This is a genomic window from Streptomyces sp. NPDC054872 (genome assembly GCF_053610705.1).
This window is the reverse complement of sequence record NZ_JBSGYY010000018.1, coordinates 1-167,730: the sequence shown is the minus strand read 5'-3', so window position 1 is coordinate 167,730 and position 167,730 is coordinate 1. Positions and strand designations below refer to the sequence as shown.

156 protein-coding genes, 7 tRNA genes, 1 pseudogene and 1 riboswitch are annotated in these 167,730 nt (G+C 70.7%); of the genes and pseudogenes, 54 read left to right on the top strand and 110 right to left on the bottom strand.

Translation table 11 applies throughout. The features are described 5' to 3' along the window. Positions 1-42: 42 nt before the first annotated feature. From fxsA to ACWGIH_RS23405, 4 genes are all read right to left on the bottom strand, one after another. Positions 43-624 (bottom strand): FxsA family membrane protein, encoded by a 582-nt coding sequence (gene fxsA, locus ACWGIH_RS23420; protein WP_453449822.1) that lies wholly within the window; start codon positions 622-624, stop codon positions 43-45. A 72-nt stretch (positions 625-696) separates the two neighbouring features. Next, positions 697-1,536: a polyprenol monophosphomannose synthase gene (locus ACWGIH_RS23415; RefSeq protein ID WP_453449821.1), complete on the bottom strand. Its 840-nt coding sequence runs from the start codon at positions 1,534-1,536 to the stop codon at positions 697-699. 489 nt (positions 1,537-2,025) lie between these two features. Then, the gene (locus ACWGIH_RS23410; protein ID WP_453449820.1) at positions 2,026-3,669 is read right to left on the bottom strand and encodes an amidohydrolase; all 1,644 of its coding nucleotides are present in this window, start codon (positions 3,667-3,669) and stop codon (positions 2,026-2,028) included. A gap of 57 nt (positions 3,670-3,726) precedes the next feature. Further along, positions 3,727-4,167 carry an Lrp/AsnC family transcriptional regulator gene (locus ACWGIH_RS23405; protein WP_160503714.1) on the bottom strand — a complete coding sequence of 147 codons (441 nt, stop codon included), beginning with the start codon at positions 4,165-4,167 and terminating at the stop codon, positions 3,727-3,729. 199 nt (positions 4,168-4,366) lie between these two features. Between ACWGIH_RS23405 and ACWGIH_RS23400 the strand changes: the two genes are divergently transcribed. Further along, positions 4,367-4,813, top strand: a complete 447-nt coding sequence (locus ACWGIH_RS23400) for a hypothetical protein (protein WP_453449819.1) — start codon at positions 4,367-4,369, stop codon at positions 4,811-4,813. 3 nt (positions 4,814-4,816) lie between these two features. Here ACWGIH_RS23400 and ACWGIH_RS23395 read toward each other — a convergent pair whose 3' ends face one another. The 3 genes from ACWGIH_RS23395 to ACWGIH_RS23385 form a co-directional block, all read right to left on the bottom strand. After that, positions 4,817-5,917, bottom strand: a complete 1,101-nt coding sequence (locus tag ACWGIH_RS23395) for a phosphotransferase family protein (protein ID WP_453449818.1) — start codon at positions 5,915-5,917, stop codon at positions 4,817-4,819. A 13-nt stretch (positions 5,918-5,930) separates the two neighbouring features. Further along, positions 5,931-7,058 (bottom strand): hypothetical protein, encoded by a 1,128-nt coding sequence (locus tag ACWGIH_RS23390; protein ID WP_453449817.1) that lies wholly within the window; start codon positions 7,056-7,058, stop codon positions 5,931-5,933. A gap of 599 nt (positions 7,059-7,657) precedes the next feature. Continuing rightward, complete coding sequence (locus tag ACWGIH_RS23385) at positions 7,658-8,836, bottom strand: acyl-CoA dehydrogenase family protein (RefSeq protein WP_453449816.1); 1,179 nt, start codon at positions 8,834-8,836, stop codon at positions 7,658-7,660. Between the two features lie 373 nt (positions 8,837-9,209). On the opposite strand from ACWGIH_RS23385, the gene ACWGIH_RS23380 reads away from it, so the two are divergent. Further along, the gene (locus ACWGIH_RS23380; protein ID WP_453449815.1) at positions 9,210-10,481 is read left to right on the top strand and encodes a glycoside hydrolase family 18 protein; all 1,272 of its coding nucleotides are present in this window, start codon (positions 9,210-9,212) and stop codon (positions 10,479-10,481) included. Between the two features lie 71 nt (positions 10,482-10,552). On the opposite strand, the gene ACWGIH_RS23375 is transcribed toward ACWGIH_RS23380, so the two are convergent. Beyond that, on the bottom strand, positions 10,553-11,215 hold the full coding sequence (locus ACWGIH_RS23375) for a TetR/AcrR family transcriptional regulator (protein WP_453449814.1): 663 nt from the start codon (positions 11,213-11,215) through the stop codon (positions 10,553-10,555). A 135-nt stretch (positions 11,216-11,350) separates the two neighbouring features. On the opposite strand from ACWGIH_RS23375, the gene ACWGIH_RS23370 reads away from it, so the two are divergent. Genes ACWGIH_RS23370 through ACWGIH_RS23360 form a run of 3 tightly spaced genes read left to right on the top strand, consistent with a single transcriptional unit; the run spans position 11,351 to position 13,964 of the window. Beyond that, a complete protein-coding gene (locus ACWGIH_RS23370) occupies positions 11,351-11,965 on the top strand; it encodes a DUF6230 family protein (protein WP_453449813.1) in 615 nt (204 codons plus the stop codon). Next, positions 11,962-13,026 (top strand): DUF6114 domain-containing protein, encoded by a 1,065-nt coding sequence (locus tag ACWGIH_RS23365; RefSeq protein WP_453449829.1) that lies wholly within the window; start codon positions 11,962-11,964, stop codon positions 13,024-13,026. Before ACWGIH_RS23370 ends, ACWGIH_RS23365 begins: the two co-directional genes overlap by 4 nt. Further along, positions 13,023-13,964, top strand: coding sequence for a hypothetical protein (locus ACWGIH_RS23360; protein WP_453449812.1), 942 nt, complete (start codon positions 13,023-13,025; stop codon positions 13,962-13,964). The genes ACWGIH_RS23365 and ACWGIH_RS23360 overlap by 4 nt, the downstream gene beginning before the upstream one ends. Here the strand turns inward: ACWGIH_RS23360 and ACWGIH_RS23355 are convergent. Continuing rightward, the gene (locus ACWGIH_RS23355; RefSeq protein ID WP_397717790.1) at positions 13,942-14,103 is read right to left on the bottom strand and encodes an SCO1431 family membrane protein; all 162 of its coding nucleotides are present in this window, start codon (positions 14,101-14,103) and stop codon (positions 13,942-13,944) included. The genes ACWGIH_RS23360 and ACWGIH_RS23355 overlap by 23 nt on opposite strands. Positions 14,104-14,416: 313 nt before the next feature. Between ACWGIH_RS23355 and ACWGIH_RS23350 the strand changes: the two genes are divergently transcribed. The 7 genes from ACWGIH_RS23350 (at position 14,417) to ACWGIH_RS23320 (ending at position 19,815) form a co-directional block, all read left to right on the top strand. After that, the gene (locus tag ACWGIH_RS23350; RefSeq protein WP_453449811.1) at positions 14,417-15,898 is read left to right on the top strand and encodes a M1 family metallopeptidase; all 1,482 of its coding nucleotides are present in this window, start codon (positions 14,417-14,419) and stop codon (positions 15,896-15,898) included. Positions 15,899-16,021: 123 nt separating this feature from the next. Beyond that, positions 16,022-16,195, top strand: a complete 174-nt coding sequence (locus ACWGIH_RS23345) for a hypothetical protein (RefSeq protein WP_453449810.1) — start codon at positions 16,022-16,024, stop codon at positions 16,193-16,195. A 169-nt stretch (positions 16,196-16,364) separates the two neighbouring features. Continuing rightward, complete coding sequence (locus ACWGIH_RS23340; RefSeq protein WP_453449809.1) at positions 16,365-16,679, top strand: hypothetical protein; 315 nt, start codon at positions 16,365-16,367, stop codon at positions 16,677-16,679. Positions 16,680-16,780: 101 nt separating this feature from the next. Then, a complete protein-coding gene (locus tag ACWGIH_RS23335; protein ID WP_453449808.1) occupies positions 16,781-18,031 on the top strand; it encodes a hypothetical protein in 1,251 nt (416 codons plus the stop codon). Positions 18,032-18,098: 67 nt separating this feature from the next. Continuing rightward, the gene (locus tag ACWGIH_RS23330; RefSeq protein ID WP_453449807.1) at positions 18,099-18,512 is read left to right on the top strand and encodes a hypothetical protein; all 414 of its coding nucleotides are present in this window, start codon (positions 18,099-18,101) and stop codon (positions 18,510-18,512) included. Beyond that, on the top strand, positions 18,499-19,131 hold the full coding sequence (locus ACWGIH_RS23325; RefSeq protein ID WP_453449806.1) for a hypothetical protein: 633 nt from the start codon (positions 18,499-18,501) through the stop codon (positions 19,129-19,131). The genes ACWGIH_RS23330 and ACWGIH_RS23325 overlap by 14 nt, the downstream gene beginning before the upstream one ends. 42 nt (positions 19,132-19,173) lie before the next feature. Further along, positions 19,174-19,815, top strand: a complete 642-nt coding sequence (locus ACWGIH_RS23320) for a hypothetical protein (RefSeq protein ID WP_453449805.1) — start codon at positions 19,174-19,176, stop codon at positions 19,813-19,815. A 66-nt stretch (positions 19,816-19,881) separates the two neighbouring features. Here ACWGIH_RS23320 and ACWGIH_RS23315 read toward each other — a convergent pair whose 3' ends face one another. Next, positions 19,882-21,246 (bottom strand): peptidase C39 family protein, encoded by a 1,365-nt coding sequence (locus tag ACWGIH_RS23315; protein ID WP_453449804.1) that lies wholly within the window; start codon positions 21,244-21,246, stop codon positions 19,882-19,884. Positions 21,247-21,451: 205 nt separating this feature from the next. On the opposite strand from ACWGIH_RS23315, the gene ACWGIH_RS23310 reads away from it, so the two are divergent. Both ACWGIH_RS23310 and ACWGIH_RS23305 read left to right on the top strand, forming a co-directional pair. Further along, a complete protein-coding gene (locus ACWGIH_RS23310) occupies positions 21,452-22,102 on the top strand; it encodes a uridine kinase family protein (RefSeq protein WP_453449803.1) in 651 nt (216 codons plus the stop codon). 434 nt (positions 22,103-22,536) lie between these two features. Next, positions 22,537-24,408, top strand: coding sequence for an AAA family ATPase (locus ACWGIH_RS23305; protein ID WP_453449802.1), 1,872 nt, complete (start codon positions 22,537-22,539; stop codon positions 24,406-24,408). 16 nt (positions 24,409-24,424) lie between these two features. Here the strand turns inward: ACWGIH_RS23305 and ACWGIH_RS23300 are convergent, their stop codons facing one another. The 11 genes from ACWGIH_RS23300 to ACWGIH_RS23250 all read right to left on the bottom strand — a co-directional run bounded on the left by ACWGIH_RS23300 (position 24,425) and on the right by ACWGIH_RS23250 (position 34,564). After that, a complete protein-coding gene (locus ACWGIH_RS23300; protein WP_453449801.1) occupies positions 24,425-25,501 on the bottom strand; it encodes a hemolysin family protein in 1,077 nt (358 codons plus the stop codon). Beyond that, positions 25,498-26,841 carry a hemolysin family protein gene (locus ACWGIH_RS23295; protein WP_453449800.1) on the bottom strand — a complete coding sequence of 448 codons (1,344 nt, stop codon included), beginning with the start codon at positions 26,839-26,841 and terminating at the stop codon, positions 25,498-25,500. The genes ACWGIH_RS23300 and ACWGIH_RS23295 overlap by 4 nt, the downstream gene beginning before the upstream one ends. Positions 26,842-27,039: 198 nt before the next feature. Then, the gene (locus tag ACWGIH_RS23290) at positions 27,040-27,486 is read right to left on the bottom strand and encodes a PH domain-containing protein (RefSeq protein WP_453449799.1); all 447 of its coding nucleotides are present in this window, start codon (positions 27,484-27,486) and stop codon (positions 27,040-27,042) included. A 20-nt stretch (positions 27,487-27,506) separates the two neighbouring features. Beyond that, positions 27,507-28,355: an ATP phosphoribosyltransferase gene (hisG, locus tag ACWGIH_RS23285; protein WP_453449798.1), complete on the bottom strand. Its 849-nt coding sequence runs from the start codon at positions 28,353-28,355 to the stop codon at positions 27,507-27,509. Between the two features lie 52 nt (positions 28,356-28,407). Continuing rightward, positions 28,408-28,680, bottom strand: coding sequence for a phosphoribosyl-ATP diphosphatase (locus ACWGIH_RS23280; protein ID WP_135330016.1), 273 nt, complete (start codon positions 28,678-28,680; stop codon positions 28,408-28,410). A 35-nt stretch (positions 28,681-28,715) separates the two neighbouring features. Beyond that, positions 28,716-29,201, bottom strand: a complete 486-nt coding sequence (ribH, locus tag ACWGIH_RS23275) for a 6,7-dimethyl-8-ribityllumazine synthase (protein ID WP_363211056.1) — start codon at positions 29,199-29,201, stop codon at positions 28,716-28,718. Positions 29,202-29,240: 39 nt separating this feature from the next. Further along, positions 29,241-30,539: a bifunctional 3,4-dihydroxy-2-butanone-4-phosphate synthase/GTP cyclohydrolase II gene (locus tag ACWGIH_RS23270; RefSeq protein WP_453449797.1), complete on the bottom strand. Its 1,299-nt coding sequence runs from the start codon at positions 30,537-30,539 to the stop codon at positions 29,241-29,243. Next, a complete protein-coding gene (locus ACWGIH_RS23265) occupies positions 30,536-31,132 on the bottom strand; it encodes a nicotinamide mononucleotide transporter family protein (protein WP_453449828.1) in 597 nt (198 codons plus the stop codon). Before ACWGIH_RS23265 ends, ACWGIH_RS23270 begins: the two co-directional genes overlap by 4 nt. Before the next feature lie 56 nt (positions 31,133-31,188). Continuing rightward, positions 31,189-31,824: a riboflavin synthase gene (locus ACWGIH_RS23260; protein WP_453449796.1), complete on the bottom strand. Its 636-nt coding sequence runs from the start codon at positions 31,822-31,824 to the stop codon at positions 31,189-31,191. 1 nt (position 31,825) lies between these two features. Then, positions 31,826-32,947 carry a bifunctional diaminohydroxyphosphoribosylaminopyrimidine deaminase/5-amino-6-(5-phosphoribosylamino)uracil reductase RibD gene (gene ribD, locus ACWGIH_RS23255; RefSeq protein ID WP_453449795.1) on the bottom strand — a complete coding sequence of 374 codons (1,122 nt, stop codon included), beginning with the start codon at positions 32,945-32,947 and terminating at the stop codon, positions 31,826-31,828. A gap of 152 nt (positions 32,948-33,099) precedes the next feature. Further along, a riboswitch (FMN riboswitch) is annotated at positions 33,100-33,230 on the bottom strand. A 176-nt stretch (positions 33,231-33,406) separates the two neighbouring features. Beyond that, complete coding sequence (locus ACWGIH_RS23250; protein ID WP_453449794.1) at positions 33,407-34,564, bottom strand: ROK family transcriptional regulator; 1,158 nt, start codon at positions 34,562-34,564, stop codon at positions 33,407-33,409. A gap of 97 nt (positions 34,565-34,661) precedes the next feature. Here ACWGIH_RS23250 and ACWGIH_RS23245 point away from each other — a divergent pair, with 97 nt between their 5' ends. Then, positions 34,662-35,867, top strand: coding sequence for an MFS transporter (locus ACWGIH_RS23245; protein ID WP_453449793.1), 1,206 nt, complete (start codon positions 34,662-34,664; stop codon positions 35,865-35,867). A gap of 77 nt (positions 35,868-35,944) precedes the next feature. Next, the gene (locus ACWGIH_RS23240) at positions 35,945-37,363 is read left to right on the top strand and encodes a uracil-xanthine permease family protein (protein ID WP_453449792.1); all 1,419 of its coding nucleotides are present in this window, start codon (positions 35,945-35,947) and stop codon (positions 37,361-37,363) included. On the opposite strand, the gene ACWGIH_RS23235 is transcribed toward ACWGIH_RS23240, so the two are convergent. Beyond that, entirely contained in the window at positions 37,342-38,463 is a 1,122-nt protein-coding gene (locus ACWGIH_RS23235) for a glycoside hydrolase family 6 protein (RefSeq protein ID WP_453449827.1), read from the bottom strand. The genes ACWGIH_RS23240 and ACWGIH_RS23235 overlap by 22 nt on opposite strands. A gap of 214 nt (positions 38,464-38,677) precedes the next feature. On the opposite strand from ACWGIH_RS23235, the gene ACWGIH_RS23230 reads away from it, so the two are divergent. Both ACWGIH_RS23230 and ACWGIH_RS23225 read left to right on the top strand, forming a co-directional pair. After that, on the top strand, positions 38,678-39,382 hold the full coding sequence (locus ACWGIH_RS23230) for a DUF5995 family protein (protein ID WP_453449791.1): 705 nt from the start codon (positions 38,678-38,680) through the stop codon (positions 39,380-39,382). A gap of 88 nt (positions 39,383-39,470) precedes the next feature. Then, positions 39,471-40,403, top strand: coding sequence for an LLM class F420-dependent oxidoreductase (locus ACWGIH_RS23225; RefSeq protein ID WP_453449790.1), 933 nt, complete (start codon positions 39,471-39,473; stop codon positions 40,401-40,403). Positions 40,404-40,495: 92 nt separating this feature from the next. Here the strand turns inward: ACWGIH_RS23225 and ACWGIH_RS23220 are convergent, their stop codons facing one another. Both ACWGIH_RS23220 and ACWGIH_RS23215 read right to left on the bottom strand, forming a co-directional pair. Further along, positions 40,496-42,205, bottom strand: a complete 1,710-nt coding sequence (locus ACWGIH_RS23220) for a flavin monoamine oxidase family protein (RefSeq protein WP_453449789.1) — start codon at positions 42,203-42,205, stop codon at positions 40,496-40,498. A 58-nt stretch (positions 42,206-42,263) separates the two neighbouring features. Next, the gene (locus ACWGIH_RS23215; protein WP_453449826.1) at positions 42,264-43,052 is read right to left on the bottom strand and encodes a carbon-nitrogen hydrolase family protein; all 789 of its coding nucleotides are present in this window, start codon (positions 43,050-43,052) and stop codon (positions 42,264-42,266) included. Positions 43,053-43,386: 334 nt separating this feature from the next. Here ACWGIH_RS23215 and ACWGIH_RS23210 point away from each other — a divergent pair, with 334 nt between their 5' ends. Next, complete coding sequence (locus ACWGIH_RS23210; RefSeq protein WP_453449788.1) at positions 43,387-44,010, top strand: Repetin; 624 nt, start codon at positions 43,387-43,389, stop codon at positions 44,008-44,010. 50 nt (positions 44,011-44,060) lie between these two features. Here ACWGIH_RS23210 and ACWGIH_RS23205 read toward each other — a convergent pair whose 3' ends face one another. After that, positions 44,061-44,516: an Lrp/AsnC family transcriptional regulator gene (locus ACWGIH_RS23205; protein ID WP_453449787.1), complete on the bottom strand. Its 456-nt coding sequence runs from the start codon at positions 44,514-44,516 to the stop codon at positions 44,061-44,063. 10 nt (positions 44,517-44,526) lie between these two features. Beyond that, entirely contained in the window at positions 44,527-45,996 is a 1,470-nt protein-coding gene (locus ACWGIH_RS23200) for an amino acid permease (protein ID WP_453449786.1), read from the bottom strand. 330 nt (positions 45,997-46,326) lie between these two features. Here ACWGIH_RS23200 and ACWGIH_RS23195 point away from each other — a divergent pair, with 330 nt between their 5' ends. From ACWGIH_RS23195 to ACWGIH_RS23185, 3 genes are read left to right on the top strand one after another with little or no spacing between them, the layout of a single operon-like run. Beyond that, a complete protein-coding gene (locus ACWGIH_RS23195; RefSeq protein ID WP_453449785.1) occupies positions 46,327-47,442 on the top strand; it encodes an LLM class flavin-dependent oxidoreductase in 1,116 nt (371 codons plus the stop codon). Beyond that, positions 47,439-48,248 carry an SDR family NAD(P)-dependent oxidoreductase gene (locus tag ACWGIH_RS23190; protein WP_453449784.1) on the top strand — a complete coding sequence of 270 codons (810 nt, stop codon included), beginning with the start codon at positions 47,439-47,441 and terminating at the stop codon, positions 48,246-48,248. The genes ACWGIH_RS23195 and ACWGIH_RS23190 overlap by 4 nt, the downstream gene beginning before the upstream one ends. After that, on the top strand, positions 48,245-49,330 hold the full coding sequence (locus ACWGIH_RS23185; protein ID WP_453449783.1) for a GDSL-type esterase/lipase family protein: 1,086 nt from the start codon (positions 48,245-48,247) through the stop codon (positions 49,328-49,330). The genes ACWGIH_RS23190 and ACWGIH_RS23185 overlap by 4 nt, the downstream gene beginning before the upstream one ends. Positions 49,331-49,400: 70 nt before the next feature. Here ACWGIH_RS23185 and ACWGIH_RS23180 read toward each other — a convergent pair whose 3' ends face one another. From ACWGIH_RS23180 to rpe, 5 genes are all read right to left on the bottom strand, one after another. Beyond that, a complete protein-coding gene (locus ACWGIH_RS23180; protein WP_453449782.1) occupies positions 49,401-50,843 on the bottom strand; it encodes a GuaB1 family IMP dehydrogenase-related protein in 1,443 nt (480 codons plus the stop codon). A gap of 174 nt (positions 50,844-51,017) precedes the next feature. After that, on the bottom strand, positions 51,018-51,395 hold the full coding sequence (locus ACWGIH_RS23175) for a barstar family protein (protein ID WP_453449781.1): 378 nt from the start codon (positions 51,393-51,395) through the stop codon (positions 51,018-51,020). Continuing rightward, positions 51,392-51,781 (bottom strand): ribonuclease domain-containing protein, encoded by a 390-nt coding sequence (locus ACWGIH_RS23170; protein ID WP_453449780.1) that lies wholly within the window; start codon positions 51,779-51,781, stop codon positions 51,392-51,394. The genes ACWGIH_RS23175 and ACWGIH_RS23170 overlap by 4 nt, the downstream gene beginning before the upstream one ends. Positions 51,782-51,857: 76 nt before the next feature. Further along, positions 51,858-52,856 (bottom strand): sugar-binding transcriptional regulator, encoded by a 999-nt coding sequence (locus tag ACWGIH_RS23165; protein ID WP_453449825.1) that lies wholly within the window; start codon positions 52,854-52,856, stop codon positions 51,858-51,860. Positions 52,857-53,116: 260 nt separating this feature from the next. Then, on the bottom strand, positions 53,117-53,803 hold the full coding sequence (rpe, locus tag ACWGIH_RS23160) for a ribulose-phosphate 3-epimerase (protein WP_453449779.1): 687 nt from the start codon (positions 53,801-53,803) through the stop codon (positions 53,117-53,119). 132 nt (positions 53,804-53,935) lie between these two features. Between rpe and ACWGIH_RS23155 the strand changes: the two genes are divergently transcribed. After that, a complete protein-coding gene (locus ACWGIH_RS23155; RefSeq protein WP_453449778.1) occupies positions 53,936-56,131 on the top strand; it encodes an MMPL family transporter in 2,196 nt (731 codons plus the stop codon). On the opposite strand, the gene ACWGIH_RS23150 is transcribed toward ACWGIH_RS23155, so the two are convergent. Together ACWGIH_RS23150 and fmt are read right to left on the bottom strand one after the other, a co-directional pair. Continuing rightward, a complete protein-coding gene (locus ACWGIH_RS23150) occupies positions 56,105-57,553 on the bottom strand; it encodes an RsmB/NOP family class I SAM-dependent RNA methyltransferase (RefSeq protein ID WP_453449777.1) in 1,449 nt (482 codons plus the stop codon). The genes ACWGIH_RS23155 and ACWGIH_RS23150 overlap by 27 nt on opposite strands. A gap of 34 nt (positions 57,554-57,587) precedes the next feature. Continuing rightward, on the bottom strand, positions 57,588-58,532 hold the full coding sequence (fmt, locus tag ACWGIH_RS23145; RefSeq protein ID WP_453449776.1) for a methionyl-tRNA formyltransferase: 945 nt from the start codon (positions 58,530-58,532) through the stop codon (positions 57,588-57,590). Positions 58,533-58,866: 334 nt separating this feature from the next. Between fmt and ACWGIH_RS23140 the strand changes: the two genes are divergently transcribed. Next, on the top strand, positions 58,867-59,415 hold the full coding sequence (locus ACWGIH_RS23140; RefSeq protein WP_453449775.1) for a hypothetical protein: 549 nt from the start codon (positions 58,867-58,869) through the stop codon (positions 59,413-59,415). Between the two features lie 119 nt (positions 59,416-59,534). Here the strand turns inward: ACWGIH_RS23140 and ACWGIH_RS23135 are convergent, their stop codons facing one another. Next, a complete protein-coding gene (locus ACWGIH_RS23135; protein ID WP_453449774.1) occupies positions 59,535-61,688 on the bottom strand; it encodes a primosomal protein N' in 2,154 nt (717 codons plus the stop codon). Positions 61,689-61,971: 283 nt separating this feature from the next. Between ACWGIH_RS23135 and ACWGIH_RS23130 the strand changes: the two genes are divergently transcribed. The 4 genes from ACWGIH_RS23130 (at position 61,972) to ACWGIH_RS23115 (ending at position 67,067) form a co-directional block, all read left to right on the top strand. Beyond that, positions 61,972-63,279: a helix-turn-helix domain-containing protein gene (locus tag ACWGIH_RS23130; protein WP_453449773.1), complete on the top strand. Its 1,308-nt coding sequence runs from the start codon at positions 61,972-61,974 to the stop codon at positions 63,277-63,279. Between the two features lie 46 nt (positions 63,280-63,325). After that, the gene (locus ACWGIH_RS23125; RefSeq protein WP_453449772.1) at positions 63,326-64,003 is read left to right on the top strand and encodes a toll/interleukin-1 receptor domain-containing protein; all 678 of its coding nucleotides are present in this window, start codon (positions 63,326-63,328) and stop codon (positions 64,001-64,003) included. A gap of 152 nt (positions 64,004-64,155) precedes the next feature. Further along, positions 64,156-65,952 carry a hypothetical protein gene (locus ACWGIH_RS23120; protein ID WP_453449771.1) on the top strand — a complete coding sequence of 599 codons (1,797 nt, stop codon included), beginning with the start codon at positions 64,156-64,158 and terminating at the stop codon, positions 65,950-65,952. Continuing rightward, complete coding sequence (locus ACWGIH_RS23115) at positions 65,949-67,067, top strand: hypothetical protein (protein WP_453449770.1); 1,119 nt, start codon at positions 65,949-65,951, stop codon at positions 67,065-67,067. The genes ACWGIH_RS23120 and ACWGIH_RS23115 overlap by 4 nt, the downstream gene beginning before the upstream one ends. Positions 67,068-67,145: 78 nt before the next feature. On the opposite strand, the gene metK is transcribed toward ACWGIH_RS23115, so the two are convergent. From metK to pyrR, 13 genes are all read right to left on the bottom strand, one after another. Continuing rightward, positions 67,146-68,354, bottom strand: a complete 1,209-nt coding sequence (gene metK / locus ACWGIH_RS23110; RefSeq protein WP_453449769.1) for a methionine adenosyltransferase — start codon at positions 68,352-68,354, stop codon at positions 67,146-67,148. 304 nt (positions 68,355-68,658) lie between these two features. Then, a complete protein-coding gene (coaBC, locus tag ACWGIH_RS23105; RefSeq protein ID WP_453449768.1) occupies positions 68,659-69,888 on the bottom strand; it encodes a bifunctional phosphopantothenoylcysteine decarboxylase/phosphopantothenate--cysteine ligase CoaBC in 1,230 nt (409 codons plus the stop codon). Between the two features lie 120 nt (positions 69,889-70,008). Further along, a complete protein-coding gene (gene rpoZ / locus ACWGIH_RS23100; protein WP_005319902.1) occupies positions 70,009-70,281 on the bottom strand; it encodes a DNA-directed RNA polymerase subunit omega in 273 nt (90 codons plus the stop codon). A 74-nt stretch (positions 70,282-70,355) separates the two neighbouring features. Then, positions 70,356-70,949 (bottom strand): guanylate kinase, encoded by a 594-nt coding sequence (gene gmk / locus ACWGIH_RS23095; protein WP_361834569.1) that lies wholly within the window; start codon positions 70,947-70,949, stop codon positions 70,356-70,358. A gap of 38 nt (positions 70,950-70,987) precedes the next feature. Further along, positions 70,988-71,311, bottom strand: coding sequence for an integration host factor (locus ACWGIH_RS23090; protein WP_005319887.1), 324 nt, complete (start codon positions 71,309-71,311; stop codon positions 70,988-70,990). Positions 71,312-71,587: 276 nt separating this feature from the next. Next, positions 71,588-72,433 carry an orotidine-5'-phosphate decarboxylase gene (gene pyrF, locus ACWGIH_RS23085; protein WP_453449824.1) on the bottom strand — a complete coding sequence of 282 codons (846 nt, stop codon included), beginning with the start codon at positions 72,431-72,433 and terminating at the stop codon, positions 71,588-71,590. A gap of 5 nt (positions 72,434-72,438) precedes the next feature. After that, positions 72,439-73,545, bottom strand: coding sequence for a quinone-dependent dihydroorotate dehydrogenase (locus ACWGIH_RS23080; RefSeq protein ID WP_453449767.1), 1,107 nt, complete (start codon positions 73,543-73,545; stop codon positions 72,439-72,441). 74 nt (positions 73,546-73,619) lie between these two features. Beyond that, positions 73,620-76,928, bottom strand: coding sequence for a carbamoyl-phosphate synthase large subunit (gene carB, locus ACWGIH_RS23075; protein WP_453449766.1), 3,309 nt, complete (start codon positions 76,926-76,928; stop codon positions 73,620-73,622). Further along, positions 76,921-78,066: a glutamine-hydrolyzing carbamoyl-phosphate synthase small subunit gene (gene carA, locus ACWGIH_RS23070; RefSeq protein WP_453449765.1), complete on the bottom strand. Its 1,146-nt coding sequence runs from the start codon at positions 78,064-78,066 to the stop codon at positions 76,921-76,923. The genes carB and carA overlap by 8 nt, the downstream gene beginning before the upstream one ends. Further along, positions 78,063-78,656 (bottom strand): PH-like domain-containing protein, encoded by a 594-nt coding sequence (locus ACWGIH_RS23065; RefSeq protein ID WP_453449764.1) that lies wholly within the window; start codon positions 78,654-78,656, stop codon positions 78,063-78,065. The genes carA and ACWGIH_RS23065 overlap by 4 nt, the downstream gene beginning before the upstream one ends. Beyond that, positions 78,653-79,939 carry a dihydroorotase gene (locus ACWGIH_RS23060; RefSeq protein WP_453449763.1) on the bottom strand — a complete coding sequence of 429 codons (1,287 nt, stop codon included), beginning with the start codon at positions 79,937-79,939 and terminating at the stop codon, positions 78,653-78,655. The genes ACWGIH_RS23065 and ACWGIH_RS23060 overlap by 4 nt, the downstream gene beginning before the upstream one ends. A gap of 3 nt (positions 79,940-79,942) precedes the next feature. Next, positions 79,943-80,929 carry an aspartate carbamoyltransferase catalytic subunit gene (locus ACWGIH_RS23055; RefSeq protein WP_453449823.1) on the bottom strand — a complete coding sequence of 329 codons (987 nt, stop codon included), beginning with the start codon at positions 80,927-80,929 and terminating at the stop codon, positions 79,943-79,945. Between the two features lie 82 nt (positions 80,930-81,011). Further along, positions 81,012-81,584 (bottom strand): bifunctional pyr operon transcriptional regulator/uracil phosphoribosyltransferase PyrR, encoded by a 573-nt coding sequence (gene pyrR / locus ACWGIH_RS23050; protein WP_453449762.1) that lies wholly within the window; start codon positions 81,582-81,584, stop codon positions 81,012-81,014. A gap of 198 nt (positions 81,585-81,782) precedes the next feature. On the opposite strand from pyrR, the gene bldD reads away from it, so the two are divergent. Continuing rightward, entirely contained in the window at positions 81,783-82,283 is a 501-nt protein-coding gene (gene bldD, locus ACWGIH_RS23045) for a transcriptional regulator BldD (protein ID WP_249591133.1), read from the top strand. 212 nt (positions 82,284-82,495) lie between these two features. Here the strand turns inward: bldD and nusB are convergent, their stop codons facing one another. The 13 genes from nusB to ACWGIH_RS22980 form a co-directional block, all read right to left on the bottom strand. Continuing rightward, the gene (nusB, locus tag ACWGIH_RS23040; RefSeq protein ID WP_453452260.1) at positions 82,496-82,930 is read right to left on the bottom strand and encodes a transcription antitermination factor NusB; all 435 of its coding nucleotides are present in this window, start codon (positions 82,928-82,930) and stop codon (positions 82,496-82,498) included. 2 nt (positions 82,931-82,932) lie between these two features. Beyond that, positions 82,933-83,499, bottom strand: a complete 567-nt coding sequence (gene efp / locus ACWGIH_RS23035) for an elongation factor P (RefSeq protein ID WP_344521662.1) — start codon at positions 83,497-83,499, stop codon at positions 82,933-82,935. A gap of 60 nt (positions 83,500-83,559) precedes the next feature. After that, positions 83,560-84,666: an aminopeptidase P family protein gene (locus tag ACWGIH_RS23030; protein WP_453452261.1), complete on the bottom strand. Its 1,107-nt coding sequence runs from the start codon at positions 84,664-84,666 to the stop codon at positions 83,560-83,562. A gap of 58 nt (positions 84,667-84,724) precedes the next feature. Further along, positions 84,725-85,675: a Pro-rich N-terminal domain-containing protein gene (locus ACWGIH_RS23025; protein ID WP_453452262.1), complete on the bottom strand. Its 951-nt coding sequence runs from the start codon at positions 85,673-85,675 to the stop codon at positions 84,725-84,727. A gap of 161 nt (positions 85,676-85,836) precedes the next feature. Continuing rightward, positions 85,837-86,949: a 3-dehydroquinate synthase gene (gene aroB, locus ACWGIH_RS23020; protein ID WP_453452263.1), complete on the bottom strand. Its 1,113-nt coding sequence runs from the start codon at positions 86,947-86,949 to the stop codon at positions 85,837-85,839. Next, on the bottom strand, positions 86,946-87,461 hold the full coding sequence (locus tag ACWGIH_RS23015; RefSeq protein WP_453452264.1) for a shikimate kinase: 516 nt from the start codon (positions 87,459-87,461) through the stop codon (positions 86,946-86,948). The genes aroB and ACWGIH_RS23015 overlap by 4 nt, the downstream gene beginning before the upstream one ends. Beyond that, positions 87,458-88,642: a chorismate synthase gene (gene aroC, locus ACWGIH_RS23010; RefSeq protein WP_453452265.1), complete on the bottom strand. Its 1,185-nt coding sequence runs from the start codon at positions 88,640-88,642 to the stop codon at positions 87,458-87,460. The genes ACWGIH_RS23015 and aroC overlap by 4 nt, the downstream gene beginning before the upstream one ends. Positions 88,643-88,937: 295 nt before the next feature. Next, positions 88,938-89,765: a shikimate dehydrogenase gene (locus ACWGIH_RS23005; RefSeq protein WP_453452266.1), complete on the bottom strand. Its 828-nt coding sequence runs from the start codon at positions 89,763-89,765 to the stop codon at positions 88,938-88,940. Next, positions 89,765-91,453 carry an endolytic transglycosylase MltG gene (gene mltG / locus ACWGIH_RS23000; protein WP_453452267.1) on the bottom strand — a complete coding sequence of 563 codons (1,689 nt, stop codon included), beginning with the start codon at positions 91,451-91,453 and terminating at the stop codon, positions 89,765-89,767. The genes ACWGIH_RS23005 and mltG overlap by 1 nt, the downstream gene beginning before the upstream one ends. A gap of 124 nt (positions 91,454-91,577) precedes the next feature. After that, positions 91,578-92,042 carry a Holliday junction resolvase RuvX gene (ruvX, locus tag ACWGIH_RS22995; protein WP_453452280.1) on the bottom strand — a complete coding sequence of 155 codons (465 nt, stop codon included), beginning with the start codon at positions 92,040-92,042 and terminating at the stop codon, positions 91,578-91,580. 20 nt (positions 92,043-92,062) lie between these two features. Next, a complete protein-coding gene (gene alaS / locus ACWGIH_RS22990; protein ID WP_453452268.1) occupies positions 92,063-94,732 on the bottom strand; it encodes an alanine--tRNA ligase in 2,670 nt (889 codons plus the stop codon). After that, positions 94,732-95,097, bottom strand: a complete 366-nt coding sequence (locus ACWGIH_RS22985) for a DUF6167 family protein (protein ID WP_453452269.1) — start codon at positions 95,095-95,097, stop codon at positions 94,732-94,734. The genes alaS and ACWGIH_RS22985 overlap by 1 nt, the downstream gene beginning before the upstream one ends. A 7-nt stretch (positions 95,098-95,104) precedes the next feature. Beyond that, entirely contained in the window at positions 95,105-95,575 is a 471-nt protein-coding gene (locus ACWGIH_RS22980; protein WP_453452270.1) for a DUF948 domain-containing protein, read from the bottom strand. A gap of 139 nt (positions 95,576-95,714) precedes the next feature. On the opposite strand from ACWGIH_RS22980, the pseudogene ACWGIH_RS22975 reads away from it, so the two are divergent. Beyond that, positions 95,715-97,860, top strand: a pseudogene (locus tag ACWGIH_RS22975) (ATP-binding protein). 22 nt (positions 97,861-97,882) lie between these two features. Here the strand turns inward: ACWGIH_RS22975 and rpsD are convergent. The 3 genes from rpsD to ACWGIH_RS22960 all read right to left on the bottom strand — a co-directional run bounded on the left by rpsD (position 97,883) and on the right by ACWGIH_RS22960 (position 100,930). After that, entirely contained in the window at positions 97,883-98,497 is a 615-nt protein-coding gene (rpsD, locus tag ACWGIH_RS22970; protein ID WP_160503779.1) for a 30S ribosomal protein S4, read from the bottom strand. 370 nt (positions 98,498-98,867) lie between these two features. Beyond that, the gene (locus ACWGIH_RS22965; RefSeq protein WP_453452271.1) at positions 98,868-100,217 is read right to left on the bottom strand and encodes a replication-associated recombination protein A; all 1,350 of its coding nucleotides are present in this window, start codon (positions 100,215-100,217) and stop codon (positions 98,868-98,870) included. Positions 100,218-100,270: 53 nt separating this feature from the next. After that, positions 100,271-100,930 carry a vitamin K epoxide reductase family protein gene (locus tag ACWGIH_RS22960; RefSeq protein WP_453452272.1) on the bottom strand — a complete coding sequence of 220 codons (660 nt, stop codon included), beginning with the start codon at positions 100,928-100,930 and terminating at the stop codon, positions 100,271-100,273. A gap of 136 nt (positions 100,931-101,066) precedes the next feature. On the opposite strand from ACWGIH_RS22960, the gene ACWGIH_RS22955 reads away from it, so the two are divergent. From ACWGIH_RS22955 to ACWGIH_RS22940, 4 genes are read left to right on the top strand one after another with little or no spacing between them, the layout of a single operon-like run. Beyond that, positions 101,067-101,951, top strand: a complete 885-nt coding sequence (locus tag ACWGIH_RS22955; RefSeq protein ID WP_453452273.1) for an ABC transporter ATP-binding protein — start codon at positions 101,067-101,069, stop codon at positions 101,949-101,951. Next, complete coding sequence (locus tag ACWGIH_RS22950; RefSeq protein WP_453452274.1) at positions 101,948-102,802, top strand: ABC transporter permease; 855 nt, start codon at positions 101,948-101,950, stop codon at positions 102,800-102,802. The genes ACWGIH_RS22955 and ACWGIH_RS22950 overlap by 4 nt, the downstream gene beginning before the upstream one ends. Next, positions 102,799-103,995, top strand: coding sequence for a sensor histidine kinase (locus tag ACWGIH_RS22945; RefSeq protein ID WP_453452275.1), 1,197 nt, complete (start codon positions 102,799-102,801; stop codon positions 103,993-103,995). Before ACWGIH_RS22950 ends, ACWGIH_RS22945 begins: the two co-directional genes overlap by 4 nt. Then, the gene (locus tag ACWGIH_RS22940; RefSeq protein WP_453452276.1) at positions 103,992-104,618 is read left to right on the top strand and encodes a response regulator; all 627 of its coding nucleotides are present in this window, start codon (positions 103,992-103,994) and stop codon (positions 104,616-104,618) included. The genes ACWGIH_RS22945 and ACWGIH_RS22940 overlap by 4 nt, the downstream gene beginning before the upstream one ends. A 48-nt stretch (positions 104,619-104,666) precedes the next feature. On the opposite strand, the gene hisS is transcribed toward ACWGIH_RS22940, so the two are convergent. Continuing rightward, positions 104,667-105,929 (bottom strand): histidine--tRNA ligase, encoded by a 1,263-nt coding sequence (gene hisS, locus ACWGIH_RS22935; RefSeq protein WP_453452277.1) that lies wholly within the window; start codon positions 105,927-105,929, stop codon positions 104,667-104,669. Positions 105,930-105,940: 11 nt separating this feature from the next. Beyond that, positions 105,941-106,645 carry an MBL fold metallo-hydrolase gene (locus tag ACWGIH_RS22930; protein ID WP_399391755.1) on the bottom strand — a complete coding sequence of 235 codons (705 nt, stop codon included), beginning with the start codon at positions 106,643-106,645 and terminating at the stop codon, positions 105,941-105,943. Between the two features lie 146 nt (positions 106,646-106,791). Here ACWGIH_RS22930 and ACWGIH_RS22925 point away from each other — a divergent pair, with 146 nt between their 5' ends. Then, complete coding sequence (locus tag ACWGIH_RS22925; RefSeq protein WP_453452278.1) at positions 106,792-107,622, top strand: peptidylprolyl isomerase; 831 nt, start codon at positions 106,792-106,794, stop codon at positions 107,620-107,622. A gap of 134 nt (positions 107,623-107,756) precedes the next feature. Next, complete coding sequence (locus ACWGIH_RS22920; RefSeq protein WP_453452279.1) at positions 107,757-108,989, top strand: DUF349 domain-containing protein; 1,233 nt, start codon at positions 107,757-107,759, stop codon at positions 108,987-108,989. Positions 108,990-109,061: 72 nt separating this feature from the next. Here the strand turns inward: ACWGIH_RS22920 and ACWGIH_RS22915 are convergent, their stop codons facing one another. Together ACWGIH_RS22915 and ACWGIH_RS22910 are read right to left on the bottom strand one after the other, a co-directional pair. Further along, positions 109,062-111,653 (bottom strand): RelA/SpoT family protein, encoded by a 2,592-nt coding sequence (locus ACWGIH_RS22915; RefSeq protein WP_453452171.1) that lies wholly within the window; start codon positions 111,651-111,653, stop codon positions 109,062-109,064. Between the two features lie 173 nt (positions 111,654-111,826). After that, complete coding sequence (locus tag ACWGIH_RS22910; protein WP_453452172.1) at positions 111,827-112,366, bottom strand: adenine phosphoribosyltransferase; 540 nt, start codon at positions 112,364-112,366, stop codon at positions 111,827-111,829. A 247-nt stretch (positions 112,367-112,613) separates the two neighbouring features. Here ACWGIH_RS22910 and ACWGIH_RS22905 point away from each other — a divergent pair, with 247 nt between their 5' ends. Next, the gene (locus tag ACWGIH_RS22905; RefSeq protein ID WP_453452173.1) at positions 112,614-113,045 is read left to right on the top strand and encodes a hypothetical protein; all 432 of its coding nucleotides are present in this window, start codon (positions 112,614-112,616) and stop codon (positions 113,043-113,045) included. A 120-nt stretch (positions 113,046-113,165) separates the two neighbouring features. On the opposite strand, the gene secF is transcribed toward ACWGIH_RS22905, so the two are convergent. The 13 genes from secF to pgsA form a co-directional block, all read right to left on the bottom strand. Beyond that, entirely contained in the window at positions 113,166-114,293 is a 1,128-nt protein-coding gene (secF, locus tag ACWGIH_RS22900) for a protein translocase subunit SecF (protein WP_453452174.1), read from the bottom strand. A 1-nt stretch (position 114,294) separates the two neighbouring features. Then, positions 114,295-116,061, bottom strand: coding sequence for a protein translocase subunit SecD (gene secD, locus ACWGIH_RS22895; RefSeq protein WP_453452175.1), 1,767 nt, complete (start codon positions 116,059-116,061; stop codon positions 114,295-114,297). A 143-nt stretch (positions 116,062-116,204) separates the two neighbouring features. After that, positions 116,205-116,672, bottom strand: a complete 468-nt coding sequence (gene yajC / locus ACWGIH_RS22890) for a preprotein translocase subunit YajC (RefSeq protein ID WP_365821006.1) — start codon at positions 116,670-116,672, stop codon at positions 116,205-116,207. Between the two features lie 164 nt (positions 116,673-116,836). Further along, positions 116,837-117,919 (bottom strand): Holliday junction branch migration DNA helicase RuvB, encoded by a 1,083-nt coding sequence (gene ruvB, locus ACWGIH_RS22885; protein WP_453452176.1) that lies wholly within the window; start codon positions 117,917-117,919, stop codon positions 116,837-116,839. 47 nt (positions 117,920-117,966) lie between these two features. Continuing rightward, the gene (ruvA, locus tag ACWGIH_RS22880; RefSeq protein ID WP_409056562.1) at positions 117,967-118,575 is read right to left on the bottom strand and encodes a Holliday junction branch migration protein RuvA; all 609 of its coding nucleotides are present in this window, start codon (positions 118,573-118,575) and stop codon (positions 117,967-117,969) included. Continuing rightward, on the bottom strand, positions 118,572-119,156 hold the full coding sequence (gene ruvC / locus ACWGIH_RS22875; protein WP_453452177.1) for a crossover junction endodeoxyribonuclease RuvC: 585 nt from the start codon (positions 119,154-119,156) through the stop codon (positions 118,572-118,574). The genes ruvA and ruvC overlap by 4 nt, the downstream gene beginning before the upstream one ends. 134 nt (positions 119,157-119,290) lie before the next feature. Beyond that, complete coding sequence (locus ACWGIH_RS22870) at positions 119,291-120,043, bottom strand: YebC/PmpR family DNA-binding transcriptional regulator (protein ID WP_160503798.1); 753 nt, start codon at positions 120,041-120,043, stop codon at positions 119,291-119,293. 77 nt (positions 120,044-120,120) lie between these two features. Continuing rightward, on the bottom strand, positions 120,121-120,726 hold the full coding sequence (pdxT, locus tag ACWGIH_RS22865) for a pyridoxal 5'-phosphate synthase glutaminase subunit PdxT (protein WP_453452178.1): 606 nt from the start codon (positions 120,724-120,726) through the stop codon (positions 120,121-120,123). Positions 120,727-120,738: 12 nt separating this feature from the next. Continuing rightward, positions 120,739-121,653, bottom strand: coding sequence for a pyridoxal 5'-phosphate synthase lyase subunit PdxS (gene pdxS, locus ACWGIH_RS22860; protein ID WP_160503800.1), 915 nt, complete (start codon positions 121,651-121,653; stop codon positions 120,739-120,741). Between the two features lie 145 nt (positions 121,654-121,798). Beyond that, a complete protein-coding gene (locus tag ACWGIH_RS22855) occupies positions 121,799-122,353 on the bottom strand; it encodes a hypothetical protein (protein ID WP_453452179.1) in 555 nt (184 codons plus the stop codon). Positions 122,354-122,416: 63 nt separating this feature from the next. Further along, positions 122,417-123,577, bottom strand: a complete 1,161-nt coding sequence (locus ACWGIH_RS22850; RefSeq protein ID WP_453452180.1) for a glycosyltransferase family 4 protein — start codon at positions 123,575-123,577, stop codon at positions 122,417-122,419. Beyond that, positions 123,574-124,512, bottom strand: a complete 939-nt coding sequence (locus ACWGIH_RS22845; protein WP_453452181.1) for a phosphatidylinositol mannoside acyltransferase — start codon at positions 124,510-124,512, stop codon at positions 123,574-123,576. The genes ACWGIH_RS22850 and ACWGIH_RS22845 overlap by 4 nt, the downstream gene beginning before the upstream one ends. Further along, the gene (pgsA, locus tag ACWGIH_RS22840) at positions 124,509-125,183 is read right to left on the bottom strand and encodes a phosphatidylinositol phosphate synthase (protein WP_453452182.1); all 675 of its coding nucleotides are present in this window, start codon (positions 125,181-125,183) and stop codon (positions 124,509-124,511) included. Before pgsA ends, ACWGIH_RS22845 begins: the two co-directional genes overlap by 4 nt. A 258-nt stretch (positions 125,184-125,441) precedes the next feature. On the opposite strand from pgsA, the gene ACWGIH_RS22835 reads away from it, so the two are divergent. After that, positions 125,442-127,640, top strand: a complete 2,199-nt coding sequence (locus ACWGIH_RS22835) for an elongation factor G-like protein EF-G2 (protein ID WP_453452183.1) — start codon at positions 125,442-125,444, stop codon at positions 127,638-127,640. 132 nt (positions 127,641-127,772) lie between these two features. Beyond that, complete coding sequence (locus tag ACWGIH_RS22830) at positions 127,773-129,440, top strand: hypothetical protein (RefSeq protein WP_453452184.1); 1,668 nt, start codon at positions 127,773-127,775, stop codon at positions 129,438-129,440. Positions 129,441-129,446: 6 nt separating this feature from the next. Here the strand turns inward: ACWGIH_RS22830 and ACWGIH_RS22825 are convergent, their stop codons facing one another. Continuing rightward, a complete protein-coding gene (locus ACWGIH_RS22825) occupies positions 129,447-130,010 on the bottom strand; it encodes an HIT family protein (protein WP_453452185.1) in 564 nt (187 codons plus the stop codon). Positions 130,011-130,077: 67 nt separating this feature from the next. Here ACWGIH_RS22825 and ACWGIH_RS22820 point away from each other — a divergent pair, with 67 nt between their 5' ends. Next, the gene (locus ACWGIH_RS22820; protein ID WP_453452186.1) at positions 130,078-130,734 is read left to right on the top strand and encodes a potassium channel family protein; all 657 of its coding nucleotides are present in this window, start codon (positions 130,078-130,080) and stop codon (positions 130,732-130,734) included. A 25-nt stretch (positions 130,735-130,759) separates the two neighbouring features. On the opposite strand, the gene thrS is transcribed toward ACWGIH_RS22820, so the two are convergent. The 3 genes from thrS to ACWGIH_RS22805 all read right to left on the bottom strand — a co-directional run bounded on the left by thrS (position 130,760) and on the right by ACWGIH_RS22805 (position 134,661). Further along, positions 130,760-132,736, bottom strand: a complete 1,977-nt coding sequence (gene thrS, locus ACWGIH_RS22815) for a threonine--tRNA ligase (RefSeq protein WP_453452187.1) — start codon at positions 132,734-132,736, stop codon at positions 130,760-130,762. Positions 132,737-132,856: 120 nt separating this feature from the next. After that, positions 132,857-134,098 carry a hypothetical protein gene (locus tag ACWGIH_RS22810; RefSeq protein WP_453452192.1) on the bottom strand — a complete coding sequence of 414 codons (1,242 nt, stop codon included), beginning with the start codon at positions 134,096-134,098 and terminating at the stop codon, positions 132,857-132,859. Continuing rightward, positions 134,095-134,661: a DUF4365 domain-containing protein gene (locus ACWGIH_RS22805; RefSeq protein ID WP_453452188.1), complete on the bottom strand. Its 567-nt coding sequence runs from the start codon at positions 134,659-134,661 to the stop codon at positions 134,095-134,097. The genes ACWGIH_RS22810 and ACWGIH_RS22805 overlap by 4 nt, the downstream gene beginning before the upstream one ends. A gap of 168 nt (positions 134,662-134,829) precedes the next feature. Here ACWGIH_RS22805 and ACWGIH_RS22800 point away from each other — a divergent pair, with 168 nt between their 5' ends. Then, positions 134,830-135,555: an exonuclease domain-containing protein gene (locus ACWGIH_RS22800; protein ID WP_453452189.1), complete on the top strand. Its 726-nt coding sequence runs from the start codon at positions 134,830-134,832 to the stop codon at positions 135,553-135,555. 75 nt (positions 135,556-135,630) lie between these two features. Here the strand turns inward: ACWGIH_RS22800 and ACWGIH_RS22795 are convergent. Together ACWGIH_RS22795 and ACWGIH_RS22790 are read right to left on the bottom strand one after the other, a co-directional pair. Continuing rightward, a tRNA-Val gene (locus ACWGIH_RS22795) sits at positions 135,631-135,702 on the bottom strand. Positions 135,703-135,764: 62 nt separating this feature from the next. Then, positions 135,765-136,211 (bottom strand): SRPBCC family protein, encoded by a 447-nt coding sequence (locus ACWGIH_RS22790; RefSeq protein ID WP_453452190.1) that lies wholly within the window; start codon positions 136,209-136,211, stop codon positions 135,765-135,767. Positions 136,212-136,302: 91 nt separating this feature from the next. Between ACWGIH_RS22790 and ACWGIH_RS22785 the strand changes: the two genes are divergently transcribed. After that, positions 136,303-138,906, top strand: coding sequence for an SCO7613 C-terminal domain-containing membrane protein (locus tag ACWGIH_RS22785; protein ID WP_453452191.1), 2,604 nt, complete (start codon positions 136,303-136,305; stop codon positions 138,904-138,906). 117 nt (positions 138,907-139,023) lie between these two features. Here the strand turns inward: ACWGIH_RS22785 and ACWGIH_RS22780 are convergent. Both ACWGIH_RS22780 and ACWGIH_RS22775 read right to left on the bottom strand, forming a co-directional pair. After that, positions 139,024-139,095: transfer RNA gene (locus tag ACWGIH_RS22780), tRNA-Val, on the bottom strand. A 66-nt stretch (positions 139,096-139,161) separates the two neighbouring features. Further along, positions 139,162-139,593, bottom strand: coding sequence for a TIGR02611 family protein (locus ACWGIH_RS22775; protein ID WP_365820986.1), 432 nt, complete (start codon positions 139,591-139,593; stop codon positions 139,162-139,164). A gap of 191 nt (positions 139,594-139,784) precedes the next feature. Between ACWGIH_RS22775 and ACWGIH_RS22770 the strand changes: the two genes are divergently transcribed. Continuing rightward, positions 139,785-140,198, top strand: coding sequence for an SsgA family sporulation/cell division regulator (locus ACWGIH_RS22770; RefSeq protein ID WP_003959770.1), 414 nt, complete (start codon positions 139,785-139,787; stop codon positions 140,196-140,198). 225 nt (positions 140,199-140,423) lie between these two features. Beyond that, on the top strand, positions 140,424-141,014 hold the full coding sequence (locus tag ACWGIH_RS22765; protein ID WP_453452670.1) for a CGNR zinc finger domain-containing protein: 591 nt from the start codon (positions 140,424-140,426) through the stop codon (positions 141,012-141,014). A gap of 33 nt (positions 141,015-141,047) precedes the next feature. Here ACWGIH_RS22765 and ACWGIH_RS22760 read toward each other — a convergent pair whose 3' ends face one another. Then, positions 141,048-141,218, bottom strand: a complete 171-nt coding sequence (locus ACWGIH_RS22760; protein WP_453452672.1) for a hypothetical protein — start codon at positions 141,216-141,218, stop codon at positions 141,048-141,050. 221 nt (positions 141,219-141,439) lie between these two features. Next, a complete protein-coding gene (locus tag ACWGIH_RS22755; protein WP_453452674.1) occupies positions 141,440-141,886 on the bottom strand; it encodes a hypothetical protein in 447 nt (148 codons plus the stop codon). Positions 141,887-142,106: 220 nt separating this feature from the next. Between ACWGIH_RS22755 and ACWGIH_RS22750 the strand changes: the two genes are divergently transcribed. Continuing rightward, on the top strand, positions 142,107-142,625 hold the full coding sequence (locus ACWGIH_RS22750) for a DsbA family protein (protein ID WP_453452676.1): 519 nt from the start codon (positions 142,107-142,109) through the stop codon (positions 142,623-142,625). 49 nt (positions 142,626-142,674) lie between these two features. Here the strand turns inward: ACWGIH_RS22750 and ACWGIH_RS22745 are convergent, their stop codons facing one another. From ACWGIH_RS22745 to ACWGIH_RS22735, 3 genes are read right to left on the bottom strand one after another with little or no spacing between them, the layout of a single operon-like run. Continuing rightward, complete coding sequence (locus tag ACWGIH_RS22745) at positions 142,675-143,499, bottom strand: GNAT family N-acetyltransferase (protein WP_453452678.1); 825 nt, start codon at positions 143,497-143,499, stop codon at positions 142,675-142,677. A 57-nt stretch (positions 143,500-143,556) separates the two neighbouring features. Further along, on the bottom strand, positions 143,557-144,378 hold the full coding sequence (locus ACWGIH_RS22740) for an aminotransferase class IV (RefSeq protein WP_453452683.1): 822 nt from the start codon (positions 144,376-144,378) through the stop codon (positions 143,557-143,559). Beyond that, complete coding sequence (locus tag ACWGIH_RS22735) at positions 144,375-145,454, bottom strand: chorismate-binding protein (protein ID WP_453452685.1); 1,080 nt, start codon at positions 145,452-145,454, stop codon at positions 144,375-144,377. The genes ACWGIH_RS22740 and ACWGIH_RS22735 overlap by 4 nt, the downstream gene beginning before the upstream one ends. 162 nt (positions 145,455-145,616) lie before the next feature. On the opposite strand from ACWGIH_RS22735, the gene ACWGIH_RS22730 reads away from it, so the two are divergent. The 5 genes from ACWGIH_RS22730 (at position 145,617) to ACWGIH_RS22710 (ending at position 146,088) form a co-directional block, all read left to right on the top strand. After that, positions 145,617-145,689 (top strand) — tRNA-Gly (locus ACWGIH_RS22730). 39 nt (positions 145,690-145,728) lie between these two features. Further along, positions 145,729-145,802 (top strand) — tRNA-Cys (locus ACWGIH_RS22725). A 1-nt stretch (position 145,803) separates the two neighbouring features. Next, positions 145,804-145,875, top strand: a tRNA-Val gene (locus tag ACWGIH_RS22720). Positions 145,876-145,912: 37 nt separating this feature from the next. Beyond that, positions 145,913-145,984, top strand: a tRNA-Val gene (locus ACWGIH_RS22715). A 29-nt stretch (positions 145,985-146,013) separates the two neighbouring features. Continuing rightward, positions 146,014-146,088, top strand: a tRNA-Val gene (locus ACWGIH_RS22710). Between the two features lie 54 nt (positions 146,089-146,142). Here the strand turns inward: ACWGIH_RS22710 and ACWGIH_RS22705 are convergent. From ACWGIH_RS22705 to ACWGIH_RS22690, 4 genes are all read right to left on the bottom strand, one after another. After that, on the bottom strand, positions 146,143-146,451 hold the full coding sequence (locus ACWGIH_RS22705; RefSeq protein WP_453452679.1) for a TFIIB-type zinc ribbon-containing protein: 309 nt from the start codon (positions 146,449-146,451) through the stop codon (positions 146,143-146,145). Between the two features lie 69 nt (positions 146,452-146,520). After that, the gene (locus tag ACWGIH_RS22700) at positions 146,521-147,459 is read right to left on the bottom strand and encodes an aminoglycoside phosphotransferase family protein (protein ID WP_453452681.1); all 939 of its coding nucleotides are present in this window, start codon (positions 147,457-147,459) and stop codon (positions 146,521-146,523) included. 397 nt (positions 147,460-147,856) lie between these two features. Then, complete coding sequence (locus ACWGIH_RS22695; protein ID WP_399391815.1) at positions 147,857-148,063, bottom strand: hypothetical protein; 207 nt, start codon at positions 148,061-148,063, stop codon at positions 147,857-147,859. 199 nt (positions 148,064-148,262) lie between these two features. Then, positions 148,263-148,529 carry a hypothetical protein gene (locus ACWGIH_RS22690; protein ID WP_363210965.1) on the bottom strand — a complete coding sequence of 89 codons (267 nt, stop codon included), beginning with the start codon at positions 148,527-148,529 and terminating at the stop codon, positions 148,263-148,265. A 195-nt stretch (positions 148,530-148,724) separates the two neighbouring features. Between ACWGIH_RS22690 and ACWGIH_RS22685 the strand changes: the two genes are divergently transcribed. Beyond that, positions 148,725-150,023 (top strand): serine/threonine-protein kinase, encoded by a 1,299-nt coding sequence (locus ACWGIH_RS22685; RefSeq protein WP_453452468.1) that lies wholly within the window; start codon positions 148,725-148,727, stop codon positions 150,021-150,023. Here ACWGIH_RS22685 and ACWGIH_RS22680 read toward each other — a convergent pair. The 10 genes from ACWGIH_RS22680 to ACWGIH_RS22635 form a co-directional block, all read right to left on the bottom strand. Beyond that, a complete protein-coding gene (locus ACWGIH_RS22680; RefSeq protein ID WP_453452467.1) occupies positions 150,014-150,832 on the bottom strand; it encodes a TrmH family RNA methyltransferase in 819 nt (272 codons plus the stop codon). The genes ACWGIH_RS22685 and ACWGIH_RS22680 overlap by 10 nt on opposite strands. 88 nt (positions 150,833-150,920) lie before the next feature. After that, on the bottom strand, positions 150,921-152,153 hold the full coding sequence (gene cobA, locus ACWGIH_RS22675; protein ID WP_453452466.1) for a uroporphyrinogen-III C-methyltransferase: 1,233 nt from the start codon (positions 152,151-152,153) through the stop codon (positions 150,921-150,923). 195 nt (positions 152,154-152,348) lie between these two features. After that, a complete protein-coding gene (gene cobT, locus ACWGIH_RS22670; RefSeq protein ID WP_453452465.1) occupies positions 152,349-156,311 on the bottom strand; it encodes a nicotinate-nucleotide--dimethylbenzimidazole phosphoribosyltransferase in 3,963 nt (1,320 codons plus the stop codon). 353 nt (positions 156,312-156,664) lie between these two features. Beyond that, entirely contained in the window at positions 156,665-157,876 is a 1,212-nt protein-coding gene (gene cbiE / locus ACWGIH_RS22665; protein WP_453452464.1) for a precorrin-6y C5,15-methyltransferase (decarboxylating) subunit CbiE, read from the bottom strand. 119 nt (positions 157,877-157,995) lie between these two features. Continuing rightward, positions 157,996-158,640 (bottom strand): GNAT family N-acetyltransferase, encoded by a 645-nt coding sequence (locus ACWGIH_RS22660; RefSeq protein WP_453452463.1) that lies wholly within the window; start codon positions 158,638-158,640, stop codon positions 157,996-157,998. A gap of 135 nt (positions 158,641-158,775) precedes the next feature. Next, the gene (locus ACWGIH_RS22655) at positions 158,776-159,612 is read right to left on the bottom strand and encodes a MetQ/NlpA family ABC transporter substrate-binding protein (RefSeq protein WP_453452462.1); all 837 of its coding nucleotides are present in this window, start codon (positions 159,610-159,612) and stop codon (positions 158,776-158,778) included. A gap of 2 nt (positions 159,613-159,614) precedes the next feature. Next, positions 159,615-160,451 (bottom strand): MetQ/NlpA family ABC transporter substrate-binding protein, encoded by an 837-nt coding sequence (locus tag ACWGIH_RS22650; RefSeq protein WP_453452461.1) that lies wholly within the window; start codon positions 160,449-160,451, stop codon positions 159,615-159,617. A 57-nt stretch (positions 160,452-160,508) separates the two neighbouring features. Next, complete coding sequence (locus ACWGIH_RS22645; RefSeq protein ID WP_190082545.1) at positions 160,509-161,228, bottom strand: methionine ABC transporter permease; 720 nt, start codon at positions 161,226-161,228, stop codon at positions 160,509-160,511. Further along, a complete protein-coding gene (locus ACWGIH_RS22640; protein ID WP_453452460.1) occupies positions 161,225-162,292 on the bottom strand; it encodes a methionine ABC transporter ATP-binding protein in 1,068 nt (355 codons plus the stop codon). The genes ACWGIH_RS22645 and ACWGIH_RS22640 overlap by 4 nt, the downstream gene beginning before the upstream one ends. Before the next feature lie 406 nt (positions 162,293-162,698). Continuing rightward, the gene (locus ACWGIH_RS22635; protein ID WP_453452459.1) at positions 162,699-163,346 is read right to left on the bottom strand and encodes an HAD family hydrolase; all 648 of its coding nucleotides are present in this window, start codon (positions 163,344-163,346) and stop codon (positions 162,699-162,701) included. A 92-nt stretch (positions 163,347-163,438) separates the two neighbouring features. Here ACWGIH_RS22635 and ACWGIH_RS22630 point away from each other — a divergent pair, with 92 nt between their 5' ends. Together ACWGIH_RS22630 and ACWGIH_RS22625 are read left to right on the top strand one after the other, a co-directional pair. Continuing rightward, positions 163,439-163,798, top strand: coding sequence for a hypothetical protein (locus tag ACWGIH_RS22630; protein ID WP_365820967.1), 360 nt, complete (start codon positions 163,439-163,441; stop codon positions 163,796-163,798). Position 163,799: 1 nt separating this feature from the next. Beyond that, positions 163,800-164,243, top strand: a complete 444-nt coding sequence (locus ACWGIH_RS22625; protein ID WP_453452458.1) for a hypothetical protein — start codon at positions 163,800-163,802, stop codon at positions 164,241-164,243. Here ACWGIH_RS22625 and ACWGIH_RS22620 read toward each other — a convergent pair. From ACWGIH_RS22620 to ACWGIH_RS22610, 3 genes are all read right to left on the bottom strand, one after another. Next, entirely contained in the window at positions 164,240-164,743 is a 504-nt protein-coding gene (locus ACWGIH_RS22620; RefSeq protein WP_453452457.1) for a GNAT family N-acetyltransferase, read from the bottom strand. The genes ACWGIH_RS22625 and ACWGIH_RS22620 overlap by 4 nt on opposite strands. Before the next feature lie 37 nt (positions 164,744-164,780). Then, on the bottom strand, positions 164,781-165,296 hold the full coding sequence (locus ACWGIH_RS22615) for an RNA polymerase sigma factor (protein ID WP_453452456.1): 516 nt from the start codon (positions 165,294-165,296) through the stop codon (positions 164,781-164,783). A 128-nt stretch (positions 165,297-165,424) separates the two neighbouring features. Beyond that, positions 165,425-166,591, bottom strand: coding sequence for a glycerophosphodiester phosphodiesterase (locus ACWGIH_RS22610; protein WP_453452455.1), 1,167 nt, complete (start codon positions 166,589-166,591; stop codon positions 165,425-165,427). A gap of 456 nt (positions 166,592-167,047) precedes the next feature. Between ACWGIH_RS22610 and ACWGIH_RS22605 the strand changes: the two genes are divergently transcribed. Then, complete coding sequence (locus tag ACWGIH_RS22605; protein ID WP_361056899.1) at positions 167,048-167,668, top strand: lysophospholipid acyltransferase family protein; 621 nt, start codon at positions 167,048-167,050, stop codon at positions 167,666-167,668. Positions 167,669-167,730 lie beyond the last annotated feature (62 nt).

Below are 167,730 nucleotides of genomic sequence, written 5' to 3'. Positions count from 1 at the left end.
CTGCTCAGCAGTGGCCCCGGCCTTCGTGCTGCGACGGTCCGCTCAGCGGGGCGGCAGCTGCGGGTCGTCCGGGTGCGCGCCACGGGCCGGCCCCTCGTCGTCCCTGATGACCTCGCCCTGGACGACCTTGCCGTCCGGACGGTGCATGCGCGCCTGCTGGAAGGCCTCGCCGAGACCGCCCTGGGTGGCCGCCTCGCGAACCTTGCGCTCGAAAGTCTTCTCCGCCGTTCGGCTGACCATCTTCTGGACGGGCGGCACCAGCAGGAGCAGACCCAGGGCGTCGGAGATCAGCCCCGGCAGGATGATCAGCAGGCCGCCCAGCATCGTCAGGGCGTTGCCGCCGCCCCGCTCGGAGGGATGCGGTGCCAGGCCGCTCTGCTGCTGTTGCACCGCCTCGCTCAGCTCGCGGAAGGCGCGGCGCCCGGCGTGCTTGATGACCATGCCGCCGAGCACCACACCGGCCACGAGCAGCAAGAACACCGTGAGCCCGCTGGCGGCGCCCGCCACGACGGTGAGCAGCCAGATCTCCAGGACCAGCCACGCGGCGATGCCGAGCGGCAGGAACCTGAGGACGCGCGAGCGCCGGGGCCGGGCGGGTCGGGTGGGCGGTACGCCAGTCGTCATGGCTCCAGTGTGCCTGGACCCGGCTCAGACCGGCATAAGGGAATGATCAACAAGCGACCGCCGGAGCCACGATCAGGGCTTCTTGGCGTCCTTCGGGGGCTCCTGCGCTCCCTCGGCGTCCTTGCGGCCCAGGGCCCGTCCCACGCGGCCCACCCGCTCCCCCACACCCCACGCGGTGACCCGCCACAGCGCCTCGGCCACGATGTCCTGGCTCATCTTGCTGTCGCCGTGCTCCCGCTCGACGAAAGTGATCGGTACCTCGACGACGTGATAGCCCGCCTTGATCGCGCGGCGCGCCAGGTCGACCTGGAAGCAGTACCCCTGTGAGGCGACCTCGCCGAGGCCGATGCCTTCGAGGGTCTCGCGGCGAAAGGCGCGGTAGCCGCCCGTGACGTCGCGGATCGGCACGTCCAGCATGAGGCGGGAGTACGTGCTGCCGCCGCGGGAGATGATCTCGCGGTACTTGGGCCAGTTGACGATCCGTCCGCCCGGCACCCAGCGCGAGCCGAGCACGAGGTCGGCGCCCTTGAGCGCGGTGAGCAGCCGGGGCAGCTCCTCGGGCTGGTGGGAGCCGTCGGCGTCCATCTCGACGACCACGCCGTAGCCGTTGTCCAGGCCCCACTGGAAGCCCGCGAGGTAGGCCGCACCGAGGCCTTCCTTGCCCTTGCGGTGCAGCACGTGCACGTTCTCGTCGTCGGCCGCCAGCTCGTCGGCGATCTTGCCGGTGCCGTCGGGGCTGTTGTCGTCGGCGACAAGGATGTGCGCCTCGGGCACGGCGACGCGGACACGGCCGACGATGGCCTGGATGTTCTCCGCCTCGTTGTAGGTCGGAATGATCACCAAGGCCAGGCCGAGCGGGCCGAACTGCCTCCCCTGGTCACCGGTTTCGGAGACCGCACCGCCGTCGTTCACTACTGCCCCTTCGTTCGTACGCAGAGGACCACCATAATGGCCGCTTCCCGCACGGCCGCGGCGGCACGGGCGGTAGGGGAGAGTACTGCGGATCGGGGCCCGGCACCCTTCGGGCCGACCTGGGGCCCGCTGGCTGCGGGTCGACCGAGAGCCGTTGTCTACTGAGCGTCCGGGCCCCACCCGGGTCACACCTGCCGGCCCGGTGGAACGTTCCCTCGCTTCCGCGGCGCGGGCGCTGGACCTGGCTCCCAGAGGTGGTGCGCCGGTGCGGCACACCGCCCATGGCCCAGCGGCGTTCGACGGTTGCGTGGAATTTCTCCGGTCGGACGTCCTTTGGTGGACCCGGCCGAACCTACCGGCCGACGGCCGCGTTCTGTCAATAGCCATGTGACCTGGGCCGATTCCAAAGACAGCCAGGTCAGTGCCGAGGATACGCAGGTCGTGCGACGCGACAACGGACCGCGATCGGCGGTACGCACCGCCGGGACATCACTCGTCCGGCCGTACGAAGACCGGCTGTCCGAAGACCACCGTGCGCAGGCAGACGGGGAGTTCGGCGCCCGGGGAGAGGTCGGGCAGTCCGGGCGTGCCGGAGCGCGGATCGGTCGACCAGCGGGCGACCCGGTCGTCCGGCGCCTGGACCACGAGGTCCGCGGCGCGCCAGACGGCGTAGTCGGCGGGCGCCCCCGGCACCAGGACACCCGCGTCGTCCCGGCCGATGGCCCGCCAGCCGCCCCGGGTGTGGGCCGTGAAGGCGGCGCGCACCGACACGCGGTGCTCGAGGGTCTGGTGGAACGCGGCGGCGCGGACCGTGCCCCAGGGGTCGAGGGGAGTGACGGGGCTGTCGGAACCGAAGGCCAGCGGGACGCCGGTGCGCAGGAGGGCCGCGTACGGGTTGAGGGTGCGGGCCCGTTCGGCGCCCAGGCGCTGGACGTACATGCCGTCGTCGCCGCCCCACAGGGCGTCGAAGGCGGGCTGCACGGAGGCGGTGAGGCCGAATTCCGCGAAGGCGGCGATCGTCTCCGGGGTGAGCATCTCGGCGTGCTCGACGCGGTGCCTGGCGGCGCGGACACGGGCCAGGCCGACCTTCTCGGACGCGGCGCGGATGCCCTCGACGACGGCGGTCACGGCCGCGTCACCGATGGCGTGGAAACCCGCCTGGATCCCTGCGTCGGTGCAGGCGACGACGTGCGCGGCGACCGCGGCCGCGTCCAGATAGGCGGTGCCGGTGTGGCCGGAGTCGGCGTACGGCGCGTGCAGGCAGGCGGTGTGCGAGCCGAGGGCCCCGTCGACGAAGAGGTCACCCGCGGCGCCGACGGCCCCCAGTTCCTTTGCGCGGGCGACGCCTTCCTCGCCCTGCTGCGCCCAGTAGCCGACGACGCGCGGCCCGGCCTCCTCGGCGGCGAGGCGAAGGAGACCCGTGAGGTCGTCCTCGCTGGAGATCTCGGGGCCCGCGCACTCGTGCACGGAGCCGATGCCGAGGGACGCGGCGCGCCGCAGCGCCGCCCGCTGGGCCTCGGTGCGCTGCTGCGGCGAGAGCGCGCCGAGTGCCGCGGCGCGCACGGCGTGATGGGCGTCGCCGGTCAGCGGTGCGTCCGGGCGGAAGCCGGTGCGCCCGGTGATGCCGGGGACGAGGTCGAGCAGCGCCGTGGTGACGACGGCCGAGTGGACGTCGATACGAGTGAGGTAGAGGGGACAGCCACCGGCCGCCTCGTCGAGTTCCGCGCGCGTGGGCGGACGGCCGTCCGCCCAGCGGGACGCGTCCCAGCCGTGGCCGAGCAGGACCCGGTCGTGCGGCCGGGCGGCGGCGTGCTCACGTACGAGAGCGAGCGCTTCACCGAGGGAGCGGGCACGCGTCAGGTCGAGGCCCGTCAGGGCGAGTCCGGTCGACGTGGTGTGCACATGCGCATCGGTGAACGCGGGGGTGACGAGCGCCCCTTCGAGGTCGACGACCTCGTCCACGCCGTCCGCGAAGGCGTCGGCAGCACCCTCGGATCCCACCCAGGCGACGTGCCCGCGTTCGACGACCATGGCCGTGGCAAACGGATCGGCGGGGCTGTGGACGTCGCCACCGCGCAGCAGCACGGTGCGGTGGCCCTGTGGGCCGTTCTGGGGGGTGGTGCTCTCGCTCATGGGACCAGTCTGGCCCCTCCCGGCGGAGGGCCCGCGCGGGGGGCGCCCCCGGGCGGCTCAGACCTGCGGGGGCCTGGCCTCGTACGGCGTGGAGAGGACGACCGTCGTCCGGGTGGAGACGCCGGCGAGTGCGCGCAGCCGGCTCAGCAGGTGTTCGAGTTCCAGGGGGGTCGCGACGCGCACCTTGAGGATGTAGTTCTCGTCGCCCGCCACGCTGTGGCACGCCTCGATCTCCGGGACGCCCGCGAGCCGTTCGGCGATGTCGTCGGGTGCGCTGGGGTCGAAGGGCTTCACCGAGATGAACGCCGTGAGCGGCAGCCCGACGGCCTCGGCGTCCACGACCGCGGCGTAGCCGCGGATGACACCGCGCTGCTCCAGGCGGCGCACACGCTGGTGCACGGCCGATGTGGACAGGCCCGTGGCCTTGCCCAGGTCGGTGTAACTCATCCGCCCGTCCTTGACGAGCAGCTGCACGATCTGTCGGTCCAGCTCCTCCATGCGCCGAACCTACAGGGCTCTTGATCCCTCCGGATACCGCTGGGCGCGACGGCGGCATCTTCTCGGGGCATGTGACGAACGCCACATACCTGTGACCGTGTCCAAAGGGATGCCACGATTACCTCTACGACGGGACGGGAAGTGCTTGCTGTGGTCGAGGCCGCAGCGCCTTCTCGGCCCACCCAAGGGGGAGAATCCCATGCAGAATCTGAAGCGCCCCGGTCGCACTGCCCGCAGCAAGCAGCAGCGCTCCGACGAATCCGCGTCCGCACCCGTATCGGAGGGCGTCGAATCGGGTGAATCCGAGTTCGACGCGTACGACACCTTCGAGATGTACCGGGTGACGTGCCCGGACTGCGCACAGCCCATCGCGCTCCTGGCCGACGAGGACGTGCTGCCCGAGCACGCGCTCTGCGCCCAGCCGTGGAACCCGTTCGGGCTCACGGTGTGCGCGGGCACGGGGCGTGCCGCGGCCGACGCCGAGCCCGCCGACGAGTCGATGGAGGCTCAGGAACAGGACACCGCCCTGCTCCTGACGCTCCCTCAGGGGCTCGACTGGCGGACGCAGCCCTTCTCGCACGTCGGCGGCCAGAGCTCGCGCCCGCTTCGCGTCGTGCCCCAGCCGGACCGGCGCTCCGCGGCCTGAGGACTACCAGTAGCTGCCCTGCACCATGGCCGCCAGGCTGGCGTGGTGCAGGATCAGCGTGTCCGGGTCCTCGGGGACCGTGGCCTCACCGAAGTGCACCTGGCGGTAGGCGACGCGCAGCATGACGATGGCGTGCCGCAGCGCCGCGTACAGCGTGTGGAAGTCCATGGACCGGGGTGTGTGGCCGGTGAGCCGCGCATAGCGCTCCTCGATGCTGTCGCGGCGCAGGAAGCCGGGCAGTCCCTCCTGCCCGAAGCTCACCGTCAGGTCCTGGAAGAAGCGGTGCAGATAGACCATCCAGCCGAGGTCGACCTCGCGGGGTGCGAGCGCCGCCATCTCCCAGTCAAGTACGGCCACGGGGTCGAAGCCGTCGTAGATGACGTTCCCGATGCGCGCGTCGCCCCAGTTGAGGACGGGCTCGCCCTCGTCGTCCGGCCACCGCTCCTCGAGCCGCTCGAAGGCGCTCTCGATGAGGGGTGAGCGGGGCAGACCGTCGACCACCCAGCGGTAGTAGGCGTGTTGGGCGTCGACGTGGCGGCGCAGTGGGCTGCCCACGCCGGGCAGGGCGAGGAAATCGGCGTCCGCGACGGGCACTTGGTCGTGGAGGTGGGCGATCAGGCGGATCGACGCGTCCTCCAGGTGCGCGCGTTCGGCGTCGCTCGCCGCGTGGAGCCAATTCCCCTCGTACGTATAGGGCATGACGTCCGGCGGAACGCGTCCCTCGACCCGCTCCATGACGAAGAAGGGCGCGCCGAGCGGTCCCGGGTCCTCCTCCAGCCACAGCACACGCGGCACCGGCAGGTCGGTCCGGTCGGCGACGAGCCGCATCGTGCGGTGCTGGCGGGGCAGGTCGTAGACCGGGAAGATCGTGTACGCGGCCGGGTCCGCCGCCACGCGCAACGCGCAGGCCCGCAGCGGTGGTTCCGGGTGCTCGATGTCGAAGAGGAGGGTCTCGCTCGACATGCCGTTGGAGTCGGGCACCCGCACCCCGGTGGCCTTGGCCCCGGGCAGCCGCGCGCCGAGCCAGGCCGTGAGCCTGCGGGTGAGTTCCTCGGGGTCGCGGGTGGTGGTGCGGAGGCGGGGCCTGCTGGGTTCTGTCGCCATCGCGGGATTCCTCTCAGGGCGCGACCGATTCGAAGCCGGTGAAGCCGCTCGGGTCGTGGCGGCCGAAGCTGCCGTGCTCGAAGATGCCGTACCCCGTCTGCCCGTTGAGGGTGAAGCGTGCGGCATGGTCGATGACTCCGTACGCGGCCATCGGGTGCGCCGCCGGATCCGACAGGTCATACGTGCGGCGGTCGGTCCAGCCACGTCCCTGCCAGGTGCCGTGCTGCCAGTCGTCCGCGGGCGGATAGCCGGCGCCCACGGCCAGCGGCAGGGAGGCGAGGACCTCGACGCCGAGCTCCAGGGGCTTGCGATCGTCCGGGTCGGTGAGGTGGATGACGGCGCGCTCGGGGTGCCGGGTGCCGGAGCGGTAGGTGATGTCGGCCTGGGGCCAGCCGAGTTGGCGGTCCCGCGCCCCGGGGCGTACGACCGTGGCCTCGTTCAGGGAGCGGTGGCCGTCCGCGTCCTCCTGGGTGATGACCATCAGGAACCGGTCGTCGAAGCGCACCGGGCTCCAGATCCAGTGGAAGCCCTCGGTGCCGAACTCCTCTTCCAGGCGCCCGCGTTCCTCGCCGGGGATGGGCCGCACTCCCCAGCTGCGGTCGCGGGTGGCGGTCCACTCCCCCGCCGTCACCGCGATGTCCTCGCCGCCGACGCGGATCACCCCCGCGCAGCCGCCCGCCTGGACGAATCGGCGCCCTTCGAGGGAGAGCCGGTCGCCGCGCCGCTGGATGTGGTGCGGCTCCCAGAGGGCGGGAAAGTCGGCGGTCCACGTGATGTCGTACGAGAGGGAGTCGGGGTCGGCGGGATCGGCGGCGCACGTCAGGCGCAGCCGTCGCAGGGGCTCCTCGACGGTGATGGTCAGCGGGCCGACGGAGAGGTTCATCCGGTCGTCGCCCAGTGCGTCGGACGCGCGTACGGCGTGGAGCGTATCCCCGCTGCGCAGGGTGGCGTACGCGTCGATCACACCCACGTTCGGATAGACACCGAGCCCGAGGATGAGGAGCGTGTCCCCCTGGTGATCGAAGAGGTGGAAGATGCAGCGGTCGTAGGCGTTGCGGTCGCCCGTCGCGACCTGCTTCATGGACAGCGGGACCTGGTGGATCGGGTACTCGTCGAGCGGGACGGGGCGGTCGTCTGCCACGGCAAACCTCCCTGGGCGCGCGGTGGTTGACGGGCGCACAGCCGATGCCGGGCCCCCGGCGCGGAGTTGACGGTACGTCAGACAGGGTGCCGGAGCCAGACACGTGTCAGCCCGCGTTCGGGGAGCCGCGCCTGACCGTTCGGAAGCCGTGGCGCCGGGGCCGCACTTCCGACCGGGCGCGGGAAAGCGGGACGCGCCCCAGGCCTCGACACGGGCATGCCGCGAACTGAGGGTCGAATCCCGCGGGCGGTGACTTGTCCCCGGCGGGGCGCGTTGGCCGCGTATGACCACCCCCACGCCGATGCCCATGGCGCACCCGCCGACCGGCCGCCGCAGGCGCACCCTTCTGACGGCTCCCCCGCCCGACGCAGAATCGGTTCCCCAGTGGCCTCAGCAACCCCAGCACCCTCAGCAGCCGCAACGCCCCCACCCGCACCATCAGCAGCCGCCGCAACCCCAGCCCCAGCCGCCGCACCTGCAGGATCCGCCCATCTACCGCGCCCTCATCCGGAGCTGGGCCGAGCGGGGCAAGACCCTGCCGGGGCGGCACGATCCGGAGTGGGTGCGGCTCGCGGCGCCTCCGGTCAGGCTCGGCCAGTTCAGCGCGTCTCGGGACCCGCGAGGTGACGGGCGATGACCATCCGCTGGATCTGATTGGTCCCCTCGACGATCTGCAGCACCTTCGCCTCGCGCATCAAGCGCTCCACCGGGAAGTCCGCGGTGTAGCCGTACCCGCCGAGGACCTGCACGGCGTCCGTCGTCACCTTCATCGCGGCGTCCGTGCACAGCAGCTTCGCCATGGCCGCCTGCTTGGAGAACGGCCTGCCCGCGTCACGCAGCCGCGCCGCGGAGAGATAGAGCGCCCGGCCCGCCTCGATCTGCGTCGCCATGTCCGCGAGCATGAACCGAAGGCCCTGGAAGTCCGCGATCGGCTTTCCGAACTGGCGCCGCTCGGTGGCATAGCGGAGCGCCTCGTCGAGTGCCGCCTGCGCCACGCCGATCGCACAGGCCGCGATGCCGAGCCGCCCCGAGTCGAGCGCGGAGAGCGCGATCGCGAAGCCCTGACCCTCCTCGCCGATACGGCGGGCGTCGGACACCCGGACCCCGTCGAAGTTGATCTGGGCGGTGGGCGAACCCTTCATCCCCATCTTCTTCTCGGGCACCGCCGCGTTCAGCCCCGCGGCGTCGCCCGGCACCAGGAACGCCGAGATGCCGCGGGCGCCTTCGCCGCCGGTGCGGGCGAGCACGGTGTAGAAGTCGGCGACCCCGCCGTGCGTGATCCACGCCTTCGTTCCGCTGATCACCCAGTCTCCCCCGCTCTCCCGGACGGCCTTGGTCCGCAGGGACGCGGCGTCCGAGCCCGAGGCCGGCTCGGAGAGGCAGTACGCCCCGAGCAGCCCGCCGCCGAGCATCGCGGGCAGATGCTCGGCCTGCTGCTCCTTGGTGCCGTATCCCGCGAGCGCGTGGCAGGACAGGGAGTGGACGCTGACGCCGAGGCCGACGGTGAGCCGTGCCGCGGCGAGCTCTTCGAGGACCTGGAGATAGACCTCGTACGGCTGGTCGCCGCCGCCGAATTCGGAGGCGTACGGAAGCCCGAGCAGTCCGGATTCGGAGAGGAGGGCGAAGACCTCGCGCGGAAAGCGCCCGGCGTCCTCCTCCTCGGCCGCGCGGGGAGAGATCTCCCGCTGGACGAGGTCACGGACGAGCGAGAACAGATCCCGCGCCTCGTCCGTGGGCAGCTGACGGTCCACCGGCTGCTGCAAGCTTCGCTCAGGCACGATCGCAATCCTCCCTTTCGGCACTGCGGCGGACCCGCGGGGTAGTGCGGCGCCACCGTGTCTCACGCCCGGCCGATGGCGCCCTTCCGGGTCGCGGAAGGTGCTGTGACCAGCGGCTCTGGCGCGTTGAGTATGCCCGATCGGCGGCGGCCAGTCACTAGTTAACGACCGCTTACTCAAAAGATAGCCGACGCCCGCAAGAGGGGCTCGGAATTGGTCCGAACCATTGACCCCACTGGTCTAGTCCTCCTAGAGTCCAGCCGAGCGCCTTACCGCGTTCATGCCAATTCAACGTTCACGGACGTCACCTGGCATCGCAGGTCGAACAGCACCACGCCCCCCCATGCGCCCTCTCCCCCCACGAGGAGATCCGATGCTCAGACCGCACCTCCCCCGCGCCCCCTTCCGGGCGCTCGTCGCCACCGTCTGTTGTGCCGTGCTCGGCGGGGGTCTGCTCGCCGGCGCGGGCACCGCCGCCGCCGGCCCCGACACAGGTCCCGGTTCCGCCTCCGGCCAGACCGCGGGCTCCACCAAGGCCGCAGCCGGCTCCAAGGTCGTCGGCTACTTCACCGAGTGGGGTGTCTACGACCGGAATTACCACGTCAAGAACGTCGAGACGTCCGGTTCGGCCGACAAGCTCACGCACATCAACTACGCCTTCGGCAACGTCCAGGGCGGCAAGTGCACGATGGGCGACGCCTACGCGGCGACCGACAAGGCGTACACCGCCGACCAGTCCGTCGACGGCAAGGCGGACACCTGGGACCAGAACCTGCGCGGCAACTTCAACCAGCTGCGCAAGCTCAAGAAGCTCCACCCGGACCTCAAGGTCCTGTGGTCCTTCGGCGGCTGGACCTGGTCCGGCGGCTTCACCGAGGCCGCCAAGAACCCGGCCGCCTTCGCCCAGTCCTGCTACGACCTGGTCGAGAACTCCAAGTGGGCCGATGTCTTCGACGGCATCGACATCGACTGGGAATACCCGGGCGCCTGCGGTCTGACCTGTGACACCAGCGGGCGCGCGGCGTACAAGGACCTGATGTCCGCGGTGCGTTCGAAGTTCGGCGGCGACAACCTCGTCACCGCGGCCATCCCGGCCGACGCCGAGGAGGGCGGCAAGATCGACGCCGCCGACTACGCGGGCGCCGCCCAGTACGTCGACTGGTACAACCCGATGACGTACGACTACTTCGGCGCCTGGGAGGCGAAGGGCCCGACCGCCCCGCACTCGCCGCTGAAGACGTACGAGGGCGCGCCCAAGGCGAACTGGAACACCGACGCCACCATCAAGAAGCTCCAGGGCCTCGGCATCCCCTCCGACAAGCTGCTCCTCGGCATCGGCTTCTACGGCCGCGGCTGGACCGGCGTCACGCAGAAGGAGCCCGGCGGCACCGCCACCGGGGCCGCCGCGGGCAAGTACGAGGCGGGCATCGACGACTACAAGGAACTGAAGACCAAGTGCCCGGCCAACGGCACGGTCGGCGGGACCGCGTACGCGCACTGCGGGACCAACTGGTGGAGCTACGACACCCCGGCCACCATCGCGGGGAAGATGGACTACAAGAACCAGGCCGGTCTCGGCGGCACCTTCTTCTGGGAGCTCAGCGGTGACACGGCCGACGGTGAGCTGATCAAGGCCATCAACTGACCGTACGAGCACAGACGTCGGGGCGGGAGCCGGTCGGCTCCCGCCCCTTCCTCATGTCCGCCGGCGGGCCCTCACGACCGCGGCGGGGCCGGGAAGGACGGCTCGAACTCCTCGATGACGCGCAGGGTGTCGCCGAGGGTCCGCACAAGCAGGTCACACACCGTCTCGCGCGTCAGGCCCCGGCTGCCGATCCAGTCGAGCGCGACGCCCTCGACGCTGCACAGCCAGCCGAGCAGCGCCGTGCGCGCAAGCTCCGGGATGTCGCGGCGGCCGTACGCCCCGTCGGCGATCGCCCCGATCAGGGCCTCGCGCACCCCGTCGCGTATGGCGTGCACCTCGGCGTCGAAGCCGACGCCGCCGCTGATGATGGTGCGGTACGCCGCCTGGTGGTGCTCGGCATAGCGCAGATAGCCGTCGATGGTGCTGTGCACCCGCTCCACCGGCGGCAGGTCGTCGTGGCGCCCGGCGCGCTCGACCAGTTCGGCGACCGAGTCCTCGATGATCGCGAGGTAGTAGCCGCGCTTGGACTTGAAGTAGTAGTAGATCAACCCCTTGGCGACGGACGCCTGCTTGGCGATGTCGTCCATCGAGAGCGCGTCGTACGACGTGTCGGCGAACAACTTCCGCCCGATGGTGATGAGTTCGGCGCGGCGCGCCACCGAGCGGTCGGTGCCGCGCGCCTGCGGGCGAGCGTCCGCGGGACGGTCGGTGCCGCGCTGTTGACTATTATTCAATTTCGGCCCTAGTCTCCAACTGCCTCGGGAATCCGCAGTATGGCAGAACCAACGCCACCTGCCGGTTCTGCGCCCGACGGCGCTCTCTCACGCACTCCCCCTACGCACACGGACCGCCGTACGGGAGGAAGACTCATGAGCGCAGCGCGTACCCCCTTACGCGAGGGCAGAACCTCCTGGAAGAAGACGGCCGTCGTGGCCCTGCCGGCCGTCCTGGCCGTCGGCGCGATGGCCTCCGTGATGGCCGAGGGAGCGCTCGCCGCCTCCTTCGCCGTCTCCGGCACCAGCTTCCAGGTGTCATCCGGCAAGCTCACCAGCGAGGGCCTGTCCTCCTACGTACAGACCGACCGGGACATCGACGGCAAGGGGCACCCGGTGGCGCTCCTCGGGATCGGTGACGCGACCCTGTCCGACATCTGCCAGGCCGCCGAGGTCAAGACCCCGGTGGGCACCGTGGTGTTCAAGCTGACGGCGGGCGGCTCCGCGGGCGAGGTCACCGCGAGCAGTCTCATCATCGACGCCGAGGACCTGAAGGGCGACGCCCGCTTCGGCACGGCGGAGATCGGCCGGGACGCGTCGACCCTGGACGAGGTGCCCGGCGTCAAGGGCGAGAAGGGGAAGTTCGGGCTGCAGGCCGGGGACATCACCGTCTCCGGCGTGAAGTCCCACGCCTGGTCGGCGACCGGCGGGAACTTCCGGCTCAAGGGCATGAAGCTCGATGTCAGCATCGGCGGCAAGAAGTGCTTCTGACCGGCGGCCGGAGAGCCGGGGTCAGGGCGTGGCGCGGAGACGGAAACGGAGACGGCGGCGGTTGGCTCGACAAGCGCCTGCCGCTGCCCGACGCGCGCCGGGTGCTGCGCCGCTGGCGACGCACCCGGCCCTTCTGGGGCGGTCTGCTGCTGATCCTGGGCGGCGCCGAGCTGCTCCTCGTACCGCTGTCCCCGCTGACCGTCCTGGTCAGCCTGGGGCTCGGCGGGCTCGCGGCGATCGGCATCGGGCTCGCCCTGATCGCCGCCGGGATCTTCCTGTGGCTGCTGCCGCACGCCCATCACTATGTGAGCGTCAACGCCCTGATCCTGTCGGTGCTTTCGTTCGCGGCCACGAATCTCGGCGGGTTCCTGGTCGGGATGGCGCTCGGCATCGTCGGCAGCGCGATGGGCTTCGGCTGGACCCCGGTGCCCGAGGGCACCGAGGAGGAAGCCGAGCGGCCGAGGGTGCGGGACGGGCAGGGCACGCGGACACTCGGCGTGCTGCTGCCTGTGGTCATCGTCGGGGCGACGCTGTGGGGCGGAAGCCCGGCGAAAGCGGCTCCCGGCGACGCGGCCGGTGCGGCCGGGGCGGCGCCTCAGGGGGTCGTGGCGGCGGCCGGGCAGGCGACCGCGGCGGCGCCCGGGCAGGAGATCGTGGCGGCCCGGACTCCGCCGACCGTCACCACCACGCTGTTCTCGCCGCGGGGCTTCCTCCTGGCCGGCGTACGCGAGATACCCACCGCCGACGGGCCGTTGAAGGTCATGGTGCTGAAGATGAAGGCCGCCTCGCTCACCGACTACCGGCTGAAGACGCGCGACGGAAGCAGGGAACTCGCCCTGGGAGCCGACACGTTGGAGCTCGACGGCTCCGTCACGCTCTATCTGACGAAGTTCAAGGGCTGCCTGGAGGGGCTGCTCTGCCTGACCTTCACGCCCGACAGACTGCCGGTGCCGCCCGTCGTGCCGCCGTTCGTCTTCATGACCGACGTCCAGGCCGAACAGGCCCTCGTCACCGCCGACTTGATCGCCGCGGGCGGCCTCACCCTGAAGGCGTCGGCATGATCCAGATCCAGGCGGTCCTCTTCTGGGCGTACGCGATCGGCGCGACGTTCGCGCTCGCCGCGGGCCGGCAGCTCCAGGTGTGGGAGCGGATCAACGCGGGCGAGGGGCCGCGGACGCGCAGCCGTGCCGCCAATCCGTACCTGGCGCTCACCGTGCTCTTCGCCGCGGTCCTGATGGTGCCGACGGGGCTCTTCCTGCTCTGGCAGAACCCCGCGTGGGCGACGATGCACGTCGCGGACGGGCACGACGGCGTGTGGGCGGGCTTCGTGCTCTTCTACGCGGGCGGGACACCCGTCGCCGCGATCACCGGGTTCCTGGTGGCGCAGGGGCTCGTCCTGGTGGGGGCGGGCTACTGGGCGTACCTCCAGTGCGTGGGCGGGTACTTCCTGCTCTTCTGGACGCTGGTCCACGGCTGGGACGGCAGGGGGTACGAACGGTTCTTCTCCGCCGAGGCCCGGGACTTCGCCGGCTGGCGGCAGGACAGCGTGGTCAACCACGTCCTGGACTTCCTGACGTCCGGGACGTTCCTCGCGCTGCTGGTGTTCGGCGCGGCCGTGATCGGCACCATGCTGGTGACCGAGATCGGCTGGCTGATGGAGGGCTGGTCGCTGCCCGGCGCCGACGAGGACCGCGCGGTGCACCGGTTCCTGGCGATCGCCGTCGCGGCGGCCGGGGTCTACGGCCTGCCGTTCGTCGGCGCGCTCGTCGCGAGCGTCCTCGTGCGGCTCCTGGGCGGGTGGCTCGGCCTGCCGCTGTTCGCGGTGATCGCGGGGCTCACGCTGCTGTCGCGGCGCTCACCCGTGCGCCTGCTCTACGGGCTGGTGGGCGTGCCGCGGCGGCACTGGCGGGCGGATCTCGCTGCGGGGCGGGCCTACGACGATCAGAGGCGGGCCTACGACGGTCAGGAGACCGGGGTCACATCAGACCGATCTGCGTGACGAGCATCGCGAGGACGACGACGAGCGTCCAGCCGAGGACGTGCTCGAGCACCTTCGGGCCGTCTTCATCGGGGCCGCCGGTGCGCGTGGTCGCCCGGGGCTGTGCGGTGGCAGTGGCTGTAGCTGTGGCAGCGGTCATGGCATCACTCGATGGGTATGCGTCACGCCTCTCGACGCGACGTCCGGCAGCGGACTCCCCCCACTGACCCGTCCACCTTGCCATCGGATTCCGCCGCCGCGGGCGAGAGCTTGGTCACTCGGCAGCCCGGTCGCTCCCCCGACTGGTCACGAGCCTGGGCACGCGACTGGTCACGCGCCTGCCAGGTCACCCGCCGCGCGGGTCCCGTGCAACTCGGACCGAGTGCCGTGCGTCTCACTACACGTGGTGGGGCACACCCCCAGGCGCACCCCCCGCCGCTCGTCCGCGCAACCTTCCGACCGAGAGGTTTCCGATGAGCACGCACCGGACGCACCGCCGCAGAGCGCGGCTCGCCCTCGCGGCCGCCGTCACCGTGACGGCGGCCCTCACCGGCACGGCGTCACAGGCCGCGCCCTCCGCATCCGGGGCACCCTCGCCCGGCGCGCCCGGCCTGGGAGACCCGATGTTCCCGCTGGACGGGAACGGCGGCTACCGGGTCGACCGCTACACCCTGGACTTCGACTGGCAGGCGCCGAGGACACCGTTCGAGGCGACGGCGACGATCAAGGCCACCGCCACGCAGTCGCTGTCCCGCTTCAACCTGGACTTCGGGGGCAACACCCTGCACGGCGTACAGGTCGACGGTTCCTCCGCGCGCACCTCCCGCGCCGGGGACGAGCTGACGGTCACGCCCAAGTCCCCCATCGCCAAGGGCCGTTCGTTCACCGCCAAGGTCACGTACACCGCCGACCCGACGCAGACGCGCCACCGCGACGACGCCATCGAGGACTACGGCTGGATACCCACGGCCGACGGCACGGTGGTCTATCCGCAGCCGAACGGGGCCCGGCTGATCTTCCCGGCGAACGACCACCCCAGCCAGCGGGCACCGATCACCTTCCGCATCACCACGCCGAAGGATCTGACGGCCGTCGCCAACGGCAAGCTGGTGAACCGCGCGGAACGCCCCGGTGACCGGGTGCGCTGGACGTACGACTCCGAACAGCCGCTCTCCACCCAGCTGGTGCAGATGGCGGTCGGCAGGTTCAAGCTGATCGACGGCAAGGGGCCGGGCGGTCTGCCGCTGCGGGACGTGGTCCCGGACGCGCTGGTCGAACCGACGGCCGAGTACCGGCGGCTCACTCCCGACCACCTCGCCTGGCTCCAGGAGAAGCTGGGCCCCTACCCCTTCAACCGCTACGGCCTCCTGGTCGGCGACACGGACCTGGCCGTCGCCCTGGAGACCCAGACGCTCTCGCTCATCCCGAAGGCGGACCTCCTCGGCACCAAGGTCGACGCCGAGCGGAACATGGTGCACGAGCTGACCCACCAGTGGTTCGGCGACAGCGTCGCCCTGAAGAGCTGGTCCGACCTGTGGGTGAGCGAGGGGCACGCCCGCTTCTACGAGCGGATGTACTCCGAGGAGCACGGCGGCGACAGCTTCGAGGCCGCCATGAAGACGGCCTACGCGGCGCACGACCAGTGGCGGCACGACGTCGGCGCCCCCGCGGAGCCGACCGAGCCGAACCTCTTCAAGCGCATGCGGTACGACGGCTCGGCCCTGGTCCTGTACGCCCTGCGGGAGCAGGTCGGCGAGGCGAAGTTCGAGAAGATCGAGCGAGCGTGGGTGACCGGCTTCCGCGGAAAGACCGCCAGCACCCAGCAGTTCATCGACCTGGCGTCGAAGGTCGCGGGCGAGGACCTGGAAGGCTTCCTGCGGCCATGGCTGTACGGCTCGAAGACCCCGCCGATGCCGGGGCACCCGGACTGGGTGGTGGATCCGGTGCAGGGCTGAGAGAGGGCCGGGTCCGTCGTCTGGCGGCGGCGTTCGTGTGAAGCGGCCTGTCGGACGCCTGTGCCGCCCGATCGGCGTGCGGCCCGGGCCTACGGTGGGTTCCCCGTCGAACTGGGAGGTCTCATGCCGGACCACGAGCAGGAGCAGAAGCGACCCGCGTTGCTGGGCACGGAGATGCGGGAGGCGACACTGCCCGACGGTTCTCAGGCGGTGATCGTCGTACAGGCCGGAACCTCCCAGACCGAGGTGGACGAAAAGGCGGCCCGTTTGCGCCGGGGCACACCGGAGGCGAGGTAGCTACGCGACCGACCGGTGAGCACGTAGACGGCCCTTCCCGCTCGTCCGGGAGGGGCCGTCTCCCTCGTCAATGATCGGCTCAGCCCTGTCGGTTACCATCCCCAGGTCATGAACTGAGCATGCTCTGCGGCCTGCCGTGTACAGCAGTCGGGCCACGGGAGGGAGAGCCGTGTCCGAGGGCGACCTCACGGTCGACTACGAGTTCCTGAGCAGTTGCGAACGCCAACTCGGCAATTTGCGCACGACGTTCAAGGACATCGAGAACCGTCGTGACGACATGGAGAAGCACTGGGGCGCCGGGAGCATCGCGGACGCCATGGGCGATTTCGTCGACAACTGGGACGACTACCGCACCAGGCTCATCGAAGGCCTGGAGTCGACGGGCAAGCTCGTGGCGGAGACGAAGAAGGCCTTCGAGAAACTGGACGAGGAACTCGAGAAGCAGACCAAAGGCAAGGGCAAGGGCGGGGGGAAAGGCCAGTGACCACCGCGGCATCGAAGCGCCGCCCCGTCGACTGGGACCCGCTGTGCGAGTCCGACCCCGTTCCCGGCGACCCGGAGGAGATCCGGGAAGAGGTCCGGCACATGGTCTCGGTCGCCGAGAAGCTGCGCACGCAGGCGAAGAACCTCAAGGCCATCTCGGACGAGGACAAACTCAAGGGAAAGTACGTCCAGCGTCTGCGCGAGGACTCCGGCACGCTGGAGAAGCACATGCGGGAGGTGGCGTCCCGTTACGAGCGGGTACACGGACACCTCACCAAGTGGGCGAACAAGCTGGAGGACCACCAGGGCGACGCCGACCGGATCCTGCGCGAGGCCAAGGAGGCACACGCGGAGGCCGAGCGGGAGAAGGCCAAGGACGCCGAGAAGGCGGACAAGGACAAGAAGCCGAACCCGTCGGTGAGCGGAACTGATCACGACCCGCTGCAGACGTACAGAAGCCGCCTGGGCACCGTCACCGGTAATCGCGACAGCGACGCTGGCGACTATGCCGGCAAGATCAACGATGAGATCGACGATGTCATCGAGGACTCTTGGTGGGACAACGTCAAGGGTTGGGTCCATGACTATGCGGACGAAATCAAGGCATTCATCGATGTTCTCGGCTGGGTGGCGACCTTCGCGGGCTTCTTGGCGCTCGCCATTCCCGGTCTGAACTTGCTCGTTGCGGGCATCGCATTGCTCACGATCGCACTCAGACTCCTTCTGGTGGCATCCGGGGATGCCTCCTGGATGGATGTCATCTTCGACGTCGTGGGCGGCCTGCTCGTGGTGGGCGGCCTCGGGGCCGCCGCGAAGCTCGCCAGTGGCGCGAAGGCCACCGTGGGCGCCGCTCAGGCCGCCCGGACGGCAGGCCTGAGCCGAGGGCTCAGCGGCGTCAAGGGCGTCTTGGACGACATGGGGCGGGTGATGAACAAACTGCCAGATGGGCTGGGGCGGCAAGCCATCGGTACGTCGCGCAATGCCATCCGCAAGTCCATCTCCCAGAACGTCGGTCTGGTGGCCAAGGGGCCGCTGAGGGTCAGCCCGCTCTCGACTCTGCTGCATCTCGGCGACAAGGAGATGGCAGGCATGGCGAAGATGTTGCAGGCGAACAAGGCAACCTTCCCGGCCGCCGCGGGGGCGGCCGCGGACAAGGCGTACAAGTCCTACCAGGTGGGCCTTGGCCTTGCCTGGGGCGGCATGGTGATGGACGTCACGGACAAGGCGCTGGGCAAGAGTGACCTGACAAGCTGGACGCACGAAAATCTCGGGACCGGCGAGAAGCCGTTCAACGAGGGTTACTCCGACTTCAAGGACAACACCTTTAAACCCGCCCCCGACACACACTGGTAGCGACACGAGAATTCCCGGAGCGACGAATCCCGCAGGCCTGCCCCTACCCCACCCCTGAGGATCCTCCATGGACCTGTACTCGGCGCAACGCATCGCCGAGGCCGAAGCCGCCCGCACCGGACTCGGCACCGGCCCCAACCGACGGCTCCGGCTGACCCTCTTCATCGGAATGCCGATGGTCTTTCCACTGATCGGCATCATGATCCTGTTGCCCAAGTTCCTGAGGGACGACGCACTCCACATCTACCAGGCCGGGATCCTCGGCTGTCTCCTGCACTACGCCTGGGTCTTCGTGAAATACCCGCGCTACGCGGAGCGTCCGCCCTACCTCACCCGGGATCTCGCCATGGGCGGCGGCTTCTTCCTGCCCTCGTTGATGCTCGGCTTCTGGCCCGGCATGATCGCCGCCCCGGCGTGGGCGCTCTTCGTCGGCGTCACCTATGTCGTGGAAGGGATGCGGGAGCACCGTGGCCACCGCTGAGCAGCATCGAGCCCCGACCGGCTTCAACCTGGTGCCGCCGCCCGGCTGGGACGTCATTCCGCTGCACTCGGGTACCGAGGAGGCGATGGACCGCATCGTCCGCAAGGCGATCTCGCAGTTGCCCGTCGGCTTCCCCAAGGACGACATCCCGAAGGCCCGGCTGAAGCTCACCCAGGAGATGAAGAAGGTCGTACGTCGGGCAAGCGCCAAGGGAGGCATGACCCTCTACCTCCCCACCGAACGGCTCCACGGCGTCGCGCTGCCCGTCTCGATCGTCGCCTCGGAACCGATCGAGATTCCGAGGGTCAGGCCCGAGAGCGGCCCGGAAGCTGTCCTGCTGGCGCTCGCCTCCGAGACTCCCGGAGCCGAGGTGCGGGAGCTCGACGAGACCGCGGCGCTGCGCTCGGAGCGAGACGTCCCCGCCGATCCCGCCCAGGGCGTCGACGTCGCTCACCGTCAGGTCGAGTACTTCGTGCCGGTCCCGGACAGCGCCCCCGACCAGTACCTCACGTTCTCCTTCAGCGCACTGATCGCGCCGGGCTCGGACTCCGCTTTCTACGACACCCTCGTGGAGCTGTTCGACGCCGTCATGGGCACCTTCCGCTGGAGCTATGCCTAAAGGCTCCCCTCTGCCCGCGCCCCCGACGAAAGAGACCGCCCAATGTCCGAAGGCACTCTCTGGAGCACCGATCTCGGGGCTCAGCTCCACATCGACACGGATGCCAACCCCGATCTCTGGGGCTACCTCTGGCTGCAGATGGACAGGAAGACGTTCAAGGAGTGGCTGGACCCGCACTTGACCGGTCTGGCCATCGTCCACGGCATCGAACTCACCCGCAAACTCCGCCGATTCCACAAGAACTTCTACGAGCAGACGGTGGTGACCCTCCGGGACAAGCTTGAAGCCGACGAGGCGTTCATCTATCACCCCGTCCCGCTCACCTACATGCCCCTGGTCATGCACGCCACCCGCATCCACTGCGACGCCCCTGACGCCGCCTCCTGCGAGGGGCTCACCGCGCCCGCCGTGCCGCACCCGGAGATCCCCGAGTGGCAGCAGCGATCCGGCAGCATCGCCTTCGCCTCGCCGTATCTGGGCGCGGACGGGGTTCGGGTCACCCGTTCCTACCCGGCGGACAGCACCATCATGATGACCTCGGTGACGTACCACTGGCACACCCCGCCCGGCCTCCCCGACGTCTGTCTGCGCGGGCACCACGACGATCCGGAAGTGATCGCCGCGGTCATGGAGCCCCTGGACGCCTTTGCGCGGACGCTGCGGCTTCCCGTGACGGCTCAGTGACCGGCGGTCGACGCCCCATGGGAAGGCCCCCTCTCCGGTGAGTGGAGAGGGGGCCTTCGCGCTGCCTCAGTGGATTCCCACGTCCGCCAGCGCCGCCTTCTGCTTCGCGGAGAGTTTCACCGGGAAGTACAGGTAGCAGACGCCTCCTGTGCCGGAGACGACCTTCCCCGTGGCGTTGTAGCGCTTCGTCCTGAGCCAGATGTTCTCCCACTCGCGCCGTTTGTAGACCCGGCGCACCGCCTCATTGGTCGGCGACGCGGGATCGTTGGCGATCACGTCACCCTTCGACGTGAAGCCGATCACCGTCATCAGGTGACCCGCCGTGCCGTAACCCGCGCCCGTCAGCTCCTCCTTGAGGAACGACTGTGACGTTATGGCCGGGATGCCGACGGCGATCAGTGACTCCAGTTCGGTGAGCGAGGCGAGGCGGGTGACGACGCCCTGCATGTCCTTGTACGTCGACGCGTAGGCCGCGTTGAAGGGCCAGTTGCCGCAGCCCGCGTACTGGTAGTCGAAGGTGTGGCGAGCCGCGTGGCACACCTGCGGGTCGGCGTAGGACGGGTCGACCCAGGCGAGGTCGTCGGCGGTCGGTTTGCGGCCCCAGAACTCTATGATCATCTGCGAGGAGGTCGGGCTGCACCAGGCCTCGCCGCCGTTGTCGTACTCCGGGTACTGGCCGACGTGGGTCTCCTGCGAGTAGCGCGGGACCTTCAGCTCCTTGGTCACCCCCGGCTCGGACGCCGGGACGGTGAAGCGGTCGGGGACGGCGGACGCCATCGCGCCGAGCCGCCACACGGTGGGGGTCACGGTGGCATCCGGCTTGCGGTACAGGGTCAGGCGCAGTCGGTACGAGGCGAGGCGCAGGCCCGTCGTCGTGTCGTCGATGGAGAAGGTGTCCGTCCAGATGCTCGACTTCCCGTCGCTCTGGTCGTCGACCGACGTACGGCGGATGTCCTTCTCCTTGTCGTCGCCCGCGGTCCAGCGGCCGAGGACGTACCAGGGAGTCTTCGTCTTGTCCGAGTACGTTCCCTGGAGCTCCACCTGGAGCCACGTCCCGGTGGGCGTGCGCGCGTTCCAGGAGGCGACGACCTCCGTCGCGGGGACGGTCGGGCGGTGCACGGGCGAGGTCCACCGGGCGTACTCCCAGGTGGCGGTCTTGCCGGTGTGCGGATCGGCGTAGTCGGTGCGGCCCGCGGCCTCGGCGATCTCCACGCCGGGGCGGGCTCCGGCGACGGCACGGGTGCCTTCGGCGGTGCCGGCGCTCCAGTCGGCGTGCGAGGTCCAGAAGCGGTTGCTCACGGGCCGCTTCGCGCGCGGGGCGCCGCTCAGGCCGGTCGAGGCGAGCGCGGGGCTCGCCGTGGCGGCGAGTGCGGCCACGGCGGCGGCCGTGGCGAGGATGGTTCTGCGGGACATGTCATCAGCTCGGTCCATGGCGGGACCCCCAGTCGACGTGGGCTCCGGACGGGTCCGGAAGGGGCAGGTCAGATGCACGGCGGTAGGCCAACTATGGCTCCTGTACGCCGACTTCTGCCAGCGCTTCGACCACCACCGCGTCCGCCAATATTGGCCTCGACCACTGGCGTGAGCTGGGACGGCGCGCGGAGTACGGGATTCCGCACCCGTACGCTTGCCCGTGATGACCGCACACGCCACTCCCACTCCCCTGTCACGCGTCGCCGCGGAACTGCTGCGCCTGCCGCCCTCCTGCGGCCCCGTCCGCCTCGTCGCCGTCGACGGGCACGCGGGCTCCGGCAAGTCCACGTTCGCCGACCGCCTCGCGGAGGCACTCGGCGGTGCGCCCGTCCTGCGCCTCGACGACATCGCGAGCCACGACGCGCTGTTCGACTGGACGGAGCGGCTGCGACGGCAGGTGATCCTGCCGCTCTCGCGCGGCGCGACGGCGCGCTACGAGACGTACGACTGGCACGCGCGCCGCTTCGGCCCCGGGACGCGCGTCCTGCCGCCCGCGCCCGTGATCCTCGTCGAGGGGGTCGGCGCGGGCCGCCGCGCGCTCCGCCCGTTCCTGGCACGGCTGCTGTGGATGGAGCTGCCCCGCGATGAGGCCTGGGGCAGGGGGCGCCGCCGGGACGGGGCGGTCCAGAGCGACTTCTGGGACGGATGGGAGCCCGCGGAGCGCCGGCACTTCGCGGAAGACCCTTCGCGCCCCTTCGCTCAGTCTTTGGTGCGACAGTGGCGCGAGGGATATCAGGTGCTGCAGGGACCGAATGAGCCGCCTGCGCACAACCAAACGGTCACGCAGAGTGAGGGACCGGAGGCGGTCAGCTGACCCTCGCGAAGAGCGCTCCCAGAACTTCGCGCCAGTTTCCATGAGTGCCTCAACTCGGCTTGACCGAGGGCCCTTACAGGACTTACGTTCTGAATGTGCGGCCTTTCGGGGTCGCCCGCAGACGCGAAGCCCCCGGTTGTTCCCCCGTGATCGGGGGCTTCGTTCTGCCCTGCATCCTCGCATTCCGGACGCCGCGAGCCGCCTTTCGCTCACCCTCGGTGACGAAGAGGCCCCCTTCCCCCTGCCTGATCCCGCGCTGCGGCACCCTACGGCCGAGTGCTCCCCCGCAGGTACGATGCCTTTCGGAGCGACTTACGGACGGCTGCTCCGCGCGCCGGTACAACGTCCGTCCGCAGCACGGAGGTTCAGCGAAGTTTGCCGACGGGCACCGGTCCGGCGGTACACAAACGGGGGCACGGTTTGTGGGGGACGTGATGGACTTCGACGCGGTGGGCTCACCCGCCCCGGCCGACCTCGCCTGGCTGAGGGGCGTCGACGCCTACACGATGGGCGCTTATCCGCAGGCGGAGGAGGAGTTCCGGGCTGCGGTGCGGATGGATCCGGGGATGGCCGACGGCTGGCTCGGACTGCACGCGCTGCGCATCGACACGACGACGGCGCTGCTCCGGATGTTCCAGCACCGGGACAGGTTCGGGGAACAGCGCACCCGGCACGGTCGCACGCTCAACTCCTGGTACTGGCTGGGCTGGTGGGTGCAGCCCGTCCTGGAGAGCACGCGTGACCTGCTGCTCGCGCACGCCTCGCACTGGCTGGACGGACGCCATGTCCCGGAGCTCGACCGGGCGTTGGCGGGTCTGCCGCCGGTGGACGCGGATCCACAGGTGCGCTTCCTGCACGCCTGCCGCTCCTATCTGGTCAAGGACTGGGAGCAGTTGGTCCGCCACACGGACTCGCTGATCGACGACGCGATGCTGGGCATCGAGGCCGGCCTCTTCGGAGGCATGGCCCGCGTACGCCTGGAGATGTACGGCCAGGCCGAGCCGCTGCTCTCCGCGGCCCTGATGCGGTGCCGCAGCGAGCAGCCGCAGCGCAAGGAGCTCCGCTACTGGCTGGCCCGCGCGCACGAGGGCACGGGCCGCTCGGCGGCGGCCCTGCCGCTCTACCGCGCGGTGCACCGGGTGGACCCCTCCTTCATGGACACCTCCGCGCGCCTCGCGGCGATCTCCGAGGGCGACGGGTACGACGAGGTCACCGACCTGGCGGCGATCGCCCTGACCGGCTTCGGGCAGGACGTGATGGACGGCCCCGACGGCATCGATCCGCTCTTCGGCACGGAAGGCCGCGACCTGAAGGTCACCGGGCCCGAACTGCCGCCCACCGGCGGCCCCGCCGAGGCCGACTCGGTGCGCGAGAAGGCCGTGATCCCCATCCAGCCGGGGCTGCCGCAGTTGCCGCCCGGACCCACCGACCCCGCCCTCCTGGAGGCCGCGCTCGCCGAGCTGGAGGGGATGGTCGGCCTCGAACCGGTCAAGCGGCAGGTCAAGGCACTCTCGGCGCAGCTGAACATGGCGCGCCTGCGGGCCGCGCAGGGGCTTCCCGTGCAGCCGCCGAAACGACACTTCGTCTTCTCCGGCCCCTCGGGCACCGGCAAGACCACCGTGGCCCGCATTCTTGGGCGCGCGTTCTACGCTCTGGGCCTGCTCGGCGGCGACCACCTGGTGGAGGCACAGCGCGCCGACCTGGTCGGCGAGTATCTGGGCCAGACCGCCGTGAAGGCCAACGAACTGATCGACTCGGCGATCGGCGGCGTCCTCTTCGTGGACGAGGCCTACTCCCTGTCCAACTCCGGCTACGGCAAGGGCGACGCGTACGGCGACGAGGCCCTCCAGGTCCTGCTCAAGCGCGCCGAGGACAACCGCGACCACCTCGTCGTCATCCTCGCGGGCTACCCCGAGGGCATGGACCGCCTCCTGGCCGCCAACCCGGGGCTCTCGTCCCGCTTCACGACCCGCGTGGACTTCCCCTCGTACCGCCCCCTGGAGCTCACCTCCATCGGTGAGGTCCTGGCCGCCGACAACGGCGATGTCTGGGACGAGGAGGCGCTGGACGAGCTGCGCTCCATCAGCGGGCACGTGGTCGACCAGTCGTGGATCGACGAGCTGGGCAACGGCCGCTTCCTGCGCACGCTCTACGAGAAGAGCTGCGCCTACCGCGACCTGCGACTCTCCGGCTATCCCGGCGAGCCGAGCCGTGACGATCTGTCGACCCTGCGGCTGCCCGACCTGATGCAGGCGTACGGCGAGGTGCTTTCGGGGCGGGGGCCGCAGGACCCGCCGAGGGTCTGAGGCCCCCGCCCCGCGCTCACACCAGGGCGCCGTCCCGGGTCTCCTGGGGCACGCGGGGCACGGCGACCCGGTGCGCCGGGTCGCGGACCTCCCCGACCAGGAGTTCCAGTACGTCCTCCAGGGCGACCAGGCCGAGCACCTTGCCCGACGCGTCGGCGACCTGCGCCAGGTGCGTCGCGGCGCGGCGCATCACCGTCAGGGCGTCGTCCAGCGGAAGCTCGGCGCGCAGCGTCGTCATCGGGCGCCAGACCTGCTGCGGCACCGCGCGGTCGTTGTCCGCGCCCTCGGTGAGGTCGAGTACGTCCTTCACGTGGAGGTAGCCCATGAAGGCGCCGTTCTCCGCGCGGACCGGGAAGCGGGAGTAGCCCGTGCGCCCGGTGAGCTCGATGACCTGCGCCGGGGTGACCCCCGCGCCCACGGTCACCAGCGACGCCCGGTCGAGCAGGACGTCCGTCACCGGGCGCGAGCCCAGCTCCAGGGCGTCCTCGAGGCGCTCCTGCTCCTCGGGTTCGAGCAGTCCCGCCTGGCCCGAGTCACCGACGAGGCGGTTGAGCTGCTCGCTGGTGAAGACGGCCTCGACCTCGTCCTTGGGCTCGACCCCGAAGAGCTTGAGCACGACCCGCGCGCACGCCCCGAGCGCCACCGTGACCGGACGGCAGAGGCGGGCGAAGGCGACGAGGCCGGGGCTGAACCAGAGCGCGGTCTTCTCCGGGGCGGCCATCGCGAGGTTCTTCGGGACCATCTCGCCGACGACGAGGTGCAGGAAGACCACCACGGCGAGCGCGATGGCGTACCCGAGCGGATGGATCGCCCCTTCGGGGACGCGCGCCGCCTCGAAGACGGGTTCCAGGAGGTGCGCCACGGTGGGCTCGGCGACCGCGCCGAGCGTCAACGAGCACACGGTGATGCCGAATTGGGCGGCCGCCATCATCTGCGGCAGATGTTCCAGGCCGTAGAGCACCTGGCGGGCCCGCTTGCCGTCCAGCGGTTCGATCTGGCTGCGGCGCACGGAGACGAGTGCGAACTCGGCCCCGACGAAGAAGCCGTTGGCGAGGACGAGCAGGAGGGCGAACAGAAGTTGCAGCACGCTCATCGGGCGGCCTCCGCCACGCTCAGGGGCTCTGTGACAGCCGCGGTCCGCACGAGCCGTACGCGCTCGGCGCGGTAGTGGTCCACCTGGCGCACCGCGAGCCGCCAGCCCGGGAGTTCGGCCCGGTCGCCGGGGACGGGGATGCGGCCGAGCAGGTCCGCGACGAGCCCCGCCACGGTCTCGTACGGCCCCTCGGGGACGTCGAGCCCTATCCGCTGGAGCGTGTCGACGCGGCAGCTGCCGTCGGCATCCCATGCGGGGCGGCCGTCCTCGGCCGGGGCCGCGGCGATCTCGGGCAGGTCGTGCAGGTCGTGCTCGTCGCGGACCTCGCCGACGAGCTCCTCCACGATGTCCTCCAGGGTGACCACGCCGGCCGTGCCGCCGTACTCGTCGACGACGACGGCGATCGGCTGCTGGCTGCGCAGCCGCTCCAGGAGCTGCCGCACGGGCAGCGTCTCCGGGACCAGGAGCGGTGCCTGCGCGATGCGGCCGACGGGTGCCCGCAGGCGCTCGTGGGCCGGTACCGCGAGGGCGTCCTTGAGGTGCACCATGCCGACGATCTCGTCGATCCGCTCGCGGTAGACGGGAAAGCGGGAGAGCCCGGTGGCGCGGGTCAGGTTCACCACGTCCTCGGCGGTCGCCGACGTCTGCAGCGCGCTGACCTTCACGCGCGGGGTCATGACGTGCTGCGCGGTCAGCTCACCCAGGGACAGCGTGCGGACGAACAGATCCGCCGTGTCCTGTTCCAGGGTGCCGGCCTGCGCCGAGTGCCGGGCGAGCGAGACCAGCTCACCGGGGGTGCGGGCCGAGGCCAGCTCGTCGGCGGGCTCGACGCCGAAGAGTCGTACCAGCCGGTTGGCCGTGGCGTTCAGGAGGGAGATCACGGGCCTGAAGACGCGTGAGAACACGTGCTGCGGGCCCGCGACGAACCGTGCGACCTGGAGCGGCTTGGACACCGCCCAGTTCTTGGGGACGAGCTCGCCGATCACCATCTGCACGGCCGATGCCAGGAGCATGCCGACGACCACGGAGACGCCCGGTACGGCGCCTTCGGGGAGGCCGGTCGCCGTGAAGGGGCCCGCGAGCAGATGCGCGAGGGCCGGTTCGGCGAGCATGCCCACCACGAGCGAGGTGATGGTGATGCCGAGCTGGGTGCCGGAGAGCTGGAAGGACAGCTCCTTGAGTGCGTCGACGACCGTACGGGCCCGTCGGTCGCCTTCGGCCGCGGCCTTCTCCGCGTCCGGGCGCTCCACGGTGACGAGCCCGAACTCGGCGGCCACGAAGAAGCCGTTGGCGAGAATCAGCAGGAATGCCGCCCCGAGAAGCAGCAGGGAGGTTGTCATGCCGCCGCCTCCCTGGTGTGTCCGGTCCCGGTATGTCGGGAGGGGGCGGCGCATGTACTACAGGACGAACCGTCCATCGCCGGAGGGAGTCACTCCTCGGGTAGCAGGAGCCCCTGTGGACCGGGCGGGCCCGACAGGGGCGGGGCGGCACACCTTGCGTGCCCCGCCACCAGATTAATCAAGACCCGGTTCGAAGCGTCAGCCCTGCGGGCCGCGGGCGTCGGCGAGGGCACGCAGCGCGCGGGCGTCGCTGATGGCCCGCTGCTTGGCGATGCCCGGCTGGATGCCCAGGGCGGGGAGACTGGTGCCGTCGCTGAGGTTGAGGAACACCCACGGGTCGCCGGGACGCAGGTTGACCTGGACGATCTCGGCCCAGGCGAGGCGCCTGCTGGTGACGATGTTGACGACCGTCACGCCGGACTCGTCGGCGACGACCTTGGGCCTGCTCAGGAGCATCAGGACACCGAAGAGCAGCACACCGGTGAAGATGAAGCTGAGCCGCTCCCCCGGGCTGAGACCCGGGATGAGCAGGGAGATCACCGTGAGGACCACCAGAATGGCGGCGCCCGCGGTGAGCAGGACGGCCCGGGTCCGGCTGGGCCGGAAGGTGACGGGCAGGGCGGGGAGCGCGGGAAGCTCGGACATGAGGCGGGTTCTCCTGCCGTTCAGAGGCGGCAGGCGTGGATGGCCGTGGTCAGGATGGCCCGCGCCCCGATGGCGTACAGGTCGTCCATGATCCGCTGCGCCTCCTTGGCCGGGACCATGGAGCGGACGGCGACCCAGCCCTCGTTGTGCAGGGGCGAGATCGTCGGCGACTCGAGGCCCGGGGTGAGGGCGACGGCCTGCTCCAGGTGCTCGGCACGGCAGTCGTAGTCCATCATCACGTACGACCGGGCGACCAGGACGCCCTGCAGGCGGCGCAGGAACTGCTGCACCTTCGGGTCGTCGGTGTCGGCTCCGGTGCGGCGGATGACGACCGCCTCGGACTTCATGATCGGCTCGCCGAACACCTCGAGGCCCGCGTTGCGCAGCGAGGTGCCGGTCTCCACGACGTCCGCGATGACCTGGGCGACGCCCAGCTCGATGGCGGTCTCGACGGCACCGTCCAGGTGGACGACGGAGGCGTCGATCCCGCTGTCCGCGAGGTGCTTGGCGACGATGCCCTCGTACGAGGTCGCGACCGTCTTGCCCGCGAGGTCCGCGATGGTGCTCGCGGTGCCCGGCTTGGCGGCGAAGCGGAAGGTGGAGCGGGCGAAGCCGAGCGGCAGGATCGTCTCGGCGTTCGCGCCGGAGTCGATCAGCAGGTCCTGGCCGGTGATGCCGATGTCGAGCTTGCCGGCCGAGACATAGATCGCGATGTCCTTGGGCCGGAGGTAGAAGAACTCCACCTCGTTGTCCGGGTCGACGAGGACGAGCTCCTTGGACTCCTTGCGCTGCTGGTATCCGGCCTCATGGAGCATCGCCGACGCAGGTCCGGACAGTGAACCCTTGTTGGGGACGGCGATGCGCAGCATGAGGTCGGATTCCTTTGCGTGACGGGAGAGTTGGGCGGAGGGGGCGTACGGCTCAGAGGTGGGCGTACACGTCGTCGAGGGAGATGCCGCGGGCGACCATCATCACCTGCACGTGGTAGAGGAGCTGGGAGATCTCCTCGGCCGCGGCTTCCTTGCCCTCGTGCTCGGCGGCCATCCAGACTTCGGCGGCCTCCTCGACGACCTTCTTGCCGATGGCATGGACGCCCTTGTCGACCAGCTCGGCGGTGCGCGACGTGGCGGGGTCGCCGTTGGCGGCCTTGTGCTGGAGCTCGGCGAAGAGCTCCTCGAAAGTCTTCTTGGACATGATGTCGCTTACTTTACGCGGCTCCCCGGCCCCGCTCACCGCCAGGGTTCGGAGATCGTACGCAGCGTGGTCGCGGTGGCGACGGCCGCGGTGACCGCTTCGTGCCCCTTGTCCTCGCGGGAGCCCTCGATGCCCGCCCTGTCCAGGGCCTGCTCCTCGGTGTCGCAGGTGAGGACGCCGAAGCCGATGGGCACTCCGGTGTCCACCGTGACCTGGGTCAGGCCCTGGGTGACGCCCTGGCACACGTACTCGAAGTGCGGGGTTCCGCCGCGGATGACGACGCCGAGCGCCACGATCGCGTCGTAGCCACGCCCCGCGAGGACCTTGGCGACGACCGGCAGCTCGAAGCTGCCGGGTACGCGCAGGACGGTCGGCTCGCTGATGCCGAGCTCGTGCAGGGCGCGCAGGGCGCCGTCGACGAGGCCGTCCATGACCTTCTCGTGCCACTGGGCTGCGATCACCGCGACCCGCAGGTCTCCGCAGTTCTTCACGCTCAGTTCGGGTGCACCCTTGCCGCTCACGCGCTTCTCCTGGTCGCTCGAAAGTTCTTTGTACGTTGGTTACTGGTTGCCGCAGGCGGACACCTCAGGGGTGTCGAGCCAGGGCAGGTCGTGGCCCATGCGGTCCCGCTTGGTGCGCAGGTACCGGAGGTTGTGCTCGCCCGCCGTGACCGCCATGGGCTCGCGTCCGGTCACCTTCAGGCCGTGCCGGATCACCGCGTCGGTCTTGTCGGGGTTGTTCGTCATCAGGCGCACGCTGCGGACGCCGAGGTCGTCCAGGATCCGCGCGCCCGCTCCGTAGTCCCGGGCGTCGGCGGGCAGGCCGAGTTCCAGGTTGGCGTCCAGGGTGTCGCTGCCTCGCTCCTGGAGCTCGTAGGCGCGCAGCTTGGAGAGCAGGCCGATGCCGCGCCCCTCGTGGCCGCGGAGGTAGACCACGATGCCGCGCCCCTCGTCCGTGATGCGCCGCATCGACGCCTCCAGCTGGGGGCCGCAGTCGCAGCGCAGCGAGTGGAAGACGTCGCCGGTCAGGCACTCGGAGTGCAGGCGGACCAGGACGTCGTCGCCCTCGCCGACCTCGCCGTGGACGAGGGCGACGTGCTCGACGCCGTCGACGGTGGAGCGGTAGCCGTACGCCGTGAACTCGCCGAAGGCGGTGGGCAGGTGGACCTCGGCCTCGCGGCGGACCGTCGGCTCGGAGCTGCCGCGGTAGGCGATCAGGTCCTCGATGGAGATGATCGTCAGGCCGTGCTTGCGGGCGAACGGGATCAGCTCCGGCAGGCGGAGCATCGTGCCGTCCTCGCCCGCGATCTCGACGATCGCGCCGGCCGGGCGCAGGCCCGCGAGGCGCGCCAGGTCGACCGCGGCCTCGGTGTGGCCGTTGCGGACCAGGACGCCGCCGGACTTGGCGCGCAGCGGGAAGATGTGGCCGGGGCGCACGAAGTCGGTGGGCTCGTACGTGCCCGCGGCGAGCATCTGGAGCGTGGTCGCGCGGTCGGCGGCCGAGATTCCGGTGGTGACGCCGTGCGCGCCGCTCGCGTCGACGGAGACGGTGAAGGCCGTCCGCATCGACTCGGTGTTGTTCTCGACCATCTGCGGGAGCTGGAGGCGGTCCAGCTCGTCGCCCTCCATGGGCGCGCAGATCAGGCCGCGGCACTCGCTCATCATGAAGGCGATGATCTCGGGCGTGGCCTTCTCGGCCGCGATGACGAGGTCGCCCTCGTTCTCCCGGTCCTCGTCGTCGACGACCACGACGGGCCGTCCGGCGGCGATGTCGCGGATGGCCGCCTCGACGGGGTCGAGGGCCAGGTCGGAGGCGTCTTCTTCGTGTCCCGTGCTGTACCAGACCGGTGCCGCGCTCATGCCGGGGCTCCTTCCATGTTGGGCTGCGAGGCCTGCGAGGACACAGTGCGCGACCGCAGCCACCAGTCGCGCATGCCCCACAGGACGAGCGCGAGGTAGATGACGTACACGAGGCCGGAGAAGGCGAGGCCGCTGCTGAACGCGAGCGGTACGCCGACCACGTCGACCAGGAGCCAGGCAAACCAGAACTCGACCAGACCGCGGGCCTGGGCGACCATCGCGGCGAGCGTGCCGACGAAGATGTAGGCGTCGGGCCAGGGGTTCCAGGACAGGTCGGGCACGGCGGAGAACAGGGCGCCGACCGCGAGGGTGCCGACAGCCGTGCCGCCGAGCAGTACCCCGCGCTCCTTCCAGGTGGCGAACCGGACGGCGATGGAGCCGTCCTGCGCCTGCTGCCTGCCGCTGGTCCACAGCCGCCAGCCCCACAGGGCGACGCCGATGACGAGCAGCTGCTTGCCGACGCCGCCGGAGAGCTGCGCCGAGGCGTAGGCGCCCACGAGGACGGCGCCGGAGAGCAGCTGGGCGGGCCAGGTCCATATGGAGCGCCGCCAGCCGAGGGCGAGGGCGATCAGGCCGATGGTGTTGCCCACCATGTCGGACCAGATCACGTGCTGCCCGAAGGCCGTGAAGGCTTCGGAGTTGAGCCAGTTCACTTCGTGGCCTCCTGAGCGGGAGCGGGAGCGGGAGCAGCGAGCACGCGGTCGCCGAGCATCCGCTCGACGTACTTCGCGATGACGTCCACCTCGAGGTTGACCGGGTCGCCGGGCTGCTTGATGCCGAGCGTGGTCAGGGCGAGGGTGGTGGGGATGAGGCTGATGGTGAAGTAGTCGATCCCGGCGTCGACCACCGTCAGGCTGACGCCGTCGACGGTGATGGAGCCCTTCTCGACCACGTACCGGGAGAGGTCCGCGGGGAGCGAGATCTTGACGATCTCCCAGTTCTCGGAGGGCATGCGCTCGACGATCTCGCCGGTGCCGTCCACGTGCCCCTGGACGATGTGGCCGCCCAGGCGGTCGCCCACGGCGGTGGGCCGCTCCAGGTTGACCCGCGATCCGGCCGCGAGCGCGCCCAGGCTGGAGCGGTTCAGGGTCTCGGCCATCACGTCGGCGGTGAACTCGTCGCCCTCGTGCTCCACGACCGTCAGACAGACGCCGTTGACCGCGATGGAGTCGCCGTGCTTGGCGCCCTCGGTGACGACGGGGCCGCGGACGCGGAAGCGGGACGCGTCGTCCAGGTTCTCGACGGCCTTGATCTCGCCCAGCTCTTCGACGATTCCGGTGAACACTTCAGTGCTCCTTCGCTACGAGGGTCGCGGTGACGCGCAGATCGGGGCCGATGCGGACGGTCTCGCTCACGTCGAGCCGCAACGCTTCGGTGATGGTCGTGATTCCGCCGCCGGTGAGGGCGGCGGGGCCCGCGCCGAGCAGGACGGGGGCGAGGTAGGCGATGACGCGGTCGACGGCGCCCGCGGCGACGAAGGCTCCGGCGAGCGTGGGCCCGCCTTCGAGGAGGACGGATCGCACCCCGCGCGCGTGGAGTTCGTCGAGGAGGGCGGGGATGTCCAACCCGCCGTCCGCGCGCGGGAGTCGGATCGTCTCGGCTTCGCCTCCCGGGGTGACGTTCTCGGCGACGGCGATGAGCGTGGGCGCCGCGTCGTCCAGGACGCGGGCGCCGGGCGCCACCGCGGTGCCGTTCGTGTCGACGACGACGCGCAGCGGCTGTACGGCGCCTTCGATGCCGCGCACGGCGAGGTGCGGGTCGTCGGCGCGCTGGGTGCCGGAGCCGACGACCACCGCGTCGCACGCGGCGCGCAGCCGGTGGACGTCGGCCCGGGCCTCGGCGGAGGTGATCCAGCGGCTGCTGCCGTCGGCGGCCGCGATGCGACCGTCGAGCGTCGCCGCGTACTTCCAGGTGACGTGGGGGCGGCCGAGGCGTACGGAGGTGAGCCAGGCGGCGTTGCCGACGGCGGCCTCGTCCTCGAGGAGGCCCGCCCGCACGTCGACGCCGGCGGTGCGCAGGCGCTGCGCGCCCCCGGTCGCGGTGGGGTTCGGGTCGCCGACCGCGTAGACGACGCGGGTGATCCCGGCGTCGATGAGCGCCTGGGCGCAGGGGCCGGTGCGTCCGGTGTGGTTGCAGGGTTCGAGGGTGACCAGGGCGGTGGCGCCGCGGGCCTGTTCGCCGGCCGCGCGCAGGGCGTGGACCTCGGCGTGCGGACCGCCGGCGCGCTGGTGGTGGCCCTCGCCGACGATCTCTCCGGAGGCGTCGATGATCACGCATCCGACGACCGGATTGGGGCTGGTGGAGCCGAGCCCGAGGGCGGCGAGCGAGATGGCACGGCGCATGGCGGCGAGCTCGTGCTCGTTCGCTGCTGTTGCGGGTGCGGTGGCCACCGGGTCCTCCTGCCTCATAAGGCACGGACTCCGGGGCCTGTCGATGACGACAGAATGTACGGACCGCGGCACCGGGAGCGACGCCGGAAACGAGACCTCTCCCCGGGAAACCCGAAGATACGGGTATCCCAAAAACAAGCCACTCGGCGACGTGCACGAATGCCCGCCCGCCGCGCACTGCCTCCCATCCGGACTTTCACCGTCGGTCCAGGAATTTCACCTGGTCAACCGGCCGCTGGAGGCGGCCGGGTCGCGGACTGTAACCGCCGGTTCGGAATTACACCGACCCCGGAGTGCGCTGCTTTTGGTACGAGGCCAGTGTGCCACGCCTGATCGACGCCCATACGGGCGAACCCCTGTGGCCTGGCTCACAGCAGCCTGTGACAGGCCTCTGACCGGCGGTGACGGGTCCCGCCGGGACTTTGAGGCGGCTCCGCCCGGCCTCCGGGCCCCCGCCGGGACCTTGGGCGGCTCGACTCAGCCTCCCGGGCCGAACACCTCGTCCTGCGCGGCGTCCCTTGCGGCCAGCAGCGCGCCCCGCAGGACCGCCGCGCCGCCGAGCGTGCTCGCGCGCACCTCGGTGTGCAGCGGTGACATGGCGGCGAGGCGCTCCGCCACCCGGGTGGCGAGCGCGTCGCCGCCCGCGCGGCCGACCTCGCCGCCGAGCACGACGCAGCCGGGGTCGAGGATCGCGGCCATGGCGGCGGCACCCACGGCGACACGGTCGGCGGCGGCGTCGAGGAAGGCGTCGGGGCCGGACTCCACGGCGCGGCGCACCATGTCCGCGGCCCCGCTCCCGGCCGCCATGCCATGCTCGGCGCCGAGTTCACGGAGGGCGGCGGCGCAGGCCAGTGAGTGGAAGCCGCCCTCGCAGGCGGTGGCGGAGGGCAGTACGTGTGTGCCGGGCACCGGCAGGAAGCCGATCTCCCCGGTGCCGCCGGACGCCCCGCGGCGCAGGCTTCCGTCGAGCACGACGGCGGCGCCGACGCCTTCGCCGAGCCACAGGAGGACGAACGTGTCGCGGTCGTGGGCGGCGCCGTCACGCTGTTCGGCGCGGGCGGCGAGGTTGGTCTCGTTCTCCACGAGCACGCGGGCCGGCAGCCGTTCCTGGAGGGCCCCGGCGAGGCGGCGGTGCCAGGCGGGCAGCGAGGTGGTGTCGCGCAGTTCGCCGGTGGCGGGGTCGATGAGGCCGGGGGCCCCGATCGCCACGGTGTGCAGCCGCTGAACCCCGCCGTCCCGTGCGGTGCGCTCCACGAGGGCGACGGCTCGCTCGACGGCGGGGCCGGTGCCGGTGCCGGTGCCGATGGGCGCGGACGCCTCGGCGAGGACCGCGCCGAGCAGATCGGTGACCACGACGGAGAGGCCGTCGGTGCGTACGTCGACGGCCGCGAGATGCGCCCGGTCGGCGACGATCCCGTACAGCCGGGCATTGGGCCCCCGGCGCCGGGCACCCGCCTCCCCCACGACCGCGATCAGGCCGGAGCCCTGGAGGCGCTCGACCAGGTCGGCGACCGAGGGCCGGGAGAGGCCGGTCAGCTGCTTCAACTGGTTGGCCGTCAGCGGTCCTTCGCGCTGCAGGAGCCCCAGGGCGAGCCGGTCGTTGATGGCCCGGGCGGTGCTCGGTGATGCGGGCATGCCGGGGATCCTTCCATAAAGCTGCTATTTATCAGGCAGGGTTCCTGATAGTTTACGTCGCCGTAGCGGGCGGCACCTCGGGAGGGGCGGAGCATCGATGAGTGAAGTGACCTACGACGTACGTCAGTTGAAGCGGGCGCGGTACGCCGTGGCCGCCGTCTTCTGTGTGCACGGCGCCGTCACCGGCTCCTTCGCCACCCGCGTGCCCTGGATCCAGGAGCACGCCGATCTCAGCGCCGGGCTCCTCGGCCTCGCCCTCGCCTTCCCCGCGATCGGCGCCTCCGTGGCGATGCCGCTGGCGGGCTGGGTCAGCCACCGCTTCGGCGCGCGGACCGCGCTGCGCGGCCTGCTCGCCCTGTGGACGCTCTCCCTGATCCTGCCCTCGCTCGCGCCGAACCTGCCCACGCTCTGCCTGGCCCTGTTCGTGTACGGCGCGACGGCGGGCATGTCGGACGTGGCGATGAACGCCCTCGGTGTCGAGGTCGAGGCCCGCATGAAGAAGTCGATCATGTCGGGGCTGCACGGCATGTGGAGCGTCGGGGCCCTGATCGGTTCCGCGGCCGGCACGGTCGCCGCCCACCTGGGCTCGGACGCCCGGCTGCACCACGCGCTCGCCGCCGCCGCGCTCACCGCGATCGGTCTCGTCGCCTGCCAGGGCGTCCTCGACCTGCAGGCGGAGCCCGAGGACGAGGCGCCGCCGCGCTTCTCGCTGCCGCCCAAGTCGGCGCTGCTCATCGGCGCGGTCGGCTTCTGCGCGGTCTTCGCGGAGGGCGCGAGCCTGGACTGGTCGGCGGTCTATCTGCGGGACGTCCTGGACAGCTCGGCGGGGGTCGCGGCGGCGTGCACCACCGGATTCACGCTCACCATGGCCATCGCGCGGCTCGCGGGCGACGCGGTGGTGGACCGCTTCGGCGCGGTCCGCACGGTGCGGGTGGGCGGCGTGGTCGCGGCGCTCGGCGGTCTCCTCGTGGTGGTGGCGCCGCACCCGGCGGTCGCCATGTCCGGGTTCGCGCTGCTCGGGCTCGGCATCGCGGTCGTGGTGCCCCTCGCGTTCGCCGCGGCCGGACGCAGCGGACCGAACCCGAGCCAGGCCATCGCGGGCGTCGCCACCATCACCTACACATCGGGCCTGATCGCCCCCTCCGCGATCGGCACGCTCGCCGACGCGACGAGCCTGGTGGTCTCCTTCGGCCTGGTGACCGTGCTCGCCTGCGGGCTCGCGGTGTTCGCGGGAGTGCTGCGCACGGACGGCCGTGAGGCCACGCGGGCCGCTCCAGCGGACGCGCCCGCAGGGAAACCGTGAACCTTACGCCGGATTAACATTGCGCTGACTCATTCAGGTCTTGACAAAGTCGGGCGCACAGAAGGCGGAACAGAACCATGGATCTCGGCGTGCGCTGGAGACTGCACGGCGACGGGCGCACCCCCGCGCCCGGAGCGGTCGTCCGTCCCGACGAGCGGCTCTCGTGGCCGCGCACCTTCGGGCTCGGCGCCCAGCACGTGGTCGCCATGTTCGGCGCGTCCTTCGTGGCGCCCGTCCTGATGGGCCTCGACCCGAACCTCGCGATCATGATGTCGGGCGTCGCGACGGTCATCTTCCTGCTCGCCACGCGCGGCCGGGTGCCCAGCTACCTGGGCTGTTCGCTCTCCTTCGTGGGCGTGGCCGCCGTCATCCGCGCACAGGGCGGCTCCTCCGCGACCGTGACGGGCGCGGTCTTCGTGGTCGGTGCCGCGCTGTTCCTCGTGGGCCTCGCCGTCCAAAAGTTCGGGGCGCGGATCATCCACGCCGCGATGCCGCCGATCGTCACCGGCGCCGTCGTCATGCTGATCGGCTTCAATCTGGCGCCGGTCACCGCGTCCACGTACTGGCCGCAGGACCAGTGGACGGCACTCCTGGTGATGCTGTTCACCGGTTTGGCCGTGGTGTGCCTGCGCGGTTTCTGGTCACGCGTCGCGATCTTCCTGGGGCTGATCTTCGGGTACGTCCTGTCCTGGGTCCTCGACCTGGTCTTCGGCAAGATCCACTCGGCGGACGGCTCGGGCAAGGTCGTCGACCACTGGCGTCTTGACCTGTCCGCCGTCGGCAACGCCGACTGGATCGGCCTGCCGACCTTCCACGCGCCGAGCTTCGAGTGGTCGGCGATCCTCGTCGCACTGCCCGTCGTCATCGCGCTGGTCGCGGAGAACGCCGGGCACGTGAAGGCGGTCGGCGAGATGACCGGCGACTCCCTGGACGACAAGCTCGGCACCGCGATCTCCGCCGACGGCGCCGCCTCCATGCTCTCCACGGCGGTCGGCGGCCCGCCCAACACGACGTACTCCGAGAACATCGGCGTGATGGCCGCGACGCGCGTCTACTCCACCGCCGCGTACTGGGCCGCCGCGTGCTTCGCCCTGCTCTTCGGCCTCTGCCCCAAGTTCGGCGCGATCGTGGCGGCCATCCCGGGCGGTGTGCTCGGCGGCATCACCGTCATCCTGTACGGCATGATCGGCCTGCTCGGCGCCCAGATCTGGATCAACGCCGGGGTGGATCTGCGCAATCCGCTGAACCTCGTCCCGGCCGCCGCGGGCATCATCATCGGCGTCGGCGGCGTCTCGCTGAAGATCACCGACAACTTCGAGCTGAGCGGCATCGCGCTCGGCACCATCGTCGTGATCACCGGCTACCACGTGCTGCGCGCCTTCGCCCCGCCGCACCTCAAGTCGCAGGAACCCCTGCTCGATTCGGGCACGTCCACGTACGACGACACCGACGGGGAGGAGAGCGGCGACGGCTCTCAGCCACGCGCCAAGTCGTAGGCGTAGCCGGGCGTGAACGTCCCCGGCGCGCCCTTGCAGCCGTCGGACTCGCCCGGCAGTTTGACCCACAGATAGGCGTCGATGCGGGCCTGGCCGGTACGCAGCGTCGGGCTGGGCCCGAGCCCGCGGCCGGCCGGATCGCACCACTCGCCGTCCGCCGGGGCGCCGTTTCCGTTGCGGCTCGTGTCGATGACGGCGCCGAGACCCGCCGGACCGCCGAGTGCGGACAGGACCGTGCGGGCGTACGCGGCCTCGGCGCCGGTCCGGTGGAAGTTCGATACGTTCGTGAAGATGCCGTCGGACGACGCGGGGGACGCCGCGCCCGCCGCGCGCAGCCGACCGGCCTGCTTGGCCGCGGCGTTCCAGCCGGAGTGCCCGGCGTCGTGATAGACCCTGGCCCGGGGATTGGCCGCCTTCAGGGTGCGGCCCGCGCGGGCCAGTGAGGCGTAGCGGGCGGTGCGCTCCTTGGCCGAGAGGCACTCGGAGAGCGCGATCGCGTCCGGTTCGAGGATGACGATGACCTCGCCGGAGCCGAGGCCCGCGGCGAACTTCCCGATCCACGCGTCGTACGCGGCGAGGTCCGGCGCACCGCCCTGCGACGCGCCCCCGCAGTCGCGGTCCGGTATCGCGTACGGCACGACGACGGGCACCCGGCTCCCGGCGTTCGACGTCACCGCGCGCACCCGTGACGTGATGGTCCCCGGCGCGTACTCCGCGAACCACACGGCAGCGGGACGCTCCGCTATCCGCGACTCGATGAGCGGCCTGCGGGGGTCGCCGCGGTTCGCCCTGACCCAGTCGAGAACCTGGGAATCACCGTGCCGGTAGAGCGAATCGGCCGAGGCGGCGGCGCTGCTCGGCTTCTCCGGGCGCGGCGTCGAAGGCTTCGGTTCCGGCTTCGGGGCGGCGGACGACTTCGTCGGGGACGGCTCCGCCGAGGTCTTCGACGCGGACGGTGTCGGCACCGCGGGCAGCGGTTCCAGCGTCGGCGACTTCGTCACCCTCGGGCGCGCCTGGTCCTTGCCGCCGCCCTCGTCCAGGGCGGACACCATTCCGGTGACGGCGCCGACGGCGGCCACGACCGAGGCCGCGGCGACCATGACGCCACGGCGGGCGGCGCCCCTCCGCTCGGCCCGCCGTTCGGCGCGATGTCGTGCGCGGTGACCTGTCACGGTGCTGTCCCTCCCCCGTGTCCCCCTGACACGGTGTGCCGGCTCCCCTCCCCAGGGGCACACACGGTCACCGTTCCCTCGTTCTGGGGAAGCGGCCGGTGCGGTGGCACTCGGGCCAGCCTAGGGCTGGGACCCTGCCACCATGGCGCAGTCGGAGCGGTTCGCGGGGTCCACAGGCTCGGCACTCGGGGTTGACGACGTGGTGACGCGGATGCGCGCGCTCGGCACCGGCTTCCCGTCGGGCGACGGGGTCGGGGTCTTCAACCGGGTCTATCTGTCGGTGACCGAAGAGGTGGGACGCCATCTCGACACCGGCCGTTTTCCGGACAGCGGAGCCGCGGTCACGCTGGACGTGCTCTTCGCCGAGCGCTATCTGCGGGCGGTCGACGCGGTGGCCGCCGACCGCAGGCCGCCCGCCTGCTGGCGCCCGCTGTTCCAGCTCCGGCGCCATCCCGGCGTACGCCCGCTGCAGTTCGCGCTCGCGGGCATCAACGCGCACATCGGCCACGACCTTCCGCTGGCCGTCATGGACACCTGTCGTACGCTCGGCTGCGAACCGGCGGACCTGGAGGACGAGTTCGACCGCGTGGGCGACATCCTCGTCTCGCTGGAGGAGAACATCCGCGAAGATCTGATGCCGGGCCCCGACCTCTTCCAGATCGCCGACCCGCTCACCCACCTGCTTGGTTCCTGGAGTCTGGAGCGGGCCAGGGACAGCGCCTGGGCGACGGCCCTGACGCTGCGGGCGCTGGACGAACTGCCCGCCGTCGCCGAGGAGTTCCGGGAGCGTCTGGACGGAGCGGTCGGCCTGGTGGGCCGGATGCTGCTCACTCCCCTGCCGGACTGATCCGGCCGCCGTGCGTCCGCCGCCGAGGAACTCCCCGCGCATAGCTGTACGTTGAAGGCAGTGACCCCGGATGCGAAGGAGCACCAGCATGGCCACACGACTCGGTCTCAGCCTCCCGCAGGGCCGGCAGTACAGCCTCGGGCGGGATGTCCCGGCCGTCGCCCGCGCCGCCGAGGAGATCGGGTACGAGAGCCTGTGGGTCTTCGAACGCGTCCTGTTCCCCGAGCCCGCGACCCAGGGTCTGTACGGCATCGAGGGACTGCCCTGGCCCGACACCTACCGCTCGGTGGCCGATCCGCTGGTCACGCTGACCCTGGCCGCCGCCGCCACCGAGCGGGCCCGCCTGGGCACCAGCGTCCTGGTCGCCCCGCTGCACATCCCGTTCCAACTGGCGCGCTCACTGGCCACGTTGGACGCGGCGAGCGGCGGCCGCGTCGTCGCGGGGTTCGGCACGGGCTGGTCCCACGACGAGTACGCGGCTTCGGGGGTGGCCCCCTTCGAGAAGCGCGGCAAGGTTCTGGACGAGCTGATCGACGTCTGCCACGCGGTGTGGGGCCCGGACCCGGTGTCGTACGAGGGCGAGCTGACCACGATCGCCCCCTCGGTGGTCGGCCCCAAGCCCGCGCGCCCCATCCCCATCCTGCTGCCCGCCAACAGCCCGCGCTCCCTGCGCAGGCTCGTCGACCGCGCCGACGGCTGGATGCCGGTGGGCGTGGGCGCCGCGAAGCTGGCCGAGCAGGCGCAGGCCCTGAAGGAACTGGCCGCCGAGCGGGGCCGGACGCGGCCGGTCCAGAGCGTCCTGCGGGCCAACGCGCGGTACACGGCGAAGCCGTACGAGGGCGAGAAGCGCGCCCCCTTCCGGGGCAACGTCGCCCAGATCGTCGAGGACCTCGCGGCGCATGCCTCGACGGGCGCGGTGGAGGAGATCCTCATCGAACTCGCGGGCAGCACGAGGGATGCCGAGGAGCTGAAGGATCTGGCGGCGGAGGTGTACGAGGCGGCGAGGGCGGCGGGGGTATAGGGCAGGCGCCCCGAAGGGGCGCGGGGAACTGCGCGACCAGCCACGACGGGCCGTCGCATTCCCACACGCCCCAGCCGAAACGGCGCTGCCTGTCAGTCCTCAGGCAGCTCGACGGGAGCAATCTCGTCATAGACGTCCCCGGGACCGGGGTTGGTCCCGTCCGTGGCCCCGCCAAGGTGATGCATGACGCCCCACACGGCGTTCAGCGCGGTCGTCACAGCGCCTTCGGCCCACCCCGCCGTCCAGGAGATGTCATCCCCGGCGAGGAAAATACCCCGCTTGTCCGCCGGCAGGCGATCCTGCATGAAGTGCGTGAACAGGCGCCGCTGGTAGCGGTAGTGACCCGGCAGGTTCGCCTTGAAGGCGCCCATGAAGTACGGCTCGTTCTCCCACGACACCGTCACCGGGTTGCCGATGATGTGCTTGCGGATGTCGACCTTGGGATAGATCTCGCCGAGCGACTTGAGCATGACCTCCATGCGCTCGTTCGCCGACAGCGGCAGCCACTTCAGGCTGTCGTCGCACCAGGTGTAGGAGAGGCAGATGGTCGCGGGCTTGTCCGGACCGTCGTCGAGCAGGTACGTGCCGCGCGTCATCCGGTCGGTGAGCGTCATCGACATGACGTCACGGCCCGTCTCCTCGTCCTTGTCCAGCCAGAACGGCCGGTCCACCGGGACGAAGAGCTTGGAGGACTCCATGTAGTGGGTCCGCTCCATCGCCGTCCAGTGGTCGATGGGGAAGAGCGAGTCGTCGCACGCGATCTTCGAGAGCAGCATCCAGGACTGGGCGGTGAAGATCGCCGCCTGGTAGGTGCGGATGTCGCCCGAGGAGTCGGTGACGGTCACGCGGTTGCCCGCGGTGCGGTCAAGACGGGTCACGGCGGGCTTCGGCACGCCGCCCTCGTGCAGCGAGCTCAGGGACGTGCCGAGGTCCCAGTGCACGATCTTCTGCGGCTCGCGGTCCCACATACGCAGGGGCAGCTGCTGGCTGCCGCCGACGATGCCGCGGTGGTGGTCGTCGGCCTCGGTGTAGACGACGCGCAGGATCTCCAGGATGGAGTTGGGGAAGTCGGTGTCCCAGCCGCCCGTGCCGAAGCCGACCTGGCCGAAGATCTCGCGGTGCCGGAAGGACTTGAAGGCCTCGGACTCGCAGAGGAATCCGTAGAAGGTCTGGTTGTCGAGCTTCTCGACGAGCTTGGACCAGATCTCGCGGATCTTCGGCACGTCGCGCTCGCGCAGGGCGCGGTTCATGTCGGAGAAGTCGGCGCCCTCCTCCAGGCAGTCGTTCCACGCCTTCGCCACGTCGCGGTAGACCTGCGGCAGGTCGGCGACGGTCTCGGCGTAGTGCGACTCGCCCTTGAGGTCGACGACCGTGGAGGGCGTCGACTCGGCGAGCGGGTTCGGGAACGGCTGGGTCTTGAGGCCCACCAGGTCGATGTAGTGCTGCAGCGCCGTCGAGGACGGCGGGAAGCGCATCGCGCCCATCTCGGCGGTCAGGGCTGCTTCTTCACCACGGGTGGAACAGCCCTCGAAACCGACGGTGCGAAGGCGGCCGCCGATCTGGTCGGCCTCGTAGACGACGGGCTTGAGGCCCATCTTCATCAGTTCGTACGCCGCCACGATGCCGGACAGGCCGCCGCCGATGACCGCGACCTCGGTGCCGTGCTCGGTCGCGGGTATCTGGCCGAGGCCCGCCGGGTGGGCGAGGAAATCGTCGTACGCGTACGGGAAGTCCGGACCGAACATGGTGATCGGCGGCTGGGCGTCGGTGTGCTGGACGGCGGTGGGCACCGTGGACGTCATGGGGTACGGACTCCTTGCGGGAACGGCAGAACAGAAGAAGGGGGGAGCTCGGTGCGGGTCAGATCAGGGACGCGTACAGACCCGGGCGGCGGTCGCGCAGGTAGGGATTGGCCTCGCGCGACGCGGCGAGGAAGACCGGGTCCGCGTCGGCGAACACCAGCTGCTCGTCCCGTCCGGCGCGGGTGCGCGCGACGCCGTCGGGACCTGCCAGCGTGGAGAGCCCGACGAACTCGAACTCCCCTTCCTTGCCGACCCGGTTGACGTACGCGACGTACATCTGGTTCTCGAAGGCCCGCACCGGCACGACCGACTCCGCGACGAACTGGAAGGGGTGCATCTGGGCCGTGGGCACGAGCAGCAGATCGGTGCCCGCGAGCGCGTGCGCGCGGACGTTCTCCGGGAACTCCACGTCGTAGCAGATCATCAGGCCGACCCGCAGGCCGTCCAACTCCGTCTGTACGACGGCCTGTTCACCGGGGGTGAAGTGATCCCGCTCGAAGCAGCCGAAGAGGTGGGTCTTGCGGTAGTTCGCGAGGCGCGAGCCGTCGGCGCCGATCAGATGGACGGAGTTGAAGACCGCTTCGCCGTCCCGCTCCGGGTAGCCGTAGGCGATCGCGACGCCGTGGCGTACGGCGGTCTCGGCGATCGCAGTGGCCGACGCCCCGTCGGCGGCCTCGGCCAGACGCGGCACGTCGTCGCCGATCGCGTACCCGGTGAGGTACAGCTCGGGCGCGACAAGGAGCCCCGCCCCGGCCGCCGCGGCACGGCCCGCGGCGTCGTCCAGCGCCTTGAGGTTCTCGGCGACGGAGCCGAGCTGCCCGGAACTCTGGAGCAGGGCGGTGCGCAGCGCAGGCATGGCGGATCCTCGGGGCGTACGAAGGGGCAGGTGGGGTCCGTTAGACGGTACGGTCGGCGGCCCCGTCCGGACAAGGCGCGAGCGTTGCGGGCAGATGCTTGATCTGTTGCGCTTGTGGGCCGCTCGGCGGCGATTCGTTGCGCGACGGCGTGGGACCGGAGCCGTAGCCGTGTCCACCCCCGGGCGCAGGGCGGGCGGGGGTGTTCCCCGCCGCACGGGGGAGGCGGATTGCCGCCTGTGGCCGGACGTGCCGGCACCCCCTGCCGCGAGACCGTGATCTCACCCGGAAGGACCGGGTGAACGGCACTTCGGACGGAGGCTCCCCGTGAGCCGCAACGCACGCACTCGGATCGCCGACAGCCGCCTGACCAGCACGCACAGGCGTGTGATCGCCGCGGCAACCGCCCTGCTGCTCTCCACCGGGGCGGTGGGAGCGGCTGTCGCGGCGGACGGCGGCGGCCCCCGCAAGGCCGCCTCGAAGACCACCCACGCCCGGGAGGCCGCCACCCTCACCGGCACCGCGAAGCTCTACCGCAAGACCACCGAGGATGTGACGTTCACTTTCGACGCCCATCTGGCCAAGCGCGACAACATGCGTCCGGACAAGGCGACCGGCACCTTCAAGTTCGTGCACCTGGACAAGCCGGGCGGCACGGGCGGCTGGGCCGAGGGGCGCATCGACTGCCTGATGACGGGCGGCAAGGTCGCCACGGTCACCGGCGTCATCACCGGCACCAACCTGAAGGACATCAAGGGCGGCCGCGTCGGCTTCACGGTCCACGACCAGGGCAAGCACGACCGCCTGGGCTACAGCTGGGCATCCGTGGGCCGCCCCGACGGGACCAAGAAGCTGACCAAGTGCACGAGCTCCGCCCCCTTCGAGACGGTCAAGAAGGGCACCGGCGACTTCGACGTCAAGCCCTGGCACCCCACGTACCCGACCGACTGACCGCACCGGGCTCACAGGACAAGGCTCGGCAGCGGCGCGCCGGGGGGGGCCTACGCGGGCGCCCCGGAAGAGAACCGCCGCATCAGCGGCGACAGCACGAGCACGGACTTCGTCCGCTCCACGAACGGCTCCCCCGCGATCCGTTCGAGCACCCGCTCGAAGTGCCGCATGTCGGCGGCGAAGACCTGGACGACCGCGTCCGCGTCACCGGTGACGGTGGACGCGGACGAGATCTCCGGATACCTCTCCAGGCCTCGCCGGATCGCCTCCGGCGAGGTGTTGCGACGGCAGTAGATCTCGATGAACCCCTCGGTCTCCCAGCCGAGCGCGGCCGGATCGACCCGCACGGTGAATCCCGTGATGGCCCCGGTCTCCCGCAGCCGGTCGACGCGCCGTTTCACGGCGGGCGCGGAGAGCCCGACCAGCTGGCCGATGTCGGCGTAGGAGCGGCGGGCGTCCTCGGCGAGGGCGTGCACGATGCGTTCGTCGAGATCGTTCAGTCGCACTGGGGGTGGATCACTTCTCTGCGGAGGCCAATCGGGAGCGGCTCATGCCGTACAGGAAGTAGAACACGAGGCCGACGGCCATCCAGACACCGAACACGACCCAGGTGATGGAGTCGAGGCTGAACATGTTGTACGCGCAGAAACCGAAGCCGAGGACCGGGAACAGCCAGCCCAGCGGCACGCGGAAGGTGCGCGGCATGTCCGGGCGGGTCCGGCGCAGCACGATGACGGCGATGTTGACCAGGCCGAAGGCGAAGAGCGTGCCGATGCTGGTGGCGTCGACGAGCTTGCCGAGCGGGATGACCGAGGCGAGCGCGGCGCAGAACAGCGACACGATGACGGTGTTCACGCGGGGCGTGCCGGTCTTCTTGCTGACCTTGCCGAACGCCTTGGGGACCAGGCCGTCGCGGGACATGGCGAACAGGACGCGGGTCTGGCCGTAGAGGACGGTCAGGACGACGGACGCGATGGAGATGACGGCGCCGGCTGCGAGCAGCGTGCCCCAGAAGCTCTGGCCGCTGACGTCGTTCATGATCGCGGCGAGCGCGGCCTCGGAACCCTCGAAGTCCTTCCAGTTCCAGGCGCCGACGGCGACGGCGGCGACCAGGACGTAGAGGGCCGTGACGATGATCAGCGACAGCATGATCGCGCGGGGCAGGTCGCGCTGCGGGTTCTTCGCTTCCTCACCGGCGGTGGAGGCGGCGTCGAAGCCGATGTACGAGAAGAAGAGACTCGCGGCGGCAGCGCTGACGCCGGCCGTGCCGAGCGGCATGAAGTCGGAGTAGTTGCCGGACTTGAAGCCCATGAAGCCGATGGTGCAGAAGAGCACGAGCGCGGCGATCTTCACGATGACCATGATCGTGTTGGCCCGCGCCGACTCCTTGGCGCCGCCGAGCAGGAACACCATGGCGAGCAGGACGACGATCAGGCCGGGCAGGTTGATGATGGCCCCGTCGACCTCACCGGGCGCCGCCGAGAGGGCGTCCGGGATGGTGACGCCGATGGTGCCGTCGAGCAGCTCGTTGAGGTACTCGCCCCAGCCGACGGCCACGGCGGCCACGGACACGCCGTACTCCAGGACGAGGCACCAGCCGCAGACCCAGGCGATGAGTTCGCCCATCGTTGCGTACGCGTACGAGTACGAGGAGCCCGCGACCGGTATGGTGCCGGCCAGCTCGGCGTACGAGAGCGCCGAGAAGAGTGCGGTGAGTCCGGCGATCACGAAGGAGATGGTGACGGCGGGTCCGGCCTTGGGGACGCTCTCGCCGAGGACCACGAAAATGCCCGTGCCGAGCGTGGCGCCGATGCTGATCATGGTCAACTGCCACATGCCCAGTGAGCGCCGCAGTGAGCCGCCCTCACCCTGGCCGCCCTCCGCGACCAGGAGTTCCACCGGCTTGCGCCGCATCAAGCGACTGCCGAACCCCGCGGCCCCCCGGGGGGTCGGTCGGTTCTGCGGGGGTGCGCCTTGGTCGAGCACGCGTGGCTCCTTCATCGCTGCCGGTCAGGGCGGGCGGAACCGGCGGCAGCTCCCACGCATGGCTGGGGACCGCCGAGCAGGCGGTCCCCGCCACACCACGTACAGCGGATGACTCTATGAGGCGCGCTTCACGTACGTAATGCAGCAACCTTGCGCAGACCCGCATGATCGTTGCGTACTTCCCCTTCCCGCGGGTCTTCGTTGCGCGGTCCGTTTCGTCCGTTGCGTCACGAGGGTCCGGGGAGGTGGTTGACACTTCGTCAGATCTGCCTCATGGTGCATCCCGGTCGAGCCGATCGTGCACCCCGGTCGAGAGGGAGGCAGCAGGCGATGGACCTCGATGTGCTGTACGAGATCGACGTACCGAAGCCCTGGAACGGACCGCATCCGCACGGCCAGCGCACCGCCGAGCAGCGCGCCTACCGCGAGGCCGTCGAACAGATCCGGCTCGCGGACCGGGTCGGCTTCCGCACGGTGTGGGCGGTGGAGCACCACTTCCGCGAGGGGCGCTCGCACTGTCCGGCCCCCGAGGTGCTCCTCGGGCATCTCGCGGCGCTCACCGAGCGGATACGCCTCGGCTTCGGCGTCACTCTCACCCCTTTCGGCTTCACTCCGCCACAGCGGATCGCGGAGAAGGTGGCGGCCGTGGACGTGCTGTCGGACGGCCGGGTGGAATGGGGCACCGGCCGCTCGACCCCCATGGAACAGACGGCCTTCGGTGTCGACAGGGAGCAGTCGCGGTCCGACTGGCGCGAGGCGATCGAGATCGTCACGGGCATGTGGCGCGAGGAGTACTTCGCCTACGAGTCGGAGCGCTTCACCTTCCCCCGGCGGATGGTCACCCCCAAGCCGGTCCAGGACCCGCACCCGCCGTGCTGGATGGCCGCCACGTCCCCCGGCTCGGCGGAGGTGGCGGGCGCGGCGGGCCTCGGTCTGCTCTCCTTCTCGATCATGCAGCCGCTCGACGCGATGGCCCGCCAGGTCGCCGCGTACCGTGCGGCGGCACGCACCCCGTCCCCGATCACGGACGTCACCACGGACCGGGTCAGCGCGTACACGCTGGTGCACGTGGCGGACCGCCCCTCGCGGCGGGTCTGGGACTCGGTGGCCTGGTGGTACCGCAACCTGGCCCAGTTCACGCTCGACTGGGAGCTGCCGCACCTGACCCCCGACGAGCGCGAGCGGACCTTCCCCTTCCTCACCCCGATCATCGAAGGGAACGTCCCCGTCGAGGAGTTCGACGCCGGGGACATGATCCTCATCGGTGACGCGGAGACGATCGTCCGCAAGGCCAAGCGCTACGCCGACCTCGGCATCGACCAGCTCATCTGCTACGTCCAGTGGGGCTATCTGGAGCACCAGGAGATCCTGCGCACGATCGAGATCCTGGGCAAGGAAGTCCTCCCGGAGCTGGCGTCCTACCGGCCCCGGCGGGCGGCACCGTGAGCGAACCGCTCGACACCTCCCCCGTCCCCGACTACGCCTCCCTGCACCGCCTGGACGACCGGGCCTTCGTCCTGCTCGGCGCGGGCAACGGCATCGGCCGCCAGACCGCGCACGCGCTCACGGCGGCGGGCGCGCGGGTCCTGTGCGTGGATCTCGACAAGGGCCGCGCGGAGGCGGTCGCCGCCGAGACGGGCGGCGTCCCGTACGTCGCGGACGTGACACGGCGCGAGGAGATGCGGGAGCTCTTCGCCCATGCACGGCGGGAGTTGGGCCCGCTCGGCGGTGTCGTCGACATCGTCGGCATGGCCCGCTACGCGCCTCTGGGCGAGCTGGACGACGCCTCCTGGGACTGGCACTTCTCCCTCGTCCTGCGGCACGCCTGGCTGGCGGTCCAGTACGGCGGCGAGGCGCTCGCCGAGGCGGGCGGTGGCGCCCTGGTCTTCGTCGCGTCGGTGTCGGGTCTGACGGCGGCGCCCTTGCACGCCGCGTACGGGGCGGCCAAGGCGGGCCTGATCTCCCTGGTCCGCTCGGCGGCGGTGGAGTACGGCCCGCGCGGTGTACGGGTGAACGCGGTGGCGCCCGGCGTCGTGTGGACGCCGCGCGTGGCGGGCCTGATCGGCGAGGAGGGCCGCGCGCGCAACGCCGCCAACGCCCCGCTCGACCGGGTGGCCGAGACCTCGGACATCGCCTCCGCGCTGCTCTTCTTCGCCTCGCCGCTCTCCTCGTACGTCACCGGGCAGACGCTCGTCGTGGACGGCGGGGTCGGCGTGAAGTTCCCGTATCCGACCATCGGGAGCGCACGGTGAGGGAGTTCGTGCGGGGTGCGCCCTGGTGGACCGAGGACGGCCAGGTGGTGCGCGCCGACCCGGCCGACCGGGAGCGGCTGCCCCGGGACACCTGGGAGCGGGCGGGTCTGCCGGCCGGGGTACGCCTCGAGTTAACGGCGCGCGGAGTGACCGCCGTGGAGATCACCTACGCCGCGTCCCACCCCTCCCCGACGGACGCGCACAGCACGGCACCCCCCGTCTTCACGCTCCTCACGGCCTCCGACACCGACTCGGACGACGGGAGCGGCGATGGGCGGGCGGGGGTGGACGGCTCCGCGGAAAGCGACGGCGCGCCCGCGTCGTGGGGCGAGGACACCGCGGCCACCGGCTCACACGGACACGCCGATGCCGCAGCGGCACCTGGGTCCGCCCGTGACACCCTCGCGACGCCGGGTGCCCACACGGTCCGCATTCAACTGCCGTGCCCCGACGGGGACTTCATCATCCACCTGCCCCAGACACTGCGCCCCGCCCTCACCGGCCTGCGTCCTGTCGGCGGCGGAACACTGCGGCCACGGCGGAGACAGCCGCGCTGGCTGGTGTACGGCGACTCGATCGTCGAGGGCTGGTCGACGAGCCGTCCGCACCTGGCGTGGCCCGCGCGGGCAGGGCGCGCCCTCGGCGTGGAGACGGTGAACCTCGGATACGCGGGAGCGGCACGCGGAGAGCTGGCTTCCGCCGAGCAACTCGCCTCGCTGGACGCCGACTTGATCACCGTCGCCTTCGGCACGAACTGCTGGTCGCGTACGCCGCATTCGGCGGAGCTGCTGTACGAGACGGCGCGGGCGTTTCTGGGCCTGGTGCGCCGGGGCCACCCGGACGTCCCACTCCTGGTGGTCTCCCCGGTGATCCGCCCGGACGCCGAGACGACGCAGAACGCACTCGGCGCGACGCTCCGGGACCTGCGGACCGCCATGGAGCGGGCGACCCTGGACGCTGGCGCCGACCTGCTGCCGGGCGGCGAACTACTGGACGCCGGACACCTGGTGGACGGCGTACATCCGGGCGACGAGGGCCACGCACTGCTGGCGAAGGCGGTGGCGGCAACCTACGCCCCGTAAGGGGCGCGGGGAACTGCGCGACCGGCCACGGTGGACCCGCGGACGAACGACCCAGCTCCCCGCGAAGCGGCTAACTCCAGGAGGCGTGGAGGGGCTTGCCCTCCGCGTAACCCGCGGCGCTCTGCACACCCACAGTGGCCCGCTCGGCAAACTCGGCCAAGGACCCCGCGCCCGCATACGTGCAGGAGGAACGGACGCCCGCGATGATCGAGTCGATCAGGTCCTCGACGCCGGGCCGCTCCGGGTCCAGGAACATCCGCGAGGTCGAGATGCCCTCCTCGAACAGCGCCTTGCGGGCACGGTCGTAGGCCGACTCCTCGCTGGTGCGGTTCTTGACCGCACGGGCCGACGCCATGCCGAACGACTCCTTGTAGAGGCGGCCGTTGGCGTCCTGCTGCAGGTCGCCCGGGGACTCGTACGTCCCGGCGAACCAAGAGCCGATCATGACATTCGACGCACCGGCGGCCAGCGCCATCGCGACGTCACGGGGGTGCCGGACGCCACCGTCGGCCCACACGTGCTTGCCGAACTTCGCGGCCTCGGCGGCGCATTCGAGCACCGCGGAGAACTGCGGCCGGCCGACGCCGGTCATCATGCGCGTGGTGCACATGGCACCGGGGCCCACGCCGACCTTGATGATGTCGGCACCGGCCTCGATCAGGTCCCGTACACCCTCGGCGGCGACGATGTTGCCCGCGACGATCGGCACCTGCGGGTCGAGCGCGCGCACGGCCTTGACCGCGGCGATCATCGACTCCTGGTGGCCGTGCGCGGTGTCCACGACGAGGGTGTCGGCGCCCGCGTCGAGAAGCTGCTTGGCCTTGGCCGCGACATCGCCGTTGATGCCGACGGCGGCGGCGATGCGCAGCTTGCCGTTGGCGTCGAGGGCGGGCGAGTAGAGGGTCGCGCGCAGGGCGCCCGTGCGGGTGAGGATGCCCGCGAGGCGGCCGTCCTTGCCCACCGCGGGGGCGTAGCGGCGGTTCGCGTGGTCGAGCTTGTTGAAGGCGTCGCGCGGGTCGATGTCCGCGTCCAGAAGCACGAGGTCCTTGGACATGACCTCGGACAGCTGGGTGAAGCGGTCGACGCCGTTCAGGTCCGTGTCGGTGACGACGCCGACCGGCTTCTGGTCGGCGTCCACGACGACGCCCGCGTTGTGCGCGCGCTTGGACAGCAGGGCGAGCGCGTCGGCGACGGTCTGCGTGGGGGCCAGGACGATCGGGGTGTCAAGGACGTGGTGGCGCGTCTTGACCCAGGAGATGACCTCGGTGACGACCTCGATCGGGATGTCCTGCGGGATCACGACGAGGCCACCGCGGCGGGCGACGGTCTCAGCCATGCGGCGTCCGGCGATCGCGGTCATGTTCGCGACGACCAGCGGGATCGTGGTGCCGGTGCCGTCCGGCGACGAGAGGTCCACGCCCTGACGCGATCCGACGGCGGAACGCCGCGGCACCATGAAGACGTCGTCGTACGTCAGGTCGTACGCAGGCTGGATGTCATTGAGGAAACGCACGTGCTGCTCATCCCAGTCGATCAGAGGTGGCCCCCGGACAGTTAGGCCGAGGGAAAAGCACGTACTTCAGTGTCCCATGTCCCGGGTGGTGCGCAGCCTGGGACGATCACCCAGCCGGGCCCCGGGAGCCCTGGTCTGATCCTCCAAGATCGACCCATGGCGGTCACTGTCCGCTCAGGCGCGCGTGCCGAGCGCGAGAACGATCTCCAGGCCCGTGCCGCGCTCCTTGGCGTACTCCACCGCGTCGGTGAAAACCTCCTGGGCGACGATCCACTCCTGGGGAGCCGCTTCGGCGTACCCCTGCCAGCCGGTGACGACGAGCAGCCGTCCGGGCGCGGCGGACGCCCACCCCAGGTCGGTGAGGCAGTCGGCGAGCGCGTCCCAGTTGCGCCCGAACCAGTCGGGCAGGGCGAGCGCGCGGGCGCAGCGCTCCATGAAGGCGTCCTTGTCGCTCACCCCGGTCAGGTCGAGCGACAGGGCGCTCAGGCCCGCGGCGCGGACGGCGTCGAGGACGGGTGCCAGCGGCTCGGCCGCCGACGGTTCGGGCGTCATCTCAGTACCGCCTTGAAGGACGCGTAGTGATCGTCCGTGTAGTAGGTCTCGCCGCCGCTCCCGGTGACGATCCGCCGTGCGCCCCGGTCGCGTTCGCCGGGTGTGCGCACGGTGTACTCGCGATAGTGGCCGCGCCGCTGCTTCGGCAGCTCGCCCTCGAAGTTGCCGAAGACCGACCCGTCCTTGGCGTACGGGAAGGGTCCGCCGTCATCGATGAGCCGCAACGTCCGCCGCGCCTCGGCGGGCAGCCGCTCGGCCCGGACGGTGGCCATGCCGGGGGCCCAGGCGGGGGCGGATGAGCTGCTTCCCGAGGAACACCCCGTGCCAAGGACAGCGAGGCAGACAAGTAACGCCGCCAGAGCGCGGGGGACAAACCGGGTCAGCATGCGACAGATGCTGCCACGGCGCCCCGTCAGGGGCGCGGGGAACTGCGCGACCAACCCCCCGCGGCCCGCAGACGACTCAGCTCCCGTCCGGGTCCGCCCGGTCCAGCGCGGGGTGCGGAGTGGCCCCCATGACCATCAGCTGATCAGCGGCGGCGGTGTCCGTGACGAGGCTCGTCACAAGCCCCGAACGCAGCACCGCGTCGATCGCGGCGGCCTTTCGCTGCCCACCGGCGATGGCGACCACCTCGGGGATCCGCCGGAGCCGGTCCGCCTCGACGGTGATGCACCGCTCGCCCAGGTCGCGCCCGACCCGGCGCCCCTCGGCGTCGAAGAGGTGCGCGGACATCTCGGCGGCGACGCCCAGCGAGGCGTAATGCGCCCGCTCCTCGTCGCTGAGCATGTCGTGGACGGTGGAGATGCCGGGCTCCCAGGAGCCGATGGACACCGCGGCCACGGTCACCTTGTCGAAGTACTCGAAGGCCCGGGCGATGCCCGTCTGGTTGCGCAGCGCCGCCGCGGTGGCCGGGTCCGGCAGGAGCATCGGCGCGTAGATGGGGTGGGCCTCGCCGCCGGAGACCTGCGCGGCGCGCCGCACGGCCTCGACGGAGCCGCGCTCGGCGGTCCCGGCGTCGTACACACCCGTCAGCTGCACCACCGTGCACGGCGGCAGCTGATCGAGGGCGGCGGCCATGTGAATGGTCGAGCGCCCCCACGCGAGGCCGAGGACATCGCCCTCGGTGACGAGCTCGCCGAGCAGATCGGCCGCGACCTCGCCGAGGTTCTCGGGGTCGGGCGACTCGTCGATCTCGTCGGCCGGGGCCGGCGACTCGACGACGACCGCGTGCCGCAGGCCGTAGCGGGCGCGCAGCGCGTCCGAGCGCTCCGCGTCCAGCTCGGCGGGCACACGGATCTCGATCCGTACGAGGTCACGCTCCAGGGCCGTCTCCAGGACCCGGGCCACCTTGAAGCGGCTGACGCCGAACTCCTCGGCGATCTGGATCTTGGATTTGCCCTCGAGATAGAAGCGGCGGGCCATGGCCGCCGCCTGCACCAGCTCCGCGGGTCCCATCCGCATGGCTGACCGGCCGCCCGTCGACACGACGGTCTCCTCACTGTCATTTCAAGACTGTCATTTTCAAGCAACTGCCGTTCACGCGTTCACACGCCTGCGCAGTCACACGTATACGCCTGCGCATTCACACGCATTGGTACGGCTTCGCGCACATTGCCACGGCTTCTCGCCCATTGCCGCAGCACAACCAGGGTTCGCCGTTCATCCTTGCAGATCCGGCGTACTTGATCAGCCCTGAAGGGCTGCGTTCACGTATCCGTGGCTCAGTGGTCGCATGCCCACGCCGCCGAGGACGTCGCCCCGGCCGCCTGGGTGCGCAGTGCACGTACCGCCGCCGCCGGGTCGTCGGCCCCGTAGACCGCGGAGCCCGCGACGAAGACGTCGGCGCCGGCCTCGGCGCAGCGCTCGATGGTCGCGGCCGAGACGCCGCCGTCGACCTGGAGCCAGAGTTCGAGGCCGTGCTTGCTGATCAACTCGCGGGTACGGCGGATCTTCGGGAGCATGATGTCGAGGAACGCCTGGCCGCCGAAGCCGGGCTCGACGGTCATGATCAGCAGCATGTCGAGCTCGGGCAGCAGATCCTCGTACGGCTCGATGGGCGTCGCGGGCTTCAGCGCCATGGAGGCGCGGGCGCCCTTGGCGCGGATCTCGCGGGCCAGGCGGACGGGAGCCGCGGCCGCCTCCGCGTGGAAGGTGACCGATCCGGCGCCCGCTTCGACGTACTGCGGCGCCCAGCGATCGACGTCCTCGATCATCAGATGGCAGTCCAGCGGCGTGTCCGTCGCTCGGGCGAGAGACTCTACGACCGGCACCCCAAGGGTGAGGTTGGGGACGAAGTGGTTGTCCATGACGTCGACATGGAGCCAGTCGGCACCTTCGACCGCCCTTGCCTCCTCGGCAAGACGGGCGAAATCCGCGGACAGGATGCTGGGGTTGATCTGCACGGCCATGCCCCAAGACTGCCATGCCCCGCGCTCGTTGCCTTCCGCGGTCCGTGGCGTGAGCCAACCGGCTCCTTTGACCATGGACCACATGCCATGCTGGGCGGTCCACCGGCACCACGTGGGGCAGCGGGGGTAGCCATGCCAGACGAACGGTCGGACGGACAGCGCCAGGCGAGCCGAGGAGTGGCCTGGCTGGTGTGCGGGCGGCGCTCCAAGTGGCTCGTGGTGTTGTTCTGGCTGGTGCTGACCGTCGCCGCGGCACCGCTCGCCCAGAAGCTCACGGACGCCCAGGACAACCAGGCGTCCTCTTGGCTGCCGGGCTCCGCGGAATCCACCCAAGTCCTGGAAGCCTCCGAGGAGTTCAGGCCCGAACAGATTCCCGCGATCATCGTGTACGCCCGCGACGGCGGGCTGACCGCCGAGGACCGGGCGCGGATCTCCGAGGACGTCGACGAGCTCAAGGAGTTGCGCGCCCACGGCGTGCGCGGCGCCGAGACCCGTGGCCCCGCCTTCGACACGAAGAACACCTCGGGCGCCGACGCGGCCGAGGCCGCCCAGATCTACGTGCCCATCACCATGGACGAGAAGGGCTGGGAGCGGATCACGCCTGCCGTGGACTCCATGCGCGAGGTCGTGGGCGGAGGCTCGGGCGGTCTGTCGGTGCACGTCACCGGGCCCGGCGGTACGTCGGCGGACTTCTCGGAGGCGTTCGAGGGCATCGACTCGACGCTGCTCCTGTCGGCGGCCGCCGTCGTCGTCGTGATCCTCCTGATCACCTACCGCAGCCCGGTCCTCCTGATCGTCCCGCTGCTCGCGGCGGTCGTCTCCCTCTTCACGGCGCAGGCGCTGATCTACCTCTTGGCGGAGCACGCGGGCCTGACGGTCAACGGCCAGAGCGCGGGCATCCTGACGGTCCTCGTCTTCGGGGCGGGGACGGACTATGCCCTGCTCCTGGTCGCCCGCTACCGCGAGGAGCTACGCCGCCACGAGGACCGGCACGAGGCCATGCAGCTAGCCCTGCACCGGGCGGGGCCGGCGGTCATCGCGTCGGGCGCGACGGTCGTGGTCAGCATGCTCGTGCTGCTCACCGCCGACATGAACTCGACGCGCGGCCTCGGGCCCGTGGCGGCCATCGGTGTCGCGGTCGCCCTGTTCGCGATGCTGTCGCTGTTCCCCGCGCTCCTGGTGGTCTGCGGCCGGTGGCTCTTCTGGCCGCTGATCCCGCACAACGGTTCCCAGGAGCCCACCGAGCGCGGCGTCTGGGCCCGCATGGGCCACCGCATCTCCCACCGCCCGCGCCTGACCTGGAGCGTCACCGCGGTGGCCCTCGCGGCCCTGGCCCTCGGCCTGACGCAGCTGCGCGCCGAAGGACTCAGCAACGCGGACTCGTTCACGGACAAACCGGACTCGATCGTCGGCCAGGAGGTGCAGGGGAAGTACTTCCCCGCGGGCAGCGGCGACCCGCTGGTGATCGTGGCGAACGCCGACCAGGCCGACGAGGTCCGTGGCGCGGTCGCGGGTACGCGTGGCGTGGACCCGGCGAGCATCGGCGTACCGCCGGGGACGAAGGCGGAGGCCGGGGGCCAGGTCCTGTTCGAGGCGACGCCGACCGACCCCTCCGACAGCGAGGCGGCCAAACAGACCGTGGAGCGGGTGCGCGACGCGGTGCACGCGGTGCCCGACGCGGACGCCCAGGTGGGCGGCGGCACGGCGGCCCTCCTGGACATGGACCGCGCGACGACCCACGACAACAAGCTGGTGATCCCGCTCGTCCTCGTGGTCGTCCTGCTGATCCTCGCCGTGCTGCTGCGCGCCCTGGTCGCGCCGCTGCTCCTGATCGCGACGGTGGTGCTCTCCTTCTCCGCCGCGCTCGGCATCAGCGCGCTCGCCTTCCGCCACCTCTTCGACTACGCGGGCGAGTCCACCGACTTCCCGCTCTTCGTCTTCGTGTTCCTGGTGGCGCTCGGCATCGACTACAACATCTTCCTGTCGACCCGCATCCGCGAGGAGGCGGGCCGACAGGGCACCCGTGCGGGCGTGGTGACGGGGCTCGCCGCGACCGGCGCGGTCATCACGTCGGCGGGCCTGGTCCTCGCGGGCACCTTCGCGGCCCTCGGCACGCTCCCGATGGTGGCGTTCGCCGAGATCGGCTTCGCGGTCGCGCTCGGCGTCCTCCTTGACACCTTCGTCGTGCGGTCCGTCCTGGTCACCGCGTTGTTCCTGGACGTCGGACCGAAGGTGTGGTGGCCGCACGCCCTGAGCAAGGACCCGGCGGCCCCTCCCGCACCGGCTCCGGCGAAGGTTCCCTCAGGCGGTCCGCCGGATCAGCGCTAGGTACATCGCGTCCGTGCCGTGCAGATGCGGCCACAGCTGGACGTCGGGTCCGTCGCCGAGCGCGGGAACGCCCGGCATCAGCGGACGCGCGTCGATGAGTTCGGCCCCCTCGTGCTGCTTGAGCACGTCGTCGACGACGGCACGCGTCTCCGCGAGGTGCGGTGAACAGGTGGCGTATCCGACGACGCCCCCGACGCGCACCGACTCCAACGCCGTACGCAGCAGCCCTCGTTGGAGCGGTGCGAAGCCGTCCAGGTCCTCGGGGCGGCGGCGCCAGCGGGCCTCGGGGCGGCGGCGCAGGGCGCCGAGTCCCGTGCAGGGCACGTCCATCAGGACGCGGTCGAAGGTGCCGGGCTGCCACGGCGGCCGGGTACCGTCGGCGGCGATGACCTCGTAGGGGCCCGGGTTGCCCCGCAGGGCCTGCGCGACGAGACGGGCCCGGTGCGGCTGCTTCTCGGCGGCGAGGAGGGCGGCGCCCCGCCCGGCCGCGAGACCCGCGAGCATGGCGGCCTTGCCGCCGGGCCCGGCGCATCCGTCGAGCCACTTCTCGTCGCGCCCCTCGACCGGGGCGTTCGCGAGTGCGATCGCGACGAGCTGGCTGCCCTCGTCCTGGACCCCGGCCCGCCCCTCGCGCACGGCCTCGATGGACCCGGGTTCGCCGCCTTCGCTCAGCCGCACGGCGTACGGGGACCAGCGCCCCGGCAGCGCGGACTCCTCGCCGACCGCGTCGAGGAGTTCGTCGGCGGTGGTGCGTCCGGGCCGCGCCACGAGCGTCACCTCGGGCCGCTCGTTGTCGGCTTCCAGGAGGTCCTCGATGCCCGCGCGGCCGCCGCCGAGCGCGTCCCAGAGTGCGGAGACGACCCAGCGGGGGTGCGAGTGGACGACGGCGAGATGGTCCTCGGCGTCCTCGTCGTAGGGCGGAGCGACCTTCTCCACCCAGCCGTCGAGATCGTCGGCGGCGACCTTGCGCAGGACCGCGTTCACGAACTTGGCCCGCCCGTCACCGAGCACCACACGCGCCAGCTCCACGGAGGCGGAGACGGCGGCGTGCGTGGGGATGCGCGTGCCGAGCAACTGGTGGACGCCCATGTTCAGGACGTCGAGGACCGGCGGGTCGACCTCGCGCAGCGGCCGGTCGATGCAGGCGGCCACGATCGCGTCGTACGTCCCCTGCCTGCGCAGCGTCCCGTAGACCAGCTCGGTGGCGAGCGCGGCGTCACGCGCGTCGAACTTGTCGGGCCCCTCCTTCTCGCGGGCCTTGCGCAGGAGCGGCGGCAGGACGAGGTTCGCGTAGGCGTCACGCTCGTCCACGGCCCGCAGCGCCTCGAAGGCGAGGAAACGGACGGGGTCCTTCTTGGGACGGCGGTGGGGCTTGCCGGGCTTTCCCTGCTTCTGGGGTCGCCGGCTCGGCTGGTCGCTCAAAGGTGCTCCGCTATTGGATGGGGGCTGAACCTATTCAGCGTACGTCGGTGTCGCCGAGCCGCTCGCCCGGGGCGATCCGCACCCCGCGCGCCCAGTCGGCGCCGCGCATCGGCTTCTTGCCCTGCGGCTGGACCCAGAGCAGCTCCACGGCGTGCGAGCCGGTGCCGACGTACACATTGTTCTTGGCGGCGCCGAGCTCACCGGGCGCGAGGTCGGTGCGGTCGGCGACGAGGCCGGACTGGATGATCTTCAGCCGCTCCCCGCGGAACACGGACCAGGCACCGGGCGCCGGGGTGCAGCCACGCACGACCCGGTCGACGCGGAGGGCCGGAGCGGACCAGTCCACCTGGGCGTCCTCGACGGTGATCTTCGGGGCGAGGGTGATGCCGTCGGCGGGCTGCGGTACGGCCTTCAGGGAGCCGTCCTCGATGCCGTCCATGGTGGCGGCGAGCAGGCCCGAGCCCGCGAAGGCGAGGCGGGTGAGCAGGTCGCCGCTGGTGTCGGTGGGCCTGACGACTTCGGTGACGGTCCCGTACACCGGCCCGGAGTCGAGCCCCTGCTCGATCAGGAACGTGGAGGCACCGGTGATCTCGTCCCCCGCCATCACGGCGTGCTGCACGGGCGCGGCGCCGCGCCAGGCGGGCAGCAGCGAGAAGTGCAGGTTGACCCAGCCGTGGGCCGGGATGTCCAGGGCGACCTTGGGCAGCAGCGCGCCATAGGCGACGACCGGGCAACAGTCGGGCGCGATCTCGCGAAGGCGCGCCAGGAAGTCCTCGTCGCGCGGCTTCGCGGGCTTGAGCACCTCGATGCCGGCCTCCTCCGCACGCTGGGCGACGGGGCTCGCGACGAGCCTGCGGCCACGGCCGGCGGGGGCGTCGGGCCGGGTGACGACGGCGGCCACCTCGTGCCGGTCGGAGGCGATCAGGGCGTCCAGGGCGGGGACGGCGACCTCGGGGGTGCCTGCGAAGACGAGCTTCATCGGTGGCTGTCGGCCTCTCGGAGCGGGAAGGTGCGGGAAGGTGCGGGAAGCACACCAGTCTATGAGCCGCACCACCGGGCCGCTCTCCGCGGGGCGGTGGGTGCTGGGCCGCTCGCCCCGGGCGCCGCTCTCATCACACCGCCCGCGTCCCGTCACCCACGCCGCTCGACGGCCCGCACGGGGGCGTACGCGCGGCCGTGCGCCCTGTGCATATGCGCACACGCCCCTGCACCGTGACCCCACACGAACTAGCGCGTTGGTCAAGAAAGAGTTGACCACAACGGGCCGCGACAACGGCCCGATCCTTTTCAACGCCGGTCCGAGAGGCTTGTTCATGGCCGACCACGCAACCCACGACGCCCAGGCACGGGCGAGCCTGCACCTCCTGGTACGGGACATCGAGCGGGTCCGCCGGCAGGTGGACGCACTGCGTACGCTCACCGCCCAGCTCGGCAACGTCTACCGCCCGCGCCGCTCAAGCCCCTCCGCGGGCTTCGTCGTGTACGGGCGCGCGCCCGCCCCGACCGTCCGCCTCGCCCAGGAACTGCGGGACAGCGTCGAGACGCTGGTGACCGCCGCGGTGGACTTCGACCGTTCGCTGGGCTTCTCGTGGGACGCGGTGGGCTCGGCCCTCGGGGTCACCAAGCAGGCGGTGCACCGCCGTTACGGAGCCCGCAGGGCCACGACCCAGGCGGCGGCCGAGGCGGAGCGCGCCACGGAGACGGTGCCCGCCACCACGGCCGCCCGTCCCCCGGTCCCGGTCGGCGCCCCGCTCCCCTCGGTGCCCGCGGCCCGCGCGATGCCGACACAGCCCACGGCGGGCAGCCCCGCCCTTCGCGAGGACCCCCGGCCCAACATCTTCCCGGGCCCGCGCAACGGCTGACCACGGCAAAGCGGCGGCTGTCTCCACCGGTTTCCCCGGCGAGGACAGCCGCCGCCGTCGTTCCCCGCTGCGGGGTGGGGGTTACGGACAAGCCCCCGGCGGGAAGCCGGTGGACAGACCTAGCCGATGTCCAGCGGGTCCACCCGGATCCGCACCAGCTCCCCGGCCCCTGCGCCCCGCGCCATCCGCGCGGCCTGAGCCGCCTTCAGCGAAGCGGCGAGCGCGGCCCCGCTCCCCGGCGGCACCCGGATCAGCACCCGCTCCCACCGCTCCCCGGCAGGCGCCGCACCGGCCCGTCGCGCGGGCCCCGGCCCCGCGTCCGGCACGGGCACTGGGCCCAACACCGCCGCGTCTCCCGGGAGTTCGGACGCGGCAAGGAACCCGGAGAGCGCCTCCGGGGTACCGGCGACCGAAGCCATCCGCGACACGGGCGGGAACCCCAGCTCGGCCCGCTCGGAAAGCTCCCGTACCGCGTGCCCCACGGGATCCCACCGCACCAGGGCCTGCACCGGCCGCAGCGTCGGCTCGGCGACGACCACCACCGTTCCGCCGGCTCCCTGGGGCCGCACCAGCGCCGAGGCCGCAATCCATCGCCGCAGCGCGTCCTCCCCGGCCCGCAGATCGGGCCGGCCGAGCATGGCCCAGCCGTCGAGCAGCAGCGCTGCCGCATAGCCGCCCTCCGCGACCGGCTCCGCCCCGGGCGTACTCACCACCAGCGCGGGCGTATCCGCCACGGTGTCAAGGACCTGCTCCCGGCCGGACGTACGCACCGGCACCGCCGGAAAAGCCCGCCCCAACTCCTCCGCCGTACGCCGGGCACCGACCACCTGCGCCCGCAGCCGGAAGCCCCCGCACTCCCCGCAGTGCCAGGCGCCTTCCTCCACCCCGCACCAGCCGCACCACAGCCCGCCACCGTCCCGGGCCTCCAACGGCCCCGCACAGTGCCTGCACCGAGCGGGCTCCCGGCACCTCTCGCACGCGAGCCGCGGCACATACCCCCGGCGAGGCACCTGGACAAGGACAGGCCCGTGCTTCAGGCCTTCCCGTACGACGTTCCAGGCCAGCGTCGGAAGTCGCGCGGCCCTGGCCGCCTCGTCCCGCGCGAGGTCGCCGTCCCCCACGGTCCGTACGAGCGGGGCGGCCCCCCGCACCTGCTCCCGATCGGCGACCAACGGCGCCGCCCACCCGCTCTCCACGAGCTGCGCGGCCTCCACCGTGCAGCTCCAACTCCCCAGCAGGAAACCGCACTTGTCCCGCGAGGCCCGCAGTTCGAGCACTTCCCGCACATGCGGGAAGGGAGCGTTGTCATCACTGTGACCGGCATCGCCGTCGTCCCAGATCACAACGAGCCCGAGGTTGCGCACCGGCGCGAACATGGCCGCCCGCGTGCCCACCACCGCCCGCACGGATCCACGCCGCACGGAGAGCCACTCCCGATACCGCCGCTCCTGCCCCACGTCAGCGGTGAGCAGAGCATGCTGACCCGGTCCCATCAGCCGGGTCAGCGCCGCGTCGACCCTCGCCGCGGGCCGCCCCGCCGGCACGACGACGAGAGCCCCGCGCCCCGAAGCGAGCGTCGCCTGCACGGCCCTGGCGATCTCCTCGGCCCACTCCGGTCCCGGAAGGGCGGTCCACACGGCCCGGGGCGCGCCCCCGGAGGCCAGCGCCCCGAGGAAGTCCGCCCCGTGCCCGTACCGCCGCCAGGTCCCCGGCTCCGGCGCGGCAGGAGCCGGCGGAGCCTCCCCCATCTCCCGCGCCTCGGCCTTCGCGTGCCGAGGCGGAACCGCCAGCTGCAACACGTCGGCAAGGCTGCCCGCATACCGGTCGGCCACAGCGCGTGCCAGCCCGAGCAGCTCACCATCCAGCACAGGCTCGGGCGAAACGACCTGCGCCAGCGCGGCCAGGGGCCCGGAGTAGTCGGTCTCGGCCACCCGCTCGACGAGGAACCCGTCGATCAGGCCCCCGCCCTCACGCCGTCCACCGCGCACGTTCCGAGCCCCGGCTCCGAACCGCACCCGGACCCGCACCCCGGGCTGAGCCTGCTCGTCCAAGTCCTCGGGCACCGCGTAGTCGAAGTACCGGTCAAGGTGCAGCACGCCCTTGTCGACCAACACCCGGGCCACCGGCAGACTCTTCGCCAACGCGGCCCCCCGCCACGTCCGCGGCTTGGCCCGCGGCACCTCGGCCTTGCGCACCGCTTCACGAATGAGCGCAAGCTGCTCCGGAGGCTCGGCCCCGCCGCCCCCCTCGAACTTCCGATTCTCGCTGCTCACAGCAGCATTCCTACCAGACCCCACTGACACTGTTCCTGCCGCCGGCCTGGACGCCCACATGCGGTACGGGTGCACATCACGAGACCGCAAGAGCCCCGGTCCAGCCACATCTGTGGCTGAATCGGCCCCCTCGACAGGCCTCTCGTGTGTCCGGTTCCCTTCCACCTCGGAGGAGAAGTGGAAACGGGAAACTTCGCCATTGCCTTGCTCGTGTCACTGCGCCCGGCCGACGCTGTTGGCGGTGGACAGTCCGCGAACCGGCGACGGCAACAGGGGGTTGAAAATGTCGGGTCAGTCAGCCGCGTTCGGGCCCGAGCTACGCCGCCTGCGGATCGCCGCAGGTCTCACACTGACGCGGCTGGCGGCATCCGTGCACTACAGCAAGGGCCAGCTCAGCAAGGTGGAGACGGGGAACAAGCGCGCCTCCATCGAGTTCGCACGTCTGTGCGACACCGCGCTCGGCGCAGACGGCGCTCTAGCGGCCCTGGTCACCGGCTCGCCCGGACCCAAGTCCGCCCCGCCTCCCTTCTCCCCCTCCGAAAAGGCGGCAGCCATGCCCAACGACCCCGCCTCGCACTCCGGCACAGGGACTCGGCACTCGCCTACCCGGCGACAACTGATGGCTACCGGCGCCGCATCGGTCCTCGCCATCGGAACCGCCGGACCCACCGACCCGGTACCACGAGGATCCGCCGGAGGCACGCTACTGAAAGCCTCTCTTGGTCTTCTGGACCAATACCGGCTCATCGGTCAGGTAACGCCGCCGGACGCGCTGCTTCCGGCACTCGCCGAACAGGTTCGCTCCCTGCGCTCGCTCGCGGTCCGACCCGGCTCCCGCCCAGACGTCGACCTGCTCGCCCTGTCCTCACGATTCGCGGAGTACACGGGATGGCTGGCGCAGGAAGCCGGTGACGATGACGCCGCCCTGCGCTGGACGGCGCACGCCGTGGACCTCGCCGACGGCGCGGGCGAACACGACCTGGCCTCGTACGCCTTCGTACGCCGCGCCTTGATCACGTACTACCGTGGAGACGCCGCCGACACCATCGCTCTGGCCGAAGCGGCCCACTCCGACCGGCTTCCGCCGCGTATCCGTGGTCTCGCGGCACAGCGCAAAGCACAGGGGCACGCTCTCGCCGGGGATCACGACTCCTGTCTGCGAAGCCTGGACCAGGCACGCGCGCTGCTCGCCGAGGAGTCAGAGACAACCGCCGGGAGCCCTGTCCTCGGCACCACACATCTCAACGATCCCGTGTCCATGATCACCGGTTGGTGCCTGCTGGACCTGGGACGACCTCGGGCTGCCGCGGAAGCCCTCGACCGGGAGTGCGCGCGACTGCCCGATCATGCGTGGCGTACCCAGGCTCGGTACGGCGTCCGGCGTGCCCTCGCCCACGCGGTCGCGGGAGAGATCGACCACGCCTGTGTGATCACGGGGGATGTCCTTCCCCTCGCGACGAGCGTGGGCTCGGCGACCATCGCGACCGACCTGCGCCGCCTCGCGCGCACCCTTGCCCGCCACCCTCGCAATCGCTCGTACCTGGCCGTCGCTCCCCGGCTCACAGCCGCGCTCTCGCCGTCGGCGCACTAGCGGCGACACGTCGCTCCGCCCTCCTTGAACGAAAGGACGATCCGTCATGCCCGACGTCTTCATCAACTACCGCACCGGCGACACCGAACACGCCGCAGCCACGATTGAGGGAGCCCTCACCACCCGGTTCGGCCAGGATCGTATCTACCGCGCGAGCAAGTCGATTCCGCCGGGCGCCCCCTTCGACGAGCACCTCCTGCACGGAGTGCGTCGCAGCGGCGTACTGCTCTCCCTCATCGGCCCTCAGTGGACCGCGCATCCCGCCTTGCAGCGCCCGGACGACTGGGTACGCCTCGAGATCCAGGAGGCCTTCCTGTGCGACATCCGCGTCGTGCCGGTGCTCATCGGCCGCAGGACCGAGCGGCCCGGCAGAGGGGACCTTCCCGCGTCGCTGGCCCGCCTCGCCGACTGCCAGACCCTGAGGTACGACACCCAGAACAACGAGTACGACCTCAAGCGCATCGGGGATTCCCTGGCCACCCTCGTCCCCGAACTTGCCAAGGCCGACAGCCAGGCCCCGTCGGAGCAGCCGCTGAGCCCACCGCAGAACACCACGGGCGGCGGCAACCATGTCAATGGGACAGGGGGCGGCTCGGTCCACATCGGCCCCAGCAACCGCTCGGTGCATCAGTCGGGTGACGGCGCGAACTACAGCGAGGGAAGCATCGGGAACATCCGGCAGGACTTCGGGCGCTCCCCCCGGGAACGGGATGACGACCGATGAGCGACGGATTCGATCCGACCCACGGATTCCCTGGAGGGCCGGTCAGTTCCGCAAGGGACCTGTATCTGACCCTTGTCGGAGCGCCGCCGGCACACCAAGCTCTCCTGAAAACCGCCGCCGTCAGCCCCCGACGCGTCGCGCACGACCAACTGATGCGCCTGCAGCGGCAGTTCGCCCGCCCCGAGGGAATCAACACTGCTTATGAGGTCTTGGCGTCGCAGCACACGCTGTTCCTCCACGGCGAGCCGGGCAGTGGCCGCTGCTCCGCGGCGAAGGTCCTGCTCTGTGAGCTCCCCCATGGCAAGGGGACGTACCACGAACTCGTCCCGGAGACCGGAGAGGGTGAAACGGCATCTCTCTCCCCCGCCCTCATCGGCGAGGAAGACCGGATGTTGCTCGACCTTTCCGCCGTGGACGAAGCCGTGTGGAGCACCGTTCACAAGGATCTCTCCGACTTCCGTCACGCCTTGCTGCGGAAGGGGGCTTTTCTCGCGGTGGTGCTGCCCTATGGCTTCGAGGCCCCGCTGTCGACGGAGTTCGTCCGTACGCCGATCGGCCGCCCCGTGGCTTCGGAAGTCGTGGCCCGCCACCTGCGGAGCCACCTCATGGACGATTCCGTGTGGCGGCCCCTTCCTCAGGTGCTGCACACCTTCCTCGACACACGCCCGCCTATGCGGGACGTGGCGCGGCTGGCCGAGCGCATCGCGGCGGCTTGGACGTCCGCCGACGGGAAAGGGAACTTCGCCTCGTGGTGCGAGGCGGCCATCGAGGCGCAGACGGACCGCAGCCGGGAAGTCGCTCTCCTCGTCGAGAAGTTGAGCGAAGGAAGCCAGCGGGCCCTGCTCCTCGCCACCGCCATGCTGCACGGCGCTCGGGCCGAAGCCGTCCACCGAGGCGCGACGGCACTCCTGACCGAAGTGGGCTCCGTCGGGGACGACCGCCCGATCCTGGAGCGCACGGGACTCTCGCAGAGCCTGGACGGCATTACGGCCCGGATCGGCACGGATTCCTGCGTGCACTTCAACCATGGGAAATTCGCCGCCGCCGCACGTCAGCACTTCTGGACCAACATGCCAGATGTCCGTGCGCCCTTGAAGACGTGGCTGAGCGAGGTCCTGAAGCTGCATGAGCTCACAGAGACCGATCGGGAACAACTGGTACGCCGCTTCACCGATCTCTGCGTGTCCACAGGAGAGAAGGAGCCCTTGGCGGCGCTGGTCGCCCACTGGACGCGCGACGGCGCCCACCGGGCCAACGAGGTCAGGGCCGCCGCCCACCTTCTCGAACGGGCCATCAACAGCGAGGAGTTCGGCGGCGCGTTCCGAGGAGCGATCTACGACTGGAGCAGGTCGCGTCCGACCACCAACCTTCGCGAGGTCCTCGTAGAGGTCTGCGAGAAGGTGATGTCGCTGCGGCACCCCGAGGCCGCCCTCGTCAGGCTCCACCACCTCGCCCGCCGTGAACCACATCCTGGTGTCGCCCGGGACGGTCTGCTCCGCTACGTGAACCAGGACACCACGCTGCAACGTCTGCTTCTCGCCCGGCTCGCGACGGTCCGGTCGTCGCAGTATCACCGGCTGGACGCCGACCTGTTCCTCGGCCTCACGGATCTCCCGGACTCCTTTTTGCTGACGGCATCGACCCGCGGATGGCTGACCACGTGCTGGGGCGCAGTGTTCGATCTGGTTCCGACGCAGCGCTGGGTGCCCTGTGTCCGGAACTGGCTGGTCTCCGCCGACCGGGTCGCCGACCCGCATCTCGCCGAATCAGCGCTGAACATCCTGATCGAGTCCGCCGCGGCGGACTATTCGGTACTCAGCCGCATCTACGCGAATGCCCGGCGGGACGTGTCGCCCTCTCTGGCCTCCCGCCTGCTGGAAGCCATCAACAGGGCACAGCGCGCCCACTTCGCACAGCGGTCTCCCGACCTGGAGGTAGCCCCATCATGAGTTCCGGCCAGAAGACCGTGTCGGTCTTCCTCAGCCTGATCAGCGCCCTGCTCGTCCTCATCCTCGGCCTCTTCCTGAACTGGCCCGTCTGGATGTGGTCCGGCGCCATCGGGCTGCTGCTCCTCCTGGGGACAGCCGCCGCGGTCACCGCGACCCGCGTACAACAGCGAGCGCCCTTCCCTGCGGGAACGCTCCCCGAACAGCCCTCTCCGCCCGTCGAGCGGCGCGAGCTGCAGATCACGCGCGTCCCGATCCCGAGCCAACTCGCCGACTACGACTTCCTGTTCTCCGCACGCGTGCGGTGGTGCCCCGTCGACCCGACGACGAACGGCCAGCTGATCAACCCGGGTGCACTGGCGGTGGAGGCCGTTCTCGCACGGGCCCGCCAGGTGACGGCGTCGTTGAAGCCCTTCAGAAGCTCGCTCGTCCAGCACGAGTTGAACGGTGCACTGGGGGTGATGGCGGAGGATCGCGAGGGTCACGTCCGGGCCATGGCCCTGGATGTGCACCTCACGCTCGCAGATGAGGACCAGGAGCGCCTCGACCGGCTGGCGGCGATCCGCAAGGACGAAGCGGTGTGGGAACACCAGCGGAAGTACGAGCAGAACAAGCGGGAATACCTCGGCGACGATGTGCTGCAGAGCACGGGCAGCGCGGTCGTATGGTGGCTGGCCAAGAACGACGACCAAGTGGAGAAGACCGTCAAGGACATCGGGCTGCTGGCCAGGCTCTCGTCGGCCGCGAACAATGCGGAGGTCGACGAGCCCTTCCGACACCTGGTCCCGGAGAACCGCCCCTTCTCGGACCTGGTCGAGCAAACTGTTCCGGCGACGGGAGAAGCGGGCCCGCGCCCTGGGCAAGAGCACCTAGGCCACCGCAACGGATCTCCCGACGCGGTGGACCTGTTCACCGACGCGTTCCGGCTCGTGGGGTTCCGGCCAGGGGACGACGAAAGTGCTCTCATCGCAAACCAGCTCGCTCTCGCGATCACTGGCAGGGACTCCGTGACGGCCGAGGAACTACGCCGCCGGTTCGACCAGCGTCTGGTGCCGCGGCCGGACGGCGCAGCCCCTCCCTCGGAGCAGGATGATGGCCAGCCCGGCACGGGCACCTGACACGCCGAGGCCCGGCCCTCCCACAGGGGGAGAGCCGGGCCTCGGAGAGCCAAGCGGTAGAAGTCCCGATGGCCTGGGCTACAGCCCCGCAGCCTTCCGCAGCGCGTCCACGCGGTCCGTGCGCTCCCACGTGAAGTCGGGGATCGCACGGCCGAAGTGGCCGTACGCGGCGGTCTGCGCGTAGATCGGGCGGAGCAGGTCCAGGTCGCGGATGATCGCGGCCGGGCGCAGGTCGAAGACCTCGGAGATGGCGGCTTCGATCTTGTCGGTGTCGACCGTGGCCGTGCCGAAGGTCTCCACGAAAAGGCCCACCGGCTCGGCCTTGCCGATCGCGTACGCGACCTGGACCTCGCAGCGGGCGGCGAGGCCCGCGGCGACGACGTTCTTGGCGACCCAGCGCATCGCGTAGGCGGCGCTGCGGTCGACCTTGGACGGGTCCTTGCCGGAGAAGGCGCCGCCGCCGTGGCGGGCCATGCCGCCGTACGTGTCGATGATGATCTTGCGGCCGGTCAGACCGGCGTCGCCCATCGGGCCGCCGATCTCGAAACGACCGGTCGGGTTGACCAGGAGGCGGTAGCCGTCGGTGTCCAGCTTGATGCCGTCGTCGAGGAGGGCCTTCAGCTCGGCCTCGACGACGAACTCACGGATGTCGGGGGCCAGGAGCGAGTCCAGGTCGATGTCCGAGGCGTGCTGCGAGGAGACCACGACGGTGTCGAGGCGGACGGCCTTGTCGCCGTCGTACTCGATGGTGACCTGGGTCTTGCCGTCGGGGCGCAGGTACGGGATGGTCCCGTTCTTGCGCACCTCGGACAGGCGGCGCGAGAGTCGGTGCGCGAGGTGGATCGGGAGCGGCATCAGCTCCGGCGTCTCGTCGCAGGCGTAGCCGAACATCAGGCCCTGGTCGCCCGCGCCCTGCTTGTCGAGCTCGTCCTCATCGCCCTCGACACGCTTCTCGTACGCCGTGTCGACGCCCTGCGCGATGTCGGGGGACTGCGAGCCGATGGACACCGAGACGCCACAGGAGGCGCCGTCGAAGCCCTTCTTCGAGGAGTCGTAACCGATCTCGAGGATCTTGTCGCGGACCAGCTGCGCGATCGGCGCGTAGGCCTTGGTCGTCACCTCGCCGGCCACGTGCACCAGGCCGGTGGTGATCAACGTCTCCACGGCGACCCGGGACTTCGGGTCCTCCCGCAGGAGCGCGTCGAGAATGGTGTCGCTGATCTGGTCAGCGATCTTGTCGGGGTGACCCTCGGTCACAGACTCCGAGGTGAAGAGACGGCGGGACACATCGCTCCCTGTGGTTGCAGCGGCTGCTGGCTGATCATTGGTGGACGGCCGGGAGCTGCGCCCGGCGTCGTCCGAGACCAGTTTATCGGTCGCACTCGGCCGCCGGACCACGTGTCTCGCCACTTGGGAGCGCTGTGACCTGCGGCACTGCATTGTGCGGTACGACGATCCTTCGGCACCAGAGGGCCTCACGCCCGAATTTCCCGGGTTTGAGGCGCCCAGTGGGGCGATTGTGACATTCGAGGCCCGGATTCCGCCCCTGTTCTGCCGTGGTTTCGGCAGGGGTTTCTTCTGGGGGTCACCCCTATTTTTTCAGGAATTCTTCGGTGGGGGGCGCCAGGCGTTCCGCCACGAGATCCCAGACCGTGTCCGCGAGCGCTTCCTTGGGGCCGTATGGAACGGGGGTCTCGCTGCCGTCCGCGCCGAGCACGACCGCCTCGTTCTCCTCGGAACCGAATGTCTTGCGTTCGCCCACTTCATTGACGACGAGCAGGTCACAGCCCTTGCGCTGCAGTTTCGCGCGGCCGTTGGCGAGCACGTCGTCCGTCTCGGCGGCGAACCCGACGACGATCTGGCCGGGGCGCGGCCGCTCGCCCGCGATCTCGGCGAGGATGTCGGGGTTGCGGACCAGGGCGATCGGGGCCGGCTCCTGGCCGTCCTTCTTCTTGATCTTTCCCGCCGCGTACGTCTCGGGGCGGAAATCCGCCACGGCCGCCGCCATCACCACGGCGTCGGCGTCCGCCGAGGCCTTCAGCATCGCCTCACGGAGCTGGATCGCGGTGCCCACGGGCACGAGATCGACGCCCGCCGGCTCCGGCAGCGCCGGGTTCGCCGAGACGAGCGTGACGCGGGCGCCCCGCGCCGCGGCGCTGCGGGCCAGCGCGTACCCCTGCTTGCCGGAGGAGCGGTTGCCCAGGAAGCGGACCGGGTCGAGCGGCTCGCGCGTCCCGCCCGCGCTGACGACGACGTGCCGCCCCGCGAGGTCCTGCCCGAGGTCGCCGCGCGCCAGGACACGGCGTACGACCTCGAAGAGCTCGACCGGGTCGGGGAAGCGGCCCTTGCCCGTGTCCACGCCCGTCAGGCGCCCGACGGCGGGCTCGACGACGAGGGCGCCGCGGCGGCGCAGCGTGGCGACGTTCTCCTGCGTGGCCGGGTGCTCCCACATCTCCGTGTGCATGGCGGGCGCGAAGATCACCGGACAGCGTGCGGTGAGGAGCGTGTTCGTCAGGAGGTCGTCGGCGAGGCCGTGGGCCGCCTTCGCCATCATGTCGGCCGTCGCCGGGGCGACGATCACGACGTCGGCGGACTGTCCGATCCGCACGTGCGGCACGTCGTGGACGGAGTCCCACACCTCGGTCGAGACGGGGTTGCCGGACAGCGCCGACCAGGTGGCCGCGCCCACGAAGTGCAGCGCCGCGTCGGTCGGCACGACGCGTACGTCGTGTCCCGACTCGGTCAGCCGCCGCAGCAGCTCACAGGCCTTGTACGCGGCGATTCCGCCGCTGACCCCCAGAACGACCTTGGGCTTGCCCACCGTGTCTCCCCGCACTTGTGATCCCCGCACTCGGGAACGTACGACTCCATGACACACCACAGGCCCGGCAGTCGCGCTGCCGGGCCTGCGATGAAAAGAACTGCAAGAGAAGAACGGCGATTACTGCGCCGGGCCCTCGATGGCCTCGGACGTCAGCAGGCCCGCGTTGATCTCGCGGAGCGCGATGGAGAGCGGCTTCTCGTGGACGTGCGTGTCCACCAGCGGGCCGACGTACTCCAGCAGGCCCTCACCGAGCTGCGAGTAGTACGCGTTGATCTGGCGCGCGCGCTTGGCGGCGTAGATCACGAGGCTGTACTTCGAGTCGGTTGCCTCGAGGAGCTCATCAATCGGCGGGTTGATGATGCCCTCGGGCGCAGTGATGGAAGAGGACACTCTCTGCCTTCCGATGGGGATTGACCTTCGAATGGAAAATGAGGGTCAGTCCGGGTTACTGAGGATGAAGAAGATCAAACAACTTTCATCAAGGCTAGCAGCTCACGCGCCACATCCTCGACGGAGGTATTGACCAGGGTCGTATCGAACTCGGCCTCCGCGGCGAGTTCGATCTTCGCCGCGCCGAGCCTGCGCTCGATCACCTCGGGCGCCTCGGTCCCCCGGCCGGTGAGCCTGCGGACCAGTTCCTCCCAGCTCGGCGGGGCGAGGAAGACCAGCTGGGCCTCGGACATCGACTCGCGGACCAGGCGCGCGCCCTGCAGATCGATCTCCAGGAGGACGGGCTCGCCCGCCTCGAGGCGCTTCAGGACGGCGCCCCGCGGCGTGCCGTAGCGGTTGCCCGCGAACTCGGCCCATTCGAGGAGCTCGCCATTGGCGATCAGCTTGTCCATCTCATCGTCGGAGACGAAGAAGTAGTGGACACCGTCCTTCTCACCGGGGCGCGGCTTCCGGGTGGTGGCCGAGACCGAGAGCCAGACCTCGGGGTGTTCTTTGCGCATATGAGCGACGACCGTGCTCTTGCCGACCCCTGAGGGGCCGGAGAGCACGGTCAGCCGCGGACGTACGTCCGGGGGCACGGGGGTCGTCCCCCGGGATGTTGCAGCCATGCAGCGATTATCCAGGTTCTCAGGAGTGCCTGAGAACGTCAGGCAGCGCCACCGCCGAACTCACGCTCCAAGGAGGCGATCTGGTTGGAGCCGAGACCGCGCACACGGCGGCTCTCGGAGATGCCAAGACGCTCCATGATCTGCTTGGCGCGGACCTTGCCCACGCCGGGCAGCGACTCCAGGAGGGCGGAGACCTTCATCTTGCCGATGACATCGTTCTCCTGACCCTGCTTGATGACCTCGTGAAGCGAGGCACCGGAGTGCTTGAGTCGATTCTTGACCTCGGCCCGCTCCCGGCGAGCCGCGGCGGCCTTTTCGAGCGCGGCTGCGCGCTGTTCAGGGGTAAGGGGCGGAAGAGCCACGCCTACGTCACCTCGGATGTCGAACTGTCGGATACGGACCGGTGAGGAACCTAGTCGCCCCACACCTGGTGAGCAACGTGCAACGCGCTTGCCCGTTCGCTCTCGTCGGAGACTAGCGGGCATGGCCGCCGGAGTCAGCGAGAACAGACGAAAAGTCCTGGTCAGCCTCTGCCGAGGTGTGCATTTCGGGCATTTCACCCCGGATTTGGCCCGGTGAGTCATCAGCGAAACGTGGGGACGTGGCCGGACACGACCTTCGAAGACGGAAAAACGCCCTCAGGACGAGGCGACAGCCTCACGGATCTCGTCCGCGAAGCGGCTCGCGGCGACGCGCAGACCCACCACGTCGGGACCGTGACGCAGGACACCCCGGCTCACGCTCGGCACGACGTTGCGCACGGCGTCCCCGAAGACCTCCGGCAGATCCGCCGGGGTGGCTCCCTGCGCCCCGATGCCGGGGGCGAGCAGCGGACCGTTGATCGCGAGGTCGTACGAGGACAGGTCCCCGAGCGTGGCCCCCACGACGGCGCCGAAGGACCCCAGGGGCCGCGCACCGGCGTTGTCGGCCGCCAGGTGCCCCAGCATCGTCGCGCCGATCGTGCGGCCGTCCTCGCGCACCGCGTGCTGCACCTCGGCGCCCTCGGGGTTGGAGGTGAGGGCGAGAACGAAGAGCCCGGTGCCGTTCTCGCGCGCGAGGTCGACGGCCGGCTTCAGCGAGCCGTAGCCGAGGTAGGGCGAGACCGTGAGGGCGTCGCTGAAGAGCGGCGAGTCCTTGTGCAGGAAGGTCTCGGCGTACGCGGCCATCGTCGAGCCGATGTCGCCGCGCTTGGCGTCCATGACCACTAGGGCGCCGGCCGCGCGCAGCTCCTGGACCGCCTTCTCAAGGACGGCGATGCCGCGCGAGCCGAAGCGCTCGAAGAACGCGCTTTGCGGCTTGAAGACGGCCACCGTGTCGGCCAGTGCCTCGACGACGGTCCCGGTGAACCGCTCCAGGCCCGCCACGTCGTCGTTCAGTCCCCAGGCCGACAGCAGGGAGGCGTGCGGGTCGATGCCGACGCAGAGCGGGCCGCGCTCGTCCATGGCGTGGCGCAGGCGCGTACCGAAGGGTTCGAGGGCACTCATGCTGGTCACTGGGGCTTCCTGACGTCGGCGCCGACAGCCTCGGCGAGCGTGGCGTACGGGGAGGTGTTCAGACGGGCGGCGAGCCCCTTGTGGATCGCGCGGCCCCAGAAGGGCCCCTCGTAGATGAACGCGCTGTAGCCCTGCACCAGGGTGGCGCCCGCGAGGATCCGCTGCCAGGCGTCCTCGGCGTTCTCGATGCCGCCGACGCCCACGAGCGTGATGCGGTCGCCCACGCGCGCGTAGAGGCGGCGCAAGACCTCCAGGGAGCGCTCCTTGAGGGGCGCCCCGGACAGACCGCCGGTCTCGCCGTAGAGCGAAGGTTCGGATCGCAAACCGAGGCCCTCGCGCGCGATGGTCGTGTTCGTGGCGATGATGCCGTCGAGGCCGAGTTCGACGGCCAGGTCGGCGACCGCGTCGACGTCCTCGTCGGCCAGGTCGGGGGCGATCTTCACGAGGAGCGGCACGCGCCGCCCGGAGACGCTGCGGTCGGCCGCCTCGCGTACGGCGGTGAGCAGCGGCCGGAGCGACTCCGTGGCCTGGAGGTTGCGCAGGCCGGGGGTGTTCGGGGACGACACGTTGACCACGAGGTAGTCGGCGTGGGCGGCGAGCCGCTCGGTCGACTTCACGTAGTCGGCGGCGGCCTCCTCCTCGGGGACGACCTTGGTCTTGCCGATGTTCACGCCCACGACCGTCTTGAAGACGGCCTTGCGGGCGCCCAGGCGCTCGGCCACGGCCGCCGAGCCCTCGTTGTTGAAGCCCATGCGGTTGATCAGCGCCCGGTCCTGCACGAGGCGGAAGAGCCGCTTCTTGGGGTTGCCGGGCTGCGACTCTCCCGTGACGGTGCCGATCTCGATGTGGTCGAAGCCCAGCATCGACATGCCGTCGATCGCGACGGCGTTCTTGTCGAAGCCCGCGGCGAGACCGAAGGGGCCGTGCATCCGAAGGCCGAGGGCCTCGGTGCGCAGCTCCTTGTGACGCGGCGCGAGCACGGCGGCGATGAACGTGCGCAGCACGGGGACGCGGGCCGCGAGCCGGATCCAGCGGAAGGCCGCGTAGTGGGCCTGCTCCGGGTCCATGCGCTTGAAGACGAGGTCGAAGAAGAATTTGTACATGTAGGGGTCCTCAGATGTCCTCAGGTGTGCTCACCAGAAGGGGGACACCGGATCGGTGTCCCCCTGGTGGGCTGCTAGTCGCGGGCCGCGGTCAGATGCTCCGCGTGTTCCTGCAGTGAACGGACGCCCACGTCCCCGCCGTTGAGCGCGTCGATGCCCTGGACGGCGGCGGCGAGCGCCTGGACCGTCGTCAGGCACGGCACGGAGCGGGAGACGGCCGCCGTACGGATGTCGTAGCCGTCGAGGCGGCCACCGGTGCCGTACGGGGTGTTGACGATGAGGTCGACCGCGCCGTCGTGGATCAGCTGGACGATCGTCTTCTCGCCGTTCGGGCCCTCGCCCTCGCTCTGCTTGCGCACGATCGTGGCGTTGATGCCGTTGCGCTTGAGCACCTCGGCGGTGCCGGAGGTGGCGAGCAGCTCGAAGCCGTGCGCGACCAGTTCACGCGCCGGGAAGATCATCGAGCGCTTGTCGCGGTTGGCCACCGAGATGAAGGCGCGGCCCTTGGTCGGCAGCGGACCGTACGCGCCTGCCTGCGACTTGGCGTACGCCGTGCCGAACACCGAGTCGATGCCCATGACCTCGCCCGTCGAGCGCATCTCCGGGCCGAGGACGGTGTCGACGCCACGCCCGTGGATGTCGCGGAAGCGCGACCACGGCATGACGGCTTCCTTGACCGAGATCGGCGCGTCCATCGGCAGCGTGCCGCCGTCACCGGTCGCCGGGAGCATGCCCTCGGCGCGCAGCTCGGCGACGGTGGCGCCGAGCGAGATGCGCGCGGCGGCCTTGGCCAGCGGCACCGCGGTCGCCTTCGAGGTGAAGGGGACGGTGCGCGAGGCGCGCGGGTTGGCCTCCAGGACGTAGAGGATGTCCCCGGCCATGGCGAACTGGATGTTGATGAGGCCGCGGACGCCGACGCCCTTGGCGATGCCCTCCGTGGAAGCCCTCAGGCGCTTGATGTCGTGGCCACCGAGGGTGATCGGGGGCAGCGCGCACGCCGAGTCGCCGGAGTGGATGCCGGCTTCCTCGATGTGCTCCATGACGCCGCCGAGGTAGAGCTCCTGGCCGTCGTAGAGCGCGTCCACGTCGATCTCGATCGCGTCGTCGAGGAAGCGGTCCACGAGCACCGGCCGCGAGGGGCTGATCTCGGTCGACTCCTCGATGTACGCGGAGAGGCGGGTCTCGTCGTACACGATCTCCATGCCGCGGCCGCCGAGCACGTACGACGGGCGTACGAGGACGGGGTAGCCGATCTCGTCGGCGATGGCCTTGGCCTCGGAGAAGGTCGTCGCGGTGCCGTGCTTGGGCGCGGGCAGACCGGCCTCGGCGAGCACCCGGCCGAAGGCGCCGCGGTCCTCTGCGGCGTGGATGGCCTCGGGCGAGGTGCCCACGACCGGCACGCCGTTGTCCTTGAGCGCCTGCGCCAGGCCCAGCGGGGTCTGGCCGCCGAGCTGGACGATGACGCCCGCGATCGGCCCTGCCTGCGCCTCGACGTTGACGATCTCCAAAACGTCCTCGAGCGTCAGCGGCTCGAAGTACAGCCGGTCGGAGGTGTCGTAGTCCGTGGAGACGGTCTCGGGGTTGCAGTTGACCATCACGGTCTCGTAGCCCGCGTCGCTCAGCGCGAAGGAGGCGTGGACGCAGGAGTAGTCGAACTCGATGCCCTGGCCGATGCGGTTGGGGCCGGAGCCCAGGATGATGACCGCGGGCTTCTCGCGCTTGGCGACCTCGTTCTCCTCGTCGTACGAGGAGTAGAAGTACGGCGTCTTCGCGGCGAACTCGGCGGCGCAGGTGTCGACCGTCTTGTAGACCGGGCGCACACCGAGCGCGTGGCGCACCTCGCGGACGACGTCCTCGCGCAGGCCGCGGATCTCCGCGATCTGGTGGTCCGAGAAGCCGTGCCGCTTGGCCTCGGCGAGCAGGTCGGCGTCCAGGCGCTCCGCGGCGGCGAGCTCGTCCGCGATCTCCTTGATCAGGAAGAGCTGGTCGACGAACCACGGGTCGATCTTCGTGGACTCGAAGACCTCCTCGGGCGTCGCGCCGGCGCGGATGGCCTGCATGACGGAGTTGATGCGCCCGTCGGTCGGCCGGATCGCCTCTTCGAGGAGCTGGTCCTTGTCGCCCGGCTCGCCCACGAAGGTGAACTGCGAGCCCTTCTTCTCCAGGGACCGCAGCGCCTTCTGCAGCGCCTCGGTGAAGTTGCGGCCGATCGCCATGGCCTCACCGACCGACTTCATGGTGGTCGTCAGGGTCGAGTCCGCCGAGGGAAACTTCTCGAAGGCGAAACGCGGGGCCTTGACCACCACGTAGTCGAGCGTCGGCTCGAAGGAGGCCGGGGTCTTCTCGGTGATGTCGTTCGGGATCTCGTCCAGCGTGTAGCCGACGGCCAGCTTCGCGGCGATCTTCGCGATCGGGAATCCGGTGGCCTTCGACGCCAGCGCGGAGGACCGCGAGACACGCGGGTTCATCTCGATGACGATGACCCGGCCGTCCGTCGGGTCGATGGCGAACTGGATGTTGCAGCCGCCGGTGTCGACACCTACCTCGCGGATGATCGCGATGCCGACGTCCCGCAGGGTCTGGTACTCGCGGTCGGTCAGCGTCATCGCCGGGGCGACGGTGATCGAGTCGCCGGTGTGCACACCCATCGGGTCGAAGTTCTCGATGGAGCAGACGACCACGACGTTGTCGTTCTTGTCGCGCATCAGCTCCAGCTCGTACTCCTTCCAGCCGAGGATGGACTCCTCGAGGAGCACCTCGGTGGTCGGCGAGAGCGTGAGGCCCTGCCCGGCGATGCGGCGCAGCTCCTCCTCGTCGTGCGCGAAGCCGGAACCGGCGCCGCCCATGGTGAAGGAGGGGCGGACGACCACGGGGTAGCCGCCGAGCTCGTCGACGCCCTTGAGGACGTCGTCCATGGAGTGGCAGATGTACGAGCGGGCGGACTCGCCGTGCCCGATCTTCTTGCTGACCTCTTCGACGACGCCCTTGAAGAGGTCGCGGTCCTCGCCCTTGTTGATCGCCTCGACGTTGGCTCCGATGAGCTCGACGCCGTACTTCTCCAGGACGCCCTGCTCGTGCATGGAGATCGCGGTGTTGAGCGCGGTCTGGCCGCCCAGGGTGGGCAGGAGCGCGTCGGGGCGCTCCTTGGCGATGATCTTCTCGACGAACTCGGGGGTGATCGGCTCGACGTAGGTCGCGTCGGCGATCTCCGGGTCGGTCATGATCGTCGCCGGGTTCGAGTTCACCAGGATGACGCGCAGGCCCTCGGCCTTGAGGACGCGGCAGGCCTGGGTGCCGGAGTAGTCGAACTCCGCTGCCTGGCCGATGACGATCGGGCCGGAGCCGATGACCAGGACGGACTGGATATCGGTGCGCTTAGGCACGCTGGGCTCCTTCTGCGGTCATCAAGGATACGAAGCGGTCGAAGAGGTACGCGGCGTCGTGCGGACCCGCGGCGGCTTCGGGGTGGTACTGGACGCTGAACGCGGGCTGGTCGAGGAGCTGGAGCCCCTCCACCACCTGGTCGTTGAGGCACACGTGGGAGACCTCGGCGCGCCCGTAGGGCGTGTCGGAGACCTTGTCCAGCGGCGCGTCGACGGCGAAGCCGTGGTTGTGCGCGGTGACCTCGACCTTGCCGGTCGTGCGGTCCTGCACGGGCTGGTTGATGCCGCGGTGGCCGTACTTCAGCTTGTACGTGCCGAAGCCGAGCGCCCGGCCGAGGATCTGGTTGCCGAAGCAGATGCCGAAGAGCGGGGTCTTGCGCTCCAGGACGCCCTTGACCACGGTCAGGTCGACGGTGGAGGGGTCGCCGGGCCCGTTGGAGAGGAAGAACCCGTCGGGGTTGACCGCGTACACGTCCTCCAGCGTCGCGGTGGCGGGCAGCACGTGCACCTCGATGCCGCGCTCGGCCATGCGGTGCGGGGTCATGCCCTTGATGCCGAGGTCGAGCGCGGCCACGGTGAACTTCTTCTCGCCGATGGCCGGGACGACGTACGACTCGGTGGTGGCGACCTCGGACGACAGGCTGGCGCCCGCCATCTGGGGGGCCTCCTTGACGCGGGCGAGCAGTGCCGCGTCGTCCGCGACCGCCTCTCCGGAGAAGATGCCGACGCGCATGGCGCCGCTCTCGCGCAGGTGGCGGGTGAGGGCGCGGGTGTCGATGCCGGAGATGCCGACGACGCCCTGGGCGGTGAGCTGCTCGTCCAGCGTGCGCTTGGAGCGCCAGTTGGAGGGCACGCGCGCGGGGTCGCGCACGACGTAGCCGGAGACCCAGATGCGGGCGGACTCGTCGTCCTCGTCGTTCACGCCCGTGTTGCCGACGTGCGGGGCCGTCATGACGACGACCTGGCGGTGGTACGAGGGGTCGGTGAGGGTCTCCTGGTAACCGGTCATGCCGGTGGAGAACACCGCTTCGCCGAAGGTCTCCCCCACGGCCCCGTAGGCGCGGCCGCGGAAGATGCGGCCGTCCTCCAGGACGAGTACGGCGGGAGTCTTCGAGGCTCCCCTGGTGGAGGTCGTCATCGTGCGGTGCCTTCCGTAGTGCTGGTCTTGATCATGTTGTTGATGGCCTCGACCCATGCGGCCTGCTCGGCCGCGTGGTCCGAGCGGAAGCCGGAGTCGATCAGCTTCTCGCCGTGCTCCCAGGTGACGATCAGCAGACCGCCCTCCGCGAGGACCTTCCCGGCGATGCCCTTGTCGAGGCGGGCCTCGCGCAGCTGTGCGGCCGGGACGAAGAAGTCGGCCGCGCCGGGGCGTACGACGTCCAGGCCCGCGTCGGTGAGCGTGAGCTCGACGCGGCTGCGGGTGCCGAGACCGTGCGCCACGATGCGGTCGAGCCACTGCCCTGCCGTGGTCGAGCCGTGGTAGCGACCGCTCAGCTCAAGTCTGGCCGGACCCGGCTCGGACGGCGCGGCAGGGAGCTCCGGCAGGTCGCCCTGGAGCGTGCCGCGCCACTTCCAGCCCTCGCGCATCAGCCAGTAGACGAGCGCGATGAAGAGCAGCAGTCCGACGACCCAGCCCGCACGGGCGGCCCAGTCCGTCACGTCCGCCGACTTCTTCTCGGCGGCGATTGCGGCGGCGTTTCCCGCCGCGGCGGAGATCAGAGATGTCACGCGAGCTTCCCGTCGACGACCGTGGCGCGGCCCCGCAGCCACGTGTGCGTCACGCGACCGGGCAGCTCACGGCCCTCGTAGGGGGTGTTGCCGCTGCGCGAGCTGAAGCCCGCGGGGTCCACGACACCACGGTAAGCCGGATCGAGAAGCGTGAGGTTCGCGGGCTCACCTGCCGAGACGGGGCGTCCGTGGCCCTTCGCCTGCCCGATCTCGGCGGGCTTGACGGACATCCGGTCGGCGACCCCGGCCCAGGTGAGCAGGCCCGTCTCGACCATCGTCTGCTGGACGACGGAGAGCGCGGTCTCCAGGCCCACCATGCCCATGGCGGCCGCGGCCCACTCGCAGTCCTTGTCCTCGTGCGGGTGCGGGGCGTGGTCGGTGGCGACGATGTCGATCGTGCCGTCGGCCAGGGCCTCGCGCAGCGCCATGACGTCGCGCTCGGTGCGCAGCGGCGGGTTGACCTTGTAGACCGGGTTGTACGAGCGGACCATCTCGTCGGTCAGGAGCAGGTGGTGCGGGGTGACCTCGGCGGTTACGTCGATGCCGCGCGACTTCGCCCAGCGGACGATCTCGACCGAGCCGGCGGTGGACAGGTGGCAGATGTGCACCCGCGAGCCGACGTGCTCGGCGAGCAGCACGTCACGCGCGATGATCGACTCCTCGGCGACGGCGGGCCAGCCGCCGAGGCCCAGCTCGGCGGAGACGACACCCTCGTTCATCTGGGCGCCCTCGGTGAGCCGCGGCTCCTGCGCGTGCTGGGCGACGACGCCGCCGAAGGCCTTCACGTACTCCAGGGCGCGGCGCATGATCACGGCGTCGTCGACGCACTTGCCGTCGTCGGAGAAGACGGTGACGCCGGCCGCGGACTCGTGCATGGCGCCGAGCTCGGCGAGCTTCTTGCCCTCGAGGCCGACGGTGACGGCGCCGATCGGCTGCACGTCGGCGTACCCGCCCTCCTGGCCGAGGCGGTAGACCTGCTCGACGACGCCGGCGGTGTCGGCGACGGGGAAGGTGTTGGCCATGGCGAACACGGCGGTGTAGCCACCGGAGGCGGCGGCCTGCGTGCCGGTCAGGACGGTCTCGGAGTCCTCGCGGCCGGGCTCGCGCAGGTGGGTGTGCAGGTCGACGAGGCCGGGCAGCAGGATCTGGCCCTCGGCCTCGACGACGGTGGCGCCGGTCGCGTCGATGCCGGTCCCCACCTCGACGATCGTCCCGCCGTCGATCAGGACGTCCTGGGGCTCGCCGCCGAGCACCTTCGCACCACGGATCAGGGTCTTGCTCATGTCTTACTTCTCCTCTGAGGCGGTGGGGCGCGTGTGGGTGACGGCGGGTTCGTTCCCGCCCAGGAGCAGATAAAGGACGGCCATCCGGGTGTGCACACCGTTGGCGACCTGCTCGATGACCGTGCAGCGGTCGGAGTCGGCGACCTCGGCGGTGATCTCCATGCCGCGGACCATCGGGCCGGGGTGCATCACGATGGCGTGCTCCGGCATCTTGGCCATGCGCTCGCCGTCCAGGCCGTAGCGACGCGAGTACTCGCGCTCGGTCGGGAAGAACGCGGCGTTCATCCGCTCGCGCTGCACGCGCAGCATCATCACGGCGTCGGACTTCGGCAGCACCCGGTCCAGGTCGTACGACACGTCGCAGGGCCAGTTGTCCACGCCGACCGGGACGAGCGTGGGCGGGGCGACCAGGGTCACCTCGGCGCCCAGGGTGTGCAGCAGGTCGACGTTCGAGCGCGCGACCCGGCTGTGCAGGACGTCGCCGACGAGCGTGATGCGCTTGCCGGCCAGGTCCTTGCCGAGGCCCGCGTCGCGGCCGACGAGGCGGCGCCGCATGGTGAAGGCGTCGAGCAGCGCCTGCGTGGGGTGCTGGTGGGTGCCGTCGCCCGCGTTGATCACCGGGGCGTCGATCCAGCCGGAGGTGGCGAGGCGGTAGGGGGCGCCGGACGCGCCGTGCCGGATGACGACGGCGTCGACGCCCATCGCCTCCAGGGTCTGGGCGGTGTCCTTGAGGGACTCGCCCTTGGAGACGCTGGAGCCCTTGGCGGCGAAGTTGATGACGTCGGCGGAGAGGCGCTTCTCGGCGGCCTCGAAGGAGATCCGGGTCCGCGTCGAGTCCTCGAAGAACAGATTGCAGATCGTGCGGCCGCGCAGGGCGGGAAGCTTCTTGATCGGCCGGTCGGCGACCCGGGCCATCTCCTCGGCGGTGTCGAGGATGAGAACGGCGTCGTCGCGGGTGAGGTCGGCGGCCGAGATGAGGTGTCGCATCATCTGGGTGTACTCCGTCATGTGGAGGTGTGCGGGCACGCGGGCGCGCAGGGGTGTGCCCCGGGGCCCGTGGAGGGAGCCGGTGCTACGCGGAAGCGGGCTTGGCACCGAGCAGCACGGCGTCGCGGCCGTCCTCCTCGGCGAGCTGGACCTTGACCGTCTCCCGCAACGACGTGGGGAGGTTCTTGCCGACGTAATCGGCACGGATCGGGAGTTCGCGGTGGCCGCGGTCGACGAGGACGGCGAGCTGCACCGCGCGCGGGCGCCCGATGTCGTTCAGGCCGTCGAGGGCGGCGCGGATGGTGCGACCGGAGAAGAGCACGTCGTCCACGAGGACGACGAGGCGGCCGTCGATGCCGTCACCGGGGATCTCGGTGCGGGCCAGTGCGCGCGGCGGATGCATGCGCAGGTCGTCGCGGTACATCGTGATGTCGAGTGAGCCAACCGGGATCGTGCGTCCGGTGATTTCTTCGAGCTTCTCGGCGAGGCGCCGGGCGAGGAAGACGCCGCGCGTGGGAATGCCGAGCAGCACCACGTCCTCGGCGCCTTTGGCGCGCTCGACGATCTCGTGCGCGATACGGGTCAACACCCGTGCGATGTCCGGGCCTTCGAGCACGGGCCGGGCGACATCGGTTTCGTTCGTGTCGTGCGAGTCCATATGAAACGGACCTCCTTCTCCGCCTCACGGGACGGACCTTAAAGGACGTCGAAATTGCGCCATCCACGCTACCAGCACCGGAAACGTCCCCGGTCACGACCCCCCTCGGAAGTGCCGGTACGGACCATTCGGCTTGACGCACCCAAGTAACGCTGCGTAACCTCACAGTGAGTTACCGTTCTTCGTCCGGGGAGCTATATGTCCAGCGAATACGCCAAACAGCTCGGGGCCAAGCTCCGCGCCATCCGTACCCAGCAGGGCCTTTCCCTCCACGGCGTCGAGGAAAAGTCCCAGGGACGCTGGAAGGCGGTCGTGGTCGGTTCGTACGAACGCGGCGATCGCGCCGTGACCGTACAGCGCCTTGCCGAGCTGGCGGACTTCTACGGCGTTCCGGTCCAGGAATTGCTGCCCGGCACCGCTCCCGGCGGCGCGGCCGAGCCGCCGCCGAAGCTCGTGCTCGACCTGGAGCGCCTCGCGCACGTCCCGCAGGAGAAGGCGGGCCCCCTTCAGCGGTATGCCGCCACGATCCAGTCGCAGCGCGGTGACTACAACGGCAAGGTGCTGTCGATCCGCCAGGACGACCTGCGCACCCTCGCCGTGATCTATGACCAGTCGCCCTCGGTCCTCACCGAGCAGCTGATCAGCTGGGGCGTCCTGGACGCGGACGCGCGCCGCGCCGTCGCTCACGACGACGTCTGATCCCTCAAGGGACACTTGAGCAGAAACGTACCGCCGGGGTGGCCGGAACCGATCGGGTTCCGGCCACCCCGGCGTCGTGCGTGGGCCTCCTGGGCTCCCGGGAGGGCCACAGCGACCCCAGGAACCCCATAGGCCCCACACGGGGCTCCAGGACACGCCAGAGGGCCCGCAGCGGTGTGCTGCGGGCCCTCTGAGCGGCGTCCGAACCCCGGCTACGCCTCGTCGCGGCGCAGACCCGGCTTCAGGTCCTTGAAGCGGCCGAGCAGGCCGTTCACGAAGGACGGCGAATCGTCCGTGGAGAACTCCTTGGCGAGCTGCACCGACTCGTCGAGCACCACGGCGTCCGGCGTCGCGTCGACCCAGATCAGCTCGTAGGCGCCGAGCCGCAGGATGTTGCGGTCGACGACCGGCATCCGGTCCAGGGTCCACCCGACGGCGTACTGCGAGATCAGCTCGTCGATGTGGCGCGCGTGCTCCGCGTACCCCTCGACCAGCTCCATCGTGAACTCGCTCACCGGCGGCTGCCGGGTATCGGTCCGCGAGTGGCGCACCCAGTCCGCGAGGACCGTCACAACATCTGCGCCACGCTGGTCGGCCTCGAAGAGAATCTGGAAGGCGCGCTTGCGGGCCGTATTACGAGCAGCCACGGTTAGCTGTTCACCCGGCCGAGGTAGCCGCTGTCACGGGTGTCGACCTTGATCTTCTCGCCGGTGGTGATGAAGAGCGGCACCTGGATCTGGTGGCCGGTCTCCAGCGTCGCGGGCTTGGTGCCGCCGGTGGAGCGGTCGCCCTGGACGCCGGGCTCGGTCTCCTGGATGACCAGCTCGACGGCGGCCGGCAGCTCGACGAAGAGGACTTCGCCCTCGTGCTGCGCGACGGAGGCCGTGAAGCCCTCGATCAGGAAGTTGGCGGCGTCACCGACGGACTTGCGGTCGACGTGCAGCTGGTCGTACGTCTCCATGTCCATGAAGACGAAGTAGTCGCCGTCCATGTAGGAGAACTGCATGTCGCGCTTGTCGATCGTCGCCGTGTCGACCTTGACGCCGGCGTTGAACGTCTTGTCGACGACCTTGCCGGACATCACGTTCTTGAGCTTGGTGCGCACAAAGGCAGGGCCCTTGCCGGGCTTGACGTGCTGGAACTCGACGACGGACCAGAGCTGGCCCCCGTCGAGCTTGAGCACCAGGCCGTTCTTGAGGTCGTTCGTGGAAGCCACGGTTGCGGAATCTCCTGGACTGACGTGGACGACCCCGGCGCACGCGCATAGCTCGGAAAGCTAGAGCGCGAGCAGCTCCTTGGTCGTAATGGTGAGTAGCTCGGGTCCGCCGTCCGCCTCGGGGCGCACGACGAGCGTGTCATCGATCCGGACACCACCCCGTCCCGGGATGTGAACCCCCGGTTCGACGGTGACCGGCACGCAAGCGTCCAGTTTACCCATGGCCGCGGGCGCCAACTGCGGGTCCTCGTCGATTTCGAGCCCCAGCCCATGTCCCATCAGCGGAGGGAGGCCGTCCGCGTACCCCGCGGAGTCCAGTACGAGGCGCGCCGCCCGGTCGATGTCGCGGTAGGCGGCGCCCGGTACGAGAGCCTCCCTGCCCGCCCGCTGAGCGGCGAAGACGAGGTCGTACAACTCGATCTGCCAGTCCGCGGGAGACGTACCGATGACGAACGTACGCCCGATCTCGCAACGATATCCGCGATAGCTGGCGCCCAGGCACACGGAGAGGAAATCCCCCTCCTCCACCCGCCGGTCCGAGGGCCGGTGACCGCCCCGGCCCGCGTTCGGCCCGGTGGCGACGGAGGTCGGGAAAGCGGGCCCGTCGGCGCCGTGATCGACGAGGCGGCGCTCCAGCTCCAGGGCGAGATGGCGTTCCGTACGCCCCACGAGAATCGATTCGAGCAGCTCACCGAGCGCCTGATCCGCGATCTCGGAGCCGATCCGCAGACAGGAGATCTCCTCCTCGTCCTTCACGAGCCGCAACTGCTCGACCGCTCCCCCGACATCCGTGAGTCGCAGCCGCGGCGCGACGGATCTCAGCGCGCGATGGCGGGCGACCGTGAGGTCGTGCTCCTCGACGGCGAGTGAGTCGGCGCCCTGCCCGGCCGCGAGATCGGCCCCCGCGACGGCGGGGTCGCCTCCGGCCGCGTCGAGCAGCTGGACGCGCAGCGCCTCGTCGGGCCGCCCCTCGCCCTGCTCGTCGCCGAGCGGCCCTGAGCACAGCAGCAGATCCTCGCTGCTGCCCAGCAGGAGCACGGCACCCTGTGGCGCCGCCCCCGCGAGATACCGCACGTTGGCGGGACGGGACACCAGCGCCGACGCGCTGCCGCCCGCGGCACAACGCTCCCTCAGCCGCTCACGGCGGGCCGCGTACACCTCAGACATGGGACGAGCCTATGAGCGGTGAGGCGAGACGGCCGGTCGAGCGCGTCCGACCGAGCGGCTACCACTGCGGCGGGCTCGCGATGGAGCGGGCGAGGACGTCGTCGAGGACCCGGGCCGTGGCGGGCACGTCCAGCTGGGAGTTGTCGATGATGGGCAGGCCCGAGCCGTACCAGCCGGCCATGCGGCCGTGGATGCGGGCCACTTCCTCGTCGGTCAGTCGTCGGTTGCCGCTGCGCTCCGCGTTGCGCTCCAGGACGATCTCCAGGCCGGGCAGCAGGACCACCGGAAGCAGACCGGGGCCCACATGACGCTTCCAGCCGCCGAGGCCGACGACCGGGCGGTCCGGGAAGACCGCGTCGTCGAGGATGCAGGAGATGCCGTTGGCCAGGAAGTTCCGGGCGGCGAAACCGCAGGTGCGGCGGGCCAGGCGGTACTGCGCCTCGGAGTGGTCGTTCCAGCCCGACTGGGGGTCCGCGAAGCCCGAGCGCACCCATTCGCGTACGTCGTCCAGGCTGATGTGGGCGGTCGGCATCCGCCGGTGCTCCGCCCAGTACTTGGCGACGCTCGTCTTGCCCGCGCCCGCGGGGCCGATCAGGAGGACGGCCAGCGTGGTGCCGCCGGTGTCCGCCTGGGCCGTGCCGGGCGGCGGGCTCGGCATGGCGACGGGGCCACCGGGCGGCAGCTGGATGTGCCCCGTGGTGTCCGGGGTCGGGGGCACGGGGGCGCCGGGGGCGTGGCCGTGCTGGGGGGCGACGCCGTGCTGCGGGGCGCCCGGCGCCACGTGCTGCGGCGTCGGGGCGTGCGGGTGCGGGGCCGGTCCCTGCGGATGAGGGGCCGTGCCCTGCGGGTGCGGTGCGCCGGCGAATCCCGGCGCGGGAGGCGGTGGGCCGCCCGGCGCGGCACCCGGCGGCGGACCGCTCGGGTGATGTGCGGCCGGGGACCAGCCGGTGGCCGGTCCGTGCCCCGGCTGATGGGGCGGCGGCAGCGGAGACCCCACTGCGTGCTGCATCCGGTGCCACTCCGTCTCGTGCGACTGACGCTGGTCGGGCGGCGGCCGGGGCCACCCGTTACCGAACGGTACCGTCCCCGGCCGACGTTGTGTGAACGGCCGGGGAGGCCGCAGGGTGCCCGTGGCTTGTTCTGGCGGGCCGATTCAGCGCTTCTCGGGCGCTAGTTCGCCACTTCGCCGTACGCGGCGAGCAGCATCGCGGGGTCGGGTCCCTCCAGGACGGTCGGCTTGCCGAGGCCGTCGAGGACGATGAACCGCAGCAGGTCACCGCGGGACTTCTTGTCGACCTTCATGGTCTCCAGGAGCTTGGGCCACTGGTCGTAGCGGTAGCTCAGGGGCAGGCCGACCGACTCCAGGACGGCACGGTGCCGGTCGGCGGTCGCGTCGTCGAGTCGTCCCGCGAGGCGGCCGAGTTCGGCCGCGAAGGCCATGCCCACGGAGACGGCCGCGCCGTGCCGCCACTTGTAGCGCTCGTTCTTCTCGATGGCGTGGGCGAGGGTGTGGCCGTAGTTGAGGATCTCGCGCAGGCCCGACTCCTTGAGGTCGCCGGAGACGACCTCGGCCTTGACCTTGATGGAGCGCTCGATCAGCTCGGCGGTGTGCCGGCCCTGCGGGCTGCGCGCCGCCTCGGGGTCCTCCTCGATCAGTTCGAGGATCACCGGGTCGGCGATGAAACCGGCCTTGATGATCTCCGCGAGGCCCGAGACGAAGTCGTTGACCGGCAGCGAGTCGAGCGCGGCCAGGTCACACAGCACACCCGTCGGCGGGTGGAAGGAGCCGACCAGGTTCTTGCCCTCGGCGGTGTTGATGCCGGTCTTGCCGCCGACCGCGGCGTCGACCATGCCGAGCACGGTGGTCGGCACGGCGATCCAGCGGACCCCGCGCAGCCAGGTCGCGGCCACGAACCCGGCGAGGTCCGTGGTGGCTCCGCCGCCGACACCGATGATGATGTCGCTGCGGGTGAAGCCGGACTGTCCGAGAGCCTTCCAGCAGTACGCGGCGACCTCGGCGGTCTTGGCCTCCTCGGCGTTCGGCACCTGGATGGCGACGACCTCGAAGCCCTGTCCCGCCAGGTCCTCGCGCAGCGCGTCGCCGGTCTCGGCGAGCGCCTCCGGGTGGATGATCGCGACGCGCTTGGTCCGCTCGCCGATCAGGCCGGGCAGCTCGCCGAGGAGCTGCCGCCCGACGAGCACCTCGTACGGCTCGGTGCCCGCGGTGCCGCCGACCTGGATACGGGTGGGCGACTGCCCCGACGTCTCAGCCATCTCCGTCATGCTTCCTTCAACTCCAGTGCGTCGAGGACCGCTTGGGCTACCTCTTCGGGGGTGCGGTCGTCGGTGGCGACGACGGCACGGGCGACTTCGGCGTAGAACTGACGGCGGGCGTCCATCAGTTCGCGCCACTGCTTGCGCGGATTGACGGCGAGCAGCGGGCGCGCGACGTTCAGGCCGGTGCGCTTGACCGCCTCCTCGACGTCCATCGACAGATAGACGACGGGGTGCGGGGCCAGGAGCGCGCGGGTCGACTCGTCGAGGATCGCGCCCCCGCCGAGCGCGAGGATGCCCTTGTGCTCGGCGAGCGCCGTACGCACGGCCTGTCGCTCCAGGTCGCGGAAGTGCGGCTCGCCCTCGTCCACGAAGATCTCCGCGATCTCCCGGCCCTGTGCGGCCACGATGTCGGCGTCGGTGTCGCGGTAGACGCTGCCGAGGCGCTCGGCGAGCAGGGCGCCCACCGTCGACTTGCCCACGCCCATCGGCCCGACGAGAACGATCTGCGGGCCGGTCACCGGATCTGCAGGTTGTCGAGGTACGACTGAACGTTGCGCCGGGTCTCGGGCACGCTGTCGCCGCCGAACTTCTCGGCGACGGCGTCGGCCAGGGTCAGCGCGACCATCGCCTCGGCGACGATGCCCGCGGCCGGGACCGCACACACGTCGGAGCGCTGGTGGTGCGCCTTGGTGGCCTCGCCGGTGGCGACATCGACGGTGGCGAGCGCGCGCGGCACGGTCGCGATCGGCTTCATCGCGGCGCGAACGCGCAGCAGCTCACCGGTGGTCAGGCCGCCCTCGGTGCCGCCGGAGCGGCCCGACGTGCGCCGGATGCCGTCGTCGGTGGAGACGATCTCGTCGTGCGCCTTGGAGCCCGGCACCCGCGCCAGGTCGAAACCGTCGCCGACCTCGACGCCCTTGATGGCCTGGATACCCATGAGCGCGGCGGCGAGCCGGGCGTCGAGCCGCCGGTCCCAGTGCACGTGCGAGCCGAGCCCGACGGGCACGTTGTACGCCAGCACCTCGACGACGCCGCCCAGGGTGTCGCCGTCCTTGTGGGCCTGGTCGATCTCCGCGACCATCGCCTTGCTCGCGTCCGCGTCGAGGCAGCGCACCGGGTCGGCGTCGAGCTTCTCGACGTCGGCGGGGGCCGGGTAGACGCCGTACGGAGCCTTGGCGCTCGCCAGCTCGGTCACGTGGCTGACGATCTCGATCCCGGCCGTCTCCTTGAGGTACGAGCGGGCGACCGCGCCGAGCGCGACGCGGGCCGCGGTCTCACGGGCGGAAGCGCGCTCCAGGATCGGACGGGCCTCGTCGAAGCCGTACTTCTGCATGCCCGCGAGGTCGGCGTGGCCGGGCCTGGGCCGGGTCAGTGGGGCGTTGCGGGCCAGGTCGGCGAGGATCTCCGGGTCGACCGGGTCGGCCGCCATGACCTGCTCCCACTTGGGCCACTCGGTGTTGCCCACCATGATCGCGACCGGCGAGCCCATGGTCAGACCGTGCCGGACGCCGCCCAGGAAGGTGACCTCGTCGCGCTCGAATTTCATGCGCGCACCGCGCCCATAGCCGAGGCGCCGCCGGGCCAGGTGGTCCGCCACCATCTCCGTGGTGATCGGCACGCCGGCGGGAAGACCCTCCAGCGTCGCGACAAGTGCGGGTCCGTGGGACTCTCCCGCGGTCAGCCAACGCAACCTGCTCAACGGTGCTCCTCATGCTCGCGCCTGGAACTGCGTGGCGCGACCGGGTGCGCGGCCCTGGCCCGCCACCCCCGATCCTCCCACGTCGGGAGGGCGGGACCGGCCCCTGGTCCACGAGCCGGACGGCTGGGCTCAGCCCGCGGCGTCGGCGGCGGCCGCCCTGCGTGCGGCGCCCGCCCTCGTGCGCTTGACCACCCAGACGGTGATGACCGTGGTCAGGACGAGGCCGAGGATCGTCAACTGCAGCCAGCCCGGCAGGAACCGGAGCAGCCCCGATCCGTGCGGAACGGAGTGGATCTTAGCGTCCTTCGAGCGCGTGTTCCCCTGCCTTGCGCATCGCTGTCAGCGGCGCGGGCGAGCGCCCTGTCATCTGCTCGACCTGCAGCACCGCCTGGTGCACGAGAAGGTCGAGCCCACTGACCACGGCCCCGCCGTACATCGACCAGCGGGCCGCCAGCGCGGTGGGCCACGGGTCGTACAGGACGTCGAAGAGCGTCGCGGGCCGCTCGGGCACGGCTGCCGACAGCGCGTCGGTGGCACCGGCCGGAGTCGTGGCGATCACCAGCGGCGCGCTCAGTGCCCGCTCGGCGTCCGCCCAGGCCTCCGTCCGCACCTCCACCCCGAGCCGCTCGCCCCACTCCCGCATCTCGGCGGCGCGCGCCTCGCTGCGTACGTACGCGACGACCTCGCCGGTGCAGATCCGCGCGAGCGCGGCGAGCGCGGACGAGGCGGTGGCGCCGGCGCCGAGGATCGCGGCCGACTCCACCTGCTCGATGCCGTGCTCCCGGAGGGCGGCGACCATGCCGGGGATGTCGGTGTTGTCGCCGACGCGACGGCCGTCGTCCGTGCACACGACGGTGTTGACCGCCTCGACGGAGGCGGCGGTCTCGCTGATCTCGTCGAGCAGCGGGATCACCGCGCGCTTGAGCGGCATCGTCAGCGAGAGCCCGGCCCACTCGGGGCCGAGGTCTTTCAGGAACCCGGGCAGCGCGGCCTCGTCGACGTCGAACAGGTCATACGTCCAGTCGGCCAGCCCCAGCTCCCCGTATGCGGCGCGGTGCAGCACCGGGGAGAGGGAGTGGGCGATGGGCGAGCCGAGAACTGCGGCTCTGCGCTTGGTGCTCATCAGCCGGAGTTCTTCTTCTGTTCATCGAGGTACTTCTGACGGTTGATCTCGTGCTCCTTGTTCGTCTCGGCGAACAGCGTGGTGTCCGCGTTGATGGAGACGAAGTAGTACCAATTCCCCTTGGCCGGGTTGAGCGCCGACTTGAGCGCCTCGTCGCCGGGGTTGCCGATCGGCCCGGGGGGCAGGCCCTTGATCTTGTAGGTGTTGTACGGGTCGTTGAACTTGCGCAGATCGTCGACCGTTCCGGTTTCCAGGGTGCTTTCGGCCTTGGCGTAATTCACCGTGGAGTCGAAGTCGAGAAGTCCGTACGTCTCCGTGTTGTTCGGCTTGAGGCGGTTGTAGACGACCGTCGCGACCTTGTCGAAGTCGTGCTTGTACTTGCCTTCCGCCTGGACGAGGCTCGCCACGGTGAGCACCTGGAGCGGGTCCTTCAGCTTCAGCTCCGCGGCCTTGGCCTTGAGGCCCAACTCGTCGTACTTCTCGCTGGCGTGGGCCACCATCTTCTTCAGGACGTCCGCGGGCTTCTGACCCTTGGCCACCGGGTAGCTGGACGGGTAGAGGAACCCTTCGAGCGGGTCCTTGATGTCCTTGTTGGTGTTCGCCCAGTCAGGAAGCCCGAGGGACTTCCATTCCTTCTTGGCGACGCCCTCGGTGGTGCCCTTGTCGAGTTCGAGGCGCGTGTCGATCTGCTTGTAGACCCACGAGTTCCGCTTGCCCTCAGGAATGATGAGGTTATTTCGGCTCTTCGGACTGAGCATCAGTTCGACCGCACTCTCGGCCGACATTTCCTTCTTCAGGACATAGACGCCTTCCTGAATGGTGTTGCCCTCAGGATTCTGCGACTGCGCGGAGACGAACGCGTCCACGCTCTTGACGACCCCGGCCTCTTTGAGTTTCTGGCCGATCACATAGCCGCCGGCACCCTTCGGGATGTCGACGGTCGCGAGGCCTGAGCCCTCGCCCGCGTAGTCCGGCGACGTACCGAATCGGTCCTGGTAGAACTGGTAGCCGAAATAGCCGACCCCGCCGAGACCACCGGCGAAGACCAGCGTCACGACCAGGCAGGCGCAGCCGTTGCGGCGCTTCTTCGGTTTCTTGCCGCCCCGGCCGCCCCTGCGGTCCCCTCGGCCACCGCGGCGCCCCGGCGGCTCGTCGTCGTACTCGTCCTCGTCGTCATCGCCGCCCGAGAAGAAGGCGTGCTCGCCCTGGTCCGGACCCGGGTCCCAGTCCTGCTCCGGCTCGGGCTCGGGGCGACGGCGGGACGGCGGCTCCGGCGGGGGGTACGCGTCCGGAGTGCTGTAGTAGTCCGCGCTCTCCGCGCCGTAGCCGCTCTGCTGGTGGCCGTAGGGGTCCGCGGGGTCGGCGGCGTACGGGACCTGGCCCTGCTGCCCGGTGTCCCAGCCGCCGTTGTACTGCTGCTCGGGGCCGCCGTTGTACTGCTGCTGGCCGGCGGGCCCGCCGTACTGCTGCTGGCCGTAGGCCTGCTGCTGGCCCGTGCTCCAGTCGTCGTACTGCGCCTGCTGGGGTTGCTGCGGCTGCTGGGCATGCTGCTGAGGGTGGTACTGCCCCTGGCCGCCGTAGGTGGACTGGCCGCCCGAAGGCTGCTGTCCTCCCCATCCGCTGTCCCCGTACAACGGGTCCTCGGGATGCCACGGTTCGGAGCCTGGGCCCCGGCCATACTCAGTCATCGATCCCCTACATGCCGCGAGGCGGGGCCGCCGTCTGAGTGGGAGGGCAACCGTTCCGCCTCTTGATGCTGTGCGGCAGCTGTTCGAACACCGCCGCATCGCGCGGAACGTTACCGTATCGCGATCAGATGACCACTTCGACGCCCTCGCCCGGAGCTTTACCTGACGCCCGTTCGGACTCCAGTGCCTGCTGCAGAATGATGACGGCCGCCGCCTGATCGATGACAGACCTGCCCTTTTTGGACTTCACGCCCGAGGCGCGCAGGCCCTGACTGGCCGTCACTGTGGTCATCCTCTCGTCCACGAGCCTCACCGGAATGGGGGCGACCAAGCGGGCGAGGTCCTGGGTGAAGGCGCGGACCTTGACGGCCGCCGGGCCCTCGCCCCCCTTGAGGGAGCGAGGGAGCCCGACGATGAGCTCGATCGGTTCGTACTCGTCGACGAGCTGCTTCAACCGGCGCTGGGCGGCCGGGACATCGCGTCCCGGCACCGTCTCCACCGGCGTGGCGAGGATCCCGTCGGGGTCGCACGAGGCGACCCCGATCCGGGCGTCACCGACGTCGATGGCAAGGCGTCGGCCCCTGCGCATGCCTGCCGCGGAGTCGTCCATCAGGCCTTCTCTGCCACGAGGCGCTCGACGGCGGCCATGGCGTCACCGATGGCCGCGGGGTTCTGGCCGCCGCCCTGGGCGACGTCCGGCTTGCCGCCGCCACCGCCACCGAGGGTCTTGGCGGCCGTACGGACGAGGTCGCCGGCCTTGAGGCCGCGCTCGCGTGCGGCTTCGTTCGTGGCGATGACCGTCAGCGGGCGGCCGTTGGCCGTCGTGAAGAGGGCCACCACGGCCGGGCGGTCGCCCTGGATGCGGCCGCGTACGTCGAGGACCAGCCTGCGCAGGTCGTCGGCGCCCGTGCCGTCCGGCACCTGGCCGGTGACGAGGGCGACGCCTCGTACGTCCTTGGCGCTGTCGACGAGTCCGGCGGCGGCCGCGAGGACCTTCTCCGCGCGGAACTTGTCGATCTCCTTCTCCGCGTCCTTCAGCTTGCCGAGCATCGCGGCGACCTTCTCGGGCAGCTCCTCGGAACGGCCCTTGATCAGCTCCTGGAGCTGGGCGACGACCGTGTGCTCCTTGGCGAGGAAGTTGTACGCGTCGACGCCGACCAGGGCCTCGATGCGGCGCACGCCCGAACCGATGGACGACTCGCCGAGCAGCTTCACCAGGCCCAGCTGGGCGGTGTTGTGGACGTGCGTGCCGCCGCACAGCTCCTTGGAGAAGTCGCCGATGGTGACCACACGGACCCGCTCGCCGTACTTCTCGCCGAACTCGGCGATGGCGCCCTGCTTCTTGGCCTCGTCGATCGACATGACCTCGGCCTGCACGTCGAGCTCGTGGGCGAGCACTTCGTTGATCTTCTGCTCGACGTCCGTCATGACAGCCGTGGGCACGGCCGACGGGGAGCCGAAGTCGAAGCGGAAACGGCCCGGCTGGTTCTCGGAACCGGCCTGTGCAGCCGTCGGGCCGAGCGCGTCACGCAACGCCTGGTGCGTGAGGTGGGTGGCGGAGTGGGCGCGGGCGATGGCCGTGCGGCGGCGCGCGTCGATCGAGGCCCAGACGGGTGCGCCGACGGTGATCTCGCCCACCTGGACGACGCCCTTGTGGACGTGCACGCCGGGGACCGGCTTCTGCACGTCGCGGATCTCGACGACCGCGCCGTTGTCCAGGCGGATCCGGCCGGTGTCACCGATCTGGCCGCCGCCCTCGGCGTAGAAGGGGGTGCGGTCGAGGACGACCTCGACCTCGTCGCCCTCGCGGGCGGCGGGGGACGAGACGCCGTTGACCAGGAGGCCGACGATCGAGGCCTCGTTCTCGGTGAGGCTGTAGCCGGTGAAGTCCGTGGCGCCGGCGTTGTCGGCGATCTCGCGGTAGGCGTGCAGATCGGCGTGGCCGGTCTTCTTGGCCTGGGCGTCGGCCTTGGCGCGCTCCCGCTGCTCCTTCATCAGGCGTCGGAAGCCGTCCTCGTCCACCGAGAGGCCCTGTTCGGCGGCCATCTCCAGGGTGAGGTCAATCGGGAAGCCCCAGGTGTCGTGCAGCAGGAACGCCTTGTCGCCGGCAAGGACCTTGCCACCTGCGGCCTTGGTCTCGGTGACGGCGGTGTCGAGGATGTTCGTGCCGCCCTTGAGGGCCTTGAGGAAGGCGGCCTCTTCGGCGAGCGCGACGGTCTCGATGCGCTTGCGGTCGGTCTGCAGCTCGGGGTACTGCTCGCCCATCGACTTGATGACCGTGTCGACGAGCTCGAGGGCGACGGGGCCCGTAGCACCCATCAGACGCATGTTGCGGATGGCGCGGCGCATGATGCGGCGCAGGACGTAGCCACGGCCTTCGTTGCCGGGCGTGACGCCGTCGCCGATGAGCATCACGGACGTGCGCATGTGGTCGGCGACCACGCGCAGGGAGACGTCCGAGCCCTGCTCGGCGCCGTACCGCACGCCGGTCAGCTCGGTGGCCTTGTCCATGACGACGCGCAGGGTGTCGGTCTCGTACATGTTCTGCACGCCCTGCAGGATCATCGCGAGGCGCTCGAGACCGAGGCCGGTGTCGATGTTCTTGCTGGGCAGCTCGCCGAGGATCTCGAAGTCCTCCTTCGAGGTGCCCTCGCCGCGCTCGTACTGCATGAAGACCAGGTTCCAGATCTCCACGTACCGCTCGTCGTTGACGGCCGGGCCGCCCTCGACGCCGAACTCGGGGCCGCGGTCGTAGTTGATCTCGGAGCAGGGGCCGCAGGGTCCGGGGACGCCCATGGACCAGTAGTTGTCCTTCTTGCCCAGGCGCTGGATGCGCTCGGCGGGGACGCCCACCTTCTCGCGCCAGATGGTCTCGGCCTCGTCGTCGTCGAGGTAGACCGTCACCCACAGGCGCTCGGGGTCGAGGCCGTAGCCACCGTCCGCCACGGAGCTGGTGAGCAGCTCCCAGGCGTACGTGATGGCGCCTTCCTTGAAGTAGTCGCCGAAGGAGAAGTTGCCGCACATCTGGAAGAACGTGCCGTGCCGCGTGGTCTTGCCGACCTCTTCGATGTCGGGCGTACGCACGCACTTCTGCACGCTCGTGGCGCGCGAGAACTGCGGCTTGACCTCACCCAGGAAGTAGGGCTTGAAGGGCACCATGCCCGCGGGGACGAGGAGCAGAGTCGGGTCGTCCGCGATGAGCGACGCCGAAGGGACGACGGTGTGCCCGCGCTCCTCGAAGAAGCTCAGCCAGCGGCGGCGAATCTCGGCCGACTCCATCAGTGGTCCTCATTCCGGTTGTACGAGTACTTCGCATTCGAGAGGTACTTGCCCTGCGTGTTCTTGTCGGTCTTGCTTGTCTTGCCGTTCTCGACGGCCATGACCACCCGGCGCTGCCCGGGCAGTTCGGGGTCGACCGGGGCCTCAAGGCCCAGGGCCTCGCCCAGTTCGGCCTCGCGCTGGGCCATGCCGTCGCGGACGTCGAGAGCGAAGTCCTTGAGCTTGTGACCTGCCTCGACCGCCTTGTTCGCGGCCTGGGCCGCGAGGCTTTCGGGGGTCAGTTGCTTGATCTTGCGGTTGACCTTGGTGGTGGCCCACACACCGGCAGCGGCGCCCGCGGTGAACCAGAACGTACGGCGGAACATCGCTGCGTCAGTCCTTCTTCCGCTTGCCCCGCCGCCGCGCGGACGGCACCGTGCGCCCCACGATCACGGTACGTCGGGCGGTCGCCGGGGGCACATTGTTTGATTCGGGTCCTGCCTTGCGGCCCAGGGCCCTGCGCACCCCGTAACCGAACGCCGCGACCTTGACGAGGGGCCCGCCGAAGGTGGAGGCCACCGTCGTGGAGAGCGCCGACGCGTTCGACGTGACTTCCTGGACGTCCGACGCGATGGCGTCGACCCGGTCGATCTGCGTCTGCGCGGACCGCACCGCCTCGGAGGCGTCCGCGAGGAGCGGGACGGCCTGCTCGGTCACTTCCGCGACCAGCTTGGTGGTCGCCCTGAGCGTCTGCGCCAGCCTCACCAGCGCCACGGCCAGGAAGGAGACCAGGATCGCCCAGAAGACGGCCACCAGGATCCCGGCCACCTCTCCACCGGACACTGTGCACCGCTCCCTGATCATCGGCCCTGAACATCGAAAAGTCGTCCCCCGACCCTATCGCGCCGGGGCCGAGGCTCAGCACCGCATTACCGTGCAAGGCCAAGGGAGTTACCTGAAGTGATTGTACGGACTGCTTACGCATCGGTACGCTCCGTATCTCATGCGACGCGATCAGCGCACGGGCGACCACCGGCACAGCTCCCCCACACGGCCCCCGAGACCGGGGAACCTCCCCCTGGAGCTCAACGCCTTCGTCGGACGTACCGCCGAACTCGCGTCGCTCGCCGCCGCGTTGGAGTCGGCACGGCTGGTCACGGTGACCGGTGTCGGCGGGGTCGGCAAGTCGCGCCTGGCCGTACGGGCAGCCTCCGGCACCGAGCCGCGGGACGGCGCCTGGCTGGTGGAGCTGGCCGGGGTCAGAGACCCGGATCTGGTCGAACACGCGATGGCCGACGCGCTGAGCCTGACCGATCACACCCGCCGCACCCCGCGCACGTCGCTGCTCGAGCACCTCGCGGAGCGGGAAGTCCTCCTCGTCGTCGACGGGTTCGAACACCTGGTGGAGGCGTGCGCCTCGCTGGTGGGGGACCTGCTGCACCACTCCCCCGGGCTCCGTGTCCTCGCGGTGGGGCGCCGGCCGCTGGACACCGGGGGCGAGCGGATCTTCCCGCTCGCGCCGCTGCCCACCGAGGACGCCACCGCGCTGTTCGCCGACCGGGCGGCGTCGGGGCTCCCCGGCTTCACCCTGGACGAGGAGAACGAGGCCGACGTGGCGGAGCTCTGCCGCCGCCTCGACGGGATTCCGCTGGCGGTGGAGCTGGCGGCAGGACGGTTGCGGGCGCTCTCACCCGCGCAACTGCTCTCCCGGCTCGACAACCGGTTCGCGCTGCTCACCGGGACGCGGCGCGATGTGCCGCCGCGGCACCAGACCCTGCGTACGGCCATCGGCTGGAGCCACGAGCTGTGCACGGCGGGCGAGCGTCTGCTGTGGGCACGGCTCTCGGTGTTCTGCGGTCCCTTCGACCTGGAGGCCGCCGAGTACATCTGCAGCGGTGACGGCCTGCACGCGGACGACGTACTCGACGTGCTGGGCGAGCTGCTCGCGCAGTCCGTCGTGACCCGTGAGGAAGGCCCGGCGGGCGTCCGCTACCGCATGCTCGACACGGTCCGGGCGTACGGCGCCGACTGGCTGGAGGCGGCGGGCGATGCCGCGCGCATGCGGCGCCGGCACCGCGACTGGTACATGGGGCTCGCCACCTGGTGCGAGCTGGACTGGTTCTCGCCGCGCCAGGCGCGGGTCGCCGAGCTCGTCGACTGCGAACTGCCCAATCTGCGGGGCGCCCTGGAGTACTGCCTGACGGAGCCGGACGAGACGCATCTGGGCCAGTATTTGGCGGGCAGCCTGTGGTTCTACTGGGTGGGCTGCGGGCGGCTCGCGGAGGGGCGGCACTGGCTCGACCGCGCACTCGAGCTGGACGGCGGCCACGACGACTCCCGCCTCAAGGCGCTGTGGGTGCTCGGCTACGTCGCGGTGCTCCAGGGCGACACGGTCGCGGCCCTCGCGGCGCTGCAGGAGTGCAAGGACGAGGCGGAACGTACCGGCAGCGCCATCGCGGCGGCGTACGCGGTGCACCGCATCGGCTGCCTCGCGCTCCTCAACGACGACATGCCGCGCGCCGAGGCCCTGCTGCGCTCGGCCCTCCAGCAGTACCGCGAGATCGGCGAGCTCAACAGCAACGTCCTGATGGGCCAGGTCGAGCTGGCGATGGCCCTCGCCTTCCGCGGGGAGCTGGCCGACGCGGTGGAGCTCTGCGAGGACGTACGCCAGGTCTGTGAGGACCACGGCGAGCGCTGGACTCTCGCGTACGCCCTCTATGTCCTCGGCTTCGCGGCGTGGACCCGCGGTGAGGCGGCGACGGCCCGTGACCTGGTCATGCGGTGCCTGGCCCTTGACCACGCCTTCCATGATCTGCTCGGCACGGTCCTGGCGATCGAGCTGCTCGCCCTGTTCACCGTGGTGGAGGGCGATCCGGCGGAGGCCGCGGTCCTGCAGGGCGCCGCGTCGCGCATCTGGCCTTCGGTGGGCCTGCCGCTGTTCGGCTCCGGGAACTTCGGCGGGCCGCACGCGCTGTGCGAGACGCAGGCCCGCGAACAGCTGGGCGACGCGCGGTACGAGGAGTGCGTGGCCGTCGGGGCCCGGCTCGCCCCGGACGCGGCGGTGTCACGGGCCCTGCGCGCCCGCCCCACGGGCAACGCAAAAACCCGCCGCCTGCCCCACCACGAAGGGAGGGCGGGCGACGGGCTGAAGCAGGGAGAGCTACGTCCGGGTCAGCGGGCGTAGTACTCGACGACGAGCTGCTCGTCGCAGATCACGGGGATCTCCTTGCGGTTCGGGTCACGGTCCAGACGGAAGGCCAGGGCCTTCAGGTTGACCTGGAGGTAACGCGGGATCTCGCCGTCGGGGGCGAAGCCGCCCTCACGGGAGACCTGGAACAGCGGCTTCTCGCGGCTGCGCTCGCGGACCATCACGACGTCGTCGGGACGGACGCGGAACGACGGCTTGTCGACCTTGCCGCCGTTGACCTCGATGTGGCCGTGGCTGACCATCTGACGGGCCTGGTAGATCGTGCGGGCGATGCCCGAACGCAGGATCAGGGCGTCGAGACGGCGCTCGAGCTCGATGACCAGGGCCTCGCCGGTCTTGCCTTCGGCCTTCTTGGCGCGGTCGTAGGCACGGGCCATCTGCTTCTCGCTGATGTCGTACTGCGCGCGCAGACGCTGCTTCTCGAGCAGACGGACCTTGTAGTCCGAGTTCTGCTTGCGCCCACGGCCGTGCTCGCCCGGCGGGTAGGGGCGGGCCTCGAAGTACTTGACGGCCTTCGGGGTCAGCGCGATGCCGAGGGCACGCGACTTCTTGACCTTGGGGCGGGACTGGTTCGGCATGAACCAACCTCTCTGTTCAATGTGAAATCGGCTTCACCAGGGTTAGGGGAGGTCGCATCCGCAGCCTGGGAAACCCATCGGATCCGGTGGTTCTGGATCCGGCGGGCAGCCGCTCCCTGGTCTGGGCACTATGTGCAGCACGCGAGTGGCCCACCGACCGCTTCCCGGAGTACGAGATGGTGGTGGGCTGCCCGCGACACCTTCGACGGTGCGCGACGCTCCTGGAGATCCCTGGACGGTGAGGTCCGGGGCTCCGGCTGGATGTCCCGTTCTGGTGGTGCCGGTACGAGACCGGACACGGGACGCAGCACTTCGGGCAAGTGTACCGGGTGACGGAGGGTGCCTCAGCCGCGGTGACCTCAGGGGGGCGCTACTCGCCCTTCAGGCGCTCACGGACCCGCTCGACCACGTCCGCGTACCGCGCCTCGGCGCCGTACCGCGTGGGTTGGTAGTACCGCTTGGCGGCGACGGTGTCCGGTGCGTACTGCTGGGCGGCGATCGCGCCCGGCACGTCATGCGGATACACATAGCCCTGGGCGTGGCCGAGCTTGGCCGCTCCCTTGTAGTGCCCGTCGCGCAGGTGGGGCGGGACGGGGCCCGCCAGGCCCGCACGGACGTCGGCCTGGGCGGACTGGATGGCGATCGTCGCGGCGTTCGACTTCGGGGCCAGGGCCAGGGCGATCGTCGCGTGGCTGAGGGTGAGCGCGGCCTCCGGGAAGCCGATCATGGCGACGGCCTGGGCGGCGGCGACGGCTGTGGGCAGTGCCGTGGGGTCGGCGAGGCCGATGTCCTCGCTCGCGGAGATCATCAGGCGCCGTGCGATGAAGCGGGGGTCCTCGCCCGCCTCGATCATCCGGGCCAGGTAGTGCAGGGCCGCGTCCACGTCCGAACCGCGGATGGACTTGATGAGGGCGCTCGCGACGTCGTAGTGCTGGTCGCCGTCACGGTCGTACTTCACGGCCGCACGGTCGACCGACTCCTCCAGGCTCTGGAGGGTGATCTCCTTCTCCCCCTTGGCGAGGGCCGAGCCGGCGCCCGCCTCCAGGGCGGTGAGCGCGCGCCGGGCGTCGCCGCCGGAGATCCGCAGGAGGTGCTCCTCGGTGTCCTCGGGCAGCTCCACCGCGCCGCCGAGGCCCCGCTCCTCGGTGAGCGCCCGGCGCAGCAGGCCGCGCAGGTCGTCGTCCGTGAGGGGTTCGAGCGTGAGGAGCAGGGAGCGGGACAGGAGCGGGGAGATGATCGAGAAGTACGGGTTCTCCGTCGTCGCCGCGATCAGCGTCACCCAGCGGTTCTCGACGGCGGGCAGCAGGGAGTCCTGCTGGGCCTTGCTGAAGCGGTGGATCTCGTCCAGGAAGAGGACGGTCTCCTTGCCGTGGCCGCCCATGGCCCTGCGGGCGCCCTCGATGACCGCGCGGACTTCCTTCACCCCCGCGGTGATCGCGGAGAGCTCCACGAAGCGCTTGTTGGTGGCCTTGGAGACCACGTAGGCAAGGGTCGTCTTGCCGATGCCGGGCGGGCCCCACAGGAAGACCGACGACGGTCCCGCGGGTCCTCCCCCGCCCTCGCCGACCAGCCTGCGCAGGGGCGAGCCCTGCTTCAGCAGATGCTGCTGACCGACGACTTCTTCCAGGGTGCGCGGGCGCATCCGGACGGCCAGGGGACTTGTCGAAGGGTCCTTCTCCTGGCGGTCCTCGGCGGCTGCGGTGAACAGGTCGGGCTCCACGAATCGAACCCTACGTCAGCCCACTGACAACGCGGCCCGCGCGAGTGCGGCCGTCAGCTGGTCCAGAAGTCCCACCAGCGCGTGAGGATGAGCATGCCGATGATGCCGACGTGCAGCACCGGAAGCACCCAGGTGAACTCACTGAAGAACGTGCGCAGCCAGGAGGGCGCGGGCAGGAAGCCGTTACGGACGTTGAACGAGGTCACGTACCAGAACATGGTGATCGTGGCGACCCAGGCCAGGCAGCACCACAGGCACAGCGAGTTGATCTCGTACAGCGACTGGTACTGCAGCCAGGTGCAGAAGGCGACACCGAAGAGCGTGCCCGCGTTCAGCGTCAGGTAGTACCAGCGCGGGAAGCGCGCACGGCCCAGCAGGCTCATGCCCACGCAGATCACGACGGCGTAGGCGGCGATGCCCAGCATCGGGTTGGGGAACCCGAAGACCGACGCCTGCTCGCTCGTCATGATGTTGCCGCAGGAGACCACCGGGTTCAGGCTGCAGCCGGGAGTGAAGTCCGGGTCTTCGAGGAGCTTGAACTTGTCCAGCGTGATGACCCAGGCCGCCAGCAGCCCCGCGGCACCCGTGATCACCAGGAGCAACGCGAACGCACGACTCCCGCCGGCACTGCGTGGCGCGTCCGCGTCCCTTCCCCCGTGGTCGTGATCCTGCTGGGAGGGGCGGCTTCCGCTTGCCGGGGTCGTCTTGCTCATCACGCCGTTCCGTCGCTTGGGGGGCCTGGGGGCAGGGACATTGTGCCGCACGCGCGCGGGTGTCCACCGTTCGATGGACATAAGGAGGTACGCACGGAGGTCCCGGAGCGTTCGGTTCGCCACGACGCTCGACGGCATGACGACATACGACGACACGACCGCGGCCACGGGCGAACTCGCGGTGGACGTGCGGGGACTGCGCAAGCGCTACGGCGAGGTGGTCGCCGTGGACGGCATCGACCTGGCCGTCCGGCACGGGGAGATCTTCGGCATCCTCGGCCCCAACGGCGCGGGCAAGAGCACGACGGTGGAGATCCTGCAGGGCCATCGCGTACGGGACGGCGGCGAGGTCGCCGTACTCGGCGTCGACCCCGCGTCCGCCGGACGCACCTGGCGCTCGCGCGTCGGTGTCGTCTGGCAGGACGAGTCGGCGCCCGCCGAGCTGACGGTGCGCGAGACAGTACGTCAGTTCGCCCGCTACTACCCGAGGCCGCGTGACCCCGAGGACGTCATCGCGCTCGTCGGTCTGGAGGAGAAGGCCGCGAGCCGCGTCAAGAGCCTCTCCGGAGGCCAGCGCCGCCGCCTCGACGTGGCGCTCGGCGTCATCGGCGACCCCGCGCTCCTGCTCCTGGACGAGCCGACGACCGGCTTCGACCCGGCCGCGCGGCGCCAGTTCTGGGGCCTGATCCGCAGGCTCGCCGACGAGGGCACGACCATCGTGCTCACCACGCACTACCTGGAGGAGGCGGAGGCGCTCGCGCACCGCATCGCGGTGATCGCCGACGGCCGGGTGGTGGCCGAGGGCGAACCCACGGCGCTGCGCGGGCGGCACGGCACCGAGGCCACCGTCGGGTGGACCGACCCGGACGGAACCCCGCGCGAGGAGCACACCCGGACCCCGACGCGGACGGTCGCCCGGCTGACGGCCCACTTCGACGGAGAGATCCCGGGGCTGCGCATCGGCCGCCCCTCCCTGGAGGACGTCTACCTGCGACTCACCGGCCAGGAGGCCACGCGATGACATCGACCGCGCCCGCCACCGACGTACGCCGCTCCGAGCGGACCCAGCCGCGGCTGCCCTCCACGTGGGTGCTCGGCCTGCACCACGGCGCGATGGAGCTGAGGCAGTTCTTCCGGCTGCGCGAGCAGGTGGTCTTCACGTTCGCCTTCCCCATCGTCTTCCTCTTCCTGTTCGCGTCGATCTTCAGCGACGACGTGGAGGGCGCGGGCATCACGGCGTCGCAGCTCTACGTGGCCGCGATGATCGCCGCGGGCATCATGTCCACCAGCTTCCAGTCGCTCGGCATCTCCATCGCGATCGAGCGCGACGAGAAGATCCTGCGGCGCCTGCGCGGGACACCGATGCCGCCTGCCGCGTACTTCCTCGGCAAGATCTGGCTCGTCCTGGTCACCGGTCTCCTGGAGACCGTGGCCCTGCTGGTGGTCGGCGTGACGCTCTTCGGCGTCGAACTGCCGACGAGCCCGGGCAAGTGGCTCACCTTCGGCTGGATCTTCGTGCTCGGACTCACCGGCTGCGCGCTCCTGGGCATCGCGATCAGCAGCGTGCCCAAATCCGGGCGCAGCGCGACGTCCGTCGTCGTGCTGCCCTTCCTGGTGCTGCAGTTCATCTCGGGCGTCTACATCGCCATCGACACGATCCCCGACTGGATGCTGAACATCAGCGCGCTCTTCCCGTTGAAGTGGATGTGCCAGGGCTTCCGCGGGGTGTTCCTGCCCGAATCGGCGAACGTCCTCGAACAGGCGGGCAGTTGGGAGTACGGACGCATCGCTCTGGTGCTCGGCGCCTGGTGCGCCGGAGGATTGGTGCTGTGTCTGCTGACCTTCCGGTGGAAGAACCGGCGCGACGGATGAGCGAGCCGGCCGGCGCGCGCGACTCGAACATCTGGCAGCGCACCTTCCGGCTCTGGGACGCGTACTTCGCCGTGGTGTGGGCGGCCACCCTGGTCTTCGTGCTCGGTACGGCGGAACCGGGGTGGCCCGTCCGGCTCACCACGGCGGGGTTCTTGTTGCTGCTCGCCCCCTGGTACGTCTGGTTCGGGCGCTGCGTCCTGACCGAGGAAGGCGCCGACGAACGGCGGGCGCTGACCTACATCGCGGGCACGACCGTGCTGTTCCTGGTGCCGGGGGTGTTGGTCGGCCAGACCCGCCTGATGACCTTCGCGCTCATCCCGATGTGCTTCATCTGCCTGCGGATGCGCCGGGCGCTCGTGGCGGTCACGGTCATCAACATCGCGCCCGTGGCGGGGTGGGCCCTGCTGTGGCGGCCCTCGTCGCAGGACATCTTCTACAACTCGGTCTTCGCCGTGGTGACGCTGGTCTTCTCGGTGGCGATGGGCAGCTGGACCGTCCGCATCATCGAGCAGAGCGTCGAACGGGCCGGCCTCATCGCCGAGTTGGAGGCCAGCCGCGAGGAGGTCGTCCGGCTCTCCGCCGAGCGCGGCGCCCTCACGGAGCGCGAGCGCATGTCGCGCGAGATCCACGACACCCTCGCCCAGGGCTTCACCAGCCTCCTCGTGCTCGTCCAGGCCGTCGAGGCGGAGCTGGAGCGGGACGTACCCGCCGCCCGCCGCCACCTGGGGCTGATGGAGGCGACGGCGCGGCAGAACCTCGCGGAGGCGCGGGCCCTGGTCACCGGGCGCGCGCCCGCCGACCTGGACGGCGGTTCGCTGCCGGACGCGCTGCGGCGCCTGGCGGAGCGGCACGAGGCCGAGGTCGTCGTGGCGGGTGACGTGCGCCCGCTGCCGCCGGGCCTCGAAGTGGTGGCCCTGCGCTCCTGCCAGGAGGCCCTGACCAACGTACGCAGGCACGCTGGGCCCGACGCGTCCGCGAGCGTCGCCCTGGCCTACGCGCCGGGTTCGCTCACCCTGGCGGTGCGGGACACGGGGTGCGGCTTCGATCCCGGCGTGCCGCGGCAGGGGTACGGCCTGCCGGGGCTGCGTGAGCGGGCCGCCGAGGTCAGCGGCACCGCAGAGGTGACCAGTGGCCCCGGCGACGGCACGACTGTCACCGTCCGCCTTCCGATCCCCGAGAGGAGCGCCCCGTGATCCGCATCGTGCTGGCCGATGACCATCCCGTCGTACGCGAGGGGCTGCGCGCCATGCTGAGCGCCGAGCCGGACCTGGCCGTGGTCGCGGAGGCGTCCAGCGGGCCCCGGGCGGAGGCGCTGGCCGCCGAACTGCGGCCGGACATCGTCCTGATGGACTTGCGGATGCCCGGCGGTGGCGGGGCCGACTCGATCGAGCGGATGGCGGCGGCGGGTCTGCCCTGCCGGGTCATCGTGCTCACGACGTACGAGACCGACCGCGACATCCTGCGGGCCGTGGAGGCGGGCGCGGCGGGCTATCTGCTCAAGGACCTGGCGCGGGGAGAGCTGGCCGACGCGGTGCGGGCCGCTGCCCGCGGGGAGACGGTCCTGGCACCCTCGGTGGCCGCGCGTCTGGTGGACCAGCTGCGGACCCGTCCGGAGCGGCCCCGGCTCTCCGAGCGGGAGACGGCGGTGCTGCGGCTGGTCGCCGACGGGTGCACGAATGCGGAGATCGGGCGGCGGCTGCATGTCGCCGAGTCCACGGTGAAGACGCATCTGCTGCGGGTCTTCGGGAAGCTGGGGGTCGACGACCGGACGGCGGCCGTGACGCATGCGATGCGCTGCGGCTTGCTGGAACAGTGATGAGGGCCCCCGGGTGCGACACCGCACCCGGGGGCCCTCATCGACAGCTCAGGCCAGCTTCGCCTTCAGGACCGCCACGATCTCGTCCACCGCAACGGCGTCCTGCTCCCCGGACTCCATGTCCTTCAGCTGGACGACGCCCTCGGCGAGGTCACGCTCACCGGCGACGACGGTGTACCGGGCGCCCGAACGGTTCGCGTTCTTCATGGCCCCCTTGAGCCCCTTGCCGCCGTACGAGAAGTCCGCCGCGACCCCGGCCCTGCGCAGCTCCGTCACCTTGGAGAACAGCACCCGCCGGGCCTCGTCGCCCAGCGGCACCGCGAACACACTGGTCGCCGAGGGCAGTTCGAGCTCCACGCCCTCCGCCTCCAGGGCCAGGACCGTGCGGTCCACGCCGAGCGCCCAGCCGACCGACGGCAGCGAGGGGCCGCCGATCATCTCGGACAGGCCGTCGTAGCGACCGCCGCCGCCCACCGCGGACTGCGAGCCGAGGCCGTCGTGGACGAACTCGAAGGTCGTGCGGGTGTAGTAGTCAAGACCGCGGACCAGCTTCTCGTCGTCCTCGAAGGCGACGCCCGCCTCCGTGATCAGCTCGCGGACCTGCTCGTGGTACGCCTTGCACGCGTCGCACAGGTAGTCGCGCAGCATCGGGGCGCCGACCAGCTGCTTCTGGACGTCGTCGCGCTTGTCGTCCAGGACCCGCAGCGGGTTGATGTCGATACGTCGACGAGTCTCCTCGTCCAGGTCGAGCCCCCGCAGGAAGTCCTGCAGCGCGGCGCGGTAGACGGGGCGGCACTCCTTGTCGCCGAGCGAGTTCAGCAGGATGCGGAACTGCCGGAGCCCCAGGGCGCGGTACGCCTGGTCGGCGAGGATGATCAACTCGGCGTCCAGCGCCGGGTCCTCGGTGCCGATCGCCTCGGCGCCGACCTGCGAGAAGTGGCGGTAGCGGCCCTTCTGCGGGCGCTCGTAGCGGTAGTACGAGCCCGAGTACCAGAGCTTGACCGGCAGGTTGCCCGCCTTGTGCAGGTTGGCCTCCAGGGCCGCGCGCAGCACGGAAGCGGTGCCTTCGGGGCGCAGGGCGAGCTGGTCGCCGCCCTTGGTCTCGAAGGCGTACATCTCCTTGGAGACGATGTCGGTGGACTCGCCGACACCGCGCGAGAACAGCTCGACGTTCTCAAAGCCGGGCGTCTCGACGTAGCCGTAGCCGGAGTTCTTCAGCGGCGCGGAGATGGCCTCGCGCACCGCCAGGTACGTCGCCGAGACCGGGGGCAGGAGGTCGTATGTGCCCTTGGGGGCCTTGAAGGTGCTCACGGGTTTTCTCGTCACATTCCTCGTCGGGGAGCGTCGGCTCCCAGGCCGGCGGCCACCTGGCGCAGATACGGGTTGGTGGCGCGCTCACGGCCGATGGTCGTGTGCTCGTTGTGACCGGGCAGGACCACGGTCGAGTCGTCGAGCGGCAGGCACACACGCGCCAGCGACTCGAGCATCTCGTCCTGCGATCCGCCGGGCAGGTCGGTGCGGCCGATGGAGCCGGCGAAGAGCAGGTCGCCCGAGAAGAACACCGAGGGGACCTCGGCGGACTCGGGGAGCTGGAACGTCACCGACCCCTTCGTATGCCCCGGCGCGTGCGCGACGGAGAAGTCCAGACCGGCGAGCTTCAACCGAGCGCCGTCGGCCAGCTCCTTGACGTCGGAGGGCTCCCCCACGGTCAGTTCGCCGAGCAACTGCGCGCCGAAGGAACGGCCTATGGCCTTCTCCGGGTCGCTCATCATGTACCGGTCGTCGGGGTGGATCCACGCGGGCACGTCGTGCGCGCCGCAGACGGGGACGACCGAGGCGACGTGGTCGATGTGGCCATGGGTGAGGACGACCGCGACGGGCTTGAGCCGATGCTTCTTGAGCGCGTCCTCGACTCCCTCGGCGGCCTGGTGGCCCGGGTCGATGATCACGCACTCCTCGCCTGCGGCGGGGGCGACCAAGTAGCAGTTGGTGCCCCAGGCCCCGGCGGGAAACCCGGCAATGAGCACGATCGTCCTTCGTTCGTCGTCCGGCGGAGGTGACCGCGTGGGATCGCGGCAGATCAGAGCCTACCGGCGCTCCCGATTCCACAGCTAACCCATATACGGTACGGGGCTAACAGAAGCGGTCATCCACGCAGAGGAGAGATCACCCGGTGGTCAGCAACGATCAGCGGCGGCGTCAGCTCGCCCGGGAGAAGTTCTTGCGGCAGCAGCAGCGCCGGGAAGCCGCGCGCCGCAGGGCACGCATGCGGAACGCGGTGATCGCCTCGGCCCTCGCGGTGGTCGTGGCCGGTGGCGCGGTCTCGTACGCGGCGGGAGCCTTCGACGACGACGGCAAGACCGAGAACACCAAGAACACGGCGAACGCGGACCCCACCACCAAGGCGGACCCCTGCGAGAAGCCCGCGGGCGGCAAGGTGAAGCCGCTCAGCTTCAAGAAGGAACCGAAGCTCACGGTCGACAAGTCGGCCGACTACACGATGAAGCTCGCCACCACCTGCGGCGACATCGACCTGAACCTGTCGGCGGCCAAGGCCCCGCACACGGTCAACTCCTTCGACTTCCTGGTGAAGAAGGGCTACCTCGACCACACCAGGTGCCACCGGCTGACCGCGGGGGGCATCTACGTCCTGCAGTGCGGCGACCCGAAGGGCACCGGCGAGGGCGACCCCGGCTACTCGATCCCGGACGAGAACCTCAAGGACAAGCGCCTGAAGGGCAACGTGTATCCCGCGGGCACGGTCGCGATGGCCAACCAGTACAACGCCGAGAAGAAGACGGGCCGGAACACCGGCGGCAGCCAGTTCTTCCTGGTCTACCAGGACAGTCAGCTCCCGCCCGACTACACACCGTTCGGGACCATTTCCGATTCCGGGATGAAGGTGCTCAAGAAGATTGCCGACGCCGGCGAGAGCACCGGGCAGGGCGACGGCGCCCCGAACGCGACGGTCGTCATCGACAAGGCGACCGTGTCGAAATCCTGACCGCCGGGAGGCAAACTTCGGACGCGCGGGATGCGGACAGCCGCCCCGCCGGTCGCCTATGTTGGCGGTGACGAAACTGTGGACGATGCCGGGGGCCCGGGGGCCCTGCGCAGGCATCATGTGGAGGAGGCGCTGTGAGCAGCGACCCGTGGGGCCGCGTCGACGAGACGGGGACCGTGTACGTGCGCAAGGCCGACGGCAGCGAGCGCGAGGTCGGTTCGTGGAAAGCGGGGTCTCCTGACGAGGCCCTTGCCTACTTCGAGCGCAAGTACGACGGTCTGGTCGTCGAGATCGGACTTCTCGAGCGCCGGGTGAAGACGACCGACCTGTCGGCCAAGGACGCCATGACCGCCATCGACCACCTGCGCCAGCAGGTGGACGAGGCACACGCGGTCGGCGATCTGGACGCCCTGAGCACGCGCCTGGACAAGCTCGTCGAGACCGTCGACGCGCGCCGCGAAGAGCGCAAGGTACAGAAGGCCAAGCAGTCGGACGAGGCCAGGCACGCCAAGGAGGCGCTGGTCGTCGAGGCCGAGGAGCTCGCCCAGAGCGAGCAGTGGCGGGCGGCGGGCGAGCGTCTTCGCGCCCTGGTGGACACCTGGAAGGGTCTGCCGCGCCTCGACCGCAAGTCGGACGACGAGCTGTGGCACCGCTTCTCGCATGCCCGCTCGGCGTTCTCCAAGCGGCGCAAGGCCCACTTCGCCTCGCTGGACGCCCAGCGCGAGGAGGCCCGCAAGACCAAGGAGAAGCTGGTCGGCGAGGCCGAGGCCCTCTCCAACTCGACCGACTGGGGTCCGACGGCCGCGCGCTACCGCGACCTGATGACCGAGTGGAAGGCCGCGGGCCGCGCCCAGCGCGAGCACGAGGACGACCTGTGGAACCGCTTCCGCGGCGCCCAGGACGTCTTCTTCGCGGCGCGCAGCTCGGTCTTCGCGGAGCGGGACGCCGAGCAGACGGAGAACCTGAAGCTGAAGGAGGAGCTGGCCGAGGAGGCCGAGAAGCTCGTCCCGGTGAAGGATCTCAAGTCGGCGCGCGCTGCCTTCCGTACGCTCAACGAGCGCTGGGAGGCCATCGGTCACGTCCCGCGGGACGCGCGGCCGAAGGTCGAGGGCCGGATGCACGCGGTGGAGCGTGCCCTGCAGGAGACCGAGGAGGCCGAGTGGCGCCGGACGAACCCTGAGGCGCGTGCGCGTGCCGAGGGTCTGACCGGTCAGCTGCAGGCCGCTGTCGACAAGCTGGTCGACCAGATCGAGAAGGCGCGTGCGGCGGGCAACAACGCCAAGGCGGACAAGCTCCAGAGGGAGCTCGACGGCCGCCAGGCGCTGCTCGACCAGGCCCTGAAGGGGCTGCACGAGTTCGGCGGCTGACAACAGCCTCTCGACATCATGGGTCCGCCCCCGGCGCTCCGGCGCCGGGGGCGGACCCATGTGCGTGGAAGGTCAGGGCCTGCGCGCCGAGGTCACCCGGTACACGTCGTACACACCCTCGACTCCCCTGACCGCCTTGAGCACGTGGCCCAGGTGCTTGGGGTCGCCCATCTCGAAGGTGAAGCGCGAGGTGGCGACCCGGTCGCGGGAGGTCTGGACGGCCGCGGACAGGATGTTCACGTGCTGGTCCGACAGGATGCGCGTGACGTCCGAGAGCAGCCGCGAGCGGTCGAGCGCCTCCACCTGGATGGCGACCAGGAAGACCGAGGACTGGGTGGGCGCCCACTCGACCTCGAGGATGCGCTCGGGCTCGCGGGAGAGCGAGTCGACGTTCACACAGTCGCTGCGGTGTACGGACACTCCGCTGCCGCGCGTGACGAAGCCGATGATCGGGTCCCCCGGCACCGGCGTACAGCAGCGGGCCAGCTTGACCCACACGTCCTCGACGCCCTTGACGACGACACCGGGGTCGGCGTTGGCGCGGCGCTTGCTGCGGCTGCGCGAGGGCGGTGTGCTCTCGGCGATGTCCTCGTTGGCGGCCTCCTCGCCGCCGAGTGCCTGGACGAGCTTCTGCACGACGGACTGCGCGGTGACATGGCCCTCGCCGATCGCCGCGTACAGGGACGAGATGTCGGGGTAGCGCATCTCGTGCGCGAGGGTGACCAGGGAGTCGCCCGTGAGGATCCGCTGGATCGGCAGGTTCTGCTTGCGCATGGCGCGCGCGATGGCGTCCTTGCCCTGCTCGATGGCCTCGTCGCGGCGCTCCTTGGAGAACCACGCGCGGATCTTGTTGCGCGTCCGCGGCGACTTGACGAAGCCGAGCCAGTCGCGGGACGGGCCCGCGCCGGCCGCCTTGGAGGTGAAGACCTCCACCAGGTCGCCGTTGTCCAGGGTCGATTCGAGCGGCACGAGCCGACCGTTGACCCGGGCTCCTATGGTGCGGTGGCCGACCTCGGTGTGCACCGCGTACGAGAAGTCGACCGGGGTGGCGCCCGCCGGGAGCGCTATGACGTCGCCCTTGGGCGTGAAGACGAAGACCTCGTTGCGCGACAGGTCGAAGCGCAGGGACTCCAGGAACTCGCTGGGGTCCTCGGTCTCCTTCTGCCAGTCCAGGAGCTGGCGCAGCCACGCCATGTCGTTCAGGTGGTCGTCCTTGCCGCCGGCCTTCCTCGGCACGTCGGTGCGCACCTTCGAGGCGCCGGCGACGGCTTCCTGCTTGTACTTCCAGTGCGCGGCGATGCCGTACTCGGCGCGGCGGTGCATGTCGAACGTACGGATCTGGAGCTCGACGGGCTTGCCGTTGGGGCCGATGACCGTCGTGTGCAGCGACTGGTACATGTTGAACTTCGGCATCGCGATGTAGTCCTTGAACCGGCCGGGGACCGGATTCCATCGCGCGTGGACCGTGCCGAGAGCGGCATAGCAGTCCCGGACCGTGTCGACGAGGACGCGGATGCCCACCAGGTCGTAGATCTCCGCGAAGTCACGGCCGCGGACGATCATCTTCTGGTAGACGCTGTAGTAGTGCTTCGGGCGGCCGGTGACGGTCGCCTTGATGCGGGCGGCGCGCAGGTCGGCCTGGACCTCGTCGGTCACTATGGCGAGGTACTCGTCGCGCTTGGGGGCGCGCTCGGCGACCAGGCGCACGATCTCGTCGTACATCTTGGGGTAGAGGATCGCGAAGGCGAGGTCCTCCAGCTCCCACTTGATGGTGTTCATGCCCAGGCGGTGAGCCAGGGGCGCGTAGATCTCCAGCGTCTCGCGCGCCTTCTTCTCCTGCTTCTCGCGCTTGAGATACCGCATCGTGCGCATGTTGTGCAGGCGGTCGGCGAGCTTGATGACCAGGACGCGGGGGTCCTTGGCCATGGCGACGACCATCTTGCGCACGGTCTCGGCCTGCGCGGCCTCGCCGAACTTGACCTTGTCCAGCTTGGTGACGCCGTCGACGAGCAGGGCGACCTGGTCGCCGAAGTCGCGCTTGAGGGTGTCGAGGCCGTACTCGGTGTCCTCGACGGTGTCGTGCAGGAGCCCGGCCATCAGGGTGGCCGGATCCATGCCGAGCTCGGCGAGGATCGTCGTCACGGCGAGGGGGTGCGTGATGTACGGATCGCCGCTCTTGCGCTTCTGGCCGCGGTGCCAGCGCTCGGCGACCTGGTAGGCGCGCTCGATCTGGCGCAGCGTCGCCGTCTCGATCTTGGGGTCGTTGCTGCGCACTATCCGCAGCAGGGGCTCAAGGACCGGGTTGTACGGGTTCGAACGCTGGACGCCGAGGCGGGCCAGGCGGGCGCGCACGCGGTTGGAGGAGCCGGAGCGCTCGTTCTTGGCCGCGGTGGGGCGGGGTGTGGGCGTGGTGCTGCCCGCACGGGCCTCGGTGGGGGGCTTGGGGCGCGCCGCGTCGACGGCCGGCCTGTCGCGGGGGCCGCTGTCGCCCGGCGTGCTCGCTGCGGACTTGGTGCTGGGGGGCGTGCTCTCCCGCTTCGCCGGCGTAGCGCCCGCGCCCTTGGCGGGCGGCGTGCTCTTCGCGGGCGCGGCAGCGGCCGCCGCCGCGCTCTTGGCCTGCTCTGCGGCCTTGGCGGCGGTGAGTGCCTTGGACTCGTCTGGCAAGAGGCGCTCCCTGTGCGCGATCCGGGTCCCCCGGTCAGGCCCCGAAGAACCCATGGTATCGATCCTGGACCTTCGGCTCGCCTTCAGCCCGTGAGACGGCTCACTACCGGAGAAACACCTGAGGCGGGCGCCGGATTCCTCCGGGCCCGCCTCAGGGTGTGTGCGGTGGCTGCTCAGACGGTGAGGAGGGCCTCCAGCGGGGCACCCTCCAGAGCCGTCTCCAGCTTGGCGCGGCCACCGAGGAAACCGAGCTCCATCAGGACCGCCACACCGGCGACCTGCGCGCCGGCACGGCGGATGAGCCGCAGGGACGCCTCGGCGGTGCCCCCGGTCGCCAGGACGTCGTCGATGACCATGACGTGGTCGTCGGCGGCGAGGTCCTCGGCGTGCACCTCGATCTGCGCGCTGCCGTACTCCAGGTCGTACGTCTGGCCGAGCGTCGCTCCGGGGAGCTTGCCCGCCTTCCGAACGGGGATGAAGCCGAGTCCCGCGCGCAGCGCGACCGGGGCGCCCAGGATGAAGCCGCGGGCCTCCAGGCCGACGATCTTCGTGGCGCCGTACCGCACCGCGAGGTCCGCGAGGGCCTCGGTGAGCGCGGCGAAGGCCTCCGGGTCCGCGAGCAGCGGGGTGATGTCCTTGAACATGACCCCGGGCTCCGGGTAATCGGGTACGTCGCGGATGCGGCTGAGCAGAAGTTCCTGCACGGGGGTCATCTGCCCACCTCATTGCTGTCGATGATCGAGCGCCTGGTCGCGGCGGCGAGTCACTTTAGCAATATCCGTTCGCTCCACCGACCCACCCGGTCCCCTCGGCGGACCACGCTCGCCAACTAGTAGAAGCTTGAACGGAGTTGGCGGAGAGTGAACCTCATTATTTGCTCAAGTAACTGGAGCCGAAAGACGCCCGCGTGGCAAGATCATCCGCGACCGCCCCCCTTCTCGGGGCTAAAACGGAGGAACAGTGAACATCTCTCGCAAGATCGCCACCGGGGTCGTACCCGTCGTGGCGATGGCCGCACTCGCCACGGCGGCGTCTCCCGCAGGCGCCGCCACCGCTGGACCCACCAAGAGCGAGTCGGTCACGACCATGGCCAGCTGCAACGGCTGGCAGAACGCCGGCGGCGTCGCCGGTCGCTGGACCAAGTCGAAGGACCCGTGCTCCCTGTGGGGCCAGAAGGGCATGAAGGTCCGCTACCGCTGGGCGGCCGAGCGCGGTACGCCCTGCATCAAGGTCAAGGGCTTCAAGTACAACAAGACGACGAAGAAGTACGTGGCGAAGTGGTACAACGCGGGCTGCGGCAAGAGCGGGTTCATCAAGAACGTGCCCTGGGGGAACGTCGCCGCGCATCCCGAGATCAAGATCAAGGGCTTCTCGCTCCTGAAGTGGCAGTAATCTGCGTCAGCTCCTGAGCTGAGTCGAAACACGGGCCCCGCTCCTCCGTGGAGGAGCGGGGCCCGTGCCTTTGCCCGTGCGTTTTGTTTGGCCTGTCCCGTCCGGCCTGTCCCGTGCGGGTCAGCGGCGCTTCCCCGAGGGGCGGCCACGGCCGCGGTTGCGGGGCTGCTGCGTACGACGCTGACCGCCGACCACTCCGGCAGTCGCCGGGAGTTCGTCCTGCGGCTCGTCGTCGTCATCCCTGGACGGTTCCTCGACGTCCAGCGACTCACCCTTGGCAGCGGCGGCCGCGCGCTTGGCGAGGACCCGCTTCTTCAGGGCCTTCATCGCCGGCTCACGCTCCTTGAGGTCGGCGACCAGCGGAGTGGCGATGAAGATCGAGGAGTACGCACCGGCCGCGAGGCCCACGAAGAGCGACAGCGAGATGTCGTTCAGCATGCCGGCGCCGAGCGCACCGCCACCGATGAAGAGGAGACCCGCCACCGGCAGGAGCGCGACCACGGTGGTGTTGATGGAGCGCACCAGGGTGCTGTTGATCGACCGGTTGGCGATCTCGCTGTAGGTGAATCTCGTCTGCTTGGCCGCGTCCTTGCCCTGCTCCTTGAGCGAGTCGAAGACGACGACCGTGTCGTAGAGCGAATAGCCGAGGATCGTCAGCAGACCGATCACGGTACCCGGGGTGACCTCGAAGCCGACCAGCGAGTAGATACCGACCGTGATGGTGATGTCGTGAATCAGCGCGACCAGTGCGGCGACAGCCATCCGCCACTCGAAAGCGATCGCCAGGTAGATCACGCACAGGACGAGGAAGACACCGAGGCCCGTCCACGCCTTGTTGGCGATCTGCTCACCCCAACTGGGGCCGACCAGATCCGCGTTGATGTCCTTCGCCGGGACGCCGAGGTCCTTGGCGAGGTCTTCCTTGATCTGGTCGGACTTGGCCGTGTCCACGCCCGAGATCTGGACGCGCATGGTGTCGTTGCCGAGCTTCTGGACGATGGCCTGGTGTCCGGAAGCCTTCTCCGCCGACTCCTGGGCCACTTCGACCGAGGCGGAGGTCTTCGGTGTGGTGAAGACCGCGCCGCCCTTGAACTCGATGCCCATGTTGAGGCCTTGGACGGCCAGGGCGACGATCGCCGTGATGGTGATCAGGACAGAGACGCCGTACCAGATCTTCCGCTTGCCGATGAAGTCATAGCCGACTTCGCCGTGGAAGAGCTGGGCGCCGAGGTTGCCGAGCTTCGACATCTCACGCCTCCTTCGGGTCGACGGGGCCGGCGGAACCAGAGGTACGGCGCGTGCGGCGCAGCGGGGGCTTGGCACCGAGCCGCGACGGGTCGATCCCGGACCACTTGTGGCCGCTCGCGAAGAACTTCTTGCGGGCCATGATCGTCATCAGCGGCTTGGTGAAGAGGAAGACCACCACGACGTCGAGCAGCGTGGTCAGACCCAGCGTGAAGGCGAAGCCCTGCACCTTGCCGACCGTGACGATGTAAAGGACCGCGGCGGCGAGGAAGGACACGAAGTCCGAGACCAGGATGGTGCGCCGGGCACGCGGCCAGGCACGCTCGACGGCGGGACGCAGCGTACGGCCCTCGCGGATCTCGTCCCGGATGCGTTCGAAGTACACGATGAACGAGTCCGCGGTGATACCGATCGCAACGATCGCACCACACACCGCGGGCAGGTTCAACGCGAAGCCGATGGCCGGACCGAGCAAGGTCATGATCGTGTACGTGAGGATGCCGGAGGCGACGAGGCTCAGCAGCGCGATGAAGGCCAGGCCCCGGTAGTACGCCACGAGGTAGATGACGACCAGCGCGAGACCGATGGCACCCGCGATCAGACCCGCGTGCAGCTGCTCACCGCCGAGGGCCGCGGTCACGGTGGTGACGCTGTCCTCGTGGAAGGTGAGCGGCAGGGCGCCGTAGGACAGCATGTTCGCCAGGTCCTTGGCCGACTCCTGGGTGAAGCTGCCGCTGATCTCGGCGTTCGAGCTCAGCTGCGAGCTCACGCGCGGGGCCGAGACGACGTCACCGTCCAGGACGATCGCGAACTGGTTCTGCGGCTCGGCCTGCTTCATCAGCTTGCCGGTGGTCGCGGCGAACTTCTTGGAGCCGTCCTTGGTGAAGTCCATCGTGACGATCCAGATGCCACGCTCGGGGTCGAGCACGGCCTTGGCGTCCTTGACGTCCTTGCCCTCGACCTCGGCCGGGCCGAGGACATACTTCTCCCACTGGCCGGCGCTGTTCTTGCCACAGGCCGTCATCGGGTCGCTCGGCTTGACGCCTTCGGTCGCCTTGATCCGGCTGCTCTGCTTGGTGCAGTCGAGCGCGGTGAACTTCTCCTGGAGCGCCTTGGTGGCCGCCCCCCCCGTGGGGGTCGGCGACGGGGACTCGTTGCCCTTGGGCTTGTCCGAACCCTTGGGCGACGGAGTCGGATCGGCCTTCAGACCTTCGGTGACGGCACGGCCCTGGGGGCTCTCGGTCGCGTTGGGCGCGGACGCCGTGTCCTTGGGGTCCTTGTCCTTGGCGTCCTTGCCGTCCTTGCCGGTCGCCTCGGGCGACTTGGACGCCGAAGGGCTGCCGGAGGGATCGGGGGTCGGCGTGCCGGCCGCCATCGTCATCACCGGACGGAAGTAGAGCTGCGCGGTCGTGCCGACCTGCTCGCGTGCCTGCTTCTGGTTCGTCCCCTTGGGGATGTTGACGATGATGTTGCGGTCGCCCTGGGTCTGTACCTCGGCCTCGGAGACACCGAGACCGTTGACACGGCGCTCGATGATGCCCACGGCCGTGTCCATGTTGGTCTTGTTGACCGCGTTGGGCTTGCCGGGCTCACTCTTGGCGCCGAGCGTGATGCTCGTACCACCGGCGAGGTCGATGCCCAGGCGCGGGGTGGTGTGACCGGAGAGGAACATTCCCCCGGTGAGCGCCACCATGGCGATCAGGATCAGGGCCAGGGCTCGCCCCGGCCTCCCCTGGCCGCTCTGCCTCCGGCCCTTCTTCGGTGCTGCCACCTTCTCGTTTCTCCCTGTCCGACCGCCCGGAACCGATTACGTGCCGTGGGCGGCCATGAAGTGGTGTGGAGACCCGTCGCTAACCCACGCACCGCGGGGGCCGTGGCAGCACGAGCGGCGCGCGCCACGGGCCCCGGTGGGGGCTACTTCGCGTCGGACTCGCCGTCGGTCTTCTTCGGCTCGGCGTCGTCGGCCTTGGGGGCGCTGTCCGCGTCCTTCTTGCCGAGGTCGATGGGCGAGTCGTCGGAAGCGTCGGCGGCGGGCTCGTCGGTCTCGGTGAGGGAGGAGGCGTCGTCCGGGACGACGGGGTCGTCCGACTTCACGGCACTCGTGCCGTGAACGATGCGGTTGTACTCGTCGTCCTCGAGGACGGCGCCCACGGAGTTCTTCGCGTAGAACGCGTGCACACCAGGAGCCACCTCGAGGAGGACGGCGTCGTCGTGAACCTCCTTGACGGTGGCGTACATGCCCCCGATCGTGCGGATGCCGGTGCCGGGCTGCATCTCATTGCGCATCTGCGCCGCCGCCTGCTGCTTCTTCTTGGCGGAGCGCGTCATCAGGAACATGGCCCCGATGAGCACGATGAACGGGAGGAGGGTCACGATATTCACGGGACGGAGTTTCCTTCGCATGACCGCGCAGATAAGCGGCCTGATGGACGGGGGTGGGCACACCGCCCACAAGGGCGGCATCGGCGGAGTCTAAGCGAGTCCGCACCTAACGAACAACGCTCAGCATGGCACCGCAGTTCCTGACCGGGCGAGTACGCGCGCCGTCACGCCCCGAACAGGTCCCCTTGTCCGATTCCGCCCGCCTGCCGCGGTGGAACAAGGCCGAGATGCGCCCATGCGGCAGGCGTACCGACCCGGCCACGGGGGGTGCGCGCGAGCAGCCCCTCCCGTACCAGGAACGGCTCGGCGACCTCCTCGACCGTCTCGCGCTCCTCCCCCACGGCCACGGCGAGCGTCGACAGGCCGACGGGTCCACCGCCGAAGAGCTTGAGCAGGGCCTCGAGGACCGCGCGGTCGAGGCGGTCGAGGCCGCGGCCGTCCACCTCGTAGACCTTGAGGGCCGCGGCCGCGATGTCCCTGTCGATCACTCCGTCGGCCTTGACCTGCGCATAGTCCCGCACGCGGCGCAGCAGGCGGTTGGCGATACGGGGCGTGCCGCGCGAGCGCCCGGCGATCTCGGCGGCGCCTGCCGGGTCGATCTCCACGTCGAGCAGCTGCGCGGAGCGGTGGATCACCCGCTCCAGCTCGGCGGGTTCGTAGAACTCCATGTGCGCGGTGAAGCCGAAGCGATCGCGCAGCGGCGGCGGCAGCAGGCCCGCCCTGGTGGTGGCGCCGACCAGGGTGAAGGGCGGCAGCTCCAACGGGATGGCCGTGGCGCCGGGCCCCTTGCCGACGATCACGTCGACGCGGAAGTCCTCCATCGCCATGTAGAGCATCTCTTCGGCGGGCCGCGACATCCGGTGGATCTCGTCGAGGAAGAGCACCTCTCCCTCCTGGAGGGAGGAGAGGATCGCGGCGAGATCGCCCGCGTGCTGGATGGCGGGGCCGCTCGTGATGCGGATCGGGGCGCCCATCTCGGCGGCGATGATCATCGAGAGGGTCGTCTTGCCGAGGCCGGGAGCTCCGGAGAGCAACACGTGATCGGCGGTGGCGCCCCGCGCGCGAGCGGCGCGCAGAACGAGGTCGAGCTGCTCGCGGACCTTCTCCTGGCCGATGAACTCGTCCAGGTCCTTGGGGCGAAGGGCGGCCTCGACCGCCTGGTCCTCGCCGTCCGCGACAGAGTCCACAAGCCGCTCGGCCGCGCCCGCCGGGGCGGTCGTGTCGTCGGTGGTCTCGTCCCAGTTCATGAGCTCGCCTCGCGATGTGGTTCTGGTGGTGAAGGGGCAGGCACGTGCTAGCGGGTGCGGTTCAGCGTCTGGAGCGCGGCCTTGAGGAGCTGGCCCACCTGCGGCTTCTCGGACGCCTCGGCCTGCGGGGTGACGGCGGCGACGGCTTCGTCCGCCTCCCGCGTGGCGTACCCGAGGCCGATCAGCGCCGCGTGCAGCTGGTCGCTCCACCCGGAGGTGACAGGGGTGCCGATGGCGGGGCCGCCCGTGCCGAGGGGTTCGCCGAGGCGGTCCTTGTACTCCAGGAGCAGCTTCTGGGCGCCCTTCTTGCCGATGCCCGGGACCGCGGTGAGCGCCTTCTCGTCACCGGTGGCGACCGCGCGGCGCAGGGCGTCCGGGCTGTGCACGGCGAGCATGGCCTGCGCGAGGCGCGGTCCGACGCCGCTCGCCGTCTGCAGGAGCTCGAAGGTCTGGCGCTCGTCGTCGTCCGCGAAGCCGTACAGGGTGAGGGAGTCCTCGCGGACGACGAGGGACGTGGCGAGCTTGGCCTGCTGGCCGATCCGGAGGGTGGAGAGGGTGTTCGGCGCGCACTGGACGGCCATGCCGATGCCACCGACCTCGACCACCGCGGAATCGGGGGCCAGGGCGGCGACGGGGCCGCTGACGAAGGCGATCATGCGGTACGGCCTTTCTGTGCTGTGGGGGCTTTCGGAGTTCTCGACGCGTGCAGGGCGGCCGCCTGCTGGAGGCGGTTCTGGGCCACCGCCTGCTGGAGGCGGTTCTGCGCGGGGGCGCGCCAGATGTGACAGATGGCGAGGGCGAGGGCGTCCGCGGCGTCGGCGGGCTTGGGCGGTGCGTCGAGCCGCAGGAGGCGGGTGACCATCGCGCCGACCTGTGCCTTGTCGGCGCGGCCGCTGCCGGTGACGGCGGCCTTGACCTCGCTGGGCGTGTGCAGGGCCACGGGGATGCCGCGGCGCGAGGCGCAGAGCATGGCCACGGCGCTCGCCTGGGCGGTGCCCATGACCGTACGTACGTTGTGCTGGCTGAACACGCGCTCCACGGCGAGGACTTCGGGATCGTGTTCGTCGAGCCACTGCTCGATGCCCTGCTCGATGGCGACCAGGCGGTGGCCGAGCTCGGCGTCCGGCGGCGTCCTCACGACACCGACGCCGCGCATGGTGAGCGGTCGTCCGGCCACGCCGTCGACGACCCCGACACCGCACCGGGTGAGACCTGGGTCGACCCCCAACACACGCATGCGCGCCCTCCCCTCGTCGCCGCGGTGATCTTTGACTTCACGCCAGGCTATCCGTTGCCACCGACAACAGCGGCGGGCCGGTGGACGTGTGTCCCACCCGGCCCGCCGAAACTGCTCAGCTCGCGACAGCGCGGCTACGCGTCGACCTTCTCCATGACCTCGTCGCTCACGTCGAAGTTGGCGAAGACGTTCTGCACGTCGTCGCTGTCCTCCAGCGCGTCGATCAGCTTGAAGATCTTCCGGGCGCCGTCCTCGTCCAGCTCGACCTGCATGGTCGGGACGAAGTTGGCGTCGGCCGAGTCGTACTCGATGCCGGCGTCCTGGAGCGCGGTGCGGACCGCGACCATGTCGGTGGCCTCGGAGAGGACCTCGAAGGACTCGCCGAGGTCGTTGACCTCTTCGGCGCCCGCGTCCAGGACCGCGCCGAGGACGTCGTCCTCGGACAGCTCGCCCTTGGGGACGATGACGACGCCCTTGCGGTTGAAGAGGTACGAGACGGAGCCCGGGTCGGCCATGGAGCCGCCGTTGCGGGTCATCGCGACGCGTACGTCCGAAGCCGCGCGGTTGCGGTTGTCCGTGAGGCACTCGATGAGCACCGCGACGCCGTTGGGGCCGTAGCCCTCGTACATGATCGTCTCGTAGTCGGCGCCGCCGGCTTCGAGACCGGCGCCACGCTTGACCGCGGAGTCGATGTTCTTGTTCGGGACCGAGCTCTTCTTGGCCTTCTGGATGGCGTCGAAGAGGGTCGGGTTACCGGACACATCGGCGCCGCCCGTGCGGGCCGCGACCTCGATGTTCTTGATCATCTTCGCGAAGAGCTTGCCGCGCTTGGCGTCAATCACGGCCTTCTTGTGCTTCGTCGTAGCCCATTTAGAGTGGCCGGACATCTGCCTGTCTCCTTCGCGTTACCCAACCTGTACGAACTCCCCCGACCCTAAGGGACCAGGGGGACCCCCGGATCCTACTAGGATCCCGCCGCCGCGTTCCTCCGCACCATCCCGACGAACAGTTCGTGCATGCGATGGTCACCCGTCAACTCGGGGTGGAACGACGTCGCGAGGGCGTTGCCCTGGCGCACGGCGACGATGTGTCCCTCGTGCTCGGCGAGCACCTCGACGCGCACGCCGACCGACTCGACCCAGGGGGCGCGGATGAAGACACCCTCCACGGGGTCGCCGTCGATGCCGGCGATGGCGACGGCCGCCTCGAAGGACTCGTTCTGCCGCCCGAAGGCGTTGCGGCGCACGATCATGTCGATGCCGCCGAAGGTCTCCTGCTCCGAGCGCGGATCGAGGATCTTGTCGGCGAGCATGATCATGCCCGCGCAGGTGCCGTAGACCGGCATACCGGCGCGCACGCGCGCGCGAAGCGGCTCCGCGAGGCCGAACAGGGCGGCCAGCTTGGAGATGGTGGTGGACTCACCGCCGGGGATGACCAGGCCGTCCACCTCGGCCAGCTCTTCGGGGCGCCGGACCGGCCTGGCCACGGCGTCCGCCGAGGCCAGGGCGATCAGGTGCTCCCGTACGTCGCCCTGGAGTGCAAGGACGCCGACTACAGGGGTGTCATTCATCTGTGTGATGCCTTACCAGCCGCGGTTGGCGTAGCGCTCGGCCTCGGGGAGGGTGTCGCAGTTGATGCCGACCATGGCCTCGCCGAGGTTGCGGGACGCGTCCGCGATGATCTTGGGGTCGTCGTAGAAGGTGGTGGCCTTCACGATGGCGGCGGCGCGCGCGGCCGGGTCGCCCGACTTGAAGATGCCGGAGCCGACGAAGACACCCTCGGCACCGAGCTGGCGCATCAGGGCGGCGTCGGCGGGGGTGGCGACGCCACCGGCCGAGAAGAGGACCACCGGCAGCTTGCCCAGCTCGGAGACCTCCTTGACCAGCTCGTACGGGGCGCGCAGGTCCTTGGCGGCGGCGTACAGCTCGTTGTTGTCGAAGCCGCGCAGCTTGGCTATCTCGTTCTTGATCTGGCGCAGGTGGCGCACGGCCTCGACGACGTTGCCGGTGCCGGCCTCGCCCTTGGAGCGGATCATGGCCGCGCCCTCGGCGATGCGGCGCAGGGCCTCGCCCAGGTTGGTGGCGCCACACACGAACGGGGTCGTGAAGGCGAACTTGTCGCTGTGGTTGACCTCGTCGGCCGGGGTCAGGACCTCGGACTCGTCGATGTAGTCGACGCCGAGGGACTGCAGGACCTGGGCCTCGACGAAGTGGCCGATGCGGGACTTGGCCATGACCGGGATGGAGACGGCCTCGATGATCTCTTCGATCATGTTCGGGTCGGACATCCGCGCGACGCCGCCGTCCTTGCGGATGTCGGCGGGGACCCGCTCCAGCGCCATGACGGCCACTGCGCCGGCGTCCTCGGCGATCTTCGCCTGCTCGGCGTTGACGACGTCCATGATGACGCCGCCCTTGAGCTGCTCGGCCATGCCGCGCTTGACGCGCGCGGTGCCGGTCTCGGGCGACTGGTTGCTGCTGGGCAGGGTGCTGGACACGGAGTTGACCTCGCTCGCTGAAGACGGGTTACTGCGTCTACGAGGAAACTCCCGGCGACCGGTCCACAGCAAGGGCCAATGGACGACCGGTGGCTCATTTTTCCCGGACGCCCCTGGTCAGCGGCGTGCCGGGGGGCCTGTTCCGTCAGGGGTTCTGCGTCGTCGCGCGGTCGGCCAGGGCGACGGGCGGCTCGTCGTCCATCTCGAAGGCCATCGGGAACGGCGCGTGCCCCGCGAGGCGGAACCAGCGGACCTTGCGGTGCCTGCGCAGGGCACGGGCCGCGCGGACGGCGTCGTTGTGGAAGCGCCGGGCCATCGGCACCCGGCGGACCGCCGCGGCCAGCTCGGACGCCGCCTCGTCACCGCCGGGAGCCTCGCGCACCGCCTCGACCTGCTGCACCTCGCCGAAGATCGCCCGAAGCGCCTGGCTGAGCTCGCTCTCGGCGACCTCACGGTGCTCCTCCTCGGCCTGCCGTGCCGCGTGCGCCGCTTCGTAGAGCACGATGGAGGCCGCCGGGTCGAGCACCCCCGAGGTGGCCAGCTCCTGGGCGACCGACGCGCGGCGCAGCAACTGGGCGTCGAGGGCGGCGCGGGCCGCGTCGATGCGTGCGTGCAGCCGGTCGAGCCGGCCCGCGGTCCAGCTCAGGTAGAGGCCGATCGCGAAGAGGGCTACCGCGATCCAGATCAGTGTCGAGGTCACCGGCCCGAGGCTAGTCCAGGTGGCCCGCCCCCAGGACCGCCGGGCTCCCGGGACCGGCCGGGGTCAGTCCCGGGCGAGGCCGAACCGCGCCCGCAGACCGGTGCGTTCGTCGGCGGCCACCGCGGCTGCCCCGTCCGCCACCGTCTCGTACACCGAGAGGATGTCCGCGCCCACCGTCGACCAGTCGAAGCGGCGTACGTGCTTACTGCCGCGCTCGCGCAGATCGTCACGGCGCTCGGGGTCGCCGAGGAGCCGCAGCGCCCCCGCGGCCAGCGAGTCCGCGTCCTCGTTGGTGAACAGGTCGCCCGCCGCGCCATGGTCGAGGACCTGCGCGAAGGCGTCCAGATCGCTGGCGAGCACGGGTGCGCCCGCCGACAGCGCCTCGACGAGGATGATCCCGAAGCTTTCGCCGCCGGTGTTGGGAGCGACGTACACGTCGACGCTGGCCAGCAGGCGCGCCTTGTCCTCGTCGCTGACCATGCCGAGGAACTCCACGCGCTCCCGCATCTCGACGGGCAGCGAGGAGACGGCCTCGTGCTCGTCGCCGCGGCCCGCGACGAGCAGCCGGGTTTCGGGTCGCTCGGCGAGGATCTTCGGCAGCGCCTTCATCAGCACGGGCAGGCCCTTGCGCGGCTCGTCGATGCGTCCGATGAAGCCGATCGTCCCTCCCTGCCACTCCGCCTTGGGCTCGACCTTCGTAAAGAAGTCGACGTCCACGCCGTTCGGGATGACGACCGCGTCGCCGCCCAGGTGCTCGACCAGTGTGCGGCGCGCGTACTCGCTCACCGCGATGCGCGCGCTGATCTTCTCCAGGGCGGGCTGCAGGATCGGGTACGCCGCGATCATCGCCCGCGAGCGCGGGTTGGACGTGTGGAACGTCGCGACGATCGGGCCCTGCGCCGCCCAGCACGTGAGCAGCCCGAGGGACGGCGAGGTCGGCTCGTGGATGTGGATGACGTCGAACGTGCCGTCGTGCAGCCATCGGCGCACCCGCGCGGCCGAGAGGAAGCCGAAGTTGAGCCGGGCCACCGAGCCGTTGTACGGCACGGGAACGGCGCGGCCCGCCGAGACGACGTACGGCGGAAGGGGGGTCTCGTCGTCCGCGGGGGCCAGGACGGACACCTCGTGCCCCAGGTGGATCAGGTGCTCCGCGAGGTCACGGATGTGGAACTGGACGCCGCCCGGCACGTCCCACGAGTAGGGGCAGACGATGCCGATCCTCACGGGGCGGTCCCCTCGGCGGGGTGCGCGGAGTCGTCGGCGGGCCCCTGGGCGGGGTCGAGATCAGCGAGCCACAAGCGCTGCAGCATGTGCCAGTCCTCCGGATGGTCGGCGATACCCGTGGCGAAGGCGTCTGCCAGCGCCTGCGTCATGACAGACGTCTTCTCCCTACGGGTACCTGTCTCGGGGACGTCGACGGGGGCGTGAACACGCCCCTTCATGACGGGCGTCTCGTCGAACCAGAGGGTGACGGGCAGCAACAGCGCCCCCGTCTGCTGCGCGAGCATCGCCGGCCCCGCGGGCATCCGCGCGGTGTCGCCGAAGAACTTGACCTCGACGCCGGAGGCCGAGAGGTCCCGGTCCGCGACCAGGCAGACCAGGGCGCCCGCGCGCAGCCGGCGCGCCAGGGTGCCGAAGGCGGAGCCGCCCTCGTGCGGCAGGACCTCCATGCCGAGGCCCTCGCGGTAGGCGACGAAACGGTCGTACAGCGTCTCGGGCTTGAGGCGCTCGGCGACCGTCGTGAACGGCGTGTCCAGCTTCGTGGTGACCCACGCGCCCGCCAGGTCCCAGTTGCCCAGGTGCGGAAGGGCCAGAATGACGCCCTTGCCGGAGGCGAGGCCGTCCGTCAGGTAGTGGAGGTCCTTGATCTCGACGCCTGCCCCGATGCGCTCCCGGCTCCACGACGGCAGCCGGAACGACTCCATCCAGTAGCGCAGGTACGAGCGCATGCCCGCCCTGGACAGCGCGCGCAGGCGCTCCGGGCTCGCGTCGGGCACCACGCGCGCGTAGTTCGCCTCGAGGCGCAGGACGCCCTTGCCGCGGCGCTTCCACGCGGCGTCGGCGATGGTCCTGCCGAGCCGCACCGCCACCGGTTCCGGGAGCTTCTTGACCGAGCTCCAGGCGGCTCCGTAGAGCGCGTCGGTCAGTCGGTCCTTCACGACGTGGCCTCACTGCCCTGGGCCGGGGCGGCCTGCGTGGCCGCGTCCGCCTCCGCGGCTTCCTTGCGTACGGTCACGACGCGCTGGACGAGCGTGACGAGACTGCCGACGGCGACGATCCACAGGGCGATGGGCAGCAGTACGTCGATGCCGGGCACCCCGAACTTGTGCAGCCCCGCCAGGCCCGCGGCGACCAGCGAGATCACCAGGCGCTCGGCGCGCTCCACCAGGCCGTTGACGGCGACGGGCAGGCCGATCGCCTCGCCGCGCGCCTTCGTGTACGAGACGACCTGGCCGCTGGCCAGGCAGAAGATGGAGACGGCGCACAGGATGTCGTTGTCGCCCGAGCCCGCGTACCAGAGCGCGAGGCCGCCGAAGATCGCGCTGTCGGCGACCCGGTCGAGCGTCGAGTCCAGGAAGGCTCCCCAGCGGCTGGAGCGTCCCAGCTGCCGCGCCATGTTCCCGTCGACGAGGTCGGAGAACACGAAGAGCGTGATGACGATCGTGCCCCAGAAGAACTCGCCGCGGGGGAAGAAGACCAGCGCACCCGCCACCACACCGGCCGTGCCGATGAACGTGACCGCGTCGGGGCTCACGCCGCGACGGATGAGAAACGCGGCGAACGGTGTGAGAACACGCGTGAAGAATGCACGCGCGTACTTGTTCAGCATGGCCTTCCCGAGGGGTCGGTGAGCCGCGCGGCCCTGTTGGCCACCGGCTGGCCCATCGTAGTCACGCCGTTGACAGACCGGCTCGCCCCCTCACGATCGCGTACGACGTATGGACGCACAGTGACCCGAGTGGAAAGCTCGAAAGCACCGCGGGCGTCGCCGGAGCCGACCCGCACACGGCCCCGCGTGTCCGCGAGCAGCCAGCATCCCCGAGGGGGCTGTGCCTCCTCACCGTGCACGTGACCGGGAGGCCAAGGCATGGGCGACAAGGCGAACGCACACCCCGGAGCCGCCGGCAGGGCTACGGCGGCCGACCACCCCGCGTCCGTACGGAATGTGGTGCTGGTCGGCCACAGCGGATCGGGCAAGACGACCCTGGTGGAGGCCCTCGCGCTGACCGCGGGGGCGGTGAACCGCGCGGGCCGCGTGGAGGACGGCACCGCCGTCTCGGACTACGACGACATCGAACACCGGCAACAGCGCTCCGTACAGCTGTCCCTGGTCCCCGTCGAATGGGGCGGCTACAAGATCAATCTCCTGGACACCCCCGGGTACGCCGATTTCGTCGGCGAGTTACGGGCCGGTCTGCGCGCCGCGGACGCGGCCCTTTTCGTCGTTTCGGCGGCCGACGGCGTGGACGGCGCCACCCGCATGGTGTGGGAGGAGTGCGCGGCGGTCGGCATGCCGCGGGCCATCGTGGTGACGCACCTGGAGGCGGCCCGCGCCGACTTCGGCGAGATGACGCGGACCTGCGCCGAGGCCTTCGGGGCCGATGACCCCGACGCCGTACTGCCGCTGTATCTGCCGTTGCACGGCGCCAAGGGACCGGACGGGCACGCTCCGGTGACCGGTCTGGTGGGGCTGCTCTCGCAGCGGATCTTCGACTACGCGTCCGGCGAACGGAAGGAGTCCGAACCGGGAGACGACCAGCTCCCGCTCATCGAGGACGCACGCAACAAACTGATCGAGGGGATCATCGCCGAGAGCGAGGACGAGTCCCTCATGGACCGCTACCTCAGCGGCGAGGACCTCGACTTCAAGACCCTCGTGGACGATCTGGAACGGGCCGTGGCGCGCGGCATCTTCCACCCCGTGCTCGCGGCGGCCCCCGCCGCCGAAGGCGCCCGGCAGGGCATCGGCACGGTGGAACTCCTGGAGTTGATCACGGGCGGCTTCCCCACTCCCCTGGAACACCCGGCGCCCGTCGTCACCACCCCCGGCGGCAAGGCGCGCCCCGCGCTCACCTGCGACCCCGCGGGACCGCTGGTCGCCGAGGTGGTGAAGACGGCGTCCGATCCCTACGTGGGGCGCGTCTCGCTCGTCCGCGTCTTCTCCGGCACCCTGCGACCCGACGAGACCGTGCACGTCTCCGGGCACGGTCTGGCCGACCGCGGCCACGAGGACCACGACGTGGACGAGCGCGTCGGCGCTCTCTCCTCCCCCTTCGGCAAACAGCAGCGCACGCTCAGCAGCTGTATCGCGGGAGACCTGGCCTGCGTCGCGAAGCTGAACCGCGCCGAGACGGGCGACACCCTCTCGGCCAAGGACGATCCGCTCCTGATGGAGCCCTGGGACATGCCCGACCCGCTGTTGCCGCTCGCCATCCAGGCGCACAGCAAGGCGGACGAGGACAAGCTCTCCCAGGGGCTCTCGCGGCTGGTCGCCGAGGACCCGACGATGCGCCTCGAGCAGAACCAGGACACCCACCAGGTGGTCCTGTGGTGCCTGGGCGAGGCCCACGCGGATGTCGCCCTCGAGCGGCTGCGCAGCCGGTACGGCGTGCAGGTCGACGTCGTGAGCCACAAGGTCTCCCTGCGGGAGACGTTCGCGGGCAAGTCGGCGGGGCGCGGCCGGCACGTGAAGCAGTCCGGCGGCCACGGCCAGTACGCGATCTGCGAGATCGAGGTCGAGCCGCTGCCGGGCGGCAGCGGCATCGAGTTCGTCGACAAGGTCGTGGGCGGCGCCGTGCCCCGGCAGTTCATCCCGTCCGTCGAGAAGGGCGTGCGCGCCCAGGCCGCGAAGGGGGTGGCCGCCGGATACCCCCTCATCGACGTACGCATCACGCTGCTCGACGGCAAGGCGCACTCGGTGGACTCCTCGGACGCCGCGTTCCAGACGGCGGGCGCGCTCGCCCTGCGCGAGGCAGCGGCCGACGCCAGGATCCACCTCCTGGAGCCGGTGGCCGAGGTGCGGGTCCTGGTCGGCGACGAACACGTGGGCCCGGTGATGAGCGACTTCTCGGGACGCCGCGGCCGGGTGGTCGGCACCGAGCAGGCACCTGGCGGACGCACGCTCGTGCGGGCCGAGGTGCCGGAGATCGAGATCGGGCGTTACGCCGTGGACCTGAGGTCCCTCTCGCAGGGCACCGCCCGCTTCAGCCGCGCGTACGCACGTCACGAACCGATGCCGCCCCAGCTCTCCGAGAGGATTCGTGAACAGGCCCAGGACGTCTCCTAGTCGCGAATCTCCGGCGGGGCGCACGGATGCGCCCTGCCGGATGTCGGTGCGCCCGGATACGCTGATGACCTGATCAACAGGTGTGCCGGGCAAGGAAGTCGGGAAGAGCCGCAGCAGCGAAGGTTGGCGGCGATGGGGGCGGCAGTGGCGGACGACGTATTCGACTTCAGGCCCGGGGCCCAGGTCCCGCTGTCCGGGGCCGCAGGACAGACGGCGGCGACCCACGCCCTCGCGTCGGCCGCGTACCGCGACGACAAGGTGTCGAAGATCCTCGACGCCAACAACGAATGGCACAAGTCCGAGGTGCACAAGGGGCTTTGGTCGCTCTTCGCGCCGAATCTGGGTGAGGCGTTCGCTCGGGCCGTGCAGGTGAGGATGCTCGGCGGCGCCCGCAAGCCGCTCATCCAGTCCTTCGGCATGGAGCCGCAGTCGATCGTCGAGCACTGCCTCGCGGCGAACAACATCCGCAAGGAGCGCGACCGCTGGCTCACGGTCGTGATGGTGCTGTGCGGGCTGTTGTTCCTGCCGGGACTGCTCGTCTGGCTGCTGCTCTTCACGGCCAAGCAGGCGGTCGTCAAGCGGGACAACAAGCGGGCGAGCGCCATCGCGACGGCCGTTCTGGTCGCCGTGGGCGTCCTTGCCGTGATCTTCCTCATCAAGCTCCCGATCGGCGGCCTCCTCGGCTGGTACATCCGCGCGGCGGTCGTCGTTCCCGTCCTCGGCTGGTTCTGGGCCAAGATGATCGCCGAGCGCACCGCGCGGGATCTGCGCGACCGCTGGGGAGGCCTGCTCTCCGGGGGCGGCATCGGCGCCAAGATCCCCGAGGCGGTGCCGGGCAGCCCCGGCGAGACGGCCGCCGAGCAGCTCCGGCAGGGGCTCGCGCGTCTCTCGGCGGAGCAGCAGAGCAACTCGGTCTTCTACGCCGGCCCCAAGGGAATACTGGGCATGGGCACGCGCTGGGGCAGCTGGCAACTGGCCGAGGAGCTGGTCTCCGCCAAGGAAGGCACGGAGATCCACCCGTTCCGCAGCTGGGACGTCATACGGTCGGTGCACGACCAGCTGCGCCTGCTCGAACGCGGCCCGCTGCACACCGGCGGCTTCCCGACCCCCTCGATAAAGCACTGGATCGTCTCTCCCATCGGGGAGAACGCCAAGGCGGTCGCCCGCCCCGGCGGCACGGAGGTCGAGGCCTATCAGGTCCGCGGCCACGAGATACAGCGCATCTGCAACGAACAGCAGTTCGGCAGCGGTAACCGGCACTATCTCGGCGTCCAGTTCACGCTCTGGGACGGCCAGTTGGTCATCACGATGCTGATCACGGTGACCGTGCTGCACGAGACCCTGCGCATCGAGGTCACAGGACACGCGCTCGGCCCGGTCCACTCGCTGTTCACCAGCAAGCCCGACCCCAAGGTCAAGAAGGTCGCCAAGCCCATCAAGTTCTGGGAGACCACGGAGCGCAAGCTGCCGCTGGTCGACGCCGACGAGGTCGTGCGCCTCGCGGTGCGGGCGCCCTTCACGTGGTATCCGCCGATCCTGGACCACCTCGGCGGGAAGCTGGTCCTTCCCGAGCCGTTCGGCCTGCGGCACGCCTGGGCGGACAAGCCGTGGCGGCACCGTTTCATGGCCGACGACGCGCTGCGCGCGGCCACTCCCGTGCTCCGCGTCGTCCACTCGGCGGCCATCAGGGTGCTCGAGGAGAACGGCGTGAACACGGAGAAGTTCGGTACCCGCTCCGGCTTCCTCAGCGGCGCGGTCCAGGACCCGATGCCGAGGAAGGCGGACGTGTACGACGCGTGAGGCGCGTCAGAGAGCGGCGGGCCAGGCGTCGGCCAGCATCTTGCGGGTGTCCGCGAGCAGCTGCGGCAGGATCTTCGTGTGGCCGACGACCGGCATGAAGTTCGTGTCCCCGCCCCAGCGCGGCACGATGTGCTGGTGCAGGTGCGCGGCGATGCCGGCGCCCGCGACGGTGCCCTGGTTCATGCCGATGTTGAAGCCGTGCGCGCCCGACGCGGCGCGCAGCGCGGTCATGGCCTGCTTGGTGAGCCCGGCGAGCTCGGCCGTCTCCGGAGCGGTCAGCTCCGTGTAGTCGGCGACGTGGCGGTAGGGCACGACCATCAAGTGGCCGCCGTTGTACGGGTAGAGGTTGAGCACCGCGTACACGTGCTCGCCGCGCGCGACGACGAGACCGTCCTCGTCGGATTTCGCCGGGATGGAGCAGAAGGGACAGCCGTCGTCGGCGCCCGGACCGCTCGGCTTGTTCTCGCCCTGGATGTACGCCATCCGGTGGGGCGTCCACAGGCGCTGGAACGCGTCCTGCGTCCCCACTCCGATCTGCTGCTCCGGCTCACTCGTCATGCAGTGCAGCATATGACTTGGTCCGATCGAAGCGTGTCGGCGGGGCGCTCACCGGGCACAGCACGGCGAAGCTGGACCGATGAGCGATGACAGCCGTCAGGCACGCTGGGAGAACCGCACGGAGGCACCGCTCGCCGTGGCCTCGGTGCTCTACCTGACCGCGTACGCGGTCCTTGTCCTGGCCTCCGGGCTGCCCCCGGCCTGGCGCGGCGTCTGCCTCGCGGTGCTCCTCATGGCCTGGGCCGCGTTCGCCGTGGACTACGCGGTGCGATGGCGGCTGAGCGGTCAGGGGCCGCGCTTCGTGCGCGCGCACTGGCTGGACACCCTGGTCCTCGTGCTGCCGCTGCTGCGGCCGCTGCGCGTCGTGCACGTCTACGAAGCCGTCCAGCGCAGGCGTGGGCGGCCGCGGCTCGCGCTGCACGCGCGCGTGGTCACGTACGCCGGTCTTTCCGCGCTGCTCCTCGGCTTCACCGGGGCGCTCGCCGTCTACCAGCAGGAGCACGCGGCTCCGGGCGCGACGATCCGGACCTTCGGGGACGCGGTGTGGTGGACCGCGGCCACGCTCTCGACGGTGGGCTACGGCGACGTGGCACCCGTGACACCCATGGGGCGCCTGGTCGCGGTGGGCGTGATGCTCGGCGGGCTCGCGATGCTCGGCGCGGTGACGGGGTCGTTCTCGTCGTGGCTGCTTCAGGTGTTCGCGCGGGAGGACGAGAAGAGGCCCCCGGGACGCTGAACGTCCCGGGGGCCTCTTGGCCGTGTCACACCTGTACGCGGCTCTCCACCACGTCCAGGAGCTTGGCCAGCGCCTGCTCGCGCGGAATGCCGTTCTCCTGCGAACCGTCGCGGTAGCGGAAGGAGATCGTGCCCGCGTTCATGTCGTCGTCACCGACGATGATCATGAACGGAACCTTCAGCTTCTGCTGCGTCCTGATCTTCTTCTGCATGCGGTCCGAGGAGGCGTCCACCTCTACCCGCAGGCCCTTCTTCTTGGCCTCGGCCGCGAACTCCTGGAGGTACGGGATGTGCGCGTCCCCGACGGGGATGCCCACCGCCTGGACCGGGGCCAGCCACGGCGGCATGGCGCCCGCGTAGTGCTCCAGGAGCACGGCGAAGAACCGCTCGATGGACCCGAAGAGCGCGCGGTGGATCATCACCGGACGCTGCTTGCTGCCGTCCGGCGAGGTGTACTCGAGGTTGAAGCGCTCCGGCAGGTTGAAGTCGAGCTGCACGGTCGACATCTGCCAGGTTCGGCCGATGGCGTCCTTGCACTGCACGGAGATCTTCGGGCCGTAGAAGGCGGCGCCGCCCGGGTCCGGGACCAGCGGGAGGCCCTGCTTCTCGGCGACCTGCTGCAGCGTCGCGGTGGCCTCTTCCCAGACCTCGTCCGACCCGACGAACTTCTCCGGGTCCTTGGTGGAGAGCTCCAGGTAGAAGTCCGTCAGGCCGTAGTCGCGCAGCAGGTTCAGGACGAAGGTGAGCGTCTTGTCGAGCTCCTCCGCCATCTGCTCCTTGGTGCAGTAGATGTGCGCGTCGTCCTGGGTGAAGCCGCGGGCACGGGTCAGACCGTGCACGACGCCCGACTTCTCGTACCGGTACACCGTGCCGAACTCGAAGAGGCGCAGCGGCAGTTCACGGTAGGAACGCCCGCGCGCATCGAAGATCAGGTTGTGCATCGGGCAGTTCATGGGCTTGAGGTAGTAGTCCACGCCCTCGTCGAGCTGCATGGGCGGGTACATGCCGTCGGCGTACCAGTCCAGGTGGCCCGAGGTCTCGAAGAGCTTCCCCTTGGTGGCGTGCGGGGTGTAGACGAACTCGTACCCCTCCTCCTCGTGGCGGCGCCGCGAGTAGTCCTCCATGACCCGGCGGATGATGCCGCCCTTGGGGTGGAAGACCGCGAGGCCCGAGCCGATCTGCTCCGGGATGGAGAAGAGGTCCAGCTCGCTGCCGAGCTTGCGGTGGTCGCGCTTCTCGGCCTCGGCGAGGAACTCCAGGTGCGCCTTGAGCTCGTCCTTGGTGGGCCAGGCGGTGCCGTAGATGCGCTGGAGCATCGGGTTCTTCTCGCTGCCGCGCCAGTACGCGGCGGCGTTGCGCATCAGCTTGAACGCCGGGATGTTGCGGGTGGTGGGCAGGTGGGGACCGCGGCAGAGGTCCTTCCAGCACAGGTCGCCGGTCTTCGCGTCGAGGTTGTCGTAGATGGTCAGCTCGCCGCCGCCCACCTCGACGTCCGCGCCGTCGTCACTGGACGCGGAGCCCTTGATGCCGATGAGCTCGAGCTTGTACGGCTCGTCGGCGAGCTCCTCGCGGGCCGCCTCGTCGGTGACGACGCGGCGCGAGAAGCGCTGACCGCGCTTCTGGATCTCCTGCATCTTCTTCTCGATGGCCTTGAGATCCTCGGGCGTGAACGGCTTCTCGACGTCGAAGTCGTAGTAGAAGCCGTTCTGGACCGGCGGGCCGATGCCCAGCTTGGCCTCGGGGAAGAGCTCCTGCACGGCCTGCGCCATCACGTGCGCGGTGGAGTGGCGCAGGATGTTCAGGCCGTCCTCGGAGGAGATCTCGACCGGCTCGACCTCCTCGCCGTCCTGCACGGCGTACGCGAGGTCCTTCAGCTCGCCGGCCACGCGGGCGGCGACGATGGTGCGCTCACCGGAGAAGAGTTCGGCGGCCGTAGTGCCCGTCGTCACCACGCGCTCTTCCCGCTCGGAATCGCGTTGGATGATCACACGGACGTCTGACACCGGTCTTCTCCTACCTGAAGGGGGTCGCGGCAGATCTGCTCCTGCACGCGATACGAATCGTACCGAGCCGGGGACGCCCATCGCGAAACGGTTATCCCCCGGCTCCTGCCGCGCCCCTCCTCAGTCCCCGCTGCACGCCTCCTCGAAGAAGTCGAGATTCTCCTGGAGCGACTTCATCAGGCGGTCCTTCTCCCCCTCGTCCACCTGCACCGGCACCACTCCCGAGGCCCCGGTGAGCCGCCGGAAGCCGCCCCGGCTCTCCAGGCGCCCGTGCACCCGGATCGGCAGCCCCACCAGGTGGGCATGGCCCGCGATGCGGTACGACTCCTCGTCGAGCGTCATACGTACGTGGGGGACGTCGGCGCCCGCGAGCACCCGGACCCGCACCGTGCCGTCGCCCCGCGGCGCCGACCGCCGCATCCGCACCACGGCCCCCGTGATCCGCACCGCCATCGCCGGCTCATCCCGCAGGTAGCGGGCGCTCGCCTCTCTGAGCGCCGGCAGGTCACCGGGCGAGAACTCGACGGGCCCGGCATCGACGGCGCACCCCTCGGGCACCCCCGCTGCCGGCGCCCACTCGACGGCGACCCTGGCTCCTTCCGTGCCCCGCACCAGGGCCACCACGGCCTCCGTCAGCTCATGGCTGGCGCCTGCTTCCACGGCGCCGTCGAAGGCGTCCATGCCACCGGTGGCGCGTTGGTAGTCGACGGCCTCGCGAACCGCGTACAGCGCCTGGTGCAGCCGCACCGCGATCAGACGCCCGGACACGACGGGCACGAACGCGGTGAGCCGGCGCCCGCCAGGAGCGGGACCGACCAGGACGCTCTCCAGTGAGGAGGCGGCGGGCCCGCGGTGCCGCGCTCCGTAATACCCGGCACGGCCGCGCGCCGCGAGAGCCCCCGCGAGCAGCATCTGCCGTGCCGCCGCCCGCAGTTGTTCTTCCGCCGTCCAGGTCGCGGCGCCCGCAGGACCCGCCGGGACATCACGCCACCAGCGGATCTCGTCGCTGGGCACGGTGAGCCCGACGAGCACGTCACGCGCGGACGGTGACGCGCTGCGTGCCAGTGCGGTGAGCGCATCGCCGAGCAGGTCCTCGCAGTCGGGGAAGGCCCTGTTCTCCGGTACGAGCAGACTCGTGCCGCCCCCGCCGGGGCCGGGCGGGGTCCAGCGGGCATATCGCCCTGCCGCTCCCCCGCGCCGGCGCCAGCCGTGCCGGCCGAGCAGCGCGCCGAGCACGGCGGGGTCGACCTGCGAAGGATCGGGTGGACCCAGCGGGGGCGCCGGATCGGCCCAGTTGCCCGCGGGTTCCACGGGGTGCGGGCGAGCGGGGCGTGGTGGCTCTTCGATCGGGCGGTGCATCAGGGTCTCCCTCCCGTCCCGACCCGCGTCATGATCTCGCAGAGGGCCTTGTCGTCGAAGATCCGCGAGGTCGGGACGCGCACGGTGGTCCTGCGCCGGCCGGTCACCTGGTGTCCGGCGAGGTTGGTCCAGTAGCAGCAGTGCCGCAGGTCGAGCCGGTCGTGCCCCGCGCGCAGCCAGTCGTCCTGCGACCGGGGCACGAGCATCACGACCAGGATCTTGTGCACCGCGACCGGGGTCCGGGCGAGCTTCTCCAGGTGCGGGTTGTCGAGCGTGAAGGAGAAGGCCGGACCCGCCGGGTTCGGTGGTATCTGGTACGTGCATTTGAGCTGCACCTTGATGGTGACTTCGTCGTCGACCGTGTGCCCGGGGGCGCTGTGGCTGACGTGCCAGTCGATGCCGTTGTCCGGAAACGGCTGGGAGAGCGAGCACCCCGCCGCCGCGGCGACGGCGTGCAGATAGCCCACCTGAAGGGTCTCCATACAGGCGGTGGTGGCGAGTGTGCCGCGCGGCGGTGCGATCCGCTCGGGCAGCAGCCCACCCTGTTCGGGCTGCGCGAGCGCCATGTCCAACGAGCCTTCCGAACCGGTGAATCCCCGCTTCGGGCCGGTCAATTCCCAAGCCCTGTACCTCTGTTGTCTCCGGGCCGCGTACAGCGCAAACGGCCCGGGTATCACCGGTGTGGGCAGGGGAGGAAAGCCATCTGCCGGACATGATCGAGGAGTTGCGTCACTATGACGTGCTGGTACGAGGGGCCCTTGGCCGCATTCGACACGGAGACCACGGGCGTCGACGTCGAGACCGACCGCATTGTGTCGGCCGCCGTCGTCGTCCAGCAAGGTGCGGGCACCCGCCCGCGGATCACTCGCTGGCTGGTGAACCCGGGCGTTCCGGTGCCCGAGAGCGCCACCGCGGTGCACGGCCTGACGGAGGAACATCTGCAGCACAACGGCCGCTGGCCCGCGCCGGTGATGGAGGAGATAGCCAGGGAGCTGGCGGAGCAGGGCGCGGCGGGCCGACCCATCGTCGTCATGAACGCGCCCTTCGACCTGACGATCCTGGACCGGGAGTTGCGCAGGCACCGCGCGTCGTCACTCGGCCACTACATGGCGGGCTCGTCCCTGTGCGTCGTGGATCCCCGGGTCCTGGACAAGCAGCTCGACCGCTACCGCAAGGGCCGTCGCACGCTGACCGATCTGTGCGCGCACTACGCGGTGGAGCTGGACGAGGCGCACGACGCGGCGGCCGACGCGCAGGCCGCACTGGATGTCGTACGTGCCGTGGGCCGGCGTTTCGCCTCGCGGCTCGAACGGCTCTCGGCGGCCGAGCTGCACGCGCTGCAGGCGGTGTGGCACGCGGCTCAGGCGCGCGGCCTGCAGGCCTGGTTCGCGCGCAGCGGTGCGCCGGAGACGGTGGATCCCGCATGGCCGCTGCGCCCCGAACTCCCGGCGGCGGCCTGACGATCGACGCCCGCCGGGCACGGCCCGCGGGCATGAAAAAACCGGTCCGTCTATGACGGACCGGCATTCTCCGGGTGGGCGATACTGGGTTCGAACCAGTGACCTCTTCGGTGTGAACGAAGCGCTCTCCCACTGAGCTAATCGCCCGGGAACGGACTGAACAATACAGGTCTTCGCGGGTTTCCTTCAAACCGCTTGTGCGAGAACCGTCAGCTCCGTCCGAGGTGCGCCCGCAGCCCGCGCTCACCGGCACGCATCATCAACGCGTGGTTGAGGAGGAAGACGGGTCTGCCGGGCACGGCGAGGCGTCGCATGAGCGGTTTGCGCACCACCACTTCCTGCGCGTAGAGCGCCCGTGTGCCGCCGGGCACCGGCGTGACGGTCCAGCGTGCCCAGCCCTCCAGGTCCCCGGTCATCGCGATCTCCAGGATCCCGGCGGCCGGGTCGCGGCGCCTCTCCTCGGCGGTGACGAACAGGTCGTACGGCAGCAGGGAACGGAAACGTGCCGTGCCGCTGCGCTCGTCGACGGGCGTCACCTCCCGCACCTGGGGCCACCACGCCGGATAGTCCTCGGCGCGCTCCAGGGCCGCGTACACGTCGGCGGGTGGCGCGGGCACGTTCCAGATGCTGCGGAAGCGGTAGTGGCTCCAGTCCATGGACCGAGTCTGCCGGTCGGGCGCCGATCTGAGTACGTCCTGAGTATCCGCACCGATGCCTGCCGCTGTGTCCGGGACCACACTCCCCGGCATGACCAACATTCCGCCCCCGGCCGAGGAGCTCAGGATCCTCGACCTGGAGCTGCGACATCTCGACGCGCGCAGGGCGCAGTTGCTGCAACGCCGCGCCTGGCTCCTGGGTGCCCTCCGGACGGCCACGGCCCCCGCGCCCGTTCCCCCGCCGACGGTCCGTGCCCCCGAGGCGAGCCCGCCGAACGTGCAGAACGCGCTGCTCACCCTGGGCGGCATCCTCCTGACGATCGCGGCGATCGCCTTCACGCTGGTGAGCTGGGGACACCTGGGCATCGGCGGCCGCGGCGCCGTCCTGGCGGCCGTGACGCTGACGGCGCTCGGCGTGCCCGCGCTGCTGCTGCGCCGGAAGCTGCGTTCGACGGCGGAGACGGTGGCCGCGCTCGGCATCGCCCTGACCGTCCTGGACGCGTACGCCCTCCACGCCGCCGCGCTGCCGCGGACGGGCGCCCTCGGTTACACGGCGGCCGCGTCCACCGTGCTCGCCGCGCTCTGGACGGCGTACGGCCTTGTCTTCCGCGAGCTGCGGCTGCCCTTGCCGCTGGCCGTCGCGACCGCGCAACTCCCGCTGTTCCTCGGGGCGCTCGCGGCGGACGCGGGTGTCCACGGCACGGGGGCGGCGCTTCTGATGACGGCGGCGTTCGATGTCGCCGTCGCGCTACGGGTGAGCGACCCCGCCGTCCGGGTCGTCGCGGCCGTCGGTGCTTGGGCCACGGGCTTGTGGGGGGCGTCGGGCGCCGGCTACCTGTCCTGGTCGGCGGCTGATCTCTCCGACGCGGCGCGGGCGGGTTCGCTTCTGCTGCTTGCCGCGTCGATCGCGCTGGTGGCTGCGTGGTTGATCCCCCGGCCCCCGCAGGCCACGGGTGCAGCGTTCGCGGGCGGCCTGCTCCTGACGGCGGCGGCCGGTGGCGTGCTGCGCGAGGCGCTGCCCTCCGCGTGGACGGTCCCCGCGTACCTGGCCTGTGCCGTCGCGCTCCTGGCGGTCGTCCGCACCGCGCTGCCACGGCCGGTCCTGCGCGGGGTCGCCGGTGCGGGGCTCCTGGTGCACGCGCTCGCGGTGCTGTGGGCGCTGCCCGCGTTCGTCGCGGCGATCGCCGGGCCGGTCAGCTGGGCCGGGAAGGTCTGGTCGGACACACCGCCGGACACCGGTGAGGCGGTACTCCTCGAAGAACTGGCCGCACACCACCCGGCAATGGCCGCACTCGTGCTCGCCGCGGTCGCCACGGTCCTGTTCACCGCTGTCCGCCCCCAGCCTTCGGCCCTCGCGCGCCCGGGACACCAGGCTCCCGACCCCGTCACGCCTTCGCCCTCGCCTGCCGCTCCCGCCACACCCGGTGCTCCCCCAGCTCCCGGTCCCGCGGCATCACCTGACGGTTCGGCCACCCCGCCGAGCGATCCCGCCGCACCACCTCTCGCCCCCACCGCGGCGCACGCGCCCCGGCCGCCGGGCAGCCCGGTCACGCCGCATCCGATCCGCACCGACGTCGCCCTCTCCGCCGCCTTGGCCCTCTTCTGGGCCGCACTCCTCGTCCTGCCGTCCGCCCTGCAACTCCCCTACGCTGTAGGGGTTTCGACGTACGTCGCGCTGACCGCCGCCCTGCTCGCCCTCGCGTCGCGCCCCGGTTCGAAGGCGGTTGCCCTCACCGCGCTGACCTCGGGGGCGGTCACCTCGGTGAGCGGCGCGTTCCTGGCGCTGGCCGGTACCGCGGCGACGCTCGGCACACTCGGCGCCCTGACGGCGCTGTTCCTCACGGCGGCCGTGTTCACCGCCCGCCGCCGGGAGGCCGCTGCGGTTGTGGCCCCCACCGCCGTCTGCGCCACCGTCACGTACGCGGCAGCCCTCGTCTTCGCCGCGGGCGCGGCCCAGGACCTGCGTGCGGAGCACATCGGGCTGCTCATGCTCGTCGTCCCGGCGCTCACCGCCCTCGCCGCGGCCCGGCTCGGCCGCCACCCGCTGGCACTGCCGGCGGAGATCTCCGGGGCGGTCGCGGGTGGGTTCGCGATCACCCTCACCGCGGAGCACGCGACGACCCTCGCCCTGGCCCTCACGCTCGGCGGTCTCATCGCCGCCGGCACCGCACTCCGCGCGGACCGCCGCCCCGTCGGGTACGCGGCCGGGGTGCTGTTCATCCTGGCGAGCTGGGTCCGCCTCGCCGCCTGGGACGTCGGGACCCCCGAGGCCTACGCCCTGCCGGTCACCGTCCCCGCGCTCCTGATCGGCGCCCTGCGGCGCCACCGCACCCCCGAGACGTCCTCCTGGACGGCGTACGGGCCCGGCCTCGCCGCGACCCTCCTGCCGAGCCTCGTCGCCGCCTGGAGCGACGCGCACTGGCAGCGGCCGCTGCTCCTCGGCGTCGCGGCCCTGCTGATCACGCTGGCGGGCGCCCGACGCCGGCTGCAGGCGCCCCTGGTGCTCGGCGGCGCGGTCCTCGCCCTGGACGCCCTGCACGAACTGGCGCCCTACATCGTCCAAGTGGTGGACGCCTTGCCGCGCTGGCTGCCGCCGGCACTCGCCGGGCTACTGCTCCTCGCGATCGGCGCGTCGTACGAACAGCGGCTGCGTGACGCACGGCGGGTCCGTGACGTTCTCGGCAGAATGCACTGACTCCGCTTTTGCCTTACGGCGGCCGACGGAGTATCACATTCCTTCCGCCGCACGGAAAATGAAGCGAATACGACTGCGGCCCGGAGGCTTAAAAGCCTCCGGGCCGCAGTTCCGGGGTGGGCGATACTGGGTTCGAACCAGTGACCTCTTCGGTGTGAACGAAGCGCTCTCCCACTGAGCTAATCGCCCCGGGCGCACGGAGAACATTACCGCATGTCAGCGGGTGCCCCCGACCGCCGTGGAGTCACCCGGAGGTCACTCCTTGATCTTCCATGGCATCTCGAGGCCGAACTTCCAGACGTAGACCGCGACGAGCACGGCGACGATCACCAGACCGACGGTCGTCAGGATGATGTTCCGGCGGCGCACCTTGGGGTCGAGCGCACGCTGCGCCGCCTCGGTGACCTTCCGCTTCGTCCAGCGAAGCACCAGCTGGGCCCAGACGAACTCCGTCGCCCAGATCGCCATTCCCCCGAAGATCACCAGCCAGCCCGGGCCCGGCAGCGGCAGCATGACGATGCCTGCGGCAACCACGGCGAGGCCGACGATGAACACGCCCACCTGCCAGCTGAGGTGCAGCGCCTTGCGGGCCTGGATGTACTCCGGCGCACGCGATCCGAGCGGCTGTTCGTCCTTCGTACCGGTGATTGTTTCGGCAACCCCCGGCTCGTTACTCCCCGTATTCATACGGCCAAACCCTACCGGACGGAAACCGGTCACTGGAATGGCTGTACCCGTCGAACGAACAACCCGCCGTACGAGCTACCTAAAGACACCCAAAACCCTCAGAGGGGTTTACAACGGCACCGTAGGTGGCATGTCGATTTCGCCGACGTGCGAATCCCCGAGCGCACACTGAGCGAAAGGCCCTGGCGCTTATGAACACCACGGTCAGCTGCGAGCTGCACCTGCGCCTCGTTGTGTCGAGCGAGTCCTCACTGCCTGTACCCGCAGGACTGCGGTATGACACGGCCGATCCCTATGCCGTGCACGCCACCTTCCACACCGGAGCCGAGGAAACCGTCGAGTGGGTGTTCGCCCGCGACCTCCTCGCCGAGGGCCTGCACCGGCCCACCGGTACCGGCGACGTCCGAGTCTGGCCGTCCCGGAGCCACGGTCAGGGCGTCGTCTGCATCGCCCTGAGCTCACCCGAGGGTGAGGCTCTGCTCGAGGCCCCGGCGCGGGCCCTGGAATCGTTCCTGAAGCGAACCGACGCGGCCGTGCCGCCCGGAACGGAACACCGCCACTTCGATCTGGATACGGAGCTCTCGCACATCCTGGCCGAAAGTTAGCTCCAGGCCGCGCGAGAGCGCCCGGCGCCGTCCGACTCGGGGCGACGGCTCGGGCACGACAACCGCACACAGCAGACACACCGGCGCCGTCGCCGCGGATTTCCGCGGGGACGGCGCCGGTGTGTCGTGTCGGGAAGCCGCTAGCATCGGCCAGCATCGGCGGGCACCCTTCCAAGCTCTCAATGAGCGGGGCAGGCCCCACTACCCCCAGGCCAGGGAGCAAACGTGCTGATCACCCACGACACCCGGTGCGCACTCGACGCCGTGGTCGATCTGGTGAACACCGCGCCGGACACCGAAGACACCCAGGGCACCCAGGGCACGGTGAGCACCGACACGGAGGGGCTCCCGGACCTGGCAGCCCTGAACGAGTTCGTACGAAGCCATGACATAAGTGACGTCGGAGTGCTCACGGAGCGTGACCTGGCCGGCGTCCGGCACATCCGCGGCCGCTTCCAGGAGGTCTTCGCGGCGCCCGAGCCGCAGGCCGCGGCGGCGGTGATCAACGAACTGATCGCGGCGGCGGGCACCACGCCCCGGCTCACCGATCACGACGGCTACGACTGGCACGTGCACTACTTCGCGCCCGGCGCCTCCATCGCCGACCACCTCGCGGCGGACTGCGGGATGGCGCTGGCGTTCTTCGTCGTCGCCGGCGAGCAGGAGCGGCTGCGGCGCTGTGAGGCCCCGGACTGCCGGCACGCCTTCGTCGACCTCTCCCGTAACCGCTCGCGCCGCTACTGCGACAGCCGCACCTGCGGCAACCGGCTGCACGTCGCCGCCTACCGGGCCCGGCGCAAGGAAGCGGCGGGCTGAGCCCCGGCCGCTCCGCGCGGGCCGCGCCGCCCGCTACAGCCCCAGCAGATCGTGCAGGGAACCCATCAGGATCAGGACGCCGATCACCGCCAGGAAGATCATCAGGGGTGGCTGGGAGAGCGCGAACAGACAGCCCTTGGGCTCTTCCGTCGCGGCTCGCTCATCGGTCGGCGGGGCGGCATCGCCCTGTGCGGTGTCCAGCATCTCGCGGCGATGATGACCTAGTCCCAGGGGTGCGGATGACCAATACCCCCGGCGGGCCCAGGAGTTCGCGGCACCCGCGACCTGCAAAAGCCCAGCGTCCCGCGTGTTTCGCCGGTGGTCCACCAGCGACGGATCTCGTCAGACTCGGCGGCACCGCCGTCCACTCGAACGAGGGAGTGCCACGGTCATCGGACGCGGAGGCGTGTTGACGACCGCCGCCCTCAGATGCCGTGCTTCTTCAGGATGGCCTCGATGTCGCTGAAGTCCTCCTTGGGTGCGGCGGCCGCCTTCGGCCGGTCCGCGGGCTTGGCGGCCGGACGGGCGCCCTGCCCCAGGGAGGGTGCGGACGCCGCGGGGGCCACCGCCTCGCGCTGGGCCGCCTTCGCGGCCCTGCGCTCCTTGCGGGTGCCGCCGGAGCGGCGCTCCACCGCGCGCGTGATCATGAAGAGCAGCCAGGCGACGCCGAGGACCCCGAAGCCCGCCCACGCCTTCATGCTGAAGGCGGTGTCGGCCAGCCAGCCGACGACACCGGTCATCACCAGGCCGACCGGGACGAGCGCATAGGCGGCGAGACGCGTCGCCGCGAGGAATCGCTTGCGGTAGGCCGTGATTGCGGCAATGCCGAGGCCGGCCGCGGATACGGCGGAACAGACGGTCTCGGCAATCATCCGGTCCTCCAGGCGTGCGGGCGTGGACGGTGTCCCCTGACTGGCCTCTGCTGGCCTGTGACTGGCACCGTCGTCCCTTCCATCCTGCACCGGGTGGCCCCCACAAGCCACGCCCCGAGCGGACTTCAGGGACATATCAGGGTCGCGTCTCCTCCGCAGGTTCCGGTCGCCGCCCCCGGCCCCGGTGGGGAGGCGGACGCGGGCCTGGAAGACTGGGCCCATGAGCGACTCTGCCCCCGCGGCCCCCGCCGGCCCCCTCGTCATCGACATCTGGTGCGAGCTGCAGTGCCCGGACTGCCGGACCGCCCTCGACGACGTCCGCGCGCTCCGCGCCCGCTACGGCGACCGGGTCGACCTGCAGCTGCGCCACTTCCCCCTCGAAAAGCACAAGCACGCCTTCGCCGCCGCCCAGGCCGCCGAGGAGGCCTTCGAGCAGGGGCAGGGCTGGGCATACGTCGAGGCCGTGCTCGGCGCGGTCGAGGACCTGGACCGCAAGGGCGAGCCCTTCCTGGTCGAGACCGCGCGTGAACTCGGCCTGGACGCGGAGGAGTTCGACACCGCACTGGTCGACGGCCGGCACATTTTGATCGTCGACGCCGACCAGGCCGAGGGCAAGGCGATCGGCGTCACCGGGACACCGACGTACGTCATCGACGGCGAACGTCTCGACGGCGGCAAGAGCCAGGAGGGCCTGCGCGAGCGCGTCGAGAAGATCGTGGACGGCCTGCTCGCGCCCTGACCACGCGCTCGCGGCCCGACCGCCTCCACGCCCCCTCCGGGCAGAACGCCTAGAGCAGCTGCTTGTAGACGTAGTACATGACCGGTTCGTAGCCAAGGGACTCGTACAGGCGCAGGGCCGGGGTGTTGCCCGCGAAGACGTTGAGGCCGAGGCGACCCTGGCCCGCCTCGCGGGCCTGGGTCTCCGCGAGGAGCATCAGGGACCGGCCGTGCCCGCGTCCGCGGTACTCCTCGTCGACCTCGACGTCGAAGACGAACGCGTCGGCGTCGCGCCGTGCCAGCCACAGGGTGCCGACCGCCGTGCCCTCGTGGGTGAGCACGCTGAGGCGGGTGCCGGGGGTGGCGGTGCCCTGCGGCAGGTGGTCCGCGTGATCGGCGTCGGACTTGGCGCGCGCCTCCGCCTCGGGGACGCCGCGCTCGATCCAGGTCCGGGCGTAGGCCTCCTTCTCGCGGGCCAGCCAGACCTCGTACTCGCCCTCCGTCATCGGCCGCCCCTCGACGCCCGCCGGCAGCGCGGGCGGCCCATCGGCCAGGAGCTTGACCATGTGGCGGTTGCGCTCCAGGTAGCCGAGGGACACGGCCAGGCGGTGGGCCGCCGCGGCCTCGGCGGGCACGGCCACCTCGATCCGCTCGCAGCCCCAGCCGCGCGCCACCTCCTCGGCGGCGAGCACCGCGACGGTGGCGCGGCCGCGCCTGCGGTCGGACGCCTTGATGCTCAGATCCCGCATCTCGGCGACACCGGGCCCGAAGACGGGATGCGTGGCGAGTTCTATCCCGCCCACAGGACGGCTGTTCACGCGCACTTCGTACGTGCGTGACTTGGCGCCGTCAGCGCTCTGCTGAAGCGGCCCGGTCGGCCGCAGGGTCGTGGTCATCAGTGGAGTTGTACCCACCCTGCGGCTCCCGCGTCATCCGGATTGCGAGCACTTGCGTCACGGGTCGAGGTCATCCGCCGCACGCTCACCGAAGATCCGCATCGCCTTCGCGGTCACCGGTCCCGGCGCGCCGGGCAGATCGCGCCCGTCGACCCGGTGGACGGCCTGGACGTCACGGAGGGTCGAGGTCAGGAACACCTCGTCGGCGCGGTCCAGGACGTCGAACGGCAGGTCGGTCTCGCTTGCGCCCGTCCAGTCGACGGTCAGCGCGCGCGTGATGCCCGCCAGGCACCCGGAGGCGACCGGCGGCGTATGGATCTCGCCGTCGATCACGACGAAGACGTTCGACCCCGTGCCTTCGCACAGCTGCCCCACCGTGTTGGCGAACAGCGCCTCCGAAGCACCCTGTTCGTGGGCGCGGGCGAGGGCGACGACGTTCTCGGCGTACGAGGTGGTCTTCAGGCCGGTCAGGGCGCCACGTTCGTTGCGGGTCCACGGCACCGTGATCACGGCGGTCGTGTCGGGGCGCCTGTGCGCCTCCCCGAGGGCGACGACGAGCGTCTGCCCCTGGTCGCCGCGGTCCGAGCCGAGCGGCGAGAGGCCTCCGGTGTACGTGATGCGCAGCCGCCCCAGCGGCATCGGGTTGGCTTCGAGTACGGCGGCGCAGGCCTCGCGCACCTCGTCGAGGTCCGGCTCGGGCAGGCCGAGGCCGCGGGCCGAGCGGGCGAGCCGCTCCAGGTGCCGGGTCAGCGCGAAGGGCCGCCCCTCGACCGACTTCACCGTCTCGAAGATGCCGTCGCCGACGGTCAGCCCGTGGTCGAGCACGGAGACACGGGCCGTCTCCAGGTCCTGCAGTCCGCCATTGAGCCAGATCTTCACCAAGGGGTCCCTCCACTCACTTCGTACGCTCCCGACGCTACCGCCAGCAGCCGTTCCGCCTTCAGTTCGGTCTCCCGCCACTCCCCCTCGGGATCGGAGCCCCAGGTGATCCCGGCGCCGGTGCCGAACCGCAGCACGCCCTCCGCGCGGTCGATCCAGAAGGTGCGGATGCCGACGGCCAGTTCGCCGGTGCCCCGGTCGGCGTCGACCCAGCCGATGCCGCCGCAGTACGGGCCGCGGGGCGCGGTCTCCAGGGCGTCGATGATGCGCAGGGCGCTGGACTTGGGGGCGCCGGTGACGGAACCGGGCGGGAAGGCGGCGGCGAACAGCTCGGGCCAGCCGGCGTCGGGGCGCAGCTCGCCCCGGACGGTGGAGACGAGATGGACGAGACCGGGATGCTTCTCGACCACGCACAGGTCGGGCACGGTCACGGAGCCGGTCACACAGATCCGCCCGAGGTCGTTGCGGACGAGGTCCACGATCATGACGTTCTCGGCGTAGTCCTTCTCCAGGAGATCGGCCTCGGTGCGGCCCGTGCCCTTGATCGGCCCCGACTCCACGACGCGTCCCGCGCGGCGCAGGAACAGCTCGGGCGAGGCCGTGGCTATCTCGACGCCGTGACCCGGCAGGCGGATCGTTCCGGCATACGGAGCGGGGTTCCCGCGCGCGAGGAGCGCGGTCAGGGCGTCGATGTCCGCGGCGCCGGCACCTCGCGGGCCGCCCGGGACCGGCGCGGAAAGGACGCGGCAGAGATTCGCCTGATAGACGTCGCCGGCCGCGATGTGTTCCCGCACCCGTCGCACGCCGTCCACATACGCGGCGCGGTCGAGCGACGACGTCCAGTCACCGGCCGCGGGTCCCCGCCATGCGCCGGGCACGGGCGCGGGCACCGGCTCCGCCCGTACGTCGTCGAAGCGGGCACAGACAAGGCCGCCCTCGAAGTCGGCGGCGACGGCCCAGAACCCATGGGACTCCAGCGCCGACGGATCGCTGGTCACGTCCCTGAGGCCGGTCGCGAGCAGGCCGCCGAAGCGCGCCATGGGCAGGGACGACCCGGAGGGTGGCCGGGAGGACATCTGAGGGGCGCTGTGCACGCCTGCGAGTCTATGACCGGCGTCCTGGTCGCGCCCGGGCCGGTGACAGCGCAGCACGCTGCGCAAACGCGTTTTTGTACTGGCCCAGGAATCCGCTAGAGTTCAACACGTCGCCGGGACGCGCAAGCGGGCCGGGAAAGACAAGCGGACGTAGCTCAGTTGGTAGAGCGCAACCTTGCCAAGGTTGAGGTCGCCAGTTCGAACCTGGTCGTCCGCTCGCAGGAAGTGGGGGATCTTCCCGAACCCCCGCACTCCTGGTGGAGTGGCCGAGAGGCGAGGCAACGGCCTGCAAAGCCGTCTACACGGGTTCAAATCCCGTCTCCACCTCCAAGCGCGATTAGCTCAGCGGGAGAGCGCTTCCCTGACACGGAAGAGGTCACTGGTTCAATCCCAGTATCGCGCACGCAGCACAACTGAAGATCTGGTCCGCAAGGATCCCCGCGCGATTAGCTCAGCGGGAGAGCGCTTCCCTGACACGGAAGAGGTCACTGGTTCAATCCCAGTATCGCGCACGCAATACGCAGCACACGCGGGTTGACCCGCGCGATTAGCTCAGCGGGAGAGCGCTTCCCTGACACGGAAGAGGTCACTGGTTCAATCCCAGTATCGCGCACCATCACACGAAGCCCCCGGCCGTTCCCACGGCCGGGGGCTTCGTCGTTCCCTCCGGTCAGGAGGAGAAGAGCATGTGCCCGAAGCTCTTGTGGCGCTTGTTGTGGCCGTAGTGCCCGCCGTGATGACCACCGTGGTGGCCGCCGTGCTGGGGAGCGCCCCACGCCGGGGCGGGAGCGGCCGGGTAGCCCTGCGGGGCGGGCGGCGGTGGCGGGGCCTGCTGGCCGCCCCACTGGGACTCGACGCGGCTCAGGGCCTCGAGCTCGCCGTAGTCGAGGAATATCCCGCGGCAACCGCTGCACTGCTCGATCTGGACGCCATTGCGGTTGTACGTGTGCATCGGTGCGTGGCACTTGGGACACTGCATGGTCGGCTCAACTCCTCGCCGGTCGTGACTGCTTCGCCGGAACTCTGCCCGGCTTCGGTGCGTTGCACCCTACTTCGTGGTGGTCGGAGCCAACTCCGGCGGGAGGGCGGCCATTCGATCACACGCGTCGACCACCGCCTGCTCGACCTCGTCCAGGGGCCGGTTCTCCTTGGCGGACTTGGCGACGGCCAGGGCGGCGGTCTGTGCGGTGAGAGCGCGGGCCGGTACGTCGAGGGCGGGCCAGGGGTCCGTGCCGTCGGCGGGGACCGCCGGGCCGCGTGCCGCGCGGTAGGCGGTGAGGAAGCGGGTCCACTCCTCCGGGGCGAGAAGACCGCAGGCGTACCAGGCCGCGGGGCGGGCCAGGTCCCAGGCCGGGTCACCGAGGCCGAGGTCGTCGACGTCGATGAGCAGCCAGCGCCCCTCGGCCGTGCGGACCAGCTGCCCCAGGTGCAGGTCGCCGTGGCACAGGAGCTTGGGGAGCGGTGCGGGGGCCTCGGCGCGTGCCCAGGCGGGGAGCGTGGCCCAGGCGCGCTCGACGGGGGCGGCCGCGGGGTGCGGTCCCGCGGCCCGCATCCGCGTCATCGCCCGGGCGGCCTTCGCGGGGCCGCGCATGTCCGGGAGGGGGTGCGGGAGTTGTGCCGGGGAGGTCGCGTGCAGACGGGCGAGGAGGGTGGCGACGGCTTCCCAGGGGGCGGCGTCGGGGTCGTCGCGGTCCACCGGGGTGCCGGCCTCCCAGAGGGTGACCAGCCGTCCGTGGAGCGGGATCGCCGCCTCGCCGAGCGGAGGGAGGAGGGTGCCGTGGAGGGCGGCGGCGACGTTCAGGCGGGCCGCGAGGTCGGTGGGGTCCGTGCCGGGGGCGTGCGCCTTGGCGACGGTGTCGCCGTGCCGGACGACCGTGGCGTCGTCCCGGTCGGCGAGGACGGCCTCACGTGCGGCTGCGCAGTCACACGCGGTGCGGTGCGCTGTGGCGCGCGCCTTGGCGGTGAGAGCGGGGAGAAGAGCTGTCACGAGTCCCTCGGGGGTGCGGTGGCGGTCCTCCTGTGAGGGTACGCAGCCCTGAGGGTGGCTCGGTCGGGGGTTTCTTTCCCCAATCCCGCCCCTTCCCGAAACCGGGGGCTCCGCCCCCGGACCCCCACCGTGGCTCGGTCCCGGGGCTCCGCCCCAGACCCCGCTCCTCAAACGCCGGAGGGCTGATACTCAGCCCGTCCGGCGCTTGAGGACGAGCTCGGCGCAGCCGGCGATCCACGGCGCCCGAAGACACCGGCGGAGCCCCGCGCAAAGAAGTGCCCGCGCAGCTCCCCAGCTGCGCGGGCATTTCTCGTGCCGTCCGCCGCACCCCCGTCCCCACGGGGTTTCCTGGCCGGATGTCCCCGCCCGGACCGCTCATCCGGGCCTGGGGCGCCGCTCAGCGCCCCAGCATCACGCCCACGGACGACGCCTGTGTGACCACTGCTTCCCAGCCGCCGAAGACGACCACCAGCAGGGCCGCCAGAGGAAGAACCATGGCCGTGGCCACCAAGGGGTGGCGCGTGCCGGACGGGCGGACGCCGAACGAGGCGAAGGCCTTGCGTCCTTGCGTGCGGATCATTGCCCGCGGTGCCGTGTCCGCCATGGTTCCTCTCCTGACCGAGTCTGTATGGATTTAGCAGCGGCGGGTGTCTGACCTCGGGGGACGAGTGCTGCCACCCGCCGCTTGACTTCAAATCTAGGTGCGCCGCAAGCCCTGGGCGTCATGCCCTCGTACCGATTGGCGGGCCTCCCGGAGGATGACCGATCGGCGGTCATGTACTCCCATGGGTGGAGACGGGGTCCTAGGTCTCAGGGTCTTCCCGGAGGGGGCGGGCGGCCTGCTCGGATGTGTCCTCCCGGGGGATGGGCTGCTCGACCAGGGCCAGGACGCGCGTCGCCATGAACCGCGCGGTCCGCACGACGGACCCGCTACGGGTGACTTCGCTCACTTCGACCACCCCCCTGCGGACCGCCGTCTCCACCCGGCGGCCCGCCCGGCTCGCCACCACCTCGTACGTCCGTGTCGTGTCCCCGGCGTCCACGACTATCTCCACACGATCACCTTTCACGGGATCAATCCCCCTTCAGCGATGGATGGTTGGGGTAGCCGACCCTGACAACGGCCGCTTTCCCCCGGCGCCCTGACCACTCTTCAAGTTTCCCACCCGGCACTGACAATCGGTCGGGCCGCGAGGGCGCGGCCTCTGCACCTGCCCGGCCACGGAAACGTAAGCTGTGGCACGACAACGGACCGGGCAGCGGGGATGGACATGGCGATGATGCGGCTCCGGCGCGAGGACCCGCGTGTCGTCGGCTCGTTCAGACTGCACAGGCGGCTGGGCGCCGGCGGCATGGGGGTCGTCTACCTGGGGTCGGACCGGCGGGGGCAGCGCGTCGCCCTGAAGGTGATCCGGCCCGATCTGGCGGAGGACGAGGAGTTCCGGTCGCGCTTCGCGCGCGAGGTCTCCGCGGCCCGGCGCATCCGCGGCGGCTGTACCGCGCGGCTCGTCGCCGCCGATCTCGACGCCGACCGGCCGTGGTTCGCCACGCAGTACGTCCCCGGGCCCTCCCTGCACGACAAGGTCGCCGCCGAGGGGCCGCTCTCCGCGGCCGATGTGGCGGTGGTCGGCTCGGCGCTCGCCGAGGGCCTCGTGGCCGTACATGAAGCCGGTGTCGTACACCGCGACCTGAAGCCGTCGAACATCCTGCTGTCCCCGAAGGGGCCGCGGATCATCGACTTCGGCATCGCCTGGGCCACCGGCGCCTCGACGCTGACCCATGTGGGTACCGCCGTCGGGTCGCCCGGGTTCCTCGCGCCCGAGCAGGTGCGCGGCGCCGCCGTCACCCCCGCGACGGACGTGTTCGCCCTCGGCGCCACCCTCGCGTACGCGGGCATGGCGGACTCACCCTTCGGGCACGGCAGTTCAGAGGTCATGCTCTATCGCGTCGTCCATGAAGAGGCGCAGCTCGGCGGCGTCCCGGACGCGCTCGCCCCGCTGATCAGGGCCTGCCTCGCCAAGGACCCCGAGGAGCGTCCCAGCACGCTTCAACTGTCGCTCAGGCTCAAGGAGATCGCGGCCCGCGAGGCACAGGGCCTGACGGACCCTCGGCCGCCCGCGCCCCGGCAGGACCAGGACCGGCCGACGGGCCGGATGGCCGAGGAGTACGCGGACCAGCGCACCCAGCGGCGTCATCCGCAGGGCACTCCCCCGCCGCGGCCCAGCTCGTCACGGCCGAGTTCCTCGCGGACCGGTTCGTCGCGGACCGGTTCCTCTCGGCCGCACCCTTCGCGGGGCGGGTCGAGTTCCTCGCGGTCCGGCTCGCGTCCCGGGCAGCCCCGGAACACGACGCGCTCGGGTGGCCCGCGCCGGCCCGCCAATCCGCGGCTCCTGCGCCAGCGGCTCTTCGTGTTCGTGGTGGTGACGCTGCTCGTGGCCCTGGGGATCGCGGCGGCCCAGGGGTGCCAGGGGCCCGCGCGCGGGCTCGGCGGCAACGGCGTGCACGATGTGCGCGACGTACAGCAGAGCCAGCGGCAGGACCCGGGGCCGGGCTCTCAGAGCTGAGGTCGGCCCGTCGCGACGGCGTAGAAGGCGACCGCGGCAGCCGCTCCCACGTTCAGGGAGTCGACGCCGTGCGCCATCGGGATACGGACCCATTCGTCGGCCGCCATCAGGGCTTTCGTGGTGAGGCCCTCGCCCTCAGCGCCGAGCATCAGCGCGACCCGGTCCATGCGGTGGGGCGCCGCCTCGTCCAGGGTCTTGGCCTTCTCGTCCGGGGTGAGCGCGAGGAGGTTGAAGCCCGCTTCGCGTACGCCGTCCAGCCCCTTGGGCCAGGATTCGAGGCGGGCGTAGGGGACGGAGAACACCGCGCCCATGGAGACCTTCACGGAGCGGCGGTAGAGCGGGTCGGCGCAGTCCGGCGAGAGCAGCACCGCGTCCATGCCGAGGGCGGCGGCGCTGCGGAAGATCGCCCCGATGTTGGTGTGGTCGTTGACCGACTCCATGACGACGACGCGGCGAGCCGTGGTGAGGAGTTCGTCCGAGGTCGGCAGCGGCTTGCGCTGCATCGAGGCGAGGGCGCCGCGGTGCACGTGATAGCCGGTGACCTGCTCGGCCAGGTCGGGGTTGACCGCGTACACGGGGGCGGGGACCTCGTCGATGACGTCCCGCATGACGTCGACCCACTTCGCGGAGAGCAGCATCGAGCGCATCTCGTAGCCCGCCTGCTTGGCTCGTCTGATCACCTTCTCGCCCTCGGCGATGAAGAGGCCCTCGGCGGGCTCGCGCCTGCGGCGCAGTTCGACGTCGGTCAGGCCCGTGTAGTCGCGCAGGCGCGGGTCGGCGGGGTCGTCAACGGTGATGAGATCGGCCACAGGGGTGATACTGCCTTGTCCTGGGTGTGGTGCCAACGCCTGGGAGCGGGTTGGGTTACCGGTGGTTACGCGGGAGCGGTGACGGCGATCACGCGGGGCTGCCCGGCCCCACGTTCACCACGTCGCCGATGACGATGACGGCCGGGGGCTTCACCTCGTGGGCGGTGACCTCGGCGGCGACGGTGGAGAGGGTGGCGTCCACGCGGCGCTGGGCCGCGGTGGTGCCTTCCTGGATCAGGGCGACGGGGGTCTCGGGCGACCGGCCGTGCGCGGTCAGCGTCGCCGCGATCCTGCCGATCTTGTCCACGCCCATCAGGATCACCAGGGTGCCGCGCAGCTTGGCGAGGGACGGCCAGTCGACCAGGGAACGCTCGTCGTCCGGGGCCACGTGGCCGCTGACCACCGTGAACTCGTGGGCGACCCCGCGGTGTGTGACGGGGATGCCCGCCGCGCCGGGCACGGAGATCGAGCTGGAGATGCCGGGCACCACGGTGCAGGGGATGCCCGCTTCGGCCAGCGCCTGGGCCTCTTCCATGCCGCGCCCGAAGACGAAGGGGTCACCGCCCTTGAGGCGGACCACCGACTTGCCCTGCTTCGCGTGCTCGATGAGGGCGTTGTTGATGGCCTCCTGGGCCATGTAGCGCCCGTACGGGATCTTCGCGGCGTCGATCACCTCGACGTGCGGCGGGAGTTCGTCGAGCAGGTCGCGGGGCCCGAGCCGGTCGGCGATGACCACGTCCGCCTCGGCGAGGAGGCGCCGGCCGCGGACCGTGATGAGGTCCGGGTCGCCGGGGCCGCCGCCGACGAGGGATACACCGGGGGTACGGGTGCGGTAGTGGGGCGCCACGAGGGTGCCGTCACGCAGGCCCTCGACGACCGCGTCGCGGATCGCCGCGGTGCGGCGGGGGTCACGGCCGTGGATGTCCGTGGTGAGGACGGCGACCGTGACGCCTTCGGAGCGGCCGGTCGCCGGTGTCAGGGCGGTGGCGGCGTCGGCGTCGTCCGAGCGGACGCACCAGACACGCTGGGCCTCGGCTTCCGCGGAGGCCGCCGTGTTGGCCTCGCTGTCGCTGGTGGCGATGAGGGCGTACCAGGCGTCCTTTAGGTCGCCGGCCTCGTACCGCCGGCGCTCCCAGGTGATCTCCCCCGCGTCCGCCATCGCCTCCACCGAGGGCGTCGCCGTCGGCGACACGAGGAGGATGTCGGCGCCCGCCGCGATGAGGGCGGGCAGGCGGCGCTGGGCCACCTGGCCGCCGCCGAGCACGACCGTGCGGCGGGCGGTGAGGCGGAGGCCTACGGGGTAGGCGGGGCTTTCGGCCATGGCGGGAGGCTCCTCGTGCGGGGCGCGGGGCTTTGCGGGTGCCGCTACGACGGTGGGGCGGCTGCGTTGCTGCTGTGACGTGCGGGTTCAGTATGGCTGGGGCGGGGCGGGGTCTCTCCCCCAGCCCCGCCCCGGCCCGGCTGTCTCACTGTGCGGCTCCGCCGGTGGGGCGTCGCCCCGGAGCCTCGTGTGCGGCTACTTCTCGGTCACGCCTGCCGAGTCGAACGTGGCCACCTCGTGCATCGCGCGCGCCGCGCTCTGCACCACAGGGAGGGCCAGGAGGGCGCCTGTGCCCTCGCCGAGGCGGAGATCGAGGTCGACCAAGGGGCGCAGGCCCAGCTTGTTGAGGGCCGCCACATGACCGGGCTCCGCGCTGCGGTGGCCCGCGATGCACGCCGCGAGGACCTCGGGGGCGATGGCGCGGGCGACCAGGGCCGCCGCGCCCGCGCTCACGCCGTCCAGGATCACCGGCGTACGGAGGGAGGCGCCGCCCAGGAGGAGCCCCACCATCGCCGCGTGCTCCAGGCCGCCGATCGCCGCGAGGACGCCGATCGGGTCGGCCGGGTCGGGCTGGTGCAGTTCCAGCGCGCGACGCACGACGTCGACCTTGCGGCTGTGCATCTCGTCGTTGATGCCGGTGCCGCGGCCGGTCACCTCGCCCGGGTCGGTGTCCGTGTAGACGGAGATGAGGGCCGCGGACGCCGTGGTGTTCGCGATGCCCATCTCGCCGGTGAGCAGGGCCTTGTTGCCCGCCGCCACCAGGTCGCGGGCGGTCTCGATGCCCACCTCGACGGCGGCCTTGACCTCCTCGCGGCTCAGGGCCGGGCCGGTGGTCATGTCCGCCGTGCCCGCGCGAATCTTGCGGGGCAACAGGCCGGGGGTGGCCGGGAGTTCACTCGCCACACCCACGTCGATGACGCAGACCTCGGCGCCCACCTGGTTGGCGAAGGCGTTGCAGACGGCGCCGCCGCCGAGGAAGTTGGCGACCATCTGCGCGGTCACCTCCTGGGGCCAGGCGGTGACGCCCTGGGCGTGCACGCCGTGGTCGCCGGCGAAGATCGCGACGGCCGCGGGCTCCGGGATCGGCGGCGGGCACTGCCGGGAGAGGCCCGAGAGCTGCGCGGAGATGATCTCCAGCATGCCGAGCGCGCCCGGCGGCTTCGTCATCCGCTTCTGCCGCTCCCACGCCTCGCCGAGCGCCTTCGCGTCCAGCGGGCGGATGTTGGAGACGGTCTCGGCGAGCAGGTCGTGCGGGTCCTCGCCGGGCAGGGCACGGCGGCCGTACGTCTCCTCGTGGACCACCCAGGAGAGCGGGCGGCGCTTGGACCAGCCTGCCTGCATCAGCTCGGGCTCCTCGGGGAACTCGTCGACGTATCCGACACAGAGATAGGCCACCACTTCGAGGTGCTCGGGCAGGCCGAGGGTCCTGACCATCTCACGCTCGTCGAAGAAGCTGACCCAGCCGACGCCGAGGCCCTCGGCGCGCGCCGCGAGCCAGAGGTTCTCGACGGCGAGGGCCGAGGAGTACGGCGCCATCTGCGGCTGCGTGTGGCGGCCGAGGGTGTGGCGGCCGCCGCGGGTCGGGTCCGCGGTGACGACGATGTTCACCGGGGTGTCGAGGATCGCCTCGATCTTCAGTTCCTTGAACTGCTTGGCGCGGCCCTTGGGGAGCGACTTGGCGTACGCGTCCTTCTGGCGCATGGCCAGCTCGTGCATGGTGCGCCGGGTCTCGGCCGAGCGGATGACGACGAAGTCCCAGGGCTGGGAGTGGCCCACGGAGGGCGCCGTGTGGGCCGCCTCCAAGACGCGGAGCAGCACCTCGTGCGGGATGGCGTCGCTGCGGAAGCCGTTGCGGATGTCGCGGCGCTCGCGCATCACGCGCAGGACGGCCTCGCGCTCGGCGTCGTCGTACGCGGGCGCTGCGGGCGTCTGCGGCTGCTGGACGGGCTCCGGCTGCTGGACCGGCTCAGCGGGGGCGTCCCCGGCCTCGGCTGCCACCTGCTCGGCGGCTTCGGTCACCTCGGCGGGCCCGGCCTCGACGATGAGCAGGGGCTCGGGGGCCTCGGCCGCCGGCGCTCCCTCCGCTTCGACGGGTGCCTCGACCACTTCCAGGGGCGCGGCTTCGGCAGCCGCCTCCGCGGGTTCGGACGCCATGGCCACGGGTTCCTCCGCCGCCTCCGGGGTCGGGGCCACGGCGGGCTCTCCTCCGTCACGCGGCGCGGGCACGGTGGCCGCGGGCTGCGAAACCACGGGCTCGACGGCCTCGGCGGTCTCGGGAGTACCGGCGGCTTCGACGGGCTCAACTGCTTCGTCGGTCCCGACTGCCGCGACGGGCGCTTCTGCCTCGACGGGCGCCGACTGCTCCTGGGCGGCGTGGGCTTCGGGGACCTCAGCCGTGGCCGAGGGCTCCTGAGCGTCGGCTCCCGGCGCGGGGACCTCTGCCTCGGCGAGCTCCGCCTGCGCCTCGGGGGCGACGGGCTGCGGGACCTCGAAATGCTCGGAGGGTACGGACAGGGCGTGCGGAGGCGTCGGCGCCAGGTGGGGCGTGGTCGGCACCGAGCCCTCGACCGGCACGAACTGGCCGAGGGGAGCGGGCGCCTGGGGGTCCGCGAAGTGCTGGTTCGGGCCACCCGGCAGCTCATCGGCCTGCGGCGCCTGCCCCACGGGAACCTCGGTGTACTGCTGGACCTGCTGGGGGTGCTGAGCCTGGTGGACGTGCGGGCCATGGGCCGCGGGCCCGGCGCCGGCGAGCGGCGCGTCCGACCAGGGCTGCGCGCCCGCCATGGCGAACTGCGGCTGGCCTGAGCCCTGCGCGAGCGCGGGTTCCTGGCTTGCTTCCGGGGCGGGCGCGGACGGGTCCTCGGTGAACGGCTGCGCGGCGGACGGCTGCTCGGCGTCCATCGCGAAGGCGGGCTGCCCTGCTTCGGCGGCGGCGTGCGCGAAGTGGGCGTCGGCCTCGGTGCCTTGCGCGATCGCGGGGTCGGCGGCCTCCGCGGCCTGCGGGAAGGCCGTCGCGGGTGTCTCGGCGGCGGCCGGGACCGCGGGGTCGGTCACCACGGGCTGGGGCAGTTCGGCGGCATCCACGGGCTGCGGGGCCTCGGGTGCGGGTGCGGGTGCGTCCACTGTGGCCTGTGCGTCATGTGCGTTCTGTGTGTCCTGCGTTTCCCCTGTGACAGGAGTGGCGTCCGGGACGACCGTTTCTGCTGGTGCGACGGGCTGAGCGGACTGCGAGGGCTGAGGGGACTGCGAGGGCTGAGGGGACTGCGCGGCCTGCGCGTGCTGCGACGGCTGCGAAGGCTGGGAGTGCTGAGGCTGCGGCGTCCACGGCGTCGCGCCCTGCGGCACGTTCTCACCGAGCCGCGTCCCTCTGGGCATCCCTTCCTCGTCACGCGGAATGTCGAGGTACTCGGGGCCCACGGTGGGCGGCCCCGCGTGCCGCACCGGTGCGGCGTGCTGCGGCGCACCGGCCGGGCCGCGGTCGGCGAGGGAGCGTACGGGGCTGCCCGAACCGTCGGGCACGGCGGGGCCCGACGGCCCCCGGTGGAGGGGGCGGCGGGAGGGGCCGGGGTGCGAGGCGGGCGCGGGAGTGTGAGCACCGGGCAACTGGACGCCGTTCAGGTCGACCGAGCCGCTGTCCCGGCCGGCCGTCTCGTGCGGGCCCGGCTGGTGCGTGGCCTGCGGCTGCCCGACCGACTGCTGGGCGAACGCCTGCGGAGCCGCCGCGTGCTGGCCGCCATGGGGCGCGCCCTCCATCGGCAGGCCTCCGGTCGACGACTCGCCCACCGGCTGCTCTCCCGGCGCCTGACCGGCCGCGTGCCGGCCGTCGGCGGACGGGCCGGCCATGACCTGGGCCGCCATGGAGGGGTCGGCCACAGGGCCTCCGCCCGCGGGCTGACCGGCGGCGTACTGGTTCGCCTGCGGCTCGCCCGCAGGCTGCCCCATGCCGTGCTGACCGACCGCCGACTGCGGCTCGCTCCAGGCGCCCTGGGCACCCGGCATCAACAGCAGGTCGTCATCGTCTGCGGGGGCGACGCTCTCGGCGGGACTCTCGGAGGGGTCGAGGTAGGTGTACGCGCCCGGGGCGGGGACGCCCGGCTGCTCCACCATGCCTGCGTTCTCCGGCAGTCCCTCGCCCGGGACCTGGCCGGTGTCGGTCATGCGTAACCCCTCGCCCATCGGTTAGTGCTTCTTCGACCGCCCCTCAGCCGTCGGCCGGGGAAGCCCCATTGCCCGGAGCGGCGCACCAACCGCCCGTCAATCTCAACGAGCGTGCGCGCCACGCGGCACGAACCGCGTACGGACAACAGGCATTGTCCCGGTCGGGCTGCCACCGCGGCACCTTGATCCGCAACGGCCCACTGTGGGCTGCGCCACGTTGCGCGCCCTCCGGTCCTGCCGTACCACACACCCCCCAAAACGGGCGAGCTTTCCGGACATTGACCAACTATTTGCCGGACACTCGGTGCGGTACAACGATCGGCCAGCCTACCCCGCACCGTGCGGCAGCAGGGTCACGGGGCGCGATCGGGCAACTGTCCGGAGAGCACGAAGACGACGGTCCGCTCCCTCTCGGTCCACGCGCGCGTGTCGAGTTCGACGGACTGGAGCAGTGCGCATTCGACGGTGTATCCGTGCTCCGTCAGGCCCCTGCCGATGAGTTCGGCGGCGTCCCGGGTCGACGCGTGCGTCACGATGCGGGCCGGGCGGCGGTCGGCGACGGCGGAGACCACTTCGGCTCCCCCGCCCCCGATCCGTACGACGTCGGGCTCGGGCAGGTCTTCGAGTACGTACGGCGCGGTGCCGTGCAGGATCTGCGGCTGTACGCCGAAGTGGCGGGCGACCGCCGTGGTGCGGGCGCAGGCGTCGGGGTCGGCGTCGACGGCGATGACGGCGGCGCCGAAACGTGCCGCCTCCACGGCGAAGGCGCCGCTGCCGCAGCCGATGTCCCAGACCAGGTCGCCCACGCGCGGGCCGATGCGGGCGAGTTGGACGGCCCGCAGCCGGTCGCTCTCGCCCTCGCCGAGCTGGGCGTCGCCGCCGTAGGCGGGGGCGGGCAGCGCCCAGCCGCGCGGGGTGCCCGGGTCACGGCCGGCGATCCAGCCGGTGTCGGACGCGGCGGCCGGGCCGCCGACGACGATGACGACGTTCGGGTCGCGCCAGGTGTGGTCGGCGGCCTTGTCCGAGGTCAGGACGGTGACCTGTTCGCGCTCGGTGCCGAGCTCCTCGCAGATCACGAAGGTGCGGTGCACGCCCTGGAGGAGCAGGCCGAGCTCGGCCGGGCCCGCGCCGGGCGAGGTGAGGACGGCGACCTTGGAGTGCGCACGGCAGACGTTCACCGCGCGGCGCAGCGTGCGGGGGTGGGCGACCACGACCTCGGCGTCGTCCCAGGGCATCCCGGCGCGGGCGAAGGCCTGCGCGACGGAGGAGACGGCGGGCACCACTTCGACTTCGAGGCCGAATTCCGGGGCGCGCAGCGTGCGTACGACGCCGAAGAACCCGGGGTCGCCGTCGGCGAGGACGACGGCGGTGCCGCGGTGGGCGGCGATGCGGCGGGCGGCCAGGCTCACGCTGCCCAGGCGGATCCGTTCCGCGGTCGGCGGGACCGCGGTGAGCGCGAGGTGGTGGGCGGCGCCCGCGACGAGTGTGGCGGCGCCGAGCGCCGAGCGCGCCGCGGCGGTCAGCGGCGAACCGTCCCAGCCGATCACCGTGACGCGGTCGGCCATCGTCGTCTGTCTCCTGGTTTCTCGCGGATCGTCTTGAGAGGCCGGGTGTCGCATGTAGGGGGCAACCGCGTGCGGCCAGGGGCGAGCGTACCTGGTGGGGCCCTGAGGTGCTTGTGGGGTCAGTTCCAGTCGGAGAAAGCCGTGAAGCCGCTGTCGGCGAGCTGCTCGCCGACTCCTTCCAGATCCTCGGGGAGCAGGCTCCACACGATGAGGTCGGTGCGGACCTCGATCCAGCCGCCGAACGGGTCCCCGCCGTTGCGCGTACGCGCTATCCAGGCGCCCCGCAGGACCCCCTCGCTGATGCAGCCGATCTTCTGCGCGACCTGCTGCGCCGCGGTGTTGTCGGCGGCGGTGCGCAGCTCGATGCGCTCGAAGGCCTGGTCGCCGAAGAGCCACTGGGCGGTGGCGAGCGCCGCCTCCGACGCGTAGCCCTCGCCGCGGGCCCAGGGGGCGACGACGTAACTGAGTTCGCTGGAGCGTACGCGCCAGTCGGTGTCGCGCAGTTGCACGACGCCGACCAGGCGCTGGGTGAGGAACTCCGTGACGGCGAGGGCGATGCCGCGGCCCTCGGTGCGCTCGGCGGGTGCGACGCGGGTGATCCAGTCGCGGGCGTCGTCCTCGGTGTAGGGCTGGGGGGCGGAGGTCCAGGCGGTGACCATCTCGTCGTTCATCATCTCCGCGTACGCGGAGACGTCGGCGTCCTCGAACGGGCGCAGCACCAACCGCTCCGTGCTGATGGAGATATCAGGGAAGGTGGTAGTCATGCGCTGCTCCGTAACCTGGAACCCTCGGGCCTGCTGAAGAGCCCAGCATGCAGCATGTCGACGCGCAAACGCACCACGGGGTCCGCTCCTTCGTCAGGAGCGGACCCCGTGGTGGGCGCGGAAACGGACTGTGCGTCAGCTCGTTTCGACGGGCAGGACGGAGCCCTTGTACTTGTCCTTGATGAACTGCTTCACCTCGGGTGAGGTGAGCAGTTGGGCCAGCTTCTCGACCCTGGGGTCGTCCTCGTCGCCCTTCTTGACGGCGAGCACGTTGTTGTACGGGTTGTCCTTGGACGACTCGAGAAGGATGGCGTCCTTCTTGGGGCTGAGTCCGGCGTCGAGCGCGTAGTTGTTGTTGATGACCGCGGCTTCGACGTCTTCCAGGGAGCGGGGCAGCTGGGCGGGTTCCAGCGGCTTGACGGTGAGCTTCTTCGGGTTGGACGTGATGTCCTCGGGGGTGGCGGTCGAACCGGCCCCCTTCTTGAGCCCGATGACGCCCTTGGAGGCGAGGAGTTGGAGCGCCCTGCCTTCGTTGGTGGTGTCGTTGGGAATGGCGACGGTCGCACCGGCGGGCAGCTCGGTGACGTCCTCGGCCTTCTTCGCGTACACCCCCATCGGCGGCAGATAGACCTCGGTCACCGGCGTGAGCTCCGTCTTCTTGGACTTGTTGAAGTCCTCGAGGTACGGGGTGTGCTGGTAGAGGTTGGCGTCGAGGGAGCCTTCCTGGAGCGCGGTGTTCGGCGTGACGTAGTCCGTGAACTCCGTGATCCGGAGGTCGAGTCCCTTCTTCTCCGCGAGGTTCTGCTTGATGTACGTGAGGACTTCGCCGGCCGGGGTCGGGGTGGCGCCGACAGTGAGCGTGTCGCCGCCTCCGGACCCGGAATCACCGCCGCACGCGCTCAGACCGAGCGTGAGGGCGAGCGCGCCGGTGACGGCGGCCGTGACGTGCCTGCGGGGGACGTGCCTGCGCATGATCAGAACGCCGCGACGACGGCACCGTCGTACTTGTCGTCGATGAACTTCTTGACCTCGGGCGAGGTGAGGAGCTTGGCGAGCTTCTTCACGCGCGGGTCGTTCTCGTCGCCCTTCTTCACGGCGAGGAAGTTGCCGTAGGGGTTGCCCTTGGCGGGCTCGGCGACGAGGGCGTCCTTGGCCGGGCTGAGCTTGGCCTCGAGGGCGTAGTTGCCGTTGATCACCGCGGCGTCGACGTCACCGAGGGAGCGGGGCACCTGGGCGGCCTCGATCTCCTTGAACTTGAGGTTCTTCGGGTTCTTCGAGACGTCCTTGGGGGTGGCCTCGTAGCCGACGCCCTTCTTGAGCTCGATCAGGCCGTTCTCGGCCAGGAGCTTGAGCGCGCGGGCCTCGTTGGTGGTGTCGTTCGGCAGGGCGACCGTGGCGCCCTTCTTCAGGTCGTCGAGCTTCTTGACGCTCTTGGAGTAGACGCCGAGCGGCTCCAGGTGCACCGTCGCGTTCGGGACGGGCACGATGTCCGTGCCGTTCTTCTTGTTGAAGTCGTCCAGGTACGGCTTGTGCTGGAAGTAGTTGGCGAAGACCTCGCCCTGCTCCACGGCGGTGTTCGGCGTGACGTAGTCGGTGAACTCCCGCACGTCGAGGTCGAGTCCGGCCTTCTTCGCCAGGTTCTTCTTGACGTAGTCGAGGATCTCGCCCTGCGGCGTGGGGGTGGCGGCGACGATGAGCGGGCCGTCCTTGTCGCCCGCGGCGGAGCCCTTGTCGGAGCCGCAGGCGGAGAGCCCGAGGGTGAGGGCTCCGGTGGCGAGGACAGCGGTGGTGATCTTGGCGGTGTTACGCACGAAAAGTGCCTTTCTCCATGGGTGGTACGCCCCGCGATGGGGTGTGCGGGGTGAGTTTCAGGAAGCCTTCGACGGCGCGAGCTTGAGGAAGCGCAGGCGCGGTGCGGCGCCCGAGTGGCCGCCGCGCCGGTGCAGCCTGCGGGCCGCGTAGTCGCCCGCGAACTGGATGATCGAGATGACGACGGCGAGGACGCCGACGGTGATCCACATCAGCTCGGTCTCGAAGCGCTGGTAGCCGTAGCGGATGGCGATGTCGCCGAGGCCGCCCGCGCCGACGGCGCCGGTGATGGCCGAGTAGCCGATGATCGTGACGATCGTCGTGGTGGTGCTGGATATCAGCGAGGGCAGCGACTCCGGCACGAGGACCTTGCGTACGACGGTCCAGGTGTTGCCGCCCATCGACTGCACGGCCTCGACGAGGCCGCCGTCGACCTCGCGCACCGCGGTCTCCACGAGCCGCGCGAAGAACGGCGTCGCGCCGATCGCGAGCGGCACGATGGCGGCCTCCCGGCCGATCGTCGTGCCCGTGATCCAGCGCGTGAAGCCCATCAGGGCGACCATGAGGATGATGAAGGGCATCGAGCGCGCGATGTTCACGATCTGCCCGATGAGCTTGTTCAGGACCGTGTTCTGCAGCAGCCCGCCGCGGTCGGTGAGGACCAGCAGGATGCCGAGGGGAAGTCCGGCGACGACGGCTATCAGCGTCGACCAGCCGACCATGTAGAGGGTGTCCCAACAGGCCTGCTCCAGCAGGGGCTGCATCTCCGACCAGGTCACTTGGCACCTTCCTTGACCAGCAGCGTGCTGTCCTTCGGCGTGGTCGCGGGGTCCTCGCCCGCGGTGTCCGCGACGTCGACCTGCAGTCCCTGCTCGCGCAGGAAGCCGATCGGCACGACGTTCTCCTCGAAGCGCCCGGGCAGCTCGATGCGCATACGGCCGACCTGCTTGCCCGCGACGGTGTCCATCGCGGCGCCGAGGATCGAGATGTCGATGTTGTACGTGCGCGACAGCTGCGAGATGACCGGCTGGGTCGCGGCCTCGCCGTGGAAGGTCACGTCGACGACGGTGCGGTTGTCGCCCGTGGCGGCGCCGCTGACCGGGAAGAGCGCGGCGGCCAGCTCGGAGCCGGGCGTCGCGAGCAGCTCGGTGACGGTGCCGGACTCGACGATCCGCCCGTTCTCCATGAGGGCGGCGGAGTCGCAGACGCTCTTGACGACGTCCATCTCGTGCGTGATCAGCAGGACGGTCAGGCCGAGCTGCTGGTTGAGGTCACGCAGGAGCCCCAGGATGGAGCGGGTGGTCTCCGGGTCGAGGGCGCTGGTCGCCTCGTCGGAGAGCAGCACCTTCGGGTCGCCGGCGAGCGCGCGGGCGATGCCGACGCGCTGCTTCTGGCCGCCGGAGAGCTGCGCCGGGTAGGACTTCGCCTTGTCGGCGAGGCCGACCAGGTCGAGGAGTTCGAGGGCCTTGCGGGAGCGTTCGGCGCCGCTGAGACCGAGGATCTCCAGGGGGAGCTCGATGTTGTCCTTGACGGTGCGCGAGGACAGCAGGTTGAAGTGCTGGAAGACCATGCCGATGCGGCTGCGCGCCCGGCGCAGGTCCTTGCTCGCGCGGCTGCCGCGCCCCGCGAGGGCGGTGAGGTCCTGGCCGGCGACGCTGACGGTGCCGGCGGTGGGGCGCTCCAGGAGGTTCACGCAGCGGATCAGCGAGGATTTGCCGGCGCCGGACTGGCCGATGACGCCGTACACCTCGCCTTCGCGGACATGCAGATCGACGCCGTCGAGGGCAGTTACTTCACGACCGCGTGAGCGGTAGACCTTGGTGAGGCCGGAAGTGGTGATCACAGGGGTTTCCGTCACTGTCGAGTGCGCGGCGCGGTTTTCGCCGGGCACGGGGCATTCGTGGGGAACGCGGCACGGTTTCTCGCGGTGGCGAAAGGAACCGGAGGAGGTGTGCGCGGGGCAGGCTCGCTTCCTACGTCTCGTCCGCCGATAAGGCGTACGTGGCACAGGGGCGCGGCACAGCGGCTTCGCTTCGGGGCGCGATGCTCAGGGGTGGTGCGGGGGCCCTCAGAAGGCGCACATTCGACACATACAACGAGCACCGGGCGTCGTGATCGCCTCGGTCGCAGGGGTGCGGCTGCTCGTCGTGGTCATGTGGACCAGTAAAACACGCGTGCGGTCACGCACCGCCACGGCTGTCCGGTATACGGACAGCTCGTGGACAGGCGCGGACGTCGGGAGTGGCTGCTCAGCTCGCGGCGGTGATCTCCACGCCGCCCTCGGTGGCCTGTGCGGACACGGCCGAGAGGTCCTTCACGACCACATCGGCGGTGAGCTCGCCGGCGGTGTGTGTTGTGGCCAACGCCACGGTGGTCATGCCGGCCGCGCGTCCCGCCGTGAGGCCCGCGGGCGCGTCCTCGAAGACCACGCAGCGCGCCGGGTCGACGCCCAGTTTCGCGGCCGCGAGCAGGAAGGGCTCCGGGTCGGGCTTGCCGCGCGTGATGTCGTCGGCGGCGATCACCAGCTCGGCGTCGATGCCGACCTCCGCGAGCCGTGCCTCCGCGAGGCGCCGACCGGCGGAGGTGACGACGGCCCAGCGCTCGGGGGGCAGGGATGCGAGCAGCTCACGGGTGCCGGGCAGCAGCACGACGCCGCCCGCGACGTCCGCGACCTCGAGCTCCTCGATCCGGGCGACGGCCTCGGCCACGCGCTCGGCGGGCAGCATGTCGGCGATGATCTCGGCGGCGGGGCGGCCGTGCAGCTCGACCCGGGCGAATTCCTCGGCGGTGATCCCGTACTCCTGCGCCAGACGCGTCCAGCAGCGGTACACCGACTCCATCGAGGAGATGAGGGTGCCGTCGTTGTCGAACAGGAGCGCTTCAGCGTGGATCTTCATGATGTCCGAGCGTACGGGGCACCCCCGGGGTACGCGGATGGGGCCTCAGGGGTGCGCGCATCGGGGCAAGGGGCCCGTAATAAAGTCACGGCATGCTTGTTGCCCTGACGATCGCGACCGCCGTGGCCGCGCTCGCGCTCGCCGCGTGGTGCGGCTTCGCCGCCTACCGGGACCAGCCGACCAAGGACTGGCACTTCATCGGCATGGGCGTGGTGACCTTCCTGGCCACGGTCCAGCTGATCGTCGGCATCGTCCAGCTGGCCCGGGGCGAGAAGCCCGAGCAGGGCATGACGATCTTCATCGCGTATCTGATCGGTTCCTTCGCCTGCATCCCGGCGGCGGGCTTCATGTCCCTGGCCGAGCGCACCCGCTGGGGCTCCATCACGGTCGCCGCGGGCGGCGTGGTCCTCGCCGTGCTCCAGGTACGGCTCTACGACATCTGGGGAGGCTGAGGTGACGGTGACCGAACCCGAGAACTCCGGACGGCAGGAGGCTCCCGCCCGCCAGAAGCTCGTCGGCGGCCCCGGCATCCTGCTGGTGTGGCTGTACGGGGTGATGGTGGTCGGCGCCGTGTCGCGCTCGGCCGTGCAGATCTCGGCGCACTTCCACAAGGCCCCGCTCGCGTACACGCTGTCCGCGCTCGCGGGTCTCGTCTACGGCTTCATCACGTACTCGCTCGTGCGCGGCGGCGAGAAGGCCCGCAGGGCGGCGCTGGTGTGCTGCGCCGCCGAGCTGGTGGGCGTCCTGGCGGTGGGGACGTGGACGCTCGTCGAGCCGTCCGCCTTCCCCGACGCCACAGTGTGGTCGGACTTCGGGATGGGCTATCTGTTCATCCCGGTGATCCTCCCGGTCACGGCGATCTTCTGGCTGAACAAGGCGCGGAGGGCGGGGCGCTAGGCCCTGGCCACATACGCCTGGGCGGCCGACTCCTTGGCGAGCGTGACCAGCGTGAGCCGGTCGTTCACGTGCCGGGTGTTCACGGCCGTGTAGCCGTGTTTGCGGTAGAGCTGGAGATTCTGTTCGCTGCGGTGGCCGCTGGAGAGCTGGAAGCACTTGGCGGTGCCGCCCGTGCCGAGGTGCCTCTCGATCGCGTCCAGGAGCCGGCCGCCCAGACCGTGGCGCTGCATCCTGGGGTGGACGATGAGTTTCTCGATGCGTGCCGTTCCGTCGGCGTCGACCGTGCCGCGCACCGACGCGACCACCTCGTCCCCGAGGCGGGCCACCAGCACGTTCCCGGTGGTCAGTTCGGCCTTGATGGAGTCGAGGGACTGCGTGAGCGGCTCGATGGAATGGTCGCCGTACAGCTCGGCCTCGCTCTGGTAGCACAGGTACTGCAGTTTGAGGATCTTCTCGGCGTCCTGTCCGCCCGCCTCCGAGATGGTCACGCTCATGCCCATGTGTGCATGCCTCCCGCTCACCTGCTCCGCCGGTTGTCTATCGCTCCATTCCCCGCGGGTCAGGAGCTGCAACCTCCGCCGCGAGCATTCTGCGCAGGCATCCCAGGCAACGGGAACGTTCAGGCCCCAGGCTGCCCTGTGACATTCCCAACTCGCCTGCGATCTCGCGGTAGGTGAGGTCCTTGGGGGACAGCAGCGCCGCCATGAGGCCGGGGCACCGGCCGGGCAGCTTGCGCACCGCGGCGTGCAGGGTGCGGTCGCGGTCGGCCCGCAGGGCGCGCTGCTCGGGTCCGCGCTCGGAGTCGTCGGCGGGCTCGGCCGCGTACGCCACCTCGCGCTCCTGCGTACGGCGGCTGCTGCGTGCCTCGGAGGCGACGGCGGCGCGCAGCCAGGTGGCCGGGTCGGCGGGTGGGTCGGCGGCGTCCATGCGTTCCAGCAGGCGCAGCCAGACGGCCTGTTCCAGATCGCCGGGGTCGGCGCCGGAGCCGTGCGCCGCGGCGGAGGCCTCGGCGGCGAGGAGCGGGCGCAGCGTGGGGATGAGCGAGTGGGTCATGCTGGGCGGAGTCATGCAAGGCGTGACGCGGCCGCCCCGGCAGGAGGTTGCCGGGGCGGGCGTCTGTCACCCCAACCGGGGCCGGACGATCAGCTGTTGACGCAGCTCAACGGGAACGTCCGCGCGTGTCAGCCGTTGACGAAGTCCTCGCGGGCGAGCAGCGCGGTGTCGCAGTTGTCGGAGAAGATCCCGTCGATGCCCGTCTCGAAGTACGCCTTGAAGGCTCCGAAGGCGTCGCCGTAGGCCGCCGGGTCGGTGCCCTTCCTGAAGTCGGCGGGCAGGAAGGTGTTCTCGTTGCGCATCGTGTAGGGGTGCAGGATCAGGCCCGCCTTGTGCGCGTCCTCGACCAGGGTGGTCGGGGTGCCGAGGCTTCCGTCCGGCTTCCTCGGGATGATCAGGTCGAGCGTGGGGCCGATGCCCTGTGCGAACGACGCCATCCACTTCAGGCCCTCGGGCTTGATGAGGTCGGCGACGGTGCGCGGGTCGCCCGCCTCGACGAAGTCCCAGGGGCGCGAGCCCGCGGAGGACAGGAGCACCACGAGCGGCGGGTCGACCAGCTTGTTCAGGCGCTGGATGCTGCTGGGCTCGAAGGACTGCAGGAAGTTGGGCGAGCTCTTCTTGTGCCGGCCGTACTTGCGAAGCAGCTTGGCGAGCGGCTCCTCAAGGCCGAGGCCCAGCTTGCGGAAGTACGTGGGGTGCTTGGTCTCGATGTGCAGCCAGATCCGCTTGCCGCGCTCACGCCCCTGCTTGTCGGCCCACCGGAAGACCTCCTCCAGGGTGGGCACGTCCCAGCGGCCGTCGTAGAGGGTGTTGCGCTGGCGGGTGCCGGGGATGCGCTCCTTGGCGCGCAGCGTCTTCAGCTCGGCGAGCGTGAAGTCCTCGGTGAACCAGCCGGTGTACGAGGTGCCGTCCACGGACTTGGTGGTCTTGCGGGACGCGAACTCGGGGTGCGCGGCGACGTCCGTCGTCGCGGTGATGTCGTTCTCGTGACGGCATACGAGATGGCCGTCCTTGGTGGGCACGATGTCCTGCTCGATGACGTGCGCGCCCATGTCGAGGGCGAGCTGGTAGGCGCCGAGCGTGTGCTCGGGCCGGTAGCCGCTGGCGCCGCGGTGCGCGACGACCGTGGGCACCGGCAGGTCCTTGGGCCCGTGCCCGTGCTTGGCGTCGGCTCTCGCCACGCCGGGCAGTCCCACGACGGCCGTGCCCGCCCCGAGGACCGCCGCTCCCAGTACCGCGCGTCGCCCCGGGCTCCGCTCCCCCGACCCCGACCGACCCGACTTCTGTGTGGCCATTGAGCGCTCCTCCCGATGTACTGCCTTGCACCTGACAAAGCGGCACGATCGTAGGTGGCCTCACGTGACGGACGGGAGACCCTGGACCGAACGTAAGGGTGACGCCGGATGGCGACTGGTGTGCGGGATGGGGTCCTTTCGGTGGGCACGGGTACGGGGCGTACCGCCTCGGAACTCCGTGGCAGCGTGTGACTTCGGCGCGTGACAAGGACCACTAGGACGCGCCACATGCCGCACACAGGGATAACGTCGTCACAGGGAGAGCGGTCCGAGGGCTACACCACGCACCTGCATGTCAACTCTGCGTATCCAGTGCGTGAACCCGATGTGCGGTGAGCGGGGACCCGCGAGTATCGTCCTCACCTGCACATACTCGTCGTCGACCCGTTGACACCGGAGGGCCCGTTGTCCCGTCTCGCGCTCATCAAGGCTGTGCTCGGACCGATCTTGCGTCTGATGTTCCGCCCTCGGGTGGAAGGCGCCGAGAACATTCCGGGCACGGGCCCGGTCATCATGGCCGGAAATCACCTCACGTTCATCGACTCGATGATCATGCCCCTCGTCTGCCCGCGTCCGGTGTACTTCATCGGCAAGGACGAGTACGTCACGGGCAAGGGGCTCAAGGGCCGCCTGATGGCCTGGTTCTTCACCGGCTCCGGCATGATCCCCGTGGACCGCGACGGCGGCCACGGCGGTGTCGCCGCGCTGATGACCGGGCGACGCGTCCTGGAGGAGGGCAAGCTCTTCGGCATCTACCCCGAAGGCACCCGCTCCCCCGACGGCCGCCTGTACCGGGGCCGTACGGGCATCGCCCGGCTGACCCTCATGACCGGTGCGCCCGTCGTCCCCTTCGCGATGATCGGCACGGACAAGCTCCAGCCGGGCGGCAAGGGCCTTCCGCGTCCGGGCCGCGTGACGGTGCGCTTCGGTGAGCCGATGGAGTTCTCGCGCTACGAGGGCATGGACCGCGACCGCTATGTGCTGCGCGCCGTGACGGACTCCGTGATGACGGAGGTCATGCAGCTCTCCGGTCAGGAGTACGTGGACATGTACGCCACGAAGGCGAAGGCGGCGTAGGCCTGCGAGGCTCGTTGGCGTAAACCTGTGCCCGCACCCGCGCCAGGGGCTTGCCCCTGGCG

Bases quoted from the DNA above. Each gene is read 5' to 3' on its own strand.
- ACWGIH_RS22635 (WP_453452459.1), bottom strand. From the start codon at position 163,346: ATGAAGATCCACGCTGAAGCGCTCCTGTTCGACAACGACGGCACCCTC.
- pdxT (WP_453452178.1), bottom strand. From the start codon at position 120,726: ATGAATGACACCCCTGTAGTCGGCGTCCTTGCACTCCAGGGCGACGTA.
- ACWGIH_RS22785 (WP_453452191.1), top strand. From the start codon at position 136,303: ATGACCAACATTCCGCCCCCGGCCGAGGAGCTCAGGATCCTCGACCTG.
- ACWGIH_RS23165 (WP_453449825.1), bottom strand. From the start codon at position 52,856: ATGCGGATGGGACCCGCGGAGCTGGTGCAGGCGGCGGCCATGGCCCGC.
- ACWGIH_RS23170 (WP_453449780.1), bottom strand. From the start codon at position 51,781: ATGCTGACCCGGTTTGTCCCCCGCGCTCTGGCGGCGTTACTTGTCTGC.
- ACWGIH_RS23395 (WP_453449818.1), bottom strand. From the start codon at position 5,917: ATGGCGACAGAACCCAGCAGGCCCCGCCTCCGCACCACCACCCGCGAC.
- ACWGIH_RS22770 (WP_003959770.1), top strand. From the start codon at position 139,785: ATGAACACCACGGTCAGCTGCGAGCTGCACCTGCGCCTCGTTGTGTCG.
- ruvA (WP_409056562.1), bottom strand. From the start codon at position 118,575: ATGATCGCCTTCGTCAGCGGCCCCGTCGCCGCCCTGGCCCCCGATTCC.
- ACWGIH_RS22955 (WP_453452273.1), top strand. From the start codon at position 101,067: ATGACGACATACGACGACACGACCGCGGCCACGGGCGAACTCGCGGTG.
- ruvX (WP_453452280.1), bottom strand. From the start codon at position 92,042: ATGCGCAGGGGCCGACGCCTTGCCATCGACGTCGGTGACGCCCGGATC.
- ACWGIH_RS22835 (WP_453452183.1), top strand. From the start codon at position 125,442: ATGGGCGACAAGGCGAACGCACACCCCGGAGCCGCCGGCAGGGCTACG.
- ACWGIH_RS23080 (WP_453449767.1), bottom strand. From the start codon at position 73,545: ATGTACAAATTCTTCTTCGACCTCGTCTTCAAGCGCATGGACCCGGAG.
- ACWGIH_RS22960 (WP_453452272.1), bottom strand. From the start codon at position 100,930: ATGAGCAAGACGACCCCGGCAAGCGGAAGCCGCCCCTCCCAGCAGGAT.
- ACWGIH_RS22950 (WP_453452274.1), top strand. From the start codon at position 101,948: ATGACATCGACCGCGCCCGCCACCGACGTACGCCGCTCCGAGCGGACC.
- ACWGIH_RS23295 (WP_453449800.1), bottom strand. From the start codon at position 26,841: ATGACAACCTCCCTGCTGCTTCTCGGGGCGGCATTCCTGCTGATTCTC.
- ACWGIH_RS23265 (WP_453449828.1), bottom strand. From the start codon at position 31,132: ATGGTGGGCAACACCATCGGCCTGATCGCCCTCGCCCTCGGCTGGCGG.
- ACWGIH_RS22745 (WP_453452678.1), bottom strand. From the start codon at position 143,499: ATGACCACGACCCTGCGGCCGACCGGGCCGCTTCAGCAGAGCGCTGAC.
- fmt (WP_453449776.1), bottom strand. From the start codon at position 58,532: ATGAAGCTCGTCTTCGCAGGCACCCCCGAGGTCGCCGTCCCCGCCCTG.
- ACWGIH_RS22705 (WP_453452679.1), bottom strand. From the start codon at position 146,451: ATGCAGTGTCCCAAGTGCCACGCACCGATGCACACGTACAACCGCAAT.
- ACWGIH_RS23250 (WP_453449794.1), bottom strand. From the start codon at position 34,564: ATGCCCGCATCACCGAGCACCGCCCGGGCCATCAACGACCGGCTCGCC.
- ACWGIH_RS23240 (WP_453449792.1), top strand. From the start codon at position 35,945: ATGGATCTCGGCGTGCGCTGGAGACTGCACGGCGACGGGCGCACCCCC.
- ACWGIH_RS23345 (WP_453449810.1), top strand. From the start codon at position 16,022: ATGCCGGACCACGAGCAGGAGCAGAAGCGACCCGCGTTGCTGGGCACG.
- ACWGIH_RS23355 (WP_397717790.1), bottom strand. From the start codon at position 14,103: ATGACCGCTGCCACAGCTACAGCCACTGCCACCGCACAGCCCCGGGCG.
- ACWGIH_RS22775 (WP_365820986.1), bottom strand. From the start codon at position 139,593: ATGAATACGGGGAGTAACGAGCCGGGGGTTGCCGAAACAATCACCGGT.
- ACWGIH_RS22805 (WP_453452188.1), bottom strand. From the start codon at position 134,661: ATGGCGCTCGCGCAGCCCGAACAGGGTGGGCTGCTGCCCGAGCGGATC.
- ACWGIH_RS22630 (WP_365820967.1), top strand. From the start codon at position 163,439: ATGCTTGTTGCCCTGACGATCGCGACCGCCGTGGCCGCGCTCGCGCTC.
- ACWGIH_RS23225 (WP_453449790.1), top strand. From the start codon at position 39,471: ATGGCCACACGACTCGGTCTCAGCCTCCCGCAGGGCCGGCAGTACAGC.
- ACWGIH_RS23030 (WP_453452261.1), bottom strand. From the start codon at position 84,666: ATGTCTGAGGTGTACGCGGCCCGCCGTGAGCGGCTGAGGGAGCGTTGT.
- ACWGIH_RS23350 (WP_453449811.1), top strand. From the start codon at position 14,417: ATGAGCACGCACCGGACGCACCGCCGCAGAGCGCGGCTCGCCCTCGCG.
- ACWGIH_RS23405 (WP_160503714.1), bottom strand. From the start codon at position 4,167: ATGGAGGAGCTGGACCGACAGATCGTGCAGCTGCTCGTCAAGGACGGG.
- ACWGIH_RS22760 (WP_453452672.1), bottom strand. From the start codon at position 141,218: ATGCTGGACACCGCACAGGGCGATGCCGCCCCGCCGACCGATGAGCGA.
- ACWGIH_RS23245 (WP_453449793.1), top strand. From the start codon at position 34,662: ATGAGTGAAGTGACCTACGACGTACGTCAGTTGAAGCGGGCGCGGTAC.
- ACWGIH_RS23300 (WP_453449801.1), bottom strand. From the start codon at position 25,501: ATGAGCGTGCTGCAACTTCTGTTCGCCCTCCTGCTCGTCCTCGCCAAC.
- ACWGIH_RS23195 (WP_453449785.1), top strand. From the start codon at position 46,327: ATGGACCTCGATGTGCTGTACGAGATCGACGTACCGAAGCCCTGGAAC.
- ACWGIH_RS22755 (WP_453452674.1), bottom strand. From the start codon at position 141,886: ATGATTGCCGAGACCGTCTGTTCCGCCGTATCCGCGGCCGGCCTCGGC.
- ACWGIH_RS22825 (WP_453452185.1), bottom strand. From the start codon at position 130,010: ATGCTGCACTGCATGACGAGTGAGCCGGAGCAGCAGATCGGAGTGGGG.
- ACWGIH_RS23290 (WP_453449799.1), bottom strand. From the start codon at position 27,486: ATGTCCGAGCTTCCCGCGCTCCCCGCCCTGCCCGTCACCTTCCGGCCC.
- ACWGIH_RS23125 (WP_453449772.1), top strand. From the start codon at position 63,326: ATGCCCGACGTCTTCATCAACTACCGCACCGGCGACACCGAACACGCC.
- rpsD (WP_160503779.1), bottom strand. From the start codon at position 98,497: ATGCCGAACCAGTCCCGCCCCAAGGTCAAGAAGTCGCGTGCCCTCGGC.
- aroB (WP_453452263.1), bottom strand. From the start codon at position 86,949: ATGACGGAGATGGCTGAGACGTCGGGGCAGTCGCCCACCCGTATCCAG.
- ACWGIH_RS23130 (WP_453449773.1), top strand. From the start codon at position 61,972: ATGTCGGGTCAGTCAGCCGCGTTCGGGCCCGAGCTACGCCGCCTGCGG.
- alaS (WP_453452268.1), bottom strand. From the start codon at position 94,732: ATGGAGTCGGCCGAGATTCGCCGCCGCTGGCTGAGCTTCTTCGAGGAG.
- ACWGIH_RS23370 (WP_453449813.1), top strand. From the start codon at position 11,351: ATGAGCGCAGCGCGTACCCCCTTACGCGAGGGCAGAACCTCCTGGAAG.
- ACWGIH_RS23155 (WP_453449778.1), top strand. From the start codon at position 53,936: ATGCCAGACGAACGGTCGGACGGACAGCGCCAGGCGAGCCGAGGAGTG.
- cbiE (WP_453452464.1), bottom strand. From the start codon at position 157,876: ATGGCCGACCGCGTCACGGTGATCGGCTGGGACGGTTCGCCGCTGACC.
- ACWGIH_RS22910 (WP_453452172.1), bottom strand. From the start codon at position 112,366: ATGACCCCCGTGCAGGAACTTCTGCTCAGCCGCATCCGCGACGTACCC.
- pyrR (WP_453449762.1), bottom strand. From the start codon at position 81,584: ATGGACTCGCACGACACGAACGAAACCGATGTCGCCCGGCCCGTGCTC.
- ACWGIH_RS22605 (WP_361056899.1), top strand. From the start codon at position 167,048: ATGTTCCGCCCTCGGGTGGAAGGCGCCGAGAACATTCCGGGCACGGGC.
- gmk (WP_361834569.1), bottom strand. From the start codon at position 70,949: ATGGCTGCAACATCCCGGGGGACGACCCCCGTGCCCCCGGACGTACGT.
- ACWGIH_RS23280 (WP_135330016.1), bottom strand. From the start codon at position 28,680: ATGTCCAAGAAGACTTTCGAGGAGCTCTTCGCCGAGCTCCAGCACAAG.
- ACWGIH_RS23115 (WP_453449770.1), top strand. From the start codon at position 65,949: ATGAGTTCCGGCCAGAAGACCGTGTCGGTCTTCCTCAGCCTGATCAGC.
- ACWGIH_RS22685 (WP_453452468.1), top strand. From the start codon at position 148,725: ATGGACATGGCGATGATGCGGCTCCGGCGCGAGGACCCGCGTGTCGTC.
- ACWGIH_RS22655 (WP_453452462.1), bottom strand. From the start codon at position 159,612: ATGCGCAGGCACGTCCCCCGCAGGCACGTCACGGCCGCCGTCACCGGC.
- ACWGIH_RS22790 (WP_453452190.1), bottom strand. From the start codon at position 136,211: ATGGACTGGAGCCACTACCGCTTCCGCAGCATCTGGAACGTGCCCGCG.
- ACWGIH_RS23410 (WP_453449820.1), bottom strand. From the start codon at position 3,669: ATGAGCGAGAGCACCACCCCCCAGAACGGCCCACAGGGCCACCGCACC.
- ACWGIH_RS23235 (WP_453449827.1), bottom strand. From the start codon at position 38,463: ATGGTCGCCGCGGCCTCGGTCGTGGCCGCCGTCGGCGCCGTCACCGGA.
- ACWGIH_RS22735 (WP_453452685.1), bottom strand. From the start codon at position 145,454: ATGTCCTCCCGGCCACCCTCCGGGTCGTCCCTGCCCATGGCGCGCTTC.
- ACWGIH_RS23060 (WP_453449763.1), bottom strand. From the start codon at position 79,939: ATGAGCAAGACCCTGATCCGTGGTGCGAAGGTGCTCGGCGGCGAGCCC.
- ACWGIH_RS23380 (WP_453449815.1), top strand. From the start codon at position 9,210: ATGCTCAGACCGCACCTCCCCCGCGCCCCCTTCCGGGCGCTCGTCGCC.
- ACWGIH_RS23330 (WP_453449807.1), top strand. From the start codon at position 18,099: ATGGACCTGTACTCGGCGCAACGCATCGCCGAGGCCGAAGCCGCCCGC.
- ACWGIH_RS22820 (WP_453452186.1), top strand. From the start codon at position 130,078: ATGAGCGATGACAGCCGTCAGGCACGCTGGGAGAACCGCACGGAGGCA.
- ACWGIH_RS22985 (WP_453452269.1), bottom strand. From the start codon at position 95,097: ATGTTCCGCCGTACGTTCTGGTTCACCGCGGGCGCCGCTGCCGGTGTG.
- ACWGIH_RS23120 (WP_453449771.1), top strand. From the start codon at position 64,156: ATGCGCCTGCAGCGGCAGTTCGCCCGCCCCGAGGGAATCAACACTGCT.
- pgsA (WP_453452182.1), bottom strand. From the start codon at position 125,183: ATGCTGAACAAGTACGCGCGTGCATTCTTCACGCGTGTTCTCACACCG.
- ACWGIH_RS23175 (WP_453449781.1), bottom strand. From the start codon at position 51,395: ATGACGCCCGAACCGTCGGCGGCCGAGCCGCTGGCACCCGTCCTCGAC.
- ruvC (WP_453452177.1), bottom strand. From the start codon at position 119,156: ATGCGTGTGTTGGGGGTCGACCCAGGTCTCACCCGGTGCGGTGTCGGG.
- ACWGIH_RS23005 (WP_453452266.1), bottom strand. From the start codon at position 89,765: ATGAGCACCAAGCGCAGAGCCGCAGTTCTCGGCTCGCCCATCGCCCAC.
- ACWGIH_RS22980 (WP_453452270.1), bottom strand. From the start codon at position 95,575: ATGATCAGGGAGCGGTGCACAGTGTCCGGTGGAGAGGTGGCCGGGATC.
- ACWGIH_RS23335 (WP_453449808.1), top strand. From the start codon at position 16,781: ATGGTCTCGGTCGCCGAGAAGCTGCGCACGCAGGCGAAGAACCTCAAG.
- ruvB (WP_453452176.1), bottom strand. From the start codon at position 117,919: ATGAACTGGGACGAGACCACCGACGACACGACCGCCCCGGCGGGCGCG.
- ACWGIH_RS23360 (WP_453449812.1), top strand. From the start codon at position 13,023: ATGATCCAGATCCAGGCGGTCCTCTTCTGGGCGTACGCGATCGGCGCG.
- cobA (WP_453452466.1), bottom strand. From the start codon at position 152,153: ATGGCCGAAAGCCCCGCCTACCCCGTAGGCCTCCGCCTCACCGCCCGC.
- cobT (WP_453452465.1), bottom strand. From the start codon at position 156,311: ATGACCGACACCGGCCAGGTCCCGGGCGAGGGACTGCCGGAGAACGCA.
- ACWGIH_RS23270 (WP_453449797.1), bottom strand. From the start codon at position 30,539: ATGAGCGCGGCACCGGTCTGGTACAGCACGGGACACGAAGAAGACGCC.
- ACWGIH_RS23230 (WP_453449791.1), top strand. From the start codon at position 38,678: ATGGCGCAGTCGGAGCGGTTCGCGGGGTCCACAGGCTCGGCACTCGGG.
- ACWGIH_RS23310 (WP_453449803.1), top strand. From the start codon at position 21,452: ATGACCGCACACGCCACTCCCACTCCCCTGTCACGCGTCGCCGCGGAA.
- ACWGIH_RS22830 (WP_453452184.1), top strand. From the start codon at position 127,773: ATGGGGGCGGCAGTGGCGGACGACGTATTCGACTTCAGGCCCGGGGCC.
- ACWGIH_RS22870 (WP_160503798.1), bottom strand. From the start codon at position 120,043: ATGTCCGGCCACTCTAAATGGGCTACGACGAAGCACAAGAAGGCCGTG.
- ACWGIH_RS23055 (WP_453449823.1), bottom strand. From the start codon at position 80,929: ATGATGCGACACCTCATCTCGGCCGCCGACCTCACCCGCGACGACGCC.
- ACWGIH_RS22615 (WP_453452456.1), bottom strand. From the start codon at position 165,296: ATGACCCACTCGCTCATCCCCACGCTGCGCCCGCTCCTCGCCGCCGAG.
- fxsA (WP_453449822.1), bottom strand. From the start codon at position 624: ATGACGACTGGCGTACCGCCCACCCGACCCGCCCGGCCCCGGCGCTCG.
- ACWGIH_RS22750 (WP_453452676.1), top strand. From the start codon at position 142,107: ATGAGCGACTCTGCCCCCGCGGCCCCCGCCGGCCCCCTCGTCATCGAC.
- bldD (WP_249591133.1), top strand. From the start codon at position 81,783: ATGTCCAGCGAATACGCCAAACAGCTCGGGGCCAAGCTCCGCGCCATC.
- ACWGIH_RS23400 (WP_453449819.1), top strand. From the start codon at position 4,367: ATGCAGAATCTGAAGCGCCCCGGTCGCACTGCCCGCAGCAAGCAGCAG.
- ACWGIH_RS23220 (WP_453449789.1), bottom strand. From the start codon at position 42,205: ATGACGTCCACGGTGCCCACCGCCGTCCAGCACACCGACGCCCAGCCG.
- ACWGIH_RS23025 (WP_453452262.1), bottom strand. From the start codon at position 85,675: ATGCAGCACGCAGTGGGGTCTCCGCTGCCGCCGCCCCATCAGCCGGGG.
- ACWGIH_RS23140 (WP_453449775.1), top strand. From the start codon at position 58,867: ATGGCCGACCACGCAACCCACGACGCCCAGGCACGGGCGAGCCTGCAC.
- ribD (WP_453449795.1), bottom strand. From the start codon at position 32,947: ATGAGGCAGGAGGACCCGGTGGCCACCGCACCCGCAACAGCAGCGAAC.
- ACWGIH_RS22800 (WP_453452189.1), top strand. From the start codon at position 134,830: ATGACGTGCTGGTACGAGGGGCCCTTGGCCGCATTCGACACGGAGACC.
- hisG (WP_453449798.1), bottom strand. From the start codon at position 28,355: ATGCTGCGCATCGCCGTCCCCAACAAGGGTTCACTGTCCGGACCTGCG.
- ACWGIH_RS23315 (WP_453449804.1), bottom strand. From the start codon at position 21,246: ATGGACCGAGCTGATGACATGTCCCGCAGAACCATCCTCGCCACGGCC.
- ACWGIH_RS22695 (WP_399391815.1), bottom strand. From the start codon at position 148,063: ATGGCGGACACGGCACCGCGGGCAATGATCCGCACGCAAGGACGCAAG.
- pyrF (WP_453449824.1), bottom strand. From the start codon at position 72,433: ATGAGTGCCCTCGAACCCTTCGGTACGCGCCTGCGCCACGCCATGGAC.
- rpe (WP_453449779.1), bottom strand. From the start codon at position 53,803: ATGGCCGTGCAGATCAACCCCAGCATCCTGTCCGCGGATTTCGCCCGT.
- ACWGIH_RS22620 (WP_453452457.1), bottom strand. From the start codon at position 164,743: ATGGGCATGAGCGTGACCATCTCGGAGGCGGGCGGACAGGACGCCGAG.
- carA (WP_453449765.1), bottom strand. From the start codon at position 78,066: ATGACGACCTCCACCAGGGGAGCCTCGAAGACTCCCGCCGTACTCGTC.
- secF (WP_453452174.1), bottom strand. From the start codon at position 114,293: ATGTCGAAGCTCGGCAACCTCGGCGCCCAGCTCTTCCACGGCGAAGTC.
- mltG (WP_453452267.1), bottom strand. From the start codon at position 91,453: ATGACTGAGTATGGCCGGGGCCCAGGCTCCGAACCGTGGCATCCCGAG.
- ACWGIH_RS22660 (WP_453452463.1), bottom strand. From the start codon at position 158,640: ATGACTACCACCTTCCCTGATATCTCCATCAGCACGGAGCGGTTGGTG.
- ACWGIH_RS23305 (WP_453449802.1), top strand. From the start codon at position 22,537: ATGGACTTCGACGCGGTGGGCTCACCCGCCCCGGCCGACCTCGCCTGG.
- ACWGIH_RS22945 (WP_453452275.1), top strand. From the start codon at position 102,799: ATGAGCGAGCCGGCCGGCGCGCGCGACTCGAACATCTGGCAGCGCACC.
- ACWGIH_RS23320 (WP_453449805.1), top strand. From the start codon at position 19,174: ATGTCCGAAGGCACTCTCTGGAGCACCGATCTCGGGGCTCAGCTCCAC.
- ACWGIH_RS22610 (WP_453452455.1), bottom strand. From the start codon at position 166,591: ATGGCCACACAGAAGTCGGGTCGGTCGGGGTCGGGGGAGCGGAGCCCG.